The following is a 228,418-nucleotide window of genomic DNA, read 5'->3' as shown; positions in this document are numbered from 1 at the left end:
AAGGGCGGTGACTTCCACCTTGCCGACCATCAGCCGATAAAAGCCGGGTGCCTGCGTGGCGGCAAGCGGCGCCTTGGCGAATGCGACGGCGGGTGCAACGAAAGGGGCGGCGAAGATGGCGCTGGCGGCGCCTTTGAGAAGTGAGCGACGGGACGGCATTGGGAGCTCCTGGGTTGAGGGAATGTCTTGAAACTTTCCGCACTCCAGCTAAGTGTAGGGAGGTCAGCAATCAAATCGATGTGACTTATGCAAACTATCGATCATTTCAATCTCCGCTCCTTCGACCTCAATCTTCTCATCGCTTTCGATGCGATGATGGAGGAGATGAACGTTACGCGCGCCGCGCGGCGGCTGAAAATCCAGCAGCCGGCCATGAGCCATAATCTCTCCACCCTGCGCACCCTGTTTCAGGATGAGCTTTTCATCCGCGTGGGGCAGGAGATGAAGCCGACGGCGCGGGCGCTCCATCTGGCCGGCCCTGTGCGGCAGGCGCTGAGGCAGGCGCAGGCGGCGGTGATGACAGCGGATGTATTCGATCCGGCCACCGAGCGCCGCACGTTCCGGCTGGGCATGTCGAGCGAGGTGGAGCTGTTGCTTTTGCCGGATCTGACGGCGCGGCTGCGGGAGATTGCGCCCGGCATTCGCATTCTGGCCCGCAGCGGGCAGGAGCAGGAAATTACGGCGATGCTCGATACGGGCGTGATCGACATGGCGGTCGGATGCACCTATTCGAAAGAGCAACGCCATCATTGCGAGCCGCTTTATTCCTCCAGCGTGCTGTGCTGCTTCAATCCGGCCTTGCTCGATCTGCCCAATCCCGTCGGGCTGGACGCCTATATGGAGGCCAAACATGCGGTCATATCGCAGACGGACAGCCTGCATGGCTGCATCAAGGATGCGCTGGAACTGAGCGGACTGGAAATCGATGTCGTCGCAGCTGCGCCGGATTTCCTCTCGGTGCTGGCGACGGCGCGATCCTCGGCGGTGCTGGCGACCGTGTCCTCACGCATCGCGCTGCGTTATGCGCCCATGCTGGGGCTGGAAATAAGCCCTGTGCCGGTGACGCTGAGTTTCCCGCCCGTCGCCATGGTCTGGACCTTGCAGACTGACGCGGATGCCGGAGCCGTATGGCTTCGCCAGCAAATCCGCGAGGCTATGGGCCGAACGGTCGACGGTGAGGTATCGGGGATCGCCGCCTAAAGCATGTCTCCGAAACTGTGCGGCGGTTTTGGGAGACATGCATAAAAACAAAGAGATAAAGCGCGTCGCATTTAATCTGCTTCCACAGTACACGACAGTTGAAATCATCGACGGTGCTGGGTGTCGTTACCCCCTCTGTCCTGCCGGACATCTCCCCCTCAAGGGGGGAGATCGGCAAGAGGCTTTCTCGCCGCTTCATTCTCGACCGTCGAGAGGTGCGAGACATCGCCACGGAACGATCTCCCCCCTTGAGGGGGAGATGTCCGGCAGGACAGAGGGGGTAACGACGTGCGCAATCGTCGACGATTTTCAACAGCCTGCTAGAAACGTTTCTCCAGCCATGTGATCGTCTGGCCCGTGGAAAGCGGCGCAAGCGAGCCTATCTTCGTGAAACCGTAGCGTTCGTAGGTTCTCAGGGCATCCGGGTTCATCGTGTCGATATAGGCACCCATGCAGCCGCGCTTTCTGGCTTCCTCCTCCGCCATGGCAAGCAGCTTCGGGCCTGTGCCCTGACCGCGCATGGCCTCCGGCACGAAAAGAAGCTGCACGTAAAGCCAGCCGCGAGCGGTATAGCCCACCAGACCGCCGGTGACGGTATTGTCGTCGTCGCGAATGGTGATGTTGAGTTCGCGTTTGTCGCTTTCGCCGAAACGGGCGAGATTATAGGCCACCAGCGGATCGCGAATGGCCTTTTCGGCCTCTGCATCCGCGACGTCGCTCAAAATGAAATTCATGTTCATCTTCCCGGGCCGCCGGGCGGCGGCCGTTTCCTCGTTTCCAATCCGAGACGTGAAGCGCCTTAAGCCCTTCGCTGGAAACGCCCTTATCGGCCCTCACGCCACCAAAGTGCGGAGAAGGCGAGCAGCAGGGTGGCAAGCCCGGCAAAACCGGCAAAGAGCGGCAGGGTATTGACGCCTTTCAGCACCGTCTCGTCGGTCATGCGTATCAGCATGCGATCCTCATCGGCAACCCTGATATCTCCGCGCACGGGCAATATATCGGGCAGCGCGATACGGCCGGAATTGTCAGTGACACGGTGTACGCTGCCTCTGGTGGCATCGGCCAACGGTTTCAGCGTTTCGGTGGTCGAGATCATCGCCTTGAATTCCGGCGCATCCACCGCGCCGACATGGACGAGGGTAGTGAAATCGCCGTTTTTGATTTCGAACAGGCCGGTTTCGTCCATGCGGCGCTCGATCCTGTAAAGACCGGGCTCGGTGCTGGTGAAGGCCATGTTTTCCGTCTTGCCGGAAGGGAAACGCACGCTGGCCTGACCGGGATCGTCGCCGATGGTCTGGCGGGTGATCTGCAGGGTGCGGCCATTGGCGCGCGCCGTCAGCGCCTCCTCCTCAAGCTCGGGCTCCTTCATCAGCCAGTGGGCGATGCGGCGGTAAAGCGCCACATGCGGGCCGCCGCCTTCGAAACCGCGCGCCCACAGCCAGCCCTGATCGGACAGCAGCATGGCTACACGGCCTTCGCCCTGGCGGTTCAGTACCAGAAGCGGGTCCTGCCCGTCGCCTAGCATCACGGTCTGGCCCTGCGGCGGGTCGACGCTGATGGTGCGGAACCAGCGGCCCCATTGCGGCGGCTCGTTGCCTGAACCTTCCAGCCCGCGGGTGACGGGGTGCTTCTTGCCCGCTTCCGAAAGGCGCGGGTAGAAAGCGGCCTGATGCACCTGACCGGTCGGCTGCGCCGGCAGCACGGAGGCGAGCGGCGTCATGGCGATCGAATCCTGACCGGCATGTTCCGGCCCGGCGGCGATCAAGAGCGCGCCGCCCTTTTCGACATATTGGGCGATGTAATCGTAATAGAGGATCGGCAGCACGCCGCGATGCTGGTAACGGTCGAAGATGATGAGGTCGAAATCCTCGATCTTTTCGACGAACAATTCACGGGTGGGGAAGGCGATCAGCGAGAGTTCGTTGATCGGCGTGCCGTCCTGTTTTTCCGGCGGGCGCAGAATGGTGAAATGCACCAGATCGACCGAGGCGTCGGATTTCAGGAGATTGCGCCACGCCCGTTCGCCGGCATGGGGTTCGCCGGAAACGAGCAGCACGCGCAGGTTCTGGCGGATGCCTTCGATCAGGTGAACGGCGCGGTTGTTTGCAGCCGTCACTTCGCCCGGAAGCTCGGCGACGGAAAATTCCATGACATTGTTGCCGCCGCGCGGAACCTTGAAATTGAACGGTGTCGGCTGGCCGGGTGTCGCCTGCAGCGTGGCGATTTCTTCGCCATTCATCTTCACCGTCACTTCCGCCGCACCGCCGCCGGCGGGGCGACCATCATCGAAGACGCGCAGTGTCAGCTGCTGTTCCTCATTGACGATGCCGAAGCGCGGGGCGCGAACGATCTCGATACGGCGGTCGAATTCATCGGCCTTGCCGGTGATCAGCCCATGCACGGGCGCGCGGAAGCCCAGCGCCTGTTCGGCATTGGGGAGGGCATTCGGAATATCGTGAATCTGGCCGTCGCTGAGGAAGATCGCGCCGCCGACGCGCGACGGCGAGACATCCGAGACGGCGGAGGAAAGCGCCGAGAATAACTGCGTCGAGGGCGAATCGCTCTCGCCATTGTCGCGCACTTCAACGATGCGCGGCTCGATGCGCGGGAAGCGTGACAGCCGGTCTTTCAGCGTCTCCAGCGCCGTATCGGTCATTTGCGGCCGGTCCTGCACGTCCTGGCTCTGCGAACGGTCAACGATGACGGGCACGATGGTGGAGAGCGGCTCGCGCTCCTCCTGCGTCAGAAGCGGATTGGCGATGGCCGCAAGCAGGGCGGCAAGCGCCAGCCCGCGCAGCCACGCACCGCGCACGCCGCGCCACAGGCCGATGAAGGAGAGGAGAAGGGCGGCGACGGCCAGAACGGCAATCACGATCCACGGCAGGAAGGGGGCGAAGGTCAATGTCATGTCACTGCCCCAACCGTTCGAGAAGTGCGGGAACGTGGACCTGATCGGCCTTGTAGTTGCCGGTCAGCATATACATCATGATGTTGACGCCGGAGCGGAAGGCATGTTCGCGCTGCATCTCATCCGGCGGCACCGTTGGCAGAACCGGCGCGCCCTGCGGATCGACGGCCCATGCGCCGGCAAAATCATTGCCCGTTATCATGATCGGCGTCACGCCATCGCCGGAGGAGGAGAGGCCCGAGGTGGTCTTCGCCGCCCCCTGCCGCGATTCCACCCAGAGAGGCGAGCCGTTGTAACGGCCGGGGAAATTGGTGAGCAGGTAGAAAGAGCGCGTCAGAACGTGGTCTTCCGGCACAGGCTCCAGCGGTGGGATATCGATATTGGCGAGGATCGCCTGCAGGCGTTCGCCGTTAGGGCTGGTCGCACCGGTATCGAGCGAAGAGAACTGGTCGCGTGTATCGAACAGCACGGTGCCGCCGGCGCGCATATAGGCGTCGATGCGCGAGATGGCGGCGCTTGAGGGCATGGGTGCCGTTGCGGAAACCGGCCAGTAGATGATGGGATAAAAGGACAATTCATCCTTGGAAATATCGAGACCGACCGGCTGGCCGGGCTCCAGCGTCGTGCGCCAGGTCAGGAATTCACTCAACCCCTGCAACCCCTGTTCGGAAATGCGGTCGACATCGTCTTCGCCGGTGCGGACATAGGCGAGATGCGTCGTGTCCAGCCGCTCGAAGATCTGCTCGTCGCCGGGTTTGGGATCGTCGGCGCGGGCGTCGGTTGGCGACATGGCGGCAAAAGCGCCAAGCGCCAGAAGCACGGTGGCGACTGTCGCGCTGCGGGCTTTCGGCAGGCGTGCAAAGGCGCCGTTCATGAAGAGCACGATCAGGCTGTCGGCAATCAACATCAGGAAGGCGGCGATGAACAGAGCAGGGCGCAGCGATTTCGCGGTTTCGCCGATCAGGGCTTCACTGGTGGTGCTGACGCCGGCGACGGATGCGTCGAGCGGGCGCAGCGTCGCACCTGCGGGCAGGAGATTGAGAGCCACGAAACCATCCTCTGTGCCATAGAGGCCGGGGGGATTGTCGAAACCGGTGCGGGGCGGCTGGCCGGCGCGCATTTCCAGCGGCCGGGCAGTGCCGATTTCGGCTGAAAGCGCGCCTTCCGCCGTCAGCAACCGGAAGGGCGGCAAGGCAGCGGCCGGGGCATTGGCGTTGGCGGAAGCGCCGCCCGCCTTCGACAATTGCACGATACGGCGCAGCATATCGACGAAATGGCCCGAGATCGGCAGGTCGGACCAGCTCGCCTCAGCGCTGACATGGAAGAGCACGATGCGGCCAGCCTCGACATTGCGGGTGGTGACGAGCGGCGTGCCGTCGGCAAGGCTTGCCCAGGTGCGTTCAGCCAGATCCGGTGTCGGTTCGGCCAGAACCTGACGTTTGACGAGGACGCCATCGGCCTTCGGCATGCCGGCAAAGGCGCCGAAATTCGGGAAATCGGCAAGCGGCTGCGGCTCGGCCCAGGAGAGCGCGCCGCCAAGCGCGCGTTCGCCCTGTCTCAGCGTTACAGGCACCAGCGGATCGTCGGCCGGGGCTGCGGCAAGGCGCGGTCCGGCAAAACGGATCAGCGTGCCGCCACCGGCGAGCCAGCGTTGCATCGGCTCATAGGTTTCCTGCGGCAGACGGCCGATATCGGCCATGACGATGACCGAAGGATTGGATTGCAGGATTTCCGGGATCGCCTGCGCCAGATCGGCCTGCCGCTGCGGAATGAGATCGGCGAAAGGCTGCAGCGCGCGGCTGATATAATAAAGCGGCTGCAGCAACGGCTGGAAATCATTGCCGGTTTCGCCGGCCAGCAACGCCACGCGGCGGCGACGGAAGCCGTCGTCGAGAAGATGCACCGCACCCGCCGTCGACACGCCTTCGAGGGAGAGGCGGGCGAAATCGTTGCGCAGCTCGAAAGGTGCTTCCACCGTTGCCGTGGTTTCGGCCGCGCCGGGCGCGAAGTTCGCGATGCCGTTGGCGAGGATGCGGCCCTGGCTGTCCTGTGCATTGACGGTTATCCGGGCGGCTTCGGCGGTATCGAGCCGCGACAGTGTGACGTTCATGGCATCGGCATTGTTGGTGGCGCCGGTAATGGCGGTGATCGCCTTGCCGTCGCCCTTCACGATGCGGAATTCGGCTGGGGAGAGGCTGGCAAGCGTTCTCATCGCGCTTTCATCCTGCGCGGTTTGAACACCATCGGCAATATAGGCAATCGTGCCGGGGGCCGCGCCGTTCAGCGCCTCGGTGATGGCTTCCGCCGTGCGGATACGATCTGGAACGAGCGGCTTCGGCTTTGCTGCGGCGAGCTTTTCCAGTGCAACGGCTGTCGTTCCCGGTACGGCGTCATGTTCCGCATCGGCGGTGAAGCTGATGGAGACGGGGCGGTCGGCGCGCTCCGCATCGCCGATCAGGGCCTGAGCGGTGGCCACGCGTCTTTCCCAGTCGGGCGCGGAGGCCCAGCTATTGTCGACCACCAGCACCAGCGGGCCGCTGCCGGCAATGCTGTTGTTGCGCGGGTTCACCACCGGATCGGCCAGCGCGAGAATCACCGCGGCGGCAAGCGCCATGCGCAGCAGGGTCAGCCACCACGGACTTTTCGAGGGCGTTTCCTCGCGTTTCAGCACCGTCGCCAATATCTTCAGCGGCGGAAACACTTCCGCCTTGGGGCGCGGCGGGGTGAGCCGCAGCAGCCACCAGATGGCGGGCAGCGCCAGAAGGCCGAAGAGGATATAGGGGCTTGTGAAAACGAAAGGCAATGCGCTCATCTGTGCCCACCGCCTTGCCCACCGCCCTGTGCCGGCGCGCCGGAAAGATACATATGCATGGCGACGAGCGCCTCGGAAGCGAGATGGTCTGTGCGGTGGAACACGAAGTTCCAGCCGAGACGGCGCAGCGACGAGGACAGCGCCTCACGCCTTGCGAGATAGGCGCGGGTGTAATCCTCGCGAATGGTTTCGGCACGGCCGGACACCAGTTTTTCGCCGGTTTCCGGGTCGATGAATTCGGTGCGGCCGGAATAGGGGAAGGTTTCCTCGGCCGGATCGGCGATTTCCACCACATGGCCGCGCAGGCCGCGCCGTGCGAGCGGCGAAATCCGCTCCATCACGGCTTTGGCATCATCGAGAAAATCGCCGATGAGGACGATGTCGCTCGCGCCGCGGATCATGCCCGTTTCCGGCATGCCGGTGGTCAGCGGCGCGTGCATGATGGCGGCGGCCAGCCGTTCGGCAGCGTTTCTGGCCGAGACCGGCTCCATGATGCCGGGACAACCGATGCGTTCTCCCGAGCGCGCAAGGATTTCCGCCAGCGCCAGCATCAGCACCAGCGCCCGGCTTTCCTTGGAGACGGAGCCGAGGGTGGATTTGAACATCATCGACGGCGACATGTCGGCCCAGAGCCAGATGGTGTGGGCGGCTTCCCATTCCCGGTCGCGCACATAGGTATGGTCGTCGCGGGCAGAACGCCGCCAGTCGATGCGTGACAGGCTTTCGCCTTCGGCATAGGGGCGGAACTGCCAGAAATTTTCGCCGATGCCGCGCTTGCGACGGCCGTGCCAGCCGGCGGTGACGGTGTTGGCGATGCGCTTTGCCTCGACCATGCAGTCCGGCACCAGAGCTGCGCGCTGGCGCGCACGCGCCAGAACCTCGCTACCCGGCGTCTTGTCTACGATCTGGCCGATGGATGCCACATGCAGTCCTTTCGCGAACGTGCGTTCAGTTCTTCGCCTGCTCCACGAGCGCTGCGATGACATCGCGCACCGACATGCCTTCGGCGCGGGCCGCAAAGGTCAGCGCCATGCGGTGTTCCAGCACCGGTTCGGCGAGCGCATGGACATCGTCCAGCGACGGCGCGAGCCGGCCTTCGTAGAGCGCACGGGCGCGGGCCGTCAGCATCAGCGACTGGCCGGCGCGCGGACCCGGACCCCAGACAACGTGTTTGTCGGTCAATTTGTTGCCATGGCCGGGGCGGGCGGAGCGGACGAGCGAGAGGATGGCATCCACCACCTTGTCGCTGACCGGCATCTGGCGGATGAGGGCCTGGATTTCCATCAGGCGCCCGGCATCGATCACGCCGCGTGCTTCACCCGAGGCGGTGCCTGTCGTGTCGAGCAGGATCTGGCGTTCGGCGGCAAGCTCGGGATAACCGACATCGACCTGAAGCAGGAAGCGGTCGAGCTGGGCTTCAGGCAGCGGATAGGTGCCTTCCTGCTCCAACGGGTTCTGGGTGGCGAGAACGTGGAACGGCTTCGGCAGCTCATAGGTCTGGCCGGCCATGGTGATGTGATATTCCTGCATGGCCTGCAGAAGGGCGGACTGCGTGCGCGGGCTGGCGCGGTTGATTTCGTCGGCCATCAGCAACTGGCCGAAAATCGGCCCCTTGATGAAACGGAAGGAACGGCGGCCGTTTTCGTCCTGATCCATGACTTCGGAACCGAGGATGTCCGACGGCATCAGGTCCGGTGTGAACTGGATGCGATTGGCATCGAGGCCGAGCACGGTGCCGAGCGTGGTGACGAGCTTGGTCTTGGCAAGGCCGGGAACGCCGACGAGCAGCGCATGGCCGCCGGAGAGGATGGCGAGAAGCGTGTTCTGCACCACTTTTTCCTGGCCGAAAATGACCTTGGAGACTTCCGTGCGGATGGCCGCGATGTCGGAAAGCGCCTTTTCGGCCGCGGCGACGATGGCCTTTTCATCGAGGGTTTCGCCGGTATTCATCACGCCCATGTCGCTCTCCTCATACCTTCGCCGCTGTCACAGTCGCATCCCGGTTTTGCTGGCAGTCGGCCGGGACGGATTTTGCGCTGCATATAGCTTATTGCTCTCTTGGCCGCTGACAAGCGCCATTCGAATGACTATGTCGTGACTTAGTATTTCCTTATCGGCAAAGCGAGACTCGAATATGGCAGCGGAGACGATAAATTCGGCTGATGATGCGGCGGGGCTTGCGGCGATGATTTCCCGCGCCGCCGAACAGACCGGCGACGCCAAACGTGGGCCGGCCCCGGTGGAACGCTGGAATCCGCCCTTTTGCGGCGATCTCGACATGGAAATCCGCGCCGATGGCACCTGGTTCTATCTCGGCACCCCCATCGGCAGGGCACCGCTAGTGCGGCTGTTTTCCACGGTTCTGCGCAAGGATGAGGACGGTAAAACCTATCTCGTAACTCCTGTGGAAAAAGTCGGCATCCGCGTCGTGGACGCGCCTTTCGTCGCCGTGGAAATGAAGCTGACGGCGGGTGAGGATGATAGCGAGCCGCTGCTGACCTTTCGCACCAATGTCGGCGATGTGGTGGAGGCGGGGCCGGAGCATCCGCTGCGGTTCGAGGTTTTCGGTGAGAACCGCGAATTGAAGCCCTATCTTCTGGTGCGCGGCCGGCTTGAAGCGCTCGTGTCGCGGGCGGTGATGTATGATCTCGTCGCACTTGGTGAGGTGATCGAAGTGGAGGGCGTCGACATGTTCGCCGTGCGCTCCGGCGGGGTGACTTTTCCGGTGATGCCCGCCAAGGAACTGGAACGGCTTTCGCAATGACGACAACGGCATTCAAGACTTTTACCGCCGCCGATTTCCGCTGCCGGGTGCTGCAGGAAGGCGAGGGCGTGGCGGAACGGGAGCATGGCGACCATGTGCTCAATCCGGGCGTGGTGCTGTCTGGAAACGGCATCAGGCTGAAGGACGCCGCCGTGCTGGTGCCGGTCATTGACGATGGCAACGATGCGCGGGTGATCTTCACCCAGCGCACTTCGACGTTGCGCAAACATTCCGGCCAGATCTCCTTTCCGGGCGGCGGCATCGATGCCGAGGACCGCACACCGGAAGAGGCGGCGCTGCGCGAGACGGAAGAGGAAATCGGCCTTTCGCGGTCCTTCGTGGAAACGGTCGGCCGCCTGCCGGATTATATTTCCGGGACGGGTTTCCGCATCAAGCCGGTGCTGTCCATCGTTCGGCCCGGCTTTGACCTGACGCTCAATCCAACCGAAGTGGATGAGGTTTTCGAGGTGCCGCTGTCCTTTCTGATGGACCCGGCCAATCACGGGCGCGGCAGCCGCATCTTTCAGGGGAAGGAGCGGTTTTTCTACGAGATGCCCTATGGCGAACGTTACATTTGGGGCATTACGGCGGGCATCGTCAGGACGATTTACGAGAGGTTTTATTCATGAGCAGCCTTGCCGGGCGGGACTGGTTTCAAAAACCGGCGCTGAAGCGCATCTTTACGCTTCTGAATGCCGATGGCGGCGAGGTGCGGATCGTTGGCGGCGCGGTGCGCAATGCGCTGATGGACCTGCCGGTGGTCGATGTCGACATGGCGACGACGCTGACCCCTGACATGGTTGTTGCGCGGGCCAAGGCGGCGGGCATCAAGGCGGTGCCGACCGGCATCGAGCACGGCACGGTAACGCTGGTGATCGATGGCGAAGGTTTCGAGGTGACGACGTTGCGCCGCGATGTCGAAACCAATGGCCGCCACGCGCAGGTGGCTTTCGGCACCGACTGGCAGACCGACGCCGAGCGGCGCGACCTCACGATCAATGCCCTCTATGCCGATGAAAAGGGCGATATCATCGACCTTATCGATGGCCTTGCCGATATCGAGACCGGTACGGTGCGCTTCATCGGCGATGCGGCGATGCGGATTTCGGAAGATTATCTGCGGATTCTCCGGTTTTTCCGCTTTTTCGCGCACTACGGTTCCGGCCGCCCGGATGCCGACGGCTTGCGGGCAAGCGCGCGGGCCAAGGACAAGCTGGGCACGCTTTCAGCCGAGCGGGTGTGGAGCGAACTGAAAAAGCTGCTTTCCGCCCGCGATCCTTCCCGCGCCCTTTTGTGGATGCGGCAATCCGGCGTTCTGGCGGAAATTCTTCCCGAGACGGAAAAATGGGGCATCGACGCCATTCACGGGCTGGTGGCGACGGAGCAGGCTCTGGGCTGGGCGGTGGACCCGATGCTGCGGCTTGCCGCCATCGTGCCGCCGGACAGGGACAGGCTGGCCGCCCTTGCCGCGCGCCTGCGGCTGTCGAAGGTCGAAGCGGGTTATCTTGCCCATTGGGCTTCGGCTCCGGCGGCTGATCCAGAGCTGAAGGAGACGGCGCTCGACCGGCTGCTTTATCGTCAGGGCGTCGAGGGCGTGAAGACGCGGCTGAAACTGGCGCTTGCTTCGGCCCGCGCCGATCTTTCCGCTGGCGACACGGCCATGCAGAAAGTGGCGCGGCTTTCGACTTTGCTGACGCGGGCGGAAAAATTCCACAAACCGGGCTTTCCGCTGAGCGGTGCGGATGTGATGGCAGCGGGCGTCGAGGCCGGCCCGAAGGTGGGCGAAGTGCTGAAAAGCCTTGAGGAAAAGTGGATCGACGTCAATTTCTCACTCGACCGGGCAGCGTTGACCGCCCGGTTGAAGGATATGCTGGAAAATTGAGGTCAGCGACGGCGGCGTTGCGGCTCAGGCCGCATTTGCCTCGTCGCGAATGCGGGATTTGATGTTTTCGATCATGTTCTCGCGGATGACGGTTTCGCCGTGCGCCGATCGCATATGTTCCACGGTGCGACGCACAACTTCGGCATCGTCATCTGCGCGCGTGTGCCAGGCACAGCCGGGCACGAGCGTTCCACATTCAAACAGTCTCATGGTCTTGCCTCCCTGTTTTAGAGCGCCATGCGTCCGTTCGGACGCATAAAGGACGCTCTAACATTTTGAGTCTGCACATTCTCCCTGTCGAAAACCGGAATCGATTTTCGACAGGGAGAATGTGCGAGAGTGAGGGACAGCAATTCAATTGCCTGCTGTCCCTCCGACAAGAAACGAATGTTCACCGCTTATGTTCCAGAGCGGCGTCCTTCGACCTTATTCAGGCCCCTATTCGGGCATCGCCCAGCACTGGAAAACAGAGGATGTGCCGGCTGCCGGAATTTTTGTACGAGGCATTTCGTCATTGTCCGCCCGCTTTGCCGTTTTTCCGGCCAGCGTGCGTTTTACCTGTTCGACATAAAAGGAATGCGGCAGTTCGCGATCACCCGTGGCGCGCATTTCCGCTGCCAGGCGATCGATCAAATCAGGGGTATCAATGGAATGCTGGGCTTCCTCGGGGGAAGCAGAGATAGGCATGCTGTTCGAAGTAATCATGACGATAGCTCCTCCAGTACGTCTGCGAGGAGGAGACTATCATTGCCTTGATTTTTCCATAAGTCCTAATTTGCGCTATTTGCGACAAATTGGCTGATGAGCGTCAAATTTACGTGAGGTTTTTTAGGGCCAGCGCACTACCGGCGGTAGAGAGGAGAGAATCGATTCGACATTGCCGCCGGTCTTGAGGCCGAAGATCGTGCCGCGATCGTAAAGCAGGTTGAATTCCACATAGCGGCCGCGGCGGATGAGCTGTTCGTCGCGGTCCTCTTCCGTCCAATTCTGGTTGAAATTGGCGCGGACGATTTTTGGATAGACCAGATTGAAGGCGCGGCCGACATCCTGCACGAAGGCGAAATTGGCGTCCCAGCCGCCATTTTCCTCCTGCGGGTGCAGCCAGTCGAAAAAGATGCCGCCGATGCCGCGGGCTTCGTTACGGTGCTTGAGGAAGAAATACTCGTCGCACCATGTCTTGTAGCGCGGATAATCGGCAACCCGATGGCGGTTGCAGGTGATTTCGAAGGCACGATGGAAAAGCTGGCTGTCCGGGTCTTCCTGCGTCCTTCTGCGCCCCAGAACCGGCGTCAGATCCGCGCCGCCGCCGAACCAGTGGCTGGTGGTGACGACCATGCGGGTGTTCATGTGCACGGCCGGCACGTTGGGGTTGACGGGATGGGCGATGAGCGAAATGCCCGAAGCCCAGAAACGCGGGTCTTCTTCCGCACCCGGTATCTGCTTGCGGAATTCCGGCGAGAATTCGCCATAGACGGTGGAGGTGTGGACGCCGACCTTTTCGAAGACGCGGCCTTCCATCATCGACATCTTGCCGCCGCCGCCCTCGCCATTCTCGCGCAGCCAGTCTTTCTGGACGAAACGGCCGGGCTCCTGATCGGAAAGAGGGCCGGTCAGGTCGTTTTCGAGGGTCTCGAAGGAGTTAACGATGGTGTCGCGAAGATGCTGGAACCAGGCTTGGGCAAGGGCCTTCTTGTCCTCGATGTCGTCGGGCAAGCCCTTCGGCAAGATTGGCCGTTCCATGCGTATTCTCCTTTGGTGAAGTCGATTCCCTGTCGCGTCTAGCAGGTGCAGGCCCCGCGCACAAATTCGACTCGCCAAGTTCACATGCGGGCACTATCTTTATCGATGTAGGTGCCAGAGGTGAATATCATGACGAAATTTACCGGACCGCCGCCCCTGGACGGGCTGAAGCGCAGGATCGCCAATCACCGCAAGGCGCGTGAAGGCTCGGGCGACGACAAGACGCGCAATGGCATGTTCGTGCGGCAGACCTTCTGTCTCGGGCGCGAGGAAGCCCGCGCCAAGGCGCGCGAATGGTTCGACAGCTTTCCGAAAGCGGCCTACTGGACGGAAGTGGAAAGCTGGCGGCAGCTGGAAGGCGACCGCATCGAATTCACCATGCGGCGGCTTCCTTCGGCCGATTGAAATTTAGAGCGTTTTCGCCTTTCCCGGAATGCTTTTAGGCGCGGGGCTCGGCATAACGCAGGCGGCTTTCGATCAGCACACCGCCTTCATCCAGAATGGGATGCGCCACCGTGACGATATGGGCGTTGATGCGCTTCAGATCCCGCAGCATGTCGAGATGCAGCGAACTGGTCTGCATGCTTTCCGCAAACCCGTCGCGCAGGCGCTCGAGATGGCGGTTCGAAGACTGTTTTTCGAGCCGGCGTATATCCACCTTGCTTTCCATCAGCCTGCGGGCGAGTTCGAAATCGCCGGTTACCAGAATGCTCTGGGCGGCGCGCAGGTTCTCGATGGTCATGTCGAACAGGGTTTTCAATTCCTCATAACCGTCGTCGGAAAACTTGAAGCTGTTCAGTACCTTCTTGCGGATCTGTTCGCAGATGCCCTTTTCGATGATGTCGCCGATATGTTCGAGGTTGATGGCATAGTCGATGATGGCGATCGAACGACGCGCTTCTTCGTCGGAAAGCCCCTTGCGCCCCAGCTGCGACAGATAGACCTTCACCTCCTGCTGGCGGCGGTCGACCTTCTTTTCCAGCAGGGAAACCTCCTGAAGCGGCGCCAGATCGTTGTGCTTGAAGGCGTTTTCGGCGCGGATCAGCATCCGCTCGATGCTGTCGCCGACGCCCAGCACTTCGCGGGTGGCGTTGGCAAGCGCCACGACCGGCATGTCCAGCGCCTGCTGGTCGAGGAAATTCGGACCGTCTTCGGCTTTCGGATCGCCCGGCACCAGCCTTGCCATCAGGTCGGACAGGAGGCCGGAGAAGGGCCAGGCCAGCGCCGCCAGAATGACGTTGAAGATCAGATGGGCGTCGACCGGCAATTTTGCGGGCGAAAGCGGCAATTGCTGCAGGAATTCCGCGCCATAGGAGGCGAGCGGCAGAGCGATGAGGCAGCCAATGGTGCGCACCAGAAGGTTGCCCATGGTGATGCGCCGTGCCGAGGCGGGGCCGGAAAGCGTGGCGATGACCGGCGGAATGGCGCCGCCGAGATTGGCGCCGAGAATGAGCACGATGATAAGGCCCGTGGAAAGCGTGCCGGTGGCCGCCAGCGACAGGATGAGCACCACGACGGCGAGGCTCGAAGACGAAACGAAGGCGAGCACGGCGGAAAAGATCAGCGCGACGGGCCATGCCCCGTCAAGCAGGCCGATAAAGACGCCGAGAGCCGGCGAGGCGCGCATCGGTTCTGTCGCGCCGCTCAACAGATGCAGCGACAGAAGCATGAGGCCGATGCCGATCAGCGCCGTTCCGCCGCCTTGCCGGGCATTGGAACTGCCCTTTTTCAGAATAATGCCCGCAAGGATCAGCAGCGGCGACAGCCATTCCACCCCGGCTGCCACGATCCATGCGGTAACGGCGGTGCCGACATTGGCGCCCAGCAGCACCACCTGCGCCATGCGCGGCCTGATGAGGTCTCGTTCAGCAAAGGAGGCGACGGTGAGCGCCGTCGCCGTCGAACTTTGCAGCGCGACGGTGGCGAAGAAGCCGGAAAAGAAGGAACGCGGACCGTTCTGGGTGCCGGTGGCCAGCACGCTTCGCAGTTTCATGCCGAAGGCGCGGGTGACGCCATCCTTGACCTGGGCAAGGCCGAAGAGCAGCAGCGCGACTGCGCCGAGAAGGTTGACGATGACAATGGTGGATTGCATGCGACGTCTCCTCACACCCGCCGGCGGATGGTTCCGGCGAGCACGATTTTTATTGTCCGGCTAATCAGTATAGGAGCCTCGATGCCCTCGGTACAGGCCGGGTTGCGACAGTTTTGAAGTAAAAACGGTCAAATTTTGTATTTGCCCGAAAAATTGGCGTTAAAAGTGACGCCTATGCCCATGCCACCTGACGCAAAGCCTCGCCGGCGATCATCGCCGCCGACATGGCGACGTTGATGGAGCGTTGTCCCGCCACCATGGGGATGATGATTCGCACCTGCGCCTTTTCATGCACATGGTCGGGTACGCCCGCACTTTCGCGGCCGAAAAGCAGGATGTCATCCGTGCGATAGGCGATCTTCGTATAGGGCAGGGCGGCTTTGGTGGAGGCGAGAACGAGACGGCGGCCGGTGGTTGCCCGCCATTCCTCGAAACGCTCCCAGCTGACATGGCGCGTCAGCGCCGCCGCCGCGATATAATCCATGCCCGCCCGTTTCAGATTACGGTCGGAAATATCGAAACCGGCCGGCTCGATGATGTCGACGCCGAGGCCGAGACAGGCGGCCAGTCGCAGGATGGTGCCGGTATTGCCGGGAATATCGGGCTGGTAAAGGGCGATCCTGATGTCGGGCATGGACGTCTCACTGCGGTTGGTCTGCCCGTCCGATTATCACGGGCAGGGGCCGGGCGACAGCTATGCTGTGAAAAGTCCCTTTGAGGCGTCGTTCCCGGCCGGATGTTCATTCGCGTGACACACAGGGCGGCTACCCATTCACCGGAACATCGTCGGGCTTGCCGGGACCATCGCGAATGGTCGGGACAGGCCGTTTCGAGCCGGATTTTCTGCACGCAACAACAGGAGGACACCATGTCCGAACGGGTGAATTTCGTCCATCTGACCGATCTGCATGTGGGCAATCCGCAGGTGCAGGACGATGATCTTTATTCCGAGACCTCGGCCACGCTTTCCGCGACGCTTGCGCAGATCAAGGCGCTCGTGCCGCCGCCTGAATTCATCGTCGCCAGCGGCGATCTGACCAACAGGGGCGATGCCGGCAGCTATGAGGAACTCAAGCGGCTGATGGCGGAAGCGGAACTCGATATGCCGGCGCTCTTCGCGCTCGGCAATCACGACCGCCGCGATGGTTTCTACCCGGTCATGCTCGACCGCCATGAGGATCTGGACGAGCCCTATGACCATGCCGAGGTCATTGCCGGTATCCACATCATCGTCATGGATACCAGCGTTCCGGGCAAGGTCGGCGGCGCTTTCGAGCCGGGGCAGATCGAATGGCTGGAGGATGAGCTGGAAAACCACCCAGAACTGCCGAAGCTGCTGGTGATGCACCATGCGCCGGCGCTCGATTTCGACCGCCCGGATGCGGAGTGGGAATCGCTTTCCTTCGCGGATACCGAGGCTCTGGACGAGGTGCTGTTCGAGCATGATGTCATCGGCATTCTTGCGGGCCACATTCACTACGACCGCATGTCGCATTGGCAGGGCATTCCCGTCGTGGTCGGCATCGGCCAGCATTTCGCCACCGATCCGCTTTGGCTGCATGAGGGCGTGCGCATGTTGTCCGGTGCGTCCTTCGCCATTGGTACGATAAGGGACACGGGGCTCACCGTTACCTTCGCGCCGCAGCCTAGCGATCGCCGGGAATTGAAGCGTCATACGCAGGCCGGAATGGCCGAGTTGATCGCGAGCTATGAGAGCGCAGAGGCGCAGGACGCGGCCGAATAGGGCGACGTGCGCATCGTTTAACGGGCGGAGACCTCGCGGGGTCGTCTCCGCCCGTTCGCCTTTGGGCGGCACCTGCATGTTTTCTCGCGTATTCGGTGTCTTTCCGACTGGTCATTGACTAAATTTTGCGCTACAAGGCCATATCTTCAACACCAGCCAAGGGAGGTTCTCATGCTAAATGATGTTCGTATTCGCCTCCCGGCCCCAGTCGTGCCGCTGCTGGCTTAGGTGTTACTCCGCGGTTCGCCCGCGTTTCCCATTTTTCGATTCGTCATGTGGCTGTCACGGCCATATCCAAAGACTTTTCCGTTCTGTCGTGAGCCATATTTGTGTCCGCTCACCATGTCACGATGGAGCGATTGATTGCCGGAGCTTGGCCTATGTTTGGCTGGTTTGAAAAACGCCTCGATCCTTTTCCCTCTTCGGCGCCCTCCGTGCCGCCAAAGAAGCTTTTGCCGTTCCTGTGGCATTATGTGAAGCCCGCATGGCCATGGCTCCTGCTGCTTGGCCTGATGTCCATGGGCATCGCGATTGCGGAAGCCATGCTCTACAAATTCCTCGGCAATATCGTCGACTGGCTTTCCACGGCCAATCGCGAGACTTTTTTTGCCGATGAGGGCTGGCATCTGATCGGCATGGCGGCGCTGGTGCTCTTCGTGCTGCCGCTGATGGGTGCCGTCCACACCATGACGATGCACCAGACGCTTGCCGGCAATTTCGGCATGATCGCGCGCTGGAAGATGCACCGTTTCCTGCTGCGCCACTCCATGAACTTCTTCGCCAACGAGTTTGCCGGCCGCGTTTCCACCAAGGTGATGCAGACGGCGCTGGCGATCCGCGAAGTGGCGCTGAAGGTGATCGACGTCTTCGTTTATGCGATCAGCTTCGTCGTCTCAATGCTGTTCATGGTCGCGGCCGCGGACTGGCGGCTGGTTATTCCGCTGCTGGTCTGGCTCGGTATCTATATGGCCATCCTCGCTTATTTCGTGCCGAAGCTCGGCCGGCTGGCGCAGGAGCAGGCCGATGCACGCTCGATGATGACGGGCCGGATCGTCGACAGTTACACCAACATCTCGACGATCAAGCTGTTTTCCCATGCGGGGCGCGAGGAAAGATATGCGCGTGAGGGCATGAACGTGTTTCTCGGAACCGTTCACCGCCAGATGCGCAAGATTTCCGGCTTCAACATCCTGATCGACCTCAACAACGCCCTGGTGCTGTTTTCCACGGCGGCGCTCGGTCTTTATTTCTGGATGCAGGGTTCGGTCACGGCCGGTTCGGTCGCCATCGCCATTAGCCTTGCCATGCGCGTCAACGGCATGTCGCAGTGGATCATGTGGGAAGTCACCTCGCTGTTCGAAAATATCGGCACGGTCTATGACGGCATGTCGATGATGACGAAGCCGCACGATATCGTCGACGTTCCGAAAGCGCCTGAGCTTGCGGCCCCGCAGGGCGCGATCCGTTACGACAATGTCCGTTTCCACTACGGCAAGAACAAGGGCGTGATCGACGGGCTGACGCTCGACATCAAACCGGGCGAAAAGGTCGGTCTGGTCGGGCGTTCGGGTGCGGGCAAGACGACGCTGATGAACCTGCTTCTACGTTTCTACGATCTGGAAGCGGGCAGGATCACCATCGACGGGCAGGACATCTCGAAGGTGTCACAGGACAGCCTGCGCGAGCTGATCGGCGTCGTGACGCAGGATACCTCGCTGCTGCACAGGTCCATCCGCGACAACATCGCCTATGGTCACCCCGAGGCCACGGACGAGCAGGTGATCGCGGCGGCGAAGCGGGCGAATGCCTGGGACTTCATCGAAACGCTTGTCGACATGCATGGCCGTCAGGGCCTCGATGCGCAGGTGGGCGAACGCGGCGTGAAGCTCTCCGGCGGTCAGCGCCAGCGTATCGCAATCGCCCGCGTCTTCCTCAAGAACGCGCCGATCCTGGTGCTGGACGAGGCGACTTCGGCGCTCGACTCGGAAGTCGAGGCGGCGATCCAGGAAAACCTGTTCTCGCTGATGGAAGGCAAGACGGTGATCGCGATCGCCCACCGCCTTTCGACACTGACGGAAATGGACCGGCTCATCATCCTCGACAAGGGCCGGATCGTGGAGGCGGGCAGCCATGCGGAGCTGGTGGCGATGGGCGGTATCTATGCCGATCTGTGGCGGCGCCAGTCCGGCGGCTTCATCGCCGACCATGAGGCGGAAGTGGCCGCGGAATAAGGAGAAGCGAGAGGGCGGCAAGCATGGTTTCCCGCCCTCTCGCCTATGATATGTGCGCTAACCTCTCCTCCGTCATGCCGGCCTTGAGCCGGCATCCAGCCACGGCGCGTCTGCGCCGTGAGTGGAGTCTTTTGCGATCAAGGACTTGATCGCGCTGGACCCCGGATCAAGTCCGGGGTGACGGTGTGGGGATGCAGCCGATGCGCAAAATATCGCTGGGTCGATTTAAGGGCGGGGAACATTTCCCGCCCTTTTTCATTCCCCGAATGTTACCGAAATATAATCTCTTCCCGAAGCCTTCGCGGCTGTTCCCGCTCCGGGAATCCGCCTATATCCGGATCATGGTTATTACCCGCATCTTCGAGTTTTTCGAGAACTGGATAAAGCCCTTCGCCCGCAAGGACGATTTGCGGCCGCCTGAAAGCACGTTCGCCTTTATCTGGTTCTACATCTCGCAGGCCAAGGCGCCGTTTTTCGCCATGCTGGTGCTCGGCGGGCTGACGGCGGCCATCGAGGCGGCGCTGTTCTGGTTCGTCGGGCGGCTGGTGGATATTCTCTCCACCGTGAAGCCGGAAGAGGGCTGGGCGGGGCTGCTTGCGGCCCATGGCGGCGAGCTGGTGGGCATGCTGGTGCTGATCGGCGTCGTGCGTTTTATCGTCACCATGGTAACGGCGCTGGTGGATCAGCAGATCATCACGCCCGGTTTTTACAATCTGGTGCGCTGGCAATCCTATATGCATGTGGCGCGGCAATCGCTGACCTTCTTCCAGAACGATTTTTCCGGCCGCATCGTCACCAAGGTCTGGTCGGGCGGGCAGGCGGCGGGCGATCTCGTCACCTCGTTGATGGAAAGCGTGTGGTTCGTCGGCATTTATTCCGTTTCCATGCTGTTCCTGATTGGCGGGCTGGACTGGCGGCTTGCAGTCGTCGTTGTCGTCTGGGTGGGGATATTCTCGCTGCTGGCGCGCTATTTCGTGCCGCGTATCCGCTATCATTCCAAGGAAACGGCGGAAGCCGCGTCGATGCTTTCCGGCCGCATGGTGGATGCCTATAGCAATATCCAGACGCTCCGGCTGTTCGGGCGCGATGATGCCAATGACCGCTACATGCGGCAGGGTTTCGACATTTTCCAGCATGCGACCATGACATTCACCCGGTTCATCACCGGCGTGCGCGCCTCCATGGCGCTGTTGTCCGGCGTGATGATCACCTCCATGGCGGCGCTCTGCATCGATCTGTGGCTTTCCGGCAAGATCAGTTCCGGTGCGGTGGCCTTCACGCTGGCGCTGGTGCTGCGCCTCAATTTCCTGCTCGGCCGGCTGATGACGCAGTTCAACGGCATCATGCGCAATTTCGGCACGGTGCAGAATGCCGCCGAGCTGATTTCGCAGCCGATCGGTCTCGTCGATGCGCCGGAGGCGACGGTGCTGGAGGTCAGGAAGCCGGGCATACGTTTCGAAAATGTCAGCTTCCATTACGGGCGCGCGAACGGCGTCATCGACCATCTCAACCTCGAAATCAGGGCGGGCGAGAAGGTTGGCATCGTCGGACGCTCTGGGGCGGGAAAATCCACCCTCGTCAATCTGCTCCTGCGTTTTTACGATGTCGAAAAAGGCCGCATCCTGATCGATGGGCAGGATATCGCCAGAGTGACGCAGGAATCGCTGCGCGCCCATATCGGCATGGTCACGCAGGATACGTCGCTGCTGCATCGCTCCATTCGCGACAATATCCTGTTCGGCCGCAACGACGCCACCGAAGCGCAATTGCAGGAGGCGACGCGGCGCGCCAAGGCGGATGATTTCATCGCCAGGCTCGAGGATCAGCGCGGCCGCAAGGGGTTCGACGCGCATGTGGGCGAACGCGGCGTGAAATTGTCCGGCGGCCAGCGCCAGCGCATCGCAATCGCCCGCGTGATGCTGAAGGACGCACCGATCCTCGTGCTCGATGAGGCGACGTCGGCGCTCGATTCAGAGGTGGAGGCGGCGATCCAGAGCAATCTGGACGAGCTGATGCAGGGCAAGACGGTTCTGGCCATCGCCCACCGCTTGTCGACGATTGCCGCTCTCGACCGGCTGATCGTGATGGATCAGGGACGCATCGTCGAACAGGGCAGCCATTCCGATCTGGTCATGCAGGGCGGTCTTTATTCGGAGCTCTGGGCGCGGCAGTCGGGCGGTTTTCTTGCCGCTGAGGAAACCGTCTGAGGCCGTCCACGCAGACCGGGTGTTTATTTCATATGCATAAATATAAAATCAACGGTTGCTTATATCTGCGAATATGCGAGTTGAAAAAAGATTTATTCAACTCAAAATTTATAATGATGCGGTAAGCTCTTGTTTATCGGTGCGTGCAAAAACAGGTCTGCGGGAGGAACGCGCTCTTTTTTTGTGGATCGAAAACAATGCATATTTTCAGAATTCGTATACTTCTGCCGGCATTGTTCGGCATCACCGTTCTCTTTTCCATCGCCCAGGGGATTGCAAGCATGCGATCTGTGGCGGAAATGGATCGACAGGCCAGCAATATCGTTCTGCGCATGGAGCGATCATTGATTGTCGCTGATCTTGGCGACAGGCTCAACGATATCCGCCGCAATTATCTGGCGGTCATGACCTCCGCTACACCGGAGGCCAGGAACGCCCTGTTCCAGCGGATACTAAAAGCGCAAGAAGAGCGCGTGCAGGCGTTCGATATCTATGCCGCTGAATTGAAAAGCCCCTCTATCATTGAGAAATTCCAGCGCCTGAATGTAATGGTCGCAAATTATGAAGCCATGGGTGCGGAGCTGAAAAAAATCGTCATCACCGGCGATGTTGACGCTGCGCGGGCGCAGGTTGCGCGCATGACACCGGTGGGTAATGCCGCCGGCGCGCTGATGAAAGAGATGATCGAGGATAATCGCCAGCGTGGACTGGCGGACCAGCAGGCGGCGGAAGCGGCCGGACATTTTGCCTTCTTCATGTCCCTTGGCGGCATGCTGGTTGCCGCCGCGGTCGCGCTCGTTGCCGCGCTCTTCAGTTTCCTACGCATTTCGCGCCCGATTAACGATATTACCCGCGCCATGAATGGACTGGCTGCCGGCGATAATGACAGCTCCATTCCGCATTCCGGCCGCAGGGACGAGATTGGCGAAATGGCTGCGGCTGTTGCCGTATTCCGCGACAATGCCATCGAACGCGAGCGGCTAGAGCGGGAAGCCGAGGTCAACCGCAGCCTCAGCGAGCAGGAGCGCACCGAGCAAGAGGCACGGAAGGCGCAGGAAGCGGAAGAAATCCGTTTTGCCGTTGAAAACCTGGGCGCGGGGCTGAAGAAACTGTCGCGGGGCGACATGACCTGCCGGCTGGACGCCGCCTTTGCCGAACGCCTTGATGGCCTGCGCGGCGATTTCAACGAATCCGTTGCGACGCTGCAGGCGGCGTTGCGCTCGGTTGGTGAGAATGCCGGCGCCATCGATGCGGGCGCCGGCGAGATACTGGCGGCGGCGGGCGATCTTTCCCATCGCACCGAGCAGCAGGCTTCGTCCGTCGAGGAAACCGCAGCGGCGCTGGAGCAGGTGACGACAGCGGTGAAGGATTCGGCACAGCGTGCCGCCGAGGCCGGCGAGATCGTGGAGCGGGCACGCGAAAGTGCTGAAATGTCCGGTCAAATCGTCACGCGCACGGTTCTGGCGGTGCAGGATATCGAAAAATCCGCCAATGAGATCAGCAATATCATCAGTGTCATCGATGAGATTGCCTTCCAGACCAACCTGCTGGCGCTGAATGCTGGGGTGGAGGCCGCGCGTGCGGGCGACGCCGGCAAGGGTTTCGCCGTGGTGGCGCAGGAGGTGCGTGAGCTGGCGCAGCGTTCCGCCAATGCTGCCAAGGAGATCAAGGTTCTCATTCACCGTTCCGGCGAGCAGGTCCGTGAGGGCGTCGCGCTGGTCGGCAGAACCGGAGAGGCGCTCGCGGGGATCGTGGACGAGGTGAGGGAGATCAACCGCCACGTCGCATCCATCGTCACTTCCACGCGTGAGCAGTCGACCGGCCTTTCCGAAATCAGCGCCGCCGTGAACCTGATGGATCAGGGCACTCAGAAAAACGCGGCCATGGTGGAACAGACGACGGCGGCCAGCGGCAGCCTTGCTTCGCAGGCGAGCGCCCTCAATATGCTTCTTGCGCAGTTCAAATTGCGGGATGCGGCGGAAAACATTCTTGTGGCCGGCCCGGCTTCGGTTCCGCAGCCTTCGCCCGCACGCGCCATGGGGCAAAAAATTGCTGCCGCCTTCGGGGGCGGACGGCAGGCCGCCGCTTCGGCGCAGGAATGGTCGGAGTTCTGAACCGCATCCGCGATCTCGAGAAACATGGACGGCGGCTTTCGGGCCGCCGTTTTCTTTCGGCGCATGTCTGCCGCTACCGGCCGATCATGAAATCCGCCATCAGGCCGTAATGATTGGAACCGAGGCTGTCGGGCAGTCGGGTGGTTTTCATCAGCGTCGCCGGTTCGCGGGCGAAGATGTGGTCGATGGCGATGCCGAAGCGGCCGGCCTCTGTCGGCCATGTGGCGGGTTCGAAGGTCGCTTTCTTCAGATCGTTGGCGGCGAGGAAAGCGCGCATGTCAGGGGCGATGCTGGCCGAATTGAAATCTCCGGCGAGAATGAGCGGCCCGGTGACGCGAAAGAGAATTTCACTCGCTTCATCGAGTTCGTCGCGATGATAATCGTCGAAATAGGGCTTGGTGATATGCCCGGCGGCGAGCGTCAGTTCCGTGCCGTCGAGATCGATATGGGCTATGGCGAACCGATCCCGCCGAAGATCGCTGAGGCTGTGGAAACGGGCTTCCAGCAACGGTCTTTTTGACAGGATGACCAGATCGCATCCCGGCGTTCCGGTGTAGCAGCCAAGCCTGTGCGGATAGGTTTGCTGCAGACGCGGCAGGGCCGATTTAAGCGCCGCCGCCTCGAAGAGATAGACGGCATCCGCGCCCGATTCGACAATCGTGTTGGCAATTGCATCCGCATTGGCGGCATTGTCCATCAGCACGTTGAAGGACAGCAGCCGGAAGGGTTTGGCGCCCGGCGCGGGGGTGGCGGATGTGGAAAATTCCAGAAGCATGGCAATGGCATGGATGGCGAGCGCAAGCGACCAGACGACGAGGAGCGCCGAAACCGCGTCGCGCGTCAGCCAGAAAACGAGGCATGACAGCAGGATACAGATGATGGCGATGTGTAGCTGGAAACTGGTGACGAAGGCGAGAAGCCAGAAATCCGTCACATAACGCAGGCTGGCGACGAAAAGAACGGCAGCCACTGCCGTGGAGACCATGCAAGAGAGCTTCGCCGTCATCCGAATCCCTGCTTTCCGCGCTCTCCCTTGAAGTCTCCTAACATGGTGCATGGATGCGCACAATGTTGCCCGCCTGCCAAGGACGGCGAAAAAATGCGAGCCAAATCGGCCCCCTCCGGCAGAATTACGGCAGCTTTGTGTGCTTTGCTCTTGCCAAGTCAGTCAATATTTTGCGATCAAACACATGACGCGGTTTCTCAAATGCCGCGAGAATGACCAGGACGATGGGACGGAGTTTGTCTTGGATCAAATCATAGCGGGAGGACTCATGCGATTTACGGCAAAAACAGCGCAGAGGATGGTGTAGCGGTGAGCGAGCACGTAACCAATCACGACGCTTCGGGTGAACCGACCCGTCGCGATTTTCTTTACCTAGTGACGGGAATGGCGGGCGCTGTCGGTGCCGCCGCAGTTGCATGGCCCTTTATCGACCAGATGCGTCCCGATGCATCGACGCTGGCGCTCGCCTCCATCGAGGTGGATGTCACGGCCGTCGAGCCGGGCATGTCGCTTACCGTGAAGTGGCGCGGCAAGCCGATTTTCATCCGCAACCGCACGGAGAAGGAAATCGAGGAAGCCAAGGCCGTCGCCCTCGGCGATCTGAAGGATCCCGTGGCGCGCAATGCCAACATCGCCGCCGACGCGCAGGCGACGGATATCGACCGCTCCGCCGGCGAGGGCAAGGAAAACTGGATCGTCATGGTCGGTTCCTGTACCCATCTCGGTTGCATCCCGCTCGGCCAGGCCGGCGATTTCGGCGGGTGGTTCTGTCCCTGCCATGGCTCGCACTACGATACGGCGGGCCGCATACGTAAGGGTCCGGCGCCGCAGAACCTCGCCATCCCGACATTTGCATTCACATCCGATACCGTGATCAAGATCGGATAAGGGGACAGATATTCATGAGTGGTCATTCCAGTTATCAGCCGTCCACCGGCATCGAAAGGTGGATCGATTCGCGGCTTCCCTTGCCGCGCATGATCTATGACAGCTTCGTTGCCTATCCTGTCCCGCGTAACCTGAACTACGCCTACACCTTCGGCGCGATGCTTTCCGTCATGCTGCTGGTGCAAATCCTCACCGGCGTCGTGCTGGCCATGCATTATGCGGCCGAAACGACGGTCGCCTTCAATTCCGTCGAAAAGATCATGCGCGACGTCAACCACGGCTGGCTGCTGCGCTACATGCATGCCAACGGTGCGTCGTTCTTCTTCATCGCGGTTTATCTGCATATCGCCCGCGGCCTTTATTACGGCTCCTACAAGGCGCCGCGCGAAATCCTCTGGATTCTCGGCTGCGTGATCTTCCTGCTGATGATGGCGACGGGCTTCATGGGCTACGTTCTGCCTTGGGGCCAGATGTCCTTCTGGGGCGCAACCGTTATCACCGGTTTCTTCACGGCTTTCCCGGCCATCGGCGAATGGATCCAGCAGTTTCTGCTCGGCGGCTTTGCCGTTGATCAGCCGACGCTGAACCGCTTCTTTGCGCTTCATTATCTGCTGCCCTTCATGATCGCAGGCGTCGTGATCCTGCACATCTGGGCGCTGCATGTGACCGGCCAGACCAACCCGACCGGCGTTGAAGTGAAGAGCAAGACCGACACGGTTCCCTTCACACCCTATGCGACGCTGAAGGATGCGCTCGGTGTTTCCGTGTTCCTGATCGGTTATGCCTGGTTTGTGTTCTACATGCCGAACTTCCTTGGCCACCCCGACAACTACATCATGGCCGATCCGCTGAAGACGCCGGCGCATATCGTTCCGGAATGGTACTTCCTGCCGTTCTACGCCATGCTGCGCGCCATCACCTTCAACATCTGGATCATCGATTCCAAGCTGGGCGGCGTTCTCGTGATGTTCGGCGCGATCGTCGTGCTGTTCTTCCTGCCCTGGCTCGATACGTCGAAGGTGCGTTCCGCCGTCTATCGTCCCTGGTACAAGATGTTCTTCTGGCTGTTCGTGGTCAATGCCATCATGCTCGGCTGGCTGGGTTCTCGCCCGGCGGAAGGAACTGGCCTGTTCGGCCTGCTCACCGGCGATCTGAAAGGCAATTATGTCGGCTATTCGCAGCTCGGCACGCTTTATTATTTCGGTTTCTTCCTCGTCATCATGCCGATCCTCGGTCTGGTCGAAACGCCCCGGCGTATTCCGAATTCGATTACCGAGGCCGTTCTCGAAAAGAACGCCGCCAAGACGGGTGCCGCATCTGCGGCTGCCGAAGTCTGAGCGCGAAGGAAGGATGACGACAATGAAGAAGCTTGTAACGAGCATCGCGCTTTTCGCCGCCATCGGCTGTTCCGCCGCCGCCTTCGCGGCGGAGGAGAGTCATGATCTCGCCGCCCAGACGGAGCACGCGATTGCCGGGGGTCACTTCCCGGTCATCAAGCCCGAGGAGCAGAGCTGGTCCTTTGCCGGACCCTTCGGCAAATACGACAAGGGCCAGCTTCAGCGCGGTCTGAAGGTCTATAAGGAAGTCTGCTCCGCCTGCCATTCCATGAGCCTCGTTTCCTTCCGCACGCTGGAGGATCTCGGTTATTCGGACGAGCAGGTGAAGGCTTTCGCCGCGGAATATGAAGTGCAGGACGGGCCGAACGCCGATGGTGAAATGTATAATCGCAAGGCCGTGCCTTCCGATCATTTCCCTTCGCCTTTCCCGAACCATGAGGCGGCTGCCGCCGCCAACGGTGGGGCGGCCCCGCCCGACATGTCGCTGCTCGCCAAGGCGCGCGGCGTGGAGCGCGGCTTTCCGCAATTCCTCATCGACATGATCCCGATCGTCGGCGGTTATCAGGAAGGCGGCCCGGACTACATCCATGCGCTGCTGACCGGATATCAGGATCCGCCGGCCGGCGTTGAAGTGTCGGAAGGCACACATTTCAACCCGTATTTCGTCAGCGCAGCCGCGCTGAAGATGGCGCCGCCGATCAGTGCCGATCAGGTAACCTATGACGACGGCGCGCCGCAGACCGTGGACCAATATTCCAAGGACGTTGCTGCGTTCCTGATGTGGGCGGCAGAACCGCATCTGGAAGAGCGCAAGCGCACCGGCTTCATGGTCATGGTGTTCCTGTTCATCTTCACGGCGCTGATCTATCTCACCAAGAAATCGGTCTACGCCAACAAGGAACATTGATCGGCATCCAGAAGATGCTGTCAGTCATTGGCCCCCACGGTCTTCCGTGGGGGCCTTTTCATGTGTCGAGAGGGATGGTGGAAATGACGACAATTCGTAACGGCGGCTGCCTGTGCGGCTCCATCCGCTTTGAAGCGAAGGGCGAGCCCGGCAATCCGCACACTTGCTCCTGCGATATCTGCCAGCGGCATTCCGGTGCGCCCAGCCTTGCCTGGGTGGAGTTCGAGAAGGATGCGGTGACGTGGACGGGAGAGGGCGGCGCGCCTTCGACTTTCCGATCCTCCGATTATTCCAGCCGGGCTTTCTGCCCGATCTGCGGCAGCACGCTTGGCGCCATCGACGACGCGCCGACGGTTGCGCTGGTCTCGGGAAGTTTCGATGACAGGGAAGATGAGGCGCTGCGGCCCCTGTCGCATTCCTTCGAGGATGTCTGCCCGGTCTGGGCGCAGATCGAGGGAATGTCGCCGGCGGAATGAGCGCCGGCCCTTTTTAGTTGGTCCGCAGCCGTCAAGTTGATAGGGTGGCCCGAACCTTCTGATCCATTTCCCTTATCTCAACTGGAAATACCATGACCGTTATCGCTTCGGAGCTTTCCGCTGCCATCCGTTCCATTCCCGACTATCCGAAGCCGGGCATCATCTTCCGGGACATCACGACGCTGCTCGGCAACCCCCGCGCTTTTCGCCGTGCCGTGGACGAACTCGTGCAACCCTATGCGGGAACGAAGATTGACAAGATCGCCGGCATGGAAGCACGCGGCTTCATTCTGGGCGGTGCGGTGGCGCATCAGCTATCGGCCGGTTTCGTGCCGATCCGCAAAAAGGGCAAGCTGCCGCACACCACCGTCCGCGTCGCCTACAGCCTTGAATACGGCGTCGATGAAATGGAAATGCATGTGGATGCGGTCCAGCCGGGCGAAAAGGTCATTCTGGTCGACGACCTGATTGCTACCGGCGGCACTGCCGAAGGCGCGGTCAAGCTACTGCGGCAGATGGGTGCGGAGATTGTTTCCGCCTGTTTCGTTATCGATCTGCCCGATCTCGGTGGCCGCAAGAAGCTGGAAGACCTTGGCGTCGAGGTGCGGACGCTGGTGGAGTTTTCCGGCCACTGAAATGGTAACGGGGCAATGGTGACGCTGTTGCCCCGACGCTTTTCTATTCGAATTCCAGAACCCCGCTCTGGAAGGTCATCACTGTTTCTCCCGACTGGTTGAGGCCCTCGTTAAATGTGGTGTTCAGCCAGACGCCGGCTCTGGATTCCAGCGCTCGGGTCTCGAGCAGGGTCACGAAATAGGTGACATCGTCTCCGGCGAAGACCGGTTTTTTCCATTTGAGTTCGCGAAAGCCGGGGGAGGGGCCGAGTTTGGGCGGCTCAAGGCCCTGTAGCTTCAATCTTTTCACCTCTTTGGCCCAGTGAGAGAGGAAGCATTTCATCCAGCCTGCGCCGGTGTGCCAGCCGGAAGCGCAGAGAGCGCCGAAAACGCTGTTCTTTGCGGCTTCCGCATCGAGATGAAAGGGCTGCGGATCGAAGTCGCGGGCAAAACGGATGATGTCTTCGGCGGAAAAATGCAGCGTATCGAGGGTGATACGTTCGCCGATGGGAGAAAGTTCTGCCAGTTTCATGCTGCAACGCCTCCATTGCCGCGCATCAGGAACATCACGGTGTTTTCGCCGTGCGATACCAGAACGCCACGCTGGTTATAAAGCTCGTGGCGTAATTTCACGAGGCCGATGCCGGGGCGCGAGGCGGAGGGCCGCTGTTCCAGCACGATGGATTTTCCGACAAGCGTATCGCCCGCCAGAACCGGCTTTTTCCAGTCGACGAAATCGATTCCGGGGCTGCCCTGCGAGGTCGAGTTCGAGATGTAGCTGTCCGCCATCATCCGCATCAGCAGGCTGCAGGTGTGCCAGCCGGAAGCCGCCAGACCGCCGAGAATGCTCTGGCGGCCCGCCTCTTCGGAAAGATGCATCGGCTGTGGGTCGAATTCGCTGGCGAAGGCGATGATCTGCTCTGCGGAAATCGATTGCGGGCCCAAAGGAAATTCCCGACCGACGGAAAAATCCTCATAGGCATATGTCGCGACCGGCGTCATGGTTTCCTCCCTTCGCACAGTCAATATCGGTGGCATCTAAAATGATTTTTCCCTTTACGTAAAGGTCAAATCGAGGGTGCGATGCGGAGGAATGGGGCGAGCGGGTGCCACTTGTTTCTTCTCCCCCGAGGGGGAGAAGGTCGCGGCAGCGGGATGAGGGGGCGAGGGTAGAGATATTCGGAGAGCTTGCCCCCTCATCCGACCCTTCGGGCCACCTTCTCCCCGGCGGGGAGAAGAAACCGTGCCGCGATGTCCGGGCGACTAAGCCCCGACCGTCCTCACCTCAACCCAGATCAGGTATTGAAGCGGAAGTGGATGACGTCGCCGTCCTGAACCACATATTCCTTGCCTTCGTCGCGAGCCTTGCCGGCTTCCTTCGCGCCGACTTCGCCCTTGAAGGCGACATAGTCGTTGTAAGCGATGGTGTTGGCGCGGATGAAGCCGCGTTCGAAATCGGAGTGGATGACGCCGGCGGCCTGCGGGGCCTTGGTGCCGCGCTCGATGGTCCAGGCGCGGCATTCCTTCGGGCCGACGGTGAAATAGGTGATGAGATCGAGCAGCTTGTAGCCGGCGCGGATCAGGCGGTCGAGGCCTGCTTCCTCGAGCCCGAGGGCCGAGAGGAATTCCTTCGCCTCTTCATCGGGAAGCTGTGCGACTTCGGATTCGATCGCCGCGGAGATGACGACGGATTCGGCGCCCTGGGCCTTGGCCATTTCGGCTACGGCCTTGGTATGTTCGTTGCCGTCGACGGCGTCGCTTTCGGCGACGTTGCAGACGTAGAGGACTGGATGCGCGGTCAGCAGGTTGAGGCCCTGAAGGATGCGCAGTTCCTCGGCATCGAGCGTGGAGAGCAGGGTGCGGACCGGCTTGCCTTCGTTCAGAAGCTTCAGCGAGGCTTCCATCAGCGGCAGCTGCGCCAGCGATTCCTTATCCTTGCCGGTGGCGCGTTTGCGGGTCTGTTCCGTGCGGCGCTCAAGGCTTTCGAGATCGGAAAGCATCAGCTCGGTCTCGATGGTTTCGGCATCGGCCACGGGGTTGATGCGGCCTTCGACGTGGGTGATGTCGTCATCCTCGAAGCAGCGCAGAACGTGAACCACGGCGTCCACTTCGCGGATATTGGCGAGGAACTGGTTGCCGAGGCCTTCGCCCTTCGATGCGCCGCGCACCAGGCCGGCAATATCCACGAAGGAGATGCGGGTGGGGATGATTTCCTTCGAGCCGGCAATGTCGGCAAGGATTTTCATGCGCGCATCCGGAACCGCCACTTCGCCGGTGTTAGGCTCGATGGTGCAGAAGGGATAGTTGGCCGCCTGCGCCGCTGCCGTTTTCGTCAGCGCGTTGAAGAGAGTGGACTTGCCGACATTTGGCAATCCAACGATACCGCATTTGAAGCCCATGGCTTGAAACCTGTCCGTTTGAAAGAATTCGTTGAGGAGCCTTTTGCGGAAAGGGCAGGGCAAGGTCAAGCCCGCGGGCCGATTTGTGCGGGCAAAGCACCTTTAATGGTGCGGAATTTCGGGCAGGGTTGCCGATGCCGCGGTTGCGGCGCAATATGAGCGGGTCAAGCGATCGATCTTTCGTCATCAACGGGGTTTTCCCATGAACAACCGCGATGAGCGACAGGCACGAGCGACCATGATGAGTGACAGTCCTGTCGATCTCAAGCCGAAACCGAAAGTCAAACCGAAGCTGGAGCGGCCGAAGCTCTACAAGATCATTCTGCTGAATGACGACTATACGCCGCGTGAGTTCGTTACCGTCGTCCTGAAAGCCGTCTTCCGCATGAGCGAGGAAACCGGCCACCGGGTGATGATGACGGCGCACCGCTTCGGCAGCGCGGTCGTCGTTGTCTGCGAGCGCGATATCGCCGAGACCAAGGCCAAGGAAGCGACCGATCTCGGCAAGGAAGCGGGATTTCCGCTGATGTTCACCACCGAGCCGGAGGAGTGAGCGTTAATCCTGCCGGATCTGGAAACCCGTCTTGTTCTGCACGAAACCGCAGCTTTCGTAAAAGGCGTGAACCTCCGGACGCTGCCGGCCGGTCAACAGCATCACCTTGTAGCAGTTCGCCGCAAAAGCGGCCTCGACGGCATGGCGCACCACCGCGCGGCCATATCCGCGGCCACGACGGTTTTCCAGCGTCACCACGTTTTCGATAAGGGCATAGGGACGGGCGGCGCGCGTCAGGTTCGGAACGATCTGCAGCGTGGCGGTGGCGACCGCTTCTTCGCCTTCGGTCGCAAGAAACACGGTCAGGCCCGGCTGGGCGAGCATGGCCGCGAAAGCCGTGTTCGCTTCTTCTGCCGTCATTTCAGGGTCGGACGGATTGAGCGCCCGGTAAAGGTCAAGCAATCCGGCCAGATCGCCGGCTGCGGCTGCGCGCGGGACGGTGGGCTCCGAAGACATTCGCGATCTAGTCCTTCTTGCTGAACATGCGTTTCAGCATTTCGGCCATCGGGCCGGTTTCCGGCAGCTTTTTCGGCTGGGCGCTGTTGCGTGCCTGATGGATATGGGACTGTGCAGCGGGCTTGGCCAGCTTTTCGGCTTCCGGCTTGCTGCCCGTGGCCAGCGCCAGCTTGTTCATCAGCTGCGAATCCTCGGCTTTCACCAGCATGGCGGCATTGTCGGCAATGGCGTCCAGAAGCGGATCGAGCCAGACCCGGTCTGCCTTGGCGAAATCGCCGAGTACGTGGCCGTGCACCCGTTCCTTGTCACCGGGATGGCCGATGCCGAGCCGCAGGCGGCGATAGTCCTTGCCGCAATGGGCGTCGAGCGATTTCAGGCCATTGTGACCGCCATGGCCGCCGCCGGTCTTGATGCGGGCGCGGCCGGCCGGCAAATCCAGTTCGTCATGGATGGCGATGATGTCTGCCGGCGCAAGCTTGAAGAAGCGCATGGCTTCGCCGACGGACTCACCCGAAAGGTTCATATAGGTCAGCGGCTTCATCAGCAGGACCTTCTCGCCGCCGATCTCGCCTTCGGAAATCTCCGCCTTGAATTTTCTCGACCAGGGCGCAAAGGACGGCAGGCGCTGCAGCGCATCGACGGCCATGAAGCCGATATTGTGACGGTTTACCGCATATTGCGCGCCGGGATTACCAAGTCCTGCGATGATCTTCATGGGGCATGTCCGCGTTTTGCCTGATGATGCTGTTGTCACCACCCCGAAAACCGCCGGCTGTCAATCTTTTTATGAGTTTTGCTTTTTACGAGTTTTGCGGGAACGCCGAACCGGCCGCTTATGGGCTGACGAGATTATAGCGGTCGAATATTCGCTGCTGCGTTCCATCGGCGATCAGCCTGTCCAGCCGGGCCTGTAATTTCGCGATGACCTCGTCGGGCACGCTTTTGTTGCAGGCAAGCCCAAGCTGTTGCCGGGTGAGGGTTATCACTTCCCTGAACGTGTCGGCGGGCAGGCTTTTGAAGGTGCTTTCAGACATGGGCATCAGGTCGATGCGGCCGGCCTTCAGCTTGTGAAGCGTGATCTCGAAATCCGCGCCGACATCCACCTGCGGGAAACCGAGCTTTTCCAGAAGCGCTTCGGTGTAATCTCCACGCTGGGTTCCCACTCGATATTTCTTGGCTTCCTCAAGGCTGGAGGCTTCGATATTCGCGTTGCGGCGCGCCACGAGAATGTTGCGGTCGATATGGATCGGTGTGACCCATTTGAACTGCTTTTCCCGCTCCGGCGTTCTCGCAGCGGCAAAGACGCAGTGCATGGCCTGCGTTCTGGCCAGTGCGATGGCCCGCGCCCAGGGCATGACGGCGACTTCGTAACTGGTGCCGGTGTCCTCGAGCACGGTTCTGAGCTGGTCGAAATAGACACCCCGCACGCTGCCGTCGCTGGCCTGCAGATTATAGGGCGGATAGACCTCGGTGGTCAGGAAGAGCTTGGCCGCGCTGGCCGGAGTGGCGAGCGCAAGAAAGATCAGGCAAAAGCGGATCAATCCCATGGCTGCCCCCTGCCGGTTCATGCTTGCCGCGCCGCGGTGCGGTTTTGCCCGGACGCCGTATCGAGTGAGGTGATCAGCCTTTCGACCGGTTGCGGACGTGCGAAGAAATAACCCTGCCCGAAATCCGCGCCTATATCGGTCAGAAGCGCCTTCTGTTCTTCCGTCTCGACGCCCTCGGCAATGACGGCGCAGTTCATCTTGTGCGAGATGGCCGCGATGCCTTCGACCAGCATGCGGTTGCGCTGCCTGATGTCCATCCTGTCGTCGCAGATCGAGCGGGTGAAGGACTGGTCGATCTTGACGATATCGACCGGAAAACGGCTGAGATAGCTGAGCGAGGAATAACCGGTGCCGAAATCATCCAGCGCGATGCGGCAGCCGAGCTGGTGGATGGCATTGAGGATCGCCCGGATTTGCGGATCGTCCTTCATGATAACGGCTTCGGTGATCTCGATGACCAGCCGTCTGGGAAGAATGCCATGGCGGTGCAGAACGCCGGCGATGCGCGTCGGCAATCCCGGTTCGAATTGCAACGGCGAGAAATTCACCGCCACATAGGTCTGGTCCATGCCCGGCAGGCGCGACAGCCTGGCGAGATTGGCGATCGACTGATCGAGAATGACATTGCCGATGCGGTGGATAGTGCCGTTTTCTTCCGCAAGGCTGACGATTGCGGCCGGAGAAAGCAGGCCCTTGTCCGGGTGGTTGAGACGCAGCAGCGCCTCGAAACCCGCCGTCTGGCCGGTGGCGAGGTTTTGAATCGGCTGGAAATAGGCCTCGAACCAGTCTTCGGAAAGCGCCTGCGCGATATCCCGTTCCAGCTCCGCATGTTCGCGCGCACGGTCCATGATCGAGCTGTCGAAGACCTGCGAGCCGTTCTTGCCCGTGCGCTTGCGGGTATACATCGCCATGTCGGCATTCTGCAAAAGCTCGGAGGCGCTGGCGGCGTGCAGGGGATAGACCGCCATGCCGATGCTGGCGCTGAGGCGGATGCTGTTGCTTTCGATCTCGAAGGGCGTGTCGAGCATGGCGCAGATGCGCTCGCAGAATTGCAGGGCGCGCTCTTCCACCTTGTCGCCGGCCAGAAGAATAGCGAATTCGTCGCCGCCAAGCCGCGATGCGCTGTCCAGCGGCGTCAGCAGCGGTTCGAGCTTCAACGTGAACTGTTTGAGAACGGCGTCGCCCGCGGCATGGCCGAGATTGTCGTTGATCGCCTTGAACCGGTCGAGGTCGATGAACAGGCAGGCCAGCTCGCTGCCATTGCGGTCCGCATCGCGGATTTGCAGGTCGAGAATGGCCTCGAAGCCCTGGCGGTTGAAAAGGCCGGTCAGGTGGTCGGAAATGGCCTGCTGGCGGTTGCGCTTTTCCGACTGGCGCAGTTCGGTCACGTCCGTCATGACGCAGAGGCAGGTGCTCTGATGGGCCGTATCGCCGGAATCGAGGGCCTTTTCGAGGATGAGCGCATCCATGAGGCTGCCATCCATGCAATGGAAACGCACGGTAATGCCGCTATGCGAGGCATCGGGCAAGGGATGAGCCGTCTTGCGCTGCTGAAAAAGAAGCCGGTCATCGGGATGGATGAGATCGGCGAAATTCAGGCCGAGTATACGGGTGCGGTCGTAACCGGTCGCCTGCACCCAATAGTCACTGACGGCGGCAATGCGGTCGTGCCTGTCGAGCGAAAACAGCATGGCGGGCGTGCGGTTGTAGATTTCCGTCTTGCGCTCATGTGCGTTCTTGATCTCCAGCTCTTCCTTTTCGAGCTGGGTCTGCATTTCGTTGAAGCTTTTCGCCAGCCGGCCGATTTCGTCCTTCGAACGCCAGTCGACGTGGTGGCGCGAACCGAGACGCCGCGTCGCCTCGATGGCGGCCGCGAGCCGCATCAGCGGACGGATGACCATGAAGCGGTTGCCGGCGATGGCGGCAAGAACGATGGTAAGGACGGCGAGGATGAAAATCGTGATGAAGGCCAGTTCGGTGCGGCTCAACGAGGTCAGAAGGCTGACATTGTCGTAATAGATCGTCAGTTGCCCGACGGTGACGGAGCCCTTCGTGGTCTTGTAGGTGACTTCACGCGTCGTCGAGGCTGCATCCTGAATGATGTCGCTGCCGGCCGTCTGGACGATATCGAGCTGGCCGGAGGTATCCCTGACCTCGACCATCCTGATCACGGGGTCGGAGATGAGGGTGCCGGTAATCTGATTTATGGTGTCGTCATCAAGGTCCCACAGGGGCCGGGCAAGCGCCTGCGCATTGGTCGACAGCAGAATCTCAAGGTGGTTACGCTGGCTGCGAATAGCTTCGTGATAGGAGAGCGTCAGCAAAAGCGTGAAGAGCGGGGCGACCACTGTAAGAAGTGCGCCGGAAACAATCGCGATAAAGCGACTTTCGACGGAATGAGCCATGTTCGATTGCAGCTACCCTTTGCCCCAGACTTGCTGCGCCCCGTTTCGTCCGCCCGGAGGGTTTTGCGAGGGTTTTCGGCAAAAGCCTGTTTTCCCACGCATTTCCTCAGCCCGGCCGGTGTTCCACGACAGCGCGAGGGTATCGTTTCATGGAAGTGTTAATCGACACTGAAACGGGTTCCGTATCAGGTGAGGATGGCAAGTTTTCTGGTTTTAAAGTTCATAAAAACTAAAAGGCCCGTTCCGAAAACGGAACGGGCCTCATTGTTCAAAGCTGTCCGGCCTTGCGGCCGCCGATTATTCCTCGGAAGCTTCTTCGGTCGTTTCTTCTGCAACGCCGCCAGCCGGAGCGACGATCGTTGCGATCGTGAAGTCACGGTCGGCGATAACCGGCGTGATGTTCTTCGGCAGCTTCACATTCGAAATGTGGACGTTGTCGCCGATCTTCAGACCAGCGAGATCGACCGTGATGAATTCTGGAATGTCGTTGGCCGGGCAGTGGAATTCCACCGTGTGGCGAACGATGTTCAGAACGCCGCCGATCTTGATGTCCGACTTTTCTTCGTTGACGAAGTGAACCGGAACTTCGACGTTGACGAGCGTGTTGCCCGAAACGCGCAGGAAGTCGACGTGCATGGTGAAGTCGCGGACCGGATCAAGCTGGTAGTCCTTCGGGAGAACCTTGATCTTCTTGCCGTCGACGTCGATGATCGCAACCGTCGTCATGAAACCGCCGGCGTGGATACGCTTGGTGACTTCGTTGGTCGACAGGGCGATGGAAATGGGGGCCTGCTTGTCACCATAGATGACAGCGGGAATCAAACCGTTGCGGCGAAGTTCACGAGAGGACCCCTTACCAACTCGTTCGCGCGCCTCGGCCTTGAGCTCATACGATTCTTTGCTCATGGCAATTCCTTTCGAGGTTATATGGAGAGTTCACGCCGAACGAAGCGGCTTGAACCGGAGAGGCCAAAGGCCATCCCGCCCGCGTTGCCTCCAAGGGTGTCTACACGGGTGCGGGCGCTATAATACAAACGGGGCATAAAGACAAGAGCGGCCCGTTTTTCACGGGTGCCGCTTTATAATTTTATTAGTGCTCACTAATTCACTCGTTTGTTGCAACCTTTAATATATGCTTATCCATGCACATAAACCGGGTGAAAACTTGGCGAATGATAAGGCTACGCAAAATTCCAATTGCGTAGATGACAATGCTCAAAGTTCTCCAGTGCCTCACCATCGATCACGACTATCGATACACCGCCGCAGCGGTCTTCGTCTGCATGCTGGGCAGTTTCGTCTCGATGCGCCTTTTTTCGAAAGCACGTCTGGCAACGGGCGTGCAGAAGGTCAACTGGCTGTTTCTGGCGGGTGTCAATGGCGGGGCGGCGATATGGACCACCCATTTCGTCGCGATGTTGGGCTATGTCGCGGCGGGCGATGTCGGATACGATCCCTATCTCACCGGGCTGTCGCTTCTGATCGCCATTACCACAACGACTGCCGGCTTCGGCATTTCCGCCTATGGCGGGCGCAGCGTGCTGGTGGAAGCCGGTGGCGTCGTCCTCGGCCTCGGCATTGCTGCGATGCACTATACCGGCATGGCTGCCTATAATGTTCAGGGCATGATTTTCTGGGATCAGGCCTATGTCATCGCCTCGCTGATATTGGGGGCCGTGCTGGGCGCCATTGCGGTCAATCGCATTGCCCGGCCTCTCAACCGTTTCTGCCAGTATAGCGCGGTGGCGTTTCTCATTCTGGCCATTGCCTCGATGCACTATACCGGCATGGCGTCGATGTCCTTCGCTTTCGACCCGCGCATCGTCATTCCGGAAAACCTGCTGCCGCCGGCCATCATGGGCGGAGGCGCCATTGCGGTGACGCTTCTGCTTCTGGCGCTCGGGCTCTCAACTTATGTCATCGATGCGCAGTCCACCCAGCAGGCGGTTGCCCGCTATCGCCATCTTTCGTTGCACGATCCGCTGACGGGTATTCCCAACCGGGCGGCATTCATCGAGCATCTCAATCGCCGCACACGCCATGTCTCGATGGGGGCGCATACGGCGCTTCTGTCCATCGATCTCGACCGTTTCAAGGAAATCAATGACGTGCATGGCCATGCGGCGGGCGACGCCGTGCTGCGCGCCATCGCCGACCGCGCGAGTTCCGTGCTGAAGACCGGAGAGTTTCTGGCGCGCATGGGCGGCGATGAATTCGTGGCGATGACCCATTCCTACTACACCCGCGCCGATGGCGCGGAATTCGCCCAGCGATTGATCGAGCAGATCAGCAAGCCGGTGGAATGGAACGGGCAGACATTTTCGGTCGGGGCAAGCGTCGGCATATCGGTTCGCAATACCGGCTCCATCGATGCCGATACGCTGATGGCCCAGGCGGATGTCGCCATGTACCGGGCAAAAAGCGGTACTTCGGACACCATATGCTTTTACGACAAATCCATGGACGAGGCCGCGCGTGAGCGCAACGTGCTGGCCGTCGCCATGCGCAGCGGCCTCGCCAATAACGAGTTCGAGCTTTATTACCAGCAGCAGAACGACACCAAAAGCGGCAGCATCGTCGGTTTCGAAGCGCTTTTGCGCTGGAACCATCCCGAACGCGGCATGGTCTCCCCGGCCGAATTCATTCCGATCGCCGAACAGACCGGCTTTATCGTCGAACTGGGCGAATGGGTTCTGAGAGAAGCCTGCGCGCAGGCCGCTCAGTGGAAAAAATCGCTCGCCATTGCCGTAAACGTCGCGCCGCAGCAGCTTGCGGATAATGATTTCCCCGACAAGGTTGAGAAAATTCTCGCCGAGACGGGGCTTGCGCCGGAAAGGCTCGAGCTGGAAATCACCGAAGGCAGCATCATCGCCGACCATCGCCACGCGCTCGTCACCATCCGCAAACTCAAGTCGCTCGGCGTCAAGATCGCCATGGACGACTACGGCACGGGCTATTCCTCGCTTTCGACGCTGCAGAGCTTCCCCTTCGACAAGATCAAGATCGACCGCGCCTTCATCGATGGCCTCTCGACCAACGTGCAGTCGGAGGCGATCGTTCGCTCGACGCTCATTCTGGCGCACAGCCTCAATATTCCGGTGCTTGCGGAAGGCGTCGAAACCAAGGCCCATATCGAGTTCCTGCGGCGTGAAGGCTGCCTGCAGGTGCAGGGCTTCTTTTTCGGCAAGCCCGGTCCGCTGACCTCCATCGCCAATCTCGTGGACGATACGTTCCTTTCGGCCGAGGATGAAACGGACGTGACCGCCGGCCGGCGTTATTTCAAGGCGGTCCGATAGTCTGGCGCCGCCCGCGGCTGCACCCGGCAAGGCCGGTCGCGAAATTTTTTGTTGAAACATGGCCGCTTCCAGCGCACCATCGCCGAAAAGCTTTGGGAGGAGCGTATGCCGACAGACATCGCCCATGCGGAACGCGTGTATGAAACCGCGCGCCATCGTTCCGCCGCCGCAAGTTCTCCGATTGTCGCCTCCTGGCGTCGCTGCATGGTCAAACATCATCTTGCACCGGAGGAAAACCGCAAGCCGATCTTTCTCAACGAATATGAATTCCGCCGCGCCCGCGAAAGTGCGGCCGGCCTGATTGCCGAAAGCACGGATGAACTCGACCGCATTTTCCAAAGCGTCGGCAAATCCGGCTGCTGCCTGCTTTTGACCGACGCGCAGGGCGTTGCGCTGGAGCGCCGCGGCGCTTCGGGCGATGACCGTGATTTCCGGGCGCTTGGCCTCTGGTCCGGGGCGGTCTGGAGCGAAGAAAGCGTGGGCACCAACGGTATCGGCACGGCGCTGGTGGATGAGCGCTCGGTGGTGGTCTACCGCGATCAGCATTTCTTCACATCGAATACCGAACTCTGCTGCACCACGGCCCCCATCCGCGATCATACCGGCCGGGTGACGGGCGCGCTCGATATTTCCACCTGCCGCGACGACATCAACGAGATGACCTTTTCCTTCGTCACCCAGGCGGTGAAGGATGCGGCGCAGCGCATCGAGGGCAATCTTTTCCGCCGCGCCTTTCCGGGTGCGCGCATCGTCGTCGTGCCGAGCGGGTTCGGCGCGGCGCTGTCGCTGCTGGCCGTGGATCAGGACGATCTCGTGCTGGGCGCGACCCGTGCCGCACGCCTTGCGCTGAAGCTGGACGATGCCCGCATCGCGCAGGGACTGCCCGCCGCCGATGTTCTTCAGGAACAGCGCCACGATGGCGGTTCCGACCTTGCGGAAGCGGAACGCTCGGCGCTGCGGCGCGTGTTGTCACGCACCAACGGCAATGTCACGCAGGCCGCTTCGCTGCTCGGCATCAGCCGCGCCACGCTTCACCGCAAGATGAAGAAATTCGACGTGCATTAAAGCGCGTGCGGGTGCGATCCGGCTAATCGTGCCGGATCGAGGCGCCTTTGTCGCAGATGTGAGACAATGTGCGCTGCGGAACCGCGCCGCCCCTCTACCGAACCGCGCCATCTAGGCCCACCTTTCTCCCATGCGATCCGCTGCGGATCGTTTTCATCAGGGAGGATGAAATCATGAACATTCAGGTTCAGCAGAAAGCGGGCGAAGCGCCCTTCAAGCTGAAATACGGCAATTACATCGGCGGCAAATGGGTGGAGCCGAAATCCGGCCGCTACATGGATAATCTTTCGCCGGTCACCGGCCACAAGATCTGCGAAGTGCCGCGCTCGGACGCATCCGACATCGAGTTCGCGCTGGATGCCGCCCACAAGGCCCGCGATAAATGGGGCAAGACGAGCGTGACGGAGCGCTCCAACATCCTGCTCAAGATCGCCCAGCGGATCGAGGACAATCTCGATCTCATCGCCCGTGCCGAAACATGGGACAACGGCAAGCCGCTGCGCGAAACCACCAATGCGGATATTCCGCTCGCCATCGACCATTTCCGTTATTTTGCGGGCTGCATCCGCGCCCAGGAAGGCACGATCGGCGAAATCGACAACGATACCGTCGCCTATCACTTCCATGAGCCGCTCGGCGTCGTCGGCCAGATCATTCCCTGGAACTTCCCGATCCTGATGGCCGCGTGGAAGCTTGCACCGGCGCTTGCCGCGGGCAATTGCGTGGTGCTGAAGCCGGCCGAACAGACACCGGCCTCGATTCTCATCGTGATGGAACTGATCGAAGACCTGCTGCCGCCCGGCGTCCTCAACATCGTCAACGGCACGGGCCTCGAAGCCGGCAAGCCGTTGGCGCAGAGCAACCGCATCGCCAAGATCGCCTTTACCGGCTCCACCTCGGTCGGCAAGGAAATCATGCGTTATGCGGCTGACAACGTCACCAACATCACGCTGGAGCTGGGCGGCAAGTCGCCGAACATCTTCTTCGCCGATGTGATGAACGAGGACGATGCCTTCCTCGACAAGGCGCTCGAAGGTTTCGCCTTCTTCGCGCTCAACCAGGGCGAAGTCTGCACATGCCCGTCGCGTGCGCTGGTGCATGAATCGATCTATGACCGCTTCATGGAAAAGGCGATCAAGCGGGTGCAGGCCATCAGCCAGGACGATCCGCTCAATCCGTCGACCATGCTGGGCGCACAGGCCTCGCAGGAGCAGTTCGACAAGATCATGAGCTATCTGGAGATCGGCAAGAAGGAAGGCGCCAGGGTTCTGACCGGCGGCGACCGCAAGACGCTCACGGGCGATCTGAAGGACGGTTACTACATCCAGCCGACCGTCTTCGAAGGCAACAACAAGATGCGGATTTTCCAGGAGGAAATCTTCGGACCGGTTGTCTCCGTCACCACCTTCAAGACGGTGGAAGAGGCGCTCGAAATCGCCAATGATACGGTTTACGGTCTGGGTGCGGGCGTCTGGAGCCGTGATACCAACATCGCCTACCGGGCTGGCCGGGGCATCGAGGCGGGCCGCGTGTGGACCAATTGCTACCACGTCTACCCGGCGGGTGCGGCCTTTGGCGGCTACAAGCAGTCGGGCATCGGTCGCGAGACCCACAAGATGATGCTGGACCATTACCAGCAGACCAAGAACCTGCTGGTTTCCTACAGCCCGAACAAGGTTGGTTTCTTCTGAGGTCCTCCCCGGAAGCCGGCGAGGGGCTGTGGTGCCAGATCGCCGGCGTGTTCCCAGGGGCTTCGGCCCCTGGGAGCCCGGCTTCAAACAGAAAGGCCGGAGGTTTTGCCTCCGGTCTTTTTTGTTGCGGTTTATGCCGCGTAACGCTGGTCCCGTTGGCGGGGGGCGCCGACCGAGAACTGCCCCACCTGTTCGGTCAGGCCGTCCGCCTCGCTGGATAGCGAGAAGGCGGCCGCCGTCGTTTCCTCCACCATGGCCGCATTCTGCTGCGTTACATGGTCGAGTTCGTTGACGGAGGCGTTGATTTCGCTGAGGCGGCCGGACTGTTCGCGCGATGCGGTGGCGATCTCGCCGATCTGGTCGTTGACCGACTGGATGCGTTTCTGAATCTGCTCGAGGCTTTCACCCGTCTTCAGCACCAGCGCCACGCCGCTTTCCACATCGCCCGCCGAAGTGGCGATCAGCGTCGTGATGTCCCGGGCGGCGGCCGCCGATTTCTGGGCAAGCTCGCGAACTTCCTGCGCCACAACGGCAAAGCCCTTGCCGGCTTCGCCGGCGCGGGCGGCTTCCACACCGGCATTCAGCGCCAGCAGATTGGTCTGGAAGGCGATCTGGTCGATGACATCGATGATCTGGCGGATCTTGGCCGACGAGGTCTCGATGCGTTCCATCGCGACGATCGCTTCTTTAACGACAGCCGTGGACTTGTGCGCATCCTGCATCGTGCCCGCCGTCGCCTCGACGGCGACATTGCAGCGCGATAGCGAGAGATTGACGGCCTGCGTCATGTCTCCGAGTGCCGCCGCCGCTTCCTCAAGGGCTGCGGCCTGACGTTCGGTGCGCCGCGACAGGTCTTCCGATGCGCTTTTCAGTTCGCCGGAGCCGGAGCGGATGGCATTGGCGCTTTCGCCGATGTTGGAGATGGTCGCTTCCAGGCCTGCCATGGAGTTGTTGAAGTCGATGCGCAGATGATCGAGCGACGGCACGAAGGATTTGTCGATGCGGAGATCGAGCCTGCCGGCCGCAAGATTGGCAAGACCGGTGGCGAGTGCGTCGACAGCCTCTTCCAGTTCTTTCGCGCTTCTTGCCTTTTCCATTTCCCGCTGGGCGCGTTCCTCGTCCAGCTCTTCGCTCTTGCGATGGGATTCGGCTTCCATGCGCTGCTTGTCCAGAATGCCCTGACGGAAGGATTCCAGCGCGCGCGCCATGGTGCCGATCTCGTCGCCACGGGAAACGGCCTTGATCTCGATGTTGTTTTCACCGCCGTTCAGGCGTTCCATCAGCCCCGCAAGGCCGGTCAGCGGCTTGGTCAGGCTCGCGGAAACGAAAATGCCGATCAGCGTCATGATCGCAAGTACGGCCAGTGTCGCAACCGTCGCCCAGAAGGCGAGATCGTTGGCGGCGGCGAGAACCTTGCTCTCCTGCTGGCCGATGGCCAGAAGATGTTTCTGTCCGAAGACGGAGACCGGACGATAGGCATAGAAGATGTTGCCCGCAGGTGTCTGCGCCATCACGGTTCCGGCGTTGTTTGCGTTGGAAAGGGCGGCGAGGCTTGCGGAAACGGCAGCATCAGCGCCGCCCGAGAGTACGCCGGCCCGACGTTTGCCGTCGGCGCTCAGGAGAACGGCGTCATCGATGGTCTTGCCGGTTTCCTCGGGCGTCACCACCGCGCCGATGCGATCGGCGGCGATGCGCATGATGACGGCGCCCTTGCGCTGAAGCTGGCCCCAGTTGGAGACGGCGAGCGGCATGCCGATCATGGCCGAATCATTTTCGCCGCCGCTGAAGCCGGTGGTGCTGACGACGCCGTCCTTGCCGGCTTCGATGCGGTCGAACAGGTCCTTGATCGCGGCGTTCTGCGGTTCCGTCACGCTGGTGAGGAAGTTTTTCCCCTTGGTCACGGTGTAAATAATGAGGCCGGTCTTGTCGATCACATAGATGTCGCTGACGCGGGTGTTGCGCCAGACGCTGGCGATGGTGGCGTTGATGGTGGCGTGGCGAATGGCGTAAAGCAGTCGCAGGCCTTCGCCATTGAAGGAGGCGCGCTCCTCTTCGGAGACGCCCTCGCGGCGGAAAGCCTGGATGATCGCATCCCTTTCCGTCGGCACGACGGTGGTCATCGTTTCCAGCGCCTGTGCGACCGCGGCGTTCTGCGACAGTTCGGAAATGCTCTGTTCGACGCGCAAAGTATAGGCGTCAAGCTGCTTGGACTGGTTGCCTGCAACCGTTTCGAGCCTGATTTCGCTGGCGTCGATCAGTCCGGACTTCCCCATCTCGTAGGACAACAACCCCACGGAAAGACATGAAACCAGCGTCGCGCCCGTGACGAGCGCTGCAAATTTGGCCTTGATCGACAATGATTTAGCTTTGACAGCAGTCGGATTTACACCCGGCATCCTGTTTCCTCCCCCCAAAAAACGTGGCCATACCGTGGCAAAAATTGTTTACGGTCGCGTTAAAAGCGCTGGAAATTGTACGATTATTTCCCGCATGCCGTGAAAAAATAGCCGGCCGCCACTGACGCGTTTCCCGTAATAAAACTGCAATAGAACGGGCGCATATCGAGTGAAGTTCAACGGCTGTTCATGTTCATGCAAGCTTTCCGCGCTCCTTCTCTCGCCACTATCAACGATGTCTGCGGACTGAATGCGGACGGATATGACGGAGCCAGCGTGAAACCGAGGCCGGATTTCGCCGTTGTCGTGCCCATGCACAATGAGCAATGAGCAAGCGAGTGTGGAAACGCTCGTGGCGGAGATTTTTGCCGCCTGCCAGCCCGTCGGCGCCTTCGAGATCGTGGTGGTGGACGACGCATCTTCGGACGGCACGGTCGATGCGGTGCTTGCGCTTGGCGATCGTTACCCGATGCTGCGGCTGGTCCGCCATGATCGTCAGGGTGGACAGTCTGCGGCGATCCACAGCGGTGTGCAGGCGGCACGTGCGCCTGTCATCTGCATGCTGGATGGAGACGGGCAGAACCCGCCGGACAATCTGCCGGCTCTTCTCGCGCCGCTTCTCTCGGCAGGCGCTCCCAGCCGGCTCGGTCTTGTGGCCGGCCAGCGTGTCGGTCGGCGCGATACGCTTGGAAAACGTCTTTCCTCCCGCTTCGCCAATGGGCTTCGGGCGCGGATATTGAAGGACGGCACGCGCGACACCGGCTGCGGCCTCAAGGCCTTCCGCCGCGACGCCTATCTCGCCTTGCCCTATTTCGATCATCACCACCGCTATTTCCCGGCGCTGTTCAATCGCGACGGCTGGCAGGTCACCCATGTCGACGTCACGCACCGGGCGCGGCTGCACGGGAATTCCCATTACACCAATATCGGCCGCGCGCTTGTCGGCATCCACGACCTGATCGGCGTCGCCTGGCTGCTGCGCCGGCGCAAGCGCTCAAGCTGGGCTGAAACTTTCAAAACGGAGACATCGCCGTGAATGCACCGGCTTTATGGTCCATGCTGCATGTGAACAGCTGGAAGGAATTTCTGTGGGTCTGCACCGGCTTCATGGGCCAGATGCTGTTTACCATGCGTTTTCTGGTTCAATGGATTTCTTCGGAACGGGCGAACCGCTCGGTCATTCCGGTGGCCTTCTGGTATTTTTCCGTTCTCGGCGGTCTGGTGCTGCTTTCCTACGCCATCTGGCGGCGCGATCCGGTCTTTATTCTGGGTCAGGCGTCCGGCCTTTTCATCTATGCCCGAAATCTCTGGTTGATTCATGCAGAACGCCGCCAGCATGCATGAGGCGGCGACCCTGCCTTACGAGCAGGCAGGCGATGAGCGCCGGTGGCTGACATTTGCATTCGCGGCGATTGTCCTCGTAACCGCGCTGCGCGTCGTTGGGCTGGCCTTCAACCGCACCGACCTTTTCGTCGATGAGGCGCAATATTGGCTATGGGGCAGGGAGATGGCGCTCGGCGCCTATTCTAAGCCACCCCTGATCGGCTGGCTTATCCGCGCGGCAACCATTATGGGCGGCGGTGAGGGCACGTTTCAGGTTCGGCTGGCCGCGCCCGTGGTGCATGGCGTCGCGGCGGCGGCCATTCTTGCGCTCGGCCGCATGATCTACGATGTCAGGCTGGCATCCCTGGCCGCCCTTATCTATCTGACCTTGCCGGCCGTAACGCTCGGCAGCCTGCTGATCTCGACCGATACGCCGATGATGCTGTTCATCGTGCTGTCGATGATCTCCGTGCGGAAGCTTGCGCTCGCCCGCAGCGAGGGCACGGCGGCGTTGGGCTGGAGCATCGCCCTCGGTTTCTGCTTCGGCCTCGGGCTGATGTCGAAATATGCGATGATCTATTTTCTGCCCTGCTTCATCGCCGCCGGCTGGCTCTGTGAGGCATGGCGAATCCGGCTGCGTGATGCGGTCATTGCTGCGCTCGTCTGCGTCGCCGTCATTGCGCCCAATCTGTGGTGGAACGCGGCGCATGATTTCATGACCGCACGCCATACGGCGGATAATGCGAACTGGCATGGTGTCCAGCTTAAGATCGGTTCCGCGCTGGAGTTTTTCTTTTCGCAGGCGGGCGTGGTCGGACCATTCGTTTTCGTCGGCATGATCGTCGCAACAATTCGTGCGAAGAACGCCGAAACCCGGGCGCTGGTCGCTCTTTCGGTGCCGATCATTCTGCTGATTACCGCGCAGGGTTTGATGTCACGGGCGCTCGCCAACTGGGCGGTCGGGGCCTATGCGGCCGGCGTGCTGCTGGCGGTGCCGGCCCTGGCGTCGCGGCGCTGGCTCATCGTGTCCACGCTTGTGCTCGGCGGCATCGTGGCCGTTGCGCTGCCGCTGATGACCATTGCCGGAACGCAATTGCGCCTGCCGAAAGGTGAACTGGCGATGGCGCGGTATCTCGGGCGCGCCGAGCTGGTGTCGACCGGTCTGTTACGGGCGCGCGAGGCGAGTGCGGACGCCATCGTCGCTACCGACCGTTCGATACTTGCCGAGCTTTTTTATCAGCTCCGGGATGAGAAGCAGGTGATGACGCGCGCGCTGCCTGAAACCGGCGTGCCTTCCAGTCACTATGCGCTTCTTTACCCGCTGAAACCCGGCGAGGCGAAAAATCCCCTGTTTCTGGCAAGTGCGGACGGCCTGCCGGCCTGCCTTGCCGGCGAGGCGCCGGTCGCTCGCTGGACCGCCGGGCCGGGCTTCCTCGAAGGCAGGGAAATCGGCCTCTGGCGCCTGCTGCCGCGATGCATGCCGGAGGGCAGCAATGGACAATGATCTTTCGCATATGCGGATCACGATCTGGGTGACATTCGCCACATTGGCGCTGGTTATCCTGTTCGCGACCTTTCCCTCGATCGATCTCAGATTCTCCGCCCTGTTTTTCTCGCCCGTCGAGCAGCCATGGTCCGGCCGTGAGCCGTTTCCCGAATGGTTGCGGGATACGCTGCGCGAAGGTACGGAGCTTGCCACCCTTCTGGCTTTCGTGATCCTTGTCGGCAATCTTCGGCTGGGCACGCTGCAGAGAACCGGCTGGCGGATGTGGGCCTTCCTGTGCGGGCCGGTGATCCTCTGCGCCGGGCTTCTCGTCAATGGTGTGCTGAAGGCGACCATCGGTCGCGCGCGCCCATTCAGCGTCACCGAATTCGGCGGGCAGCAGCTTTTCACGCCGCCTTTCCAGTACAGTGCGCAATGTTATTCGAACTGCTCGTTTTCTTCCGGCGAAACCGCGCTGATCGCCAGTTTCTTCCTGCCGCTCTGCGTGCTCGTCTGGCCCCGGCTGCAACGGCGCGGACGGTTGGCGATGGGAGGCATCGCTGCCGGCATGATCGTCCTCATGTCCGGCTTGCGCATCGCGGCCGGCGGGCATTTCCTCAGCGATGTGGTGATGTCCATCCTGTTTTCCGCCCTCACGACCCTGTTTCTCTACCGGGCGCTGGTGATCGGACGTCACCGCCATCTGTTTACTGGCGATGCGATCACAGCGGATACGGTCAGTATCTGGCGTAACGGTCGCCATGCTGTCCTGACCCGGGTTCGGCGCTGGTGGCCGAAAATCAAGGCCGCAGCCTCGCGTCTGCAACGGCCGCCGGATGCGGGCACGGCATCGTCTTAAGGGGAACTTTGGAGCTCGCTTCAAATGAGGTGAATGGCGAAGCGCGCCAGACACTCCTGCGTCATCCTCGGACTTGTCTCGAGTATCTGCGACCTATTAATCTTATTCAACGTGACTAGGTCCTCGGCACAGGGCCGAGGATGACGTCGAGGGAATCAGCGATTTCGAGATGGACCGCAGCCTGCCCGGAAATCTGAACCGGGCGACAATTCGCCAGGCCTCAGAATGATTGCCGAGGTTTGTCGCAGCTTCTCAGTCGAACAGGCCGGAAACCGACTGTTCCTGTGCGGTGCGGTTGATCGCTTCGCCGAGCAGGCCTGCGGTGCTGACCACGCGGATATTATGCGCGGACTGGACACCGGTGGTCGGCTGGATGCTGTCGGTGATGACGAGTTCGCGCAGCTTCGAGGAGGCAACACGAGCAACCGCGCCGCCGGAAAGCACGCCGTGGGTGATATAGGCGGTGACGCTGGTGGCGCCTTTTTTCAGCAGCGCCTCAGCGGCGTTGCAGAGCGTGCCGCCGGAATCGACGATGTCGTCGATGAGGATGCAGTCCTTGCCGGAGACATCGCCGATGACGTTCATGACTTCGGATTCGCCCGGACGGTCACGGCGCTTGTCGACAATGGCCAGAAGACAGTCGAGACGCTTGGCGAGTGCACGGGCGCGGACCACGCCGCCGACATCGGGCGAAACGACCATGACATTGTTGGTGTCGTAATGGTCCTTCACGTCGCGGGCCAGAATGGGCGCTGCGAAGAGGTTGTCGGTGGGGATATCGAAGAAGCCCTGGATCTGGCCGGCATGGAGATCGAGGGTGAGAACGCGGTCGGCGCCGGCTTCGGTGATCAGATTGGCGACGAGCTTGGCGGAAATCGGGGTGCGGGGGCCGGCCTTGCGGTCCTGGCGGGCGTAACCGAAATAGGGAAGCACCGCGGTAATGCGCTTGGCAGAGGAGCGGCGCATGGCGTCGATCATGATGAGCAGTTCCATCAGATGATCATTTGCCGGGAAGGAGGTGGACTGGACGATGAAAACGTCTTCGCCGCGCACGTTCTCGCTGATTTCTACGAATATTTCCTGGTCAGCAAACCGCTTTACAGTGGCATTTCCGAGAGGAACGTTAAGATACTTGCAGATCGCTTCGGCAAGGTGCCGGTTCGAATTGCCTGCGAAAACCTTCATTGCGGCCGCCTGTTTCCATGCCATCGCCTTGCATCACGGGGCTCAATCCACCGTAACCAAGCGTCGTTCAAGGGGAGGAACATCCGGCTGAAAAGCCTTTGCCGGATACGCCTTGTTGCCATGCGCGCCTTAATAGCGCTGTTGCTTCCGATTGCAAGAGGACTCCGCGCTTTCGCAATGATTTTCGTGAAATCTCTGTGACTTCTCCCGCCGTTTTCACCTCATCCCTGTTGAGACTGCTTCCATGACGAATAGTCGTTGAGCGTTTTTGCAGCGATATCCTGCATGACCCTGTCGGTCACGGCGGCCCATGGATCGCTGCCTTTTGCAGCCACGGTTTCCTGCCCCTGCAGGCGGTGAAGCCGCACGCCATTGGCGTCCAGAATGTCCCAGACGTAGACGACATTGACCTTGGCGCCATCGGCAAAGGCGGAGAAATATCCCTTCAGGATGTTTTCGGCCGAATTGTCGTTGGAGGCCCGGATGGTCAGCCCCTTCGCCCGCGCCTCGGCCCCGAGCTGGCGCGACAGCGGCGTCACCGCCTGAACGGGCGCTCCGATGATCGGCAGGAAGCGGATGGAGTTTGCGGAAGAGGCGGGCGCAAGCGATGCCGTCTGCTGTGCGGGTGCGGTTTGAGCGGCCGCGGGTGGCTGGGTTGCGGTCTGGTTCTGGCGAAGCGGCTCGCCATACTGGCTGCCGTTGGACAGCGCCTGTGCCTGCGCCTGCAACGAGTTTTGCGGTGCATAGGCGGGAACGGATGTTGCGGTTGCCGGAGCGCCCGTGGGCGCGCGGTCGGCGGCGGCGGCCATCTGGTCGAGATCGCCCTGGGTCACGGGTGTCGATTGCGAGGCATTGTGGCCGACATCCACCTGCGGTGTCAGCGCTTCCGTCGTGTTGCAGCCTGACAGGGCCAGCATCATCGCTGGAACAATGATGGCCGGAAAAAGGGGGGTGAACCCCGTCCGGCTCATGCGATTTTCCCTCTCATGTTCCGCTCCTTCTTGCCCAAGGTGGCGCAATGTAAGGGCGGTTTTCCCGCTCTGTCAAACCCGGCGGCGATTTAAGCTGTGAGAAGATCGAGGTTGTGGCGCGAGAGCGGCTCCGGCGCGCCGTCGGTGGTCAGATAGGTCTGGCCGAGCGTCATGGCCGTGCCGGAATCGGAATCCATCACGATCATATGCACGAAGAGCGTCATGTCGGCGGTGATTTCCTGCGGATTGCCGGCGTGGAACATCTGATGCTCCATCCAGGACGGCGAGAAGCGCGCGCCCAGCGAATAACCGCAGGAGTTCAGCCGGTGGCGGGTCAATCCGCGTTCATCCATCACGCGGGCATGGACGTCGAAGACATCGCCGAAGGTCTTGCCCGGTCGCAGCACTTCCTCGATGGCGGTGAGGTTTTGCAGGCAGGCGCTGTAAAGCTCCTTCTGGCGGAAGTCCTGTTCGCCGATCACCACCGTGCGCATCATGGCGGCATGGTAATGGGCGCTGACGCCGGCCCATTCCAGCGTCAGTTGATCCTTGGCGTCGAGCCTGCGGCGGCCGGCCTTGTAACGGCACAGCAGCGCATCCGCGCCGGAACCGACGATGAATTCATTGGCGGGGTAATCGCCGCCGCCGGCCAGAACCGCTCCCTGCATTGCCGCGAGGATCGCGGCCTCGTCCGCGCCGGGCCTGATGAGCGGCAGCGCCGCGTCCAGCGCCGCATCGGCCAGTTGGCCCGCCTTGCGCGCAAGTGCGATCTCGGCCGGGCTTTTGACCAGCCGCAGGGTGCTGATCAGATAGGAAGCGTCGCTCATCTGGCAGAAGCTGGCGAGCTGATTGTCCAGCAGGCGGGCGACGCGGCCGGTCATGCCGTGGGTGTCGTATTCGACGCCGATCTTTGCGCCCAGCAGGTCGAGATCGCTCAGCAGGTTCTTGAGATCGAGCGTTGGGTCGGCATTGGGCCGGTCGACCCATATCAGGATATTTTCGATGATGGAGGTATTGCGGGCCTGACGCAGATCCGCCGAGCGGGTCAGAAGCGTCATGGAGCCGTCCGATTTGACCACCAGCGTCTGGAAGAAGCAGTAGCCGAACGTGTCATAGCCGGTCAGCCAATACATGCTTTCCTGCGCAAAAAGCAGCAGGGCGTCCAGCTTCTCCTCGGCCATTTTCGCGAGCAGACGCTCGCGGCGGGCATCGAATTCCGAAAGCTCGAAATGCAGGGCCATGTCAGTCCTCCAGAATTGCGATTGCGGAAATCTGCCGGCCATAATCGGGTTCGGCGCGGTGGGTGGTGCGGCGGTAGGAATAGAAGCGATGTTCGTCGGGGTAGGTGCAGAGGCCGAGATTTTCCGCCTTCACACCGGCTTTCGTCAGCCGGTCGATGGTGAATTGCTTGAGGTCGAACAATGCGTGACCTTCCTTCTCCGTCCCGGCGAAATAATCCGCATAGGCCGGGTCGATATCGGTGAAACGCGCCACATATTCCGGACCGACCTCATAATTGTTCTGGCTGATCGAAGGGCCGAGCGAGGCGGCGATGCGCTCCCGGCTGGCGCCGAGCGTCGTCATGGTCTCGATGGTGTTTTCGAGCACGCCGAACAGCGCCCCTTTCCAGCCGGCATGGGCCGCACCCACGACGCCCGCTTCCGCATCGGCAAACAGGATCGGGCCGCAATCGGCGCTCAGCACGCCAAGCACGAAACCCGGTGTCGCGGTTACCATGGCGTCGGCCTGCGGGCGGCTGCCGTCATAGGTTTCATCGACCACGAGAACATCGGGGGAATGGATCTGGTGCACGGTGGCGAGGCGCTCCGCCGACAGGCCGAACCATTGCGTCACGCGCCGACGGTTTTCCTGCACCCGTTCCGGTTCGTCATGCGAGCCGAGGCCGACATTGAGGCCCTGATAAAGCCCTTCCGACACGCCGCCCTGCCGGGTGAAAAAACCGTGACGGATACGGTTTTTGCTATAGTCGGCGAGCAGTGGACTCTGGATGGGGAGCGGCAGCGTTGCGTTCTGCATGGTGCGGGAGTTCCTTGGAGAATATCGCTGTTGGCCAGTGAGCTACGGTTAAGCGAGATGTTTCCGGTTGCCGCGGCGTTGCGCGGCGTGTGTGATGCAGTGTGCCTGCTTCGTGTGTCGCGGCGATGTTGGCCCAGAGGTGATTGCGCTGTCAATCCACCGCGCGAAACGGCAGGAGATGAAGCGCGGGACTTGAAACGGCGATGACCTTGAAAAGTTCCCCCATCTTGCCGGCGCCTTCGCCGGCGAGGCGGTTGACCGCTTCGGCGATTTCCAGCGTCTGGTCGGGCGTGGCCTTGGCGGCAAGCGCGGCCGCGCGTTCCTTGAGACCGAGGCCATAGAGAAAGTCGCCCTGTCTCAGGGTGCCGTTGACGTGTACGCCGGTTGCTTCGGCCGTTTTCATGAGGCTTTCGAAATCGACATGGCTGGTGAGATCGGCTTCGCCGGGATGCGCAAGCGCCGGGTCGAAGGCATGGTTGCGCATGGCCTGCAACGTATCGCCATAACCGGCGACCAGATGGCCGTAATCGATGGCGAGCGCCGTGCCGCCATGGACGGAGAGGCGCTGGCAGATCGCGGTCATCACGGCTTCGCGGGCAGGCGAAATCTCGAATATGGTGCCAATCGGCTGCCGTTCCGGCTGCGGCGGCAGCAGGGCCGGGTCTATGCCGGCAAGCCCGGTCGAGAACACAAGTTCGTCATTGGCATCGAGGCTGACGACCCGTTCGCGAAAACCCTGCGGGGTCCTGACGAATTGCCGGATCGGAATGGCATCGAACAGTTCGTTGGCGACGAGCAGCAGGAAACCTTCCGGCACGTCGTCGAAACTGTCATGCCAGGTCAGTTTGTCCGCATGTGCGGCCAGCGTTTCCTTCTGGATGGCGGAAAGGCGGGGGCTGGTTTCCACCAGATGCACCTGCATCGTCTCGTAAAGCGGCGGTGCGATGCGGCGGATGACGCGCAGCATGTCCGACATCATGGTGCCGCGGCCGGGGCCAATTTCCACCAATTGCGTTTCCATGGGGGCGCCGTGCCTCTGCCAGGCATGAACCACGAAAACGCCGAGCATTTCGCCGAAAAGCTGGCTGACTTCAGGCGCGGTGATGAAATCGCCCGAACGGCCAAAGGGCTCGCGGCTCCTGTAATAACCGTGCTCCGGATCGGCGAGGCAGAGCGAGAAGAAGTCGGTAACGCTAAGCGGACCGTTGAGCCGGATAAGTGATTTGATGCGTTGCGCGAGCGGTGTCGTCATGGCGGATCATACCGTTCAGGCGCTTTTTGCCGTGCTGCGCGCCCGCAGAACCGCCCAGAGGCCGAGAGCGAACATCGGCGTGGAGAGCACCATGCCCATGGTCAGCCAGTTGCCGGCGAGATAACCGATCTGAGCGTCCGGCTCGCGGAAGAATTCCACGAAGATGCGCGACAGCGCGTAACCGCAGACGAAGATGCCGGTGACGACGCCGGGCGTCTTCAGCGCCCTGAAGGCATAGATGGCGATTGCCAGAACGATGACGAGCACGAGGCCTTCGAGGCCGGCTTCATAAAGCTGGCTCGGGTGTCGCGCGAAGGGGCCGCCGGTCGGGAAGACGACCGCCCATGGCACGTCGGCGATTCGCCCCCACAATTCGCCATTGATGAAATTGGCGATGCGCCCGAACAGCAGGCCGATGGGTGCTACGGCCGCGACGATGTCGAACATGCTCCAGACCGGAATGCCGTTCTTGCGGGCGAAGAGGATCATGGCGATGGTGGTGCCGATCAGGCCGCCATGGAACGACATGCCGCCGTTCCATATCTCGATTGCCCTGATGGGATTGGCGGCGACCGCGGCGAGATCGTAAAACAGGATGTAGCCGATGCGCCCGCCGAGCACGATGCCGCCGGCTGCCCAGAGAATGAAATCGTCAAGATGCTGCGCCGAAATCGGCGACGTCTCGTTCGGCCACAGGCGATCCGTGCGGGCGAGGCGGCGGGCATAGAACCAGCCGAGCATGATGCCCGCGACATAGGCGATGCCGTACCAGTGGATCGAGAGCGGGCCAAGGGACAGCGCCACCGGATCGATATTGGGGAAGGGCATGATGGCGAGTTGGGTGGGGGCGGCTAACAATCCGTATATTCCGTCATCGTTGCGGGGCGGACAACGGAACGAGCCATTGCCTCAAGGGGCCGGGCGATGATGCTCACCGGTCTCCCTGACGCCAAGGAAAATGGCGATTGCGATGGCGGCGGTCAAGGTGATTCTTCAAGCTCCGGTTCAAGATACCGTAGGCCATGCAAGCTCTTGCGATTTTTCGATTTCGCTTGCAAGGCGGCGATGGAGTGCCTACCTGAAGGCTAGCAACAGCGGGCAAGACGATGCCCCTGAACCGACGAAGGATGAGCGCCATGAGCACGACAGGCACCAACCGTTTTCTGGATGAATTCGCCAAGCTGATGACCGATGCGGCCGGCGCGGCGCAGGGTGTACGCAAGGAAGCCGAAGCCGCCTTTCATGCGCAGGCGGATCGCTGGCTGAACAGTCTGGACGTCGTCCGGCGCGAGGAATTCGATGCCGTTCGCGAAATGGCCATCCAGGCGCGTGATGAAAACGACGCGCTGCGCGCCCGCATCGAGGCTCTGGAAGCGAAGCTTTCCGCCGCCAAAGACTGATTTTTCAACGCTTTTTCCGATGGGTCCCGGATCGCTTGCGATTCCGGGACTTTTTGTTTTCGGCCCATTCCGCCCGAAATGACTCCCGGTTGTTAAAAACGTCCCTCCGGCGCGAATTTTTTGGGGCCTGTGGACACTTCCAAAAAACGCAATCGGCAGAGTCGCTTATGTATCTCGCCTGAGGTGATGGGGGAGGAGATATCCACTGTTCAAAAAGCAAAAATGGCGGGGAAGGGGTGGCAGCAGGACTCGGCCATTATACACTGATTTTAAATGATGATTCGAAAAGACCTGGTAAGCTCCAGACAGGGTGAATGCGTAATTCTGGTGGTGTCGGGCAATCGTCTCAAATGTTTATCCCGGTTTGTATGTGCGTTTTGTGCCCGGCGTTCAAAACAGGACATTCCTACCGGCTGAGAAGGTGCCGCATGAGTCTGATAGAATTTGAAATTGAGCGTCAGTCCAATCCCGTGGACATGATCGAGATCGTCGCCGCCTCGAACGACTGGTCGTTCGAACGTTCAGGCGAAGACGAGATCGCCATGACTGTCGCCGGTCACTGGGCCGACTATCACGTCTCCTTTTCATGGATGGAAGAGTTCGAGGCGCTGCATCTTGCCTGCGCCTTCGACATCAAGGTGCCGGACCAGCGCGTCAACGAAGTCATTCGTCTGCTCTCTCAGGTCAACGGTCAGGTGTTGATGGGGCATTTCGATCTGTGGCGGCAGGAAGATGTGGTGATCTTCCGCCAGTCCCTGCTTCTGGCGGGCGGTGCCGAACCGAACAACCAGCAGGTGGAAGTGCTGCTTTCCAGCGCGCTGGAGGCCTGCGAACAATATTATCAGGCATTCCAGTTCGTCGTCTGGTCGGGGCTGGATGCGAAAAGTGCAATCGAAGCGGTCATGTTCGAGACCGTCGGAGAAGCGTAAGATGGTATATAAGGCTTCCGGGCCGCTCGTCCTGGTGGGCGCCGGTAATATGGGCGGCGCTCTGCTTTCAGGCTGGCTGAAAAAGGGCGTGCCGGGATCGCAGGTCATCGTCATCGATCCGCGCCCTTCCGACGCCATGCGGACGACGATTGCGGAAGCCGGAGCCACCCATAGCGAAAGCGTGCCCGAGGGCGTGAAGGCCGGTATTCTTTTCGTGGCGGTGAAGCCGCAGATGATGGAAGCCGTGCTGCCCTCACTGAAACCCCTGCTGGGCCCGCATACGGTCGTCGTTTCGATTGCTGCGGGCACCACCATCGGCACGTTCGTTTCGCATTTCGGCAAGGTTGCCGCCGTGCGGGCCATGCCCAATACGCCGGCCATGGTCGGCCGTGGCGTCACGGGGGCCTATGCCAACGAGCTTGTGACGCCGGAGCTTAAAACGGTGGTGGACGGGCTGCTGAAAGTCAGCGGCCCGGTCGAATGGGTGGATGCCGAAAGCGATATCGACGCGGTGACCGCGGTTTCGGGAAGCGGTCCGGCCTATGTCTTCTATCTGGTGGAATGCATGGCCGAAGCCGGCCGCAAGGCCGGTCTGCCGGCGGATGTGGCCATGCGTCTGGCGCGCGAAACCGTGGCCGGCGCCGGCGAGCTGTTGCATCAGTCCTCCGACGAGGCGGCGCGCCTGCGCCAGAATGTCACCTCGCCGGGCGGCACCACGGCTGCGGCGCTGTCCGTTCTGATGGCCGAAGACGGCATGCAGCCCCTGTTCGACAGGGCGGTCGCTGCCGCAAAAACCCGCGCCGAAGAGCTGGCGGGTTGAAGGGGCGGGCCATGAGCGGTGAAATTTCCTATGCCGATTTCGAGAAGGTCGATATCCGCGTCGGCACCATCATCGAAGCCGAGCCTTTTCCCGAAGCGCGCAAGCCTGCCTTCAAGGTGAAGATCGATTTCGGGCCGGAGATCGGCGTCAAGAAATCCTCGGCGCAGATCACGGTGCATTATACGCTGGAAAGCCTTGTTGGCCGGCAGGTTCTGGGCGTGGTGAATTTTCCGCCGCGCCAGATCGGCCCTTTCCGGTCCGAGGTCCTGACGCTCGGTTTTGCCGATGCCAATGGCGATATCGTGCTTGCCGCCGTCGAGCGGCCGGTGCCGAACGGCGAGAAAATGTGCTGATGGAATACGACGGCTCAGTGCCGATGTGACGGAAACCGCAAGTCCATGGCACACTTTTCTATCCGGTGCTCTAGAGCATTTCCAGGAAAAGTGGAGCCCGGTTTTCCGTACGGAAATGCGCCGAAACAAGGAGTTAGAGTGTTTGCGCGATTCGAAGAAAAGCGAAAAAACTCTAAGCCGGAATTTTGACGATTACCCGCAATCCGCCCATCGGGCTTTCATCGAGCGTCACATCGCCGCCGTGGCTGCGGGCGATGTCGCGGACGATGGAAAGGCCAAGGCCGGTGCCCGAAGCATTGAGGTTGCGCGCCTCGTCCAGCCGGAAGAACGGCTTGAACACATCCTCGCGTGAGTGCTCCGGAATGCCCGGCCCGTCATCGTCAAATGTCATGATGATGGAACGCGGCGCCTTGCGGATATCGATGTGGAGATTGCCGGCGTAGCGCCGTGCATTTTCTGCCAGATTGGCGACGAGCCGGGATAGCGCGTTCGGCCGCGCGATGATCCGCTCGATATTATAAAGCTCGTAGCTGAATTTTTTGCCGTGCAGCTCGAAATCATGGCCGATTTTTTCGAGAAGGGCCGGAAGCTCCAGCGTGCCGACGTCCTCTTCGACATCGGTACGGGCGAAGGTCAGATAGGCCTCCAGCATCGACTGCATGTCCTCGACATCCTTGTCGAGCCCCTCAAGGTCGGGATTGTCGCCCGCGAGCGCCAGTTGCAGCTTGAAGCGGGTGAGGATCGTGCGCAGGTCGTGGCTGACGCCGTTCAGCATGGCGGTGCGCTGCTCCATCTGCCGCTCGATACGCTCGCGCATCAGGATGAAGGCGAGGCCGGCGCGCCGCACCTCGTCTGCGCCGCGCGGGGAATAGCCGCTGATCTTCTGGCCCTTGCCGAAATTTTCTGCCGCCTTGGCGAGCGCTTCGATGGGTTTGATCTGCCCGCGCAGGAAGAGGATGGAGATGGCGATCAGCACCAGCGACGCCCCGACCATCCAGACAAGGAAGATATGGGTGTTGGAAGCATAGGCCGAACTGCGGCGGGTGAAGACGCGCAGGGTCTTGTCTTCGAGCTGGATGCGGATTTCCACCAGCGAGCCGTTGCCATAGGTATCGATCCAGAACGGCCTGCCGATCTGCTGTGTCAGCTGATCGGCGAGGATCCTGTCGAGGATCGAAAACAGCGGCTCCGGTCTCGGGGCCGGCAAGTCTGTCTTCGGTTCGATATAGACGCTGAGATCCAGCTTGTCGCGGGCGATGCGGATGACGCGCTGATAGTCGTCTTCCTCCGGGTCCGTCTGCAGCAGCTCGATAATCGCGGCGATATCGCGCGTTACGGCGGCGGAGAGGCGTTCCGTCACGAGCTGCCAGTGGCGTTCCATGAAGACGGCCGCGACCACGCCCTGAAGCAGGATCATCGGCAGGATGATGATGAGCAGCGAACGGGTGTAGAGGCCGGTTGGCAGCCAGTGGCGCAGCCATCTGCCCGACATGCGCCAGGCCTTGGCCGCGCCGCTGTTTCTGACCGTGCTGAGAAAATCGAGGCTCGCCATGGCCGTGCGTTCGCCCTTCGTTGGGTGCTCGTCAGTCCACGCTCAGGCGGTAACCGATGCCGCGCACCGTTTGCAGATAAACAGGATTGGCAGGGTCGTCCTCGATCTTACGGCGAAGACGGTTGATCTGCACGTCGATGGTTCTTTCGCCCACTTCCGATTCCGCTTCCACCAGCTCGTGGCGGGGAATGGTATCGCCGGCGCGCAACGCAAAAAGCAGCATGATCTCCTGCTCGCGATCCGTCAGGCGGATCGTTTCGGGACCGCGCCGCAATTCCTTTTTGGGGATGGAGAAGCTGTAGGGGCCGAACATGATCTGTTCGATCTTGGGCGTATCGGGCGAGGTATTGCGCCGCAGGATATTGTTGATGCGAAGGACGAGCTCGCGCGGGTCGAAGGGTTTGGCGAGATAATCGTCCGCACCCGCTTCCAGCCCGGCGATACGCGAATCCGCTTCCGAGCGGGCGGTCAGAAGGATGACCGGCACGGATTTGTCCTCGTTCAGCGAGCGGGTCAGAGAAAGTCCGTTTTCGCCCGGCATCATCACGTCGAGGATGAGCAGGTCGAAACGGATGCCCACCATTTTGCGCCGGGCTTCGGCGGCATCGGCCGCCACGGAGATGCGATAGCCCTTGTCGCCCAGAAAGCGCTGCAGGAGATCGCGGATGCGGGCATCGTCGTCGACGATCAGGAGATGGGCCGCATCGTCATCCGCCGGTGGACGTTTTGTCGGTGCTGTCGCCATCGTCACTCGTCCTCCACGGTGGTCGTCGTCGTCGGGCTGCGCATCTGCGCCAGGAATTTGCGCACGCAGGCGCGGGCGTCCGGCCCGAGACCTTCCAGCGCGCGGTCGATGCGGCGCGATTGCGGCTCGCTCAGCGCCAGCGCCAGTTCGCGGCCCGTCAGCGTGGGGTAAAGCCTGCGCTGGCGGCGGTCTTCCGGGCCCGCCATCTGGCGGATGTAACCGTCGTCGATCAATTGCTTCAGCACACGGGCAAGACTCTGCTTGGTGATCTGCAGCGTATCGAGCAGATCCGCCACCGTCATGCCCGGCTGCCGGCTGACGAAATAGACCACCCGGTGATGCGCCCGCCCATATTCCAGTTTCGACAGAATGACATCTGGATCGGAGACGAAATCGCGATAGGCGAAAAACAGCGCCTCGATCGTATCGAAGTCGATCTTGCCGTCGTCAACCTTCGGGAGTGCCGGTGTCTGCCTGGCGGCTGCGGTTTTGAGCGATTGCGGTGGCACTGCGGTTCCTTCATATTCTGCGGCTGTCTGATCATAGGCTGACAGGCGTCGATGCGCCAATATTCTGTAAACATAGCCGAAAATGCGTCCGCTCGGGAGAATGCCGCGATCATTTTCTGTTGCGGTGGATAATATGGCGCGGGTGCGGGTGCAACTGGAATCCTGAGTGACCTTTACCGGAAATAGAAAAGAGCGCGGAAACTCCGCGCTCTTCATCCGTCTCTTGATGTCCGCCGTGCGTTTACTGATAGACGTAAACAATCCGTCGCGTCGAAGGTTCGACCAGGACCGGCACGTCGTTCACCTGGACATAACGATATTGATAGTCCGGAATTTCAACGAGACGCGTATCCGACGGCAGCACATTACCGACGGCTATGTCGCCGTCATAGGTGACGGTGTCTGCGGGATGTTCGTCAATATAGGTCATCACCGATTGCGGTGGATCGACTTCGCCGACGCGGCCGAGGTTCGGATCGCCGGGATTGGGTTCTGCCTGCACGCTCGAGGTCGTTTCATAGGTCACGACCGGCACGCTGAGTTCCGAGCGGCGCTGTTCGAGAATGACCGGAGAGCCCTCATACATGACATTCAGATAATCGGCATGGGCCCAGCCGCGCAGGCCGTTGACTTCGATCCGGCACCAGCTGCTGCCTTCCATGCAGCCATCCAGAACCGCATTGCTGCCGCGGGTGGCCAGCCCCACTTCGGGATAGTCTTCACCGGGGCCTGAGCGAACGGAAATATCCGATGCGGTGGTGGCGACCATGGCGGCGTTCGCGAAACCGGCCATCAAGGCGAAGGCGCCGCCAGCGATCAGCATTTTAAGCGTCTTGTCCATGTGTCTCACTCCTTTCAAGACTGGAGCTAGAACGTCGCAACCATCGGGGCGTTCCACATTTTTTGCCGGCAATTCCCGCCATCCGCCGAAGATTTATTGCTATCTCACTGTTTCTAATTCGATTTTTAGACTGCTTCAGTCGCCGGAAGTCGGCGTCTTTTCCGCCGCCATTGTGCCGCCACCGGTCGCGGGCTATAGGAGGCAGGAGCTTTCAGACAGGAGACACAGGATATGGGAAAATTGCAGGCGGGCATTATTCCGGTCACGCCATTCGAGCAGAATTGCACCATCCTGTTCGATCAGGACACCAAGGAGGGCGTCGTCGTCGATCCCGGCGGGGATGTGGACGTCATTCTCCAGGTCGTGTCTGAAAACGGCATCGCGCTGAAGGAAATCTGGCTGACGCATGGGCATCTGGATCATGCCGGTGGCGCGGATGAACTGCGTGAAAAGCTGTCGCTGCCGGTCATCGGGCCGCATGAGGACGACCGGCCCTTGCTCGAAAGAATTGAGGCGCAGGCCGAAAAATACGGCATTAGCGGTCTTCGGAACGTCGCGCCCGACAAATGGCTCAAGGACGGCGACAGGGTATCCTTCGGGGATCACGTCTTCGAAGTCTATCATTGCCCGGGACATGCGCCCGGCCACGTCATATATTACAACCGCGACCAGAACTTCGCCCATGTCGGCGATGTGCTGTTTTCGGGATCGGTGGGGCGCACGGACCTGCCGGGCGGAAACCACGAGCAATTGATGGCGTCCATTCGCGACAAGCTTTTGCCGCTGGGTGACGATGTCGGTTTCATCTGCGGCCATGGTCCGGGTGGACGGCTGGGCGAAGAACGGCTCACCAACCCCTATCTCAAGGGGCTCTGAGTGCCGGCCCATTAGAGTTTTCCACTTTTCCTGGAAATGCTCTAAGGCCTGCAGGACGCACAAAAAAACCCGGCATTCCTGCCGGGCTTCAACTAGAAAAGAAAGCCGTTTTAGGGTTAGCCAGCAATCTGCAGATTGACTGCCTTCGGCCCCTTGCCGCGACGATCCGGTTCCGTGTCGAAGCTCACTTTCTGATTTTCTGAAAGTCCGGACAGGCCAGAAGCCTGTACGGCAGAGATGTGAACAAAGATATCAGCGCCACCATTGTCTGGCTTGATGAAGCCGAAGCCTTTGTCTGTATTGAAGAATTTTACGGTGCCAGTTTCGGCCATGCATCAGGTCCTTTTCGCTCTGCCCGCGTTCAGCTACAGGCAGCATTACAGTTTTGCCCCGCGTGGGCGTTGGCAGGCAGTTTTTGACTATTGAGAAAATGGACCTTCGCAGCGGGAAGTAATGGCGTTCTCATCCAACGTTTTTCGTCCCACCGCCCGAGGTTTATAGCGTCCCCAGTGCGCAAAATTATAGGCCTTCCCATGCTCGCAAATTGCCCGAACCGCGGTAGAGTGATGCGTTTATCGAAAATTGGCAAGCAAAAGTTTTCACGGGCTTTTTGTCAGATAAAAAACCTGCGGTAGAATAACATCGCGCAATCGCATATTTTTTCCGCAGAAGCGACAATTGATGAAATAATTGCCGTTTGCCGCAGGATTTCACGGCAAAATTTGAATGCCCTATCTGGATTTATGGCTGAACGAGAAAAATAAGTTCTTTTTGCGTCAGGCCGCTCCAGCCATGGATTTTTGCCGTTTGCGCGTCAGTTCCGGCACCAGTTCCACGATCAGGATCGCGACGAATATGATCAGGCAGCCGATATAGCCGGCGCTTGAAATGGTTTCCTTCAGGAACACCGAAGCCAGCAAAGCGCCGAAAAGCGCTTCCGAAGACAGGAATATCGCGGCCTGCGGGGCGGTGGTGTAACGCTGGCCGATGACCTGCAGCACGAAGGCGAGGCCGGAGGAGACGAGGCCGACATAGAGGATTTCCGCCAGCGACGCCTCGATGGAGGCCATGCTGATCGGTTCGAACACGACACCGATCATGCAACTAAGAAGGGAGCAAACGGCGAACTGGGTGCAGGAAAGCGCCAGCGGCCTTCCGCTTTCGGAGACGAAGCGCCCGGCCAGCGTGATCTGGATCGCCCAGAAGAAGGCGCAGATGATGCTGAGAATATCGCCGGTGGTCAGCGCCTCGAAGGCGCCGCCGGAGAGCAGGAATATGCCGCCCAGCATCATCAGCGCGCATGGCCAGACGATCCAGTGGGGATGACGGCGGTAAAGCACGACGGCGATCACGGGTACGAAGATGACGTAAAGCCCGGTCAGGAAGCTGGAATTGGTGACGGTCGTGGTCAGGAGCCCGACCTGCTGGGTGGTGGCGCCGCCGAACAGGGCCAGACCCACGAGGATGAAGCTGCCGATTTCGCGCCGGCGCGGCGGCGATTTCAGCGACCGTGTTTCCATGAGCGCGAAGGGCAGCACGGCGATGGCGGCGATGGCGAAACGCAGGCCGACGAACCAGAACGGGCCGATGGAGGCCATGGCGGAGGATTGCGCGACGAAGCCGCCTCCCCAGATTGCTGCGGCGAGCAGAAGCAGCATATTGGCCTGAATACGCGTCATTGTTGGCACCAGCACGGCAGGGCCGGAAGATCATTCAGTCGCGGCCGTGGCAAACAGGGGATTTTTGAAATATCGATCCGCGATGCGGATGACTGTTTCCGGGTGCTTTAGCAGCAACCTGCCGATGCCGCAAGTCGAGGGGAGGGCCGCTTATTTGTAGCGGCGGGCCTCGTCCTTCAGGCTGCGCCGGGTGAGCGTCAGGCCGCCAATGCCGAGGCCGATGAAGGCCGCGGCCGAAAGGACGATGAGCAGGATGTGGGGACCCGCTTTCGTCGTCGTCGCCACCTGCGGGATGGCGGATGTATGCAGCGTATCGACCGCCTGGGAAGCCGCATTGGCTGAGGTTGCGATGCCGGCGGCCATGGTGACGATGACAAGAAAAGCCGCAACGGCCATCCAGAGGGAAAACAGCGTTCTCTGCGCCCTTAACCTTTCAACGGAAGTCCGATCGTTGGTAAACATGGCTGTCGCCTCTTGTCCCTGTTCTTAAAGGATAAAAGAGGCTTCGAAATGGACGGCTTGGAGACCGAATTCTGGCGTTCCGCGGTATTTATTGCGGCAATATTGTGGCAAAGCCGGTTAGGAGAGCCGTTTGGCCGGATTTGGCGTCAGAGGCCGCGTTTTCCGAAGGTTCGAGTCTGGCGCAGCGGGTGCGGATCGGCGGGGCGTTCTTCCCGGAAAAATGCCGGTGGCGCAGGGCCTCTTTCCGCCCTTGACGGGGCGAAATATTCACTGCCGAGTTCCGGGAAACGTGTGTCGAAACTGGTCGGGGCAAGTTCTGGCTTTGCCAGCACGTAACCCTGCATCAACAGGACGCCGAGTTCCTCGCAAAGATCGACCTGCCACGCGGCTTCCAGCCCTTCGAAGACCGGCTCTATGCCATCGGCGCGAAACTGGCTGACGATGACGCGCAGAAGGGCAGCACCCGCCGAATTCTGCATGAAATCGCGCACCCAGCCGGCTTCGAATTTCACATAGTCCGGCTTGATGAGCTTCACCCGGTCGATGTCGGAATCGCCGGCGCCATAGTCATCGAGCGCCACGCGAAAGCCGATATCGTGCATGTGGTAGGCGAAGTCAGCGACCATCTGTGTGTCGGAGGCTTTTTTCTCGGAGATTTCGCAGACGATGCGATCCGCCGTCATGCCGGCCTCGTGGGCGGCAAGACGCATGCGCTCCACTTCCTGGCGCATCTTGGCCGGCGTCTGGAACAGGCCCGGATGGAAGTTGACGAAGATGCGGGCGCGGGACCGGTTGAGCCTACCGGTGTTGAGAATGTGGATCGTGCGCAGGATGCTGTCGATATTTTCGATATCTTCCGGCGCGACCAGCGAGAAAAATTCGCCCGGCGTCACCGGCTCGCCATTGCGATGGGGACGCACCAAACCCTCGAAGGAATCGATGTCGAGAATACCGCTCGCCGTGCGGCGGAAAATGGGCTGCAGGGCCGATTTCAGGTTGAAGGTGCTATAGGCCGTGGACCATGTGCCATCGACCTCGCGGACAAGACTGGAAAAGATGCTTTTGAGCGCCATTTTTCAACCAGCTATAGAGACACGACCTCTAGGCTCGCGAATGTAGCGTATCAAGCGTTACTTCCGGGTTAAGGAAGGTTTAAATTCTGCGATGCAGCACATAAGCCGGCTTTTGACCTTGAAAGAAGGCCTGTCTTTCGACATAGAAAATGCCGCAGATGACAAGTTTTCCAACCTCTGCTGATGTCAACCCCAATAGGACCGATTAAAAATGGCCTTCCTTGCCGACATTCTCTCCCGCGTAAAGCCATCCGCCACCATCGCCGTTACCCAGAAAGCCCGTGAGCTGAAAGCGAAGGGCCGCGATGTGATCAGCCTTGGCGCCGGCGAGCCGGATTTCGATACGCCCGAAAATATCAAGGAAGCGGCCATCGACGCCATCAAGCGCGGCGAAACGAAATACACGCCGGTTTCGGGTATTCCGGAACTGCGCAAGGCGATTGCCGACAAGTTCAAGCGTGAAAACGGCCTGGACTACAAGCCGGAGCAGACGATTGTCGGCACGGGCGGCAAGCAGATCCTTTTCAACGCCTTCATGGCCACCCTGAACCCGGGCGATGAGGTCATCATTCCGGCGCCTTACTGGGTCAGCTATCCGGAAATGGTGGCGATCTGCGGCGGTACGCCGGTTTTCGTCGACGCCACGCTGGAAGACAATTTCAAGCTGAAGCCGGAAGCGTTGGAAAAGGCGATCACGCCGAAGACCAAGTGGTTCGTGTTCAACTCGCCGTCCAACCCGTCGGGCGCCGCCTATTCGCATGACGAGCTGAAGGCGCTAACCGACGTGCTCGTCAAGCATCCGCATGTCTGGGTGCTGACGGACGACATGTATGAGCACCTGACCTATGGCGATTTCAAATTTGTCACGCCGGTTGAAGTCGAGCCTTCGCTCTATGACCGCACGCTGACGATGAACGGCGTCTCCAAGGCCTATGCCATGACCGGCTGGCGTATCGGTTACGCTGCTGGCCCGCTGCCGCTGATCAAGGCCATGGACATGATCCAGGGCCAGCAGACCTCGGGCGCAAGCTCGATTGCGCAATGGGCCGCTGTCGAAGCCTTGAACGGCACGCAGGATTTCATTCCGGCGAACAAGAAAATCTTCGAAGGCCGCCGCGACCTCGTCGTCTCCATGCTCAACCAGGCGAAGGGCATCAGCTGCCCGGCTCCGGAAGGCGCATTCTACGTTTATCCTTCCTGCGCTGGCCTGATCGGCAAGACCGCGCCGTCGGGCAAGGTCATCGAGACGGATACGGATTTCGTTTCCGAGCTTCTGGAAGCCGAAGGCGTCGCCGTTGTGCAGGGATCGGCTTTCGGCCTCGGCCCGAACTTCCGCATTTCCTACGCCACGTCGGAAGCGCTGCTGGAAGAAGCCTGCAAGCGCATCCAGCGCTTCTGCGCCGATTGCCGCTGATCGGTTGCGATCTCAAATGAAGAAGCCCGGCAGCGATGCCGGGCTTTTTTCGTTTTGGTCAAAGCCCCAGAAACAGCAGCATGATGAAGGTGGCGAAGAGAATGAAATGCGTCATTCCTTCAATCGCGTTGGTCTCGCCGTCATTGAGATTGATGGCGGCGGCGATGAGGGTGATGAAGACCATGACGGTCTGAACCGGCGTCATCGCCATGATGAAAGGCTGGCCGGTATAAAGCGCGATACCTTCCATGACGGGCACGGTGAGGATGACCGTCGACAGCGATGCGCCCATGGCGATATTGACCACGGCCTGCATGCGGTTGCGCAAGGCGGAGCGGAGCGCGGTGAGGATTTCCGGCGATGCCGAGATCGTCGCCACCACCACCGCCATCAGCGCCGGCGGCGCGCTGGTGCCCTCGAGACTTTCGCTTAAGAAGGCCGACATGAATTCCGCCAGCACACCGATCAGCACCACGCCGGCGATGATGAGGCCGATGGAGAGCGATACGCTGCCTTCGTCCTCCTCTTCCGCATGGCCGTCCGATGCCTGCCCGGCCGGATGCGCCTTGCGGGGATAGGCGTAGCTGAAGAAATAGCTGTGCGGGCCGACCTGCATTTTGAGGAACAGGGCATAAAGCGCGATCATCGCGACGATGGTGAAGGCGGAGTAGACATGCCAGCTTTCATTGGGGATGAATTCCGGCACGATCATCGAAATACCCATGGCGGTGAGGATCATCACGCCATAGGTCTTGCCGGAATCGTCATTATAGGGCTGCTCGCCGTGGCGAAGACCGCCGAGCAGCGCCGCGAGACCGAGAATGCCGTTGATGTCGATCATCACGGCGGAATAGATCGTATCCCGCACCAGAGTGGGCGAACTGGATTCGCTCATGATGATGGCGAGGATCAGCACTTCCACCGCAACGGCCGACAGCGTCAGGATCATGGTGCCGTAAGGGTCGCCGACCTTGGTGGCGAGGATTTCGGCGTGATGGGCAACCCGCATCGAGACGAGGACGATGAGTCCGATCAGCGCGACTGCGGCGATAAGCGCCGCCGTTTTTCCGGCTTCGAATATTGCATGTTCGGCCAGATAGGCGACGATTGCCGCCGGTATCGCCAGCAGCAGCATGCGCTCCTGTTTCAGAATAGAACCCGCCATCGATTTCCCTTCCCCCTGATCGGCTCAGGCTGTGACGTATCGTCCCCCAGATCAAGCAGGATTTGCGCTTGAATGCTTTTGGTAGGATAGTGGTGTTGCAGGACATGCTGCTCATGCCGCGGTGTCCCATCGGGTGCAATGCTTGAAACGCGGTTGTGGTTGCCATGTCGCCTACCGAGACAGGAGGACCATGCATGACCAAAGTGGTATATGAAATTGTCGAACATGACGGAGGCTTCGCCTACCGCATGAACGGCGCTTATTCCGAAACATTCCCTTCTTATGCGGATGCCGTCGAAGCTGCGCGCATCGTTGCCGCCGAACAGCAGGTGGGGGGCGATGACGAGGAAATCAGCTATCAGGATGAGAGCGGCCACTGGCATGAAGAATACAGCCAGGGCGGCGACCGGCCGGAAGCCGAGGTGGTCGACAAGACGACGCAGCAGGCCAGACCGTTTTGATCAGCGATCCGTGGATTTCCAGCAAAGCCGGGATCACTTTGCGTATTCCGCCGGTCTCTTTCAGGCAATTGCGGATGTCGGCCCGCGTGGCAACGATGCGGGATCGGCATTAGCGCCGTTTCGGCGGGGCGCCCGGATCGGTTTCTTTAAGATGACCCTTGAGGCCTTCGACGAGGGCGCTGAACACGGCACGACATCGCGGCGAGGTCTTGAGATTTTCATGCATCGCGACCCAGGTGTGGAGCGGGATGTCGATTTTCGGAAGAACCTGAACGAGCCGGGGGTCCTTGCGCGCCAGACCGATCTGACAGACGCCGATGCCTGCACTGGCGCGGATCATGGCAAGCTGGGCGAGATTGCTGTCGGCGCGGATTTCAAAGGAAATTTCCTCAATATCGGGTATCTCCGGATCGAGCGAGCGCATCCGCTGGATGGCGGCCCGGATGAAAGGCGTCTTGCGGTCGAAACCGACCATCCGGTGATGGTTCAGATCTTCCATGCTCTTCGGGGTGCCGGCTCTTGCCAGATAGTCGCGCGTCGCATGAAATCCCAGACGGAAATTGCCGATATAACGCATCACGATTGCATCCTGCTGCGGTTCGGTCATGCGAATGGCGATATCCGCCTCGCGCCTTAAAAGGTCTTCCAGCGTATCGGAGAGCGAAAGCTCGATTTCAAGCCGCGGGTGAACCTCCTGCATGGCCGTGATGATCGGCGGCAACATTTCCACGCCGATGATATCAGATGCGCTGATGCGCACCGTGCCTTCGATCTTGCCGACTTCGCCAGAGGCCGCGCGCATGAGGGCGGCGGTCGTTGCCGCGAGATTTTCCGCATAGGGGCGGAGCGCAAGCGCTGCTTCCGTCGGCATCAACCCGTGCGGCGAGCGGATGAACAGCGGAAAGCCGACGGCCTCTTCCAGCGCGCCGATGTGACGTCCCGCCGTCGGCTGGGTGATGCCAAGCTCGCGGGCGGCGGCGGACAGCGAACCGTCGCTCAGCACGCTGAGGAAGGTGCGATAGAAATCCCAGCTGATGTCACGGTTTCTGGTCATAAGATTTTGTATAGCTGCTCCACTCATTTCGATAATTTCGTATATCGCGGAACGGGGCGATACTCCAGCCCACAACAAGGAGTACGGCGATGATATATGAAAACAACGCAAATACAGCGCGGAATGAACGGCCTCTGGCCCTGATTTTGGGGGTGAATGGCGGTGTCGGCAGCCAGGTCTCCAGAATGCTGCAGCAACGGGGATGGCGGGTGAGGGCGATGACGCGCCAGCGGACGTCAACGGGCGCTACGGATGGTGTCGAACCTGTGACCGGGGACGCCATGAACCGGCAGGATGTGATGGATGCGGCAAAAGGCGTGAGCCTCATCGTCCATGCGGTCAATCCTCCCGGATATCGCAATTGGGAAAGCCAGGTGCTGCCGATGCTCGACAATAGCATCGCCGCCGCCGAGGTCTGCGGGGCGAGGATCGTCTTTCCGGGCAGCGTCTATAATTTCGGCCCGGACGCCTTTCCGCTTCTGACGGAAGACAGCCCGCAAAAGCCGTTCACCCGCAAGGGCGCATTGCGTGTGGAGATGGAGCGGCGGCTGAAAATGGCGTCGATGCGCGGCGTGCCGGTGCTGATCGTCCGCGCCGGGGATTTCTTTGGGCCGGACGCGAGAAACAACTGGTTTTCGCAGATGCTGGTGAAGCCCGGAAAGCCGGTCCGGAGTGTCCAGAATCCCGCCGCACCCCATGCCGGGCATCAATGGGCCTATCTGCCGGATGTCGCCGAGACCATTGGCCGGCTGCTGGACCGCGCAGGCGAGCTTCCGGCTTTCGCCGTCTATCACATGGAAGGTTTTTGGGATTTCGACGGGCTGCAACTGGTTGAGGCCATCGAGCGGGTTGTCGGTCATCCGGTCAAGAGGCGGCAGCTATCCTGGTCGGGCATCAAATTGGCCGCTCCCTTCGTTCCCCTGTTCCGCGAAGTGCTGGAAATGCAATATCTCTGGCAGATGCCGATCCGGATGAGCAATCGCAGGCTGACGGATTTTCTCGGAACGGAACCCAGAACACCGCTCGACATCGCGGTAGCGACGACGCTTGCGAGCCTCGGCTGCCTTGAACAGAGGCCGCAGCCGTCGAGCCTTCCGCATCCGGCCGATGCCGGGGGCAGGGTGTGATGGCCACGGTTGCGAATGGGATGTCGGCCCGGCGTCGCGTGTTTGCCGTGATTTCGGCAAGCGTGCCGGTGCTGATCTTCGCGCAGGTGCTGCTGGCCGGGCTGTCGATCTATTACGATGGATCGCTGCTTTCGCTGCACAAGGGGCTCGGCTTTTTGATCGCCGTTCCGATCCTGTCGCTGGCGGTTCTCGCTTCTCTATATGACGATCTGCGGCCGAACCTTGCCCGCACGCTGGTCCTGCTTGGTCTTTACTGTCTTCAGGTGGCCCTGATGAGCATCGGCCGGGAAACGGGCAATGGCTTCCTGCAGGCGCTGCATGTGCCCAACGCCTTCGTCATGGGTGCGTTTTCCGATTTTGCCGCGCGGCAGGCGCGAAGCCTGCGCTGAAAGAAAACGCCGCACCGCTTTCGGGCAGTGCGGCGTCTTTGCTTTATCCCTTATCAGGCAAGCGCTGGATAGTCGGTGTAACCTTCGGCTCCGCCGCCATAGAAGGTCGGCTGGTTCGGCTCGTTGAGCGGCGCGTCGTTTTTCAGGCGGCGCACCAGATCCGGATTGGCGATGAAGGCCTTGCCGAAGGCCACTGCGTCGACTTTACCGCTTTCAACCGCCTCGATGGCGCTCTCACGGTCGTAGCCATTATTGGCGATCCACAGACCCTTCCCACCGGCATTGCGATAAGCGGCCTTGAAGGCGGCATAATCGAAAGGCTTGTCGCCCTGCTTGAAATCGCGCGGGCCGCCGGTTGCACCTTCAACGACATGGATGAAGGCGAGATTGCGCTTGCCCAGCTGTTCCGCCACGTAATTATAAAGCGGCTGCGGATCGGCCTCGAAAATGTCGTTGGCGGGCGTGACGGGCGAGAGGCGGATGCCGGTGCGGCCTGCGCCGATCTCTTCCGCCACCGCATCGACAACTTCGAGCAGGAAGCGGGCGCGGTTTTCGATAGAGCCGCCATAATCATCCGTGCGCTGGTTGGTGCTGGATTTCAGGAACTGCTCGATCAGGTAGCCATTGGCGGCATGGATTTCGACGCCGTCGAAACCGGCCTCCAGTGCTGCGCGGGCGCCGCTGCGGTAATCCTCGAGGATGAGGCCGATATCGTCGATGGTGAGCGCGCGGGGCTCGGAGGTTTCGGCAAAGGCGCCGGTGCCGTCATCATTGATGATATAGGTCTTCGATTTGGCCGGAATGGCGGAAGGCGCGACCGGCTGGCCGCCATGCGGCTGCAGCGAGGTGTGGGAAATGCGGCCCACATGCCAGATCTGTGCAACGATTTTGCCGCCGGCCGAATGCACGCCATCGGTAACCTGTTTCCAGCCCGCGATTGCTTCCCGCTTGTAGAGGCCGGGAACGTCAGCGTAACCCTGACCCTGCTGGGAAATCGGCGTGCCTTCGGTGACGATCAGCCCGGCCGTGGCGCGCTGCTCGTAATAGGTGGCGTTGAGATTGTTGGGAATGGCGCCCGGCGAACGGTTGCGGGTGAGGGGAGCCATGACGATACGGTTGGCGAGTGCGATATCGCCGGCCTGTGCCGGTTCGAAAAGACTGGTCATGCGACTTCACTTTCTGGTCGGTTGGCGAAATTGCGCGGGGGACGCGCTGTCTTTCTGTCTGGGTGCCGGAATGAAAACCGCCTTGCGGTTTCCGGTCCGACACCCCGAGGCTCAAAGCTTGGGAGGCTCAGAGATTGGCTTGCAGATAATTGCGGAAGGCGTCGATGGTTTCCTCGTTGCGTTCGAAAAACACCCATTGCCCGACCTTTTTCGACCTTATCAGGCCGGCTGCCTGCAACACCGCCAGATGCGACGAGACGGTGGATTGCGACAGGCCGCTGATCTGAAACTGGTTGGCGCATACACCCATGCTGAGGGGATGCTCCTGGCAGAAGTGACTTTCCGGAGACTTCAGCCATTCCAGGAATTTCAGCCTTGCGGGGTGCGAAAGGGCTTTGAGGATTTCCTCCGGGTTCATCGGTGCTTCTTCAATATCTGGCATGTCCGATATTTATATCGGTCATTATCGATATACAAGTCACGTCTCTGTGAGGATCAAGGGGGCGGGCAGGCATTTCCAAAAAAGAAGGCCGCTGGATATCTCCGCGGCCTGATAAGTTTGAAGGTCAAAACCTCCAGAGGGGAACAGCTGTCGCGTGCCTTGGGCGAGCGTGACAGCTGACTAAAATATGGGTGTGGGAATAATGCAAAACAAGGTTGCATCATGCGATATTTCGCCAATTCGGAGAAAATTCTTGCGGGTAAAAAAAGAGGGCCGCCGGATGGATCCAGGGCCCTTTAAGTGTGAAGGTCAAAAACCTCCAGAGGGGAACAGCTGATGCGGTGGAACTGGGAGGAAAAGCCACCGTGTGCATCAGCTGAGAGCGATATGGTGCTTTTTTGTGCACGAAACAACTCTTTTTTGTGCAGGTCAGGCATGCGCACCACGCAGCCCTCGATATTTCCGGTATATTTTATGTGCAATGCTCCCGGGCGGCGCAGGCGCGCCGCTCAGGTATCATGTCAGATAAGCTATTGAAATTTAAAGACTATAACCGAACGCCGATTATTTTAACGTCAGAAGTTCCAGTTACGCGCCTTTGCGACGATGAAGTCACGGAAGGCTTTCAGCTTTGCAGCGTTTTTCATCTCATCGGGATAGCAGAAATAGGTATCGAAGGACGGAATATCTGCGGCGAGCGATAGCTGGATAAGGCCCGGATCGCGGCCGACGATATAATCCGGCAAGCAGGCGATGCCGATTCCCAGCAGGCAGGCGCGCTTGATCGAGGTCTGGCTGTTGATCTGCAGATGCGGCGTGCGCGTATTGTCGGAAGAACGTCCGGCATTTTCCAGCCAGTTAACGTCCAGCAGATAGTTGGGCGCCGGTTCGCCGAAGGAGATGATGCGGTGATTGTCGAGATCCTCGATCGACTGCGGCTCACCATGGCGGTTGATGTAGGACGGCGCGGCATAGACGTGCATGTGCACGGTGAACAGCTTGCGCTGAATGAGGTCCGACTGTTGCGGCTGGCGCAGGCGGATGGCGCAATCGGCGTGACGCATGTTCACGTCCAGCTCCTCATTGTCGAGGATGAGCTGGATCGACATTTCCGGATAGAGCTGCAGGAATTCCTGCACCTTGTCCGTCAGCCAGCCCTGGCCGAGACCAACCGTCGTCGTCACGCGCAGCTTGCCGCTTGGCTTCTCCGTCGTTTCGGTGAGCTGCATCTTGACGGTTTCGAGCTTCAGCAGCACGTCATGGGCGGTGCGGTACAGCAACTCGCCCTGTTCGGTGAGGATGAGGCCGCGAGCGTGGCGATGGAACAGCTTGACGCCGACATCCTGCTCCAGCGCGCTGACCTGACGGCTGATGGCCGACTGGGACAAATGCAGCTTGTCGGCAGCATGGGTGAAAGACCCCGCTTCGGCAGCCGCATGAAAAATGCGCAGTTTATCCCAGTCCAATGGCATTGCCATGCCTACCCTGCCTTTCGGTTATTCCGCTGCGACAGCAAGCGGTTGATGCGCGGTGAGATAACGTTCCGCTTCCAGCGCGGCCATGCAGCCCATGCCGGCGGCGGTGATCGCCTGACGGTAGATGTCGTCGGTGACGTCGCCGGCCGCGAAGATGCCTTCCACGTCGGTTGCCGTCGAATCGGGGGCGGTCCACATGTAGCCGTTGTCTTTCAGCTTCACCTTGCCCTTGAACAGCTCGACCGCCGGCGCATGGCCGATGGCGACAAAGACGCCGTCGATGGGGAATTCGCTGATCGTGCCGGTCTTGGTGTCACGCAGCTTCACGCCGGAAACGGAAGGCGGCATTGGCGGCTTTGCGGGTGCACCGGTAATTTCGGCGATTTCCGTGTTCCAGAGAATCTTGACGTTTTCCTTGGCGAACAGCCGTTCCTGCAGGATTTTTTCCGAGCGGAAGCTATCGCGGCGGTGAACGACGGTGACCGACTTGGCGATATGGGCGAGGTACAGCGCTTCTTCCACGGCGGAGTTGCCGCCGCCGACCACGATCACATCCTTGTTGCGATAGAAGAAACCGTCGCAGGTGGCGCAGGCGGAAACGCCGAAGCCCTGGAAATGCTGCTCGCTCTCGATGCCGAGCCACTTGGCCTTGGCGCCGGTGGCGATGATCAGTGTGTCGGCGGTCCAGACCTGACCGGAATCGGTCTTCACCACGAAAGGCCGTACATTGGTTTCAACTTCGGTGACGAGGTCGCTGACGATTTCCGCGCCCACATGCGTCGCCTGCTTCAGCATCTGGTCCATCAGCCACGGACCCTGGATCGGATCGGCAAAGCCCGGATAGTTCTCGACATCGGTGGTGATCATCAGCTGGCCGCCCTGTTCCATGCCGGCGATCAGCACGGGTTTCAGCATTGCGCGGGCCGCGTAGATCGCCGCAGTATAACCGGCGGGACCGGAGCCGATGATCAATACCTTCGTGTGGCGGGCAGACATGGAAGCGTTCCTTTCAATAGCGGGGCCTTTCCCTGGCAGCGCCTTTCGGCACCGGGCCCTGGAGCCGCATGACGGCGGACAGGCCGCAACCCCTTCGTTGCCCGGTATTTAAGGTTGTCTAGTGTCTTTATTCAAGGGCAGCCTTGCGTTACCAACAAGGCAGTTGTGGATGCGCGCGCAATTTTGTGACCGGGCGGTGGCATAATGTTGCGAATCCCGCGCCGAATAGTACAAGGAAGTTCTACAGCTTAACGAGGTACTCCTCCGTGACCAGCGTCGAACTCGATGCCATCGATCTGAAAATCCTGCGCGAATTGCAGCGCGACGGGCGCATGACCAATGTGGAACTGGCCGAAAGGGTCGGTATTTCCGCGCCGCCCTGCCTCCGGCGCGTCCGCAAGCTGGAAGAGGCGGGTGTGATCGAGGGTTATCACGCCATGTTGAACGCGCCGAAGCTCGGTTTCGATCTCGTCGCCTTCTGCATGGTCGGTCTCAAGCGTCAGTCGGACAGCAATCTGAAGGCTTTTGCGGCGGCAACCGCCGGCTGGTCGCTGGTGCGGCAGGCCTGGATGGTGTCAGGCGAAAGCGATTTCCTGCTGCATTGCGTGGCGAAGAACCTGACCGAGTTTCAGGATTTCGTCATCGAGGTTCTGACGGCGGACGAAAATGTCGATACGGTGCGCACCATGCTCACCATCCGGCAGGTCAAGCGCGTCGGTCTCGTGGAAATCTGAGCGGCAGGCTTCGTTCCTGCCCTAAGACGCGTTACCCGCGCCGCAAAGCCTCATAGACTTCGCCGAGACTCGTGGCCTCTTTCTCAAGCGGAAATGTGCTGCGCACATGCGAAAGCCCGGCCTTTGCATGGCTCTCGGCCAGAGCCGGGTCGGCAAGGTAGGTCCTTATCGCATCCCTCAGCGATGCATAGTCACCCGCCTCGACGACAGCGCCTGTCTCGCCCCTGACGATCATTTCCTCATAGGCGCCGGCGGTGCTGGTGACGACGGCCGTTTCCGATGCCATGGCCTCGAGCGGCGTCAAGCCGAAACCTTCGTTGCGCGATGGCGCGACATAGAGCGTCAGCCGCCGATACCAGGGCTTGATGTCATCCACCTCACCCTGAAACACGATGCGGTCCGATAGGCCGGCGGCCTTGACATCGGCCTCGAGTGCCTCGGCAAAAGCCTTGTGTTCCGCCGTTACCCGGCCGGAAACAATGGCTGTCCATTGCGGATGGGCGGGCAAAAGCTCGATCATGGCGCGCACGAAGATATCGGTGCCCTTCTGGTGGCGCACCCGTCCAAAGCAGCCGATGAGATATTGTCCCGGCAGGCCGGTTGCCGCGATTGTGTCTTCGGGGCCGGTTGCCGGATGGAACAGGTCGGTATCGACGCCATGCATGACAACGCGATGGGGTACTTCCAGAAACGAGCCGGAGCGGGTGCTGGTCGCAACCACGGCGTCCATCTTCGAAATCAGGAACCGGGTATAGGCGGAATGCCGCCTCTGTGCGGCCGAGGTGAACAGCAGCTTCACCTTCATGCGCAGCACGTCACGCATGAAAAGACCCGGCAACATTTCGAGGTTGCGACGGGCATGCCAAATGCGCGGGCCGCCCCGCGGGCCGTTTTGCCAGAGCCGCCACAGATCGCGAAAGCGCACATGCGGCAGATGCGGCGGCAGACCCGGTCCAATGACGGCCACCTTTTGTCCCAGCCGGTTCTGCACCGGAATGAGCTGAACGATGGTGGAGGTGACGCCGGAGAGCCTGCGTTTGAAATTCGGCGCAAGCACCTGCACATCTTTCAGACTGACGTGGGACAAGATGGGCTTCCGTCTTTGCGGCTAATTCGGGGGATTGAAGACGTCAAGAAAAGCAATGCGCCCGCATGGGGCGCATTGCATGTGAGGGCATCAGCCCCACTGAACCGCGAGAATCTCGTAGCCCTTGGCGCCGCCCGGAGCATTGACTTCGATGCTGTCGCCGACTTCCTTGCCGATGAGCGCGCGGGCGATGGGCGAGGAGATGGAGATGCGGCCGGCCTTCACATCGGCTTCCTGGTCGCCGACGATCTGATAGGTCTTTTCCTCGTCGCTATCCTCGTCCACCAGCTTGACGGTGGCACCGAACTTGATCTTCGAGCCCGACATCTTGGAGAGATCGATGACTTCCGCACGTGCGGTCAGGTCTTCGAGTTCGGTGATGCGGCCTTCATTGTGGCTCTGTGCTTCCTTGGCAGCATGGTACTCGGCGTTTTCCGAAAGGTCGCCATGGGCGCGCGCTTCCGCAATCGCCTCGATGATACGGGGGCGTTCCTCCTGCTGGCGAAAGCGCAGCTCCTCCTGCAGCTTGACGAATCCACCCTGAGTCATCGGTACTTTTTCTACCATTTTTTTATCCTTCGCAGTCCTGTCGCTTTACTTGCAGACACAAAAAGAAACAGGTTCCGGAGGGGAACTCCGGAACCATGCCAAAATCATAACTGAGCCGACTATATCAGAAGACGACAGCGAAATGCCAGCAAATTTGAGGTGCGCATATTTCCTCACGTAATCAATATCTTACCCTATGTCATTGACATTCGACTATGGAACATATAGTGAACATACCCATGAAGAAGTCGATCAGGAAACGGCTGGCCATTCTCTCCGACGCAGCGAAATACGATGCCTCCTGCGCATCCAGCGGCACGACAAAACGTAACTCCGCAGCATCTGGCGGTCTGGGCTCCACGGAAGGGTCGGGCATCTGCCATGCCTATGCGCCGGACGGGCGCTGCATTTCGCTTTTGAAAATCCTGCTCACCAACTTCTGCATCTATGATTGCGCCTATTGCATCAACCGCTCCTCCAGCAATGTCGAGCGGGCGCGGTTCACGCCGGAAGAGGTGGTTTGGCTGACGCTGGAGTTTTACCGGCGCAACTATATCGAGGGGCTGTTTTTGTCCTCCGGCATCATCCGTTCCTCCGATCATACGATGGAGGAGATGGTGCGCGTGGCGCGGGAGTTGCGGGTTACCCATGGTTTTCGTGGGTATATCCACCTGAAATCCATTCCCGAAGCATCGCCCAGGCTCATCGAGGAGGCAGGGCTCTATGCGGATCGTCTCTCAATCAATATCGAATTGCCGACCGATAGCGGCATTGGCCGTTTCGCGCCGGAAAAGCAGCCCGTCAATATTCGCCGCTCCATGGCCGATATCCGCCTGAAGATCGAGGAGGCCGGTGAGCCGACCGTCCGGACGCGCAAGACCAGGCGCTTTGCGCCGGCCGGGCAGAGCACGCAGATGATCGTGGGGGCGGATGGCGCTGACGATAGCACCATTCTCTCCACCAGCGCCCGGCTTTATGGCAGTTACGGTTTGCGACGCGTCTATTATTCGGCCTTCAGCCCCATTCCCGATTCGTCGAAAAACCTGCCGCTCATCAAGCCGCCGCTGATGCGGGAACACCGGCTTTATCAGGCCGACTGGCTGTATCGCTTTTATGGCTTCGATATCAGCGAGATAACGGCAATCGGGGGTGACGGCATGCTCGATCTCGATATCGACCCGAAACTCGCCTGGGCGCTGAAACATCGCGACCGTTTCCCGGTGGACGTCAATGCGGCGGATCGGGAAATGCTGCTGCGCGTGCCCGGTTTCGGCACCAAGACGGTGGCCTCCGTTCTCTCGTCACGGCGGTTCCGGCGGCTGCGGCTGGAGGACATCGCCCGTTTCGGCGTTTCCCTGAAAAAGGTAAAGGCTTTCATCGTTGCCGAGGGCTGGACGCCGGGCAAGCTGACCGAGCGGCCGGATTTGCGGGCGATGTTTGCACCGCAGCCCGAACAATTATCGCTGTTGTGATGTATGGCCCGGTTCTCGACGGGCGGGGCGATTTCGGCGAGTGGCGCGATGCCGCGCGTGCGGCCCTTGCCGCCGATATTCGGCCGGAGACGATTGACTGGCGGTTGCGGGATGACGGGGCAGGGCTGCTGGATTTCGCCGGCGAGCCATTGCCGACGGTCGATGCCGGCAATGGGCAGGTTTCCGTTCCGGCCTCGTTCCTGGCGCTGGCGCAGGCCGTCATCTGTCATGGCGATCCCGGCCGGTTTGCGTTGCTTTACCGGTTGTTGTGGCGGCTGAAGCGGGATCGCGCCCTGTTGCAGTTCAAGTCCGATCCGGATGTTGCAGAGGCCCGCTTGCTCGAGAAATCAGTGCGCCGGGATTGTCACAAGATGACGGCCTTCGTCCGTTTCAAGGAGTTGCCCTTGCCGCAGGGGCAGGGCGGGCGACGGCGGTTCGTGGCCTGGTTCGAGCCGGATCATTTCATAGTCGAACGAACGGCAGCGTTTTTCCAGCGACGGTTTACCGATATGGACTGGCTGATCGCGACGCCGAAAGGGTCCGCCCGATGGGATGGAAGCGAGCTGCAAACCTCGCGGGAGGCGGCGGCGAAGCCTGATTTGACGGACGAGACGGATGAACTCTGGCGGACCTATTATGCCAATATATTCAATCCGGCGCGCCTCAAGATCAAAGCCATGACGGCGGAGATGCCGAAGAAATACTGGAAGAACCTGCCGGAAGCCGATCTCATTCCCGACCTCATCCTCGGCGCGGAGGCGCGGGTGCTGGAGATGGCCGCCAGGGCGGCAAGCCAGCCGCAGCCCTTTCACCATCGCCTGCAGGCTGCGGCCGCTACACGGGAGATGCGGCAACCGGTGCCGGACGGCACGCTCGCGTCGCTGGCGCGGGAGGCTGGCCACTGCACCCGCTGTCCCCTGCATTGCAGCGCCACGCAAACGGTTTTCGGTTCGGGGCCGGAGGATGCGGAAATCATGATTGTCGGCGAACAGCCGGGCGATCATGAAGATCTGGCCGGACAGCCTTTTGTCGGCCCGGCCGGCCAGCTTTTCGACCGGACTCTTGCCGATGTCGGTATCGAGCGTAAAAAGCTCTACATCACCAATGCCGTCAAGCACTTCAAATATGAAACGCGCGGCAAACGGCGCATCCATCAGCGCCCGAATGCGGGCGAAGTGGAGCAATGCCGCTGGTGGCTCAATCAGGAAATCGCGCTCGTCCGACCGAAACTGATCGTTGCCATGGGCGCAACGGCGCTTTATGCGCTGACCGGCGGCAAGGAAAAGCTCTCGGAGATTCGGAGCCGTCCTCTGCCGATGGAGGAGGGCCGAACGCTTTTTGTCACCGTGCACCCGTCCCATCTCCTGCGCCTTGCCGATGGGCAGGTGAAAGAGGCGGAAATGATGCGGTTCAAGAAGGATATTAGTTTTATTAGAATATTCGAATAAATTTCCATTTACGCGCTGGAGATTTATTCAATATTTGAGCCATAACTTGCAGTAGTATAATTTACTGATTATTTATCTGTTATTTTTATTGAAATTTTATACTTAATATTATAATTAAGTTCTCCGAATTTATTTACCGTATGGACAAATCATGTTGGGTGAACTCGACCTTGCGACAGTCATACTGATGCAAAAGTGTTCTTACATCGTTGGGCTTTTGAGTTTTATCTATCTGAAAATGACCAATCGCGGCTTGCGCGGTCCCGTCCCCCTTGCGGCGGGTTTCGCCTCGATGGCGATTGGCTCCACGCTTGCCGGTTACGGAGAATGGGGAATATTGTCGCCGGCCCTGTGGCGGCTCGGCAGTGTCGTTTTCGGCATTGTGGGTTACGCGCTGATCTGGCTCGGCTTGAAGGCGTTGAGCGATGGGCGTTCCGTCGACCGACGGACCGTATCCATTGTCTGCCTCATTTCCGTACTGGCGATGGTGGTCGCGCAGCAGGTGGCGGACAATAATGCGTATCGCGCGGCGCTCTTCAATGGCTGCGCATCGCTTGCCTATCTCGCCGGGGCATCGGTGCTTTTTGCCAGATGGCGCAGAGAGCCGCTGCTGTCCCGCCTGGCGCTGGGTGGCATCACCGGCGTCTCCGGTCTCATTTCGCTATCGGTGGTGAAAAGCGTGCTTTTCCCCGATTATGCCACCATCAATCTGGTCAATGCGTTTTTCTTCATCATCATGCTGAACTTCGCCATTGCCCTGTTCGTGATGATGTTCGTGGCCGAGCGGTCGGAACGCAAACTGCTGGTTCTTGCGAATACCGACCCGCTGACGGGCGTGAAGAATCGGCGTTTCTTCTTCCAGACCATGCCTGCGACGCCCGATCCGGCCGATGCGGCCATGCTGCTGGATATCGATCACTTCAAGTCGATCAACGACCGTTTCGGCCACGCCGTTGGCGATAGCGTGCTGCAGGAAGTGGCGAAGCGCATCGGCGGCAGCATCCGCGGCGGGGACGTGCTGGCGCGTTACGGCGGAGAGGAATTCATCATCTACCTGCCGGGCGCCGGCGTTCGCAAGGCCTGCATGATCGGCGAGCGCATTCGCGATGCGATTGCGGTAACCGAGGTCGATTGCGGCGGTCTGCGCGTCGGCGTCACGATCAGCATCGGCGTTGCCGCCACTGGCGAGATGCGCTGCGATCTCCAGACGCTTGCGGAAATGGCGGATCGCGCACTTTACCGCGCGAAAATGGAAGGGCGCAATTGCGTTCGGGAGGTGCAGGCGGCATAGGCGGTGCTTCGGGCCGTCGATCTTCCGCAGGGCCGCACCGCATCTTTGCGTCTTGTAGCGTCGTTGTTGCCCTTCGGTCTAAAAGGGCGGCTTGTCTGCTTCATCCGCCGTGGCGCGGCGGGACAGGGCCTCTTTCAGAAGAACCTCGATCTGAGCATTGACGCTGCGCAACTCGCCGCTCGCGGTGTGCCGGATCATGTTCAATATTGCGGGTTCGATCCGCAGCGGAAAAGCCACCCGCTCCGGTCCCGGTGGACGTCCAGCCATGATCAGTTCCTCAAGGCGCTTTGGCTTATCGGGGCCGCGTGTTCCCATCGCCGGGATCTTATGCCGGGGCGATTCGGCGTCCTCATGGAGCGTTTGACCGGAGCTTTGGCAACGGCGCGGCGAATGGCTGCGGGCGATCCGTCATTGAGCAATAGGGACATCATGGGCCTCGTTCGAACCTGATGTTTTGATACCGGCAATGAATTGCAGCAGGATTACGCAATGCAAAACGCCGCGGGCATGGTGACCCGCGGCGCTTTGTTTTCATTCAGCGCTGGAACCTGCGGTTCGCGCAGCTTACTGGAAGTAGCTCTGCAGCGGCTTCACTTCCAGATTGCCGGCCTTCAGCGCCTTGATGGCAAGTGCTGCCGCTTCCGCGCCGGCCATCGTCGTGTAGTAAGGCACCTTCTGCATCAGCGTCGCGCGGCGCAGCGACTTCGAGTCAGAAATCGCCTTGTTGCTGTCGGTGGTGTTGATGACGAGCTGGACCTGACGGTTGCGGATAGCGTCTTCGATATGCGGACGGCCTTCCTGCACCTTGTTGATCTTTTCGGCGTTGATGCCCTTTTCGGCAAGGAAACGCTGGGTGCCGCCGGTGGCCAGCACCTTGAAGCCGCTTTCCACGAGAATGCGGATGGCGGGCAGAACGCCTTCCTTGTCCTCGTCACGCACCGAGACGAAGACCGCGCCGGAGCGGGGTAGGTCGACGCCTGCGCCGAGCTGGCTCTTGGCGAAGGCCAGCGCGAAATCGGTATCGAGGCCGATGACTTCGCCAGTCGAGCGCATTTCCGGACCGAGCAGTATGTCAACGCCGGGGAAGCGGGCGAAGGGGAAGACGGCTTCCTTGACGGCAATGTGCTTCAGGTTGCGCGGATCGGGCTTTTCGCCGTAAGCGGCAATCGCCGGATCGAGCTTCTCGCCGGCCATGACGCGGGCGGCGATCTTGGCGATCGGCGCGCCGATGGTCTTCGCCACGAAAGGCACGGTGCGCGAGGCGCGCGGATTGACTTCGAGAACGTAGATCGTGCCGTCCTTGATGGCATATTGCACGTTCATCAGGCCGCCGACATTGAGCGCCTTGGCAAGCGCCGTCGTCTGGCGTTCCAGCTCATCGACGATTTCCTTCGACAGCGAACGGACCGGCAGCGAGCAGGCCGAGTCGCCCGAATGGATGCCGGCTTCTTCGATGTGCTCCATGATGCCCGAGACGAAGACGCTTTCGCCGTCGCACAGCGCATCGACGTCCACTTCGACGGCGTTGGTCAGGTAGCTGTCGAACAGCAGCGGGTTCTTGCCGAGCAGGGTGTTGATCTGGCCGGTCTTGTCGTTCGGGTAACGCTGCTTGATGTCCTCGGGTACAAGGCCCGGAACCGTGTCGAGCAGATAGGTCTGGAGCTGGCCTTCCGAATGGATGATCTGCATGGCGCGGCCACCCAGAACGTAAGACGGGCGAACGACCAGCGGGAAGCCGATTTCCGAAGCGACCAGGCGGGCCTGCTCGACCGAATAGGCGATGCCATTGTTCGGCTGGGCGAGGTCCAGCTTCATCAGCAGCTTCTGGAAGCGGTCGCGGTCCTCGGCAAGATCGATCATGTCAGGCGCGGTGCCGAGGATCGGTATGCCGTTCTTTTCCAGCGCTTCGGCGAGCTTCAGCGGGGTCTGGCCGCCGAACTGCACGATGACGCCGACCAGCTCGCCTTTTTCCTGTTCGGCACGCATGATCTCGATCACGTCTTCGGCCGTCAGCGGCTCGAAATAGAGGCGGTCGGACGTGTCGTAGTCGGTGGAAACGGTTTCCGGGTTGCAGTTGATCATGATCGCCTCGAAGCCGGCATCCTTCAGCGCGAAGGCGGCATGGCAGCAGCAATAATCGAACTCGATCCCCTGGCCGATGCGGTTCGGACCGCCGCCGAGGATGACGACCTTTCGGCGAGCGGAAACCTGCGCTTCCGAGCGGGCGGCGCCGACGAAGGGAATTTCATAGGTCGAATACATGTAAGCGGTCGGCGACGCGAATTCGGCCGCGCAGGTGTCGATGCGCTTGAAGACCGGGCGAACATTCAGGCTGTTGCGCAGTTCGGCCACTTCCTTCGGGCGCTTGGACGTCAGGCTGGCGAGGCGGGCGTCGGAGAAGCCCATGGCTTTCAGCATGCGCAGGTTTTCGGCATCCTGCGGCAGGCCGTGCTCGCGGATGCGGGCTTCCATATCGACGATGGCCTTGAACTGGGCGATGAACCACGGATCGATCTTCGAGTTCTCGTGGACTTCCTCTTCGCTCATGCCCATGCGCAGCGCCTGGGCGACCATGCGCAGGCGGTCCGGCGTCGGCGTGCCGATGGCGGCGCGGATGGCGTTCTTGGAACCTTCGCCTTCCTCATAGCCGGGGATTTCGATTTCATCGAGACCGGTGAGGCCGGTTTCCATGCCGCGCAGCGCCTTCTGCAGCGATTCCGCGAAGGTGCGGCCGATGGCCATGACTTCGCCGACCGACTTCATGGCGGTGGTGAGGATCGGCGAAGCGCCGGGGAATTTCTCGAAGGCGAAACGCGGGATCTTGGTGACGACGTAGTCGATGGAAGGTTCGAAGGAAGCAGGCGTCGCACCGCCGGTGATGTCGTTCTCAAGCTCATCCAGCGTGTAGCCGATGGCGAGCTTGGCGGCTATCTTGGCGATGGGGAAGCCGGTTGCCTTGGAGGCAAGAGCCGAGGAGCGCGACACGCGCGGGTTCATTTCGATGACGACGAGGCGGCCGTCCTTCGGGTTGACGGCGAACTGCACGTTCGAGCCGCCGGTCTCAACGCCGATCTCGCGCAGCACCGCAATCGAAGCGTTGCGCATGATCTGGTATTCTTTGTCGGTCAGCGTCAGCGCCGGCGCAACGGTGATCGAGTCACCCGTATGGACACCCATCGGATCGATGTTTTCGATGGAGCAGATGATGATGCAATTGTCCGCCTTGTCGCGGACGACTTCCATCTCATATTCCTTCCAGCCGAGAACCGATTCTTCGACCAGAACTTCCGTCGTCGGCGAGGCGTCGAGACCGCCCGACACGATGTCGAAGAATTCCGAGCGGTTATAGGCAATGCCGCCGCCGGTGCCGCCGAGCGTGAAGGATGGGCGGATGATGGCGGGCAGGCCGACATGATCGATGGCCTGCGCTGCAATGGCCATGGCATGCGCCATGTAACGCTGCTTGCGGTCGGTTTCGCCGAGGTTCCACTGGTTTTCGAGATCGTCCAGCGCCTTGTCGAGATCGGGGCCGGAAAGCTTGCCCTTCAGCTCGGTGCGGGCCGCTTCGTGTTTCTTGCGGTCGGCGTCCTTGATCTCGGTGGCGTTGGCCAGCATCGAGCGCGGGGTTTCAAGGCCGATGCGGGCCATGGCTTCGCGGAAGAGGGCGCGGTCTTCGGCCATGTCGATGGCTTCGGGCTTCGCACCGATCATTTCCACATTGTAACGGTCGAGAACGCCCATGCGCTTGAGAGAGAGCGCGGTGTTGAGCGCGGTCTGGCCGCCCATGGTCGGCAGAAGCGCGTCCGGACGCTCCTTGGCGATGATCTTCGCCACGACTTCAGGCGTGATCGGCTCGACGTAAGTGGCGTCGGCAAGGCCCGGATCGGTCATGATCGTTGCCGGGTTGGAGTTGACCAGAATGACCCGGTAACCCTCTTCCTTCAGCGCCTTGCAGGCCTGGGTGCCGGAATAGTCGAATTCACATGCCTGACCGATGACGATCGGTCCCGCGCCGATGATGAGGATGGACTTGATATCTTGGCGCTTCGGCATGGCTCTCTCGTTCCGCTTTTCGGTTGCGCAAAACACCGGCCAGGGTGAAGGATCACCGGCCGGGGGCGCAATTCAAATGTTTTCAGGCTAGAAGCGGCTTATAGGCAAATGTTTTTGAGAACGGAACCCCATAAATTCCGGAATCGACAGAAACTCTTAACCGGCAGGGGCGTGCACGGTGAAACGGGCCTGGGCCGCTGCACTATAGGAGCGGCTGACGGGGATTTCCGCGCCGTCCTGCATCACCACATAAAGACGTCCTGCCTTTCTCAGCAGCGAGGCCACGCCGGCATCGGCCACCCAATGGGAGCGATGCACCTGCAAGCCCTGCGTATCGCCGATTTCCCGCAGCGCATCGGCAAAACGCAGCAAAACGAGCTGTCTGCCGCGTGTGGTGACGATTTCGGTATAATGGTCTTCCACGGAAAGCCGCAGCAGCGGGCCGCGTCGTGCCGGCTCCAGACGATCCAGAATGGCCGGGCGCTCCCTGACCGATGGCGGTGGCGGGTTTTCCGCTTCAGCCCCTTCCACCGGTTCGTCTCCGTGCCCGAGACCGGCGGTCAGATAGCTCAGGAAACAGAATATAAGGCAAAGCGGCAGAGCAGCCTGCGCATCCTCACCAATCGATGCGGTGTCGATGGATTGCGCGAAAAACGCATGGTTGGCGAGGGTTATGATTGCGCCGATGGGTAGGGCGGCGGCGATGGCTCCGGCCATCATCCGGGCAAGCGGGCTTGTCAGCGCCCGTGCCAGCGCGGCATTGGCGAAGGCCGAAAAACCGGTGGTAATGATCCAGCCCGAGCCCAAAAGCAGGGTCCAATAGGCGGCCCTTGGCCAGAAGGTCATTTTCTGGCCCGTACCGTAGGGACCGGTCAAGATGAAGAGAAAGAGGATGGCGAGAAACGTGCTCCACAGCGAACGGGAACGCCCCATCGCTTGCAATTGGCGAAGCGTGGATTGCACGACAGTGCCGTTCACGAAATTCTCCCGCTGTTTGCGCCATTCCGGTTGAGCCGCGCCATGTTTCGCTGAAATTGCCGCCGAGTTCAACCGGGTGAGATAAATGTCCCTTCAGCCTCTTCTTGATGCGCCTTTCGCCGTTCAACTGCATGTGGCGACGGTCATTCCCGCCGCCATCATCGGTGCGGTGGTTTTATTCTCTCCGAAAGGCACGCCTCTTCATCGACTGCTTGGCAAGATCTGGGTTGTCCTGATGGTTGTCACGTCGTTCTCGACATTTTTTATACATGAGCTGAATGTTTTCTACGGTTTCAGCCCGATCCACCTGATGTCGATTTTCACCATATATGGCTGTCTGCAATCGGTCTATTTCGCGCGCAGGGGTGAAATAAAGCACCATATGCGGATCATGCAGGGCGTTTATCTTGGCGGTATCGTCATAGCGGGCGGCCTCACCTTCCTTCCCACGCGTATCATGAACGAGGTTGTTTTCGGCAATGGCGGGGATGATTTTCTGATCCTTTTGGTCGGCGGCCTGTTGTTTGTTTTCCTGTTCGTCGCGGTCTTCAGGCAAAGACGGCGAGCCGCCTGAGAGAGGCCACGCTTCCTTCCGGAACAAGATGTATTATAGTGCCGTTATAAGGCAGCTTGTTAAGGCGATATCCGCCGGGAGAATAGCATGGAATGGAGAGGGCGCCGCCAGTCGGACAATATCGAGGACCGGCGCGGCATGTCGGCGGGATCGGGGCCGTCGGGCAACGATCCTTTTTCCCGTGGCGGAATGCGTGTGCCTATCGGGCGGCGCGGCGGCGGTATCGGTATTGGCGGCATTCTGGTTATCCTGCTGATAAGCTGGGTGCTTGGCATCAACCCGCTGACGCTGCTTTCGGGCGGCGATATTTCACTGGATGGCGGCGGAACGACGCAGCAATCCGGCGGCCAGCAGGCAGGCACGCGTCCGCAGGGCCAGTCGTCGGACGAGACGACGGCTTTCGTGCGCACCGTGCTGGCCGAGACGGAAGATACGTGGAGCGGCATTTTCCAGTCCGCCGGTGAGACCTATCAGAAGCCGACGCTGGTTCTGTTCTCCGGTCAGGTGTCTTCCGCCTGCGGTTATGCTTCCGCCGCCAGTGGTCCGTTCTATTGCCCGGGCGACCGTAAGGTCTATCTCGACACCAGCTTCTTCAAGGAACTCGACCAGCGTTTCGGCGCGGCCGGCGATTTCGCGCAGGCTTATGTGATTGCGCATGAGGTGGGCCACCACATCCAGAACCTGACCGGCGTTCTGCCCGAGTTCAACCGCCGCCGTCAGTCGATGAGCCAGGTGGATGCCAACAAGATGTCGGTGCGTGTCGAGCTTCAGGCGGATTGTTATGCTGGCATCTGGGGCAAGTTCACCGAGCAGAAGGGCATTCTCGAAACCGGTGACCTCGAGGAAGCGCTGAACGCCGCCCACCAGATCGGCGACGATACGCTGCAGAAGCAGACTCAGGGCTATGTGGTGCCTGACAGTTTCAACCACGGCACCTCGGCACAGCGCGCGGAATGGTTCAAGCGCGGTTTCCAGAGCGGCCGTGTCGAAGATTGCGATACGTTCTCGGCGAATATCTGAGAACCGGACAGGAGAGGGGGCTTTTCAGCCCCCTTTCCATTTAGCGCATCAAAAGCGCCACGGCATACATGCCGAGGGCGAAAACCGTATGGGCCACAAGGTTGAGAAAGCGGACCTTGTTCGGTTTGGGGGTCTTCGACGCCGCCCAGCCAATGCCGAGCCCCGGCTGCAACAGGAACCAGCCCGCGCCGACCGTTATGATGCCGACGATCCACGGCTCAATGAAGGAGGGATCGGCAAACCACGCGGCCGGAACCACCAGCGCGAGAATGACGCCATAAACAATGCCGACGGCGTAATGTGAAATCCAGCCGAGCGCCAGTTCATGTTCATAGGGTTCAGCCGTGGCGATGCTATCGTGAAATATCGTACCTTTCGGCACGTGCCAGAACCAGCGGCCGACAGGCGCCCAGTTCGGCGCGGACTGGCCGAAGAACCGGTGCAGCACGATTGCCCATATATCCATAAACACGGTGCCGCCAATGCCCATGGCAATGCCGCGCCAAATCAGTTCCAGCATGAATCCCTCCGCATGATCATGATCGATCAAGCTCTAGCGGATCGCGCCGGTGGCGGGAACCGGCTATTGTGGGAGCTGGACAAGAAAAATGGCCGGATCGCTCCGGCCATTTCTGTTTTTGCCATCATGCAGCGCGCCCATACTCCGCCTGCCGCCGGGTGGCTGTGGCGAGCTGGAATTGTGCGAGCAACTCGTTGAGCGCCGCCGCTTCCGAGGCGAGCCCGTGGCTTGCGGCCGTCTGTTCCTCGACCATGGCGGCATTCTGCTGCGTGCCCTGATCGATGGTGTTGATGGCGGTGTTGATTTCCTGAAGGCCGGTCGACTGTTCGCGCGACGACGTCACGATGGCGTCGATGTGGCGATTGATTTCCTGTACTTCGCGGACGATGGTTTCCAGCGCCTTGCCGGCATTGCCGACGAGATCGACGCCGGACTGCACCTGCGATGTCGAAGCGTTGATCAGCGTCTTGATCTCCTTCGCCGCATTGGCGGAGCGCTGGGCAAGCTCGCGCACTTCCTGGGCGACGACGGCAAAACCCTTGCCGGCCTCACCGGCGCGGGCGGCTTCCACACCGGCATTCAGCGCCAGAAGGTTGGTCTGGAAGGCGATCTCGTCAATCACGCCGATGATGTTGCTGATCTCGGACGACGATTTTTCGATGCCTTCCATGGCGCGAACCGCATCTTCGACGATGACGCCGGACTGTTCGGCATTGTTGCGGGCGCGGTCGACCAGACGGCCCACTTCTTCGGCACGGCGGGCGGAATCCTTGACGGTGGTGGTGATTTCCTCAAGCGCCGCTGCGGTCTCTTCCACGGAAGCCGCCTGCTGCTCGGTGCGTCGCGCCAGATCGTCGGCGGACTGACGGATTTCGCCGGCGCCGGCGTCGATGGCGCGGGCGTTCTGGCCGACGGTGCTGAGCGCTGCGTTCAGCTTGGCGACGGAATTGTTGAAATCATCGCGCAGGCGGTCGATGCGGGTTACGAAAGGTGTGTCGATGCGGTAGTTGAGGTCGCCATCGGAAAGATGCGCCAATCCACGGGCGAGCGAATCGACCGCGAACTGGATGTCGGCGGCGTCCTTTGCCGCCAGTCTTTCGCGCTCGTTGCGCTCCCGTTCGGAAAGCGTGCGGTTTTCTTCGGCATCGCCTTCGAGGCGCAGGCGTTCCATGGCGTTCGACCGGAACACGGCGACGGCCGCGGCCATGGAGCCGATCTGGTCGGTGCGCTCCTGACCGGGAATGGCGACCTCGAGATTGCCGGATGCGAGGCCTTCCATGGCCGAGGTCATCTGCGTCACCGGGCGAACGATGAAGCGGGACAGCACGGTGGCCAAGAGACCGATCATGATCGCGGCGGCGAGAATTGTGGCGATAGTCGCCGCCAGGCGGAACTGGCCAATGGCGCCATAGGCAACATCGGAATCAACGACAAAGCCGAGATACCAGTCGACCGAAGGCAGGCCGGCGACCGGAATGAAGCTGGTGATCTTGCCCTTGCCGTCGATTTCGGTCTGCGAAATCGCCGAGGAAATCGCCGGCGTATTGACCTTGAAGAGATCGGTCAGCGGCTTGTCGACGAATTTCGGATCGGGGTGAATAAGAATCTTGCCGTCCTTGCTGACGAGGAACGCATATCCGTCCGCGCCGGCATCCACCGACTTGATCATGTTGACCAGCGACTCCAGCGAGAAGTCGCTGCCCGTCACGCCGGCCAGCTTGCCATCGATGGAAACGGGAATGGCGGCGGTGATGATGAGCCCGCCGGTCGAGGCGTCGTTATAGGGTTCGGTCAAAACCGTCTTGCCGGCCTTGACCGCATCCAGATACCACGGACGCTTGCGCGGGTCATATCCTTCCGGCAGAGGCGTTTTGGGGAAGGTGGTGAAGCTTCCCGTTTCGGCATTGCCGAAATAGGTCGACATGAACTGCGCGGTCAGAACGTCGTTTTCCAGAAACCGCAGCTTCGCCTCTTCATCCGGAAGCTTGGCAAGCGTCTTTGCCACTGTTTCCGTCAGCATGATGCGGCCATTCAGCCAGTTGGCGATGCTTTGCGCGGCCTGCTTGCCGGAAGAATCGATATTTTCCGCCACCGCTTCCGTCGTGACGCGGTGCTGAAGGCTGTCGATGTAGAAGGAAAAACCGGCAAAGGCGGCGACGACAAGCGAAGACGCCGCAAAGAGGATGCGTGTCATGAGGTTGGTTTTTTTGGGCAAGCTACACGTCCTTGGAACAGGATGTACCGTTCGGCTCATCTTGTGAAATGGTGGGAAAGACATGCCAGAAAGGCGGGAATATTCTGCATCATGCAGCTTGTGATTTAAAAGAACTACGCGATGTTCTAATGAATAAAGCGGAATGGTAAAATTCAGCTAAATTTGTCTTATGTCATGTCGTTTGCGCCGAGGTCGGAGCGGCGCCGTCCGTTTGCGTAAATTTTGATCACTCATCCGCAAAGGTTGCGTGCAGGAAGGGAATATTTTATTCATCACCATGCTGCCGTTGCGCAATTCGCGGGCAACGGCCAAAGTTCAGGTGAATTACAATGTCTTCGTCGGTTGTTGCAGAAACCGTTCCGTCCGGATCGGGGTCGTGGTTTTCGCATTTTCAGGCTACGCTTGCGCTGGGAATTCCGCTCATCGGTGCGCAGCTCGCACAGCTTGGCATCCATACAACGGATATGGTCATCGTCGGACAGCTTGGCGCTGAAAAGCTGGCGGCCATGGTGCTGGCCGGGCAGTTCTTCTTCGTCGTCTTCATTTTCGGCTCCGGCTTTTCCGTGGCCGTGGTGCCGATGGTGGCGCAGGCCTACGGGCAGGGGGATGCGACGGCGGCCCGTCGCTCGCTGCGCATGGGCATGTGGGTGGCTATCGCCTATTGGCTGCTCGCCCTGCCGATCTTCTTTAATGCCGAGCGCATTCTCATTTCTCTCGGGCAGAACCCCAATGTGGCGGCGCTGACAGGCCATTATCTCGCCATCGCCAAGTTCGGCCTTTTGCCGGCGCTGCTGTTTTATGTCCTGCGCGGTCTCGTCAGCGCCATCGGGCGCGCCGGCATCATTCTTTATGTCACCATCATCATGCTGGTGATGAACGGTGTGCTTGCCTATGCGCTGGTGTTCGGCCATTTCGGATTGCCCGCCATGGGCATGAACGGTGCTGCCGTCGTTGCCGTCATCGTCAATGCCTTCAGCTTCATCTTCATCGTCGCCTATGTGCAGACGCGGGAGGAAACCAGGAAATACGAGCTGTTCGTGCGTTTCTGGCGGCCGGACTGGCATGCGCTCTTCGAAGTGCTGCGCCTCGGTCTGCCGATCAGTATCACCATCCTTGCCGAAGTGACGCTGTTCGCCGCCGCTTCGATCCTGATGGGGCAGATCGGCACCGTGCAGCTTGCGGCGCACGGCATTGCCCTGCAGCTCGCCTCCATCGCCTTCATGATTCCGCTCGGCCTGTCGCAGGCGGCGACCGTGCGGGTGGGCATCGCCCGCGGTCAGGGAGACTTCAAGAACCTCATCCGCGCTTCCATCATGGTCTATGCGATTGCCTGCGGCATTGCCATTTGCGGCGGCATCCTGTTTGCGGCCGTGCCGGAATTTCTGGCGAAATGGTTCCTGGATGCGAAATTGCCCGAGGCGGCGGAAGTGCTTGCCTATGCCAGCAGCCTGGTGGTGATCGCCGGTATCTTCCAGCTTGTCGATGGCATTCAGGCCGTGACGGCGGGCCTGCTGCGCGGATTGAAGGATGCGCGCATTCCGGCGATGCTGGCGCTGATTTCCTATTGGCCGATCGGGCTGGCGCTTGCCTGGACCATGGCCTTTCCGCTCGGCTTTGGCGGGCGCGGCGTCTGGTTCGGCTTCGTGATCGGCCTTTCGACGGCGGCGGTTCTGCTCACCATCCGCTTCGTCCTTCTGGTGAAGCGTGAAATGCAAACGGCCCGCTGAAAAGCGGGCCGCATAATCTTTCCTGATTTTACGAGGCATCAGCGCTCGGCGAGCGCTGCCTCGCCTTGTCTTTCGCGCAGCAGGTTGACGAAGCGGCGGAAGAGATAGTGGCTGTCCTGCGGGCCGGGCGATGCTTCCGGGTGGTGCTGGACGGAGAAGACCGGCTTGCCGACGATGCGCAGGCCGCAATTGGTGCCATCGAACAGCGAGATATGGGTCTCTTCGACGCCATCCGGCAGCGACTTGGTGTCGACCGCAAAGCCGTGGTTCATGGAGACGATTTCAACCTTGCCGGTGGTGAAGTCCTTGACCGGGTGGTTGGCGCCGTGGTGGCCCTGGTGCATCTTTTCGGTCTTTGCACCGACGGCGAGACCGAGCATCTGGTGGCCGAGGCAGATGCCGAAGATCGGCAGCTCGCTCTTGATGAGGTTCTGGATGACCGGTACGGCATATTCGCCCGTCGCTGCCGGGTCTCCCGGACCGTTGGAGAGGAAAACGCCATCCGGCTTCAGCGCCAGAATGTCTTCGGCCGACGTCTGGGCCGGAACGACCGTGACCTTGCAATCCAGACCGGCAAAGAGGCGCAGGATGTTGCGCTTGACGCCGAAATCGACGCAGACGACGTGGTACTTGGCATCGGCTTCGCCGAGCGTGCCATAACCCTTGTTCCAGACCCACGGCGTTTCCGTCCAGGTGGAGGACTGGCCGGAGGTGGCTTCGATAGCGAGATCGAGGCCGACGAGGCCGCTCCAGGCCTTGGCTTCCGCCTTCAGCGCTTCGATGTCGAAGACGCCGTTCGGGTCATGGGCGATGACCGCGTTCGGCGCGCCGTTTTCGCGGATCCATGCGGTGAGCGCGCGGGTGTCGATACCGCAAAGGCCGATGACGCCGCGGGCCTTCAGCCAGGCGTCGAGATGCTTGGCGGCGCGGAAGTTCGACGGATCGGTGATGTCGGCCTTGAAGATGACGCCGACGGCGCCGCGGCGGGCGGCGGGCGTCAGGTCTTCGATGTCTTCCTCATTGGTGCCGACATTGCCGATATGCGGGAAGGTGAAGGTGACGATCTGGCCGAGATAGGAGGGGTCGGTCAGGATTTCCTCGTAACCCGTCAGCGCCGTGTTGAAGCAGACTTCGGCCTGAACCTTGCCGGTTGCGCCGATGCCCGTTCCTTCAATCACCGTGCCATCGGCAAGAACAAGCATTGCGGTCGGTTTGCGGGTAGTCCAGGGCGCTGTCTCGGTCATCTCGTTCCGTTTCTGCCGCTTCGCACCCCGCCTCTTGAAAGGCAGGGGGTAAGGGGCCATTTTTGTCGCAGGCTTCGTGACATAAAGGGGCGCGCGATAAAGCTCGCGTTCCGACCCTTCGTTAAAATCTCGTGCAGGTGCCGGAAAATAACGAAAGCAGCCCAAGCGGTCAACCGCAGGGCCAAGATTTACGTGGAATTAAACCACCGTATTTTCAAGGTCTTATGCATTTGATTTGCTTGAGCGTGTCTGCTCGTTTATGTCGTTTCGCAAAATGAGGTGGAAAGTTTCCGTATCGAGAAGCTGCGGAAAGCGCTTTCCCAAGGAGAAGAAAAATGATGCGCGACACGTTCGCAAACGCTTTGAAGGACGCATTGAAGGCTCGTGATGCACGCCGCACCTCGACCGTGCGCCTCATCCAGACCGCCATCAAGGATCGCGATATCGCCAATCGCGGCGTGGGCAAGGACCCCGTCAGCGATGAGGACATCATGCAGATCCTGACCAAGATGGTGAAGCAGCGGGAAGAATCCGCCAATATCTATGAAGGCGCCGGCCGCCCCGAGCTTGCCGCTCAGGAGCGCGAGGAAATCGTCATCATCAAGGAATTCATGCCGGAAGAAATCCCGGCCGAGAAGGTGCGCGAACTCTGCCAGGCCGTCATCACTGAGACCGGCGCGTCCGGCCTGCGCGACATGGGCAAGTGCATGAATGCGCTGAAGGAGCGTTATCCCGGCCAGATCGACTTCGCCAAGGCTTCCGGCGTCGTCAAGGATTTGCTGAAGTAAGTTCGGGCATTCTTAAAAAGTAAAGGCAGGGCAGATGTGGGCTGCCCTGCCTTTTTTCTGTCGACGAAAACGCATTCCGGCGGATCAAAATGCGGTCCTTCACAGGCTTTTTTCGGGGGACGTGCCTGCGGGCGTCGGCAGATTATACGGAGGTCAATTGCTGCCTTCGTTTATGTTTTTACATCGCCGCTGCGGCCGGCTCAAATTACAAAAACATAATTTTTGGTGATGCTGCGGTGCCATAAATTTGCCCGAAGCGGGCGCAATGGCGATGTGATTTCGCCGTCGTGGCCTGTGAATATCGGGTATTCCTGTTCTTTAAGTTTTGTGCTGGCCTCTTTCCGCGCTTATATGAAAGACTGGCCTCGAATAGGTAACCCATGCGCTTTTCCAATTCTTTCCTCGATGAGATACGCGACCGCGTGCACATCTCCGATGTGATCGGCCGACGTGTGTCCTGGGACAAGAAGAAGACCAACACGTCGCGCGGGGATTATTGGGCCTGCTGCCCGTTCCATGGGGAAAAAAGCCCGAGCTTCCACTGCGAGGACCGCAAGGGGCGGTATCATTGTTTCGGTTGCGGCGTTTCCGGCGATCACTTCCGCTTTCTGACCGAGCTTGAGGGCCTGAGTTTTCCGGAGGCCGTGCAGCAGATTGCCGATATGGCCGGCATTTCGATGCCGCAGCCCGATCCGCAGGCGGAAAAGCGCGAGCGTGAGCGCACCTCGCTTCAGGACGTCATGGAAATGGCGACGCTGTTCTTTCAGGACCAGTTGCAGACGGTGCTCGGAGCGCGGGCGCGGGCTTACCTGCGCGATCGCGGGTTGACCGGGCGCACCATCGAGACTTTCCGGCTGGGTTATGCGCCCGATAGCCGCAATGCGCTGAAAGAGCATCTGGCGAGCAAGGGCGTGACGAAGGAACAGATGGAGGCCTGCGGGCTGGTGGTGCATGAGAATGTGCCGGTCTCCTACGACCGCTTCCGCGACCGCATCATGTTCCCGATCCTGTCGTCGCGGGAAAAGGTGATCGCTTTCGGCGGCCGCGCGATGGCGGCGGATGCGGTGGCGAAATATCTGAATTCCAACGAAACAGAGCTCTTTCACAAGGGCAATGTTCTCTACAATTTCGCCCGCGCCCGGCGCGCCTCGCAGGCGGCCGGCGGTTCGGTCATCGCCGTCGAAGGTTATATGGATGTTATCGCGCTCTATCAGGCGGGTGTGGAAAATGCCGTCGCTCCGCTCGGCACGGCGCTGACCGAAAGCCAGCTCGATCTCCTCTGGAAAATGTCGCCACAGCCGGTTCTCTGCTTCGATGGCGATGGCGCGGGCATTCGCGCCGCCAACCGTGCGGCCGATCTCGCTTTGCCGCATATCAAGCCGGATCGTTCCGTCAGCTTTGCGCTTCTGCCCGATGGCAAGGATCCGGACGATCTCGTGCGGCTGGAGGGGCGTGCGCCTTTTGACCGGGTGCTGTCTGAAGCCAAGCCGTTGGCCGCGATGATCTGGAGCCGCGAGACCTCCGGCGTCACTTTCGATACGCCGGAAAAACGCGCGCAGCTTGAAAGCCGGTTGCGGCAGATCGTGGCCGTTATCGGCGACGAGACGGTGCGCCGGTTTTACCAGCAGGATATGCGCGACAGGCTGAACGGTTTTTTCCAGCCGCGTTTTCAGCAAAGCGGGGCTCAGAACGGCAATTTCCGCCGCAATGGCGCGCAGCCGGCAGGACGCGGCTTCCAGCGCAATGCGCCGGGGCGGGGCGGGGCGATGGCCGCGCCGGCCAGCAGCATTTCAGACCGGCTGGCGCAGTCTGGCCTTGTCAGGGGCTATCAGACCAAGCCTTCGCTCCGGGAAAGCGTTCTTGCCATCACCATCGTCAACCATCCCGAATTGCTGCTCGAGGAATATGACGAGATCGCCGCCATTGACTACGAGAACCGCGATCTGCAGCGCCTGTGGTCGACGGTGCTGACCTATGCGGCGGAAAGTGCGGCGGAGATTTCGCGGGCGGGGCTGATCGAGCGCCTGTCGCAGCAGGGTTTCGAGGTGCTTTTGAAGGCCATGGATCAGCAGGTTCGCAATGCCCGCCTGTGGACGGCGACGGAGCAGGCGGCGATGGAGGATGCGCGCGAGGGTTACGTGCAGGCGCTTTCCCTGCATAAGAGGACGAAATCCCTGCTCTGGCAGAAAAAGGAACTGGAGCGGGAAATCGCCGAGGCGACGGATGACGAACGCGGTACATTGCTGGTGCGGGCGCTGGCCGAAGTGCAGCTGGAAATCGGCCGTATGGAAAATCAGGAGGCGATCATCGATGGTTTCGGGGTCATGTCCGGCCGGGTGAAGGGGCCGGCCGTCGGCCATGGCTGAGGGCGGTCGGCAGAATTGAAAGGTGTTTGGGGTTGCCTTTTGCGGCAGGCGTCCTAAATAGGGGATGGTCTGGTGATAACCCGCAAAATGCGGCTCTTTTTAAGAATTTCCTTGGCTGTCTCGCCCTCAAAGGCTTGACGGGGCGGGAAATAGCGGGAATCACCATTTCAGGAAAAGTAAGGTGGAATGAGCCTTGGCGGATAGAAATTGCATGAGCAAGCATTTCCGGGTGCACTGTCTTTGCATTCTGCCTGAGGCTGCCGTGGTTAATCGGCAATTAAAGATCACTCCGTTAGGTGTCTGACAGTGATTCGCGGCAATGCGCCGGATGCTCAAGGGGCGGACGGCGATGCGGCGGAACAGGTGTTAGCGTCAGGGAAAGCGACGAGATAGATGGCAACCAAAGTCAAAGAAAACGAAGAAGCAGAAAACGAACGCGACGGTGCGACGGACGGCCCGCTTCTCGACCTTTCGGATGACGCGGTCAAGAAAATGATCAAGGCCGCCAAGAAGCGCGGCTATGTGACGATGGACGAGCTGAATTCCGTCCTGCCGTCTGAAGAGGTGACCTCCGAGCAGATCGAGGACACGATGGCGATGCTGTCCGACATGGGCATCAATGTCATCGAGGACGAGGACGCCGAGGAAGCCGCCAGCAGCGACGACGACAGCGATTCCGATAGCGACGATTCCGAGGGTGGGGAACTTGCCCCTTCCAGCGGCACCGCGCTTGCGACCGCCAAGAAGAAGGAACCGACCGACCGTACCGACGATCCGGTGCGCATGTATCTGCGCGAAATGGGTTCCGTGGAGCTTCTGTCGCGCGAAGGCGAAATCGCCATCGCCAAGCGCATCGAGGCCGGCCGCGAAACGATGATTTCGGGCCTGTGCGAAAGCCCGCTGACATTCCAGGCGCTGATCATCTGGCGCGACGAGTTGAACGAAGGCACGACGCTGCTGCGCGAGATCATCGATCTCGAAACCACCTATTCCGGTCCGGAAGCCAAGGCGGCTCCGCAGTTCCAGAGCCCGGAAAAGATCGAAGCGGACCGCAAGGCCGCCGAGGAGAAGGAAAAGACCCGCAAGCTGCGTGCGCCGACCGGCGACGAGGATGTGACGGATGTTGGCGGCGACGGCCTGCCGCCGGAAGAGGAAGAAGAGGACGACGACGAGTCCAATCTTTCGCTTGCCGCGATGGAAGCTGAACTGCGTCCGCAGGTCATGGAAACGCTCGACACCATCGCTGATACCTACAAGAAGCTGCGCAAGCTTCAGGACCAGCAGGTTGAGGCGCGTCTTGCCTGCACCGGCACCCTGTCTTCCGGTCAGGAGCGTCGTTACAAGGAATTGAAGGATCAGCTGATCACGGCCGTCAAGTCGCTGTCGCTGAACCAGAACCGTATCGACAGCCTTGTCGAGCAGCTCTACGACATTTCCAAGCGTCTGATGCAGAACGAAGGCCGGCTGCTGCGCCTTGCCGAATCCTATGGCGTCAAGCGCGACAGCTTCCTTGAGCAGTATCACGGTGCGGAACTTGATCCGAACTGGATGAAGTCGATTGCCAATCTGGCCGCCCGCGGCTGGAAGGAATTCGCCCGCGAGGAAAGCAATACGATCCGGGAAATCCGTCAGGAAATCCAGAACCTCTCCACGGAAACCGGCATTTCCATCGCCGAATTCCGCCGCATCGTTTCGATGGTGCAGAAGGGCGAGCGCGAAGCGCGCATCGCCAAGAAGGAGATGGTCGAGGCCAACCTGCGCCTCGTGATCTCGATTGCGAAGAAATACACCAACCGTGGTCTGCAGTTCCTCGATCTCATTCAGGAGGGCAATATCGGCCTGATGAAGGCGGTCGACAAGTTCGAATACCGCCGTGGTTACAAGTTCTCGACCTATGCGACCTGGTGGATCAGGCAGGCGATCACGCGTTCGATTGCCGACCAAGCCCGCACGATCCGTATTCCGGTGCATATGATCGAAACGATCAACAAGATCGTTCGCACCTCGCGCCAGATGCTGCACGAGATCGGCCGCGAGCCGACCCCGGAAGAACTGGCCGAAAAGCTGGCCATGCCGCTTGAAAAGGTGCGCAAGGTTCTGAAGATCGCCAAGGAGCCGATTTCGCTCGAAACCCCCGTGGGCGACGAAGAGGACTCGCATCTCGGCGACTTCATCGAGGACAAGAACGCGCTGCTGCCTATCGACGCCGCCATTCAGGCGAACCTGCGCGAGACGACGACCCGCGTTCTGGCTTCGCTGACGCCGCGTGAAGAGCGTGTTCTGCGTATGCGTTTTGGCATCGGCATGAACACGGACCATACGCTGGAAGAAGTCGGCCAGCAGTTCTCGGTCACGCGCGAACGTATCCGTCAGATCGAGGCGAAGGCGCTGCGCAAGCTGAAGCATCCGAGCCGGTCGCGAAAGCTCCGGAGCTTCCTCGACAGCTAAGCTGTTTGTTTCCTTTAAAATTGAACCCGGTCAGTCAGCGCTGGCCGGGTTTTTTATTTCCCGCACTGGCGAACTCTGCGACAAGCCTTATGTGTGAAAACAGGCATTCCGCTTTTGCTGGATAAGCCCGGGTTCGATTTGGTTCGATGAGATGCAACAGATTTCGGCAAGCAAATGGCGGAGGAGAGGATGGGCAGTGCCCGTCTCCGTGCTGCTGCACCTTGCCGTCGTAGCGCTTTTCTTTTTCGAGCTGCCGGAGCGGATAGCCGAGCCACAGGAGCCGGAGAGCATCAGCGTCGATCTGGTGCCGCCGCCCGAGGAGAAAAAGGCGGAAGAGGCCCCGCCGCCGGGTGAAGAGAAGGCGAAAGAGGAAAAGCCGCAACCCCCGCCGCCGCCCGCTCCTCCGGCGCAAGAGGCAAAACCTTTGCCGCCGCCGCAGGCGACGTTGCCGGCCATCGCCATGAGGCCCGAGGAAACGCAGGCGGACCCTGAGGACAAGCCGGGCAAGACGGAGGAAGCGGAAAAGACCGAGCCTTCCGAGGAGCCTGCAAGCCAGCCTGAAAAAACGGCCGAGGAAAAGCCCGCAGCTCCTGCCGCCAACAGCGATCTTCAGGCTTCCGCAGCGCAGGGGGAAATCGCGGTTTCAGCCGTGAAGGAAGAAGCGCAGCCCGATCAGCCGCCGGCGCCGCAGGCCAAGCCGGCTGAAGAAAAGCCGGCGGAAGTGACGGAAAAGAAACCCGCGAAACTTCCGGCGGCCAAAAACCTCCTGTCTTCGTCCATGTTGTCACCGGCCCAGAGACGCCAGATGTTTGGCGATCTGCCACCGCGTCGCCGCGTCGTTCAGCTTTGCAGCACCGAAGCCCTGGCCCAGATTCAGGGTGCGGGATTTGCCGCCAGGGGCATGATCCCCTATTCGGACACGGGCGGCAGGATTTCCGGTAATTCGATCGATGCTTCCGGCGGCGCGTTCAACACAGGCAATGGCTGGCATGACGTCTCGTTCCAGTGCGAAGTCGATCTGGAAAATTACACGGTGACGGAATTCCGGTTTAAAATCGGAAATGAGGTCAGCCCGGAAGACGCGAAAAAGCGGGGCTTTACGAGATTTCAGTGAGGGCGGGTTTTCCCAATCAGGAAGCCTCGTTCACATAAGTCTCCTAAACCCGCTCCGCATCCCCCACCAGCAGCCCAATGCCCGCCATCAGCGCGTCCTCATCATAGGGCTTCCTGATCACCGGCACGGTGCCGAATTCATCCGGCACCATGCTGCCATCCGCATAACCGGTGGCGAAGAGGAAGGGGACGCCGCGGCGGTGGAGTTCCCGGGCGACGGGGATCGATGTATCGGAGCCGAGATTGATGTCGAGAATGGCCACGTCCGGCACATAGGTCTTCAGCTTTTCAATGGCCATTGCCGACGAGGTTGCCGTTTCGATTGCCTTGATGCCGTTGTCTTCCAGCATGTTCTCGACATCCATGGCGATCAGCATCTGGTCTTCGACGAGTAATACTTTCAACGGCTCCTCCCGGTTATATCGTCTGGGCTGCGGCGCGGCTTCATCTTCGGTTTGCGTGTCGGCGACTGCCGTGGCCGAGGAAACGTGACGGGAGGGCAGGAGAATTTCCGCCTCCAGCCCATCAGGCAAATAGCGTATCGTGCTGCGCCCGCCGAGATCGTATGGGATGCTGCGGCTGATGAGCGCGGTGCCGAAGCCCGCGCGCGATGGCGGGGGCAGTTTGGTGGGCAGGATTTCGCGCCACTCAATCTCGCAATCGCGGTTCTCGTCGATGGTCCAGCGCACATGCAATTGCCCGCCATTTTGCGAAAGCGCGCCGTATTTGGCGGCGTTCGTCGCCAGCTCATGCAGAACAAGAGCCATGACGGAGAAAGCGCGCGAATCGAGCGTGACCTGCGGGCCGGTCAGTTTCACAACGGTTTCCGGCGAGCGGTGCGGCGACAGTTCGGCATCCAGAAGATCGCGAAGCGCGCCGCCGCCTTCACCGCGAATGATCTGGTCATGGGCAAAGGACAATGCCTGAATGCGGCCCTTCAGGGCGGTCACATATTCCTGCAGGGTCTTGCCTTCCTGCGAGGGATTGCCGACCAGCGATTTGATGATGGCGAGAACATTCTTGACGCGGTGGTTGAGCTCCTCGTTCAGCATGCGCTGGCGCACTTCCGCGCGTTCCCTTTCGCCCGCCATCAGCTCGCTGTGATGGAATGCGACCTCGACCAGCGCAATTCTCGCCGCTTCCGCGATCTCCCGGTCGGCTTCCGACCAGGGCTGTGCCTGCAGGCGGACCGTCTCTTTCCAGATCGCGAAACTCTTGCGCGGGGTGAGGCGGTCGCCCATCGGGCCGGTCTCGTAGGATTTTTCCGGATTGCCGGCCCAGTTCAGGTTTTGCACGATCTCTTTGCGGAAAAACAACAGGTAGTCGTTTTTCACCTGCGACAGCGGAATGGCGAGCATTCCGGCTGCCGTGCCGGCATAGATTTCCGCCTCCGGTATGGCCTGCGATAGCGCATGCGTCGCCCAGACCTTGCCTTCCGACGCCGAGGCGACGAAGCGCGCCAGCCTTGGAATGGCGTCATGCGGCGGCGTTGCGCCATGGCCGTGCCAGTTGTTTCCCACCCACAGGCCGACGCCGTCGCAGGGCATCAGATCGGCAAAATCCTGAAAGCTGTCGATCAGCAGTTCTTCGATGTTGGCGTGATGGGCGGCAAGCCGAAGAAAGCGGTCAAGCGCGGCATGGGCATGGTTGACGGTATCGAGCCTGCGCTTCTGTTTCAGAACCTGCAAATGCATGGAGAAAAACTCTCCGAACATTTCAGCGGCGATCCGGACCGGCATCGTCAGCACGCGCGGGGAATAATGATGGCAGGCGATCAGGCCCCACAGCGCACCGTCGACAATCACCGAAATCGACATGGAAGCCGCAACACCCATGTTGCGAAGATATTCGCAATGGATGGGCGAGACGCTGCGCAGATGGGCAAAGGACATATCGAGAGGTTCGCCCGATGCGTCGAGAGCCGGCAGCACGGAAACCCGGGCGCCGCTGGCGTCGGATATGATGCGCAACGTGTTCTTGAGATAGAGCGCGCGGGCCTGCTGGGGTATGTCGCTGGCGGGGAAATATTGACCGAGAAAGCTTTCCAGTTCCGGCTGCTTGGCTTCCGACACGACCTTGCCGGCGCCATCTTCCTCGAAACGGTAGATCATCACCCGGTCGTAACCGAGCGTCGCCTTTATCAGCCGCGTCGTTCTGGAGATCAGGCTTTCGACGCTGTCCGCCTCGCGGATGCGGTCCACCATCTTGCGCGCGGTGCCCAGCGGCTGCGTTTCGCTGCGGGAGGGCTCGAATTCGATGATGGTGGTGGATTTGTAGCGGTGCAGGGAAATATCGAAGCTGCGGCCGTCGCTCATTTCCATGGCGGGCAGCATGGCGGGACGCGTGGTTCTGCCGGTGACGGTGAGCGCATTGCGAAGATCGTGGACGAGTTTTTTGCCGAGCACCTCCTCGGCGGTCCTGCCATTGATATCGCCTTGGACGCCCAGCAGTTCGCGGCAGTTTTCAGAATGCCGCAGCACCATGCGCATGGCGTTGTCGCAGGCGATGAGACAGCCGTGCGGTTGAATATAGCCTGGGATGTGGATGGGTTCGCGGTCGCAATTGGTCAGGTCGACATGATAGTCACTGGGGGCCATGAATCAGTCTTTCGCACCCTGTGCCTGTCTTGTACGGGGAATATTGTGTTCGTCGAGGAACGGGTAAGCTTGAATAATTCATTCTGATAATGCCGACCCTTCCCCGTTTTTTGCAACTGTGACGCCGGTTTTCCGTTCTGATCTTATAGGCCGTCGTCACGCACTTGTCGTATCCATTACGTCATCGGATACAATTTGACATGCTGAAACGTTGGCAGCGCCGATTTTGTTCCAACCCGTTGAAGGAAAAAATGTGCCGCAGAGAAAAATGATCGTCGCCACCCGCGGGCAGGGTCTTTATGAATTCACATCCGAGGCCAAGGCATTCGTCAGCCATGCCGGCGTGGAAGAAGGCCTGCTGACGATCTTCGTCCGGCACACATCCTGCTCGCTGCTTATCCAGGAAAATGCCGATCCCGATGTGCGACACGATCTCACGGTGTTTTTCTCCCGTCTCGTGCCGCCCTCGGACGATCCTTCCATGCGCTGGATCATCCACACGCTCGAAGGCCCCGACGATATGCCCGCCCATATCAAATCGGCGCTCACCACGGTTTCCATCGGCGTGCCGATCAGCGACGGCAGGCTCGTGCTCGGCACCTGGCAGGGCCTTTATCTTTTCGAACACCGCGATGAGCCGCATCGGCGCGAAATCGTGCTGCATATCTCGCCGTGATATCCGGATCCGGATCGAGGCGTTCCGCGTTAACCTCCCTGAACGCCTGCTGAACATTCGGTTCTGCTGATATTCAGGCGGGCGGGTCTAGGGTCTCGTCAATCGCCGGGGGATGTTCCCCTGTCGGCAAAGCAACAAACGGAGTGAGTTCATGTTCAGCACCTTCGCAAAAGCCGGCCTGGCTGCCCTCATCGCCCTCGGTGGAATTTCCTTTACTGCGCCGGCGGCTTCCGCAGGCTCGGATGTTCAGTTCAGAGTTCAGGTTCAGGATGGCTATGGCCATCGTCCCGGCTGGGGTCGCCCGGATCGCCCCGGCCGTGGCTGCTCGCCGTGGCTTGCGGAAGAAAAAGCGAGCCGCATGGGCCTTCGCCGCGCCCGCGTCGTCGATGTATCGCCGCGCCGTGTCGTGGTTGCAGGCTTCGACCGTCGCGGCCGTGACCGCGTCGTCTTCGCCAATGAGCGCGGCTGCCCCGTCATCCGCCGCTAATATGTAGTCCGCCGCTAACAGCGGCGACCTTATCGATCTGCCGATATCCCCGTACGGTAGATGGATCAAAAATGCCCCTCGCTTGTCCGGAAAGGCAGGCGAGGGGCATTTTATTTCGGGTTATGTGAATGGCTGAGCGCAAGACGGAGCAGGAGCGGCGCCGAAGCGCCGCCCGCCGTCGATCTTATTGCTCGAGAGCGAAGGTGACGTTGACCACCACGCTGTAGCTGTTCTCGCCAGAAGCGATCGGAACGCTGTCGGCTTCCTTCGCCATCGAAGCGCGCATCATGCCCGCCGGCATTGGCATCGGGCGCTGCGAGTTTTCGCTGATCTGAATGACCCGGCCAAGCTTCACGCCCGCCGCTTCCGTCAGCGTCTTCGCCTTGGCCAGCGCATCGGCAACGGCCAGCTTGCGGGCCTCGGTCACCGTCGCTTCGGGCTTGTCATTGGTGAAGGTGATGTCGCCGCCCTGGTTGATGCCGAGCTTGACGGAGGTATCGAGGATCGTGCCGAGCTTTTTCAGGTCGCGCACCCGCACGGTCAGGCCGTTGGACACCTGGTAACCGGTGATCTCGGGCGCGACATAGACGCCATCCTTGGGTTCATAGTGCTTGTAGAGCGGCTGTACCGAGAAGTTGCTGGTCTGTAGGTCGCGGTCCTCGATGGCGGCCTCTTTCAGCGCCTTCAGAACATCGGCAAGCGCCTTGGAGTTTTCGGTCAGCGCCGCAGCCGCGGTCTCCGCCTGCTTGACGACGCTGAAGGACAGGATCGCCATGTCGGGGGCAATGGCCGACTGGCCTTCACCGGAAACACTGATGGTGGCTTCGCGAGGAGTAGCCTCCTGTGCAGACACCTGGACGGCGAGCGGCATCATGGCTGCTGCGGTCATTGCGGTGAGTGCGAAAAGGCGGGCCGTTTTTGTCTTCATGGTGTTTCCTCGTTGATTGAGTCCCTTTGAAGGGTATTGCCTTAGATTGTGTAGCTAATACGGCGGCACTGCTTTGCGAAAGCATCATTGGCTTGTCGGCCTGTAAAAATTACGTTAGAGCGTGACCCACCGGATTCGAGCCATTGCGAAACCGGTGCTTCGGACTGGTTTTTCCGAAAAGGGCCTGTAGCTCAATGGTTAGAGCCGGCGGCTCATAACCGCTTGGTTGGGGGTTCGAGTCCCTCCGGGCCCACCACTTCGTTTAAAATCAATGACTTAGACGCCGGTTTTTCTTGGGGAGACATCCAAGGGGAACATTGGTTTGTTCAATCCGACCTATCTCGTGAAGTCGCGATGCGGTGTTTTCTACCTGCGTTGGCCTCTACCGAAGCAGCTACATCCACAGAAAAAAGCATCTACGCTCAAGCTTTCGCTACAGACCCGCGACCCACGAAAAGCATTGCGCTTGTCCCGTTCTCTGAGCCAGATAGGCGAACGATTGAACGAGTATGGAATTGCCTACGGGATGCGGTACGAGGAACTGAGAAACGTACTGACTGAGCATTTTCGCCAGTTGTTGGACGAAGCTAAGATAGAGATGAACGATACGGGGCCTCTGAGCGAGCTGGACAGGCAGACCTACCAGACCAGCAAGCGCATCGCCAAGCAAGCAAGGAAAACAGATACTCCGCTCTCCCTCGTCAAATCCGACGATGATCTTTTGGCCCGTTTCATCGCGAAATACGACCTCGACATACAGGAAGGCAGTGCAGAGTACGGTTGGTTAGACCGGGAAATGAAGGTGTCATTCCATGGCTTCATGAAGGCTGTTCTGGCTTACGATAAGTCGTTGCTGAGCTATGATTTCGAAAGCCACCCCGCGTCACCTGCTGGTGACGTAGTCCAGTCCGCGAATACTGCCGGTATGAGCATTGCCGATGTTGCCACAGCCTACAGCAAGGAAAGACAGCGCGGCAACGCTTGGGCTGCAAAGACCATCATCGAGAAAGCGGACCACATCAAGCTACTAGAAGAGATCCTTGGCGGGGATACTGACGTACGCACACTTACGGCTATGGAAGCCAAGCGGGTAAAGGACACCCTACTTTCTTATCCGCGCAACCGCTCTAAGAACCCGCTTACGCGAGGCAGACCGCTTGCGGATGTTCTAAATCTTCCCAATGTCGAGATCATACAGGTCGCGACCATCAACAAGTATCTGCAAACCTACCACGAACTGTTCGAGTGGGCGAAGCAGAACCATCATACGAATGATAACTTCTTCTCCGGCCTTGCCGTCAAGCAGACCAAGAAAAACAAGGACGGCGAGCGAGATGCTTATACAGACGATCAAATTCGCCTGATATTGCGAACTGTCCTGCACAATGACGACGGACTAGTTACCAAGCCCTACCAGAAATGGGCGACGCTCATAGGCATCTATACAGGCGCTCGGCTCGGCGAGATCGCGCAGCTACATCTCAAGGACATTCATCAAGAGGACGGCATATGGGTCTTCAACATGAATGAGGAAGGCGATCGTAAGAGCTTGAAGACGTCTGCCGCTCGCCGCCTTGTGCCGATACACAGCAAGCTTATAGAGGCCGGACTACTCGACTACGTGCAGAACATGACCAACAGGAACGCGACTAAGCTGTTCCCCGACTTCAGCTACGACCCGAAGAACGGATGGGGACGACAGCAGAGCCGCTGGTTCAATGACAGGCTTCTTGTGCAATTGGGACTGAAATCGAAGACGCGCGTCTTCCATAGCTTGCGACATACGGTCAATACGCGCCTATTGCAGGCTGGGGTGGCTGATCCATTGGTAAAATCCATCATCGGCCACGAGCAGGATGGCATGACCCACCGGCAATATTTCAAGGAAGGCTTCACCTTACAGCAGCGCAGAGAGGCCATGCAGAAGCTCGATTACGGCACGCCAGCACGGAAAGCTGAGCCTGCGATGCAGGATTGACAGCGATTCCCGAATGCGGGAAACAGCCCTTGGAGCCGTACGTGCGGCTTCAGGGGCGTAGTAACCCCTACAGCTAGGTATCGTGCTGCCAAATCAGCACCACTCTTCGACCTTATATGGTCGGGGAGCCTGCGGCGTATGTCCAGGTTCTCCGAACTAAAGGCCGTGGGGCCGTCGCTGTACGGTTACTAACTCCCCGATCACCAGAGGATCGAAGGGCTATTCGCGGGGACGAACCGCGCCTACCGCCCTTTGTATGGGGCACAATTCATGTCAATATTGTTGATTGCCATCGCCTGCGTCGCAGGCATTATGTATTTTCGTTGGCGCGGTCCGGTTATGTATGAGGCTGCACGCAGCTACCTTTACCTTGAGGCGCTACGGGCTGGCGCGACCAACCATGAAGCCAATGACTGTGCTGCTGTTAAAGAGAAGGACGTCACCCACGTCATCGCACATCATGCCAAATTCCATCGGTGGAACGCCTACAGGAAGCAGGTGCTGGGAAGCCACATCTGGCCACAGATCGGTGAAGCATATCGAAGAGGCATGTCCCCGCCGCTCCTACCAGACACTCTTTGGCAGACTGTGTACAATTGGTCGCGCAAGGAAAAGTACCCTTTTCCACCGGTGCTGAGAGCCAAGCTTCTTGTCCGAGATGAGACACCATACGAAAGCTACTATTCGAACATATTGACGGCACTAGCTGCACAAACCGGGATGGATTTCAAACATCTGGCAGAGCTCGTGGGACGTATCGATGACGAAGGGTGCCGCAACGCGTTCAACGGCCAAGTCCCGGCAGCGGAGTGGGCAAACACTCTACACGACATATACATCCGTAGCGGCGCGCCGCTCGCAAAGGAAATTCTGTAGCAGACCTGCGTGGCACTATCATTCTACAACGGGCAGGCAACGCACGGGTGAGCAATTTGACCGAGGTGCGTCTATTTCCTAATAGGGTCCGCAAGAAAATATGCGTGGGCGCATCCTATGATTGAGACGGAAGACAACAGACAAACCGCAAGCGTGGCGGCGTCCAGACCGTTCGACGTGCATCGCTGGTCGGACTATCCTGAGTTAGCTGCGTGCCTTAGTCAGCTTGTGCGTGAATTGGAGAGCATTGAAGGCCGCGAACGTCAACGAGGCGATGACGATAGCAAACGGTTCCGCGAAGCTGTTCGTTGCCTCGTGCTGGATTTGTATGTCGCATGGAAAACCGACCCTGATCTACTTGTGGCAATACAACTCGGTAACAGCCATTACACGAAGACGACCAGATATCGGGCGCTCTTTCTGAGGTGGTCAAGCTTCAAAACTGCATACGACCTTTTGCTACAAGCCGGGTATATCGACGTGGTACTCGCGGGTTTCAACGATCCCCGAACTGGCGTTGGCCGCACTACGCGGATCAAGGCCACCGAAAAGCTGATTGAGCTTCTTACCAATGTTCGCCTTACAATACCGCGAATATTGACGCGAACCCAAGGGGTTGAGCCAATCATCCTGCGCGACAGCGATAGAAGACCTGTTGAGTACCATGACGATAATGCAACCCGCGAGATGCGGACGGCGCTAGAGAGCGTGAATGCCCACCTTCAGCGCCAATGGATTGACCTCCGAATCACAGATCGAGAACTAGAACGGCTACAAAGCCGTATGATGCTAGATTATATACAAGGTGATCGCGAGCGCGGCGTCGTTGACCTGACACGCAGGACGTTGAACCGCATTTTCAACAATGGTGATTGGCAGCAGGGCGGACGCTTCTATGGAGGCTGGTGGCAGAGCGTGCCCAAGGGGTACAGACGCCATATTACCATCAATGATAAACGAACAAGCGAGGTCGATTACTCGACACTGCATCCGGCCCTACTGTATGCTGAGGTAGGACAAAGGCTTGAAGGCGACGCATACAGCATCGGTTCACAAGCCGTACCGCGATCGTTGATTAAGACAACCTTTAACAAGATGCTCAACGCTACCGGCCGCATCAATCCACCTGACCAGTTCTTGGAGCACCACGCGGGTCTGAACTGGCAACAGTTGCAGGATGCCATCGCGGAGCGTCATGCACCAATACGGCAGTATTTTAAAACCGGTTACGGCCTTAAATTGCAGCGCCTTGATAGCGACCTTGCCCAAGAGGTGATGTTGCGCTTTATAAAGCGCGGCTACACCTGCCTTCCCGTACATGACAGTTTCATTGTGCATCATGCGGTTGCCGATGACTTACAGGACACCATGCTAGATGTGTTCAGGCAGAAAACTGGCCAATCAATAACCGTAAGGGAACTGAGCGGTCACGAGCCCGAACTGGAATCCGATTACAAGGGTGGATTACAGCCAATGGAACTGGCTGATCATGCCTTTTTCGAAGCAGTGGGTGAATACGCTGGTTACGAGCAAAGAAGACTTGATTGGTTATCTGATCCAAACCTAGGCGGATCGGCCTAAGGCCTCCGTCCGCCATTACTAGTGCAAATAAGACTGCATCAAATTTTGTTGATACATATGAATAACTTAACCAATCAAAGCCCCCACTTTGCGAGAGCGGCCTCAGCCCCGGCCTGATCGCTCTTGATCCTGAGCACGGTCTGTCTGGTCAATCCGGTTGCCTTGGAAATCTCGGAAGCGCCATTGCCGATAGCCAGCATGTCCACGACCTGTCCGAACGCCTTCCGGTCATAGCTCGGCTTCTTGCCCCGGTAGCGTCCGCCATCGCCCTTGCTTGCCTCGATACCGGCCCGCTGAGCGGCTTTCGTGGCTTCGGCTTGAGCTTGCGCTGTCGCGGCCATGAACGCAATCAGCGCGTCCCTGACGGCCTGCTGAATCGGGTCGGCTGTCGCGCCGTCGAAAGTCATGCCATTGATGACGGTTTTCACGATCACCCCTTGCCGCATGAAGTGCCGTATGGCGTCGGTCACGTCCTCGTAGTTGCGACCGAGCCTATCGACCCAGCGGACAACCAGCACGTCACCGTGGCGCAGCTTATCGTACAGTCTCTTGCCTTCCGGCCGTTCTGCAAGCTTGGTGCTTACGCCTGACACGCCATGGTCGGCAATGACCTCGTCAATGACAAAGCCTGCTTGCTCGGCGTGTGTCCGCTGGTGGTCAAGCGTTTGGTCTATGGTTGATACGCGGGCATAGAGCACCGTCTTTGACATGGCCCATTCCTTTATCCGTTAAGGTCGCGTCCGTTAAAAAGCATGTACGTTGAACCAAGTCAACCCTTACGTACAGTCTTTCGTACATCATTTCAGATGTACGTTACGGTATACCTCTGCGGACAAGCCCCCATACCTCCACTTATACCTCCTTTGTTGAAGGAGAGGCGGGAGAGTTAAGTTGTGTAGGGAACAGTGGCTATGCCCCGGCATCAGTGAACAAGTGACGCCCCGTGGGGGAAATGCCTGTACGGAATAGCTTAAATGCCCCCTCGTAAAAATTTCTGGTTTTCGCAGGTCAACACAATGTACGACTGTATGATCTCTTGTTTGCCCTCGTTAGGGACGTACCGCAGGGAGGCCCATACTCAATGACTGACATTATGACTGGTTTTCAAAACCAGGTGTGGCGAATACAAAAAATGGACGGCTATACCGTCGTATCCGAAGAATTTCTTCCTTGGAGCAAGGCCTCTGAAGAGGACATACTGCGACTACTGGAAGATAGAGCCAAGAAGGAGCTGACGCCGAGAGAAATCCGTGATGCGCCACAGTTGTTTCAGGCTAAAGACATGACTGGAAACGGAAAGCGCCTCATCTATACAGCGGGAGAAAACCCACATCACGTCGCAAGCCTTTGGCGTCTGGATGAGCTAGATGCGGGTACATCGGTCTGAAGGAGAGACTAACAGAACTCTCTCAAGCCGGAACCTCCAGCCGCTCTCCCGATCATTGCACAGCCCATGTGGAACATATTGATGTACGATCTCATACAGGCGCAGATTTCTACCGAGTATTTCCAGCAGCGTTTCCCTAACGACGGTCAGCGGTTCGTCGCATGGTACCTTCGAAACATTCTCTTCCGAGACATGAATGAAACCCGTGACGACATTACCGATGGCGCAGACGACAAGCAGATAGACGCTCTTATCGTTGATGACGACAAGCAACTAATACGCATCGTGCAGGGTAAATTCATCAGCGGTGGCAGTGTCGATGCCGAACCGTTGCGTGAAGTCTTATCGTCATGGATGCAAATTAAAGACCTTGCACGACTTCAAAATGTCGCCAATCAAAAGCTGGCTAGGAAGCTTCCGGAACTGGCAGCGGCTCTTGAGGAAGACTACGAGGTATCTTTCGAGCTGATAACTACGGGAACGCTGACTACGGCCGCCCAACACGATCTAGCGGCTTTTCAAGACGAACTGGCAAAACTCAGTGAGAATGAGGCGTTCGACGCAACCATTCACGTTATTGACGGCGACGAACTCAGGCGGCGCTACGACTACGCCATCGAAGCTGACAATCCGAGCATAAACTACAAGCTTCCCCTCGCTGGCGTTAAGCACATGTATCACGAGATCGCTGGTACGCCTGTCTTGATAGCAGCTGTACCACTCAAAGAATGCGTGAAGCTCCCTGGTATCAAGGACGGCACCCTGTTTCAGAAGAACGTGCGTCAGAGCCTTGGATCAAGCAATGCTGTCAATAAGGGCATCAGGAGCTCAATACTGGGCGACAAGCGTAGCGACTTCTTTTTCTTCCACAACGGCGTTACCGCTCTATGCAACAAGATGGCACTAGAAGGCGACACACTTTCACTCTGGGGCTTGAGCATTGTTAACGGCTGTCAGTCCCTAAATACAATCCTATCGTGCAGCGAGACCGTAAAGAAAGTCGATGACGCCTTCATCCTTTTTCGGTTCTACGAGATACCTCAGCGCGACAGAGCCGACAAAATCTCAATCTACACCAACTCGCAGAGCGCGGTAAAAGCCCGAGACCTGCGAAGCAATGACAAACGGGTGCTGGCCATAAAGAAAGCCTACGAGCTTAGGTATCCTAGCGGCTACTTCATCACGAAACGCGGTGAGGCCGCTCCAGCAGATAAGAACAAAAGCCATGTTATAGAGTTGTCGTCCTTCGCGAAAAACCTCGTTGCATGGCAGACGCTGCGACCCAATTTGTCGTACGGGGAAAGCAAAATATTCGACAAGTATTTTGAAACGCTTTTTAGAAACAAGGACTGCCCACCAGAGACAGTATATGCTCTCAACGCATGGATGAACGAAGTGCAGGCTACATGGGTGCCTGACAATCCCCTCAGCTTGAATGAAACCCTATTGGCGATGAAAGCCTACGCCCCGTATCACCACCTGTACGCAGTCGCCATGATCTTCGCGATTTCGAGCAACCAGTCTGATCGAGTACCTAACACAGCCAAAGCACTTGAACTTGCACAGCAATCGAACATGACTGAGGAAATCGTTCGCATCGCCGGAACGTGCTTGAACATGGCACTAGAAGCGGCCGCGAATGAACCCCAACCCGCCAATCGCGTGTTCAGCCCACAGAACTGGGTCAAGTCGAAGGCCTGCTTGGCGGGTATCAATGGTGCCGTACGCAACTACCTCAACATGTTACGAGGGTTTCCGGGTGGGGCTGAAATGAAGAAAAGGATTGATGCAGCCACTGTGCTGCCTTCCGAGGCTTTCGAATATCGCCTGTCCGCCGATTGAACTCGAATCGCACATGCTACTTGCCTTCCTTCCAGCGTAGTGGGGACAAGAACACAAAAGGGAGACATCGTGTCTCCCTAGCCACTGGCCGGACTCAAGTAAGTCAAGGCTTTAAGCGGATGGTGGACGCTCTCTCATTGCCGCCAAAGCGGCTCAACGATGGCCTTCAACAGCAATCTCGCCCTCCCTGCCTCCATGTGCCTTTTGACATGCCGAAAGTCCGTCATCGCAGCGAGGCGTTTTCCTCTGCACGCTCAATTGATGCTTCGCAGGAAACATGTCACAATTTTGTAAGCGGGTTCAAAGCAAGCAAGCACCTGCTCGTCTGGGTCAACTTCGCCATGCAATAGAGCGTTTCTCATTGCATAGAGTGTCTCGACCAAGCCAGCCAAAAGTTCTTCCGGTGCACACTGAAATTGCATGGTCGAAACCTGTAACTGAGGCCCACTCCCTTGTACGAGATCGACCATGGGGCGCGGGTTGCAGCCGTCATAAAACTCTCTCAGCCGTAGCTGCTGTACGCTCGACAAGTTCGCTATAAACCCTTGTTCGGCATAGACCGTCGCAGGGTCATAGCGTTCCTGAACGAATTGAAACCTGACGTTGCCAGTGCTTAATGACACCACAGTGATTTCAATATGCCCACCTGCTATCTTCCTGGCGGTAAAGCGCTGCCCATTTCGCTCTACTTGCTCTTGCTGCAGATGTTTCGGAGCAATGCAAACCTCCCGGAGTGATACGCGCTCAACACTGCCCTTGGGCGAGACCTCCCACTGGATAGCATCAAGCCTTAACTGGAGGTCACAAATCGCTTGCTTTAGCCTTTCGGCTTCGGCAGTGGCGTTGTTGTTTTGGAGTAGAGGCAGGACCCGTCGCCGCAGGCGGCTGTTGTTGTTTCTAATAGCGAAATTGAGCATGTCGCGCTCTTTCGAATGCCCACTGGCGTGTCGATACCAAGCGTTGAACGCGGCCCAGGCCTTTACGAAAGGCCCGATGTAATCGATCTCCGCCCGTTCGAGCCATTCTTGAGCATGGGGTGGGAGCGCCATCAGTGTGCCCCCTTTGTTGCGTCGAGAAAGGCTATCGCGGCCGTTTCAGTGTCTTCAATGGCGATTTCGACGGAGCGCTTTGCGGCTTCAAGAAGATCCCGGGCCCGCCTCCCCTGATTGAAGGCCGACATGACAGCGTCGCGAACGTCTGTCTGTACACGATCGGGAGCGTCCCAGAATACGATCTTGGCGATATCGCTCGGATAGAGTTCAATTTGTCCTGACGACCCTTTGATATGACGCTCAATTTGCAATTGACCAAGGATACTGTTCAAAAACACAGCGAGGTAGATCGGATCCACACGCGACGAACGAAGCACGGTCACATGATTATCGGGCAAGGCCTTCTGCTCATGTAGATATGCAGCTGCTCTTCCTATTGTACCAACGCCTGTTCCATTAACTAGAACATCGCCCTTTTCGATGATCACGGTTGAGCCAGCCTCAGTAGCCAAGCGGTTGTCATCGTCAAGTACAACCCTGTTTGTACGTACGTGCTTTGAATTGACGACAGGCAGACCCTCGTCGGCATAATTCGGCTGTCGTCCACGACTGTTAACATCGAGAATTGCACTTAGTTCTATTGCCCTGCCAGTCGCCGAAAGTCGCTGTTCGACCTCTGAGAACAAGGGGCGGAAATACTGTGCATCCCAGCGCCCGACCGCGAAGGCGTCGCTAGCACGTGCCGTGTAGCTGAGTGGCTCAGGCGGCGTCCAGTCCCCCAGCCCCAAGGCAGCTAGAAGAGTGTCTTCTGCAGTCTTCAATTTTTCTGTAGCCGCGAGCCGTTCCACGTGAGCTAGATCGAATGCACTTCTGAGCCGGTTCTGGAGGTCCAGGCTCAAAACAGGAAGGAGTATCTCTTTCACCTCTTCTGGGTTAACGTTGGTTTGATTGATTGACTGCCGTGAACGGCGTCTGACCTCTTGTTGGCCGTACTTGCAGCTTAAAAACGCGGTGAGATACTCTGGCAGTATAGAAGCTTCATTTGTACAAAATCGGACTAGATACGATGCAAAAATCGCTCTTTGTCCTTCGTTACCTTTATACAAGCCGGTCCGACCGACCCATTGATAAGAATTTGTGCGATTAAACAGTACATCCCGATCGTTAAGGCCAAACTGGGCAATCTCCTTTTCCGAGACTTGAGCAGACTTCATAATGCTGTAGTCGCAGAGCATGTCGTGCATCTCGTTCATGCGATAGATTGGGACCCCATTGCCATCCTCGTTCATGACAATGGAAATCCCGTACTGTGAATTGGTTAAGTGGGCTCCAATGGGCTCGTAATTCAAGTTTGGATTGCGATGAGGTTCTTTCGTCCAGAAATCGCTATCTACGCGCCAGTCTTTGTTTACTAAGACGTTTTGATAGGTGTTGATGGAGGCTTCTAGCCCCTCCAACCGTGCGCTTAGATGCTCACTGTCGAAGGGGCGAGGCGAAAAAAACTTAATTGCTCCTGCGCAGCGAATTCCTGGAAGGCTTCGGCTATGCCGTCGTGTGTCAGCCCATCATGATTGTAGAGGTCGTGTGCGACGATGAAGTGCCCGTGCATGTCTCGCATCAAGGTACCGTCATCACGGGTCACATAGACCTTCTCGCCCGAGTTGTTGACGCTTTCCACCTGCTGCGTGGCAAAGAAGATATTGTAGTCGTCTACCTTGGGGCACAGCGGCCCTGCAGCGGGATCGTCGTTCCACTTCTGCACAAACAAGACACTCGTCTTGGTACCCGTGTGGGGCTTAAAGGTGTTCGGGTGCAGGCCAACGACGGCAAGGATGCGGCATCGGTCCATGATGAACTCGCGTACCCGCTGGTCGGAAGAGTTGTTGAACCGGCCCTGTGGCAGCACAACGGCCATACGTCCGCCGGGCTTCAGAAAGTCGAGATTACGCTCGATGAACAGCAAGTCGCGACCAACTGCGCTTTCCAGTTTGCCCGTTTTTTTATGGGCCAGGTCATAGGGTGACAACATATCCGATTGCTTGATGTCGCCCGCGAAGGGCGGATTGGCCATCAGCACGTCATAGCCGAACAACCGGTAGTCCATTCGCCGAGGATCGGCACGCAACTTGCGTAGGCGTCGCCAACCGTCGCCGTAGGTGTCGGCCCAATCGTCTTGCTTCACCGTCTCGTCCCACTTGGTCCAGTCAAGTGTATTGAGGTGCAGCACATTAGTTTCGCCATCCCCTGCGATCAGATTGAGGCAGCGCGACACGCGAACCGACTTTTCATCGAAGTCGATTGCGAACACCTTGTTGCGCACATAGTCTTCGCAGCGTGGTGGTTTCTGATCCATCGTAAACAGATGGCTTTCTTCTAGTCCCATGTCCGCAATGATCTTGCGCCAGACATGGAACATCGCATGCACCGTGAAGCCTGCCGAACCGCAAGCGGTGTCGATAACCGTTTCGTACTCCTGTGGGTTGAGCATCTTCACGCACATGTCAATCACCCAACGAGGGGTGAAGTATTGCCCCTTCTCGCCCTTCGACGACTTGTTAACGAGGTACTCAAAGGCGTCGTCGATTACGTCCAGGTTGGAGTTGAATAGTTTCCATTCTTCGAGCGACCCAACGCAGACTTGAAGATGGTCCGGGGACAACCGAATGCGCTCATCTTCGAGGAAAACCCCAGGCCACTTCCGCTTGGCTTCATCGAACAAATCCTGGATTGCACGCTTTAGCTGTGCCGAGGTGTTGGTATTGCGGAAGCGCAGGTAAGGGTGCTGGCCACGATGAGTAGCCATTTCATCATAAAGCTTCGTGAATATCAGCTTGAATACTTCTTCAAAGACATCGACGCCCGCATTCGCCAGCACCTCGTTTTCCATGTCCACGATCAACTCACGTAGCGACCGTGCTTTTGACCCTTCGCGTTCCCGTTCGTCTTCCTTGTCAATAAGGGTCTGGATAGTCCACGGTTGATCAACGATATCTTCAATGGTTTGACTGGAGCGCGGCAGATGGTGAATTGGGACAAAGTAGTTCGGGTTCTTCCGATGCCATACTTCAGCTAGGATACCGTTGCTCCACACTGCCAAGGGCGCACCAGTCGCGTGAGTATAGGAACGCAACTGCTCTTTGCCGTCCCTCAGTTTGCCCTGTTTCACTTCAATGATGATGTACGGAACTGTTGGGCGATCGGCGTCAAAGACGACGATATCGGCCCGCTTGGAGCTGTCGCGCCCGAAGGTAATAGGATACTCAACCTGAATGCGTGATGGTGAATAGCCATATTGATCAATTAGTCGAGCGAGCCAAAGCTGGCGGGTCCGCTCCTCCGGCTTAAGTTGCACGATCTGATTGCGAACAAGGCATTTGACGTAAGTTGTCGACTTGCCTCTGACCTCGCGTTCTTCGCTGCGGCTGTCTAGTGCTTTGTGCTCGTCCTCTGAGAAAAGGACGAACTCGCTAAATTCATTGGTGATTTTGTTCATACTTGCTCACTCGACATTCTGGTAGTGCTTCGGCCGACGCCTCTTGCTCGTTGTGTAGCCAGCTTTCCCTATCCAGATAAAGAGCGGTGATGAAAATTATTGCTGCATCCTTCTATACCTATTGCTCGGCCGTGAGGATTTGGAGGCGGTTAACCTGTCTTCTCGACACGTTCCCGTGTTACCGTACACACGCAGCTCATATAGAAAGCTAGTGCACAAAAGTGGGACATTGTGTCTCACTACCTGCCTGAGAAAGACATTTGTATTCAACGCCTTAGATTTGGGGAAATGCCTCACGTAGGCGGCACCATTTCAAACTTCCTTATCTACTGGTGTGCCGATTTTGGCCTCGGAGTTCAGCTCGGCACGGCAGCATGAATAGGCGTCCCTATTGAAGGTTTTGCCGAACTATGTGATGCAGAACACAAAAGGGGGACATCGTGTCCCCTTAGCCATCCCTGAAAGCCCGGTTTCTAAGGCTTTTAAGCGGTGGTGGGCGCTCCCTCCGGGCCCACCATCGCTCCTTAACCGGGTCATGAAAAGGGGTGGCTTCAAAAATGAACGCTAGTGATTGGGTAGCAGTTTATGCCGCGATTGTAGCAACAGGCGCGCTGGCATTGGAAATCAGACGCTGGTTTGAGAGCGGCCCCAAAATCTCTGTGCGTGCCAATCCTGATATGACATTGATTGGCCAAGGCGGAGTAGAGCAGACTAACTTGCTTGTGGTAAACGCTGTGAACCGTGGCGATGCTCCTACTACGATTACCCATTTTTGTTTACTGGAGTACCCCAATATCTGGGCGAAATGGCGCAACAAAGCGAGCCAAACGTTTGTGGTTCTGCATCCTCAAATGCCTGGAAATCCACCGATAATTCCTACGATGCTCGGATCCGGACAAGAATGGACGGGGATGGCGCATCCTCGCGAAGACGTAACTGGCGATATTCGAACAGGGAAAATGTGGGCCGCAATTTATACCACGAGCCGAGGTAGGCCATATACTGCGCGAGTCCCCAAACGAACGTCTCAACCTAACGCCTTAAAGGCTGCTGAGAAAATATAGCAGCACATTGTGTCTAAGGGGTATATGTTTTGCCGGGCAAACGTCGACTGCATAGCGCGCCGGTTCATTTCGCCCGGCGCCCTTGTCTGTTGCGGCTATACGGTCAGTTACAAACCCGCATACTTTCCGTATGCCAGCCGCCGTCATAGGAATTAGGAACGCGGCGGTCTTCGAACCAGCAGCGGGGGCGGGGAGGCGGTGGCGGCTCGTAGTAGCGCGGGCCGTTATTGCTGTTGGCGATGGCGCCGCCGATCAGCCCGCCGATGACGCCTGCAGCGAGGCCGCCGGCAATCGCTGCGCCGTCATTGTGGCGGCGGTGTTCGCGATAGGGCGGCGGGGGTGGGCCGCCGCGGTCGTAGCCACGGTCATAGCGCGGGCGATAGGGATAGTCCTGCGCGGCAGCGGTGCCATAGGATGCAAAAATGCTGCCGGTGGCGACCAGCGCGGCAATAGTGGAAAGAATTATCTTTTTCATCGGGGCTACTCCATAAGCCTGCTTCGGGAGATAGAGGCTCATTATGCCCGGATCATGGCACGGGACGGGTGAACGGCCTGTGAATATTCCATTTCTGCACAGTTCATATTTTTCTGATTTCAGAATGTAAGAATTCAAGCCGGTTGAGGCTTTCAGTAACGGAAAAGCCCGGCGGAAGGCCGGGCTTTTGTCGAAATCGATTGGTCGCGATCAGAACTTCACGCCGAGACCGACCTTCACAGTGTGCTGGTCGACATCGGTGTTGATGCCGAAGATGTCCTTGTCGCTATAGTCGTTGTAGCGATATTCCAGCCTGCCGAACACATTGTCGGTGAAGGCATAGTCCAGACCCGCGCCAACGGTGTAGCCGTTGAAGGTGGTGCTGTCCTTGCCGGCGCCGGGCGTTTCGATGAAGCCGCGTGTCGCGGTCCAGCCGGCGGTGGCATAGAGCAGGGCATGGTCGAAGGCATAACCGATGCGGCCGCGAACGGAGCCCTGCCAGTCGGTGCCGATTTCGGTGCCCGCATAGTCATTGTCGTTCCAGTTATAATCGACATCGCCTTCGATGCCGAGGACCAGATTATTGTCGAACTGGTAATTGTAACCCACGAAAGCGCCCAGAATGCCGCCGTCGAAATTATCCGAGGCGACTGGGCCGCCCGCCGAAAAATCGCCATTCGCCCAGCCCGCGCCGCCTTGAATACCAAGATAGGGGCCAGACCAGGTAAAGACCGGCAGGGTTTCCTGCGCGACCGGAGGTGCGGGCGTTTCGTAGACGGCATCCGCGGCCATTGCGGTGCTGGCCGACAGGGCCAGGAGTGACGTTACGATCAGCGTTTTCATCGTTTTTCTCCCTGAGCTGACTGACATCCATAGCATAGATTAGCTGCTTTTAATATGGGTCGGGGTTCGGCGGTTCCAAGAGGCGCTCGTGTCCTCCCGGCTTTGCGGGCCGTCTTGCCCCGGATCGCGGCTTTTTATCGCCCCGCCATGCTGTTCTGATGCGGCGAACGTCTTTGGCCGTGTTTGGTTCCCTTCGCCGTTTCGTCAAAAGTCCGGCAGGGCGCCCGGCCGACGTCACGCTTGGTTGTCTTGACAGCGCAGGGCGCGACCATAGAGTTGTGGTAGACTATGGCGGTGCCGATGCTTTTCGCTGCATTGCCGGCGGCATAAGTTGCGGTTGAGACTACACCGTTGCGACCTCCCGGTGAGGGGGATCGTTGCGGGCGGAAAGGGCATGGGAGGATGAAATCGCATGAGGTTTTATTTTAGCGGAGGAGGGGCGACGTGATTGTCGGAGCCGTTCTCAGCGCCATTCTTCTTCTCACCCTCATTGCATTTCCACGGCATCTCAAATCCGTCGTCATCTGCCTGTTGCTGATCTGGACGGCCACCGCCGCCTTTGTGATTTATGACTGGTGGCGCGGCAACCAGCGGCTCGACCATATCGTCGCAAGCGCCGGATTCGATGCGGCCTGCCCGGATGCGGCATTGCCGATCCGCGTCAGCTTCCGCAACGACAATAATGTCGCCCTACAGCGACTGACCTATACGCTCGAAGGGTTCGAACCGGCCTTCCGTGCCTCCGTTTCCTTCGATCCCTATCAGGTGAGCGAAAGACGGATCGAGGCCGGGGAGACTTTCTCGGCCTGCCGGGCGTTCCGGATGCGCAACAATGAAAGGGTGGAGCCGCAACGGCTGGAATGGCGCGTCACCGTCATTTCCGCGGAATTCGACTGAGCGGTTCGTGTGGCTGTCGGTTATCACGGCATTTTGAAAATTTTCGCGCCGGTGAGCGGCGGCCGGAAAATCCCTGCATCACAGCGGTTTCGGGCGGATGGGTGAATTCCCATCGTCCGTAACGGAACCGGCTGGGGCAGTCGCTGACTTGTTTTCGTCCATTTGCGATGCCATCTCCCTCTCCATTCGATGAATGTCGCGGGTTGATGTTTTGCGTATTGTTCTGAAGTTTCTGAAAATAACCGCCATCGGCCTTGTCGCTCTGCCGGTTCTGGCGGGTGCGCATATGGGCATCGGCCAGCTCACCGGAAATTTTCATGAAGTCATTCCCGGAGAGCTTTATCGTTCGGCCCAGCCGAGCGGCAAGGACATCGCGGCCTATGCCAAGGCTTATGGCATCAAGACGATCATCAACCTGCGCGATGAAAAGCGCGAAGGCTGGTACGATGCCGAAAGTCTTGCGGCCAAGAACAACGGCATCCGGCTTGTCGATTATCCGCTGAGTTCAAGCGAAAAGGTCTCGGTGGAAGATTCGGAAACGCTGGCGGCCGTGCTGCGCAATGCGGAAAAACCGATCCTCATTCATTGCGAACATGGCGCGAACCGCACCGGGCTCGCCTCCGCCATCTATGTGGCCGCCGTGGCCGGCAAGAGCGAGGCGGCTGCTGAGTTTCAGCTTTCGCCCTATTACGGGCATGTGCCGATCCCGGGTATCGGGCGCTATGAAATGTACCAGTCCTGGGACGATTTCGAGGAAACCATCGGGTTTTGAGACGCCGCCAGACATCGTCACCCCGGACTTGATCCGGGGTCCAGTGCGATCAAGTCATTGATCGCGAAAGGCTCTTTCACGGCGCAGACGCGCCGTGGCTGGATGCCGGCTCAAGGCCGGCATGACGGACGGTTGCGCAGCGCCTCAATAATCCCCGCCGCTTTCCCTGATCACCTTCGTCAGGCTTCCCGTCGCCGGGAAAAGCGGGATGAGGCAGGCCTGAAGCGCGTGGTAGATATCGCCCTTGCCGGGGAACAGCGTGTGGGCGGGAACCAGACCTTCCGTCAGCTCCTCGTGCCAGCCGCCATTCTCATGGTCGATGAAATTGTTGGCGATGGTGCTCCAGATGCGGCGATAGCTGTCTTCATAGAAGTTGTCCGCCGGCAGGTTCTCGTTGAGGAAGTGGGCGGCGCCCGCCGCCTCGGACATGGGCCACCAGAGCTTCGCCCGCTTGTCGGGATTGTCGTTCCAGTCGAGCGTATAAAAGAAGCCGCCCTTTTCCCGGTCCCAGCCGAGCGCCATGGATTGCACGAAGAGCGATTTCGCCGCCACCGGCATCCAGTCGTGGCGGCGCTCCCCCAGCACCCATAATTGCAGGATGAGGCGCGCCCATTCCAGCCAGTGGCCGGGGGTGGAGCCGGAAGGGCGGAACATTTCGTTGCCGCGATACTCCTTGTCGAGTGTCCAGTTCTCGTCGAAATGCTCCGGCACGCGGAAATCCAGCTCGCCGGCGCGGCGGCGAATGACGAGATCGGCGATGCGCTCCGCCTTGCTGAGGTAACTATTGTCGCCGGTGACCTCATAGGCCGCCATCAGCGCTTCGGTCAGGTGCATGTTGGAGTTCTGGCCGCGGTAATTCTCGATGGGCGACCAGTCGCGATGGAATTCCTCGGCGATGGCGCCGTGTTTTTCTTCCCAGAAGCGGGTTTCCAGAACCTCGGTAACATCGGCCAGCATCCGGTCAGCCAGCGGGTGGCCGACGGTCTTGGCGGAAGAGGCGGCGAGAAGCACGAAGGCATGGCCGTAACCCTGCTTGGTGGCGTCCACTGGGCCGGCATCGTTCACCTGCCAGAAATAACCGCCATGTTCGCCATCGCGGTGCCTGTTCCAGAGATAGGTCATGCCGTGATCGACGATATCGCCGCAGCCCGGGCGGCCAAGCAGGTGGCCGATGGAGAAGCAATGGACCATGCGGGCGGATGCGTGAATGCCGCGCACGGGGTCGTTTGGCTGCAGCGGCGCGCCTTTGGCATCGAGATCGAAGAAGCCGCCGGCAGGGTTGAGGGCACGATACTGGAAGAAATCGAAAAGTCCCTCGGCCTGTTTTACCAGCCATTGGCGATGCCAGGGCAGGGTGTTCCAGTTGCGGCTGTTGTGATCGTCCTCGGGCATTCTCGTCCTCCGTGCGGTTTGCTGCTTCGGCTTATATCCTTGCCGTATAAACCTGTCATCTGTCAGCGATATTTCGTAACGTGCTGCAACTGCGCAAAGCCATGCCTGTCTCTTGAAGATATATTGACATAAACATATCTTTATGTGACTTGACGGCTTGCGATCTTGCAAATCGAAATGAGGAGTGTGCCCGTGTTTGACGATCTGTTCGGCCCTGAAGGGGCAAAGCGTGACGGCGCAGAAATTTTCAAGGCGTTGCGCGAAGCCGCCAGCGAACGCATCCTCATTCTCGACGGCGCCATGGGCACGCAGATCCAGGGGCTGGGTTTTGACGAAGACCATTTTCGTGGCGATCGTTTTATCGGCTGTGCCTGTCACCAGAAGGGCAATAACGACCTTCTGATCCTGACCCAGCCGGACGCTATCGAGGATATCCATTACCGCTACGCCATGGCGGGCGCGGATATTCTCGAAACCAACACGTTTTCGTCGACGCGTATCGCGCAGGCCGATTACGAGATGGAAAATGCCGTCTACGACCTCAACCGCGAGGGTGCCGCAATTGTCCGCCGCGCCGCCCAGCGCGCCGAGCGCGAAGATGGCCGCCGCCGTTTCGTGGCCGGCGCCATCGGCCCGACCAACCGCACGGCCTCCATTTCGCCTGACGTCAACAATCCCGGTTTTCGCGCCGTCAGCTTCGACGATCTGCGCATCGCCTATGGCGAGCAGATTGATGGCCTGATCGATGGCGGCGCCGACATCATCCTCATCGAGACGATTTTCGATACGCTGAACGCCAAGGCGGCGATCTTCGCCTGCGAGGAGCGTTTCGAGGCAAAGGGCATCCGCCTGCCGGTGATGATCTCCGGTACGATCACTGACCTTTCCGGCCGCACGCTTTCCGGCCAGACGCCTTCGGCCTTCTGGAACTCGGTGCGCCATGCCAATCCCTTTACCATCGGCCTGAACTGCGCGCTGGGTGCCGACGCCATGCGTCCGCATCTTCAGGAACTGTCTGACGTGGCCGACACCTTCGTCTGCGCCTATCCGAATGCCGGCCTGCCGAATGAATTCGGCCAATATGACGAAACGCCCGAGATGATGGCGCGTCAGGTTCAGGGCTTTGTCCGCGACGGTCTCGTCAACATCGTCGGCGGCTGCTGCGGTTCGACGCCGGAGCATATCCGGGCGATTGCGGAGGCTGTCAAAGGCTACAAGCCGCGCGAAATTCCCGAGCACAAGCCCTTCATGTCGCTTTCGGGCCTCGAGCCTTTCGTGCTGACGAAGGACATTCCGTTCGTCAATGTCGGCGAACGCACCAACGTCACCGGCTCGGCCCGCTTCCGCAAGCTCATCACCGCCGGTGACTATACGGCGGCTCTGGCTGTCGCCCGCGACCAGGTGGAAAACGGTGCGCAGATCATCGACATCAACATGGATGAGGGTCTGATCGATTCCGAAAAGGCGATGGTGGAGTTCCTGAACCTCATCGCCGCCGAGCCGGATATCGCCCGCGTGCCTGTGATGATCGACTCATCCAAGTTCGAGATCATCGAGGCCGGCCTGAAATGCGTTCAGGGCAAATCGGTCGTCAATTCGATTTCGCTGAAGGAAGGCGAGGAGAAGTTTCTCCAGCAGGCGCGGCTCGTCCATAATTACGGCGCGGCGGTCGTGGTCATGGCCTTCGATGAGGTCGGGCAGGCTGACACCTATGAGCGCAAGGTCGAGATCTGCTCGCGCGCCTACAAGCTCTTGACCGAAAAGGCGGGCCTGTCGCCGGAAGACATCATCTTCGATCCCAACGTCTTTGCCGTTGCGACCGGTATCGAGGAACACAATAATTACGGCGTGGATTTCATCCAGGCCACCAGAACCATCCGCGAGACCATGCCGCTGACGCATATTTCCGGCGGTGTTTCCAACCTGTCCTTCTCCTTCCGCGGCAATGAGCCGGTGCGTGAGGCGATGCATGCCGTGTTCCTTTACCACGCCATTCAGGTCGGCATGGATATGGGCATCGTCAATGCCGGTCAGCTTGCGGTTTACGACAATATCGATCCAGAACTGCGTGAGGCCTGCGAGGACGTGGTGCTGAACCGTCGCGACGATGCGACCGAGCGTTTGCTGGAGGTCGCGGAGCGCTTCCGTGGCACGGGCGCCAAAGATACCAAGGTTCAGGATCTTTCCTGGCGCGAACTGCCCGTCGAGAAGCGGCTGGAACATGCGCTGGTCAACGGCATTACCGAATATATCGAAGCCGATACGGAAGAGGCGCGCCAGCAGGCTGCCCGTCCGCTGCACGTCATCGAAGGGCCGCTGATGGCCGGCATGAATGTGGTCGGCGATCTCTTCGGCTCGGGTAAGATGTTCCTGCCGCAGGTGGTGAAATCCGCCCGCGTGATGAAGCAGGCGGTTGCCGTGCTGCTTCCTTACATGGAAGAGGAAAAACGCCTGAATGGCGGGTCCGAGCGCAGTGCCGCCGGCAAGGTGCTGATGGCCACCGTGAAGGGCGATGTGCACGATATCGGCAAGAACATTGTCGGTGTCGTTCTCGCCTGCAACAACTACGAGATCATCGATCTCGGCGTCATGGTGCCGACGACGAAAATTCTTGAGACGGCGATTGCGGAAAAGGTGGATGTGATCGGCCTTTCCGGCCTTATCACCCCGTCGCTGGACGAGATGGTGCATGTGGCGGCCGAAATGGAGCGGCAGGGTTTCGATATTCCACTCCTGATCGGCGGCGCGACGACGAGCCGCGTTCATACGGCGGTGAAAATCCATCCGCGTTACGAGGCGGGACAGGCAATCTATGTCACCGACGCCTCGCGCGCGGTGGGTGTCGTGTCAGCGCTTCTTTCCGAAGAGCAGAAGCCCGCTTATATCGATGGCATCCGCGCCGAATATGCCAAGGTGGCGGAGGCGCACGCCCGCAATGAGCGCGAAAAGCAGCGCCTGCCGCTTTCCCGCGCCCGCGAGAATGCGCATAAGATCGACTGGTCGGCCTATAGCGCCGTCAAGCCGCAATTCTTTGGCACGAGGGTGTTCGAGACTTACGATCTTGAAGAGCTTTCCCGCTACATCGACTGGACGCCGTTCTTCCAGACCTGGGAATTGAAGGGTCGTTTCCCGGCCATTCTCGATGACGAAAAGCAGGGCGAGGCGGCGCGGCAGCTCTACAGCGATGCGCAGGCGATGCTGAAGAAGATCATCGAGGAAAACTGGTTCCGTCCGCGGGCGGTGATCGGCTTCTGGCCTGCCAACGCCGTGGGTGACGATATCAGGCTGTTTACCGATGAAAACCGCGGCGAAGAGCTTGCGACCTTCTTCACGCTGCGCCAGCAGCTTTCCAAGCGCGACGGTCGCCCGAATGTGGCGCTGTCCGATTTCGTCGCGCCTGTCGATAGCGGCGTTGCCGATTATGTCGGCGGTTTCGTGGTGACAGCGGGCATTGAGGAAGTGGCGATTGCCGAACGCTTCGAGCGGGCCAATGACGATTATTCGTCCATTCTCGTCAAGGCGCTGGCCGACCGTTTCGCGGAAGCCTTTGCCGAGCGCATGCATGAGCGGGTGCGCAAGGAGTTCTGGGGTTATGCACCGGACGAGGCTCTTGCCGGCGAGGAGTTGATTGGCGAAGCCTATGCCGGCATTCGCCCCGCACCCGGCTATCCGGCCCAGCCCGATCATACCGAAAAGAAGACGCTGTTCGCCCTGCTCGACGCCACCAATGCGGCGGGCGTGGAACTGACCGAGAGCTACGCTATGTGGCCTGGCTCCTCCGTCTCCGGCCTCTATATCGGCCATCCCGAGAGCTATTATTTCGGCGTCGCCAAGGTGGAGCGCGATCAGGTTCTCGATTATGCGCGCCGTAAGGATATGCCGGTGGAAGAGGTGGAGCGCTGGCTCGGTCCTGTCCTCAACTACGTGCCGACGAACGGTGCTGAGGAAATCGACAGCGCGGCGTGAGGTTTTGGCCGATCAACAGCAACAATATGTCGCAACTAAAAAGCGCGGGTCATTCCCGCGTTTTTTGCATTTTTATCTGCTTATGACCTTAGAGGATAGACAAGGAGCGCCAGAAATTACTCTGAGGAACGCAAGCCGATTTGGGTGACTCCAGCAATCGCTCTGGATTCGCAACAAGGTCGAAGCGCAGTCGACGCGGAGACCAATTATATACTTTCACACCACCCCTTTGAGTTACGATTAGAAGCCCGTGGAAATACCAGTTGTGGTAATCTCTATATCCCGACAAAGTTGTGTAAAAAGCGAGGCCCCTCAGTTCGGCAAATGATCTTAGCGGCGCATCGTCATTCTCGGTATGCGCTGCAATACAGAAGGCTTGCTGACCGGCGAGATATTGCGCCTGCGCGGCAGCGGCAACCCCGGCGACCAAGGACCAAAGCCCTGCGGCCGCAGCAATGATCAAGAACAGCCAGCCGCATTTAGAGGATGGTTGCGTCGACCTGCGCGCCGTAAACAAAATTGATGCCGGGACTGCAAGGCTTAGCGTGAAACCGTGAAACAAAACCATGTAGGTGCCTCCGCCCGAAAGCGACGCAGCGAAAAGACTGAGCAGCATACCTGCGCTTCCGGCGAGCATCGCCAAAGCGACAGCCAGATACCTATGCATTCTCCACGGGAAAAAAATTAGAAATAGGACGGTAAAAAACGGTATAAAAGGCGCTGCTGTAATAGATGTAGATATTATGAAATAATTTATTTCGCCTTTCTCTAAAAAATAAAGTGAATAAAATAACGTTCTAAATTTAGTAAAGCCCAATGCGATCAAAATAGTAAGGAAAATCGCTGTTCGTTGATGATTCAATTTATGCTCTAGATAATATTTAATTCTTTAAAATAAATCGTAAGATAATCTTTATATGATTTACACGATCGCAGATAGGTCTTCGCATTTAATTTTTTTTAAAGCACAGCTTGCTGGAGTAATTGGCTGGACTGGTTATCGTTGCGCTCAGACTCCGGCATGTATACTTGATTGTTGTCGCTCGTTGTCGCTCGTTGTCCCTCGGCGCGAGGCCGAGGGCGGTATTCATATTCATTGTTTTTATGACCTCAACGCCGCCAGTTCCTCGATGCCGACATGGCTCTCCACCTCGCTGCCGCGCAGATAGAGATAGAGGCCGATCGCGAAGGCGAGGACGGCGATGAAGACCAGATACCAGGCATGGGCCATGGGGTTGATGGCAAGTGCGGTCGTCACGCCAATCGGCGTCAGCCCACCGAAGACGGCATAGGAGACGTTATATGCGAAGGAGAGGCCGGAGAAGCGCACCGAGGCCGGGAAGGCGCGGACCATGACATAGGGCACCGCACCCGCCATGCCGACCGACAGGCCCATGACGCCGTAAAGCACAAACATGGTTTGAAGCGATGTGCCGGCATAGCTGTAGAAGGTGAAGGTGGCGATGCCGAAGAAGATGCTGGCCCCCATGAAGAAGATGCCGGAGCCGACGCGGTCGATCAGCGCGCCGGCGATGATGACGCCGAAGATCAGGAACAGCGTGCCGAAGCTGGTGCCGGCCAGCGCCTGTGTCGGGGTATAACCGTAAAGCTTCTGCAGGAAGGTGGCCGTCATCAGCGTCGTGACGACGATGGCGGCCGAGAGAACCCAGGTCAGCAGGGCGGAAATGACCACGCCGCGTATATGGTGCTTGAGCACCAGCCCGAGCGGCAGCTTGTCCGTCAGCGATTTCGACTTCTTCATCTCGGTGAAGATTGGCGTTTCTTCCAGCCAGCGGCGCAGATAGACGGCGATCAGGCCGAAAATGCCGCCGAGCAGGAAGGGAATGCGCCAGGCGTAACCGGCCACGTCTTCCGGTGTGAAGAGCGAGTTGATGGCGAAAGCGATTAGCGAACCCAGCATGATGCCGAAGGAAAGGCCCGATGTGAGGAAACCGCAGGCGAGGCCGACGCGGCGGAAGGGCACGTGTTCGGCAACGAAGGTCCAGGCGCCCGGTACTTCACCACCGATGGCCGCGCCCTGCAGCATGCGCAGGATGATGAGCAGGATGGGGGCAGCCACGCCGATGGTGGCATAGGTCGGCATCAGCGCCATGCCCAGCGTCGAGAGCGCCATCAGCAGGATGGAGAAGGCGAAGACCCGTTTGCGGCCGTAACGGTCGCCATAGTGCGCCAGCACTATGCCGCCCAGCGGCCGCACCAGATAACCGGCGGCGAAGATGCCGAAAGTCTGGATCATCACCAGCCAGTCCGGCATTTCCGGCGGGAAGAACAGATGGCCGATGACGGTGGCGAAAAATACGAAAATGATGAAATCGTAAAATTCCAGCGCGCCGCCGAGGGCCGAAAGGCCAAGAGTTCTGTAATCCTGACCGTTGAGGGGCCGGGCTGCCGCCGGTGTGGTGGTGGGAGACATAAGGCTGCTTCTTTTCTAAATTACGTATTACTTATGGGCATGCGGCAAGCGCGGCGCGATTTCAAGCCTAATCGACGTTCAATCGCTCAGGTATTTCGAGGGGCGATCAAGAAAGCGGCGCAGGAAACTGATGTTTTCCAGCTCGTCATAGAGGCGCTCGGTGATGCCGTCCGCGTCGAAATGATATATGGTCGCCTCGGGAATGGCCAAAAGCACCGGCGAATGGGTGGCGATGATCAATTGCCCGCCACTATCGGCGGCGTCGCGGATAAGGGCTGCCAGCTCGAGCTGCTTTTGCGGCGAAAGCGGGCTTTCCGGTTCGTCGAGAAAATAGAGGCCGGCGCCATGCAGCCGCTGTTGCATGATATCGAGAAATCCTTCGCCATGCGAACGCCGGTCGATGACATTGTTCCTGACGATCCTGGGAAACGTATCCGGGGTTTCTTCCGGAAAGTCTTCGCCCTTCTTGAGCGCCTTTTCCCGCTCCCAGCGAAAATCGTCCAGCGCGTCCTCGTTCTGCCGGCGGATATAACCAAGCACGTCTTCCGCGCGCATGAACATGCGGATTTTCGGATATTTCTTGCGGGCGAAATAGAAGGACTTCGCCACGGTCTCGGCATGCTGAAGGTAGAGGTCGCCGGCAACCTGGCCGTGATTGCCGATGGCATAGGCCGTCATTCCCGCCGCCAGCCCTTCCAGCAGCGTCGATTTGCCGGAGCCGTTATTGCCGGCAAAAAAGGTGATCGGCGTCTTGAATTCGAGGCGTTCCAGATGGCGCAGCGCCGGAACGGAGAAGGGATATCCTTTCTCTCCATCCGGGGTTTCCTTCATAGTTACGCTATCGAGAAACAGCATGTCGCGTTCCTTGCATCTAATCCGTCATGTTCGCCGACGTTGCGCTCTGTCGCATCATCGCGGCGTTATACTCAAAGCAATTGCGTGTGATTGCGGTTTAACGTGGGGCGCTGTTCGCGCCAATGGTTTGCAGCGTCGGCGGATATACGTCATGCCGCATCGTTCGAAGTTCATTTTATTATAATTTAGCACAGTTCATTCTTGTAATAAATCGATCAATATTAGATATATGCAATATATATCTTAAATTTAAGATGTTATCCTAAGTATAAACTTCAAATTAATTCAGTAATGCCAGTTGTTGTCATTCTCGTTGTTGTTGGAGAGAGTGAATGAAGCATATTGCGCTTTTTTCGGTCGGGTTTCTATTTTCCGCGATATTCGTGAGCGAAGCTGAGGCGCGGAAGTCCCGGTTTTTTGCCATCCCCGGATTCGGCGGCGGCGAGACAATCGATCTCGTTTACGATCTGCCGGATAACGAGCCTTTTCTTCGCGACGGGGAAGCATTCGACATCGGTTATCTCAACAGCGGGGATAGGAGCGGTTATGTGCTGTATCGTGGCGAGCGGTACAGCAGGCTCAGCGATGCGGATATCGCCAGGCTGAAGGCGACGCTTGGTTTTGATCCAACGACAAAAGACCGCATGGAGCGGGCGGCGAGGGGCAGCGACGCGCCCTGGAACCTCGTCATTATCATAGCGGTCGCAATTGTTGGTATCTTTGTGCTTGTTCACAAGGGCATGCAGCTAGTGCGATGGATTTCGCGATTGGCGACGATCTCCGCAGTTGCGGGAAGTAAGCGGCAAGAGGAGGAGGACACCCCCGACCCGCTGGAGGTCCGCAAGAAACAGCTGGTAAACCGTCAATGGAGCGATAGCCAGACGGATCACGCGGCGCGTATCCCGGTAGCATCGCCGGCCCATGCGTCTGCCCGAGGAACCACTGCGGTCCGGACATTCGGACGCAGGAGCGCCTGAGCGGTGCGAAATCCCTAAACCTCAGACGGTCTCAGGAGCCTGCACTATTCGAACCGGTCGATGATGCTGATGCCGCTTTCCCTGAAGCTGTCCATGGCGGGCAGGGCGGTTGCTGCCTCGGAAAGCGTGATGTGGCGGCCGATCAGCTTTTCCGGCGCGAGCCTGCCGCTTTCGATCATCGCCAACATGTCCTCGTAACGCCATGCCTGCATGCCGTGGCTGCCGTAAATCTCCAGTTCATGTGCGATCACCCGCGCCATGGGAATGGCGGGCATGGCGTGGTCTGCCAGCATCAGCCCCACCTGCACATGGCGGCCGCGCCGACGCAGGTTGCTGATGGAGTTGCAGCAGGTCTGCGGGTGGCCAAGCGCATCGATCGAGACATGTGCACCGCCACCCGTCACTTCGCGTACCGCCTCGGAAACATCGGCAACCGCGCGGCTGTTGATGGTGGCGGTCGCACCCAGCTGCCGCGCAAGTTCGAGCTTGTCTTCCGCAATGTCGATGGCGACGACCTGCGCACCGAGGCCAGCGCCGATCATGATGGCGGAGAGGCCGACGCCGCCGCAGCCATGCACCGCCAGCCATTCGCCGCCCTTCAGGCGTCCCTGATCGGTCACGGCCCGGAAGGAGGTGGCGAAACGGCAGCCGAGGCCGGCGGCGGTGGCGTAACTCATCGTCTCAGGCAGATGCACGAGGTTCTGATCGGCATAGTCGATGGCGACATATTCGGCGAAGGAACCCCAATGGGTGAAGCCGGGCTGGAACTGCGTTTCGCAGACCTGCTGGTTGCCGGAGCGGCATTCATGGCAATGGCCGCAGCCGGAAACGAAGGGCACGGTAACGCGGTCGCCGGTCTTGAAGCGGGTGACGTTTTTGCCGACGGCGGCGATCACGCCTGCGAATTCGTGGCCGGGAACATGCGGCAGGCGGATATCCGGGTCATGCCCCATCCAGCCGTGCCAGTCGCTGCGGCAGAGGCCGGTCGCCTTTACCTCGATGACCACGCCGCCATCGGTCGGTTCCGGATCTGGCAGGGACGCAACAACCGGGGTCTCGCCGAACAGTTCGTAAAAAAGCGCGCGCATCATGGCCTCACATGGTTGGTATGCAGGTTCGAAGTCATACCTGCTCTACCATGTCCCGCAAATGGGCGAAGCGGTTTTGCGTCTGGAAAAGCGCTTCAGTCCTTGATGAGCATCAGGTCGCCGGCTGCGAATTTCAGCGTCACCTGCTCACCGACGGCGGGCGGTGCTGTGCCGGGATCGTTGAACATGTCGAAAGATAGGGTGGAACCGCCGAGATCGAGGCGGGTGCGGATGACGGAGCCGAGGAACTGGCTGGAGGTGACAAGGCCGGAAATGGCGACATCGCCTTTCGCATCGCCGCCGAGCGAGCCCGCTTCCGGGCGCAGGGCTAGGGTGATTTTTTCGCCGTTTGCCGCATTGACCGACTTGTGCAGGGTGATCTGCTGCTCTCCGACACGGATGGTGTTGGATGAGGAATCGACCACGGTGGCGTCGATGAGGTTCAGCGTGCCGACGAAAGAGGCGACGAAGCGGGTCGCGGGCTTGTTGTAGATATCGAAGGGGGAGCCGATCTGGTCGGCGCGGCCACCATTCATGACGACGATGCGGTCGGAAATCGACAGGGCCTCTTCCTGATCGTGGGTCACGAAAATGGTGGTGATGCCGAGTTTCTGCTGGATCTGGCGGATTTCCTCGCGCAGCGACACGCGAATCTTGGCATCGAGCGCGGAGAGCGGTTCATCCAGCAGAAGCACTTCCGGCTTCGGTGCGAGCGCGCGGGCAAGCGCCACGCGCTGCTGCTGGCCGCCCGACATCTGGTAGGGGTAACGGTCCGCCAGATGTTCCAGATGGATGAGCTGGAGCATTTCCTTCACGCGCGCATCGATCTCGGCTTTCGGCTTGCCGGCGACTTTGAGCCCGAAGGCGACGTTTTCGTAGACATTCATATTGGGGAACAGCGCATAGGCCTGGAACACCATGCCGATATTACGCTGGTTCGGTCTGAGCGCCGTCTGGTCCTTGCCGTTGATGACGATCGATCCGCCGCTCGGGGTCTCGAAGCCGGCGATCATGCGCAGCACGGTGGTCTTGCCGCAGCCCGATGGCCCGAGGAAGGAGACGAATTCGCCTTTTTCGATGGCCATGTTGAAATCATGCACGACCTGCACGGAGCCGAAGGATTTCTTGATGTTGCTAAGTGTCAAAAAGCTCATGAAATATTGTCCTCAGGCCTTGGGAGGCGCGCCCTTCTGGTAGCGTGAAACAAGTTGGATCAGACCCAGGCAACCCCAGGTGATGCCGAAGGAAATCACGGCAAGTGCGGCCGGTTCATAGGCGCGGTTGGCGCCGAGCAGCTGCATGTAGGGGCCGAAGGCCGGGCGGTTCAAAAGGGCCGCCATGGTGAATTCACCGATGACGATGGCGAAGGTCAAGAACGCACCGGACAGCACGGCGACCAGAACATTGGGCAGGATGATGCGCGAGAGGATGGTGGTCCAGCCCGCGCCGAGGCTCTGCGCCGCTTCTGTCAGTGTTGCCACATCGATGGTTCGGAGGCCGGTATCGACGGCGCGGTACATATAAGGCAAGGCCAGTGTGGCATAACCGAACATCAAAAGCAGGTTGGTGCCGAAGCTCGTGCCGGTCAGCGGCAGCCAGCTCGAGGTGTTGTAAAGCCGGATATAACCGAAGACGATGACGATGGCCGGGATGACCAGCGGCAAAAGCGTAATGAATTCGATATAGGGGCGCAGGCCCGGCAGTTTCAGGCGCACCCAATAGGCGGTGGGTACCACCAGCAGAACCCCGAAGACGATGGTGAACAGCGCCATCACCACCGAATAGCTGAAGGTTTCCTGAAAGCGCGGGTCGGTGAGCACCTTGCCATAGGCGTCGAAGGAATATTCTCCGCGCCGCATTTTCAGCGAGAAGTTGGTCATGCCGATCAGCGGCAGGGCGAAATAAAGAAGGCCGAAGACCAGCGCGCCCCAGGCGAAGAAACGCTTCATTTCAGCCACCTTTCGCTGCGGGCGCGCAGCCAGATATAAAGCGCATTGGCAATGCCGGTGACGACGATCATGCCGAAGGCAAGCGCGTAACCGAGATGCGGATTGCCGAGAACGTCGCCGCGGATCTGCGCGAAAAGCAGGATAGGCACGATGTTGAGCGAGGAGCCGGTGAGCGCAATTGCGGTCGCCACCGCGCCGAAGGCGTTGGCGAAGAGCAGCGACATGGTGCCAAGCAGCGACGGCAACAGGATGGGGAAGGCCACCATGCGCCAATATTGCAGGCCGGTCGCGCCAAGGATTTCCGCAGCCTCGCGCCATTCGCGTTTCAGCCCGTCCAGCGCCGGCGTGATGATGAGGATCATCAGCGGTATCTGGAAGAACAGATAGGTGACGGTCAGGCCCCAGAAGGACAGGATGTTGAAACCGAGCAACCTCAGATCAATGCCGATCTGCGTCTTCAGGAAGACGGTGAGAAGGCCGACCGGGCCAAGCGTGGCGATGAAGGCGAAGGCGAGCGGCACGCCGGCGAATTGCGAAGCGACGCCGGAAAAGGTCAGAAGCGGTCCGCGAATGCGCTGCGGCAATCCGCCCAGCACCACGGCGGCGGCGACGGCAAAGCCGATCAGGCAGCCCAGCGCCGCCGAGGCGAGGCTGATCTTGATCGAAATCCAGTAGGCCGCCAGGATGGAGGAGGTGAAAAGCCCGGCGATATTTTCCAGCGTGAAGCTGCCATCGGCATGCTGGAATGCGCCGATGACGATCTTCATCGTCGGCATAATCAGAAACAGCAGAACAAAAACGGCAAAAGGTACGACGCCAATCCAGTGCAGCGGCAGTTTCCTGCCCGCGTCGGATGGTCCGCCGGTGTTGGTTGATGGCATCCTTGTCCCCAAACGCCGTTTTCAAACGGTCTGTATATAAAGGTCTACATCATAAAAGAAGCACCCCGGCTTTTGATCGGCCGGGGTGCGTTTTCAACAGTTTACTTCACGTTTGCGCCGACAACGCTGTCCCAGCCACCGGTGACGGCAGCCTTGTTGGCGTCGACTTCCTCGAGTGTCGGGAAGATCGCCTTTTCATAGGCTGCTGCCGGCGGCAGGCTGTCGATCAGTTCCTGCGGAACCTTGCCGGCCTTGACCATGGCGTTGAAGCGGATCGGGTGGCAATAGCCCTTCAGCCAGCCGAGCTGACCGTCGTCGGAGTAGAGGTGTTCCATCCACAGCTTGGCAGCGTTCGGATGCGGAGCGTAAGCGGAAATGCCCTGAACGTAAACGCCTGCCAGAACGCCCTTCTCAGGAACGATGACTTCCGTCGGCGGGTTGTCGTTCAGCGTCTTCTTCCAGGAAAGGGCGTTATAGTCCCAGGCGACGATGATCGGGGTCGCGCCCTGCGCCAGCGTGCCGGCCTTGCCGATAACCGGCAGGAAGTTGCCGGCCTTGTTGAGATCGGCAAAATATTTCAGGCCGGCCTCACCGGCTTCCTTGCCGGACTTTGCGCCAGTGGCAAGACCGGCGGCGAGAACGCCGAGGATAGCCTGGTTGGAGGCGCGCGGGTCACCGGCGAGCGCTACCTGACCGGAATATTCCGGCTTCAGCAGGTCGGCCCAGTCCTTCGGCGTGTTCTTCACGAGGTCCTTGTTTACGAACATCGACATGACGCCGTAATAGTCGCCGTACCAGTAACCGTCGGCATCCTTGACGTTGTCAGGAATCTCGGACCAGGTGGAGACCTTGTAGGGCTGCAGCAGGCCTTCGGCCTTCATCTGCGGGCCGAAAGCGAGGCCGACGTCGACGACGTCAGGCGCCTGCGGGCCCTTATTGTCCTTGTTCGCCTTCACCGCTTCGACTTCGTCGGCGGAGCCGGCGTCGGGGTTCAGTTCGTTGACGGTGATTTCCGGATATTTCGCCTTGAAGGCGGCAATCACGTCGCCGTAACCGCACCAGTCGTGCGGCAGCGCGACGGTGGTCAGCATGCCTTCCTTCTTGGCGGCGGCGATCAGCTCGGCGCTCGGTTCAGCGGCGGCAATTGCGGTGGAGGCGATGACCAGTGCAGTGGTCGTAGCGAGCAGTCGGCGGCAGTGAGAGATCACTTTTTTCTCCTCTTCGTGTTCTCATATTGCGGACGCTGATACGGATTCTCGATGAAGCTAATGTGACGGCTGGATTGCAATTTATTTATCCGGATTCCGTCACTTTACGCCCGTTTTCCGCCATCACCCGGCTTTTTGCCTGCAATTGCGGGAGATTCCCCTCATGATCCGTGGTGGCCAGATACGTTCCCCAGCTTGGTTTCTTATCCTGTTTTATCGTGCTGGTAGCGATGACAGGTATCCAATCAGCGTGCGGCATCCGCGTCAAGCAAGTTGCCCGGCTATGTAGTTTCATGTTCTGTCCGGCCTGCGGAACAGCCGCGTCTGTTCGAACAGGCCTTCCAGTGCATTCATGCGTTCCCTGGTTTCATCCCAGGTGCCGTTCTGCACCGCTTCGATCAGCGCTTCGACCACGAACAGCGTGACGACCGAGGAATCCCATGCCGAGGGAGCTTCGATCCTGACACGGAAAGTGTGCAGCGCGTGGCGCGCCACCGGCGATGTCCATTGATCGGTGAAGAGAATGATCTGCACGCCATTGGCCTTGGCCACTTCGGCCAGTGTCGTCATGTCGTGCTCGTAACGGCGGATATCGAAGATAACCAGTATGTCGCCGGCGCTCATGTTCAACATATATTGCGGCCAGGCGCTGGAATTCGACGACATCAGCGTCGTCTTCGGCCGGATCACCTGCATATGGGTGAAGAAATATTCGGCAATCGCACCGGTGATGCGCCCGCCGACGAAATAGATGCTGCGCTTGCGGTCGGAAAGCAATGCCGCGACATTGTCGAAGACGGCGGTGTCGAGATCGCTCAGCGTATCGCGCAGATTGCCGGTGATGGCATCGGCGAAGCGGTTGAGAATGTGCAGGCCGGGCGCGTTGGTTGCCCAGCGGTCATGTTTGGCGATGGGGCCGGAGATCGTCGCTTCCAGTTCCTGGTGCAGATGCGCCTGAAATTCCGGATAGCCCTTGTAACCGAGTTTCTGCACCATGCGCGCCACCGTCGGCGTCGAAACGCCGGCATTTTCCGCAATGGTAGTGATGCTGCCGAGGCCGGAGACGGGGTAGTTGCCGAGCAGGCTCTCCGCCAGCCGTTTTTCCGAACGGGTCAGTGCGTCGTAATGGGCATGAATGACATCCGACACGGTCGCCGTCGTGCTGCGCAAATTTTTCCCCTTCCGGTCTTCTGCCGGTGCATGGCTAAAATAAACATCTGTGCCAGCTATCGAGTCAATGGGAAAATGAAGAGAAAATTTCAAAATTCCATTTGACACTCGCAATAATGTGAAGAATTCTTTTCGGCGTTGACGGAGCGACGGGGTTTCCGGGCGGGGTTCGTGCATGACGGTGCGGTCACGGTTTTTCACAGAAGCGGAAGGGCAGGCCGTCGGCATCGAGAATGCTGCGGCGAAGGGCGACGTCCTTCTCGTCTGCGAACATGCCTCCGCCACCATTCCGCAGAAATTCGGCACATTGGGTCTTTCGCCGGAGGTACTTTCGAGCCATGCGGCGTGGGATCCGGGCGCTCTGGCCGTTGCCCGGCTGCTTTCGGAAAAGTTTGACGCCACGCTCGTCTATCAGCGGTTTTCGCGTCTCGTCTATGATTGCAACCGGCCGCCCGAATCGCCTTCCGCCATGCCGGTGAAAAGCGAGATTTACGATATTCCCGGCAATTTCGATCTCAGCGAAGCGGAGCGGTTCGCCCGCACCTCAGCACTTTATGTGCCGTTTCATGACCGGGTGAGCGAGATCATCGCCGCGCGGCAGGCGGATGGCCGCAACGTGGTGGTGGTGACCATCCACAGTTTCACGCCGGTCTATCACGGCCGGTTCCGAAAGGTTGAGATCGGCATCCTGCACGATACCGACAGCCGCCTCGCGGATGCGATGCTGGCGGGCGCCGAAGGTGCCTCACTCACGGTCAATCGCAACGATCCCTATGGCCCGGAAGACGGCGTGACGCATACGCTGCGGCTGCATGCGCTGCCGGACGGGCTTTTGAACGTCATGATCGAGATCCGCAACGATCTCATCACCAATGAAGGAGAGCAGGCGGCAATCGCCGGTTTTCTTCACGAGCTTATGGGGAAGGCGCTCTCATCGATCGATGAGTGAGGGAGCTATGGCCGGCCGATGGTGAAAACACCGGGGCCGGCTGCCAGATGAGACTGCCGACATTCAAGGAAAGCCGGAAAGGCATGAAGCGGCAAGGGAACAGCAAGTGCGTGCGGCACAACGCGGAAACCTTCCGCAGGTGCTGAAAACTGGGGCACAATCGGCCAATAACGGCTGACTGGCTTGTTTTTTTCTTATTCAGGAGAGAAGGGCATGGACAGTTCATCGTCAGGCGTCAGCTACAAGAAGGCTGATGCATCCTATTTCGAAAAACGCGGACTATCCCGTTATGCGGGCGTGTGGTCGCTCTGGTCGCTCGGCGTCGGCGCGGTCATTTCCGGGCATTTTTCCGGATGGAATTTCGGCTTTTCCACCGGCGGCTGGGGCGGCATGCTGGTGGCCGGCATCATCATCGCCATCATGTATCTCGGGCTGACATTTTCGATTGCGGAAATGAGCCCGGCCTTGCCGCATACGGGTGCGGCCTATTCCTTCGCCCGCACGGCCATGGGCCCATGGGGCGGCTTCATCACCGGGCTTTGCGAGAATGTGGAATATGTGCTGACGCCGGCGGTCGTCGTCACCTTCATCACGGCCTATGTGAACTCCATTCTTGGCCTCGACCCCGCTTATTCACCCTTCGTGTGGATAGCGTTTTATGCGATATTCCTTGCGCTTAATGTCTTCGGGCTTGAGCTTTCCTTCAAAGTGACGCTGGTTATCACGCTGATTTCGCTTGCCGTTCTGGTGTTCTTCTGGATCAGCGCCATTCCCAACATCGATTTTTCGCGTTTCGCGCTCAATATCGGTGTCGGCCCTGACGGCAAGGCGGTGGAGCTGCCGGAGGGCGGCGGTTCCTTCTTCCCCTTCGGGTTCTCGGGCGTTCTCGCCACGCTGCCTTTCGCGGTCTGGCTGTTCCTTGCCATCGAGCAATTGCCGCTGGCGGCGGAAGAATCGGTCGATCCCAAGCGCGACATGCCGAAGGGCATCATTCTCGGCATGGTGACGCTGATGGTTTCGGCCTTCATGATCGTGCTGCTCAACCCGTCTTTGCCGGGCGTCGGCGCCTTCCATCTCAGCTCCTCGCTTGAGCCGCTGCTCGATGGTTTCAAGGCGATCTATGGCGATGGCGGCGTGGTGGTGCTGGGTCTCGTCGCGCTTACCGGCCTGATCGCCAGCTTCCATACGATCCTTTATGCACAGGGCCGGCAGATTTATTCGCTGTCGCGTGCGGGTTACTTCCCGACCGTGCTGTCGATCACCCATTCCAAATACCGCACGCCATATGTTGCCAACATCACCGGCGCGATTGTCGGCTTGGCGGTCATGCTCGTCATCTGGTTCGCGCTGGGTGCGGAACAGGGCGGCAGCATCATCGGCAGCGTGCTTTTGAACATGGCCGTGTTCGGTGCGATGTTCTCCTACATCATGCAGGCGATTTCCTTCATCCTGCTCAGGAAGAACCTGCCGCATATCGAGCGGCCGTTCCGTTCGCCCTTCGGCATTCCGGGCGCGGTGCTGACGGTCATCATCGCCATCGTCACGCTGCTCTACCAGATCCAGGATCCGAACTTCACCAAGGGCGTGCTCTGGGTTGCGGTCTGGTTTGCCGTGGCGATCGCCTACTTCGCCTTTGTCGGACGCCACCGTCTCATCCTCTCGCCGGAAGAGGAATTCGCGCTGGAGCACAAGCAGGCTGCGGTTGCCGCAGCGGCTGCAAAGGCCTGATGCTCAAAAAACGAAACGGGCGGCCGCATCCCGGCCGCCCGGTCGCCACAATAAAAGGGAACGGACAAAATGACGAGCTACACATTCGACGCGCTTAAAATGGATGTCGCCGAGGGGCGCATCGACACGGTTCTGGCCTGCCTTGTCGACATGCAGGGGCGTCTGATGGGCAAACGGTTCCAGGCGGAATTCTTCGTTGAAAGCGCCTTTGAGGAAACCCATAGCTGCAATTACGTGCTTGCCACCGACATGGAGATGGAAACCGTTCCCGGTTACAAATCCTCCAGTTGGGAAAAGGGTTATGGCGACTATGTGCTGAAACCCGATCTTTCGACGCTGCGGCGCGTGCCGTGGCTGGAAGGCACGGCGCTGGTGCTGTGCGATGTGCTCGATCATCACACCCATGAAGAAGTGCCGCATTCGCCTCGCGCGCTCCTGAAAAAGCAGGTGGCGCGGCTGGAGGCCATGGGGCTGAAGGCCTATATGGCGACCGAACTGGAATTTTTCCTGTTCGACCAGACCTTCGACGCGGCACGCGCTAACGGTTACAAGGGCCTGAACCTCGCCAGCGGTTATAATGAGGATTACCATATCTTCCAGACGACCAAGGAAGAGGATGTCATGCGGGCGCTGCGCAAGGGCCTGCAAGGCGCCGGCATTCCGGTCGAGAATTCCAAGGGCGAAGCGTCCGCAGGTCAGGCGGAAATCAATGTGCGTTATGCCGATGCGCTGACCATGGCCGACCGGCATGCCATCATCAAGAACGCCACCAAGGAGATCGCCTGGTCCAAGGGCAAGGCGGTGACGTTCCTCGCCAAGTGGAATTACAACGCCGCCGGCAGTTCCTCGCATATTCACCAGTCGCTGTGGAGCGCCGACGGCAAGACGCCTGCTTTCCTCGACAAGGACGCCAAACACGGCATGTCGGAGTTGATGCGGCATTATGTTGCCGGGCTTCTCGCCCATGCCAGCGAGATCACCTATTTCCTCGCGCCCTATATCAATTCCTACAAGCGGTTCATGGCCGGCACCTTTGCGCCCACCAAGGCGATCTGGAGCCTCGACAACCGCACGGCGGGATATCGTCTCTGCGGCGAAGGCACCAAGGGCATCCGCATCGAATGCCGCGTTGGTGGCTCCGATCTCAATCCCTATCTCGCCATGGCGGCTTTGCTTGCGGCAGGCATTGACGGCATCGAAAATAAACTCGAACTTGAGCCCGCTTTTGTCGGCGATGCCTATGGTGGCAAGGACGTGCGCGAGATACCCAAGACCCTGCGTGACGCCACTGCCTTTCTGGACGGATCGAAAATGCTGCGCAACGCCTTTGGCGACGATGTGATCGATCACTATGTCCATGCCGGACGATGGGAGCAGGAAGAATACGACCGCCGCGTGACCGACTGGGAAGTGGCGCGCGGTTTCGAACGAGCCTAATCATTACGGGAAAACATCATGACCATGATCCAGAATATCTCGCCCATCGACGGCTCGATTTATGCCGAGCGGGAGGCGATGTCGCTGGAGGCGGCGCGCGCCGCCGTTTCGAAGGCACGCAAGGCGCAAAAGGACTGGGCGCGGCGTCCGCTTGAGGACCGCGTTCAGCTGGTGCTGAAGGGCGTCGCCCGCCTCAATGAAATGGTGGCGGAGGTGGTGCCGGAACTGGCGCACATGATGGGCCGTCCGGTGCGTTACGGCGGCGAGTTCAAAGGCTTCAACGAGCGCTCCAACTATGTCGCCTCCATCGCCGCCGATGCGCTGGCGCCGCTCGTCATCGAGGAAAGCGGCAATTTCGAACGCCGCATCGAGCGCGAGGCGCATGGCGTGGTCTTCGTCATCGCGCCGTGGAACTATCCCTACATGACGGCGATCAACACTGTCGCGCCCGCTTTGATGGCCGGCAATACGGTGGTCATCAAACATGCGGCGCAGACGCTGCTGGTGGGCGAGCGCATGGTGCGGGCTTTCGTCGAGGCCGGTGTGCCTGACGATGTCTTCATCAATGTTTTCCTCGACCATGGCACGACCTCGGCACTGATTTCCGAGGGCCTGTTCAATTTCGTCAATTTCACCGGTTCGGTGGAAGGCGGTCGCGCCATCGAGCGCGCCGCGGCTGGCACCTTCACCGGCCTCGGGCTTGAACTCGGCGGCAAGGATCCTGGCTACGTGATGGAGGATGCCGATCTCGACGCCGCCGTCGATACGCTGATGGATGGCGCGACCTATAATTCCGGGCAATGCTGCTGCGGCATCGAGCGCATCTACGTCAATGAAAACCTCTATGACGCTTTTGTCGAGAAGTCCGTGGCGTGGGTGTCCAACTACAAGCTCGGCAATCCGCTGGAGCAGGAAACGACGCTCGGGCCGATGGCCAACAAGCGCTTCGCAAAGGTGGTGCGCGCGCAGGTCGCCGATGCGGTTGCCAAGGGCGCGAAGGCGCTGGTCGATTCGAAGCTTTTCCCTGCCGATGACGGCGAGAGCGCTTATGTTGCGCCGCAAGTGCTCGTCAATGTCGATCATTCGATGGAGTTCATGACCGAAGAAACCTTCGGCCCGGCCCTTGGCATCATGAAAGTGAAGAATGACGACGAAGCCATCGCGCTGATGAATGACAGCAAATACGGGCTGACCGCCTCGCTGTGGACGCAGGATGCCGCCCGGGCCGGGCGCATCGGCCGCGAAATCGAAACCGGAACCGTGTTCATGAACCGCGCGGATTATCTCGATCCCGCCCTTTGCTGGACCGGCGTGAAGGAAACCGGTCGTGGCGGCTCGCTCTCCGTCCTCGGTTTCCAGAACCTGACCCGCCCGAAATCCTACCATCTGAAGAAAGTCACGAAATGAATATCGTCGCCAACTGGAGCTATCCCACCGCCGTCAAGCTTGGCCGTGGCCGGATCAAGGAACTGGCGGAAGCCTGCAAGACGCTCGGCATCAGGAAGCCGCTTCTCGTGACGGATCGCGGCCTTGCCAATATGGCGATCACCGCGCATGCGCTCGATGTGCTGGAAGAGGCAGGCCTCGGCCGGGCGATCTTCGCCGATGTCGATCCGAACCCCAACGAGATCAACATGGAAGCCGGCGTGAAGGCCTATCGCGATGGCGGCCATGACGGTGTCGTTGCTTTCGGCGGGGGCTCTGGCCTTGATCTCGGCAAGACCATTGCCTTCATGGCTGGGCAGACACGCCCGGTTTGGGATTTCGAAGATGTCGGCGACTGGTGGACACGGGCGGATGCCGCCAAGATCGCGCCCATCGTCGCCGTGCCGACGACGGCGGGCACCGGTTCGGAAGTCGGCCGCGCCAGCGTCATCACCAATTCGCAGACCCATGTGAAGAAGATCATCTTCCATCCGAAGCTCTTGCCCGGCGTCGTCATCTGCGATCCGGAACTGACGGTCGGAATGCCGAAGGTCATCACGGCGGGCACGGGCATGGATGCCTTTGCCCATTGCCTCGAGGCCTATTCGTCGCCCTTCTATCACCCGATGAGCGCCGGTGTGGCGCTGGAGGGCCTGCGTCTTGTCAAGGAATTCCTGCCGCGCGCCTATAAGGACGGCACGGATATCGAGGCGCGCACCAATATGATGGCGGCGGCGGCGATGGGGGCGGTTGCCTTCCAGAAGGGTCTCGGCGCCATTCACTCGCTCTCGCACCCGATCGGCGCGGTCTACAACACCCATCACGGCATGACCAATGCCGTCGTCATGCCGGCGGTGCTGCGCTTCAACCGCCCCGCCATCGAAGACAAGATTGCCCGCGCGGCCGCCTATCTCGGCATTTCCGGCGGTTTCGACGGCTTCTATGACTATGTGCTGGAGCTTCGCAGGGAACTCGGCGTGCCGGAAAACCTGACCGCCATGGGCATCAAGCCCGATCGTATCGACGAACTGGCGGCGGAAGCGATCAAGGACCCGAGCTGCGGCGGTAATCCGGTGCCGATGACGCTGGAGAATACGAAGAAGTTGTTCGAGGACTGCTTTTAAGGGGTCGTTGTGGCAACCATGAGATTTTCATCATTTTCGCCATTGCTGGCAGTGGCGTTCTTAAGTCTGCCTTATGTGGCGCAGGCCGCTTCTTTTAAGGAGCTTTCCGGTCAGGGTTACAAAGTCGGAACCCTATCGAGCAACAAGGCGGGAATCCGGGGATGGAACTTGTCCAAGGGCTCCGACCGCTATTTCTGTGAGATGCGCGCGACTATGGCGTATTCCGGAAAGAATGGCATGGTATCCTTCACTAGCGCCGGCCGCATGATCACGCTTGATCGTGCAACAGTTGAGAAAAGCCTGGGCAGTTCCCTGAATTTGCCAAAGTACGAAGATCTCAAAGCCGGCCGCCTGCGCGCGGACGATGTCGGGTCCTGCCGAAAGCTGGCGTGATCAATCGGATGACAGAAGCCCGCGATTTATCGCGGGCTTTTTGTTGTCCCCAAAAACGATCTTAGTCTTTTATTAACCCTGTTCGTTAAGGTTATGGAAAGCACCATGAATTGCTTCGGTGCGTGAATGAGCATGAAACGGCTCTGACCAACAGGGGGTGTCATGTCAGTCATCACTTTCGCCAATACCAAGGGCGGTGCCGGAAAAACGACCGCCGTGCTGCTTCTGGCGACCGAACTCGCCCGCAGCGGCCACCGTGTGATGGTTCTGGATGCCGATCCGCAATTGTGGATTTCCCGCTGGCACGACTTGTCCGGCGAGATCGAAAATCTCTCGGTGATTTCGCATGTGACGATGGCTTCGCTTGAAGGCCATATTCGCGAGAATAAAACCAATACCGACTGTTTCATCATCGACCTGCCTGGGTCGAAAAGCCCTCTGCTGACCATGGCACTCGGTATTTCCGATCACGTGCTGATCCCGGTGCAGGGCTCAGCCATGGATGCGCGCGGCGCTGCCGAGGTTCTGGATCACATCGAATTCCTGAACCGCAAGATGGGCAAGGCTATCGCCCATTCCATCGTCCTGACACGGGTCAACGCCATGGTGGCGACGCGCTCCCTGCTGCTCGTCAAAATGCTGTTGGCGGAAAAGAACGTCTCGGTGCTCAATACGCCGATTGTCGAGAGAGCGGCCTATCGCGATATTTTCGACTATGGCGGCACGCTTCTCTGTCTCGATAAGGACAAGGTCAGCAATATCGACAAGGCGGTGGAGAACGCGAAAGCCTTCGCCACCGAAGTCGTCGGCCTGCTGCCGAAACGTCTTTTGCGGCTCGGCACGCAACCCGCGCGCCTTTTCACCCGCAAGGCTGCCTGAAACATTGATTTCGGTGTTCTATCCGTCTGCGGTCTTCATCACCGCAGACGGATGGTAATGCCTTGGACCATTGGCCGCCGTTGAGCTTGTCCGGGCATCAGTCGATGCTTTTCTGGGACGGTTTCATTATTCGCTTGATTTGGAAATGATCGTTTCCTATATTCCGGCCATGAGCGATATCAACCAGACCCATTCACCGGAACAGCGCCATCGCGGCAGGCCGCGCGAGTTTGACGTCGACCGTGCGCTCGATGGGGCGATCCGCGTTTTTTCGCGACGCGGTTATCATGCCACCTCCGTCGGTGATCTCACCGATGCGATGGAACTGGCGCAGGGCAGTCTTTACAAGGCTTTCAAGGACAAAAAGGCCATCTTCATCGCCACGATGGAACGCTACAGGATCGTGCAGACCGAGCGTTTCGAGGCGGCGGTGGCCGGTTTCGATACCGGTTATGAGCGCGTTAGGGCGGGCCTGATGTTCTATGCGGAACGGTCATATGGCGGTGTCGGCTCTGACGGATGTCTGGTGGTTGGTGCTGCTGCCGATCTGGCGGCTCTGGATGACGATATTGCAATCGTGGTCGAGCGGGCCGTGAAGGCGAGGGAGCGAATTGTCGCCCGCCTCGTTGCCGAAGGGCAGAAGGATGGTTCCGTGCGTTCGAAGGCCGATCCCGACGATCTCGCCCGGGCGATGCTGTGCATGATGTACGGCATGCGCGTGGTGGGAAAGACGGGGCGCAGCCTCAAAGACATGGTGGCCGTGGTGGATATCGCCATGAAGCTTGCCGATTGATTTTGTGACTATTTAGGAAACGATTGTTTCCATATTGGAGAAAATGATGACGACGCGTGTAATTGAAGGGGATGATGTCGAGGCAACATCCATTTCCCCGGCCTTGACGTTCCTCTTGGCGACAGCCTGCGGACTGATTGCCGCCAATCTTTATTATGGCCAGCCGCTGGCCGGCATCATTGGGGCGGAACTCGGTCTTTCTGCCGGTGCGACGGGGCTGATCGTGACCCTGACCCAGATCGGTTACGGTATCGGCCTGCTGTTTGTCGTGCCGCTCGGCGATCTCGTTGAAAACCGCAAGCTGGTGGTCGGTTCCGTCTCGATGGCGGTGCTTTCCCTTGTGGCAGCGGCATTCGCGCCGCATGCGGCCCCGTTTCTGATTGCGGCCTTTCTGGTCGGCGTCAGTTCCGTGGCGGTGCAGGTCATCGTTCCCTATGCCGCCCATATGGCGCCGCACGCCATTCGCGGCCGGGTGGTCGGCAATGTCATGAGCGGGCTGATGGCCGGCATCATGCTGGCGCGGCCGGTTTCCAGCCTGCTGTCGGAAGTGGTCTCCTGGCGGGGTGTGTTTCTGACCTCGGCGGCCGTCATGGCGCTTCTTGCCGTGGTGCTTTTCCGGCTTCTGCCCGCCCGTATGCCCGATGCGCGGCTGAGCTATGGGGCCTTGATGGCTTCGATGGGCCGGCTGGCGCTGCACACGCCGATCCTGCGGCGGCGGGCGATCTATCACGCCTTCCTGTTTGCGGCCTTCAGCCTGTTCTGGACCACGACGCCGCTTTATCTGAGCGGACCGCATTTCAATCTGAGCCAGGGTGAGATCGCGCTTTTCGCACTGGCCGGTGCGGCCGGCACCGTGGCCGCGCCGATTGCCGGGCGGATGGCTGATCGTGGCTGGACGCGTGCGGCCACCTTCTTTGCCCTGGTGGCTGTGGCGCTCTCTTTCGCCGTCACGCATGTTGCGCCCGAAGGCTCGCATCTGGCGCTCGCCATTCTGGTCGTCGCCGCCATCGTTCTGGATTTCGGCGTCACCACCAATCTGGTGCTTGGCCAGCGTGCCATCTTCACGCTCGGAGCGGAATTCCGCAGCCGCCTGAACGGCATCTATATGGCGACGTTCTTCATGGGCGGCGCAATCGGTTCCGCCGTCGGCGGCTGGGCCTATGCCGTCGGCGAATGGCAAGCCGCCTCGTGGATCGGCTTCGCCTTGCCGGTGGCAGCCCTGCTTTATTTCCTCACGGAAAAACGGGACTGAAACGCGATTAAATGAAAAAAGCCCGGCGGACCAAACCGCCGGGCTTTTTCTTTTTCTTTCGGTCGATCCTATTCCGCGAATTCGACCACCACGCCGGGGCGGACCATTTTCGCCAGTTCGGTCGCATCCCAGTTGGTCAGGCGGATACAGCCGTGGCTGTTGGTCTTGCCGATCTTCGAGGGTTCCGGCGTGCCGTGAATGCCATAGGTCGGCTTCGACAGGGCAATCCAGACGGTGCCGACGGGACCATTCGGACCCGGCGGAATCTGCAGGATCTTGTCGTTCTGGCCCTGCTTGAAGTTGATCTTCGGATTATAGGTATAGCCGGGATTGAGCGCGATGCGCTCCACCGTGTGCGTGCCGCTCGGCGAGGGCGTATCCGTGGAACCAATGGTGGCCGGATAGGCGGCGATGAGGTTGCCGTCCTGACCGTAAGCGAAGACCTGCTTGATGCCCTTATGTGCTACGATGCGGGCCACCTGTCCCTTTTTTGTCTCGCCCGGATTGACGACCTTGATGATGGTGCCGGGCACGGAGAAATCGATGCCGGGGTTGAGTTCCTTCAGATAGTTCTCATCCATGTGGAAGCGTTCGGCGAGCGCTTCCGAAGTCGAGGTGAAGGAGAGGGCAGGCAGTTGCGACTTCTCGGCATAGTCGTCCGGGATGGAGGCGACATAGGGGCCGGCGGCGTCGGCGGCGGTGATGGTGTAGTCGACAATAGGCATGCCGCCGGAAGCGCGCAGACGCTCCAGAATGTCATCGGAATTGTTGGGGTCGAGCTTCTCGCCGGTCATGTCCTGCCAGGCGGCAATCGCCTTGTTGACGTTGTCGCCCATCTTGCCGTCGATCACGCCGGGCGAGATGCCTTCACGGTCGAGGAATGTCTGGAGCGCGACGATTTCCTGGCGGGAACGGTTTACCGGCGTGGTAACAGGGGTGTGGCGCTCGATCAGATGCTCGGGTTGGGGAACGGCGGCGGTTGTGCTTTCCCCCGGCATCGGCTGGCCGAGCGGGCCGCTTTCCACCGCACCGGGTGCGGGAACGGAGCCGGTGTAGAAATTGTCGTCGGAACCATCGCCGCGATATTCGCGGTAGTCGCGCACGCTGCCATTGTCCTGATAACCGTAGTCGCGTTGCGGCTCACGATATTGGCCGCCGGGAGCGGGCGGATAATAGGTGGTGTCGCGCTGGCGCACCTGCTGCTGCCGTTGCTGATAGCCGGAAGGCATTTCGGTGGCCAGGAGATTGCCGTACTGGTCGTAAAACACCGTGCGTCCCATCGCATCGCGGCTGATGACGATATCCCCGCGTTCGGGCATGAAGTCGAGCACGCGACCATCAGGGGTCACCAGCATTGTCTGCTGATCGCCATAACGCTGCTGCGCGCCAGCCTGTAGCGGGGCGAAAACCGCCACTACCGCGACTGTCAGACCCAGAGCTGCGTTAAGAAACTGTTTCACGATTCTGCTATCCCTTGCTTCGTTCACCGATAAACACACCGCAATCTTGACCCTATTGTGAAAAAGGTGAATTCGCGGTTAATGCAATCTTAATTTCCGTCACGGTTAGTAGCGTTTCCGTGAAGCATGCGTTTTTAGGGTCACAGGGAGGTTATCTTGCGTTCGTTTCAGGCTGGCAGATCGCCACGCATTTTCCTCGATGAAACCTCCGTTTTCGATATCGGCGCCTGCGTCGTCGATGGTATCGACATTGCGCCCGGCCGCGCCATTCCCGACGATGGCGATGCGCGCATCGACCACTCGCTGGAAGGCTTTCTGTTCACCTGCGGCCCCGACCATATCCGCCATCCCGAACCGATCGATGGTGATGGCGAAGGGCGTCGATATCCGCTGCATGGATCCTTTTCCTCCCATCCCGCGACGATCATCGCGTTCGATGTTCACGAGTCCAATGCATTGGCGCGCGTCGAGGTTCCCGTGAAGCTTGCCGATGGCGGCACGGCACTTCTGGAACGGACATGGCGTATCGACGGGGAAAGCGGCGAAGTCAGCCTCGATGATAAGATCGTCAACACCTCGGCGCGGCCGATCCCGGTGTTTCTGATGTATCACATGAATATCGGCGCACGCCTCTTCGACGATGCCGTGCGGCTTGAAGGCGCGATGTTTGACGGTGGCGGCCACGGCTGGCGTTTCGGCGAAGAGCCGGGCACCGTTTTCTGCGTTCCCGCCGGTGATGACGAGTGGGCGTCGCTCGCGCTCGGACCGATTGCGGCTATCGGCGGGAAGACGCTGACCGTGCGTTTTCGCACGGAAACGCTGCCCTATCTGCAGATGTGGCGCAACCAGCAGGCGCCGGCCAATGTGCTCGGCATCGAGCCGGTATCGCATCGCTGGGTGGGGCGCAGGGAGCTTGAGGCGGCCGGCGAGTTCAATATTCTCCAGCCGGGCGAAAGCCGTTCCTTCGGCCTGCGCTTTTCCATCCTCTGAACTGTAGCGAATGACGGTGCGCCATCATTGACGCACGGGGTTTGACCGCTTACATCGGATGCGGATTTCAAGGGTGACAGCCAGCGGCGCGGACGCCGGTTTCAGCGGAGGCATGACATGGATATCAGGCGCATAGACGACGAATATTCGGTAACGGGACAGATCAGCGTCGCCGATCTCGACGAGATCAAGGCGCTCGGCTTCAAGTCGATCGTCTGCCACCGCCCTGACGGCGAAGAAGACGGCCAGCCGCTTTTCGCCGATATTGCCGAGCGTGCCGAACAGCTTGGCCTCACCATCATGCATGTTCCGGTTGGCCGTTACGGCGTCGATGCGGACGCCGTTACCGGAATGGTGGATGCACTGGACGAATTGCAGCGCCCGATGCTCGGCTATTGCCGTTCCGGCGCGCGCTCGACGGCGATTTACGAAAAGACCCATCACCTGCGCGGCTGATTTTCCGCGCATCATTCTATTTTAAATGCCAATCAACAGGAGTTTTCCATGACCATCAAGCGTATCGAGCCGGGCAAGCGCATGAGCGGCGCCGTCGTTCACGGCAACACCGTTTATCTGGCCGGCCAGGTTGGCGAAGGCACGAGCGTTACGGAACAGAGCAAGTCCGCTCTCGCTGAAGTCGACCGCCTGCTGGCCGCTGCCGGTTCGGACAAGTCGAAGATCCTGCAGACGATCATCTACCTCTCCGACATGTCCACCTTCGGCGAAATGAACGCCGTCTGGGAAGGCTGGATCGACCCGGCAAACCCGCCGGCCCGCGCCACCAGCGGCGCACCATTGGCAACGCCGGATTACAAGGTTGAGTTCATCGTGACCGCTGCTCTCTGAGCATCCGTCTGAGTTTTTAAGAAAGGGCCGGGTCGCGGAAAGCGGCCCGGCCTTTTTTGATGGGATGGGGCCAAAACCCTCCTCGTCATGCCGGGCTTGACCCGGCATCCAGCCACGGCGCGTCTGCGCCGTGAAGAGAGTCTTTCGCGATCAAGGACTTGATCGCGCTGGACCCCGGATCTAATCCGGGGTGACGGCGTGTAATGGCGACATGGCCACAAAATGCCAAGTAGAAGCAATTTCATGGTTTTTGAATCGCTTGCGTCCGTCACCTCACCGGCTAAGCAAGCGCCTTCTCAAATTGCTTCAACGTCGTAACCCGCTCCGCAAACCACAGCCGCGCCAGATCGCTCGCCGAGGCGAGATCGATACCCTCAGGATCGATGGAGGTGATTGCCCAGCGGCCAGTCTTTGCGCCGGCGAGAACGGCGAGCCGGGATGCTTCGCCCTTGATGGCATTGAGGCGGGTTGCTTCGCTTTCCGCCGCCGCCATCAGTTCGTTTGCGCCTGACAGATCGGTGCGTAGATCGGCCGGGGTGATGTTGCTGGCATTGCGGGCCGGGCCGCCATTGATCTGCACGCCTTCCGTCCGCAGCCGGTAAAGCCGCGTGTCGGGAAGGGAGAGATAAAGTTTCGCTTTGGGGTAGCGGGCAATGTAGCGCGCGATGGCGAGCGGCACTTCATCCGGGCCGATTTGTTCCGCCCTGCCCACCAGTGTCAGACGCGGCAGCGTCAGCGCGTCACCCTTGCCGAAGGGGGCGAGCGTTAGCGAGATGCGCGCGTCCGCCTCCATGTTGCGGGCGTGCAGCGTCAGCCCCGCCGCGAAGAAGAACGGCTTGCCGTCCGGCTCGATGCCGATATTGGTGGCGGTCGTATAGGGATAACCGCTGACGGGATCGAGGGTCGCAAGCGCTGCCGTGCGGGATGTGTGCAGCACATCGCGGGCCACGCGCACGGCCTCGAAAGGCGCACCGGCCGAGGGCTCGATCTTTGCGCCGCGCGGGGTGATGACGGGAGAGGCTGCATCCGGCATGTCGTTTCCTAAGCTGTAAGTTTCAGTCAGGATTTACACCATGCCGGAGCCGTGTCCATGCGTAATATCAGCTTCCAGTCCTGATCTGCGTCAGGGTGCGCGTCGGCGTGATCGCTTCGGCATCCAGCTTCACCTCGATGATGGCCGGCTTGCCGCTGGCCCGCGCCCGTTCGAAGGCGGCGGCGAAGTCTTCGGTCCTTTCCACCGTTTCGCCGTGGCCGCCATAGGCTTTGGCAAAGGCGTTGAAATCCGGATTGACGAGGTCGGTGCCGCTGACACGGCCGGGATATTCCCGCTCCTGATGCATGCGGATCGTGCCGTAGGTGCCGTTATTGACCAGTACGGTGATGATCGGCAGGCCGTACCGCACGGCGGTGATGAATTCCTGCCCATGCATCATGAAACAGCCGTCACCGGCAAAGCAGATCACCTCACGCTCGGGGAACAGATGCTTGGCCGCGACCGCCGCCGGCAGGCCATAACCCATCGAGCCTGATGTCGGGGCCGATTGCGTATTGAAGCGACGGAAGCGGTGGAAGCGATGGACCCAGGTGGCATAGTTGCCCGCGCCATTGGTGAAGATCGCATCCTCGGGCACATTGGCCTCGATCCAGTCCATGATCGGACCCATCTGCACAGCGCCGGGGCCGGTCTTCGGCGGGGTGGACCAGTTGAGATAGGCCGCATGCATCGCGGCGGTGCGATCCGCCCATGCATTTGCGGAAAGCGTAAGCGAGGAGAGGGCGGCAACGAAGTCATCCGGTGCGGCGCATATCGCCAGATCCGGTCGATAGACGCGGCCAAGCTCTTCGGCTTCCGGATAAATATGGATGAGTTTCTGCGACGGGTATGGGATGTCGAGCAGCGTATAACCGGAAGACGGCATTTCGGAGAGGCGGCCGCCGAGCAGCACCACGAGATCGGCCTCCTTGATCTCCTTGGCCAGCGCCGGGTTAATGCCGATGCCGACATCGCCCGCATAGGAGGGGCTCAGATGATCGAACAGCATCTGGCGGCGGAAGGAACAGCCGACAGGCAGCTTGTTGTTTTCCGCAAAAGCCTTGAAGCCTGCGACGCTTTCCTCGGACCAGCGGGTGCCGCCGATGATGAAGACCGGGCGCTTCGCCTCGCCAAGCATTTTTGCGAAGGCGGCGATCTGTGACAGGCCGGGATGCGCTTCGACCGGAGTATAGGGCTTTGCCTCGGGCGCTTCGACCTCTTCCACCAGCATGTCTTCGGGCAGCGTCAGCACCACCGGGCCGGGGCGGCCGGAGGTGGCGACGGCGAAGGCGCGGGTGACGAATTCAGGGATGCGGCGCGCATCGTCGATCTCGCCCACCCATTTGGCGAATTCGGTGAAGGCGCGGCGATATTCCACTTCCTGAAAGGCCTCGCGCTCACGCGCTTCGCGCTGCACCTGGCCGATGAAGAGGATCATCGGAATGGAATCCTGCCGCGCAATGTGCAGGCCCGCCGAGGCGTTCGTGGCGCCCGGTCCGCGGGTCACCATGCAGATGCCGGGTTCGCCGGTCAGCCGGCCCCAGGTGTCGGCCATCATGGCGGCGCCGCCTTCCTGGCGGCAGACCACGGTTTCGATGCCGCTTTCATAAAGCGCATCCAGCACGGCGAGATAGCTTTCGCCCGGAACGCAGGAAACGCGGGAGACGCCATTGGCCTTCAGCGCTTCGACGATCAACTGTCCGCCTGTTCTCTTCATGGCGTCGTGGTCCTTTCGATGTTTTCCAGTTCGGCCAGCACCTGCGCCTGATGTTCGCCGAGCTTCGGGCTTGGGCGTTCATAGCGCAGCGGCGTTTGCGACATGATAATGGGTGTACGGACACCGGGAATGACGGTGCCGTCTTCCGCCTCCAGATCGACGCGAAGGCCGCGGGCCTTCACCTGCGGATCGGCGAACATTTCCTCGATGGAGTTGATCGGCCCGGCGGGGACGGCATTCTTTTCGCAGGCGGTCAGAAGATCGCGCTTCTGCCATTTCAGCGTTTCGGTGGAAACGATCTGCCGGACTTCCGCTTTGTGGGCCACGCGGGCCTTGTTCGTCGCGTAACGTTCGTCATCGGCAATCGCGCCGATGCCGAGAATGGCGCAAAGGCGGCGGAACTGACCGTCATTGCCGACCGCGAGGATCAGGAAACCGTCGGCCGTCGGCACCACCTCATAGGGGGAAATATTCGGATGGGCGTTGCCGAGCCGGACGGGAGGCTTGCCGGAAATCAGGTAATTCATGTTCTGGTTGGCGAGTACGGCCGATTGCACATCGAGAAGCGCCATGTCGATATGCTGGCCTTCGCCGGTGCGGATGGCGTGGATCAACGCCGCCTGAATGGCCGACACGGAATAGATGCCGGTGAAAATATCGGCAACCGCCACGCCCGCCTTCATCGGCTGGCCATCCGCTTCGCCCGTTATCGACATGAAGCCGGACATGCCCTGCACGATATAATCGTATCCGGCGAGATCGGCATAAGGCCCGGTCTGGCCGAAGCCGGTGATTGAGCAATAGATCAGCTTCGGATTGAGCGCCTTCAGGCTCTCGTAATCGAGGCCATATTTGGCAAGCCCGCCGCGCTTGAAATTTTCGATGACGACATCGGCGGTGCGCACCAGCCGGCGCACCAGCTCACAGCCTTCCGGTGTCTTCAGATCGGCGACGATGGAGCGCTTGCCGCGATTGGTGGCGTGGTAATAGGCGGCGGAGAGGTTTTCCCCATCGTCGCTTTCGACGAAAGGCGGTCCCCATGCGCGGGTATCGTCGCCGCCCTCGGGGTTTTCCACCTTGATGACGTCGGCACCCATATCGGCCAGCATCTGCCCTGCCCAGGGACCGGCCAGAACACGCGCCAGCTCGATGACGCGAATGCCTGATAGCGGCGGTTTCCTGTTCGGCATGTCGGTCATCGGTCCCCCGGTATCTTGTGTCTGCCGGTTTATAGACCGCCGTTTGCCGCGTCGCATGTGATTTTATCTCATGGACTTATTCCGTTTCGGCAAAGGCCCCTCAATCGCCGACGACGCGGCCGCACCAGGCGGCGAAATCCGCCGCGACGGGTTGCCAGCCGATTTCGTTCAAGGTCTCGTGCCGCATGCCCTTGTAGATCGTGTGCTCGACATGGCTGAAACCCGCTGCACGGAAGCGTTCGGCAAGCCAGACGATCTCCTTGCCGTCATTGGTGGCTTTGTCCTGATCGCCGCTGACGAGGAGAAGCGGCAAATTCTTGGGCAGGCGCTCGATGAGTTTCGGTGCGCGATAGGAGAGTTCGAAGACATCCTGCCACAGGGAAACGCTCGCCTCGAACTGGCAGAGCGGGTCTTCCACATAGGCGTCCACCGCCGCCCTGTCGTGGCTCAGCCAGTCGGCATGGGTGCGCCTTTCCGGCATTTTCGCATTCCACACGCGGAAGGTTGCCTTCGGCAGAATGGCGCTCGGCACATCCGAGCCTTTCAGCATTTTTTCCAGCCGCAGCAGAACCTGTGCCAAACGGCCCATGAGGCCGGGATTGAGATTGGAATTCCAGATGGACAGGCCATCGAAGGCATCCGGATGGCTGACGGCGGTGTTGAGCGCCACGAGGCCGCCCATGGAATGGCCGAACAGGATCGTGGCCAGGCCGGGATGCCTTTCGCCGACCATCCGGCGCATCGCCATGACATCGGCAACGACCTTTTCCGCACCGTCCTTCCAGCCAAAACGGCCGAGAGGCGCATCCGCCGCTCTCGTGCGGCCATGGCCGCGATGGTCGTGGGCATAGACTTCGAAACCCTGCTTCGACATCACATCCGCGAGCCGGCGATAACGGCCCGCGTGGTCAACCAGCCCGTGGCAGATCATCAGCACGCCGCGCGCCGTGGCAAGAGCGGAGGGCTGGTGGCGAAAGGCGATGGATGCGCCGGAGGGGGCTTCCAGCCTCTGAATACGGCTGAAGGCCAAGTCGTCGGTCGTTTCATTCATGATCGCGCCTGTCCCTGCCATAACATCCCTTGTCATAATCATGGGGTCATAATCGTGCCAGAGGTTGCCCCAAGGTCCTATTTACCCTACATAGCGGCAAATTTCCCGATACGTACTCTTAAAAATCCGATGTGGAGCATTCGCTACAATGGCACGTCAATTCATCTATCACATGGCCGGGCTGAACAAGGCCTACGGTGCGAAGAAGGTTCTGGAGAACGTTCATCTCTCCTTCTACCCCGACGCCAAGATCGGTATCCTCGGCCCTAACGGCGCCGGTAAGTCGACTGTTCTGAAAATCATGGCCGGCCTCGACAAGGAATATACCGGCGAGGCCTGGCTGGCAGAAGGCGCGACCCTCGGTTATCTCGAGCAGGAGCCGAAGCTCGACGAAAACAAGACCGTGATGGAAAACGTCATGGAAGGTGTGGCGAGCAAGACGGCCATCGTCGACCGCTACAACGAATTGATGATGAACTATTCCGACGAAACGGCGGATGAGGGCGCGAAGCTTCAGGACATCATCGACAGCCAGAATCTCTGGGACCTCGAAAACCAGGTCGAAATGGCCATGGACGCGCTGCGTTGCCCGCCCGGCGACTCGGCTGTAACCGGTCTTTCGGGTGGTGAACGCCGCCGTGTTGCACTCTGCCGTCTGCTGCTGTCGCAGCCGGACCTGCTGTTGCTCGACGAACCGACCAACCACCTCGATGCGGAAACCATTGCGTGGCTTGAAAAGCACCTGCGCGACTATCCCGGCGCCGTGATGATGATCACCCACGACCGCTACTTCCTCGACAACGTCACGGGCTGGATTCTCGAGCTCGACCGTGGCCGCGGCATTCCTTACGAAGGCAACTATTCCGCTTACCTGCAGGCGAAAGCCAAGCGCATGCAGCAGGAAGCCCGCGAAGACGCCTCGCGCCAGAAGGCCATCAGCCGCGAAAGCGAGTGGATCGCCTCCAGCCCCAAGGCACGCCAGACGAAATCCAAGGCACGTATCAAGGCCTATGACGAGCTGGTGGAAGCAGCGGAAAACCGTCGTCCCGGTGATGCGCAGATCGTCATTCCGGTTGCCGAGCGTCTCGGCCGCGTTGTCATCGAAGCCGACAATCTGACGAAGTCCTATGGCGACCGCGTGCTGATCGAAAACCTGTCCTTCAAGCTGCCGCCCGGCGGCATTGTCGGCGTCATCGGTCCGAACGGTGCCGGTAAGTCCACGCTGTTCAAGATGATCACCGGTCAGGAAAAGCCGGATAGCGGTTCGGTGACTGTCGGTGAGACGGTTCAGCTCGGTTATGTCGACCAGAGCCGCGATACGCTGGCGGGTGACAAGACCGTCTGGGAGGAAATCTCCGGCGGCAACGACATCATCAAGCTCGGCAAGTTTGAAGTGAACTCGCGCGCCTATTGCGGCGCTTTCAACTTCAAGGGCGGCGATCAACAGCAGAAGGTCGGCAATCTCTCGGGTGGTCAGCGTAACCGCGTTCACCTCGCCAAGATGCTGAAGGCCGGCGGCAACGTTCTGCTGCTCGACGAACCGACCAACGACCTTGATACCGAAACGCTGGCCGCGCTCGAAGAAGCGCTGGAAGCCTTCGCCGGCTGCGCCGTTATCATCAGCCACGACCGTATGTTCCTCGACCGCCTGGCCACCCACATCCTCGCTTTCGAGGGTGACAGCCATGTGGAATGGTTCGAAGGCAACTTCGAAGACTACGAAAAGGACAAGGTCCGCCGCCTCGGCCCGGAAAGCATCAAGCCCGGCCGGGTGAGCTACAAGCGCCTGACGCGCTGATCCTTTTCCGGATCTCTTCAGAAAGGCCCGCCGCAAAGCGGGCCTTTTTCCATGTAATAAGTTGACATGATCGCCTCACGGAACACTTTGCGCTTGCATCGAGCACCACGTCGACATAAAGATATCTTTATATCTTGATTAGCTTGCGAGGCGCGGCAGAGTGGCGTTCGGTCTGGACAAATTGGTGGATCTTCTGAAGGCGGCGGGTGAGCCCACGCGCTTTCGCTTGCTGGCGCTTTTGGCGGCTGGCGATCTGACGGTTACCGATCTTACCGAAATTCTCGGCCAGTCGCAGCCGCGCATCTCCCGTCACCTTAAGCTTCTCACGGAAGAGGGGCTGATCGAGCGTTATCAGGAGGGCGCCTGGGCCTATTTCCGCTTGCGGCAGGATGGTGAGCCCGCCATTGTTGTCCGGCAGCTGCTTGGCGCCGCGTCGCCGTCTGACGCGGTTCTCCAGCGTGACAGCGAGCGGCTTGCCACCGTCAAGCGGGTACGGGCGGAGCGGGCACAGGATTATTTCAGCCGCAACGCCTCCGCCTGGGATGAGTTGCGCCGCCTGCATGTCAGCGACGAGGCCGTGGAAGGCGCGCTTCTGAAGCTGGTGGGCACCACGCCGGTCGATTCGCTGCTCGACCTCGGCACGGGTACCGGCCGCATCCTGCAGCTTCTGAGCGGTATTTATCGCCGCGCGATCGGCGTCGATGCCAGCCGTGACATGCTCTCGGTGGCGCGTGCCAATCTCGACAAGGCGGGCGTGGTCAATGCATCCGTGCGCCATGGCGATATTCTCAACCTGCCGCTGGAAGGCCAGGATTTCGATCTGATCGTCATCCATCAGGTTCTGCATTTCCTCGACCAGCCGGAGATTGCGCTTTCCGAAGCCGCGCGCATGTTGCGCCCCGGCGGGCGGCTGATCGTTATCGATCTTGCGCCGCATTCCTTCGAATATCTGCGCGACGAGCATGCGCATGTGCGGCTGGGTTTCTCGCATCCGCTGATGGAAGAATGGCTGAAGAAGGCCGGGCTTTCTCTGGAGCGCGCCGTCGATCTTCATTCTGAAAAAGCGTCCGACGAAGCTCTGGACGTGACGATATGGGTTGCCCGTGACCAGCGGCTGCTGATGGCAGACGATGTGGTGCAAGAGGCCGTTTTACTTGCTGCCGGGAGGGCATGATATGTTGAGGTCGGAAACCGCGCGCCAAAATGGCGATATCCGGTTGTCTTTCGAGTTTTTCCCGCCCAAGAATCCCGAGATGGAAACCCAGCTCTGGGAAACGGTTGCCGAGCTGAAGAAATGGAACCCGGATTTCGTGTCCGTCACCTATGGCGCTGGCGGTTCCACCAAGGCGCCGACGCTGGATGCGGTGCGCCGCATGATCGGCGACAGCCATCTGGCGACTGCCGCGCATCTGACCTGCGTGGATGCCAGCCGTGAGGACGTGCATCAGGTCATTGAAGAGTTTCGCAATGCCGGCGTTCGTCATTTCGTGGCGCTGCGCGGCGATCCCTCCACTGGCATCGGCACGGCCTACAAGCCGCATCCGGAAGGGTATGAGAACGCCGCCGCTCTGGTGAAGGGGCTGCGTGAAATTGCCGATTTCGAGATTTCCGTGTCGGCCTATCCGGAAAAACACCCGGAAAGCGCAAGCGAAGCGGTCGATATCGATATGCTGAAGCGCAAGGCTGATAATGGCGCGACGCGGGCGCTGACGCAGTTCTTCTTCGATAATGACGTGTTCGAACGCTATATGGAGCGGGTGACGGCTGCGGGCATCACCATTCCAGTGGTTCCGGGCATCATGCCGATCCAGAACCTCACCCAGCTCAAGCGTTTCGCCGGTCGCTGCGGCACCAGCATTCCCGGTTTTCTGGATGAGCGTTTCGAAGGTTATGACGACGATCTGGAAGGTCGCGCCCGCGTTGCCGCGGAGGTTGCCGCCGAGCAGATCGCCGATCTGCAGCGGCGTGGCGTCAATGAATTCCATCTCTACACCATGAACCGCGCGCCGCTGGTTGATGCGGTGCTTGAAAATCTCGGGCTGGAGCGTCTGCGCCGCAGCGCCGCCTGATTTTACCAGAGCAGATTACCGACATGAAAAAAGCGCAGGTCCCTCAGGGCCTGCGCTTTTTAAACTCGTGTCATCTACGGTTCTTATCTGCGTTTGGTCTTCACGTCTCGTCAGATGAAAAGCATCATCGCTACGAACAAAAACGCCAAACCGACTGCCAAGGCATTGAGAGATTTTGTAAGTCCCATGGGTGCCTCCTCTTGTTGACAGGTTCGATAATATGACCGTTTTGTGGCAGTTGAAAAGCGGTTTTTGTGATGCAGTGCAGCACGTCTTCAGACGGCATAAAAAAGAAATTTCTGTAATTATTTGAAAATAAAAGATTATTTTCTTATCACGCAGTGCTTCATATGTTTAAAAAAAGTAAATGACCGGGGTGTTATCCCCAGTCATCAGGTCGAGATTAACGCTTTATGCCTTGATTCCGTCCGACAGATTAAGGGCCGGAAGGCGCCGTTAAGATTGCTTAAAGCGCCTGCAGAAGTGCGGTCGAAGGCCAGCCATCGGCGGGCATTCCGAGACGCTGCTGCTCCTTCTGGATGGCGACGCGGGTGCCGGAACCGAGAATGCCATCCACCTTGCCGACATTGTGTCCGCGCGCTTCAAGCTTGGTCTGAAGCTCCTTCATGGTCGCATCATCGAAACCGGGCTCCGGGTTGCCCTTGTTGTAGACGGGAGAGCCCATGAGGCGGGTGGCGAAATAGGCGGCCGAGGTCGTGTAGATGAACGACTGGTTCCATTCCAGATAGATGTTGAAGTTCGGATAGGTGATGAAGGTCGGTCCCTTGCGTCCCTGCGGCATGATGAGGGCTGCGGGCAGGGTGGCGAAGTTTCTGTTGCCGTCGCGCGGGGTCACGCCCAGTGCGAACCAGCCACCCGCGGTCAGCGGACCGCCGAGGCCGGATTTTTCCCAGGGCAGGTTTTCCGGCAGCGAGACTTCCTGAATCCAGGGTTCGCCCTTCTTGAAACCGAGATGCTGGATGAACTTCGCAGCCGTCAGGATCGCATCCGGGGCGCTGCTCTTGACGTTGATGTGGCCGTCGCCATCGCCGTCGACGCCGAAGGCGATGATGTCCTTGGGCAGCATCTGCACCTGGCCGATTTCACCGGCCCATGCGCCGGTATTGGCGGCGGGATCGAGATCGCCGTGCTGGACCATTTCGATCAGCGCCAACAGTTGCGGGCGGAAGAGTTCCGGGCGGCGGCAATCATGCGAGAGGGTCACCAGCGCGTTGCGGGTGTTGAAATCGCCCTGAACGGCGCCGAAATCCGTCTCCATGGCCCAGAAGGCGGCGATGACGCCGGCCGGAACACCGAATTCGTTTTCGGCGCGGGCGAAGGTGGAGGAGAGTTCCTGAAGTTTCTTGCGGCCGATATCCAGACGGGCCTGGCTGACGGTCCGCTGGGAGAATTCCAGGAAGGTCTGACGGAAGACGCCCTGCGCACGGTCACGCGAGAGCACCTTCGGGTCGATCTGCGCGCCGGCAAGCGCCTTCTGGATCGCATCGGCCGGAATGCCCTTGGCAAGTGCGTCGGCTTTCACGCCTTCGAGAAATGCACCGAGATCGCCGCCGCAGGCAACCTGCTTGGGATCGTCGGGCGCGGCCACTGGCGGTGTGGCGAGGGCGGAGCCGGTGGAAAGAAACGACAAAGCGGCGGCAAAAACGATGCTGCGCGACCGGAACGTGGGCATGGGAATTTCCTCGATAGGTTGTTAGCCCGCTTTACCCATATGTTTGCGACAAAAAAACGGACCGAATGATCTGACGTTGCAGAACAACGCCGATTTTTCAAAAGTGTTGCTTCTTGGCCGTGTTATTTGGCGGAAGCAATCCATTTCCGCCAGTTTTTCTCCGTTCCGGCAAAGACATTGATGTCGGTCGGACCCTTCACGCCGGGCACGACGCCGGTTGCAGTATATTGCCAGAAGGCCCATTTGCGGTCTTCGTAAATCTTGGCCGGATGGGCGGCGACGGAGCGGACCCAGAAGTGGTAATCCTTGAACTGGCCGACGAGATTGTCGCGGTGAAAGTCGACCGAGGTATAGATGATCGGACGCTTGCCATAGTGGGCTTCGATGCGGTCGAGGAAACGCTGCATCTCGGCGCGAACGATGCCGGGCGCCGGGCGTGTCTTGCAGGTGGGCGAGGCCGGGTTCCATTCCACGTCGAGAACCGGGGGAAGGGTGACGGCCTCTTTCGGCACGTTGCGAATGAACCAGTCGGCCTGGGCGTCTGCTGTCGAACAGAAATAATAGAAGTGGTAGGGCGCGTGCAGAACATCTGCCGCCGCCGCGCTGCGCCAATGGTCGCCGAATTTCGGATCGATGCGGTCCGACCCTTCCGTCGCCTTGATGAAGACGAAGGAGACACCGGATTTGCGCACGGTTTGCCAGTCGACATCGCCATTCCATTTGGACACGTCGATGCCGTGTACCTCATGGCGGTGCGGGTTGTTCGCGCCGAAATCCTGCGGATCGGTATCGGAAAATTTCGGCCTGGAAACGGATGCGGTTTCCAGCAGGTCATAGCTGGTGGAGGTGCAGCCGCCGATCAACAGCAAAGCCGACAATAGTGCCGATAAACGCAGCCGCATTGAAACCCTGATGAAAGTGTTGCCCATCCCGCGGCCGCAAAACGGCGCGCCGTATCTCCCGATTTACGCATAACATGGTAAACAAGCGGTTATGGCAAGGGGCAAGGTGCTTTTTTGCATCTCGCAAGCCGCTGGATTTGAAGCGATTTGCGATTTTTACTGCTGAAACCTTGCCGGGCGGAGCCTTGAAGGCAACGCCACAGGCGCGCAGGCGGGTTTCGCAATCCGCCGGGAATCAGGCGTCGGCCAGGATGCGGTGGATTTTCGGCTGCTGCGCTTCGGCAACCGGAAGCGTGATGACAGCCCGCCAGGCGTAACCCCGGGCGATTTCCTCGAATTCGAGATTACCGTCGAAACGGCCGGCCATATTGGCCAGAACATAGCGGAGATTGGCGCGGGGCGTGACGTGGAAACGGGTAAGCCAGGCTTGCAGAAGGGTGCGGAACCACTTCGGCAATTGTTCCTGCTGGCCGAAATCGACGATATGCAGCGAGCCGCCGGGTTTCAGCGCCGTAAGCGCCTGTTCGATCGCCTTTTCCCAGTCCGGTATCATCGACAGCGCATAGGGGATCATGACGCGGTCGAAGCCGTCGGGCTGGCCGAATTCGGAGGCGCGAAAAGCGGTGGCGTCGGCCACGCGCAGAATGGGGCGTTCCGCCTTGCCGGCGAAATTTTCGGCTGCGGTCAGCAGCATTTCGGCGGAAATGTCGAGGCCGAACAGTCTCGCCTGCGGAAATTTGCGGCTGGCCAGCAGCAGGTTGCGGCCGGTGCCGCAGCCGACTTCCAACAGCGTGCCGCCCTTCGGCACATCGAGGCCGGAAATGGTCCGGTCACGGCCGAGAAGGTAATATTTGCGGGTGATATCGTAGATATGCCGCTGGTGGCGATACATGCGGTCCATCAGGCTCGCGTGCGCGCTATCTGCAAGGCCCACATTCTCGCCGATGGTTTTCATGCCATAGCCCTCTGGTAGATATGGAAGCCGCCGTAGATGGCCGAGCGGTCCATGGCGTTGAGCTCATTGGAGCGCTCTTCGAGATAGACCCACTGGTTGCGGATATCGGGCGAAAGCCGGCCTTCGATGACGCTCTTTTCAGCCGCAGTGCGGAAGATGACGCGCGCGCCGGATGCGGCCGTGCGGCTGATCTGCGACCACAATTCGTTGAGCTGCGTGTCCGTCATCCAGTCCTGCGCATCGAGGAGGATATAACGGTCGACAGCGCTTGCAGGCTTTCTGGAGAGAAGCTCGGTATAGGTGGCGTGGTGCACCGCAACGCGGGCGGTGTTGTTGCGGATCGTCTCGTAATATTCCGGCTTGAGATAGGCGGGCAGCGCGCCCTCATGCGGTTCGGGATAACGGCGCGCAAAGGCCTGCCAGGCGAAATAATTGTCGCTGAGCGGGAAGTTGCAGGCGAGCTTTTCCAGCCGCTCCTTCAGCACGGATGCAACCGTGCCATTGGCGGAAAGGCTGGCCAGCTCGTCATATTGCCGAGGCGGAATGCCGAGGCCGAAGAGCGAGCTTTTGCGCTTCGTCAGCCAGCGCACCACCGGCTTGTCGAACAGCGGCGCCACCTTGCTGTCGAAAAACTGGCGCTGTTCGTCCAGCGTGCGGGTCTTGGCCATTTCGGTGAGCTTCACGCCGTGCAGCCGGGCCATGAGATGGCCGGCGCCGATGAAGCGGCCGAGCAGGCCGGTGCGATAGATATTTCTGTCGAAGACAGAGATGCGGCGGCGGCCGGAAAGGGTGCGCTTCGACCAGTAAGCCTTGGTCGTGGCGTCGAGATGCTCGGCGATGAAGCGGTCGTAACCGTGGCTGTTGCTGCGCGTATTGGCGCGGCCGAAGTGGCGCACCACGTCCTGATGGGCGGGCAGATGGCGGAAGGCGGCGAGCTTCAGCTTGTTCAGCGCGATGTGGTGCGGGTTGAGGTCCACGACATCGATGCTGGCCGGATTGCGGGAGAGATAGGCCAGCATGTTGCAGCCGCCCGAGCCGATGGTGACGATGCGATGACCTTCGCCAAGCTCCATCGCTTCCATGTCGATTTCCGGGTCTTCCCATATCTGCGGATAGACGAGGCCGGAAAAGAGGACGCCGAAGAAGCGCTCGGACAGACCGCTTTTGGAGAGTGCCTTGTGCTGGAGCAATGCGGACTTCAGTTTCGTGTTCTTGCTGAAGCCGGTCTTGGGTGCCGCACTCGTCATATGTTCACCTCTCAGTCGATTGAGAGGCGTCTACAGCCGTGACACTACAATTTGATGACAGGGGCTGTGGGCAAAGGCGGGGAATAGGGCAGACGCTGGAAAACCGGCCTGCGCCGCCCAATCACGATGACGAAATGAAAACACCCGGCGGCTTAAGAAAAGCCGCGCGGTTGCATTCGCATAACAGAGCCGGAGGCCATCACTTGCGCAGAACGTGCAGCATGCCCTTGCGCTTGGCGTCGTAATAATAACCGCGCGCGTAAAGCCTGACCGCGTTGTCGCGGTCGTTGCCCGCCACAACCCATGCGCCGCGCAGATATTTGACGGCGTATTTGAGGTTGGTTTCGGCATCGAACAGGCCGGAGGCGGGGCCATCGAAGCCCATGGAGCGGGCCGTGGCGTGCCGGATCTGCATCAGGCCGAAATTGCCGCTGCTATAGGCACCGGGATTATACATGCTTTCGCGCCGCACCACGCGGTGAACCAGATCTTCCGGCACATCATACATGGTGGCGTATTTGGTAATAAGGCCGCTCAGCTTTTCGCGTCCGGCCGGTGCGGAATTGAGCGGCGCCGTCATCGATTCGTTCTGACGGATGGCGGTAAGCGCGGCGTTGGTCGGGCCGGCGGCATAGGCCAGAACCGTACTGTCCGGCTTCGGCAGCGGAATGACTTTGCGTTCCGCAGTCAGCTCGGTGCCGATGGAGGGCGAGCCGGGCGGCGGCGGTGCGGGCGGGAAGCTGCCCTTGACGGCAACCACCTGCGGCAGATCGGCGGCGGCATTGTGGGCAGCCGGCTTGGCCGCCATGTCAGCCGTTTCGATGGCTGCGGCCGCCGCAGTGGCGCTTGTCGGTGCGAGTGCCGTGGCCGTGGTCGGCGCAGATGTCGTCACACTCGCTTGGGCGACTTCGTTCTGCTGCGGTTGCATCTGGGCGGCGATGGCTGCGGCTGCAGCAATTTCAGAAGCCGGCGGCAGCGCCACGCGTCCGCCCTTGACGGCGACGGCGGTGGGAAGTGCTGCAGGCTGGGAAGGGGGTGCGGTTTCGGCGGTCTGCACCGTTGTTGCTGCTACCGGGGTCGCGCCCGCTGCTGCTTCGGCCGTTGCCGGCTGCGCGGATGTTTGCGCTGGAGTGGTCGCGGGATTGACTGTTGCGATCTTCGGGCCGTTCGGCCCTTCCTTTGCGGTATATTCGACGCTGGTGCATGCGCTCAATGCCAGTGCCAGACCCACGGTGGAAGACAGAAGAAGTGCACTTCTTCCGCGGAATTTTCCCGAATTTCGCATGTTGCCGCCTTCGTTATGCCTGTCTTTCGATACCCCCGCGTCGAGCGAAGCAGGCAGTGTCCCGTCGAGCCTTCATTAACCTATTGTAAGGATAGCGGCAAGCCGGGACGTTTCTCCCCGGCTTTCGGGCGGTTTTTCAGGCCGCGATGCGCCTGTATCCGGCGCTGACGGCGCGGCCGGAAATGAAGTGGGTGCGGTATTTCGGCCGGATTTTTTTATCGCCCGACATGCGGCGCACCATCGCCAGAGTAGGCCCGGCAAACAGCGCCTGCGCGGTCAGAATCACCAGCGCCAGAAGCAGGATGGCGGCCTGCGCCACGGCGAGCGTTTCAATTGCATTGCCGGAGGCGGACACGAATTGCGGCAGCAACGCCAGAAAGAAAGCGAAGTAGCGCGGGCGCAGGGCGGCAATCGCGTAACAATCGCGGAAAATGCCGCTCCAGGATTTGCCCGGCAGGTTGTCATTATCGGCATTGGCCGCCTGTGCGGCAGGCGTGGCGAAGGTCCACAGGAGGAACAGCATCAGCCAGCCGATGCCGGCCCATTGCACGATTTCCACGAAGGATTGCGGCAGCCAGGCGAGACCGGCCACCGGAATGGCGGAAATCGTCATGGCCGTGACGATGCCGAGCGCGCCGCCGATGACGGAGGCGAAGACCGTCTTTTTGCCGCGAATGGCGGCATAGGAGGCGACAGAGAATACAAGGGGAGAGGGGAGTGCGAACACAACGGCACATGCTGCACAAAAAATCAGCCAGGCCTGTCCAGACATTCTCTTCCTCCTTGCCCTCCCTGTCGCCGTATTATTTTAGCCTATCGTAAAATCAGGCCGCTGTGAACGGCTGACCGACGTGTTCCATCACTTCGGTAAACCATTTTGCAGAGAGGTCGAAATGCTTTCCGCCCTTGATACGCGGAAACTCGATGGTCCGCAATTTGCCATTCTGGTCTTCGTCATGGCCGGTGACGCCGGAGACCTTGTTGAGCGCGCTTTCGACGGCGAGATCGACCATGCCCTGAATGAGGCGCAGGTCGTCGCCATTGGCGGCGGCGGAGCGGGCGAAATAGCCAGATTTCTGCACCATGGAGCGTTCCGCACCGATGAGGCTGGCGAACTGCTTCTGGAACCAGCCGCCGACATTGATGGTGTCGATCTTCACATGGCCGAAAGCGTCGCGCTTGACGGCTTCACCGGAGGCTTCGCGTTCGGCGACGATGGAATCGAGGCCCGCACCTTCGGAAACGAACAGCGTGACATAACCGTTCCTGTCCATGATTTCCTTCAGGCGCTCGGCTTCCGCCTCGATGTCGAAGGCCATTTCCGGCAGGTAGATGCCGTCGATATTCTTCATCTGTGTGTTCATCATCAGGCCTTCGACATAGTCGTTGCCGCTGGTCTTCTGGATATAGGCGCGGGCGGTGGCGGCTGTCAGCCAGCCGCAATGGCGGCCCATGACTTCGTGGATGACGAAGGTTTTCGGTGCTGCGCTCTGTTCGTTGCTGACATTGTCGAAGAAGGAGGCGCCGACTTCGGCGGCCGTCCAGGCGCCGAGCGACTGCTTGATCGGCACAACGTCGTTATCCACCGTCTTCGGCAGGCCGACAACGGTGAGGTTGTAGCCGTTGGCGCCGAGATAGGCGGCAAGGTCCGCAGCCGTCGTGTTGGTGTCGTCACCGCCGATGGTATGGAGAATGGTGATGCCGTCAGCCGCCAGCCGGTCAGCCGCAACGCGCAGCGGATTGTCGCCTTCCTTGACCAGGCCGCGCTTGGCGCAATCGGCTGCGTTGGTGAGCTTGACGCGGCTGTTGCCGATCGGCGAGCCGCCGTAACGGTGCAGCAGATGCGCCTTTTCCCGCATATCCCTGGTGATCTCGATACGGTCACCCAGAAGTACGCCCTGATAACCGGAGCGATAGGCCACGATGTCGATATCAGGCGCAATGTCGCTATAACGCTCGATCAGGCCGCCCACGGCCGAAGAGAGACAGGGCGCAAGGCCACCCGCGGTCAGCATTGCGACTTTCTGTTTGGCCATCATGGCTCTCCTTTTCACATATACCCAAAGACATGTCTGGCAAATGGATGCGACAGCCGCGTGTAGGTGTAAAGTGAATTTATAAAGAAAAACGCCGATTTCTCGCGGTTTTTCAGCGGCTTGAGCAAAGTGGCGGAATATAATCGTTTCAATCGGCATAGCCGGTGGCCGGCTCCCCGTCGTCTGTGGAAAACCATGGCCCCATCGTCTGCGGCTCTCTTGTTCCTGAAGCAAAACTGTCGCAAAGATGAATAAAAGTTAATGCCGCCGGTCCGCTGGACATATTGCATTCGCGGCAATATCCCGTCATGCTTGTCGCATGATGTTCGATTTCGCCTGTCTGCAAATTTCATCCCTGTGGGAACGTCTGCTCGGCGCAATCGGCGACGCGGCAGGCGGTGCGCTTGGGCGCGTGGTGGAAGCCATCCGCACCCTTTTCGAGGGCGATCCGGAGACGCGCCGCAAGGTTTCCTTTTCCGTGGCCATCATCGCGCTTTCCGCCAAGATGGCGAAGGCCGACGGTGTCGTCAACGATGCCGAAGTGCGCGCCTTCCGGCAAATCTTCGATTTTCCGGAAGAAGAAGCCAAGAACGTTGCCCGTCTTTATAATCTCGCCCGTCAGGACGTTGCCGGTTACGAGGCCTATGCGGAGCGGCTTGCCGGTCTGTGCGGTTCCGGGCACGCCAATTGCGAGATGCTGGAAAGCGTCATCGACGGCCTGTTCCACATCGCCAAGGCCGATGGGCTGATCCATGAGCGGGAACTGGCCTTCCTCGGCCGGATCGCGGAAATCTTCCGTATCACCGAAGATCACTTCGAAACGATCATGGCGCGGCATGTCCATATGGACGGGCGCGACCCCTATCGCGTGCTCGGCGTTTCGCCTTCCGACGATTTTTCCGATATTCGCCGGCGTTATCGTTCGCTGGTTGCCGAACACCATCCTGACAAGCTCATTGCACGCGGCGTTCCCATGGAATTGCATGCGGCCGCGAATGAGCGTATGGCGGCTCTCAACGCCGCCTATGCGGCCATCGAGAAAGAACGCCGCGTCGCATGAGTGAATGTCTGCCGGATTTTACCCCGGATTTCGGGGGCGCAGCCGTTGCGCCTTCGCCTAACCATGGCGAAAGGCTGGGTGTGGCTGGCCCCGATATTATCCTGCTGCATTATACCGGCATGACGACGGCCGACGGCGCGCTGTCGTGGCTCTGCAATCCGGAAAGTCAGGTCTCCAGCCATTATTTCGTCTTCGAAGACGGGCGCGTCATTCAGATGGTTCCTGAAACCCGCCGTGCCTGGCACGCGGGCAAAAGCATCTGGGCGGGGGATGAGGACATCAATTCCCGCTCCATCGGCATCGAGATCGCCAATCAGGGCCATCCCGGCGGCCTGCCGGAATTTCCGAAGAAACAGGTGCAAGCCGTCATCGAATTGTGTCGCGATTGCGGCCAGCGCTGGTCTATCGTCCCGGAAAGGGTGCTGGCGCACTCGGATGTCGCGCCGATCCGCAAGGTCGATCCGGGTGAAAAATTCCCGTGGGACATCCTGTCGCAGCACGGTGTCGGCCATTGGGTGGAGCCTGCGCCGATCCGTGGCGGCCGCTTTTTCCAGCGCGGCGATCATGGCCAACCGGTCGAAGCGCTGCAGTCGATGCTGTCCATCTATGGTTATGGCGTTGAAATTACAGGCGCTTATTGCGAGAAAACCGAAGGCGCCGTGGCTGCCTTCCAGCGGCATTTCCGTCCCGCTCTGGTGGATGGCATCGCGGATTTCTCCACCATCGACACGTTGCATCGGCTTATCTCCAGCCTGCCGAGATTTTCGGCCGCCTGAACGCGAATTCTGGAAAATCGTTCCCGATTTTCTTGCCGTTCAAGTCGCTTTTTTTACCGTGCCACAGTTAATCCGCATTGAGGAAGTTTAAGAACGTCACTGCATGCGGTGTCGTTCTTTAGGGGAACCTGCCGTCAATATCAATCAAGGAGACCGGACAGCGGAAGGTCGTGATCGACTTTCCGGGCGCAGATTATTTGTGTCGCTTCATTGTTTCTGTCATCCGATCTGGAGACTTTTTCTGCATATGAACAGGGTTGTTGTTGCTGTCGTGGCGGGCGTTGTTATGCTCGCTTCGCAGGCGGGGATCGCTTTTGCCAAAGACGAGGACGTCAAGACCAAAACCGTGACGCTGGAGACCTTCTTCCGCAAGCCCGGTTATCCCATTCCCGAAAAGAGCCTGCCATCCTCGCTCAGGAACGACTATTCCGATCTGATCGTCAAATATGCCAAGCGTTACGGCGTTCCCACCAATCTGGCGCATGCCGTGGTTTCGGTGGAAAGCAAGTTCAATCCGAAAGCCCGCGGCAGCGCAGGTGAGGTCGGGCTGATGCAGATCAAGCCGGCGACGGCGCGGATGATGGGCTATCGCGGCACGACCAAGGCGCTCTACGATCCCGAGACCAATATTCGCTGGGGCATGCAATATCTGGCGACGGCGCATCAGCTTGGCGGCGGCCAGGTGTGCAGCACGATCCTGCGTTACAATGCAGGCCATGGCGCCACCCGGATGAACCCGGTCTCCAAGCGCTATTGCGGCAAGGTGCAGGCGCTGCTGGCCGGCTGAGGCCGCCATCGATCATCTGCGGAATTGCGAAAAGCGATTCCGGTTCAGCCCGGCATGCTGTAGTCAGAAGCAAGTCTGATACGGAGCATGACATGCCGGATTTCAAATATATCGTCGTCGGGGCCGGAATGATGGGAGCGGCTGCGGCGCGGCATCTCTCAGTGCATACGGATGGCGTGGCGCTGATCGGCCCGGACGAACCCACCGATCGCAAGACTCATCAGGGTGTGTTTTCCAGCCATTACGACGAAGCGCGCATTACCCGCGGTTTTGATGGCGATGCGGTCTGGGCTGAACTCGCGCAGCGCTCCATCCGCCGTTATGCGGAGATCGAGGCCAAAAGCGGCATCCGCTTTTTCACGGAAGCGGGCTGCCTGTTTACCGGAAACGGTAAGGGGCTTGGGGGGGACTATGTCTCGCGCGCGCTTGCCTCGGCCGACCGTCTCGGTCTCGGTGTAAAGACACTCGGCGCTGATGCGCTGGCTGGCCGGTTTCCGATGTTCTCCCTGCCGGCCGATCACAGCGGTTATTTCGAGGCGCAATATGCCGGCCACGTCAATCCGCGCGCCTTGGTGAAGGCGCAATGCACGATTGCCGTTGCGCAGGGCGCGCGGCTTGTGCGCCAGACGGCAGCGCATATTCGCGATACTTCCCATGGCGTCGAGGTTTCGACTCGGGAAGGGGCGGTTCATACGGCTGAAAAGGTTATCGTAGCGGCCGGCGGTTTCACCAACATGGCCGAGCTTCTGCCTTCTCCGGTCGATATGGCGGCCACGGGCCGCACCATCGTCTTTTTTGAGCTGGATGAGGCGCGGCAGGCGCTGTTCGGTGCGATGCCCTCCACCATCGTACTGGCGGAGACCGAGGACGACATCGTCTATATCCTGCCGCCGGTGCGTTATCCCGATGGCAAGGTCTATCTGAAGATCGGCGGCGAGAGCGAAAAGGGCAGGCTTGAAACGCTCACCGACGCGATTGACTGGTTCCATTCGGACGGCACGCCGGGTGAGGTGGAGTTTTTGAAAAAACGGGCGCTCTCCTTGATGCCGGAGCTTGCGGGCTGCCCGGTCACCTCAGGCTCCTGTGTCGCCTCCATTACCCGCAGCGGCTATCCCTATATTGGCTATACGCAATCCTCCAATATCGCGGTTCTGACCGGCGGCAATTTCGTCTCCGCCAAGTCTTCGGACGAAATCGGCCGGCTGGGCGCCATGCTGCTTTTGAACGGTCAGTTGACCGAGGATGAATTCGCCGCCGAAATGTCGCCGGTTTTCGTCTGACATTCAGGGGCGAAGCAGCTACAAGGTTGCGACGGAAATGAGCGGGTGAAGAGGGCGGCATGTCGGGACATTTCAGATACATCGTTGTGGGTCGCGGCATGATGGGGGCCGCTGCCGCCCGCCATCTGGCTGAAACGGTGGATGGCGTCGCGCTGATCGGCCCCGGCGAACCTGCCGACATCAAATCGCATCAGGGAGTCTTTGCCAGCCACTATGACGAGGCGCGGATTACCCGCACCATCGACGGCGATGCCGACTGGGCGCTGCTCGCCAACCGCTCGATAGCGCGTTACGCCGATATCGCCGCCAGAAGCGGCGTTGAATTTTATGCACCGGTCGGCTGCCTGATGGTGGGGCCTGAACGGGGCGGCGATAATCCTTTTGTCGACGATGTCCGCAAGGCGGCGGCGCGGCTCGGCGTGTCCACGGAACTGCTGGACGGGGAAGGCCTCGAAAGCCGCTTTCCCTATTTCTCCTTCGAGCCGGGTTGCGAGGGCGTGTTCGAAAGGGACAATGCCGGATACGTCAATCCGCGTGGGCTGGTGAAGGCGCAGGCCATTTTGGCGGAAATGGCGGGCGTTACGCTTGTCGACGATATCGTCGTCTCGACGCGCGAAGAGGATGGTCGCGCACGGGTGGAGACTGCCTCGGGCGCGGCTTATACCGCAGACCGGGTGCTGGTGGCGGCCGGCGGCTTCTCGATCACGAAAGATCTGCTGCCGCAGCCGGTGGCGCTCGATGTCTATGCACGCACCGTCGCTTTCTTCGAGGTAGATGAGGGCGATCTGGATCAATATGCGGAGATGCCGTCGCTGATCTATGAGCCGCGCGACACGACGAAACATATCTATCTTCTGCCGCCGGTGCGCTATCCGGATGGCAAATTCTATCTGAAGATCGGCGGCGATCCCGACGACAAGAGGCTCGGCAGCGACCCGGAAATCCGGGAATGGTTCCGCTCCGGCGGACGCGAAAGCGTGCGTGATCATCTCTCTGAGATCGTCGGATCGCTGGTGCCTTCCATTGATCTCTCGCGTGTCTCGATGGCCGCCTGCGTCGTCTCCAAAACGCAAAGCGGTTATCCGGCCATCGGCTTCACCGCCTCGCCGAAGATTGCGGTTCTGACCGGCGGCAATGGTACGGCGGCCAAGAGTTCCGATGAGATCGGACGGCTCGGTGCTGTGCTGCTGCGGGACGGAGAAATCGCCGATGGCGCCTTTTCGACGGATTTCAAGCCGGTATTTCTTTGATCCTTGCCTGCGCTTTTCGGTGGCTTTCGCCTCGGAACATGGTTATGCAGCCCATGCCAGTTGGCCGGGCAGCCGCGCTTTACCAATGTCGAAAGACGGTAAGGTGAGGAAAGTCCGGGCTCCACGGAAATACGGTGCCGGATAACGTCCGGCGGGGGCGACCCCAGGGAAAGTGCCACAGAGAGCAAACCGCCATGCATCGCATGGTAAGGGTGAAAGGGTGGGGTAAGAGCCCACCGCGCTTCTGGTAACAGCGGCGGCAAGGTAAACCCCACCGGGAGCAAGACCGAATAGGGATGACACGGGATGGGCGAAAGCCCGTTCACAGCCGGTTTCCAGGCCCGTCATCCGGGTGGGTTGCGCGAGGCGGCATGCAAATGCCGTCCCAGATGAATGGCTGCCACGTTCCGGGTCAAACCGGGGCCATACAGAACCCGGCTTACAGGCCAACTGGCGAATTTTCCTGCCTGTGTGCGATGCTCCGCTGCTAATCTGGAGCATTCGCGGTGACGGTGATCACTTTCTGCGGCGCGTGCTCATTCGGGTTTCGCGATACGAATGGGACGGGTTCCGACTGGAGCGCCTGTCACGCGGTCTATGGTGACGGGATCGATTTCCGTTCCGGTCTCAGCGTCGAAAAAACGGGTTACCTCACCGCCGCCGCGATGTTTGTTTCCCCATGCGCCTATTGCAAAGAGGACCGGCAGAAAATCGCGGCCGGCTTCCGTCAACATATATTCGTAGCGTGGCGGACGATCGGAATAACGGCGTTTCACCAGTAGTCCCTCTTCGGTCAGCGATGAAAGCCGCGCTGTGAGCATCGTCGGCGCGATGCCGAGGCTCTTGCGAAAATCATCGAAGCGGGTGAGGCCCGCATGGGCATCGCGCATGATCAGCATGCTCCAGGCGTCGCCGACAAGGGCGAGGCTGCGGGCGATGAGGCAGGGCTGGTCCGAGAGATTTTTCATGTCGATATCTTTTTAGTAGTGACTTTGTATCGATTTGATAGTAACGCAATGCTCATTGTTGTTCCATAGCAAAATGAAAGTGGACGCAGATGAGCAAGACAGAACGCGGCATTGCCCTGGTGACGGGTGCATCCTCCGGCATCGGGCTGGTGACGGCGCAGGCGCTCCGGCGCGACGGTTACCGTGTGTTCGGCACCAGCCGAAAGCCGATGCCCGACATCGAGGATGGGATCACGATGCTGATCTGCGACGTTACCGACGATGCGTCCGTGCGGCGCGTGGTGGACGAGGTTTTGAGCCGCGCAGGAAGGATCGATCTTCTGGTCAACAATGCCGGGATCGGTTTGCTGGGCGGGGCGGAAGAATCGACGGCGGAGCAGGCGAAGGCCGTATTCGACGTCAACGTGTTCGGCGTGATGCGCGTGACAAATGCGGTTCTGCCCGTCATGAGACGGCAGCGTCGCGGCCGTATCGTCAACCTCAGTTCCATACTCGGGCTGATCCCAGCCCCCTATAATGCGCTTTACGCATCGACCAAGCACGCCATTGAAGGCTATTCGGAATCTCTTGATCATGAAGTGCGAACGCAGGGCATCCGCATCGTGCTTGTCGAGCCGGGTGTGACCCGCACCTCCTTCGAAGAAAACATCACACGGCCAGACCGGCCGCTTGCCCTCTACGATACGGTTCGGGCGGACGCCGAGAAACTGATGCGTGACGTCATCGAAAAGGGCGATGCCCCGGAGGTGGTCGCAAAAGTTGTCGTAGAGGCCGCCAATACGGCATCGCCCAAACGACGCTATACTGCCGGAAAAGCTGCGGGGCAGGCCCGCTTCATCCGCCGCTTCCTGCCAGAGTCCTTCGTCGACAGGAGCTTTCGGAAATTCAGCAGGCTTCCCGATTGAGCTTTTATTGCCGGTGCCGTGTGCCAGCCACAGAAACGAAAGTTAGTCCGATGAAATCATTTCTGATCGATCGCTACAAGAAAGGCGGCGCATTGCGGCTCGGCGAGATCCCCGACCCGGGGTTGCGCGCAAACGACGTTCTGGTCGAAATCCGCGCCGCCAGCGTCAACCTTCTGGACAACAAGATCAGGGACGGAGAGTTCAAGCTCATCCTGCCGTACCGCCTTCCGCTGGTGCTGGGCAACGATGTGGCGGGTGTCGTGGTCCGCGTCGGTGCCAATGTCCGCAAATTCAAGCCCGGTGACGAGGTCTATGCCCGACCGGACCAGGCACGTATCGGGACATTTGCCGAGTACATCGCCATCGATGAGGCCGATGTGGCGATGAAGCCGGACAATCTGACCATGGAAGAGGCCGCATCCATACCGCTTGTCGCCCTGACGGCATGGCAGGTGCTTGTCGAGCGGGCCAATGTGCAGAAGGGACAGAAGGTGCTGATCCATGCCGGTTCGGGCGGCGTAGGCACTATCGCGATCCAGCTTGCCAAACATCTCGGGGCATATGTGGCCACGACCACGAGTACAGGCAACATGGATCTGGTAAGAAGTCTCGGTGCGGACGTCGTGGTCGACTACAAGAAGGAAGACTTCGCTGAAGTGTTGCGGGGCTATGACGTCGTGCTGAACAGCCTCGGAAAAGACACGCTGGAAAAATCCATCGCAGTGCTGAAACCGGGCGGGAAACTGATTTCGATTTCCGGGCCGCCCGATCCGGATTTCGCCCGGCAAAATGGCTTCGGCTGGCTGCTTCGTCAGGTCATGCGCCTGCTCAGTTTCGACATCAGGAGGAAATCGAAACGCCGGGGGATCGGTTATTCTTTCCTATTCATGACCGCGAATGGCGGGCAACTCGAAAAGATTACCGCTCTGATCGAGGCGGATCACATACGTCCGGTGATGGATCGGATATTCCCGTTCGAAAAGACCAATGAGGCATTGGACTACATCCAGACCGGTCGTGCGAAGGGCAAGGTTGTCATCGCGGTGAAATAATGTTTGCGGTCCATAGGGCCGAAAGCAATTTCCAGTTCAATTGCCGGGCGAATATGGGGCCGATCCTCGACGTGTCGGGCGGCCCCGTACGCCGTCACGCTTTTAGCTGGAATGCTCCCGATGAAAAACGACATCGTACTGCCGTCACCTGTGGCGCGGAGCGCCATCGTGCGCCGCCTTCCGTGCATTGTGGCTGAGACCATGGGCTGGATGAAGAGGCGCATTCGCCCCAACCGCGATCAAAAGCGGTGCGGCTGAAATCATTTCCTTGTTTCAAAACAGAAAAACGGCGGTTTCACCGCGCCTTTGTGTGCCGTGAAAAAGCGTCTTTGCGGCTGAAGTAAACCATTCGTTAAACTTAACGGCTTATGAATTTCCGATGCGAAGTCGGTATCGTGCCGGCTTCTCCCATTGACGCCCATAGTGTCCCATGATATCCCAAATGCACACCACATTGGGTCGTGTTTTTGACCCGCAATCGCTGAAACGAGTGAGGAGCCTGCGAGGGGCTGCTGCAGGGCACGTCGCCCTGGCGCTTGGCGATGTGTCGTGCGTACCGGTGTCGTCTGTGAAGTGGATGGTTCGCTTTGCGGAATGCGGTTTTGGCGAGTTGAGTAATGGACCGCTTTTTATCGAACGTGACGAACAGGATCGACGCCAAGGGGCGCGTTTCGGTTCCGTCTCCGTTTCGTTCGGTGCTGGTCAGGCGCGGCATTCAGGAGCTTTATTGTCTTCAGGATTTCGCCTTTCCGGCCATCAGTGTCGGCGGTCCGGATTTGCTGGAACGCTACGAGCGGCAGATTGCGTCGATGGATGCCTTCTCGCCCGAGGCGAACGCGATGTCGCTGCTGGTTCACGGCGGCGGCGTTTTCATGAAGCTCGACCAGGAAGGTCGATTGATGGTGACGGATTTCGTGCGGGAATTTACCGGCATATCCACCGAGGTCACCTTCGTCGGACGGGCGGATCATTTTCAGCTTTGGCAACCGAATGCGTTTTTGGCGGCGCAGGCGGAAGCAAGAGCGGGGCGCGGTTTTTCGGCTGCTTGCCCCGCCTAGGACGGGGACACGGAATGGCGGCGAATTCTGGCGGACGATCTTCTGATGCCGATGGCGGACCTCAGCGTCACATCCCGGTCCTGCTTCGCGAAGTCATTGCCGCGCTGGAGCCATCATCCGGCAAGATCATTCTCGACGGCACGTTCGGCGCCGGTGGCTACACCCAGGCCATTCTCGATCAGGGCGCTGACGTCATCGCGCTCGACCGCGATCCGACCGCGATCGCCGGCGGCCAGGCGATGGTTGCCGCCAATGGCGGCCGGTTGAGCCTCATCCAGTCGCAATTCTCCGATCTCGCGAAGCATGCCCCGCAAGGCGGGCTCGATGGCGTCGTGCTGGATATCGGCGTTTCCTCCATGCAGATCGACGAGGCCGAGCGCGGTTTTTCCTTCCAGAAAAACGGTCCCCTCGACATGCGCATGTCGGGTTCCGGCGTTTCGGCGGCCGATGTTGTCAATCGTGCGAAGGTCAGCGATCTGATCCGCATCTTCGGTTTTCTCGGTGAAGAAAAGCAGCCGGGCCGCATCGCCCGCGCCATCGAGAAGAAGAGGGCGGAAGAGCCGTTCCGCACCACCCGCGATCTGGCAGGCCTCATCGAAATCGTCACGCCGCGTAAAGCCAAAGACAAGATTCATCCCGCAACGCGGGTGTTTCAGGCGCTGCGTGTCTTCGTCAATGACGAGCTGGGCGAGCTGGCGCAGGCGCTTTTTGCCGCCGAGCAGGTTTTGAAACCCGGCGGCCGGCTGGTCGTCGTCACCTTCCATTCGCTGGAAGACCGTATCGTCAAGAAATTTTTCTCGGACCGTTCGGGCAAGGCCGCCGGTTCCCGGCACCTGCCGATGGTGGAGGACAAGCCCGCCATTTTCGATAACATCGGAAAGCCGATGATCGCCGCCAGCGATGAGGAGGCGGAACTCAATCCGCGTGCCCGATCCGCCAAACTGCGGGCCGGTCTGCGCACGACCGCACCGGCGCGCGCGGCGGATTATTCGATCTTCGAGCTTCCCGATCTCGCCAGCCTTGAAAAGATGGGAGGCTGATATGCTGCGCACTTTCGATGTCATCTTGATGGGTGTGATGGTCGCCGCGGCCGTCGTCACCTATTCGATCAAGCACAAGGCCGACCTGAAGCTTGAGGAGGTCCGCAAGCTGGAGGCCGAAATCAAGCTTGAGAAGGATACGATCGATCTTTTGAGGGCCGACTGGGCGCTCTTGACGCAGCCGAACCGTCTGCACCGGCTCGTGAATGCCTATCAGGACGAGCTTGGCCTTTCGCCGACGCTGCCGACGCAACTGGCGCAACCGCGCGAGCTGCCGATGCTGCGCTCGCAACTGCCGCAGCCGCCCGAGCCGGAAGGCATGAGCGTCGAGGATGTCATTGCCGCCGCCGTCAACGGTTCCAAGCCGGGTGCGACGCTTGGCGCGGCCACCAAAAAGAAATCACCGCCGGCTGGCCAGATTGCCGTCAACGGCACTCCGGTTCCGACACCCCGGGCGCGTGTTTCCCGTCCCACAGCGGCTCCGGCCGTCTCCGCCGTCGCGGGCGATGAAACCGACGACATGGATGACACGATAACAGGATCGGTGAACCGCTGATGTCTTTTCTCTCCCGCGTCATGGTTTTGAAGAGCAAGGCTCATTTTTCCGCCAGCACCACCGGCGTCTACACCGATCATGCGGCCTTTGAAGGCGCGCGCAAGAAGCGCGCCGCCCAGGCGAAAAGCCGCGTCGGCCTGATCATTTTCGGTTTCGTGGCCTTTTACGCCGTCGTTGGCGGGCGTCTCGTGCAATATGGCATGGCGGAGCAGGAAACGGTGTCGAGCATCGCACCCGCCGACCGCTTGATGGCGTCGCGCCCCGATCTTCTCGACCGCAATGGCGAGGTTCTGGCCACCGATATTCGCACCGTCTCGCTTTTCGCCGAGCCGCACCGCATCGTCGATATCGATGAGGCTATCGAGAAGCTGCGGACGGTTCTGCCGGATCTCGACCAGCGCAGCACCTATCAGAAGCTTTCCTCCAATTCGCGCTTCCAGTGGTTGCGCCGCCAGTTGACGCCGAAGCAGCAGAGCCAGATTCTGGCGCTCGGCATTCCAGGCGTTGGCTTCCGCCCGGAAAAGCGCCGCTTTTATCCCGGCGGGCCGACCGCCGCGCATGTCGTCGGTCACGTCAATATCGACAATCGCGGCGTTGCCGGCATGGAACGTTACGTCGACAGCCAGGGCCTTGCCGATCTGACGGCGCTCGGCATGACCAGCGACCAGCCGCTGGAGCCGGTTAAGCTTTCCATCGATTTGCGCGTGCAGTCCATTGTCCGCGAAGTCGTGACCTCGGCCATCACCAAGTTCCAGGCGATCGGCGCCGGCGCGGTGGTTCTGGACGTGCATACCGGCGAAGTCCTCGCCATGGCCTCCGTGCCGGATTACGATCCGAACAACCCGGCCGAAGGCGCCAAGGAAGGCTGGCTCAACCGCATGTCGAACGGCACGTTCGAAATGGGTTCCACCTTCAAGTCCTTCACGATTGCGATGGGTCTCGATTCGGGCCGCGTCCGTCTCGGCGATACCTTCGATGCGCGTTATCCGATCCGCATCGGCGGTTTCACCATCAAGGACTTCCACGGCAAGGGCCGGATGCTTTCGGTGCCGGAAATCTTCCAGTATTCCTCCAACATCGGTACGGCGAAGATTGCCGACACGGTGGGAACGGAAGGCCACAAGGAATTCCTCACCCGGCTTGGCCTTTTGACCCGCATGCAGACCGAACTGCCGGAAGTGGCGCTGCCGTCGCAGCCGCGCGAATGGAAGAAGATCAACTCGATTACCATTTCCTTCGGCCACGGCGTTTCCACGACACCGCTGCAGACGGCGGTTGCCGGCGCCGCACTGGTCAATGGCGGCAAACTGATCGAGCCGACTTTCCTGCCGCGCACCCGCGAACAGGCCGATCAGGTGGCAAAGCAGGTTCTGAAACCGGGCGCCAGCAAGGACATGCGTTTCCTGTTCGAATGGAACGGGGTCAACGGTTCGGGCCGCAACGCGCGCGTTGATGGCTTCAACGTCGGCGGCAAGACCGGCACGGCCGACAAGGTCGTCAACGGACGTTACGTGCACGACAAGAACTTCAACGCCTTCCTCTCGGCCTTTCCAATGGACGATCCGCAATATGTCGTGCTGTCCTTCATCGACGAGCCGAAGACGGACAAGGGCAATGGTGCGGCACTCGCCGGCACATCCGCAGCGCCGATGGTGCGCGATATCATCACCCGTACGGCGGCCGTGCTGGGCGTGAAGCCGAAGTTCGGCAAGGATGGCTCGGCCTTGCTCGTGTCTTATTGATTGTTAGCTTATGATGTTCCGGCGATTCGCGCCGGGGGGACAAGACGGACACAGTCGATGAATTTGCGAGATATATCCGGAAATGCGTTTCCGGAATTGAAAGAATTGCTCCTGTCTGAGATCGGGGCGATCGAAATCGGGGGGATCACCGCAGACAGCCGCAAGGCTGCGCCCGGCAGCCTGTTCGTGGCGGTTGCGGGCACCAGGGCGGATGGCGCCGCCTATGTGAAGGACGCGGTTGCCAAGGGCGCGGTCGCTGTCGTTTCCGGACACGCGCTGGATGCCGATGTGCCGGTGCTTTCGGTCACCGATCCACGCCTTTATCTCTCCCTTGCCGCTTCCCGTTTTTACGGAAAACAGCCGGAAACCATGGTCGCCGTCACCGGCACTGCGGGAAAGACGTCCGTTGCATCCTTCGTGCGGCAGATCTGGGCTTTCGCCGGCCATGCCGCAGCGCAGATCGGCACGACAGGTGTGATTGCACCCGGCCGCGAGGATTACGGCGCGCTCACCACGCCCGATCCGGTGACGCTGCATGCGCTTCTGGCCGAACTTGCCGCCGAAGGCGTGACGCATGCGGCGATGGAGGCGTCCAGCCATGGTCTCGACCAGCGCCGTCTCGATGGAGTGAGGCTGGCAGCCGCCGGTTTCACCAATCTCGGCCGCGACCACATGGATTATCATCCGACCGTCGAGGACTATATGGCCGCGAAGATGCGGCTCTTCGATACGCTGATGGAAAAGGGCGCTCCCGCCGTGATCTTCGCCGACGATCCATGGTCGCAACAGGCGATCCGCGCGGCGCGCGAAGCCGGTCTCGATGTGCGCACGGTCGGTCGCAAGGGCGAATATCTGGCCCTGAAGCGTGTCGAGCACTTCCGTCACAAGCAGATGATCGAAGTGCATCATGACGGCGAGATTTATGAAGTCGACATCCCCTTGGCGGGTGATTTTCAGGTTGCGAACGCTCTTGTCGCAGCCGGTCTTGCGATGTCCACCGGCGTTCCCGCAGCAACCGCGCTGAAGGCGCTTGAAAAGCTGATCGGCGCCGCCGGTCGTCTGGAACTCGTAGGTCAGACGAAGAACGGCGCGCTTGCCTATGTGGATTATGCCCACAAGCCGGATGCGCTGGAAAATGTGCTCACCTCGGTCCGGCCCTTCACCTCGGGCCGCATCATCACCGTCTTCGGCTGCGGCGGCGACCGCGACAAGGGCAAGCGCCCGATCATGGGCGAGGTTGCGACGCGGCTTTCCGACATCGTCATCGTCACCGACGACAATCCGCGTTCGGAAGATGCTGCAACGATCCGTTCCGAAGTCATGGCGGCAGCGCCCGGCGCATTGGAAATCGGCGACAGGGCGGACGCTATCCGCCATGCGGTGTCGCTGCTTTCGCATGGCGATACGCTGATCGTCGCAGGCAAGGGGCATGAAGAGGGGCAGATCGTCGGTTCGGTAACGCTGCCGTTTTCCGATCATGAACAGGTGCGCGCTGCACTGGCAGGGCTGGAAGGATCGAAGATTTGAGCTGGTTATGGACAGTCGCCGACATGATCGCCATCACGGCAGGACGCCCCGTGGGCAATCTGCCGACCGGAATCACCGGCATTTCCATCGACAGCCGGACGGTCAAGCCGGGCGAAGCGTTCTTCGCCATCAAGGGCGACCGGGTGGACGGTCATGATTACACCAGCTTCGCCGTTGCGAACGGGGCGGGACTTCTGGTCGTTGCCGAAGCCAAGCTGCCGGCGCTCGGCCGCCTGACCGTGCCGATGATCGTCGTGGAAGACGTGCTTGCCGCACTCGGCAAGCTCGCCATCGCCGCGCGTGAAAGAACGTCGGCGCGCATCATTGCGGTGACCGGTTCGGTCGGCAAGACCACGACCAAGGAAATGCTGCGGCAGGCGCTCGCCCCTTCAGGCCGGGTGCATGCGGCGGTGGCTTCCTTCAACAACCATTGGGGCGTGCCGCTGACGCTGGCGCGCATGCCTGCCGACACGGAATTCGGTGTGTTCGAAATCGGCATGAACCATTCCGGTGAAATCCGGCCGCTGGTGAAGCTGGTGCGCCCGCATGTAGCGATCATCACGACCATTGCGCCGGCCCATCTCGGCAATTTCAAGAACATTGAAGAGATCGCCGCCGCCAAGGCGGAGATTTTCGAGGGTCTGGAGGAGGGCGGTTCCGTCATCCTCAACCGCGATAACGCCCAGTTCGAACAGCTTGAAGAAGCGGCGCAGGAACAGGGCATCGAACATATCCTCACCTTCGGGCAGCATGCCAAGGCGGATTTCCGTCTCGCGGATTTCGAGAGCACGACGACGGGCTCGACGATCTGGGCGATCCTGAACGGCGAAACCAGCGAATTGCACATCAATATTCCCGGCCGGCACATTGCCGATAACGCCATGGCCGTGCTGGGCGCCGTTGCCGTCACCGGCGCCAATCTCGACCGCGCCTTCGAGGCGCTGGGAACGCTCGAGGCGGTAAAGGGGCGCGGCCAGCGCCATCGGCTGGCAATCAACGGCGGCACCTTCCTGCTGATCGATGAAAGCTATAACGCCAACCCCGCTTCCATGCGCGCGGCGATTGCCGTGCTGGCGGAAACGGAAACGCAGGGTCACGGGCGGCGCGTCGCCGTTCTCGGCGACATGCTGGAGATGGGCGAGTTTTCCGCGCAATTGCACGAAGAGTTGGCGGGCCCACTGCTCGCCGCCGGTATTGAGCATGTCTGGTTGGCGGGTGAGGCGATGGCGGCGCTGCGCGATGCGCTGCCTGATAGTGTGACCGTCATCTGGTTCCCGACGACGGCGGAACTGACCGATTTCGCCCTGCAATGGGTGCAACCGGGAGACGCGCTGATGGTAAAATCGTCACTTGGCCTCGGTTTCGGCAAGATTGTCGCCGCCCTGCTTGACAAGTATCCGGCATTCCCCGAGACGGAACGCCAAGTCTGAAATAGCCTTTTGAAAGGGCAATTATGCTGATCTGGCTCGTCGAACTGTCGGATAAAATTCAAATCTTCAACCTGTTCCGGTACATCACTTTCCGGGCGGGCGCTGCGATGTTCACCTCTGCGTTGATCGTCTTCCTGTTCGGACCGGCGATCATCAATTCGCTGCGCGTGCGCCAGGGCAAGGGCCAGCCCATCCGCGCCGATGGGCCGCAGACGCATTTCAAGAAGGCCGGCACGCCGACCATGGGCGGGCTGATGATCCTTGCCGGCATTCTCGGCGGTTCGCTGCTCTGGGGCGATCTTTCGAATGTCTATGTCGTCGCCGTTTTGATGGTGACGCTCGGTTTCGGAGCCATCGGCTTCTATGACGATTACCTGAAGGTGACGAAGCAGAGCGACAAGGGTTTTTCCGGCAAGGCCCGTCTCGGCATCGAATTCCTGATCGCGGCGATTGCCGTGTTCTTCATGATGAAGATGGCGCTCGCTTCCGCCCCGCATGGCGGCACGCTCGGCAGTTCCATCGCCTTTCCCTTCTTCAAGGAATTCGTGATCAATCTCGGCTACTTCTTCGTGCTGTTCGGTGCTTTTGTCATCGTCGGTGCGGGCAATGCCGTGAACCTGACGGATGGCCTCGACGGGCTTGCCATCGTGCCGGTCATGATCGCGGCCGCCACCTTTGGCGTGATCGCCTATCTCGCCGGTAACGCGGTTTTCGCCAATTACCTGCAGATCAACTTCGTGCCCGGCACGGGTGAACTCGCCGTCATTGTCGGCGCGGTCATCGGCGCGGGCCTCGGCTTCCTTTGGTTCAACGCGCCGCCCGCCGCCATCTTCATGGGCGATACGGGTTCGCTGGCGCTCGGCGGCCTGATCGGCTCCATCGCTGTCGCGACCAAGCACGAGATCGTTATGGTCATCGTCGGCGGTCTCTTCGTCATGGAAACCCTGTCGGTCATCATCCAGGTCTTCTGGTTCAAGCGCACCGGCAGGCGCGTCTTCCTGATGGCGCCGATCCACCACCATTTCGAGAAAAAGGGCTGGACGGAAAGCCAGGTGGTGATCCGTTTCTGGATCATCTCCGTTGGCCTCGCGCTGCTCGGCCTCGCCACCCTGAAGCTGAGGTGAGCGATGATCCCGGTCACGTCGTTCAAAGGTAAGAAGGTCGCGCTTTTCGGGCTTGGTGGTTCGGGCCTCGTCACCGCCCGCGCACTGGTCGCGGGTGGGGCGGATGTCGTTGCTTTCGACGACAATCCCGACAGCGTCGCGAAGGCCGAGGCCGAAGGCATCAAGACGGCGGATCTCCGGACGATTGACTGGCCGAACTTCTCTTCCTTCGTTCTGGCGCCCGGCGTGCCGCTGACGCATCCGAAACCGCATTGGTCGGTCGACCTTGCGAAAGCTGCGGGCGTCGAGATCATCGGCGATATCGAGCTTTTCATCCGCGAGCGCCGTGCGCACGCGCCGGATTGCCCTTTCATCGCGATTACCGGCACCAACGGCAAGTCCACGACGACGGCGCTGATCGCGCATATTCTCAAGGCGTCCGGCCGCGATACGCAGCTCGGCGGCAATATCGGAACGGCGGTACTGAGCCTCGATCCGCCGAAGGCGCAGCGCTTCTATGTTGTCGAGTGCTCGTCCTACCAGATCGATCTCGCACCGACGATCAATCCGACCGCCGGCATTCTGCTCAATCTGACGCCTGATCATCTCGACCGTCACGGCACGATGCAGCACTATGCCGATGTCAAGGAGCGGCTGGTGGCAGGTAGCGGCACGGCAATTGTCGGTGTGGATGACAGCCATTCGACGCTGATCGCCGACCGTATCGAACGCGCCGGTGTCAAGGTGGAGCGCATTTCCAAGCGCAATGTCGTTTCCGAAGGTCTTCATGCCGAAGGCAGCCGCATCCTGCGGGCGCATGGCGGCACTTCCGCGCTGCTGGTTGATCTCGACGGTATCCAGACCCTGCGCGGCAGCCACAATGCGCAGAATGCTGCGGCGGCAATCGCCGCCTGCCTTGCCGTCGGGGTTTCCGAAGAGGAAGTTCGCGCAGGCCTGAAGTCTTTTCCCGGCCTCAAGCATCGTATGCAGCCGGTCGGCCGACGTGGCAATGTCACCTTCGTCAACGACAGCAAGGCCACCAATGCCGATGCTGCGGCACCGGCGCTTTCAAGTTTCGACCGTATCTACTGGATCGCCGGCGGTCTGCCCAAGGCAGGCGGCATCACCAGCCTTTCGCCGCTTTTCCCGCGCATCGCCAAGGCGTATCTGATCGGCGAGGCGGCGGCCGAATTTGCCGCGACGCTTGGCGAGGCCGTGCCTTACGAAATATCCGGCACGCTGGACAAGGCCGTGCAACATGCGGCGGCGGATGCGGAAAAAGATGCGACGGCTGGCAATATCGTGATGTTATCCCCGGCTTGCGCAAGCTTCGATCAATATAAGAACTTTGAGATCAGAGGCGATTCGTTCGTCACGCAGGTCGCGGCGCTCGATGGCATGACGATGCTGGTTGACTCTGGAAAAGGGGGCTGAAGGCCATGGTAAGCCGAGTTGATCGCGGTCCGGTCGCAGAGTGGTTCTGGACCATCGACCGTTTCTTTCTGGCGGCGTTCATCGCGCTGATGGGCATCGGCCTGATGCTGTCCTTTGCGGCCTCGCCGGCGGTTGCCGAGCGCATCGGCCTCAACAGTTTCTTCTTCGTCGAGCGTCAGGCGATGTTCATGGTGCCCTCGCTGGCGATCATGGTCGGCCTGTCCTTCCTGTCGCCGCGTCAGGTGCGCCGCGTCGCGGTCATCATGCTCATCGCTTCGCTGCTGATGATGATCTTCGCGCTGTTCTTCGGCATCGAGGTCAAGGGTGCGCGGCGCTGGATTTCCATCGGCACCTTCTCGATCCAGCCATCGGAATTCATGAAGCCGGCCTTCGTCATCGTCTGCGCCTGGCTGTTTGCCGAACGGGCGCGCCATCCGGAAATTCCGGGCAATCTCTTCGCCATCATCACCTTCGGCATCGTGGCGGCGCTCCTGATAGCCCAGCCGGACTTCGGCCAGACGATCCTGACGTCGGTGGTCTGGGGCGGCATGTTCTTCATGGCTGGCGTGCCGTGGTTCTGGATCATCATGCTCGGCGGCGTCGGCGTCGGCGGCATCATCTCCGCCTATCTGATGCTGCCGCACGTGGCCGGTCGTATCGACCGTTTCTGGACCGGCGAAGGCGATACGTTCCAGGTGGACACGGCGCGTGAGGCTATCATTCGCGGCGACTGGTTCGGGCGCGGACCGGGCGAGGGCATCGTCAAGCGCATCATTCCCGACAGCCATACCGACTTCATCTTCTCGGTGGCGGCGGAAGAATTCGGCATCGTCTTCTGCATGTTCCTCGTCGCGATCTTCGCCTTCATCGTGCTGCGCGGCCTCTCGCATGCCTTCAAGGAAAAGGACGATTTCTGCCGCTTCGCCGTGGCCGGCCTCGTTTTGCAGATCGGCATGCAGTCGATGATCAATATCGGCGTCAATCTGGAACTGATGCCCGCCAAGGGCATGACGCTGCCGCTGATTTCCTATGGCGGTTCGTCAATGATGGCGATCTGCGTGACCGCCGGCTTCCTTCTGGCGCTGACACGCCACAGACCCGAAAAGCGGGCGCAGGAGCGGAGTTTCTTCCGCGTCGGTTCCGGCGTTCCCGCGGAGTAAACGATCATGAGCAAGGGTATTGTTCTTCTTGCCGCCGGGGGAACCGGCGGCCATGTCTTTCCAGCCGAGGCGCTCGCGCACACGCTGAAAGCGCGCGGTTATCAGGTGCATCTGGTCACCGACAGCCGCGCCGAGCGTTATGCGGGCAAGTTCCCGGCGGATGAAATCCATGTCGTGCCGTCCGCTACCATCGGCTCGAAAAACCCGATTTCCGTGGCGCGTTCGCTCTGGAAGCTGTGGGTTGGTCTGCGCGCTGCGCGCCGGCTGGTGGCGAAACTGAAGCCGGTCGCAGTCGTCGGTTTCGGCGGTTATCCCACCGTGCCGCCGCTCCTGGCATCGACCGGGCTTGGCGTTCCCTCCATCATTCACGAGCAGAATGCGGTGATGGGCCGCGCCAACAAGGCGCTGGCAGGCCGGGTGAAGGCAATCGCCGGCGGTTTCCTGCCGCCCGCCAACGGCCAATATTCCGACAAGACGGTGGCCACCGGCAACCCCGTTCGCCCGGCGGTGCTGGCGGCGTCGGAGATACCCTATACGCCCTCGCAGACGGGTGAGACATTCCAGCTTGTCGTTTTCGGCGGTAGCCAGGGTGCGCAGTTCTTTTCCAGCGCGGTGCCTGCGGCGATCTGCCTGCTGAAGGATGAGCAGCGCAAGCGCATCGTCGTCACCCAGCAGGCGCGGCCGGAAGACAAGGACAGCGTGATCGCCTCCTATCAGAAGCTCGGCGTGAAGGCGGATGTTTCGCCCTTCTTCGGCGATATGGCGTCGCGTATCGGCGAGGCCGATCTGGTCATCAGCCGCTCGGGCGCTTCGACCGTATCGGAGCTTTCGGTGATCGGCCGCCCGTCGATCCTCGTTCCCTATCCGCATGCGCTCGATCACGATCAGGCCGCCAATGCGGCAGCGCTTTCGGCGGCTGGCGGGGCAAGCGTCATCAAGCAGGCGGAACTGTCGCCGCAGAAGCTTTCCGGCCTGCTGTCCTCAGCGCTTTCGGAGCCGGACCGTCTTTCGGCAACGGCAGCGGCGGCAAAGGCGACGGGCAAACCGCATGCGGCGGATGTGCTGGCCGATCTGGTGGAGGCGATTGCTTCCGGCCGGTCCGTACAGGAATTCAAGATAAAGAATGAAGGAGTTGGGGCATGAAGATGCCGAAAGCCATAGGCCTTGTGCATTTCATCGGCATAGGCGGGATCGGCATGAGCGGCATTGCCGAAGTGCTTCACAATCTCGGCCACCGCGTTCAGGGGTCGGATCAGGCCGACAGCGCCAATGTGCAGCGCCTGCGCGACAAGGGCATCGAGGTTTTCGTCGGTCATACGGCGGATAATATCGGCGATGCCGAGGTCGTGGTCGTTTCCACCGCCATCAAGAAGAACAATCCGGAACTCATCGCGGCGCGTGAAAAGCACCTGCCGATCGTTCGCCGGGCCGAAATGCTGGCCGAGCTGATGCGTTTCCGTAACGCCATCGCCATTGGCGGCACCCATGGCAAGACCACGACCACCTCCATGGTCGCGACGCTGCTGGAAGCCGGCAATCTCGACCCGACCGTTATCAATGGCGGCATCATCAATGCTTACGGCACCAATGCCCGCATGGGCGCGGGCGAATGGATGGTGGTGGAGGCCGACGAGTCCGACGGCACCTTCCTGAAGCTGCCGGCCGATGTGGCCGTCATTACCAATATCGATCCGGAACATCTCGACCATTACGGCAATTTCGATGCCGTGCGCGCTGCCTTCCGTCAGTTCGTCGAGAACGTGCCTTTCTACGGTTTCGGCGTCATGTGCCTCGACCACCCGGAAGTGCAGGCGCTGGTCGGCCGGATCGAGGACCGCAAGGTCATCACCTATGGCGAGAACCCGCAGGCCGATGTGCGGTTTTCGAATGTGCGCATCGACGGCACGCGCTCGGTGTTCGACGTGGAAATCCGCCGTCGTCGTACCGGCAAGATATTCTCCTTCAAGGACCTCGTCCTGCCGATGCCCGGCCGCCACAATGTGTCTAATGCGACGGCGGCGATTGCGGTTGCCAATCGTCTCGGCATTTCGGAAGCCGACATCAAGAAGGGCCTTGCCTCCTTCGGCGGCGTCAAGCGGCGCTTCACGCTGACGGGCGAAGCCAACGGCGTACAGGTCTTTGATGATTACGGTCACCATCCAGTGGAGATCAAGGCCGTGCTGAAGGCGGCGCGGGAGGCCTGCAAGGGCCGCATCGTCGCCGTGCACCAGCCGCACCGCTATAGCCGCCTTTCCAGCCTGTTCGACGATTTCGCGCATTGTTTTAACGATGCCGACACGATTATCCTTGCTCCGGTCTATGCCGCGGGCGAAGATCCGATCGAGGGCGCGAGCTCGGAAGCGCTGGTTTCGGCCATCAAGGCCGCCGGCCACCGTGACGCCCGTTTTCTCGAGAAACGGGAAGATCTCGCCTCAGTGGTTGCAGGCATTGCGAATCCGGGTGATTTCGTGGTTCTCTTGGGGGCTGGAAATATCACGCAATGGGCAGCAGTACTGCCTTCGGAATTGAAGAGCATATCAGGAAAGTCTGAATGAGACAGGTCGATGGGGTTAAATTGCTGGGGAGGCTCGGCGACGGGGTAAATGAATTGCGGGGACGTCTGACACCGGATGCGCCCATGGACCGCGTGACGTGGTTCAGAGCCGGCGGTCTTGCGGAAGTCATGTTCCAGCCGCACGATACCGACGATCTGATTGCCTTCCTGAAAATTCTGCCGGAAGACGTGCCGTTGACCGTGGTTGGCGTCGGCTCGAACCTTCTGGTGCGCGATGGCGGCATTCCGGGCGTTGTCGTCCGTCTGTCGGCCAAGGGCTTCGGCCAGGTGGAGCTTGCCGGTGAAAACCGCATCAAGGCGGGCGCGATCTGCCCGGACAAGCATATTGCCGCTATGGCCATGGATAATGGCATCGGCGGTTTCCATTTCTATTACGGCATTCCCGGCTCCATCGGCGGTGCGCTGCGCATGAATGCGGGCGCCAATGGCGGCGAGACGCGCGAGCGTGTCGTGGAGGTCTATGCGGTCGACCGTCAGGGCAACCAGCATGTGCTTTCCAATGCCGAGATGGGCTACAGCTATCGCCATTCCGGTGCCGATGCGGGCCTGATCTTCACGGGCGCGCTGTTTGAGGGGTATCCCGAAGACAAGGCGAAAATCCGTGCCGATATGGATGCTGTGCGTCATCACCGCGAAACCGTGCAGCCGATCCGCGAGCAGACGGGCGGTTCCACCTTCAAGAATCCCGAAGGTCATTCCGCCTGGGAACTGATCGATGAGGCGGGCGGTCGCGGTCTGGTCATCGGCGGCGCGCAGATGTCGTCGCTGCATTGCAATTTCATGATCAATACCGGCCATGCGACCGGTTACGATCTGGAATATCTGGGCGAGACCATCCGTAAGCGCGTGTTCGAAAAGTCGGGCATCCGGCTGGAATGGGAAATCAAGCGGCTTGGCCTTTTCATGCCGGGCCGTGAGGTGGAGCCTTTCCTCGGAAGCTGAAATCCGGTGTTGTCCGGTATAGTTGGCGACAAAACCTTGCGTTGATGCGGCCGTTGGCGTTTATCGTAACGGTCGATCAATGGTTATGGTCTATAGCAAGATGAAAGTGGAGAGGGTGTCGGCCCTCTCCAATATTTTAGACGATTTATATTAGAGTTTTCGACGACGTTAGATGATTGGGCGCTGCTGGGGATGGTGTTGGGTCTCTGGAAAAAACTGATCGAGATGATGAGTTTTTCGATTGCGACGTCGGAGCGCCGCCGGCGGCTTGAACCGCTGGAATTTGCAATCCGTGTCGCCTGTGTCGTCACGGTTATAGCTGTTCTTATCTGTTTCTTCGGTCTGCTTCTGCTGGCGGAGTTCGGGCTGGTAACGGATCTCGTCAACGGGCTTATCCTTGGCATTACCCTGTCCGCCGCAATCTCGTTTACGATAACGCTGCTGGTTTGCTGGCTGAATGCCAGGGAAGTGAAGCTTCTGGCGCAATCGCATGAGCGATTTCTGTATCTGAGCCATACCGACGCCTTGACGGGCCTCAGCAATCGCCTTGGGCTTTATGCCGGATGTATCGATCTTGGCCCGCATTATTGCGTCGCCTTCCTCGATATCGATCATTTCAAGTCCGTGAACGACAGGTTCAGCCATCTGGCAGGCGATGCGGTGATTTCCAGTGTCGCACAGCGGATACGCGCCGCCTTCGCTGCCTCCGCCAGCGTTGCCAGAATGGGTGGCGAGGAATTCGTTGTCGTGCAGGAAACCGGGCTGCAATCGTTCCTGGACGTTTGCGAAAGGCTGTGTGCGAGTATCGAGGCGGTGCCGGTCGATTATCAGGAGATGCGGATCGGTGTCACCATATCGATTGGCGTGGCTGTCCGGAAGGATGCCGAAGTCTTCGAAAAAGTCCTGCACAATGCCGATCTGGCGCTCTATCAGGCAAAGGGAACGGGGCGTAACCGCATCTGCGTGTCAGGCCAGCGCGACATCCGCCAATCCGTCGCCTAGCGTATTTCCAACAAAGCCGGGAATGGATGCGCTGTTGCGCTATCGGGCGCAGATATGAAAAGGCCCGCGAAACCTCAAGTTCCGCGGGCCTTCTTGTATTTGGAACCCTGCGTGGCTCAGACTTCGTCCTTGCGGGACAGAAGGATGCAGGCGAGCGTGATGAGCGCCGATACGCAGAGATAATAACCGACATAACCCATGCCGTAATTCACCTGCAGCCATGTGGCGATGTAAGGCGCCAGCGATGCGCCGAAGATGCCGGCCATGTTGAAGGTGATGGACGAACCGGTGTAGCGCACGCGGGTCGGGAAGGGGGCGGCGAGCGCCGTTCCGATCAGGCCGTAGGTCATGCCCATCAGCATCATGGCAAGAGCCGCGAAGACGAAGATCGAGCCTTCGCCACCGGACATCAGGCCGGGCAGCAGGAAGGAGAACAGGCCGATCAGCACCGTCGTCAGGATCAGGATTTCACGGCGACCGAATTTTTCGGCGAGCTTGCCGGCGATCGGAATGAAGATGCCGAAAACGATGGAGCCGAGGATCTGCACTTCCAGCGCGTCGAGGAACGGGATTTTCAGGACCTTGACGTTGTAGGACAGAAGATAGGCAGTGCCGATGTAGAAGAGTACGAAGGTGGCCAGCGCCACGAAGGTGCCGAGCACGAGGCTGCGCTTGTGGTTGCGGAACAGTTCCGCGACCGGCACGGCCACACGTTCTTCCTTTTCGATTGCCTTCTGGAAGTCGGGCGTTTCGGTGATCGACAGGCGAACCCACATGCCGACCGCGATCAGGATGATCGAAGCGACGAAGGGAATGCGCCAGCCCCAGCTCAAAAGCGCTTCCTGCGACATGAAGTGCAGCAGGATCCAGAACACGCCGGACGAAAGGAACAGGCCAACGGGTGCACCGAGCTGCGGGAACATGCCGTACCAGCTGCGCTTGCCCGGAGGTGCGTTTTCCGTAGCGAGCAGGACGGCGCCGCCCCATTCGCCGCCAAGGCCGAAACCCTGACCGAAGCGGCAAAGCGCGAGCAGCAGCGGCGCCAGAACGCCGGCGGTCTCATAGGAGGGGAGGAGGCCAATCACGACCGTGGAAACGCCCATCGTGAGCAGGGCGGCGACAAGGGTGGTCTTGCGGCCGACGCGGTCGCCATAGTGGCCGAAGACCACAGCGCCCAGCGGGCGGGCGAAAAAGGCGATGGAGAAGGTGGCGAAGGACGCCAGAAGCGCCGTCATCGGGTCATTGTTCGGGAAGAACAAAGTGGGGAACACGAGCACTGCGGCCGTGGCGTAAACGTAGAAATCGAAAAACTCGATGGTCGTGCCGACCAGGCTGGCAGTGAGAACTCGTGCAGGCGAATTTGTCTTTACAACGTTCGAAGTGTCAGCGGTCGGCGATACCGGAGATATCGCGTCGGTCATGGTATTGGTTCCATTTTGGATGATTGCAATGTCATGCCTTGGGAGGCGACGACTGCGTTAACGCAATTTTTGTTCTTATGGAATGCTAAAAAAGAAATAATGCAGATAATGTGATCCACCAGTGCGACACGTGTGGTTATGCCTCTCGGGGATGGTTTGGCGATTGAGAGACTGATTCAGGCCGCGGTTTTAAAACGCTGAAACGCCAGATAATTTTCCCTGGGGAATAATCCCGTCTGTTAACGTTTCGGCCTTGCCTTTATCGCGGAGCGGCAGACGCACGAGCGCCGTTTTATTTCCGATCATTGAAAACCTGCATGTTGCAATCCATGCAACTCTCTGATTCCAAGGAGGGAATCCGGATCGGTGCTGATTCTTTAACGAAACTCGGCACGTTGGACGCGGCGGTTAACGAAAGTAAACGATTCATTAACCTTAATGGCGTTTAACTGATCTCAAGGGTCATGTGCCAGAATCACCGTTCGTCAAATTCGGTCGGTTCGGAGCGTGGTTCGTAACGGAGAGTTGGTGTCAGAGGTATCGATGAGCGGCAAGCACGTAGCTGTTCTTTTGGGTGGATTTTCGTCGGAGCGGCCGGTCAGCCTGTCGTCGGGCAACGCTTGCGCGCAGGCTCTGGAAGACGAGGGCTACAAGGTCACCCGGGTCGATGTGGGGCGCGATATCGCCGCCGTGCTTGCCGAGCTGCGCCCGGATGTCGCCTTCAACGCGCTGCACGGTCCCTTTGGCGAAGACGGCACCATTCAGGGCATCCTCGAATATCTCGCCATTCCCTATACGCATTCCGGCGTGCTCGCTTCCGCGCTCGCCATGGACAAGGCGCAGGCCAAGAAGGTTGCCGCTGCTGCCGGCATCCCGGTGGCTGCCGAGCGCGTCATGAACCGCTTCGATTTCACCAGCGAGCATCCGCTTGCACCCCCTTATGTCGTGAAGCCGGTGCGTGAAGGTTCGAGCTTCGGTGTCGTGATCGTCAAGGAAGACCAGTCGCATCCGCCGCAGATTCTCACCTCGTCGGAATGGCGCTACGGCGATCAGGTCATGGTCGAGCGCTATATTCACGGCCGCGAACTGACCTGCGGTGTACTCGACGGCGAGGCGCTGGGCGTCACCGAAGTGGTGCCGCTCGGTCACAATTTCTATGATTATGACGCAAAATATGCGGCTGGTGGCTCGAAACATGTCATTCCCGCAGAAATTTCACCGAAAATTTACCAAAAAATTCAAACACTGGCGGTTATGGCGCATCGGGCGATCGGATGCCGTGGCGTAAGCCGTTCAGACTTTCGTTACGACGACCGTTTCTCAGAAGATGGCGAAGTTATCTGGCTTGAAGTGAATACGCAGCCGGGCATGACGCCGACCTCCCTGGTGCCGGAAATGGCGGCCCATGCTGGCCGCTCCTTTGGTAACCTTGTCAGCTGGATGGTGGAGGACGCTTCGTGTTTGCGGTGATCGGCAAAAAGTCGACGGCAAAAAAGCGCGAACAATTCGCGGCGGCGGCCAGCGCCGACGACCGCATGGTATTGCCGCGTCCTCTGCGTCGCTTCGTGCGCTTCGGTGTCAGCCTTGTGACCGGACGCATTCACATTCCAGCCCATACCGGTACGATTTCGGCCGTCGCCTTTTACGCGGTGACCGGGCTTTACGGCATGTCGCTCGGCGGGCACACCAATATCGTCACCCAGACCACGACATCCGCCGCAGGCTTTGCGGTCGAGGACGTGAAGGTTTCCGGCAATCTGCAGACCTCCGAAATCGAAGTGTTCCAGCTTCTCGGCCTCGATGGCAGCACCTCGCTGATCGCGCTCGATATCGATGCGGCGCGCCGCAAACTGGTGCAGCTTCCCTGGGTGGAAGATGTCGATATCCGCAAGGTGTACCCCAAGACCGTGGAAGTCCGGCTGAAGGAGCGTCAGGCCTTCGGCATCTGGCAGCATGGAACGGAACTGTCGCTGATCGAAAAAAGCGGCAGCGTGATTGCGCCGCTGCGGGACAATAAATTCGCCTCCCTGCCGCTCTTCGTCGGCCGCGACGCGGAAACGGGTGCTGCCGGTTTCGTCGAGCAGCTGGCCGACTGGCCGGAAATCCGCAACCGTGTCCGGGCCTATGTCCGTATCGCCGGCCGCCGCTGGGACTTGCATCTCGATAACGGCATCGTCGTCAAGCTGCCGGAAGAAAACCTGCCGCAGGCGCTGCAATTGCTGGCGCGGCTCGATCTCGAGGAAAAGGTGCTGTCGCGCGATGTCGCCGCCGTCGATCTCCGGCTTGCTGACCGCACCACGATCCAGTTGACCGAGGGCGCCACGGAACGCCGTCAGGCCGCTGTCGATGCGCGCACCAAGGCTCTCAAGAAGGCGGAGAAGAACACATGAGCTTTTTCGGTTCTTCCCATTTCGGCCTGCCTCGCCTGAAGCCGCTTTCTTCCAAGCGCAGCCACATCGTTTCGGTGCTGGACATCGGTTCGACCAAGGTCGTGTGCATGATCGGCCGGCTGACGCCGCGCCAGGAAAGCGAAATCCTGCCCGGCCGTACCCATAAGGTCGAAATCATCGGCATCGGCCATCAGCGTTCGCGCGGCGTGAAATCCGGCGTTATCGCCGATCTCGACGCGCTGGAAGGCGTCATCCGTCTTTCGGTCGATGCGGCCGAGCGCATGGCGGGCCTTACCGTCGACAGCCTGATCGTCAATGTTTCCGCCGGACGGCTGGCAAGCGATATCTATACCGCGAGCATCGATCTCGGCGGCCAGGAAGTGGAGGCAAGCGATCTGCGCAAGGTTCTGGTGGCGGCAAGCCAGCAGTCCATGCGCCAGGACCGGGCGATCCTGCATTCGCTGCCGACAGGTTATTCGCTGGATGGCGAGCGCGGCATTCGCGATCCGCTCTCCATGTATGGCGATCTTCTCGGCGTCGACATGCATGTCGTGACGGTCGAACGCACGGCGCTGAAGAACCTCGAGCTTTGCGTCAACCGCGCGCATCTTTCCGTGGAAGGCATGGTGGCGACGCCCTATGCCAGCGGTCTGGCGGCGCTGGTGGACGACGAAGTCGAACTCGGCTGCGCGGCCATCGACATGGGCGGCGGCACCACGACGATCTCGGTTTTCGCCGAAGGCCGTCTCATTCACACCGACGCGATCGGCCTTGGCGGCCATCACGTTACGACAGATCTTGCACGTGGCCTCTCGACACGAATCGAAGATGCGGAGAGACTGAAGGTGGTGCATGGTTCGGCTTTGCTGAATGGCGCGGATGAGCGCGACATGATTTCGATCCCGCCGATTGGCGAAGACGATCGCGATCAACCATCGCAAGTTTCAAGAGCACTAGTAACCCGCATCGTGCGGGCGCGTATCGAAGAGACGCTGGAATTGATCCGTGATCGTATCCAGAAGTCCGGCTTCAGCCCCATCGTCGGCAAGCGCGTTGTCCTGACCGGCGGCGCAAGCCAGCTGACGGGGCTGCCGGAAACGGCACGGCGCATTCTCGCCCGCAACGTTCGCATCGGCCGCCCCATGGGCGTGGCTGGTCTTCCGGTGGCGGCGAAGGGACCGGCATTTTCAACCGCCTGCGGACTGATGATCTATCCGCAGGTGGCGGACATCGAAATTCATGCGGCGCAAGGCGGAATGTTCTCGCCGTTTGGTACGGGTAGCGGCCGGATAGCCCGGGTGGGGCAATGGCTGAAAGAGAGTTTTTGAGTGGCCTCGTGGCGTAAGCCGGAGGTTTCAGAGTTGAGTTTTCAAGAATCGGCCAGCGGGGCGATGCGGCCAGAGAAAGAAGGAATGCTAAAATGACGATACAGCTGCAAAAGCCTGATATCACCGAGCTGAAGCCACGCATCACTGTTTTCGGTGTCGGCGGTGGTGGTGGTAACGCTGTCAACAACATGATCACGGCCGGCCTCCAGGGCGTCGACTTCGTCGTCGCCAACACGGATGCGCAGGCGCTGACCATGACGAAGGCAGACCGGGTCATCCAGCTCGGCGTCAACGTCACCGAAGGCCTCGGCGCCGGTTCCCAGCCGGAAGTCGGCCGCGCCGCCGCTGAAGAATGCATCGACGAGATCATCGATCACCTGAACGGCACCCACATGTGCTTCGTCACCGCCGGCATGGGCGGCGGCACCGGCACGGGTGCTGCTCCTGTCGTCGCACAGGCCGCCCGCAACAAGGGTATCCTGACGGTCGGCGTCGTTACCAAGCCTTTCCACTTCGAAGGCGGCCGCCGTATGCGTCTTGCCGAACAGGGCATCGAGGAACTGCAGAAGTCCGTCGATACGCTGATCGTCATTCCGAACCAGAACCTCTTCCGTATTGCCAACGACAAGACGACCTTCGCCGACGCCTTCGCCATGGCCGACCAGGTTCTCTATTCCGGCGTTGCCTGCATCACCGACCTGATGGTGAAGGAAGGTCTCATCAACCTCGACTTCGCCGACGTTCGCTCGGTCATGCGTGAAATGGGCCGCGCGATGATGGGCACCGGCGAGGCTTCCGGTCCGGGCCGTGCGATGCAGGCTGCGGAAGCGGCAATCGCCAACCCGCTGCTCGACGAAACCTCGATGAAGGGCGCACAGGGCCTGCTGATCTCCATCACCGGCGGTCGCGATCTTACCCTGTTCGAAGTCGACGAGGCTGCAACCCGTATTCGCGAAGAAGTCGATCCGGATGCCAACATCATCCTCGGCGCAACCTTCGACGAAGCTCTGGAAGGTCTCATCCGCGTCTCCGTCGTGGCGACCGGCATCGACCGCGTTGCTGGCGTCGGCGAGCAGAACGTTGCCGATATGCGTGCCGCAGCAGCCGTTGCCAAGCCGCTTATCCGTCCTTCCGCGGCCGTTGCTTCCGCTCCGGCCGCAGTTCAGCCTGCTCCAGCAGTATCGCAGGCACAGAAGGCCGTAGACCCGATCGCCCAGACCATCCGTTCGGCGGAAGCCGAAATGGAACGCGAACTCGGTTTCGCCGCACACCAGCAGCCGGCTCAGGATTTCCGTCCGCAGAGCAAGCTGTTCGCGTCTTCTCCGGCTGAAGCGCCGGCGGCTCTCCGTCCGGCCCAGCCGGTTCAGCAGGCCGCTCCGGCACCGGTCGCTCCGGCGCCCGTCTACCATGCTCCGGAACAGGTTGCCGCTCCGGCGCCGCGCATGCAGCAGCCGCAGGCTCCTGTCTATCAGGAACCCGCACCGGTTGCCCGCCAGGCCGAGCCGGTACGCATGCCGAAGGTCGAAGACTTCCCGCCGGTCGTCAAGGCCGAGCTGGACCACCGCACCCACGCCGCTCCTGCCGCCCAGGAAGAGCGTGGCCCGATGGGTCTTCTGAAGCGCATCACCAACTCGCTTGGTCGCCGCGAAGAAGAAGAAGTTCCGTCCGACATGATGGATGCGCCGAGCATGGCGCCGCAGCAGCGCCGCGCCCCGCTTTCGCCGGAAGCCAGCCTCTACGCACCGCGTCGTGGCCAGCTTGACGATCATGGCCGTGCAACGCCTGCATCGTCCAGCCATCACGACGACGACCAGCTGGAAATCCCGGCTTTCCTGCGCCGCCAGTCCAACTAAGGGCGATTCCATCCGCCTCTTCGAACGCCCGGGTTTCACGATCCGGGCGTTTTGTTTATTTTGCGTTATTAACACTAAATTAATTCGCGTTTTCAAAGGTTTACGCGTGTAACAATCCGAAACGAACAGTGATTTGTCGTGGCACCTACATGTGCGTATGTATGAGGCTGGGTAAAGGAAAACACGGACTTGGCCGGTTGCCAAACCGGCTCGAAAACTTGAACGGCGCTCAAGCGGCGCGGTTTGCAAAACAAGGCATATTCGCATGACTATCGGACTGCTCGGATTTCAGACAACTATCGCAAATGCTGTTCAGCTCAAAGGCATTGGCGTGCATTCCGGCAATCCGGTTTCGATGACCTTCCAGCCCGCAGAAGCCGGAACGGGCATCGTCTTCCACCGCCTTCATGACAATGGCAGCGTTACCGAGTTGAAGGCGGTTTCGGCCAATGTCGGCAATACCGACCTGTGCACCGTGCTCGGCCGTTCGCTTTCCCAGTCGGTGGCGACGATCGAGCACGTCATGGCTGCCATCTACGCCATGGGCCTCGATAACCTCATCGTTGAAGTCGACGGTCCTGAAGCGCCGATCATGGACGGCAGCTCCGCTCCCTTCATTGAGGCGATCGAATCGGTCGGTATCAAGAGCCTCGGCGTGAAGCGCCGCTATATTCGCGTCATCAAGCCGGTGCGTATCGATTCGGGCGCGTCCTGGGCGGAGTTCCGTCCCTATGACGGTACGCGCTTCGAGGTCGACATCGATTTCGACACGCCGCTGATCGGCAAACAGTCCTGGAAGGGCGACCTGACGGCGGAGAGCTTCAAAAGCGAACTGTCGCGCGCCCGCACCTTCGGCTTCATGCGTGATGTGGAGCGCCTGTGGGCCGCCGGTTATGCGCTCGGCTCCTCGCTTGAGAACTCGGTCGTCATCTCCGACGACAACAGCGTCATCAACATGGAAGGCCTGCGTTACGCCAAGGACGAATTCGTTCGTCACAAGACGCTGGACGCCGTGGGCGACCTGGCGCTTGCCGGCGCGCAGTTCATCGGCTGCTACCGCTCCTATCGCGGCGGCCACAAGGTCAATGCGAATGCGCTGAAGGCGCTTTTGAGCGACCGCACCGCCTATGAGATCGTCGAGGCGCCGGCCGCCCGCAACCAGATGGTGCGCGCCCGCGAATTCGTTGCGGTCAACATGCCGGAATTCGCACCCTGGTCTGCGTGAATTCCTTCGCAGGCTATCAATTGACAGAAAAAGCCGCTCCCTTTGGGGCGGCTTTTTCGCGATGCGAACAAGAAGTTGCGTAATATCGCCTGATATTCATGCGATTGCACGGGTCGATGCCATAAAAATGCGTTAATGCGTCATCATTGCGTTGCCCTGCGGATGCTTTTATGGCTAGAACGCCAGTGCAAAGCCGATGCTTATGTATTTGCGCGGGAAGTGGGAACTGTCGAATGAAGCATGTAGGGTCTGGTGCAATGAAGGGTACGATGCGGGGGATCGCCGTCTCGTTGATGTTGGTCGGCGCGAGTGTCGCCGTCACGGCCTGCCAGTCCGATCCGGATATCGACATCACCAAGCTCGGCGTCGAGACTGATCCGCCGGATGTTCTGTACAAGCAGGGGCTTGCCAACATGAACGCCGGTAACATGACGGAAGCCTCACGCAAGTTCGAGGCGATCGACAAGCAGTACCCGTTCACCGAATGGGGCCAGAAGGCGCTGGTGATGCAGACCTTCATTGCCACGCGCACCAACAAGAACGATGTGGCCATTACCAACGGCAGCCGGTTCCTGCGCCAATATCCGCGTTCCAAGGATGCCGCTTACGTTCAGTACATGATCGGTCTTGCCTATTCCAAGCAGATTTCCGACGTCACGCAGGACCAGCGCGCCGCACAGCGCACCGTCGAGGCGATGAACAAGGTCGTCAACGACTATCCCGATTCGGAATATGTCGCCGATGCGCAGGCCAAGATCCGTTTCGCCCGCGACCAGCTCGCCGGCCGCGAAATGCAGGTCGGCCGTTATTATCTTGAGCGCAAGGAATACCTCGCCGCCGTTTCGCGTTTCCGCATCGTCGTCGAGCAGTACCAGAACACCAACCAGATCGAGGAAGCGCTGGCGCGTCTGACGGAAGCCTATTACGCAATGGGCCTGGTGGACGAAGCGCAGACCGCGGCCGCCGTTCTCGGCAACAACTATCCTGACAGCCAATGGTATTCGGATTCCTACAAGCTGCTGAAGGGCAGCGGGCTGGAGCCGCGGGAAAACAAGGGGTCCTGGATTTCGCGCGCCGGCAAGAAGCTCATCGGCGCCTGAGACGGGGCATAGGCCATGCTGGTCCAGCTCTCGATTCGCGATATCGTTCTCATCGAAAGGCTCGACCTCGGTTTCGAGGCGGGCCTTTCCGTGTTGACGGGCGAGACGGGTGCGGGCAAATCCATTCTTCTCGATAGTCTCTCGCTCGCGCTTGGCGGCCGTGGCGATGGCGGCCTTGTGCGCCACGGGGAAGAGAAGGGGCAGGTCACCGCCACCTTCGAGGTCCCGAACAATCACCCGACACGGCTTCTCCTGCGTGAAAACGGTCTCGACGACGATGGCGACCTGATTTTCCGCCGGGTGCAATCCTCTGACGGTCGCACCAAGGCCTATATCAACGATCAGGCCATCAGCGTGCAGATGATGCGCCAGCTCGGGCAGTTGCTGGTCGAAATCCATGGTCAGCATGATGATCGCGCGCTTGTCGATACCGATGCACATCGGACGCTGCTGGATGCCTTTGCCGGTCTGAGCGATGAGGCTCGTGCCGTTCAGGGCCTCTATCGCACCTGGAAGGATGCCGAGCGTGCGCTGAAGACGCATCGCGCCAAGGTGGAGGCGGCAGCGCGCGAGGCGGATTACCTTCGCTCCTCCGTCGAAGAGCTGGAAACGCTCTCGCCGCGCGACGGTGAAGAGGACGAGCTGGCCGAACGCCGGGCGGTGATGCAGAAATCCGAACGCATTGCCGGCGATATCGCCGAGGCAAGCGAGTTTCTGAACGGCAATGCCTCGCCCGTGCCTGTCATCGCCTCGATGATGCGGCGTCTGGAGCGCAAGAGCCATGAAGCGCCGGGCTTGCTGGAAGACACAGTGCAATTGCTGGATGCCGCGCTCGACAGCCTTTCCAATGCGCAGATGGAAGTGGAGGCGGCGCTGCGCCGCACCGAATTCGATCCGCGTGAGCTGGAGCGGGTGGAGGAGCGGCTGTTTGCGCTGCGTGCTGCCGGGCGCAAATATAATGTTGCCGTGCCCGATCTGCCGGCTCTCGCCGAAAAAATGGTGGCCGATCTCGCCGATCTCGATGCCGGCGAAGAAAAGCTCGGCAAGCTCGAGGCCAATCTCGGCGTGGTGAAGGCCGATTTCGACCGTGCCGCGCAATCGCTTTCCGACAAGCGCCGTCACGCGGCGGATGCGCTTTCCAATGCGGTGATGGCAGAACTGCCGGCGCTGAAGCTGGAGCGGGCGCGGTTTACCGTCGAGGTAACCTCCGATCCCGAACAGGCGACGGCCGACGGCATCGACACGGTGGAATTCCACGTCCAGACCAATCCGGGCACACGGCCGGGACCGATCATGAAGGTGGCCTCTGGTGGTGAATTGTCCCGCTTCCTGCTGGCGCTGAAAGTGGCGCTGGCGGATCGCGGCTCAGCACCGACGCTGGTGTTCGATGAAATCGATACGGGTGTCGGCGGTGCGGTGGCGGATGCCATCGGCCAGCGGCTGCGCCGCCTGTCCAAAACCGTGCAGGTCCTGTCCGTTACCCATGCGCCGCAGGTGGCGGCACGGGCGGCGACCCATCTACTCATTTCCAAGGGCCCGTCTGGCGACGGCAGCGAGCGAATCGCCACGCGCGTAGCCACCATGGAGCCGAAACACCGCACCGAAGAGATTGCCCGCATGCTCGCCGGTGCGTCGGTGACGGACGAGGCGAGGGCTGCGGCGGCTCGCCTGCTGGCGGCCAAGGACTGACGGCTGCCCGCTGCGTTGGGCGAGCGGATTCGGCTTGTGAGTCCAGTGGCAAAACTGTTTTTAATGTTTGTTATTTCGGCTAAAAGCGTTCGGTAATTCCGAAAAGAGGCCGTCATGTCGAAAGACCAGAAATCCGTCGAAAACCTCACCGAGCTTGAAGCCTCTTCCGAGCTTGCGTTTCTGGCGGCCGAGCTTGCGCGCCATGATGCGCTTTACCATGGCAAGGATGCGCCGGAGATTTCGGATGCGGACTATGACGCGCTGAAGCGTCGCAACGATGCGATCGAAGCGGCTTTCCCGGCGCTGGTGCGGGCCGACAGCCCGTCGAGAAAAGTCGGCTTCGCGCCGCTTCCGACCTTTGCGCCCATCGTGCATGCGCGGCCGATGCTGTCGCTCGACAACACGTTTTCGGAAGAGGATCTGCGGGATTTCGTCAGTTCCGTCTATCGCTTCCTCGGGCATCTGCCGGACGATTCCATCGCCTTCACCGCCGAGCCGAAGATCGACGGGCTTTCCATGTCGATCCGCTATGAGAACCGCAGGCTGAAGACGGCGGCGACGCGTGGAGACGGCACGACGGGCGAGAATGTCACCGCCAATATCAGGACCATCAAGGAAATCCCGGACGAGCTGCCCGCCGATGCGCCCGATGTGGTGGAGGTGCGCGGCGAGGTCTATATGGCCAAGAGCGACTTTCTGGCGCTCAATGCCCAGATGGAGGCCGAAGGCAAGCAGACCTATGTGAACCCGCGCAACACGGCATCCGGTTCCCTGCGCCAGCTCGACGCTAATGTGACGGCGAAACGCAAGCTGCGGTTCTTCGCCTATGCGTTGGGCGAGGTTTCGAATAGCGGCCAGCCGGCGCGGATTGCCGATACGCAATATGGCATCGTGGAGAAATTCCGGGAGTGGGGATTTCCGGTCAATCCGCTGATGAAGCGATTCACCTCCGCCGAGCAATTGCTTGAGCATTATAATGAAATAGGCGTCGCACGGCCCGATCTCGATTATGATATCGATGGCGTGGTCTATAAGGTCGACCGGCTCGATCTTCAGGAGCGGCTTGGTTTCCGCTCGCGCAGCCCGCGCTGGGCCACCGCCCATAAATTTCCGGCCGAGCAGGCCTTTACCACCGTTGAGAATATCGAAATCCAGGTGGGCCGCACCGGTGCCCTGACGCCGGTGGCGCGTCTCACCCCGATCACTGTTGGCGGTGTCGTCGTCACCAATGCGACGCTGCACAATGCCGATTATATCGAAGGCATCGGCAATAGCGGCGAGCGTATCCGCCCGGAGGACCACGATATCCGCATCGGCGATACGGTGATCGTGCAGCGCGCCGGCGATGTCATTCCGCAAGTGCTGGACGTGCTTCTGGAAAAGCGCCCGACCGAGGCGGTGAAATATGCATTCCCGGAAAAATGTCCGGTCTGCGGCAGCCATGCGGTGCGGGAGCGTAATGAGAAGACCGGTAAGCTCGATTCGGTCACGCGCTGCACGGGCGGGTTCGTTTGCCGCGCGCAGGCGGTTGAACATCTCAAACATTTCGTCTCGCGCAATGCTTTCGATATCGAAGGGCTTGGCACCAAGCAGATAGACTTCTTCTTCGAAAGCGACGATCCGGCGCTCTCGATCAAGACTGCGCCTGAGATTTTCACCCTGAAGGCGCGGCAGGAAGCCTCGCATCTGACCAAGCTTGAGAATATCGACGGCTTCGGCAAGGTCAGCGTCAGAAAGCTGTTCGACGCCATCGATGCCCGCCGTGAAATCGATCTGCACCGCCTGATCTTCGCGCTCGGCATCCGCCATGTGGGTGAGACCACGGCGAAGCTTCTGGCGCGCTCCTATGGCACTTACGACCATTTCGAAGAGAGCATGAAGGCGGCAGCCGATCCGGCGAGCGATGCCTGGGCCGAACTCAACAGCATCGACGGCATCGGCGAGGTGGTGGCCCGCGCCATCATCGAATTCTACAAGGAGCCGCGCAATCTCGATGTCATCGACCGACTGATACGGGAGCTTCGCCCGAAGGAAGCCGAAAAGCCCTCGACCGATGGCAGTCCGGTGGCGGGCAAGACGGTGGTGTTTACCGGCTCGCTGGAGAAATTTACCCGTGACGAGGCGAAGGCGCGCGCCGAAAGCCTCGGCGCGAAAGTGGCCGGCTCGGTTTCCAAAAAGACCGATATTCTGGTGGCAGGGCCGGGGGCGGGTTCCAAGCTTGCCAAGGCGACGGAACTGGGTGTGCAGACTATGGACGAGGACGAGTGGCTGGCCCTGATCGGCGGCTGATACACCGTCATGGCAATGTTGTTCTCTGCCGCTAGAGCTTTGCACCGGACACGGAGAGCACAGCATGGATGACCGCATTGTCGTCAGCACAGAGCAGGTCCGGGCGCTGGTTGACAGCCAGTTTCCGCAATGGGCGGCGTTAAATATCCGGCCGGTGGAACTGAGCGGGTGGGACAATCGCAGCTTCCGTCTTGGCGATGAGATGCTGATTCGCATGCCAAGTGCCGCCCGGTATGTTGCGCAGGTGGAGAAGGAGCATCGGTGGTTGCCGGCGCTTGCGCCGCTCCTGCCTTTTCCGATTCCTGCGCCATTGGCGCTCGGGCAGCCGGGAGAGGGCTATCCGTTCCGCTGGTCCGTCTATCGCTGGCTTGAGGGCGAACCGCTCGCCCGGTATCTGGATCGCGTTGATCTCTCAACCATCGCCATCGATGTCGCCGCGTTTTTAAGGGCATTGCACGGGGTGGATGCTGCGGATGGCCCACCCGCAGGCGCACATAACTTCCATCGCGGTGGCTCGCTTTCGGTCTATGACGGGGAGGCGAAGGCTTCGGCGGCGCGGCTTGCGGATGAGGTGGATCAGGCGCTGGCCATGGAAATATGGCAGCTTGCACTTTCGAGCCACTGGCGGAAGCAGGGGGTGTGGGTGCATGGAGACATTGCCGAGGGCAATCTGCTGGTGAAGGACGGCCGGCTTTCAGCCGTCATCGATTTCGGCAGTTCCGGCGTCGGCGATCCGTCTTCCGATCTCATCCTCGCGTGGAATGTGCTCGATGCGGAAAGCCGCGCCGTTTTTCGCCGGGCGCTGGAGCTGGATGAGGGGACATGGCAGCGCGGGCGCGGCTGGGCGCTGTGGAAGGCATTGATCGTGCTGGATGCGGAGCGTGGACGTAACGACAAAATGGCCGAATGGTCGCGCCGGACCATTCGGGAAGTGTTTGCGGATCACTCCGCAGCCGTCTGAACCGCTATCGCAGACGCGCCATGCAATAGGCATCGATATACTCGCCGTCGCGGAAGGCGAAGGATTTGAGGTGTCCCTCGACCTCGAAGCCGAATTTGCGATAAAGCGCCAGCGCCGGTTCATTGTCCGTGAAAACGGTCAGTTCGATCCGTTTCAGGTCCAGCCAGCGATCGGCTATGGCGAGGATTTCGCCGATCATGGCGCTGCCGATCCCGCGTCCCTTATAGGCGTCATGGACTCCCATGCCGATGCTGCCCGCATGCGCCCGGCGGTTGCTGTGGCGCGTCAGGCCGATATCGCCAACGATCTTGCCGTCGAGGATGGCGATCAGCGCAAAGCTGTTGGCCGGCTGGGTTTCGATCCCCTTGCGAATATCTTCCGGAGTGTGATGCGGCCAGCGCAGCGTCCCGTAGCGATATCCGGCCATATTGTGCAGTGCTGTTATCCCCGGCGCATCTGCCGGCGTGCGTGCGCGAATGCACAGGCCTTCGGGCCAGTGCGCGTCGGGGTCGAGTGGCGGGGAAATATCGAAATCCGGCATGTCTGCTCTCCTTCGTTTTTCAGCCGAGGCAGAGCGGAAACACCGCACCCTGCCAATATGCGGCAGGGTGGTGGACGGATTGACCGACTGACTAACGCGCCGATACCGCCACACGCCCTGCGGGGCGAATGGTTGCGGTGAGGTGCATATGGATAGCAAAACCGATCATGGCGGGCATAAGGCCAGAGGCGTCGCTCAGCGTCAAGACGGCAAGGCTACGTTCAGTCCCGGAAATTTCAGGACGAGGAACGTGGGGCCACCTTTTGTCGGAGCGGCCTCAGCTCTCCTGCCGTCACTGCGGCCTCGCGCGGGGCTGACGCCATCTGGAAAGCAGCCTGCCGTCGATCGCCGCAAGACCGGCGGCGATCATTGCCATGCCGGCGAAGTGCTTCATCTCCAGCTGCTCGCCGAGAAGCAGCGAACCGAGCAGGATGGCGCTGACGGGAATGAGGAAGGTGACGAGGGCGAGGTTGGTGGCGCCGGCGCTGGCGAGGATGCGGAAGAAGATCAGATAGGCGAGCGCTGTCGACAAGAGGGCGATGCCGATAAGTGCGCCCCAGGTGCCGAGGCCCGGCATGGCGAGCGTCCATGGTTTATCGATGAGAAGGGCGGCCGGGATGAGCATCAATGTCGAAGACGAAATCTGGCCGGTGGCGGTCATCAGCGGCGGCACGCCCATGGCCTTGAAACGGCGGCCGAATATGCCCGCGAAGGAATAGGAGATGGCCGCGCCGAGAATGGCGATCTGGCCCCAGAGACCGGATGAGCCGGTGAAGGCGGCCGGGCCGATCATGGTCGCCACGCCGGCAAAGCCGATCAACACGCCGGTGAGCTTGTTGCCGGTCATCTTCTCGTCGGCGGTCAGAAAATGGGCGACGATGACGGTGAAGAGAGGCGTGGTGGCATTGAGGATTGAGGCTAGTCCGCTGGCAATATGGGTCTGACCCCAGACGATCAGGCAGAAGGGGATGATGTTGTTGAGCAGACCCATGCCGAAAAAGGCGCGCCACACCGCCCATTCACGCGGCAGGCGAAGGCCCATGATGCGGCAGACGATCAGAAGCGCGATTGCCGCTAGGCTGACGCGCAGGGTGACGATGGTGACGGGGGGAAGTTCCTTGACGGCGACACCGATGAAAAAGAACGATCCGCCCCAGAGAAGCGAAAGCGCGACAAGCATCGCCCATTCGCCGGCATCCATCTGTTTCTGTATCGCCATCGTCATCTCCCAAAGCATGAGCATCGACATGATCGCAGGCGGGCTCGCCGCCATCCACCCGATATCGGTTGAGTTTTGCTCAAGCTAGAGATGGGTGGTTTTCACTGCGTTTCAGGTCTTGTTGCGTCTATTTACTCCCTGTTTTATGATGCTTTCAAACGATTGTTTCTCGTTCGATAATTGAGATCAGCTAAACCATGGCAGCCGAACTTCCTTCTCTGAAAGGGTTGCAGGCCTTTGAGGCCGCAGCGCGGTATCGCAGCGTCACGCTTGCTTCCAATGAGTTGAATGTCACGCCCGGTGCCGTCAGCCTGCAAATCCGGGAACTGGAGGCGCGTCTTGGTGTGCAATTGTTTTTCCGCAAGCCGCGCAGCATCCAGTTGACGCGCGAAGGGGAGCGCTATTACGGCGCGCTTCGCACCGCCTTCCGGATGATGCGGGAGGCGACGGCGGAACTGACGGCGCGCTCCGAGATTACGGTTCTGACGCTGAGCTGCACGCCGACTTTCGCCGTGCAATGGCTGATGCCGCGATTGCCTGCCTTCCAGCAGCAACATCCGCAGGTGGATGTCCGCATCAGCGTGACGAACCGGCTGGTGGATTTTTCGAGGGACGATGTCGATCTGGCGGTACGGCACGGGTTCGGTCGTTATGAAGGGCTGGAGAGCATCCGCTTCATCGATGACGGCACTCTGCCGGTTTGCTCGCCGCAACTTCTGGAGAAATATGGGCCGCTTCAGGAGGCGGGGGACCTGAAATCCATTCCGCTTCTGCACGATGAAAACCGCAATGAATGGCGGCGCTGGCTGGAGGCGGCGGGAGCATCGGACGTGGATGCCTCCGGCGGCACCGTCTTCATCGACAGCAACGGCGCGCTGGATGCGGCCAAGGCCGGGCACGGCATTGCGCTGACCCGGCGTTCGCTGGTCTCCCGCGAGCTTGCGGAAGGCGCGTTGATAGCGCCCTTCGGCAAGGACATGGCCAGTACGCTCGCCTATTTCCTCGTCTATCCGCGGCGTATGCTGGACAATCCCGATCTGGTGACGCTCATCGACTGGATGCTTTCGGAAGCGGGTTCTGCCGAGGCCGGTTCTCTTTGAGGTCAATCCGGTTTATGCCGGAATGAAACAACGGGAATCACTCTTGAAAACCATCGCCATCGATTTCGAGACCGCCAATGAGGAACGGGGCAGCGCCTGCTCCGTCGGACTTGCGTGGATAGAGGGCGGCGAGATCGTTCGCGTCGAGGAACGGCTGATCCGGCCGAAGGACATGCGGTTTTCGCCCTTCAACATCGCGGTGCATGGCATCCGCCCGGCCGATGTCGAAGATGCGCCGGAATTTCCGGAGGTGATGGAGGAGTTCATCGACGACTTCCACGGCGCCACCATGATCGCCCATAATGCCGCCTTCGATTTCAGCGTCATGCGGGCGTCTTTCGATAAATACCGGCAGTCCTATCCCGATCTTTCCTATCTGTGCAGCGTCAAGATCGCCCGGCATGTCTGGCCCAATCTGGCGTCGCACAAGCTGAATGTCATCGCTCATCACCTGCAGCTGCGTTTCGTGCATCACAATGCCGCCGAAGATGCCGTCGTCTGCGCGGCCGCTTCGATTGCAGCGGCCAAAGCCTTGCGCGTCGCCCATATCCGCGAGCTGCCGGAAAAGATCGGCATGGTCGCGGGGCGTCTCACCTCCACCGGTTACCAGCCCTGCAGCATGAAAAAACGCGCCGTCTCCCGGGTTGCGTAACCGTTCCGCGCACTTATGTTTGAAGCAGCGTAACGGAGAAGATGCGATGACGATGAAAACTCTGTCGGGTTTGTTTGCGGGCTTTCTGGCATTGCTTCCGGTGACAGCGGCGCATTCGCAGGTGGTCGGCGAGGTCGGCGTCGACTGGATCGGCAATGACATCGTCATCGAGGCGATCGCCGATCCGAAGATCAAGGGCGTGACCTGCCATGTGACCTATTTCGAGCGCGGCGTCATCGACCGGCTGAAAAACGGCAACTGGTTCGAAGACCCTTCCAACAACGCCATTTCCTGCAGCCAGACGGGGCCGGTGGAGATCGGCGATATCGATCTGTCGAAGGGCGGGGAAGAGGTGTTCCGGCAGGGCATGTCGCTGGTCTGGAAGAAGCTCGTCGTCAGCCGCGTCTATGACAGGGCGAACGATACGCTGATCTATCTGGTGCATGCGCGGGAGCTGACCGACGGTTCGGCCAAGATGGCGATTTCCACGGTGCCGCTCTATAACCAGCAGGTCACATGGCAAAAGGGCAAGCCGTGAGATTTTGTCCGACCCTGTCCGTCATGCCGGACTTGATCCGGCATCCAGCCACGGCGCGTCTGCGCCGTGAAAGAGTCTTTCGCGATCAAAGACTTGATCGCGCTGGACCCCGGATCAGGTCCGGGGTGACGGAGTACTTCTGAAACGGGACTGCCAGACTATGCAACCCGCGCCGCTTCGACGGCGCTGGCGCTAGGCGCTCCAAATCCTATCAAGAGGCAGGAGCCGGCTTAATCAGGCCGCTTCGCGTGCCAGCTCGTCCGCAATCACTGTGTCGAGGTTGAGGAAGCAGACCATGCTCTTTTCCAGCGCCACGATGCCGCGGCAGAAGCTGCGCTGCTCTTCCGGAATGATATCGGGCGCGGGCTGCAGGTCTTCGGAGCGGATGGTCATCATGTCGGAGACCTGTTCCACCAGGAGGCCGACCAGTTTGCCGCCGATATCGGTGACGATGATGGCGGAGCGTTCGGAGGGCTCGGTCATCTTCATGCCGAGGCGGCCGGCCATGTCGATAACGGGGATGACGGCGCCGCGCAGGTTGATGAGGCCGAGAACATAAGGCGGGGTGTGTGGCATCGGGGTAACCGGCGCCCAGCCGCGGATTTCGCGGATCGCCATGATGTCGATGCAGAATTCCTGATCGCCCAGATGGAAGGAAACGATTTCGAGATATGCGCCGGATTGCTTGATGGCGTTGGACATGACGGCAGGTTTCCTCTGATGGCTCTCTAACAGGCCCGCGCAGGATTGAGCTTTATGCGGTGGCCGGAGAATGGACCGGGAGACATCATGTCGAGGCTTAAAAACCGCTATGGTCATAATGCACAGCAAGATTTTAAACTTTCCCTAACAATTGCTGCTGCCCCGCCGGCAAAACCCAGTATTTTGGCGGTTTTCGCGCTCACGCAAACAGGTTATGATGGGCATATGAACACGCTCGTTTCCCATCCGCTGAAGTTTATTCTGGCTAGTCTTGCCGCTGTGGCCTTGCTTGCCATCGTGCTTCTTGCCTTTGACGGCTGGGTGCGGCACGGCACGGATATTTTCCTGTCCACGGTACAGAGCGGCATCGCCTGGTGCCTGTGACGCGTTTTCCGGCTGCGGATTTGTGACAAATCAGCGCGGTTCCCGCAAATACGCCCAGTTGATTTGCCGTCCCCGTCGCCTTTCGTTATCTGTCTGCCAGGGCCTGCGATATGCCGCCGGCTTTCGGGGTAGGATTGGACAATGAGAAATATTCGCATCGTATTGTGGGCCGTCGTGCTCGTTCTCGCCGGCGTTGTCAGCTGGTTGACGATCGAAATGACGAAGACGCGTAATGAAATGGTGGAGACGGCCTATGGCGTGCCCTTCCAACTCACGGCGCAAAACGGCCAGCCGATCACCGAAAAGGCGTTTCAGGGCAAGCCGACAGCGCTGTTCTTCGGTTTCACCCATTGCCCGGAAGTTTGCCCGACAACCCTTTTCGAGCTGAACGGCTGGATGGAGAAGGTGGACCCGGCCGGCGACAAGCTGCAGGCCTATTTCGTCTCCGTCGATCCCGAGCGCGATACGCCTGAAATCATGCAGCAATATGTCTCGAACGTCTCGAAGCGCATCACCGGCATCACCGGTCCGGCGGACAAGATCGCCGAGACGCTGAAGGGTTACCGCATCTATGCCAAGAAGGTGCCGGTGGATGAGAAGGATCCGAATGGCGATTACACCATGGATCACACGGCGTCCGTCATTCTGCTCGACGCCAATGGCCGTTTTTCCGGCACCATTGCTTATGGCGAAAACCCCGAAGTCGCCGAGCAGAAGCTCCAGAATCTTCTGAAGGGCTGATAGAGGCGGCATAATTGCGCCGGGCTTATTGGACTGGCCGAGGTTTTGTGGCAAAGGCAAGAACAATAACCTCATCCAGAGAAAGCAGCCCGCCGTGAGCGAAATCCGACTTTACGTCACCACGACCGAAATCCAGGCGGGTGAAATCCTCGATCTCATGTCGGACTATTTCGGCGAGGAGGATGTCGCGATTGCCACGACCGAGGTGGATGAGAAGCGCGATATCTGGGAAGCCTCGGTCTATCTGATGGCCGAGCAGGAGGAAGAGTTCCGCGAGCGTGTCAGCGCCCTGCTTGCTCCCGCCTTTCCCGATCTCGTCATCGAGAAGGAGACCGTTCCGGATGTCGACTGGATCGCCAAGTCGCTCGAGGGGCTGAAGCCGGTCAGGGCAGGGCGTTTCATCGTGCATGGCGCCCATGATCGCGACAAGGTACGGGCGAACGATCTGGCAATCGAAATCGAGGCGGGACAGGCTTTCGGCACCGGCCATCACGGCACGACGGCCGGCTGCCTTGAGATGATCGAGGAGGTTCTGCGGGCGCGGACCGTGCGCAATGCGCTCGATCTCGGCACCGGTAGCGGCGTTCTGGCGATTGCCGTGCGCAAGATGCGTCCCATTCCCGTGCTGGCGACGGATATCGACCCTATCGCCGTCAAGGTGGCGAAGGAGAATGTGCGGCTGAACGGCATCGTCTCCGGGATGGCGCTGGAGACCGCGCCGGGCTTCCACTCGGATGCCTTCCGCAAGCACGGCCCGTTCGATCTCATCATAGCCAATATTCTGGCCCGGCCGCTCATCAAGATGGCGCCGCAGCTGGTCACGCATCTGGCGCCCGGCGGCACCGTCATCCTGTCCGGCATTCTGGCGTCGCAGCGCTGGAAGGTGCTTTCCGCCTATAATGGCGCCCGGCTTTCCCATGTCCGCACCATCTGGCGCAACGGCTGGGTCACGCTGCATCTGCGCAGGGACTAACCAGCGGCAACATCCCTTTCGGGCAAAAGAAAAGGCGGCGCTTTCGCGCCGCCTGGAAACCCGCGAGCATGGGAGGAGCTTGCTCAAGCGGGTTGACGTATTCCTGTTCGGCGCGGTGGAGGGAGGATCGCCGCGCCGGACGTCATCAGAATACGTAGCTGGACTTTGCCTTGCGACGCAGATCGGCGCGGTTCATGCCGAGCGCTTCGAGCGACTTGTCGTCGAGGTTCAGAAGGGCGGCGTTGACATGGCGGCTGACCTGACGCTCGCGTGCTTCAACGACGCGATCGAAGGCGGTGCGGAGGAAAGATTTTGCCATTGCTTCAAATCCTTGTTTGCCAGGAGAGTGTCTCTCTCGCTGTGTTGATCTCAAGATAAGCGATGTGTTTTTGTTTAGTTAGAGGGGATATCTCAGGGTAGATATGCATTTAATGCATGCCACTTTGCCTTGAGTATTACTTATTTCGCAAAATATGCACAATTTATCGCCGCAATCCGCTCTGTCATATATGGCTTGAAACCGGCTTTGTCCGCGTGGCATTGTCGTTGCGCGCCAATGATTTGACGGCGCAACCTTGCAGCTTTTCTCATGACAGTTCCCGAAAGACGCCCATGTTCCAGACCTTCGAAAACAAATCCGCGCCGCAATTTGGCAAGGCCCGCGTCGAGGCGCTGCGCGCCGGTTTCGATGCCATTGGTATCGACGGTTTTCTGGTGCCGCGCGCCGATGAATATCAGGGGGAATATGTGCCGGAATGCGCCGAGCGCCTGTCCTGGCTGACCGGCTTTACCGGTTCCGCCGGCATTGCGCTGGTGACGCGCACGGAGGCGGTGGTTTTTGTCGATGGCCGTTATACGACGCAGCTCAAGTCGCAGGTCGATCAATCGATCTTCAGCGGCGGCGATCTGGTTGGCGCGCCGCCCTCCGTCTGGCTGGCTGAACATGCTCCACAGGGTTTCCGGCTCGGCATCGATCCATGGCTGCACACCGGCGCGGAGTTGAAGCGGCTGGAAAAGGTGCTTGCCGGCAAGGGCGGTTCGGTCGTTCTCCTGGAAAAGAACCCGCTCGACGCCCTGTGGCAGGATCGCCCCTCCGAGCCGCTGGAGCCCGTCGTTATCCAGCCGGAGGCCTTTACCGGCAGGCTGGCGAAGGAAAAGATCGCCTCGCTGGCGGAGACGGTCTCGGCAAAGGGCGCGGATGCCCTGCTGGTTACCGATCCGTCGTCCATCGCCTGGATTTTCAATGTTCGCGGCAACGACGTGCCGCATACGCCGCATCCGCTCGCCCGCGCCATCATCTATGCCGACGGCAGGGCGGATATTTTTCTCGACAAGCGCAAGACCGGCATCGAGACCGAGGCCTATCTGGCGCAGCTCGCGACACAATTGCCGCCGTCGAAGATCGCTGACCGTCTGCATGCCATCGCCAGCGCCAAGGGCCGCGTCATGGTGGATGCGGATTTGACTCCGGTGGCGCTGACCGGCGCAATCACCGCGGCGGGCGGCTCGCTGATAGAGGAGGCCGATCCTGTCCGCCTGCCGCGTGCGCGCAAGAACAAGGCGGAGCTGGCCGGCTCGGCAGCCGCCCATGTGCAGGATGGCGCGGCCATGGTCGAATACCTCTGCTGGCTGGACCGCCAGCAACCGGGCAGCGTCACCGAAATCGCCGCCGTCAAGGCGCTGGAGGCCGCTCGGGTTAAGGTGGGGCAGGGGCTGCAAAACCCGCTCAAGGACGTGTCTTTCGATACGATTTCAGGCGCCGGCGAACATGCCGCCATCATCCATTACCGCGTCACCACCGATACCGACCGCACACTTGCGGCGGGGGAGATGTTCCTCGTCGATTCCGGCGCGCAATATGTCAACGGCACCACGGATATCACCCGTACCGTCGCAATCGGTGCCGTTCCGGAAGAGCAGAAGCGTTTCTTCACGCTGGTGCTGAAGGGCATGATCGGCATCAGCACCGCACGGTTTCCGAAGGGAACGCGCGGTTGCGATCTCGATCCGCTGGCGCGCATCGCGCTCTGGAAGGCGGGAGCGGATTACGCCCATGGCACTGGCCACGGCGTTGGCTCCTATCTTTCGGTGCATGAGGGGCCGCAGCGCATTTCGCGGCTTTCGACGCAGGAGCTTCTGCCCGGCATGATCCTGTCAAACGAGCCGGGTTATTACCGGCCCGGCGCTTTCGGCATCCGCATCGAGAACCTCATCTATGTATGCGAGGCGGAGGAGGTCGCCGGCGGCGACCAGCCGATGTTCTCCTTCGAAACGCTGACCTGGTGCCCCATCGACCGCAGGCTGGTCGTCGCCGCTCTCCTGACCGATGAAGAACTGGGCTGGCTGAACGCCTATCACGCCGGGGTTCTGGAGAAGCTTTCTCCCTTGATCACCGACGAGGAGGTTAAGGCGTGGCTCGTTGCCGCGACGAAGCCATTGGGGCGGGTCGCTTAAAGCAGCCCGAAATGCCTGATGGCGATGACGATGGCCCAGCCGATGGCGAGCATCGTCAGGCCGGGAAAGCGCAGGCAGACCAGAAGCGCTGCCACCATGCCGATCTTCACCTCGTATCCGCCTTCGAAAAAGGCAGGTGCGACGAGCGTGGTCAAAACCGCCACGGGAACCGCGTTCAGTCCCGCCTCCATGCGCGGCGGGATGGATTTCATCCGCGTCATCAGCACATAACCGCCGATGCGGGTGAGATAGGTGGCGATGGCGGCGAGCGCGATCAGGATCAGCGTATCGGTGTGCAGCATGTCGCTCATGGCGTTTCCACCCCGCTTTCAGAATTCGCCGTGCCATTCGGTTTCGGCGGATAAAGGACCGCGACGAGAATTCCGGCGACGGCGCCGAGGCTGACATGCCACGGCGAGCCGACGATGTGATAGGCAACCGTTGCACCAACCGCGCTTGCCAGCATCACCGGGTAGAAATTCTCCCGCTGGCGGAAGCTCAAGACCATGCCCATGAAATAGATCGGCAGCAGCACATCGAGACCGATGGCTTTGGGATCGCCGACCATATTGCCGAGCGATGCGCCGAGAATGGTCATGGCCAGCCACAGCACATAGACCGGCGCTGCAAAGCCCATGTACCAGGAAAAGCCGACCGTGCCGGTATTTTCGTATTTCCTGACCGATTCGGCGAATTGCGGATCGACCAGTACGAAGAAGCCCGCGGCTTTCTGCAGGAAAGACCAGTTCGAGATCATCCGGGCAATGGCGGCCGAATAGAGGATATGGCGGAAATTGACGGCGAAGACGGATAGAACGATCAGCCAGGGGGCAACCTTCTGGCCGAACAATTCGATACCCACGAGCTGGCTCGCGCCCGCATAGACGGTGCCGCTCATGATCGTGGCTTCGGTGACGCTGAGCCCGTTATCGACTGCGACCGCGCCGAACAGCGCACCGAATGGGGCGGCGGAGAGGGCGATCGGGAAACCGCTCTTCAATCCCTCGCGAAAATCTGCATTGAACATTTCTGGAAACTCCTTGCCCGCCGCTCTATCGCCGTCCCGCCCGGCTGGCAAACGAATTGCATGAATGGATCGATTGATTCCCTTGAAGCTTCCGTTACGGTAACGCCCCATATGGCCGATGCCGGACGGACGGTTTCACCGCCTTCCTCCCGTACCCCTCAACAGTCAGACGATGGAAGATCGATGCTGGAAAAGCAGGAAAAGGCCGCCTTGGCCGCACGTATCCGGGACTATCTTGCCCGGGAGACCGAAGCCGAAATCGGCCATCTGCAGGCGGAAATCTTCGTGGATTTTCTGGCCGAGGAGCTGGGGCACGTTTTTTATAATGAGGGGCTCCGGGATGCACATGCCGCGATCCTGAGACGCCTTGAGGATGCAGCAGGCGATATCGACGTGCTGGAGAAGCCGAAGCCGCGCTAAACTAGTCCCGCAATATGTCGCGGCTTTTGAGAATGGCCGCCCCTTTTTCCCGCATCGTCGAAATCGCGGCCTTGATGCCCTGCGGGTCGATGCCGCGGCTGGCATCTTCGATGAAACGGACATTCACACCGGGCAGCATGTCGAGGGCATCGAGCACTGAAAAACTGACGCAATAATCGGTGGCAAGGCCGCAGACGTCGAGTTGCGTGACACCCTGACGGCTCAGATAATCGGCCAGTCCCGTCGTCGCCCCCTGATCATTGTCGCGAAAGGCGGAATAGCTGTCGACGGCGGGGTTTTCGCCCTTCTGCTGAATATAATCGAAGGCTTCCGTCTTGAGGTCGGGATGGAATTCCGCATCCGGCGTGCCCTGCACGCAATGGTCCGGCCACATCATCTGCGGTTTGCCGGAGAGTTCGCCCATGTCGAAGGGTCTCTTGCCGGGATGCTGGGAGGCGAAGCTGCCGTGATTTTCCGGGTGCCAGTCCTGCGAGGCGACGATGAGATCGTAGCCGCCATTGTCGATCAGGGCATTGGCGATGGGCACGACCCTGTCGCCATCGGCAACGGCCAGATTGCCGCCCGGGCAAAACCCGTTCTGGATATCGATGAGCAGCAGCGCCTTCATGATGTGCCTCCCCTTTTTAGGGCAGGATGCCAAGCCGGCTTTAACGGATCAAGCCCCTTTCGACCTATCCGGCAGGCACGGATGTTTTGGGCAGGGGGGCTTGCCCTGTCGCAGTCCTGCCGCAATTGCAGCAAATTTCCGGCCAAGTCGGAATTTACCTGACAATGCGGCGGCGGAATTTTTTTAGGCCGATGACGACCCTTTGAGGGGTATTTCCCCGGACAATGCAGTGCGGATGCACGCAGTACCCGCGCAAGTCATTGTTTTGCCTTCGCCTTACAATGCGCAGACCTTAACGAATTATTTTTGCAGGGACTCGTAAACACTTTGGTTACCATAATTCGTCATGCTTCGAACCAGTCAGTTCCGAAACCGGCGTGGTGTTTGCCCGCCCTTCGGATGTCCCAAAATCCCTCCGGCGTCGGCCGGGTGTGCGTGAACGGTTCGAGTAACGAGTATCATGGCGTTTTCTGCTGCGGCCTATAATGGCGCCGGTCTTGCCGGTTCGTCTTCCGTCAAGAGAGGCAAATCCTTCGCGTTCGGCCGAATGTCCGCCCTCCTTGGCGGCGGCGCCTTTGCCGGCCTTTTCGCCTTCGCCGCCTTTGCCTCGCTGCACAGCATGGCCGCCGCTTCGCATGGTGTCGGGCAGTTTGAAAAGACGCTGGTGACGCGATTTGCTTCCACGGAGACGGCAATTGCCCACGCGGCTGCGCGGGATATTCACGTGCGCAAGTTTTCCCGCCTGAGCGACCACAGCCATGGCCAGCAGAAGGCGGTTCGCCTCGCTGGCATCATGCCCGAGATCGGTGCAAAGGAATTCGGCGAGCGCTTCGGCGCGGCTGCCAACGCAAAAGGGCCGGCGACCGTGAAGCAGCTTGCCGCGCTCAAGCCGTCGGCGATCGTCGATTCGGCCCTGGGTCGCACCTCCGAGGTTGCCTATCAGAGCGCCGTTCCGCAGCACCCGGCATTTGAAGTGGCGCTGGCGCGGCCGCAGATCGAGGAAGAGGCAAGCAGCCTGCTGCCCGATGATGTGCCGCTGCCGAGCTTCCGTCCCGAGGTGGCGACGGCTCAGACGGTCGAGCCGTCACCGCGTCCCGCGACATCGTCCAAGACCGAGGAACATGTTCCGGCCGTCGCTTCGGCGCCGGCTTTCGATGCGCCGGTTCCCCTTCGCGCCCCTGCGCCGCCGAAGCAGAGCACCGGCGCCATGCTCGCCTTTGCAAAGCCTGACAATCCGATGCGTGAGCCGAGCAAGATGGATGCGGTTCCGTGGCCGGATCGCGGCAATGGCACGGCGATCTACGATATTTCCTCCGGCGTGGTGCACATGCCGAATGGCGAGAAGCTAGAAGCGCATTCCGGCATCGGCAAGATGCGCGACAACCCCGATTACGTGCATGTGAGAATGCGCGGTTCGACGCCGCCTTCCAGCTATCGTCTGACGATGCGCGAGGCGCGGTTCCATGGCGTCGAGGCCATTCGCCTGACGCCGGAAAACGGCGTCAACCCGCATGGTCGCGACGGTCTTCTGGCGCATACCTACATGCTGGCGAAACGCGGCGAATCGAATGGCTGCGTGGTGTTCCGGGATTACCCGCGCTTCCTTGCGGCCTTCAAGCGCGGCGAAGTGAAGCGCATGGTCGTAGTGCCGAAGTTGAACGGCAACCGGCCGACACTTGCGAGCAGCGGCGGTAAAATCGGCGGCAAGACCCTGCTCGGCATGTTTTCGCGCGGCAGCGATTCCTGAGCTTTCCGCATTTTCCTGATGCAAAACCGCTTCGCACGTTTACTGGAAATGTTCTAGCGACCGCGCCGCTGTGTCAGCACCATGCCGGCGAAGATGAGCAGGATGCCGAGTGCGCTTGCCCATAGTTTCGGCGGATGATCGCCGAAAAGATCGAGAACCACGCCTGAAACCATCTGGCCGCTGATGACCAGAAGGGCGGTATTGACCGCACCGATACGCGGAATGAGCCAGCTTCCCGAAGCGATGAAGACGACGCCGATCGGCCCGCCGATAAAGGCAAGCCAGGGCGCATCGGCCGCGCCCGGCGGAATGAGGCCGCCGACGATGAGGCCGATGACCGTCAGCACGGCAAAACCGACAATGTGGTTCCAGAACGATGCGATGAGCGGCGAGTTGGACAGGCTGAGGCGGCCGTTGATCTGGCGGCTCAGCGCCACGAAGACGCCGCCGGTAAAGGCCATGGCGATCCAGACGATCATGCCGTTCTCCCGACAAGGATGATGAGTGCGCTGCCGCAGAGAATGAGCGCCACCGCCGCCATGTCCCGCAGGTCCGGCTTTCTTTTGGGCAGGCCGAAGAGGCCGAAAAGATCCGCCAGGAGGCTGAAGATCACCTGTCCGCCAAGCCCGAGCGCAATGGTGCCGGAAAGCGCCAGCGGCGAATTGACGGCGGTGGAGGTGAGGATGACGATGGCCGCACCCACGACCCCGCCGCAATAGGCCCAGAGCGGCGCTTTCGGTTTTTCTGCCGCGCCCGCGTCTTTCTTCGGACGCATGATGGCGAGATAGATCAGCGCTGCCACCGTGCCGGTGCCATGCGCCGTCCAGGAGGAAAACAGCGCATTGCCGTAATGGGCAAGCTGACCGTTGAAATGCACCATCAATGTCAAAAGGCAGCCGCTGGCGAAGGCGGCGGCAAGATGCAGCGGGTTGAGGCGTGGATGCGTCGTGTCTGTCATGGTGGGCCGGCAAAGCTGAAGATGGAGACGAGCTTTAGCCCATATGTGCCTGAAGCGGAATCGAATTGCGGCGGCTCACGGTTTTAGACGACATTATCCTGTGCGTTGCGGAACAAGCGATGCGGCCACGCATTATTCCACCATGAAGAAAACGACGCGCAAACCATTGAACCGGATGACGATTTTCGTCATTTCTATTTTCATTCTCGCAGCCGTGGTCGCGGCGGTCTATCTCGTCGGCTTCACGCCCGGCGAAGTGTAAGACGGATCGATCAATGACCGGCCTGGGCGGTCTTGCCCTTGCCGCGCTCCATCGCAACGCTCGCCCTGGCGACGGCGAAGCGAATGCCGCGCAGCAGGAACCGGCTGGTTTCCAGATAGGCGCGATAGGGCAGAACGGTGAAATAGCGCCAGCGCGGCAGGCGGTAGATGCGCAGATTGTTTTGGATCTGGCTTTCCCCATCCGCATCCTGCGTGGCGCAGAGCGGGTAGAGGAAGGCCGCCTTCAGCCCCGCGAGATATTCGAGATCGAATGCGATGTCATAAGCGAGCCGCATGGGGATCAGCTTCGATATCCATTTTCCGGCGCGACGGTTGACGAGATAGGCGCCCGACCCTTTTTCCCGCGTGATGGCAATGGCGAGCGAGCGACCGTTGGAAAGCGGGCGGAACGGGAATTTACGGCCATTGCTGACGGTCGTGAGCCGCAGCAAATCCCAGTCGCCGCCATTCAGCACCGCCTCGTCGATGGCGTTGAGAAAATCATCGTCGAAGACCACGTCATCCTCAAGGATGAGCGCGATATCTGCATCGCCCGCCATGAATTTATTGGCGCAGGCGACATGGCTGAGATAGCAGCCGATTTCCGGCGGCGAGGTGCGGCGGCCATGCATGAGCATGTAGGAAATCTCGCTGAATTCCGGGATGGGGTAATTCAGTTCCCTGCCATTGACGCCGGGGACACGCTCCGCCTTGAGCCCCATGGCGTCGAGGCGCGCGGTCATATCCGCGAGGCGTTTGGTGGCGCTGTCCATATTGATCAGGAAAACGGCGAGCCTGCGCTGGCTTTTCGGTAATATATGCAAAGCTGTCCTCGCCAGTTCCACTTCCCCATTGCAACTCCTTTATTGCAACGGCATGACGCGGGCTATGGAAAAAGCAGCCTTCGGGCACTCATGGTTGTCGAATCAGACCTTTTCCACAAATCCGTCCAGCACACGCTTCTGGCCGGCGCGATCGAAGTCGATCGTCAGCTTGTTGCCTTCGATGGCGGAAATGTTGCCATTGCCGAATTTGAGGTGGAAGACGCGGTCGCCGACAAAGAATTTCGATGGCGTGTCGGCAACGGATTTCGCCACCAGTTCGCCGTCGATCGTGCGGGTGCGCGGGCCGCTTTCGCCATAACCGATGCGTTCCACCGCATGGCCGGAGCGGGTGCCCCAATTGTCACGGGTGGCGTCGCTGCGGTTCTGCTGCGCGCGCTTCCAGCCGGGGGTGGAATAGTTGTTGGTGAAAGGATCGGCCTTGTCGAAGCGCGACTGGCCGTAGCCGCCGCGTCCGCCATAACCGCCGTAACTGCTGTCGGATGCCGCGACATCCACATGGGCGGGCGGCAGTTCATCGAGGAAACGCGAGGGCAGGGTGGATTGCCACAGCCCGTGAATGCGCCGGTTCGACACGAACCAGATATGGCAGAGCTTCTTGGCGCGGGTGATGCCAACGTAAGCGAGGCGGCGTTCTTCCTCCAGACCGGAGCGCCCGCCTTCGTCCAGCGCCCTCTGGTGCGGGAACAGGCCTTCTTCCCAGCCGGGCAGGAAGACGGTGTCGAATTCCAGACCTTTGGCGGAGTGCAGCGTCATGATGGAGACGGCATCGAGATTTTCGTTCTGCTCGGCATCCATGACGAGGGCGACGTGCTCGAGGAAGCCGCGCATGCTCTCGAAGGCCTCCATCGAGCGGATGAGTTCCTTCAGGTTCTCAAGTCGTCCGGGCGCTTCGGCCGTCTTGTCGGCCTGCCACATGGCGGTATAGCCGCTTTCGTCGAGAATCTGCTCGGCAAGCGTGGTGTGTTCGGTGTTTTCCAAGAGGCCCTGCCAGCGGCGGAAATCCTGCACCACATCGAACAGCGCCTTGCGCGCCTTCGGTTTCAGCTCGTCGGTCTCGATGATGTCGGCGGCCGCTGCCAGCATCGGAATATCGCGGGCGCGGGCATAGTCGTGCAGATTACGGATCGTCGTATCGCCAAGACCGCGCTTCGGCGTGTTGACGATGCGCTCGAAGGCGAGATCGTCGGCCGGCTGGCACACAAGGCGGAAATAGGCCATGGCGTCGCGGATTTCGAGGCGCTCATAAAAGCGCGGGCCGCCGATGACGCGGTAATTGAGGCCAAGCGTGACGAAACGGTCTTCGAACTCGCGCATCTGGAAGGAGGCGCGAACGAGGATCGCCATGTCGTTCAGATTATGGTTCTTGCGCTGGAGCTGTTCGATTTCCTCGCCGACCGCGCGGGCTTCCTCCTCGGAATCCCAGGCGGCATGCACCACGACCTTTTCGTCATCCGGGCTGCTGCGTTCGGTGAAGAGCGTCTTGCCGAGACGCCCCTCATTATGGGCGATCAGATGGCCGGCCGCGCCGAGAATATGCTCGGTGGAGCGGTAGTTGCGCTCGAGCTTGATGACCTTGGCGCCAGGGAAATCCTTGTCGAAGCGGAGGATATTGTCCACTTCCGCGCCGCGCCAGCCATAGATCGACTGGTCGTCGTCACCGACGCAACAGACATTCTGCGGTTCGCCCTTGGCGCGCTGGGCGAGCAGCCTCAGCCACATATATTGCGCCGTATTGGTGTCCTGATATTCGTCCACCAGAATGTAACGGAACTTCTGGTGATACTCCTTCAGAATATCTGTGTGGCGGCGGAAGATACTGATGGGATGCATCAGAAGGTCGCCGAAATCGCAGGCGTTCAGCGTTTTCAGGCGGTTCTGATAGGCGGTGTAAAGTTCGCGGCCCTTGCCGTTGGCGAAGGCGCGGCTGTCGCCCTCCGGAATATCCGGCGGTGTCAGGCCCTTGTTCTTCCAGCCGTCGATCATGCCGGCGAACTGTTTTGCCGGCCAGCGTTTGTCGTCCAGTCCTTCGGCCTGAATGAGCTGCTTGATCAGCCGCACGACATCATCGGTATCGAGAATGGTGAAGTCCGATTTCAGGCCGACGAGTTCGGCATGGCGGCGCAGGAGTTTGACGCCGATGGAGTGGAAGGTGCCGAGCCAGGGCATGCCCTCGACAGCGCCGCCGACGAGAACGCCGATACGTTCCTTCATCTCGCGGGCAGCCTTGTTGGTAAAGGTCACGGCAAGAATCTGGCTTGGATAGGCGCGGCCGGTGGCGAGAATATGGGCGATGCGGGTCGTCAGAACGCGGGTCTTGCCGGTGCCGGCGCCGGCGAGAACGAGAACGGGTCCGTCCAGCGTTTCCACGGCATCGCGCTGTTCCGGGTTGAGGCCGGAAAGATAGTCGGGCGCAGCACGCGTCTGATCGCGCGCCGCCATGGCGCGGGCGGCAATGCCGAGCCCGCCGCTGCTTTCCGCACCGGCATTGTTCGTTGCCCTGCGCGGTGCGGCGGGTTCCTCATCGAAGAACGGCATATCGTCAAAACTGTTGCTCATGCGGCCCAATGTAGTGATTCGGGATATAAAGGCCAGAACCGTGTTCTGCTTTTATTCCGGTATCAACTGTCAAAACGCCCATTCCAAGGCATTTTTTCGTTTCATGTCTGCCTGTCGGCGTCGAAAGCGGCGTCAACGGGCACTTGCAGCGCCACCGCAAGCTGGTTGGTCTTGGCGGCAAGCGCGATGACGCGCAGCAAATCGGCATGTTGCTCTGTCGTCATGCCTTTCGCTTTGGCGGCTGCCGTGTGGGAATGGGCGCAATAGGAGCAGCCATTGGTGACGGAAACGGCGATATAGAGCATTTCCTTCACCACGGGATCGAGCGCGGAAGGTGTCGCCATCACCGCCTTGACCTCACCCCATGTCTTTTCAAGCAGATCGGCATCGAAGGCGAGGTAGAGCCACATATTGTTGATGAAATCCGATTTACGGGTGGCGCGGATGTCATCGAACACCGCCTTGACGCGAGGATCGGTTTCCGGGTTTTCGGTCTTCGTCACGGTGCTCATCGCTTCCTCCGGTTATGGCGTCTCGGGGGCAGATTAGCCCAATGGCGGATATTTGCGACAGGAATGCACGGATGGATTGCGGATTGACTGCTTCTGGCGGCAATTGCGCCCAAATTACAATTACGTAAGGAACGGATTTGTGCGTTGCCTTGCCTCGGCCAAGCAGGAATACTGCATCTGTCCCGGAACGCACGTTTTCGGGAATGTTTTATGCTGCGCGGATCAACCGGAGAAATATATGCGGGTCTGGAAACAGGTGGGTGTCAGTGTTGCCGTGGTGGGAGCGGGGCTCTGTCTCTGGGGCTTCTATTCGCCCGAAGCCCGCAATGTGCTCGCCAGCATGGGGCTTGGCAAAACGCCTGCCGGGGCGATCGAAGTCGCCGCATCCGGCGGCCCGGCCGCCGGTGCGTCCACAGGGCAGAATGCCGGCGGTGCGCGCCGCAACGGCAACGCCACACTGGTGGTGACGGCTCCGGTGAAGAAGGGCACGGTCAATGACCGGCTGAACGCCATCGGCAATGGCGAGGCGATCCAGTCGGTTGTCGTCATGCCGCAGGCTTCCGGCACGCTTTCCGAAATCCGCACCTCTTCCGGCGCACGTGTCGTGAAAGGCCAGGTGCTGGCGCGGCTCGACGATGAAGAGCAGGTGATCGAGCGCGACAAGGCGCAGGTGGCGCTGCGCAGCGCCGTTGAAAAATCCAATTCCTACAAGAACCTGAAATCCGTCTCCCGCCTCGATGTGCTGGATGCGCAGATCGCCGAAGAAGCCGCCAAGCTTGCGCTGAGCACCGCCGAACTCAATCTCAAGCGCCGCGACATCGTTGCGCCGATAGAGGGTGTGGCGGGTATCGTCGCCGCCAATATCGGCGATAACGTCACCACGCAGTCAACCATCGTCAGCATTGATGACCGTTCGGAAATTCTCGTCAATTTCTGGGCTCCCGAGCGGTTCGCAACTGCGATCAAGGTCGGCATGCCGGTGGAGGCGACGTCCATTTCCCGGCCGGGTGAGACCTTCAAGGGCGAGATCGAGGCCGTCGACAACCGCGTCGATGAGGCGAGCCGCACGATCCGCATCCGGGCGAAGTTCGGCAATGAGAAGGACGAACTGAGGGCCGGCATGTCCTTCGGCGTCACCATGCGTTTTGCCGGGGAAACCTATGCCTCGGTCGATCCGCTGGCTGTGCAGTGGGATGCGGAAGGCTCCTACGTCTGGCGTGTGACCGACAATAAATCGAACAAGGTGCGGGTGCAGATCGTGCAGCGCAATCCCGATGCCGTTCTCGTCAAGGCGGAGCTGGCGGATGGCGAGCCTGTCGTAATCGAGGGCCTTCAGCGTGTCAGGGAAGGCGGCGCGGTCCGCGTCGGCAGCCAGCCGAAGCCCGAGGAGGTTGCCAGCCAATGACGACGCAGCCGCCCTCCTCCGGTCAGGATTCCAAACTCGCCTTTACGGCATTGTTCGTGCGCCGGCCGATTCTGGCGGCGGTTCTCAACACGCTGCTGGTCGTTGCCGGCCTTGCGGCGCTGGTCGGCGTTGAAGTGCGCGAATTGCCTGACGTCGACCGGCCGACGATCAGCGTCAGGACCACCTATGAGGGGGCGGCGCCCGAAACCATCGATCAGGAAGTGACGCAGACCATCGAAGGTGCGGTGGCCCGTGTCAGCGGTGTCAAGTCCATCTCGTCCAACTCGCAGTTCGGCACCAGCCGCGTGACGCTGGAATTCGGCGACGATGTCGACCTGGCGGTTGCCGCCAATGACGTGCGCGACGCCATCGGCCGCGTCACCAACGAGTTGCCTGACGATGCCGACGAGCCGCAGATCATCAAGGCGGATTCCGACAGCCAGCCGATCATGCGCCTTGCCGTCACCTCCTCCACGCTCAGCATGGAAGACCTGACCAAGCTTGTGGATGACGAGATCATCGACCGTCTGGCCGCCGTCGACGGCGTGGCCGATGTGGAGCTTTACGGCGATCAGGAAAAGGTTTTCCGCGTCGATCTCAATCAGGCGGCGCTTGCCAGCCGTGGTCTGACGGTGACCGACGTTTCCAATGCGCTTGCCAGCGCTGCCCTCGATGTGCCGGCGGGATCGCTGAAAAGCACGACGCAGGATATTGTCGTGCGCGCCACGGCCAGCCTGACCAAGCCTGAAGACTTTTCCAACCTTCTCATCAAGAACAATATCCGCCTGCGGGACGTCGCGACCGTCATGCTTGGGGCGGATGACGAATCCACCTCGCTGCGCTCCAATGGCGTGCAGGGCGTCGGTCTCGGTGTCATCCGTCAGGCGCAGTCGAACACGCTCAGTATCTCGACGGGCGTGAAGGCCGCCGTCGATACCATGTCGGCCAATCTGCCCGAAGGTACGCGCATCGTCGTGACCAGTGACGACGCCGTCTTCATCGAAGGCGCGCTTCATGAGGTCGAGCTGGCGCTCGGTCTCTCGGCGATCATCGTCGTCGTCGTGCTCTATCTCTTCCTGCGCGACTGGCGCGCCACCCTCATTCCGGCAATTACCATGCCGGTGGCGCTGATCGGCACCATCGTCGCCATCTATATGGTCGGCTTCTCGGTCAATATTCTGACGCTGCTTGCCATCGTTCTGGCGACCGGTCTGGTGGTCGATGACGCCATCGTGGTGCTGGAAAATATCGTGCGCCGCCGGGCGGAAGGCATGGGGCCGCGCGCCGCCGCCGTTCTCGGCACGCAGGAAGTCTTCTTCGCGGTCATTGCGACGACGGCGACGCTTGCCGCCGTGTTCATTCCGCTCTCCTTCCTGCCGGGCCAGCTTGGCGGCCTGTTCCGTGAATTCGGCTTCGTGTTGGCCTTCGCGGTGGGCTTGTCCTCCATCGTGGCGCTGACGCTCTGCCCGATGCTCGCCTCGCGTATGCTGAAGGAGGGGCTGAAGGAGCCGACGGGACCGCTTGCCTGGTTCGGCAATGTCTTTGCCTCCACCTACAAAACGACGCTTTCCGCCTGCCTCAACAATCCGCTTATCGTCATCGTCGTGGCGCTGATCTTTTCCGGCCTGTCATGGATCGCCTTCGGCATGATCCAGAACGAGTTGACACCGCGCGAGGACCGCGCCTCGATCATGATGCGGGTCACCGCGCCGCAGGGCGTCAGCCTCGACTATACCCGCGACCAATTGCAGCGGATCGAGGAAAACCTGCAGCCGCTGCGCGACAGCGGTGAAATCCGCAATATCTACTCCATCACCGGCATGAACGGCTCGTCCAATACCGGTTTCATGGTGCTGACGCTTGCGCCCTGGGCCGATCGTGAGAGGACGCAGAACCAGATTGCCGCCGATGTCACTTCCGCCGCCAACAGGGTGCCGGCGCTGCGCGGCAATGCAATGCAGCCGAACAGCCTCAGAATTCGCGGTGCCGGCAACGGCCTGCAGATGGCGATGGTTGGCAGCAACTATGCGGCGCTGACCGAGGCGACGCAGAAATTGCTGCTTTCCATGGAGGAAAGCGGCCTGTTCGACACGCCGCGTTTCGACAATGAACCCAATCAGGCGCAAATCTCCGTCTCCATCGACCGCGAGCGTGCATCGGATCTCGGCATCGACATCACCGGCCTGTCGCGCGCCATGCAGTCACTGCTGGAAGGTCGCTCGATTGTCGACGTCTTCGTGGATGGCGATGCGATTCCCGTGCGGCTTTTGTCTTCCACCCGGCCGATCAACGATCCGACCGATCTGGAAAACGTCTTCCTGAAAACCGGCGACGGCAAGATCGTGCCGATGTCGGTCATCGCCACGCTGAAGGAAAATGCGGTTGCGCCGCAGCTCAACCGCGAGCAGCAGCTTCCCTCCGTCGGCTTTACCGCCAACCTCAAGGATGGCGTTTCGCTGGGCGAGGCGCTGCAAAAGGTGAATGAGCTCTCGCAATCCGTCATGCCGCCCGGCGCCCGTCTGCTGCCGCTGGGCGAGGCTGCGACGCTGGAGGAAAATTCGAGCGGCATGTTGCTGACCTTCGGTTTCGCCATCGCCATCATCTTCCTCGTGCTGGCCGCGCAGTTCGAAAGCGTGCTGAGTTCGGTCATCATCATGACGACGGTGCCGCTCGGCCTTGCCTGCGCGGTCATCGCGCTGCTGGTCACCGGCTCGAGCCTCAACGTCTATAGCCAGATCGGGCTCGTACTCCTCGTCGGGGTGATGGCCAAGAACGGTATTCTCATCGTCGAATTCGCCAATCATCTGCGCGATCAGGGCGCAACCGTGCGCGAGGCCATCGAAAAGGCCACCAGCATCCGCCTGCGCCCTGTCATGATGACGATGATTGCGACCATTCTCGGCGGCGTGCCGCTGGTGCTGGCGCAGGGGGCCGGCGCGGAAGCGCGCATCGCGCTCGGCTGGGTCATCGTCGGCGGCCTCGGTTTTGCGACGCTGGTGACGCTTTACATCACGCCGGTCTCCTACCTGCTGATTGCCCGCTTCGCCAAACCGCAGGCGGATGAGGAAATCCGCCTTCACCGCGAGCTTGAACTTGCCGCCCGCCGCAAGGCGCTGGAAGAGGACAAGCCGTTGCTGGCGGCGGAGTGAAAAACGGTTGCCGCCAAACAGTGTTTGGCGCAATCGCGATGCTGGACAAAGCGTTAACCTTATCCCATACCACCTGACGGAATTTCGTAACGGATCGAATCCGTTACGGGCAGATGTTGAGGTGGAGACGGACGATGGCGCTGAAAGATGTGGTGGCGGGAAAGCGGAACGAAGAGGGTATCGCGTCTGCGCTCGCGGTGCTGAAGCAGCAGCTCGGCGACAGGCTCCAGACCGGACAG

The 228,418-nt window shown here is 60.0% G+C and carries 202 protein-coding genes, 1 tRNA gene, 1 other RNA gene and 1 pseudogene (2 of these 205 only partly in view); 112 read left to right on the top strand and 93 right to left on the bottom strand.

Going from position 1 to position 228,418, the window contains the following annotated elements; translation table 11 throughout:
* Positions 1 to 159, bottom strand: the beginning of a protein-coding gene (locus CFBP4996_RS09645; protein ID WP_080851172.1) for an MBL fold metallo-hydrolase. 807 nt of this gene lie to the left of the window's left edge; 159 of the gene's 966 nt are visible here — the first part of the coding sequence; the start codon lies at positions 157 to 159; its stop codon lies off the left edge, out of view.
* Positions 160 to 246: 87 nt separating this feature from the next.
* On the opposite strand from CFBP4996_RS09645, the gene CFBP4996_RS09640 reads away from it, so the two are divergent.
* Positions 247 to 1,200 carry a LysR family transcriptional regulator gene (locus tag CFBP4996_RS09640; protein ID WP_080851174.1) on the top strand — a complete coding sequence of 318 codons (954 nt, stop codon included), beginning with the start codon at positions 247 to 249 and terminating at the stop codon, positions 1,198 to 1,200.
* 320 nt (positions 1,201 to 1,520) lie between these two features.
* On the opposite strand, the gene CFBP4996_RS09635 is transcribed toward CFBP4996_RS09640, so the two are convergent.
* The 5 genes from CFBP4996_RS09635 to CFBP4996_RS09615 form a co-directional block, all read right to left on the bottom strand.
* The gene (locus CFBP4996_RS09635) at positions 1,521 to 1,934 is read right to left on the bottom strand and encodes a GNAT family N-acetyltransferase (protein ID WP_080851176.1); all 414 of its coding nucleotides are present in this window, start codon (positions 1,932 to 1,934) and stop codon (positions 1,521 to 1,523) included.
* Positions 1,935 to 2,023: 89 nt separating this feature from the next.
* Entirely contained in the window at positions 2,024 to 4,108 is a 2,085-nt protein-coding gene (locus tag CFBP4996_RS09630; RefSeq protein WP_080851178.1) for a hypothetical protein, read from the bottom strand.
* A gap of 1 nt (position 4,109) precedes the next feature.
* Positions 4,110 to 6,920 carry a DUF4159 domain-containing protein gene (locus CFBP4996_RS09625; protein WP_080851182.1) on the bottom strand — a complete coding sequence of 937 codons (2,811 nt, stop codon included), beginning with the start codon at positions 6,918 to 6,920 and terminating at the stop codon, positions 4,110 to 4,112.
* Entirely contained in the window at positions 6,917 to 7,843 is a 927-nt protein-coding gene (locus CFBP4996_RS09620) for a DUF58 domain-containing protein (RefSeq protein ID WP_080851185.1), read from the bottom strand. Before CFBP4996_RS09620 ends, CFBP4996_RS09625 begins: the two co-directional genes overlap by 4 nt.
* A 25-nt stretch (positions 7,844 to 7,868) precedes the next feature.
* Positions 7,869 to 8,879, bottom strand: a complete 1,011-nt coding sequence (locus tag CFBP4996_RS09615; protein ID WP_003523087.1) for an AAA family ATPase — start codon at positions 8,877 to 8,879, stop codon at positions 7,869 to 7,871.
* Between the two features lie 175 nt (positions 8,880 to 9,054).
* On the opposite strand from CFBP4996_RS09615, the gene CFBP4996_RS09610 reads away from it, so the two are divergent.
* The 3 genes from CFBP4996_RS09610 to CFBP4996_RS09600 are packed head-to-tail and all read left to right on the top strand — an operon-like array spanning position 9,055 to position 11,566.
* Positions 9,055 to 9,684: a DUF1285 domain-containing protein gene (locus tag CFBP4996_RS09610; protein WP_080851187.1), complete on the top strand. Its 630-nt coding sequence runs from the start codon at positions 9,055 to 9,057 to the stop codon at positions 9,682 to 9,684.
* Positions 9,681 to 10,313, top strand: coding sequence for an NUDIX hydrolase (locus CFBP4996_RS09605; RefSeq protein WP_080851189.1), 633 nt, complete (start codon positions 9,681 to 9,683; stop codon positions 10,311 to 10,313). Before CFBP4996_RS09610 ends, CFBP4996_RS09605 begins: the two co-directional genes overlap by 4 nt.
* On the top strand, positions 10,310 to 11,566 hold the full coding sequence (locus CFBP4996_RS09600; RefSeq protein WP_080851192.1) for a CCA tRNA nucleotidyltransferase: 1,257 nt from the start codon (positions 10,310 to 10,312) through the stop codon (positions 11,564 to 11,566). Before CFBP4996_RS09605 ends, CFBP4996_RS09600 begins: the two co-directional genes overlap by 4 nt.
* Positions 11,567 to 11,590: 24 nt before the next feature.
* Here CFBP4996_RS09600 and CFBP4996_RS09595 read toward each other — a convergent pair whose 3' ends face one another.
* The 3 genes from CFBP4996_RS09595 to hemF form a co-directional block, all read right to left on the bottom strand.
* Positions 11,591 to 11,776 carry a DUF1059 domain-containing protein gene (locus tag CFBP4996_RS09595; RefSeq protein WP_003523091.1) on the bottom strand — a complete coding sequence of 62 codons (186 nt, stop codon included), beginning with the start codon at positions 11,774 to 11,776 and terminating at the stop codon, positions 11,591 to 11,593.
* Between the two features lie 228 nt (positions 11,777 to 12,004).
* Positions 12,005 to 12,271 carry a hypothetical protein gene (locus tag CFBP4996_RS09590; protein WP_080851194.1) on the bottom strand — a complete coding sequence of 89 codons (267 nt, stop codon included), beginning with the start codon at positions 12,269 to 12,271 and terminating at the stop codon, positions 12,005 to 12,007.
* Positions 12,272 to 12,394: 123 nt separating this feature from the next.
* On the bottom strand, positions 12,395 to 13,306 hold the full coding sequence (gene hemF / locus CFBP4996_RS09585) for an oxygen-dependent coproporphyrinogen oxidase (RefSeq protein WP_080851196.1): 912 nt from the start codon (positions 13,304 to 13,306) through the stop codon (positions 12,395 to 12,397).
* Between the two features lie 129 nt (positions 13,307 to 13,435).
* Between hemF and CFBP4996_RS09580 the strand changes: the two genes are divergently transcribed.
* A complete protein-coding gene (locus CFBP4996_RS09580; RefSeq protein ID WP_003523094.1) occupies positions 13,436 to 13,711 on the top strand; it encodes a hypothetical protein in 276 nt (91 codons plus the stop codon).
* A gap of 34 nt (positions 13,712 to 13,745) precedes the next feature.
* On the opposite strand, the gene CFBP4996_RS09575 is transcribed toward CFBP4996_RS09580, so the two are convergent.
* Together CFBP4996_RS09575 and CFBP4996_RS09570 are read right to left on the bottom strand one after the other, a co-directional pair.
* Positions 13,746 to 15,398 carry a Na/Pi cotransporter family protein gene (locus CFBP4996_RS09575; protein WP_080851198.1) on the bottom strand — a complete coding sequence of 551 codons (1,653 nt, stop codon included), beginning with the start codon at positions 15,396 to 15,398 and terminating at the stop codon, positions 13,746 to 13,748.
* 172 nt (positions 15,399 to 15,570) lie between these two features.
* Positions 15,571 to 16,032: a tRNA (cytidine(34)-2'-O)-methyltransferase gene (locus CFBP4996_RS09570; RefSeq protein ID WP_080851200.1), complete on the bottom strand. Its 462-nt coding sequence runs from the start codon at positions 16,030 to 16,032 to the stop codon at positions 15,571 to 15,573.
* 234 nt (positions 16,033 to 16,266) lie between these two features.
* On the opposite strand from CFBP4996_RS09570, the gene CFBP4996_RS09565 reads away from it, so the two are divergent.
* From CFBP4996_RS09565 to CFBP4996_RS09550, 4 genes are all read left to right on the top strand, one after another.
* Positions 16,267 to 17,142 carry a phosphodiesterase gene (locus CFBP4996_RS09565; RefSeq protein ID WP_080851202.1) on the top strand — a complete coding sequence of 292 codons (876 nt, stop codon included), beginning with the start codon at positions 16,267 to 16,269 and terminating at the stop codon, positions 17,140 to 17,142.
* 380 nt (positions 17,143 to 17,522) lie between these two features.
* On the top strand, positions 17,523 to 19,373 hold the full coding sequence (locus CFBP4996_RS09560; protein WP_080851205.1) for an ABC transporter ATP-binding protein: 1,851 nt from the start codon (positions 17,523 to 17,525) through the stop codon (positions 19,371 to 19,373).
* 200 nt (positions 19,374 to 19,573) lie between these two features.
* On the top strand, positions 19,574 to 21,580 hold the full coding sequence (locus CFBP4996_RS09555) for an ABC transporter ATP-binding protein (protein ID WP_424243862.1): 2,007 nt from the start codon (positions 19,574 to 19,576) through the stop codon (positions 21,578 to 21,580).
* A gap of 197 nt (positions 21,581 to 21,777) precedes the next feature.
* A complete protein-coding gene (locus CFBP4996_RS09550; RefSeq protein ID WP_080851209.1) occupies positions 21,778 to 23,694 on the top strand; it encodes a methyl-accepting chemotaxis protein in 1,917 nt (638 codons plus the stop codon).
* Positions 23,695 to 23,767: 73 nt separating this feature from the next.
* Here the strand turns inward: CFBP4996_RS09550 and CFBP4996_RS09545 are convergent, their stop codons facing one another.
* Positions 23,768 to 24,700, bottom strand: coding sequence for an endonuclease/exonuclease/phosphatase family protein (locus CFBP4996_RS09545; RefSeq protein ID WP_080851212.1), 933 nt, complete (start codon positions 24,698 to 24,700; stop codon positions 23,768 to 23,770).
* Between the two features lie 309 nt (positions 24,701 to 25,009).
* Here CFBP4996_RS09545 and petA point away from each other — a divergent pair, with 309 nt between their 5' ends.
* From petA to CFBP4996_RS09520, 5 genes are all read left to right on the top strand, one after another.
* Positions 25,010 to 25,588 (top strand): ubiquinol-cytochrome c reductase iron-sulfur subunit, encoded by a 579-nt coding sequence (gene petA / locus CFBP4996_RS09540; protein ID WP_035239587.1) that lies wholly within the window; start codon positions 25,010 to 25,012, stop codon positions 25,586 to 25,588.
* Positions 25,589 to 25,602: 14 nt separating this feature from the next.
* Positions 25,603 to 26,925: a cytochrome b gene (locus tag CFBP4996_RS09535; RefSeq protein ID WP_080851214.1), complete on the top strand. Its 1,323-nt coding sequence runs from the start codon at positions 25,603 to 25,605 to the stop codon at positions 26,923 to 26,925.
* 22 nt (positions 26,926 to 26,947) lie between these two features.
* On the top strand, positions 26,948 to 27,832 hold the full coding sequence (locus tag CFBP4996_RS09530) for a cytochrome c1 (protein ID WP_003523103.1): 885 nt from the start codon (positions 26,948 to 26,950) through the stop codon (positions 27,830 to 27,832).
* 83 nt (positions 27,833 to 27,915) lie between these two features.
* Positions 27,916 to 28,308 (top strand): GFA family protein, encoded by a 393-nt coding sequence (locus CFBP4996_RS09525; protein ID WP_080853115.1) that lies wholly within the window; start codon positions 27,916 to 27,918, stop codon positions 28,306 to 28,308.
* Positions 28,309 to 28,400: 92 nt separating this feature from the next.
* Positions 28,401 to 28,943, top strand: a complete 543-nt coding sequence (locus CFBP4996_RS09520) for an adenine phosphoribosyltransferase (RefSeq protein ID WP_003494623.1) — start codon at positions 28,401 to 28,403, stop codon at positions 28,941 to 28,943.
* A 43-nt stretch (positions 28,944 to 28,986) separates the two neighbouring features.
* Here CFBP4996_RS09520 and CFBP4996_RS09515 read toward each other — a convergent pair whose 3' ends face one another.
* From CFBP4996_RS09515 to ychF, 3 genes are all read right to left on the bottom strand, one after another.
* Positions 28,987 to 29,454, bottom strand: a complete 468-nt coding sequence (locus CFBP4996_RS09515) for a MaoC family dehydratase (RefSeq protein WP_080851217.1) — start codon at positions 29,452 to 29,454, stop codon at positions 28,987 to 28,989.
* Positions 29,451 to 29,924 carry a MaoC family dehydratase gene (locus tag CFBP4996_RS09510; RefSeq protein ID WP_065655710.1) on the bottom strand — a complete coding sequence of 158 codons (474 nt, stop codon included), beginning with the start codon at positions 29,922 to 29,924 and terminating at the stop codon, positions 29,451 to 29,453. Before CFBP4996_RS09510 ends, CFBP4996_RS09515 begins: the two co-directional genes overlap by 4 nt.
* A 293-nt stretch (positions 29,925 to 30,217) precedes the next feature.
* Positions 30,218 to 31,321: a redox-regulated ATPase YchF gene (gene ychF, locus CFBP4996_RS09505; protein WP_035260423.1), complete on the bottom strand. Its 1,104-nt coding sequence runs from the start codon at positions 31,319 to 31,321 to the stop codon at positions 30,218 to 30,220.
* A 241-nt stretch (positions 31,322 to 31,562) separates the two neighbouring features.
* Between ychF and clpS the strand changes: the two genes are divergently transcribed.
* On the top strand, positions 31,563 to 31,874 hold the full coding sequence (gene clpS / locus CFBP4996_RS09500; RefSeq protein WP_080853116.1) for an ATP-dependent Clp protease adapter ClpS: 312 nt from the start codon (positions 31,563 to 31,565) through the stop codon (positions 31,872 to 31,874).
* A 3-nt stretch (positions 31,875 to 31,877) separates the two neighbouring features.
* Here the strand turns inward: clpS and CFBP4996_RS09495 are convergent, their stop codons facing one another.
* The 5 genes from CFBP4996_RS09495 to CFBP4996_RS09475 all read right to left on the bottom strand — a co-directional run bounded on the left by CFBP4996_RS09495 (position 31,878) and on the right by CFBP4996_RS09475 (position 37,188).
* Positions 31,878 to 32,330, bottom strand: coding sequence for a GNAT family N-acetyltransferase (locus CFBP4996_RS09495; RefSeq protein ID WP_059757412.1), 453 nt, complete (start codon positions 32,328 to 32,330; stop codon positions 31,878 to 31,880).
* A 7-nt stretch (positions 32,331 to 32,337) separates the two neighbouring features.
* On the bottom strand, positions 32,338 to 33,045 hold the full coding sequence (gene pth, locus CFBP4996_RS09490) for an aminoacyl-tRNA hydrolase (RefSeq protein ID WP_080851219.1): 708 nt from the start codon (positions 33,043 to 33,045) through the stop codon (positions 32,338 to 32,340).
* A gap of 118 nt (positions 33,046 to 33,163) precedes the next feature.
* The gene (locus tag CFBP4996_RS09485; RefSeq protein WP_080853117.1) at positions 33,164 to 33,877 is read right to left on the bottom strand and encodes a substrate-binding periplasmic protein; all 714 of its coding nucleotides are present in this window, start codon (positions 33,875 to 33,877) and stop codon (positions 33,164 to 33,166) included.
* Positions 33,878 to 33,894: 17 nt separating this feature from the next.
* Entirely contained in the window at positions 33,895 to 36,282 is a 2,388-nt protein-coding gene (locus CFBP4996_RS09480; protein WP_080851221.1) for a putative bifunctional diguanylate cyclase/phosphodiesterase, read from the bottom strand.
* Positions 36,283 to 36,579: 297 nt separating this feature from the next.
* Positions 36,580 to 37,188 carry a 50S ribosomal protein L25/general stress protein Ctc gene (locus CFBP4996_RS09475; RefSeq protein WP_004430287.1) on the bottom strand — a complete coding sequence of 203 codons (609 nt, stop codon included), beginning with the start codon at positions 37,186 to 37,188 and terminating at the stop codon, positions 36,580 to 36,582.
* Positions 37,189 to 37,493: 305 nt separating this feature from the next.
* Here CFBP4996_RS09475 and CFBP4996_RS09470 point away from each other — a divergent pair, with 305 nt between their 5' ends.
* The 3 genes from CFBP4996_RS09470 to adh all read left to right on the top strand — a co-directional run bounded on the left by CFBP4996_RS09470 (position 37,494) and on the right by adh (position 42,334).
* A complete protein-coding gene (locus tag CFBP4996_RS09470; RefSeq protein ID WP_080851224.1) occupies positions 37,494 to 39,578 on the top strand; it encodes a putative bifunctional diguanylate cyclase/phosphodiesterase in 2,085 nt (694 codons plus the stop codon).
* 105 nt (positions 39,579 to 39,683) lie between these two features.
* Complete coding sequence (locus CFBP4996_RS09465) at positions 39,684 to 40,643, top strand: helix-turn-helix domain-containing protein (RefSeq protein WP_080853118.1); 960 nt, start codon at positions 39,684 to 39,686, stop codon at positions 40,641 to 40,643.
* Between the two features lie 173 nt (positions 40,644 to 40,816).
* Positions 40,817 to 42,334, top strand: coding sequence for an aldehyde dehydrogenase (gene adh / locus CFBP4996_RS09460; RefSeq protein ID WP_059757421.1), 1,518 nt, complete (start codon positions 40,817 to 40,819; stop codon positions 42,332 to 42,334).
* Between the two features lie 131 nt (positions 42,335 to 42,465).
* Here the strand turns inward: adh and CFBP4996_RS09455 are convergent, their stop codons facing one another.
* On the bottom strand, positions 42,466 to 44,730 hold the full coding sequence (locus CFBP4996_RS09455) for a methyl-accepting chemotaxis protein (RefSeq protein WP_080851226.1): 2,265 nt from the start codon (positions 44,728 to 44,730) through the stop codon (positions 42,466 to 42,468).
* A gap of 189 nt (positions 44,731 to 44,919) precedes the next feature.
* Here CFBP4996_RS09455 and CFBP4996_RS09450 point away from each other — a divergent pair.
* From CFBP4996_RS09450 to CFBP4996_RS09435, 4 genes and pseudogenes are all read left to right on the top strand, one after another.
* Positions 44,920 to 45,766 (top strand): annotated as a pseudogene (locus tag CFBP4996_RS09450) (glycosyltransferase family 2 protein).
* A gap of 20 nt (positions 45,767 to 45,786) precedes the next feature.
* A complete protein-coding gene (locus CFBP4996_RS09445; RefSeq protein WP_031233742.1) occupies positions 45,787 to 46,074 on the top strand; it encodes a lipid-A-disaccharide synthase N-terminal domain-containing protein in 288 nt (95 codons plus the stop codon).
* On the top strand, positions 46,049 to 47,557 hold the full coding sequence (locus CFBP4996_RS09440) for an ArnT family glycosyltransferase (protein ID WP_162935836.1): 1,509 nt from the start codon (positions 46,049 to 46,051) through the stop codon (positions 47,555 to 47,557). Before CFBP4996_RS09445 ends, CFBP4996_RS09440 begins: the two co-directional genes overlap by 26 nt.
* Positions 47,547 to 48,395 carry a phosphatase PAP2 family protein gene (locus tag CFBP4996_RS09435; protein ID WP_080851229.1) on the top strand — a complete coding sequence of 283 codons (849 nt, stop codon included), beginning with the start codon at positions 47,547 to 47,549 and terminating at the stop codon, positions 48,393 to 48,395. Before CFBP4996_RS09440 ends, CFBP4996_RS09435 begins: the two co-directional genes overlap by 11 nt.
* Positions 48,396 to 48,647: 252 nt before the next feature.
* Here CFBP4996_RS09435 and CFBP4996_RS09430 read toward each other — a convergent pair whose 3' ends face one another.
* The 6 genes from CFBP4996_RS09430 to lgt all read right to left on the bottom strand — a co-directional run bounded on the left by CFBP4996_RS09430 (position 48,648) and on the right by lgt (position 54,668).
* Positions 48,648 to 49,580, bottom strand: coding sequence for a ribose-phosphate pyrophosphokinase (locus CFBP4996_RS09430; protein WP_003522877.1), 933 nt, complete (start codon positions 49,578 to 49,580; stop codon positions 48,648 to 48,650).
* 221 nt (positions 49,581 to 49,801) lie between these two features.
* A complete protein-coding gene (locus CFBP4996_RS09425) occupies positions 49,802 to 50,551 on the bottom strand; it encodes a hypothetical protein (RefSeq protein WP_080851231.1) in 750 nt (249 codons plus the stop codon).
* Between the two features lie 89 nt (positions 50,552 to 50,640).
* Complete coding sequence (locus tag CFBP4996_RS09420; protein WP_080851233.1) at positions 50,641 to 51,792, bottom strand: M24 family metallopeptidase; 1,152 nt, start codon at positions 51,790 to 51,792, stop codon at positions 50,641 to 50,643.
* 1 nt (position 51,793) lies between these two features.
* The gene (gene pgeF, locus CFBP4996_RS09415; RefSeq protein WP_080851236.1) at positions 51,794 to 52,588 is read right to left on the bottom strand and encodes a peptidoglycan editing factor PgeF; all 795 of its coding nucleotides are present in this window, start codon (positions 52,586 to 52,588) and stop codon (positions 51,794 to 51,796) included.
* 151 nt (positions 52,589 to 52,739) lie between these two features.
* Positions 52,740 to 53,840 (bottom strand): class I SAM-dependent methyltransferase, encoded by a 1,101-nt coding sequence (locus CFBP4996_RS09410; RefSeq protein ID WP_080851238.1) that lies wholly within the window; start codon positions 53,838 to 53,840, stop codon positions 52,740 to 52,742.
* A 15-nt stretch (positions 53,841 to 53,855) separates the two neighbouring features.
* Positions 53,856 to 54,668: a prolipoprotein diacylglyceryl transferase gene (lgt, locus tag CFBP4996_RS09405; protein ID WP_162935978.1), complete on the bottom strand. Its 813-nt coding sequence runs from the start codon at positions 54,666 to 54,668 to the stop codon at positions 53,856 to 53,858.
* A 308-nt stretch (positions 54,669 to 54,976) separates the two neighbouring features.
* Between lgt and CFBP4996_RS09400 the strand changes: the two genes are divergently transcribed.
* From CFBP4996_RS09400 to CFBP4996_RS09385, 4 genes are all read left to right on the top strand, one after another.
* Entirely contained in the window at positions 54,977 to 55,240 is a 264-nt protein-coding gene (locus CFBP4996_RS09400; RefSeq protein ID WP_003522871.1) for an accessory factor UbiK family protein, read from the top strand.
* A 428-nt stretch (positions 55,241 to 55,668) separates the two neighbouring features.
* On the top strand, positions 55,669 to 56,169 hold the full coding sequence (locus tag CFBP4996_RS09395; protein ID WP_003522870.1) for a type III secretion system chaperone family protein: 501 nt from the start codon (positions 55,669 to 55,671) through the stop codon (positions 56,167 to 56,169).
* Between the two features lies 1 nt (position 56,170).
* Positions 56,171 to 56,989 carry a pyrroline-5-carboxylate reductase gene (proC, locus tag CFBP4996_RS09390; RefSeq protein WP_080851243.1) on the top strand — a complete coding sequence of 273 codons (819 nt, stop codon included), beginning with the start codon at positions 56,171 to 56,173 and terminating at the stop codon, positions 56,987 to 56,989.
* Positions 56,990 to 57,000: 11 nt separating this feature from the next.
* Positions 57,001 to 57,342, top strand: a complete 342-nt coding sequence (locus CFBP4996_RS09385) for a tRNA-binding protein (RefSeq protein WP_003522868.1) — start codon at positions 57,001 to 57,003, stop codon at positions 57,340 to 57,342.
* A gap of 172 nt (positions 57,343 to 57,514) precedes the next feature.
* Here CFBP4996_RS09385 and CFBP4996_RS09380 read toward each other — a convergent pair whose 3' ends face one another.
* From CFBP4996_RS09380 to CFBP4996_RS09365, 4 genes are all read right to left on the bottom strand, one after another.
* Positions 57,515 to 58,894, bottom strand: a complete 1,380-nt coding sequence (locus CFBP4996_RS09380; protein WP_080851245.1) for an ATP-binding protein — start codon at positions 58,892 to 58,894, stop codon at positions 57,515 to 57,517.
* 31 nt (positions 58,895 to 58,925) lie between these two features.
* Positions 58,926 to 59,639, bottom strand: a complete 714-nt coding sequence (locus CFBP4996_RS09375) for a response regulator (RefSeq protein WP_003522866.1) — start codon at positions 59,637 to 59,639, stop codon at positions 58,926 to 58,928.
* A gap of 2 nt (positions 59,640 to 59,641) precedes the next feature.
* Positions 59,642 to 60,148, bottom strand: a complete 507-nt coding sequence (locus CFBP4996_RS09370) for a MarR family winged helix-turn-helix transcriptional regulator (protein WP_031234081.1) — start codon at positions 60,146 to 60,148, stop codon at positions 59,642 to 59,644.
* A 241-nt stretch (positions 60,149 to 60,389) separates the two neighbouring features.
* Complete coding sequence (locus CFBP4996_RS09365; protein WP_080851248.1) at positions 60,390 to 60,989, bottom strand: DUF1236 domain-containing protein; 600 nt, start codon at positions 60,987 to 60,989, stop codon at positions 60,390 to 60,392.
* Positions 60,990 to 61,220: 231 nt separating this feature from the next.
* Here CFBP4996_RS09365 and CFBP4996_RS09360 point away from each other — a divergent pair, with 231 nt between their 5' ends.
* Entirely contained in the window at positions 61,221 to 61,865 is a 645-nt protein-coding gene (locus CFBP4996_RS09360; protein WP_080851250.1) for an MBL fold metallo-hydrolase, read from the top strand.
* 116 nt (positions 61,866 to 61,981) lie between these two features.
* Here CFBP4996_RS09360 and CFBP4996_RS09355 read toward each other — a convergent pair whose 3' ends face one another.
* The 4 genes from CFBP4996_RS09355 to CFBP4996_RS09340 form a co-directional block, all read right to left on the bottom strand.
* The gene (locus CFBP4996_RS09355) at positions 61,982 to 62,197 is read right to left on the bottom strand and encodes a cold-shock protein (protein WP_003494703.1); all 216 of its coding nucleotides are present in this window, start codon (positions 62,195 to 62,197) and stop codon (positions 61,982 to 61,984) included.
* A 444-nt stretch (positions 62,198 to 62,641) separates the two neighbouring features.
* On the bottom strand, positions 62,642 to 63,544 hold the full coding sequence (locus tag CFBP4996_RS09350) for a DMT family transporter (protein WP_035263654.1): 903 nt from the start codon (positions 63,542 to 63,544) through the stop codon (positions 62,642 to 62,644).
* Between the two features lie 150 nt (positions 63,545 to 63,694).
* Positions 63,695 to 64,006, bottom strand: a complete 312-nt coding sequence (locus CFBP4996_RS09345; RefSeq protein ID WP_080851252.1) for a hypothetical protein — start codon at positions 64,004 to 64,006, stop codon at positions 63,695 to 63,697.
* Between the two features lie 146 nt (positions 64,007 to 64,152).
* Entirely contained in the window at positions 64,153 to 65,079 is a 927-nt protein-coding gene (locus CFBP4996_RS09340) for an EAL domain-containing protein (RefSeq protein ID WP_059757465.1), read from the bottom strand.
* Between the two features lie 211 nt (positions 65,080 to 65,290).
* Here CFBP4996_RS09340 and CFBP4996_RS09335 point away from each other — a divergent pair, with 211 nt between their 5' ends.
* Positions 65,291 to 66,493 carry a pyridoxal phosphate-dependent aminotransferase gene (locus tag CFBP4996_RS09335; protein ID WP_003522859.1) on the top strand — a complete coding sequence of 401 codons (1,203 nt, stop codon included), beginning with the start codon at positions 65,291 to 65,293 and terminating at the stop codon, positions 66,491 to 66,493.
* 58 nt (positions 66,494 to 66,551) lie between these two features.
* Here CFBP4996_RS09335 and CFBP4996_RS09330 read toward each other — a convergent pair whose 3' ends face one another.
* Entirely contained in the window at positions 66,552 to 67,658 is a 1,107-nt protein-coding gene (locus CFBP4996_RS09330) for a calcium:cation antiporter (RefSeq protein ID WP_059757467.1), read from the bottom strand.
* 194 nt (positions 67,659 to 67,852) lie between these two features.
* Here CFBP4996_RS09330 and CFBP4996_RS09325 point away from each other — a divergent pair, with 194 nt between their 5' ends.
* A complete protein-coding gene (locus CFBP4996_RS09325; protein ID WP_003522857.1) occupies positions 67,853 to 68,119 on the top strand; it encodes a DUF2188 domain-containing protein in 267 nt (88 codons plus the stop codon).
* 109 nt (positions 68,120 to 68,228) lie between these two features.
* On the opposite strand, the gene CFBP4996_RS09320 is transcribed toward CFBP4996_RS09325, so the two are convergent.
* Positions 68,229 to 69,173 (bottom strand): LysR family transcriptional regulator, encoded by a 945-nt coding sequence (locus CFBP4996_RS09320; protein WP_031234110.1) that lies wholly within the window; start codon positions 69,171 to 69,173, stop codon positions 68,229 to 68,231.
* A gap of 89 nt (positions 69,174 to 69,262) precedes the next feature.
* Between CFBP4996_RS09320 and CFBP4996_RS09315 the strand changes: the two genes are divergently transcribed.
* The gene (locus CFBP4996_RS09315; RefSeq protein WP_080851254.1) at positions 69,263 to 70,300 is read left to right on the top strand and encodes an NAD-dependent epimerase/dehydratase family protein; all 1,038 of its coding nucleotides are present in this window, start codon (positions 69,263 to 69,265) and stop codon (positions 70,298 to 70,300) included.
* Positions 70,300 to 70,689: a DUF6220 domain-containing protein gene (locus CFBP4996_RS09310; protein ID WP_080851255.1), complete on the top strand. Its 390-nt coding sequence runs from the start codon at positions 70,300 to 70,302 to the stop codon at positions 70,687 to 70,689. Before CFBP4996_RS09315 ends, CFBP4996_RS09310 begins: the two co-directional genes overlap by 1 nt.
* A gap of 53 nt (positions 70,690 to 70,742) precedes the next feature.
* Here the strand turns inward: CFBP4996_RS09310 and CFBP4996_RS09305 are convergent, their stop codons facing one another.
* The 4 genes from CFBP4996_RS09305 to trxB all read right to left on the bottom strand — a co-directional run bounded on the left by CFBP4996_RS09305 (position 70,743) and on the right by trxB (position 74,768).
* The gene (locus CFBP4996_RS09305) at positions 70,743 to 71,855 is read right to left on the bottom strand and encodes an alkene reductase (RefSeq protein WP_003522853.1); all 1,113 of its coding nucleotides are present in this window, start codon (positions 71,853 to 71,855) and stop codon (positions 70,743 to 70,745) included.
* A gap of 127 nt (positions 71,856 to 71,982) precedes the next feature.
* Entirely contained in the window at positions 71,983 to 72,273 is a 291-nt protein-coding gene (locus CFBP4996_RS09300) for an ArsR/SmtB family transcription factor (protein ID WP_003522852.1), read from the bottom strand.
* Positions 72,274 to 72,872: 599 nt separating this feature from the next.
* Positions 72,873 to 73,769, bottom strand: coding sequence for a LysR family transcriptional regulator VtlR (locus tag CFBP4996_RS09295; RefSeq protein WP_020011327.1), 897 nt, complete (start codon positions 73,767 to 73,769; stop codon positions 72,873 to 72,875).
* Between the two features lie 24 nt (positions 73,770 to 73,793).
* Entirely contained in the window at positions 73,794 to 74,768 is a 975-nt protein-coding gene (trxB, locus tag CFBP4996_RS09290) for a thioredoxin-disulfide reductase (RefSeq protein ID WP_003522850.1), read from the bottom strand.
* A 266-nt stretch (positions 74,769 to 75,034) separates the two neighbouring features.
* Between trxB and CFBP4996_RS09285 the strand changes: the two genes are divergently transcribed.
* Positions 75,035 to 75,502, top strand: a complete 468-nt coding sequence (locus CFBP4996_RS09285; protein ID WP_020811379.1) for an Lrp/AsnC family transcriptional regulator — start codon at positions 75,035 to 75,037, stop codon at positions 75,500 to 75,502.
* 31 nt (positions 75,503 to 75,533) lie between these two features.
* Here the strand turns inward: CFBP4996_RS09285 and CFBP4996_RS09280 are convergent, their stop codons facing one another.
* The gene (locus CFBP4996_RS09280) at positions 75,534 to 76,589 is read right to left on the bottom strand and encodes a glycosyltransferase family 4 protein (protein WP_080851257.1); all 1,056 of its coding nucleotides are present in this window, start codon (positions 76,587 to 76,589) and stop codon (positions 75,534 to 75,536) included.
* Positions 76,590 to 76,679: 90 nt separating this feature from the next.
* Positions 76,680 to 77,156: a transcription elongation factor GreA gene (gene greA / locus CFBP4996_RS09275; protein WP_026363859.1), complete on the bottom strand. Its 477-nt coding sequence runs from the start codon at positions 77,154 to 77,156 to the stop codon at positions 76,680 to 76,682.
* A 221-nt stretch (positions 77,157 to 77,377) separates the two neighbouring features.
* On the opposite strand from greA, the gene CFBP4996_RS09270 reads away from it, so the two are divergent.
* The 3 genes from CFBP4996_RS09270 to CFBP4996_RS09260 all read left to right on the top strand — a co-directional run bounded on the left by CFBP4996_RS09270 (position 77,378) and on the right by CFBP4996_RS09260 (position 81,349).
* A complete protein-coding gene (locus tag CFBP4996_RS09270; protein WP_080851259.1) occupies positions 77,378 to 78,610 on the top strand; it encodes a putative DNA modification/repair radical SAM protein in 1,233 nt (410 codons plus the stop codon).
* On the top strand, positions 78,610 to 80,058 hold the full coding sequence (locus CFBP4996_RS09265; protein ID WP_080851261.1) for a UdgX family uracil-DNA binding protein: 1,449 nt from the start codon (positions 78,610 to 78,612) through the stop codon (positions 80,056 to 80,058). Before CFBP4996_RS09270 ends, CFBP4996_RS09265 begins: the two co-directional genes overlap by 1 nt.
* Before the next feature lie 151 nt (positions 80,059 to 80,209).
* Complete coding sequence (locus CFBP4996_RS09260) at positions 80,210 to 81,349, top strand: GGDEF domain-containing protein (RefSeq protein ID WP_080851263.1); 1,140 nt, start codon at positions 80,210 to 80,212, stop codon at positions 81,347 to 81,349.
* Positions 81,350 to 81,427: 78 nt separating this feature from the next.
* On the opposite strand, the gene CFBP4996_RS09255 is transcribed toward CFBP4996_RS09260, so the two are convergent.
* The 3 genes from CFBP4996_RS09255 to CFBP4996_RS09245 all read right to left on the bottom strand — a co-directional run bounded on the left by CFBP4996_RS09255 (position 81,428) and on the right by CFBP4996_RS09245 (position 86,380).
* On the bottom strand, positions 81,428 to 81,616 hold the full coding sequence (locus CFBP4996_RS09255) for a type II toxin-antitoxin system antitoxin (protein ID WP_031233516.1): 189 nt from the start codon (positions 81,614 to 81,616) through the stop codon (positions 81,428 to 81,430).
* A gap of 297 nt (positions 81,617 to 81,913) precedes the next feature.
* A complete protein-coding gene (carB, locus tag CFBP4996_RS09250) occupies positions 81,914 to 85,402 on the bottom strand; it encodes a carbamoyl-phosphate synthase large subunit (RefSeq protein WP_080851265.1) in 3,489 nt (1,162 codons plus the stop codon).
* Positions 85,403 to 85,558: 156 nt separating this feature from the next.
* Positions 85,559 to 86,380: a LytTR family DNA-binding domain-containing protein gene (locus tag CFBP4996_RS09245; RefSeq protein ID WP_233283542.1), complete on the bottom strand. Its 822-nt coding sequence runs from the start codon at positions 86,378 to 86,380 to the stop codon at positions 85,559 to 85,561.
* A gap of 85 nt (positions 86,381 to 86,465) precedes the next feature.
* Between CFBP4996_RS09245 and CFBP4996_RS09240 the strand changes: the two genes are divergently transcribed.
* The gene (locus CFBP4996_RS09240; protein WP_080851267.1) at positions 86,466 to 86,954 is read left to right on the top strand and encodes a DUF2306 domain-containing protein; all 489 of its coding nucleotides are present in this window, start codon (positions 86,466 to 86,468) and stop codon (positions 86,952 to 86,954) included.
* An 87-nt stretch (positions 86,955 to 87,041) separates the two neighbouring features.
* On the top strand, positions 87,042 to 87,974 hold the full coding sequence (gene ypfJ, locus CFBP4996_RS09235) for a KPN_02809 family neutral zinc metallopeptidase (RefSeq protein WP_020809202.1): 933 nt from the start codon (positions 87,042 to 87,044) through the stop codon (positions 87,972 to 87,974).
* Positions 87,975 to 88,014: 40 nt separating this feature from the next.
* On the opposite strand, the gene CFBP4996_RS09230 is transcribed toward ypfJ, so the two are convergent.
* Together CFBP4996_RS09230 and mcpU are read right to left on the bottom strand one after the other, a co-directional pair.
* On the bottom strand, positions 88,015 to 88,494 hold the full coding sequence (locus CFBP4996_RS09230; RefSeq protein ID WP_080851271.1) for a DUF2938 domain-containing protein: 480 nt from the start codon (positions 88,492 to 88,494) through the stop codon (positions 88,015 to 88,017).
* Between the two features lie 124 nt (positions 88,495 to 88,618).
* Positions 88,619 to 90,709 (bottom strand): methyl-accepting chemotaxis protein McpU, encoded by a 2,091-nt coding sequence (gene mcpU / locus CFBP4996_RS09225; protein WP_080851273.1) that lies wholly within the window; start codon positions 90,707 to 90,709, stop codon positions 88,619 to 88,621.
* Positions 90,710 to 91,038: 329 nt separating this feature from the next.
* Between mcpU and CFBP4996_RS09220 the strand changes: the two genes are divergently transcribed.
* Entirely contained in the window at positions 91,039 to 92,436 is a 1,398-nt protein-coding gene (locus CFBP4996_RS09220; protein ID WP_003522835.1) for an MATE family efflux transporter, read from the top strand.
* Between the two features lie 38 nt (positions 92,437 to 92,474).
* Here CFBP4996_RS09220 and carA read toward each other — a convergent pair whose 3' ends face one another.
* Complete coding sequence (carA, locus tag CFBP4996_RS09215; RefSeq protein WP_080851275.1) at positions 92,475 to 93,680, bottom strand: glutamine-hydrolyzing carbamoyl-phosphate synthase small subunit; 1,206 nt, start codon at positions 93,678 to 93,680, stop codon at positions 92,475 to 92,477.
* A gap of 335 nt (positions 93,681 to 94,015) precedes the next feature.
* Between carA and CFBP4996_RS09210 the strand changes: the two genes are divergently transcribed.
* The 4 genes from CFBP4996_RS09210 (at position 94,016) to CFBP4996_RS09195 (ending at position 100,396) form a co-directional block, all read left to right on the top strand.
* Positions 94,016 to 94,468: a GatB/YqeY domain-containing protein gene (locus CFBP4996_RS09210; protein WP_003522833.1), complete on the top strand. Its 453-nt coding sequence runs from the start codon at positions 94,016 to 94,018 to the stop codon at positions 94,466 to 94,468.
* A gap of 380 nt (positions 94,469 to 94,848) precedes the next feature.
* On the top strand, positions 94,849 to 96,834 hold the full coding sequence (gene dnaG, locus CFBP4996_RS09205) for a DNA primase (RefSeq protein WP_080851277.1): 1,986 nt from the start codon (positions 94,849 to 94,851) through the stop codon (positions 96,832 to 96,834).
* Between the two features lie 393 nt (positions 96,835 to 97,227).
* Positions 97,228 to 99,282 carry an RNA polymerase sigma factor RpoD gene (rpoD, locus tag CFBP4996_RS09200; RefSeq protein WP_035260974.1) on the top strand — a complete coding sequence of 685 codons (2,055 nt, stop codon included), beginning with the start codon at positions 97,228 to 97,230 and terminating at the stop codon, positions 99,280 to 99,282.
* 196 nt (positions 99,283 to 99,478) lie between these two features.
* A complete protein-coding gene (locus tag CFBP4996_RS09195; RefSeq protein WP_162935837.1) occupies positions 99,479 to 100,396 on the top strand; it encodes a DUF930 domain-containing protein in 918 nt (305 codons plus the stop codon).
* A gap of 43 nt (positions 100,397 to 100,439) precedes the next feature.
* Here the strand turns inward: CFBP4996_RS09195 and CFBP4996_RS09190 are convergent, their stop codons facing one another.
* Positions 100,440 to 102,992 (bottom strand): HWE histidine kinase domain-containing protein, encoded by a 2,553-nt coding sequence (locus tag CFBP4996_RS09190; RefSeq protein WP_080851281.1) that lies wholly within the window; start codon positions 102,990 to 102,992, stop codon positions 100,440 to 100,442.
* A 253-nt stretch (positions 102,993 to 103,245) separates the two neighbouring features.
* Here CFBP4996_RS09190 and CFBP4996_RS09185 point away from each other — a divergent pair, with 253 nt between their 5' ends.
* Positions 103,246 to 103,668 (top strand): secondary thiamine-phosphate synthase enzyme YjbQ, encoded by a 423-nt coding sequence (locus CFBP4996_RS09185; RefSeq protein ID WP_080851283.1) that lies wholly within the window; start codon positions 103,246 to 103,248, stop codon positions 103,666 to 103,668.
* Between the two features lie 151 nt (positions 103,669 to 103,819).
* A complete protein-coding gene (locus tag CFBP4996_RS09180; RefSeq protein WP_080851285.1) occupies positions 103,820 to 104,155 on the top strand; it encodes a hypothetical protein in 336 nt (111 codons plus the stop codon).
* A 184-nt stretch (positions 104,156 to 104,339) separates the two neighbouring features.
* On the opposite strand, the gene CFBP4996_RS09175 is transcribed toward CFBP4996_RS09180, so the two are convergent.
* Positions 104,340 to 105,083: an SIMPL domain-containing protein gene (locus CFBP4996_RS09175; RefSeq protein WP_080851287.1), complete on the bottom strand. Its 744-nt coding sequence runs from the start codon at positions 105,081 to 105,083 to the stop codon at positions 104,340 to 104,342.
* A gap of 180 nt (positions 105,084 to 105,263) precedes the next feature.
* Between CFBP4996_RS09175 and CFBP4996_RS09170 the strand changes: the two genes are divergently transcribed.
* The 4 genes from CFBP4996_RS09170 (at position 105,264) to CFBP4996_RS09155 (ending at position 109,518) form a co-directional block, all read left to right on the top strand.
* A tRNA-Ile gene (locus tag CFBP4996_RS09170) sits at positions 105,264 to 105,339 on the top strand.
* Between the two features lie 66 nt (positions 105,340 to 105,405).
* On the top strand, positions 105,406 to 107,061 hold the full coding sequence (locus CFBP4996_RS09165; protein WP_137396241.1) for a site-specific integrase: 1,656 nt from the start codon (positions 105,406 to 105,408) through the stop codon (positions 107,059 to 107,061).
* 270 nt (positions 107,062 to 107,331) lie between these two features.
* The gene (locus CFBP4996_RS09160; RefSeq protein WP_080851292.1) at positions 107,332 to 107,937 is read left to right on the top strand and encodes a hypothetical protein; all 606 of its coding nucleotides are present in this window, start codon (positions 107,332 to 107,334) and stop codon (positions 107,935 to 107,937) included.
* A 117-nt stretch (positions 107,938 to 108,054) separates the two neighbouring features.
* Positions 108,055 to 109,518, top strand: coding sequence for a hypothetical protein (locus tag CFBP4996_RS09155; protein ID WP_080851295.1), 1,464 nt, complete (start codon positions 108,055 to 108,057; stop codon positions 109,516 to 109,518).
* A 74-nt stretch (positions 109,519 to 109,592) separates the two neighbouring features.
* On the opposite strand, the gene CFBP4996_RS09150 is transcribed toward CFBP4996_RS09155, so the two are convergent.
* Complete coding sequence (locus CFBP4996_RS09150) at positions 109,593 to 110,228, bottom strand: recombinase family protein (protein WP_080851297.1); 636 nt, start codon at positions 110,226 to 110,228, stop codon at positions 109,593 to 109,595.
* Between the two features lie 371 nt (positions 110,229 to 110,599).
* On the opposite strand from CFBP4996_RS09150, the gene CFBP4996_RS09145 reads away from it, so the two are divergent.
* The gene (locus CFBP4996_RS09145) at positions 110,600 to 110,905 is read left to right on the top strand and encodes a hypothetical protein (protein WP_080851299.1); all 306 of its coding nucleotides are present in this window, start codon (positions 110,600 to 110,602) and stop codon (positions 110,903 to 110,905) included.
* 81 nt (positions 110,906 to 110,986) lie between these two features.
* The gene (locus tag CFBP4996_RS09140; protein WP_121490264.1) at positions 110,987 to 112,747 is read left to right on the top strand and encodes an AIPR family protein; all 1,761 of its coding nucleotides are present in this window, start codon (positions 110,987 to 110,989) and stop codon (positions 112,745 to 112,747) included.
* A 254-nt stretch (positions 112,748 to 113,001) separates the two neighbouring features.
* On the opposite strand, the gene CFBP4996_RS09135 is transcribed toward CFBP4996_RS09140, so the two are convergent.
* The 3 genes from CFBP4996_RS09135 to CFBP4996_RS09125 form a co-directional block, all read right to left on the bottom strand.
* On the bottom strand, positions 113,002 to 113,796 hold the full coding sequence (locus tag CFBP4996_RS09135) for a hypothetical protein (protein ID WP_080851304.1): 795 nt from the start codon (positions 113,794 to 113,796) through the stop codon (positions 113,002 to 113,004).
* Positions 113,796 to 115,028 carry a restriction endonuclease subunit S gene (locus CFBP4996_RS09130; protein ID WP_137396240.1) on the bottom strand — a complete coding sequence of 411 codons (1,233 nt, stop codon included), beginning with the start codon at positions 115,026 to 115,028 and terminating at the stop codon, positions 113,796 to 113,798. The genes CFBP4996_RS09135 and CFBP4996_RS09130 overlap by 1 nt, the downstream gene beginning before the upstream one ends.
* Positions 115,029 to 115,204: 176 nt before the next feature.
* Positions 115,205 to 117,232 carry a type I restriction-modification system subunit M gene (locus CFBP4996_RS09125; protein ID WP_080851308.1) on the bottom strand — a complete coding sequence of 676 codons (2,028 nt, stop codon included), beginning with the start codon at positions 117,230 to 117,232 and terminating at the stop codon, positions 115,205 to 115,207.
* 557 nt (positions 117,233 to 117,789) lie between these two features.
* On the opposite strand from CFBP4996_RS09125, the gene CFBP4996_RS09120 reads away from it, so the two are divergent.
* A complete protein-coding gene (locus CFBP4996_RS09120; protein WP_137396239.1) occupies positions 117,790 to 118,296 on the top strand; it encodes a hypothetical protein in 507 nt (168 codons plus the stop codon).
* Between the two features lie 103 nt (positions 118,297 to 118,399).
* Here CFBP4996_RS09120 and CFBP4996_RS09115 read toward each other — a convergent pair whose 3' ends face one another.
* Together CFBP4996_RS09115 and CFBP4996_RS09110 are read right to left on the bottom strand one after the other, a co-directional pair.
* Positions 118,400 to 118,771: a hypothetical protein gene (locus tag CFBP4996_RS09115; RefSeq protein ID WP_035261012.1), complete on the bottom strand. Its 372-nt coding sequence runs from the start codon at positions 118,769 to 118,771 to the stop codon at positions 118,400 to 118,402.
* 210 nt (positions 118,772 to 118,981) lie between these two features.
* On the bottom strand, positions 118,982 to 119,614 hold the full coding sequence (locus CFBP4996_RS09110) for an outer membrane protein (protein WP_080851311.1): 633 nt from the start codon (positions 119,612 to 119,614) through the stop codon (positions 118,982 to 118,984).
* Between the two features lie 444 nt (positions 119,615 to 120,058).
* Here CFBP4996_RS09110 and CFBP4996_RS09105 point away from each other — a divergent pair, with 444 nt between their 5' ends.
* Positions 120,059 to 120,511 (top strand): hypothetical protein, encoded by a 453-nt coding sequence (locus CFBP4996_RS09105; RefSeq protein ID WP_080851313.1) that lies wholly within the window; start codon positions 120,059 to 120,061, stop codon positions 120,509 to 120,511.
* Between the two features lie 211 nt (positions 120,512 to 120,722).
* Positions 120,723 to 121,283, top strand: coding sequence for a dual specificity protein phosphatase family protein (locus tag CFBP4996_RS09100; RefSeq protein ID WP_003522823.1), 561 nt, complete (start codon positions 120,723 to 120,725; stop codon positions 121,281 to 121,283).
* A 144-nt stretch (positions 121,284 to 121,427) separates the two neighbouring features.
* Here the strand turns inward: CFBP4996_RS09100 and CFBP4996_RS09095 are convergent, their stop codons facing one another.
* Positions 121,428 to 122,675 (bottom strand): AGE family epimerase/isomerase, encoded by a 1,248-nt coding sequence (locus tag CFBP4996_RS09095; protein ID WP_080851315.1) that lies wholly within the window; start codon positions 122,673 to 122,675, stop codon positions 121,428 to 121,430.
* A 192-nt stretch (positions 122,676 to 122,867) separates the two neighbouring features.
* On the opposite strand from CFBP4996_RS09095, the gene metH reads away from it, so the two are divergent.
* Complete coding sequence (gene metH, locus CFBP4996_RS09090) at positions 122,868 to 126,641, top strand: methionine synthase (protein WP_080851316.1); 3,774 nt, start codon at positions 122,868 to 122,870, stop codon at positions 126,639 to 126,641.
* Between the two features lie 88 nt (positions 126,642 to 126,729).
* Here the strand turns inward: metH and CFBP4996_RS09085 are convergent, their stop codons facing one another.
* From CFBP4996_RS09085 to CFBP4996_RS09075, 3 genes are all read right to left on the bottom strand, one after another.
* Positions 126,730 to 127,503, bottom strand: a complete 774-nt coding sequence (locus CFBP4996_RS09085) for a hypothetical protein (protein ID WP_137396238.1) — start codon at positions 127,501 to 127,503, stop codon at positions 126,730 to 126,732.
* A 240-nt stretch (positions 127,504 to 127,743) separates the two neighbouring features.
* On the bottom strand, positions 127,744 to 129,075 hold the full coding sequence (locus tag CFBP4996_RS09080) for an MFS transporter (protein WP_080851319.1): 1,332 nt from the start codon (positions 129,073 to 129,075) through the stop codon (positions 127,744 to 127,746).
* Between the two features lie 78 nt (positions 129,076 to 129,153).
* Positions 129,154 to 129,930: an AAA family ATPase gene (locus CFBP4996_RS09075; protein ID WP_080851321.1), complete on the bottom strand. Its 777-nt coding sequence runs from the start codon at positions 129,928 to 129,930 to the stop codon at positions 129,154 to 129,156.
* Positions 129,931 to 130,262: 332 nt separating this feature from the next.
* Here CFBP4996_RS09075 and CFBP4996_RS09070 point away from each other — a divergent pair, with 332 nt between their 5' ends.
* Positions 130,263 to 130,907 carry a hypothetical protein gene (locus CFBP4996_RS09070; RefSeq protein WP_080851323.1) on the top strand — a complete coding sequence of 215 codons (645 nt, stop codon included), beginning with the start codon at positions 130,263 to 130,265 and terminating at the stop codon, positions 130,905 to 130,907.
* Between the two features lie 44 nt (positions 130,908 to 130,951).
* Here the strand turns inward: CFBP4996_RS09070 and CFBP4996_RS09065 are convergent, their stop codons facing one another.
* The 6 genes from CFBP4996_RS09065 to CFBP4996_RS09040 form a co-directional block, all read right to left on the bottom strand.
* Positions 130,952 to 131,995, bottom strand: coding sequence for a zinc-dependent alcohol dehydrogenase family protein (locus tag CFBP4996_RS09065; protein WP_080851325.1), 1,044 nt, complete (start codon positions 131,993 to 131,995; stop codon positions 130,952 to 130,954).
* Between the two features lie 95 nt (positions 131,996 to 132,090).
* Positions 132,091 to 133,149, bottom strand: a complete 1,059-nt coding sequence (locus tag CFBP4996_RS09060) for an ABC transporter ATP-binding protein (protein ID WP_080851327.1) — start codon at positions 133,147 to 133,149, stop codon at positions 132,091 to 132,093.
* A gap of 12 nt (positions 133,150 to 133,161) precedes the next feature.
* A complete protein-coding gene (locus CFBP4996_RS09055; protein WP_080851329.1) occupies positions 133,162 to 133,944 on the bottom strand; it encodes an ABC transporter permease in 783 nt (260 codons plus the stop codon).
* Positions 133,941 to 134,825 carry an ABC transporter permease gene (locus tag CFBP4996_RS09050; RefSeq protein WP_020813650.1) on the bottom strand — a complete coding sequence of 295 codons (885 nt, stop codon included), beginning with the start codon at positions 134,823 to 134,825 and terminating at the stop codon, positions 133,941 to 133,943. Before CFBP4996_RS09050 ends, CFBP4996_RS09055 begins: the two co-directional genes overlap by 4 nt.
* Before the next feature lie 101 nt (positions 134,826 to 134,926).
* Entirely contained in the window at positions 134,927 to 136,033 is a 1,107-nt protein-coding gene (locus tag CFBP4996_RS09045; protein WP_080851332.1) for an ABC transporter substrate-binding protein, read from the bottom strand.
* A gap of 291 nt (positions 136,034 to 136,324) precedes the next feature.
* Positions 136,325 to 137,203 (bottom strand): MurR/RpiR family transcriptional regulator, encoded by an 879-nt coding sequence (locus CFBP4996_RS09040; RefSeq protein ID WP_080851335.1) that lies wholly within the window; start codon positions 137,201 to 137,203, stop codon positions 136,325 to 136,327.
* 175 nt (positions 137,204 to 137,378) lie between these two features.
* Here CFBP4996_RS09040 and CFBP4996_RS09035 point away from each other — a divergent pair, with 175 nt between their 5' ends.
* The 9 genes from CFBP4996_RS09035 (at position 137,379) to CFBP4996_RS08995 (ending at position 147,183) form a co-directional block, all read left to right on the top strand.
* The gene (locus CFBP4996_RS09035) at positions 137,379 to 138,152 is read left to right on the top strand and encodes an N-formylglutamate amidohydrolase (RefSeq protein WP_080851340.1); all 774 of its coding nucleotides are present in this window, start codon (positions 137,379 to 137,381) and stop codon (positions 138,150 to 138,152) included.
* Positions 138,153 to 138,365: 213 nt separating this feature from the next.
* Positions 138,366 to 139,880: an amino acid permease gene (locus CFBP4996_RS09030; protein ID WP_003522809.1), complete on the top strand. Its 1,515-nt coding sequence runs from the start codon at positions 138,366 to 138,368 to the stop codon at positions 139,878 to 139,880.
* A gap of 69 nt (positions 139,881 to 139,949) precedes the next feature.
* Entirely contained in the window at positions 139,950 to 141,317 is a 1,368-nt protein-coding gene (locus CFBP4996_RS09025) for a glutamine synthetase family protein (protein ID WP_003494807.1), read from the top strand.
* Positions 141,318 to 141,335: 18 nt separating this feature from the next.
* The gene (locus CFBP4996_RS09020) at positions 141,336 to 142,724 is read left to right on the top strand and encodes an aldehyde dehydrogenase family protein (protein ID WP_080851342.1); all 1,389 of its coding nucleotides are present in this window, start codon (positions 141,336 to 141,338) and stop codon (positions 142,722 to 142,724) included.
* Entirely contained in the window at positions 142,721 to 143,866 is a 1,146-nt protein-coding gene (locus CFBP4996_RS09015) for an iron-containing alcohol dehydrogenase (RefSeq protein WP_080851344.1), read from the top strand. Before CFBP4996_RS09020 ends, CFBP4996_RS09015 begins: the two co-directional genes overlap by 4 nt.
* Positions 143,867 to 143,884: 18 nt before the next feature.
* Positions 143,885 to 144,259 carry a hypothetical protein gene (locus CFBP4996_RS09010; RefSeq protein WP_080851346.1) on the top strand — a complete coding sequence of 125 codons (375 nt, stop codon included), beginning with the start codon at positions 143,885 to 143,887 and terminating at the stop codon, positions 144,257 to 144,259.
* Positions 144,260 to 144,421: 162 nt separating this feature from the next.
* Entirely contained in the window at positions 144,422 to 145,138 is a 717-nt protein-coding gene (locus tag CFBP4996_RS09005) for an AAA family ATPase (RefSeq protein ID WP_080851348.1), read from the top strand.
* A gap of 145 nt (positions 145,139 to 145,283) precedes the next feature.
* Positions 145,284 to 145,931 carry a TetR/AcrR family transcriptional regulator gene (locus CFBP4996_RS09000; RefSeq protein WP_080853121.1) on the top strand — a complete coding sequence of 216 codons (648 nt, stop codon included), beginning with the start codon at positions 145,284 to 145,286 and terminating at the stop codon, positions 145,929 to 145,931.
* A 46-nt stretch (positions 145,932 to 145,977) separates the two neighbouring features.
* Positions 145,978 to 147,183 carry an MFS transporter gene (locus tag CFBP4996_RS08995; RefSeq protein ID WP_170988569.1) on the top strand — a complete coding sequence of 402 codons (1,206 nt, stop codon included), beginning with the start codon at positions 145,978 to 145,980 and terminating at the stop codon, positions 147,181 to 147,183.
* Between the two features lie 68 nt (positions 147,184 to 147,251).
* On the opposite strand, the gene CFBP4996_RS08990 is transcribed toward CFBP4996_RS08995, so the two are convergent.
* A complete protein-coding gene (locus tag CFBP4996_RS08990) occupies positions 147,252 to 148,643 on the bottom strand; it encodes a L,D-transpeptidase family protein (RefSeq protein ID WP_080851352.1) in 1,392 nt (463 codons plus the stop codon).
* Positions 148,644 to 148,799: 156 nt separating this feature from the next.
* Between CFBP4996_RS08990 and CFBP4996_RS08985 the strand changes: the two genes are divergently transcribed.
* The 3 genes from CFBP4996_RS08985 (at position 148,800) to CFBP4996_RS08975 (ending at position 150,479) form a co-directional block, all read left to right on the top strand.
* Positions 148,800 to 149,633, top strand: a complete 834-nt coding sequence (locus CFBP4996_RS08985; RefSeq protein ID WP_080851355.1) for an aldose 1-epimerase family protein — start codon at positions 148,800 to 148,802, stop codon at positions 149,631 to 149,633.
* 117 nt (positions 149,634 to 149,750) lie between these two features.
* A complete protein-coding gene (locus tag CFBP4996_RS08980; protein WP_003494827.1) occupies positions 149,751 to 150,089 on the top strand; it encodes a protein tyrosine phosphatase family protein in 339 nt (112 codons plus the stop codon).
* A gap of 48 nt (positions 150,090 to 150,137) precedes the next feature.
* The gene (locus tag CFBP4996_RS08975) at positions 150,138 to 150,479 is read left to right on the top strand and encodes a RidA family protein (protein WP_003494829.1); all 342 of its coding nucleotides are present in this window, start codon (positions 150,138 to 150,140) and stop codon (positions 150,477 to 150,479) included.
* Between the two features lie 280 nt (positions 150,480 to 150,759).
* Here CFBP4996_RS08975 and CFBP4996_RS08970 read toward each other — a convergent pair whose 3' ends face one another.
* The 4 genes from CFBP4996_RS08970 to CFBP4996_RS08955 form a co-directional block, all read right to left on the bottom strand.
* Positions 150,760 to 151,512 carry a HugZ family pyridoxamine 5'-phosphate oxidase gene (locus tag CFBP4996_RS08970; RefSeq protein ID WP_080851357.1) on the bottom strand — a complete coding sequence of 251 codons (753 nt, stop codon included), beginning with the start codon at positions 151,510 to 151,512 and terminating at the stop codon, positions 150,760 to 150,762.
* Between the two features lie 67 nt (positions 151,513 to 151,579).
* Positions 151,580 to 153,229 carry a thiamine pyrophosphate-binding protein gene (locus tag CFBP4996_RS08965; protein ID WP_080851359.1) on the bottom strand — a complete coding sequence of 550 codons (1,650 nt, stop codon included), beginning with the start codon at positions 153,227 to 153,229 and terminating at the stop codon, positions 151,580 to 151,582.
* Positions 153,226 to 154,428, bottom strand: coding sequence for a succinate--glutarate CoA-transferase (gene caiB / locus CFBP4996_RS08960; protein WP_080851362.1), 1,203 nt, complete (start codon positions 154,426 to 154,428; stop codon positions 153,226 to 153,228). Before caiB ends, CFBP4996_RS08965 begins: the two co-directional genes overlap by 4 nt.
* Positions 154,429 to 154,528: 100 nt before the next feature.
* A complete protein-coding gene (locus tag CFBP4996_RS08955; protein ID WP_162935839.1) occupies positions 154,529 to 155,479 on the bottom strand; it encodes an alpha/beta fold hydrolase in 951 nt (316 codons plus the stop codon).
* 148 nt (positions 155,480 to 155,627) lie between these two features.
* Between CFBP4996_RS08955 and ettA the strand changes: the two genes are divergently transcribed.
* The 3 genes from ettA to metF all read left to right on the top strand — a co-directional run bounded on the left by ettA (position 155,628) and on the right by metF (position 159,346).
* The gene (gene ettA / locus CFBP4996_RS08950) at positions 155,628 to 157,277 is read left to right on the top strand and encodes an energy-dependent translational throttle protein EttA (RefSeq protein WP_003522791.1); all 1,650 of its coding nucleotides are present in this window, start codon (positions 155,628 to 155,630) and stop codon (positions 157,275 to 157,277) included.
* Positions 157,278 to 157,437: 160 nt separating this feature from the next.
* Positions 157,438 to 158,451 carry an ArsR/SmtB family transcription factor gene (locus CFBP4996_RS08945; RefSeq protein ID WP_080851364.1) on the top strand — a complete coding sequence of 338 codons (1,014 nt, stop codon included), beginning with the start codon at positions 157,438 to 157,440 and terminating at the stop codon, positions 158,449 to 158,451.
* A 1-nt stretch (position 158,452) separates the two neighbouring features.
* Complete coding sequence (gene metF, locus CFBP4996_RS08940; protein ID WP_162934101.1) at positions 158,453 to 159,346, top strand: methylenetetrahydrofolate reductase [NAD(P)H]; 894 nt, start codon at positions 158,453 to 158,455, stop codon at positions 159,344 to 159,346.
* 466 nt (positions 159,347 to 159,812) lie between these two features.
* Here the strand turns inward: metF and CFBP4996_RS08935 are convergent, their stop codons facing one another.
* The 7 genes from CFBP4996_RS08935 to CFBP4996_RS08905 all read right to left on the bottom strand — a co-directional run bounded on the left by CFBP4996_RS08935 (position 159,813) and on the right by CFBP4996_RS08905 (position 167,464).
* Positions 159,813 to 161,039 carry a lytic murein transglycosylase gene (locus CFBP4996_RS08935; protein ID WP_080851367.1) on the bottom strand — a complete coding sequence of 409 codons (1,227 nt, stop codon included), beginning with the start codon at positions 161,037 to 161,039 and terminating at the stop codon, positions 159,813 to 159,815.
* A 122-nt stretch (positions 161,040 to 161,161) separates the two neighbouring features.
* Positions 161,162 to 161,941, bottom strand: a complete 780-nt coding sequence (locus CFBP4996_RS08930; RefSeq protein WP_080853124.1) for a glycoside hydrolase family 25 protein — start codon at positions 161,939 to 161,941, stop codon at positions 161,162 to 161,164.
* 235 nt (positions 161,942 to 162,176) lie between these two features.
* Positions 162,177 to 162,896, bottom strand: a complete 720-nt coding sequence (locus CFBP4996_RS08925; protein ID WP_162935840.1) for a class I SAM-dependent methyltransferase — start codon at positions 162,894 to 162,896, stop codon at positions 162,177 to 162,179.
* Entirely contained in the window at positions 162,893 to 164,143 is a 1,251-nt protein-coding gene (locus CFBP4996_RS08920) for a BtaA family protein (RefSeq protein ID WP_059756626.1), read from the bottom strand. The genes CFBP4996_RS08925 and CFBP4996_RS08920 overlap by 4 nt, the downstream gene beginning before the upstream one ends.
* 199 nt (positions 164,144 to 164,342) lie before the next feature.
* Positions 164,343 to 165,428 carry a lytic transglycosylase domain-containing protein gene (locus CFBP4996_RS08915; RefSeq protein ID WP_080851371.1) on the bottom strand — a complete coding sequence of 362 codons (1,086 nt, stop codon included), beginning with the start codon at positions 165,426 to 165,428 and terminating at the stop codon, positions 164,343 to 164,345.
* A 136-nt stretch (positions 165,429 to 165,564) separates the two neighbouring features.
* Positions 165,565 to 166,200, bottom strand: a complete 636-nt coding sequence (locus CFBP4996_RS08910) for a LysE family translocator (protein WP_080851374.1) — start codon at positions 166,198 to 166,200, stop codon at positions 165,565 to 165,567.
* A gap of 52 nt (positions 166,201 to 166,252) precedes the next feature.
* Positions 166,253 to 167,464, bottom strand: a complete 1,212-nt coding sequence (locus tag CFBP4996_RS08905) for a pyrophosphate--fructose-6-phosphate 1-phosphotransferase (RefSeq protein ID WP_080816458.1) — start codon at positions 167,462 to 167,464, stop codon at positions 166,253 to 166,255.
* A 319-nt stretch (positions 167,465 to 167,783) separates the two neighbouring features.
* On the opposite strand from CFBP4996_RS08905, the gene CFBP4996_RS08900 reads away from it, so the two are divergent.
* From CFBP4996_RS08900 to rnpB, 6 genes are all read left to right on the top strand, one after another.
* A complete protein-coding gene (locus CFBP4996_RS08900) occupies positions 167,784 to 168,524 on the top strand; it encodes a J domain-containing protein (RefSeq protein WP_003522185.1) in 741 nt (246 codons plus the stop codon).
* Positions 168,521 to 169,300: an N-acetylmuramoyl-L-alanine amidase gene (locus tag CFBP4996_RS08895; RefSeq protein ID WP_080851376.1), complete on the top strand. Its 780-nt coding sequence runs from the start codon at positions 168,521 to 168,523 to the stop codon at positions 169,298 to 169,300. The genes CFBP4996_RS08900 and CFBP4996_RS08895 overlap by 4 nt, the downstream gene beginning before the upstream one ends.
* A gap of 247 nt (positions 169,301 to 169,547) precedes the next feature.
* The gene (locus tag CFBP4996_RS08890; protein ID WP_003522187.1) at positions 169,548 to 170,087 is read left to right on the top strand and encodes a lytic transglycosylase domain-containing protein; all 540 of its coding nucleotides are present in this window, start codon (positions 169,548 to 169,550) and stop codon (positions 170,085 to 170,087) included.
* A 92-nt stretch (positions 170,088 to 170,179) separates the two neighbouring features.
* Positions 170,180 to 171,367 carry an FAD-dependent oxidoreductase gene (locus CFBP4996_RS08885; RefSeq protein ID WP_080851378.1) on the top strand — a complete coding sequence of 396 codons (1,188 nt, stop codon included), beginning with the start codon at positions 170,180 to 170,182 and terminating at the stop codon, positions 171,365 to 171,367.
* Between the two features lie 59 nt (positions 171,368 to 171,426).
* Positions 171,427 to 172,617, top strand: a complete 1,191-nt coding sequence (locus tag CFBP4996_RS08880; protein WP_080851380.1) for an NAD(P)/FAD-dependent oxidoreductase — start codon at positions 171,427 to 171,429, stop codon at positions 172,615 to 172,617.
* A 56-nt stretch (positions 172,618 to 172,673) separates the two neighbouring features.
* An RNA gene (rnpB, locus tag CFBP4996_RS08875) (RNase P RNA component class A) lies at positions 172,674 to 173,075 on the top strand.
* Between the two features lie 78 nt (positions 173,076 to 173,153).
* Here the strand turns inward: rnpB and CFBP4996_RS08870 are convergent.
* Entirely contained in the window at positions 173,154 to 173,585 is a 432-nt protein-coding gene (locus CFBP4996_RS08870) for a winged helix-turn-helix transcriptional regulator (RefSeq protein WP_052818019.1), read from the bottom strand.
* An 89-nt stretch (positions 173,586 to 173,674) separates the two neighbouring features.
* Here CFBP4996_RS08870 and CFBP4996_RS08865 point away from each other — a divergent pair, with 89 nt between their 5' ends.
* The 15 genes from CFBP4996_RS08865 to CFBP4996_RS08795 all read left to right on the top strand — a co-directional run bounded on the left by CFBP4996_RS08865 (position 173,675) and on the right by CFBP4996_RS08795 (position 191,111).
* Positions 173,675 to 174,490, top strand: a complete 816-nt coding sequence (locus CFBP4996_RS08865; protein WP_080851382.1) for an oxidoreductase — start codon at positions 173,675 to 173,677, stop codon at positions 174,488 to 174,490.
* A 50-nt stretch (positions 174,491 to 174,540) separates the two neighbouring features.
* Positions 174,541 to 175,542: an NADP-dependent oxidoreductase gene (locus CFBP4996_RS08860; protein WP_080851384.1), complete on the top strand. Its 1,002-nt coding sequence runs from the start codon at positions 174,541 to 174,543 to the stop codon at positions 175,540 to 175,542.
* A gap of 617 nt (positions 175,543 to 176,159) precedes the next feature.
* Complete coding sequence (gene mraZ / locus CFBP4996_RS08855) at positions 176,160 to 176,600, top strand: division/cell wall cluster transcriptional repressor MraZ (protein ID WP_080851386.1); 441 nt, start codon at positions 176,160 to 176,162, stop codon at positions 176,598 to 176,600.
* A 14-nt stretch (positions 176,601 to 176,614) separates the two neighbouring features.
* On the top strand, positions 176,615 to 177,640 hold the full coding sequence (rsmH, locus tag CFBP4996_RS08850) for a 16S rRNA (cytosine(1402)-N(4))-methyltransferase RsmH (protein ID WP_003522191.1): 1,026 nt from the start codon (positions 176,615 to 176,617) through the stop codon (positions 177,638 to 177,640).
* A 1-nt stretch (position 177,641) separates the two neighbouring features.
* The gene (ftsL, locus tag CFBP4996_RS08845) at positions 177,642 to 178,196 is read left to right on the top strand and encodes a cell division protein FtsL (RefSeq protein WP_020811527.1); all 555 of its coding nucleotides are present in this window, start codon (positions 177,642 to 177,644) and stop codon (positions 178,194 to 178,196) included.
* A complete protein-coding gene (locus tag CFBP4996_RS08840; RefSeq protein WP_003522193.1) occupies positions 178,196 to 179,938 on the top strand; it encodes a peptidoglycan D,D-transpeptidase FtsI family protein in 1,743 nt (580 codons plus the stop codon). The genes ftsL and CFBP4996_RS08840 overlap by 1 nt, the downstream gene beginning before the upstream one ends.
* A gap of 57 nt (positions 179,939 to 179,995) precedes the next feature.
* Positions 179,996 to 181,465, top strand: a complete 1,470-nt coding sequence (locus CFBP4996_RS08835; protein WP_035263157.1) for a UDP-N-acetylmuramoyl-L-alanyl-D-glutamate--2,6-diaminopimelate ligase — start codon at positions 179,996 to 179,998, stop codon at positions 181,463 to 181,465.
* Entirely contained in the window at positions 181,462 to 182,895 is a 1,434-nt protein-coding gene (locus CFBP4996_RS08830) for a UDP-N-acetylmuramoylalanyl-D-glutamyl-2,6-diaminopimelate--D-alanyl-D-alanine ligase (RefSeq protein ID WP_080851389.1), read from the top strand. The genes CFBP4996_RS08835 and CFBP4996_RS08830 overlap by 4 nt, the downstream gene beginning before the upstream one ends.
* Positions 182,896 to 182,918: 23 nt before the next feature.
* Positions 182,919 to 184,019: a phospho-N-acetylmuramoyl-pentapeptide-transferase gene (gene mraY, locus CFBP4996_RS08825; RefSeq protein ID WP_003522196.1), complete on the top strand. Its 1,101-nt coding sequence runs from the start codon at positions 182,919 to 182,921 to the stop codon at positions 184,017 to 184,019.
* A gap of 3 nt (positions 184,020 to 184,022) precedes the next feature.
* Entirely contained in the window at positions 184,023 to 185,432 is a 1,410-nt protein-coding gene (gene murD, locus CFBP4996_RS08820; RefSeq protein WP_080851393.1) for a UDP-N-acetylmuramoyl-L-alanine--D-glutamate ligase, read from the top strand.
* A 5-nt stretch (positions 185,433 to 185,437) separates the two neighbouring features.
* Positions 185,438 to 186,592 carry a putative lipid II flippase FtsW gene (ftsW, locus tag CFBP4996_RS08815; protein WP_003522198.1) on the top strand — a complete coding sequence of 385 codons (1,155 nt, stop codon included), beginning with the start codon at positions 185,438 to 185,440 and terminating at the stop codon, positions 186,590 to 186,592.
* A 6-nt stretch (positions 186,593 to 186,598) separates the two neighbouring features.
* A complete protein-coding gene (gene murG, locus CFBP4996_RS08810) occupies positions 186,599 to 187,735 on the top strand; it encodes an undecaprenyldiphospho-muramoylpentapeptide beta-N-acetylglucosaminyltransferase (protein WP_080851396.1) in 1,137 nt (378 codons plus the stop codon).
* Complete coding sequence (gene murC / locus CFBP4996_RS08805; RefSeq protein WP_080851398.1) at positions 187,732 to 189,147, top strand: UDP-N-acetylmuramate--L-alanine ligase; 1,416 nt, start codon at positions 187,732 to 187,734, stop codon at positions 189,145 to 189,147. Before murG ends, murC begins: the two co-directional genes overlap by 4 nt.
* Positions 189,144 to 190,109 (top strand): UDP-N-acetylmuramate dehydrogenase, encoded by a 966-nt coding sequence (murB, locus tag CFBP4996_RS08800; RefSeq protein ID WP_080851400.1) that lies wholly within the window; start codon positions 189,144 to 189,146, stop codon positions 190,107 to 190,109. The genes murC and murB overlap by 4 nt, the downstream gene beginning before the upstream one ends.
* Positions 190,110 to 190,301: 192 nt before the next feature.
* Positions 190,302 to 191,111 carry a GGDEF domain-containing protein gene (locus CFBP4996_RS08795; RefSeq protein WP_162935841.1) on the top strand — a complete coding sequence of 270 codons (810 nt, stop codon included), beginning with the start codon at positions 190,302 to 190,304 and terminating at the stop codon, positions 191,109 to 191,111.
* Between the two features lie 116 nt (positions 191,112 to 191,227).
* Here the strand turns inward: CFBP4996_RS08795 and CFBP4996_RS08790 are convergent, their stop codons facing one another.
* Entirely contained in the window at positions 191,228 to 192,532 is a 1,305-nt protein-coding gene (locus tag CFBP4996_RS08790; RefSeq protein WP_003522203.1) for an MFS transporter, read from the bottom strand.
* Between the two features lie 543 nt (positions 192,533 to 193,075).
* On the opposite strand from CFBP4996_RS08790, the gene CFBP4996_RS08785 reads away from it, so the two are divergent.
* The 9 genes from CFBP4996_RS08785 (at position 193,076) to CFBP4996_RS08745 (ending at position 205,367) form a co-directional block, all read left to right on the top strand.
* Entirely contained in the window at positions 193,076 to 194,002 is a 927-nt protein-coding gene (locus CFBP4996_RS08785) for a D-alanine--D-alanine ligase (RefSeq protein WP_059756663.1), read from the top strand.
* Positions 193,990 to 194,922 (top strand): cell division protein FtsQ/DivIB, encoded by a 933-nt coding sequence (locus CFBP4996_RS08780; RefSeq protein WP_162935842.1) that lies wholly within the window; start codon positions 193,990 to 193,992, stop codon positions 194,920 to 194,922. The genes CFBP4996_RS08785 and CFBP4996_RS08780 overlap by 13 nt, the downstream gene beginning before the upstream one ends.
* Positions 194,919 to 196,250 carry a cell division protein FtsA gene (gene ftsA, locus CFBP4996_RS08775; protein WP_003513208.1) on the top strand — a complete coding sequence of 444 codons (1,332 nt, stop codon included), beginning with the start codon at positions 194,919 to 194,921 and terminating at the stop codon, positions 196,248 to 196,250. Before CFBP4996_RS08780 ends, ftsA begins: the two co-directional genes overlap by 4 nt.
* Positions 196,251 to 196,342: 92 nt before the next feature.
* Positions 196,343 to 198,103, top strand: a complete 1,761-nt coding sequence (ftsZ, locus tag CFBP4996_RS08770; RefSeq protein ID WP_059756666.1) for a cell division protein FtsZ — start codon at positions 196,343 to 196,345, stop codon at positions 198,101 to 198,103.
* A 265-nt stretch (positions 198,104 to 198,368) separates the two neighbouring features.
* Positions 198,369 to 199,328 (top strand): UDP-3-O-acyl-N-acetylglucosamine deacetylase, encoded by a 960-nt coding sequence (gene lpxC, locus CFBP4996_RS08765; RefSeq protein ID WP_080851406.1) that lies wholly within the window; start codon positions 198,369 to 198,371, stop codon positions 199,326 to 199,328.
* 233 nt (positions 199,329 to 199,561) lie between these two features.
* Positions 199,562 to 200,428, top strand: coding sequence for an outer membrane protein assembly factor BamD (locus CFBP4996_RS08760; protein ID WP_003522209.1), 867 nt, complete (start codon positions 199,562 to 199,564; stop codon positions 200,426 to 200,428).
* A 15-nt stretch (positions 200,429 to 200,443) separates the two neighbouring features.
* A complete protein-coding gene (recN, locus tag CFBP4996_RS08755; protein ID WP_080851408.1) occupies positions 200,444 to 202,117 on the top strand; it encodes a DNA repair protein RecN in 1,674 nt (557 codons plus the stop codon).
* 114 nt (positions 202,118 to 202,231) lie between these two features.
* The gene (gene ligA / locus CFBP4996_RS08750; RefSeq protein ID WP_080851410.1) at positions 202,232 to 204,406 is read left to right on the top strand and encodes an NAD-dependent DNA ligase LigA; all 2,175 of its coding nucleotides are present in this window, start codon (positions 202,232 to 202,234) and stop codon (positions 204,404 to 204,406) included.
* A gap of 64 nt (positions 204,407 to 204,470) precedes the next feature.
* Positions 204,471 to 205,367: an aminoglycoside phosphotransferase family protein gene (locus CFBP4996_RS08745; RefSeq protein ID WP_080851413.1), complete on the top strand. Its 897-nt coding sequence runs from the start codon at positions 204,471 to 204,473 to the stop codon at positions 205,365 to 205,367.
* 4 nt (positions 205,368 to 205,371) lie between these two features.
* Here the strand turns inward: CFBP4996_RS08745 and CFBP4996_RS08740 are convergent, their stop codons facing one another.
* Together CFBP4996_RS08740 and CFBP4996_RS08735 are read right to left on the bottom strand one after the other, a co-directional pair.
* Entirely contained in the window at positions 205,372 to 205,908 is a 537-nt protein-coding gene (locus CFBP4996_RS08740) for a GNAT family N-acetyltransferase (RefSeq protein ID WP_080851415.1), read from the bottom strand.
* Between the two features lie 292 nt (positions 205,909 to 206,200).
* Positions 206,201 to 207,127, bottom strand: a complete 927-nt coding sequence (locus CFBP4996_RS08735) for a DMT family transporter (RefSeq protein ID WP_162935843.1) — start codon at positions 207,125 to 207,127, stop codon at positions 206,201 to 206,203.
* A 197-nt stretch (positions 207,128 to 207,324) separates the two neighbouring features.
* On the opposite strand from CFBP4996_RS08735, the gene gcvA reads away from it, so the two are divergent.
* The 3 genes from gcvA to CFBP4996_RS08720 are packed head-to-tail and all read left to right on the top strand — an operon-like array spanning position 207,325 to position 209,417.
* Entirely contained in the window at positions 207,325 to 208,227 is a 903-nt protein-coding gene (gcvA, locus tag CFBP4996_RS08730) for a transcriptional regulator GcvA (RefSeq protein ID WP_080851418.1), read from the top strand.
* Between the two features lie 43 nt (positions 208,228 to 208,270).
* Entirely contained in the window at positions 208,271 to 208,879 is a 609-nt protein-coding gene (locus CFBP4996_RS08725) for a 3'-5' exonuclease (RefSeq protein WP_035220530.1), read from the top strand.
* A gap of 46 nt (positions 208,880 to 208,925) precedes the next feature.
* A complete protein-coding gene (locus CFBP4996_RS08720) occupies positions 208,926 to 209,417 on the top strand; it encodes a CreA family protein (RefSeq protein WP_020810267.1) in 492 nt (163 codons plus the stop codon).
* A gap of 234 nt (positions 209,418 to 209,651) precedes the next feature.
* On the opposite strand, the gene CFBP4996_RS08715 is transcribed toward CFBP4996_RS08720, so the two are convergent.
* On the bottom strand, positions 209,652 to 210,119 hold the full coding sequence (locus CFBP4996_RS08715) for a chemotaxis protein CheW (RefSeq protein ID WP_003522339.1): 468 nt from the start codon (positions 210,117 to 210,119) through the stop codon (positions 209,652 to 209,654).
* A gap of 87 nt (positions 210,120 to 210,206) precedes the next feature.
* On the opposite strand from CFBP4996_RS08715, the gene CFBP4996_RS08710 reads away from it, so the two are divergent.
* From CFBP4996_RS08710 to CFBP4996_RS08700, 3 genes are all read left to right on the top strand, one after another.
* Positions 210,207 to 210,503 (top strand): hypothetical protein, encoded by a 297-nt coding sequence (locus tag CFBP4996_RS08710; RefSeq protein WP_233283541.1) that lies wholly within the window; start codon positions 210,207 to 210,209, stop codon positions 210,501 to 210,503.
* A 141-nt stretch (positions 210,504 to 210,644) separates the two neighbouring features.
* Positions 210,645 to 211,244, top strand: a complete 600-nt coding sequence (gene sco, locus CFBP4996_RS08705; RefSeq protein WP_003522341.1) for a cytochrome oxidase assembly protein Sco — start codon at positions 210,645 to 210,647, stop codon at positions 211,242 to 211,244.
* A gap of 94 nt (positions 211,245 to 211,338) precedes the next feature.
* The gene (locus CFBP4996_RS08700) at positions 211,339 to 212,217 is read left to right on the top strand and encodes a 50S ribosomal protein L11 methyltransferase (RefSeq protein ID WP_080853126.1); all 879 of its coding nucleotides are present in this window, start codon (positions 211,339 to 211,341) and stop codon (positions 212,215 to 212,217) included.
* Between the two features lie 145 nt (positions 212,218 to 212,362).
* Here CFBP4996_RS08700 and CFBP4996_RS08695 read toward each other — a convergent pair whose 3' ends face one another.
* A complete protein-coding gene (locus tag CFBP4996_RS08695; protein ID WP_003522343.1) occupies positions 212,363 to 212,536 on the bottom strand; it encodes a hypothetical protein in 174 nt (57 codons plus the stop codon).
* Between the two features lie 293 nt (positions 212,537 to 212,829).
* Here CFBP4996_RS08695 and CFBP4996_RS08690 point away from each other — a divergent pair, with 293 nt between their 5' ends.
* Complete coding sequence (locus CFBP4996_RS08690; RefSeq protein WP_080851422.1) at positions 212,830 to 214,671, top strand: aminopeptidase P family protein; 1,842 nt, start codon at positions 212,830 to 212,832, stop codon at positions 214,669 to 214,671.
* Here CFBP4996_RS08690 and CFBP4996_RS08685 read toward each other — a convergent pair.
* Together CFBP4996_RS08685 and CFBP4996_RS08680 are read right to left on the bottom strand one after the other, a co-directional pair.
* Positions 214,668 to 214,982 carry an AzlD family protein gene (locus CFBP4996_RS08685; protein WP_020812065.1) on the bottom strand — a complete coding sequence of 105 codons (315 nt, stop codon included), beginning with the start codon at positions 214,980 to 214,982 and terminating at the stop codon, positions 214,668 to 214,670. The two genes, CFBP4996_RS08690 and CFBP4996_RS08685, sit on opposite strands and share 4 nt — an antisense overlap.
* On the bottom strand, positions 214,979 to 215,698 hold the full coding sequence (locus tag CFBP4996_RS08680; RefSeq protein WP_080816508.1) for an AzlC family ABC transporter permease: 720 nt from the start codon (positions 215,696 to 215,698) through the stop codon (positions 214,979 to 214,981). The genes CFBP4996_RS08685 and CFBP4996_RS08680 overlap by 4 nt, the downstream gene beginning before the upstream one ends.
* A 183-nt stretch (positions 215,699 to 215,881) precedes the next feature.
* Here CFBP4996_RS08680 and CFBP4996_RS08675 point away from each other — a divergent pair, with 183 nt between their 5' ends.
* Positions 215,882 to 216,118, top strand: a complete 237-nt coding sequence (locus tag CFBP4996_RS08675; RefSeq protein ID WP_003522348.1) for a DUF2164 domain-containing protein — start codon at positions 215,882 to 215,884, stop codon at positions 216,116 to 216,118.
* 1 nt (position 216,119) lies between these two features.
* Here the strand turns inward: CFBP4996_RS08675 and pncA are convergent, their stop codons facing one another.
* Positions 216,120 to 216,746, bottom strand: coding sequence for a bifunctional nicotinamidase/pyrazinamidase (gene pncA / locus CFBP4996_RS08670; protein ID WP_080851424.1), 627 nt, complete (start codon positions 216,744 to 216,746; stop codon positions 216,120 to 216,122).
* Positions 216,747 to 217,206: 460 nt separating this feature from the next.
* Here pncA and CFBP4996_RS08665 point away from each other — a divergent pair, with 460 nt between their 5' ends.
* Entirely contained in the window at positions 217,207 to 218,493 is a 1,287-nt protein-coding gene (locus CFBP4996_RS08665) for a DUF2778 domain-containing protein (protein WP_080851426.1), read from the top strand.
* Positions 218,494 to 218,546: 53 nt separating this feature from the next.
* Here CFBP4996_RS08665 and CFBP4996_RS08660 read toward each other — a convergent pair whose 3' ends face one another.
* From CFBP4996_RS08660 to CFBP4996_RS08640, 5 genes are all read right to left on the bottom strand, one after another.
* Positions 218,547 to 218,972, bottom strand: a complete 426-nt coding sequence (locus CFBP4996_RS08660) for a DMT family transporter (protein WP_020812062.1) — start codon at positions 218,970 to 218,972, stop codon at positions 218,547 to 218,549.
* Positions 218,969 to 219,451 carry a DMT family transporter gene (locus CFBP4996_RS08655; RefSeq protein WP_059756695.1) on the bottom strand — a complete coding sequence of 161 codons (483 nt, stop codon included), beginning with the start codon at positions 219,449 to 219,451 and terminating at the stop codon, positions 218,969 to 218,971. Before CFBP4996_RS08655 ends, CFBP4996_RS08660 begins: the two co-directional genes overlap by 4 nt.
* Positions 219,452 to 219,723: 272 nt before the next feature.
* A complete protein-coding gene (locus tag CFBP4996_RS08650; RefSeq protein ID WP_080851428.1) occupies positions 219,724 to 220,536 on the bottom strand; it encodes a glycosyltransferase family 25 protein in 813 nt (270 codons plus the stop codon).
* A 102-nt stretch (positions 220,537 to 220,638) separates the two neighbouring features.
* Positions 220,639 to 223,113: an ATP-dependent helicase gene (locus CFBP4996_RS08645; protein ID WP_080853128.1), complete on the bottom strand. Its 2,475-nt coding sequence runs from the start codon at positions 223,111 to 223,113 to the stop codon at positions 220,639 to 220,641.
* A 101-nt stretch (positions 223,114 to 223,214) separates the two neighbouring features.
* Positions 223,215 to 223,625 carry a carboxymuconolactone decarboxylase family protein gene (locus CFBP4996_RS08640; RefSeq protein WP_065655832.1) on the bottom strand — a complete coding sequence of 137 codons (411 nt, stop codon included), beginning with the start codon at positions 223,623 to 223,625 and terminating at the stop codon, positions 223,215 to 223,217.
* A 238-nt stretch (positions 223,626 to 223,863) separates the two neighbouring features.
* On the opposite strand from CFBP4996_RS08640, the gene CFBP4996_RS08635 reads away from it, so the two are divergent.
* The 3 genes from CFBP4996_RS08635 to CFBP4996_RS08625 form a co-directional block, all read left to right on the top strand.
* Positions 223,864 to 225,030, top strand: a complete 1,167-nt coding sequence (locus CFBP4996_RS08635) for an efflux RND transporter periplasmic adaptor subunit (RefSeq protein ID WP_020812056.1) — start codon at positions 223,864 to 223,866, stop codon at positions 225,028 to 225,030.
* Positions 225,027 to 228,179 carry an efflux RND transporter permease subunit gene (locus tag CFBP4996_RS08630; RefSeq protein WP_080851430.1) on the top strand — a complete coding sequence of 1,051 codons (3,153 nt, stop codon included), beginning with the start codon at positions 225,027 to 225,029 and terminating at the stop codon, positions 228,177 to 228,179. Before CFBP4996_RS08635 ends, CFBP4996_RS08630 begins: the two co-directional genes overlap by 4 nt.
* A gap of 134 nt (positions 228,180 to 228,313) precedes the next feature.
* Positions 228,314 to 228,418: the beginning of an FAD-binding oxidoreductase gene (locus tag CFBP4996_RS08625; protein ID WP_080851432.1), read on the top strand. It continues 1,308 nt past the right edge of the window; the window shows 105 of its 1,413 coding nt (coding positions 1-105); the start codon lies at positions 228,314 to 228,316; its stop codon lies off the right edge, out of view.

It is taken from the genome of Agrobacterium leguminum (genome assembly GCF_005144435.2).
Classification (GTDB): Bacteria; Pseudomonadota; Alphaproteobacteria; order Rhizobiales; family Rhizobiaceae; genus Agrobacterium; species Agrobacterium leguminum.
Note: the sequence above shows the minus strand (reverse complement) of the source record. Positions and strands in the feature narration are given on the sequence as shown.

Bases quoted from the DNA above. Each gene is read 5' to 3' on its own strand.
- CFBP4996_RS09070 (WP_080851323.1), top strand. From the start codon at position 130,263: ATGAAGCATATTGCGCTTTTTTCGGTCGGGTTTCTATTTTCCGCGATA.
- CFBP4996_RS09150 (WP_080851297.1), bottom strand. From the start codon at position 110,228: ATGTCAAAGACGGTGCTCTATGCCCGCGTATCAACCATAGACCAAACG.
- ychF (WP_035260423.1), bottom strand. From the start codon at position 31,321: ATGGGCTTCAAATGCGGTATCGTTGGATTGCCAAATGTCGGCAAGTCC.
- rsmH (WP_003522191.1), top strand. From the start codon at position 176,615: ATGGCGGCGAATTCTGGCGGACGATCTTCTGATGCCGATGGCGGACCT.
- CFBP4996_RS09610 (WP_080851187.1), top strand. From the start codon at position 9,055: ATGGCAGCGGAGACGATAAATTCGGCTGATGATGCGGCGGGGCTTGCG.
- CFBP4996_RS09145 (WP_080851299.1), top strand. From the start codon at position 110,600: ATGACTGACATTATGACTGGTTTTCAAAACCAGGTGTGGCGAATACAA.
- CFBP4996_RS09155 (WP_080851295.1), top strand. From the start codon at position 108,055: ATGATTGAGACGGAAGACAACAGACAAACCGCAAGCGTGGCGGCGTCC.
- CFBP4996_RS09590 (WP_080851194.1), bottom strand. From the start codon at position 12,271: ATGATTACTTCGAACAGCATGCCTATCTCTGCTTCCCCCGAGGAAGCC.
- CFBP4996_RS09080 (WP_080851319.1), bottom strand. From the start codon at position 129,075: ATGTCTCCCACCACCACACCGGCGGCAGCCCGGCCCCTCAACGGTCAG.
- CFBP4996_RS09300 (WP_003522852.1), bottom strand. From the start codon at position 72,273: ATGAACCCGGAGGAAATCCTCAAAGCCCTTTCGCACCCCGCAAGGCTG.
- metF (WP_162934101.1), top strand. From the start codon at position 158,453: ATGTTGAGGTCGGAAACCGCGCGCCAAAATGGCGATATCCGGTTGTCT.
- pth (WP_080851219.1), bottom strand. From the start codon at position 33,045: ATGAAGATCATCGCAGGACTTGGTAATCCCGGCGCGCAATATGCGGTA.
- CFBP4996_RS09570 (WP_080851200.1), bottom strand. From the start codon at position 16,032: ATGCCCGACATCAGGATCGCCCTTTACCAGCCCGATATTCCCGGCAAT.
- CFBP4996_RS08735 (WP_162935843.1), bottom strand. From the start codon at position 207,127: ATGGCGATACAGAAACAGATGGATGCCGGCGAATGGGCGATGCTTGTC.
- CFBP4996_RS09220 (WP_003522835.1), top strand. From the start codon at position 91,039: ATGTCTTCGTCGGTTGTTGCAGAAACCGTTCCGTCCGGATCGGGGTCG.
- CFBP4996_RS09140 (WP_121490264.1), top strand. From the start codon at position 110,987: ATGTACGATCTCATACAGGCGCAGATTTCTACCGAGTATTTCCAGCAG.
- CFBP4996_RS09050 (WP_020813650.1), bottom strand. From the start codon at position 134,825: ATGCCATCAACCAACACCGGCGGACCATCCGACGCGGGCAGGAAACTG.
- carA (WP_080851275.1), bottom strand. From the start codon at position 93,680: ATGACCGAGACAGCGCCCTGGACTACCCGCAAACCGACCGCAATGCTT.
- CFBP4996_RS09430 (WP_003522877.1), bottom strand. From the start codon at position 49,580: ATGAAGGTTTTCGCAGGCAATTCGAACCGGCACCTTGCCGAAGCGATC.
- CFBP4996_RS08690 (WP_080851422.1), top strand. From the start codon at position 212,830: ATGTTCCAGACCTTCGAAAACAAATCCGCGCCGCAATTTGGCAAGGCC.
- CFBP4996_RS08745 (WP_080851413.1), top strand. From the start codon at position 204,471: ATGGATGACCGCATTGTCGTCAGCACAGAGCAGGTCCGGGCGCTGGTT.
- CFBP4996_RS09190 (WP_080851281.1), bottom strand. From the start codon at position 102,992: ATGGCCCCCAGTGACTATCATGTCGACCTGACCAATTGCGACCGCGAA.
- ligA (WP_080851410.1), top strand. From the start codon at position 202,232: ATGTCGAAAGACCAGAAATCCGTCGAAAACCTCACCGAGCTTGAAGCC.
- CFBP4996_RS08880 (WP_080851380.1), top strand. From the start codon at position 171,427: ATGTCGGGACATTTCAGATACATCGTTGTGGGTCGCGGCATGATGGGG.
- CFBP4996_RS09515 (WP_080851217.1), bottom strand. From the start codon at position 29,454: ATGAAACTGGCAGAACTTTCTCCCATCGGCGAACGTATCACCCTCGAT.
- CFBP4996_RS09605 (WP_080851189.1), top strand. From the start codon at position 9,681: ATGACGACAACGGCATTCAAGACTTTTACCGCCGCCGATTTCCGCTGC.
- CFBP4996_RS09625 (WP_080851182.1), bottom strand. From the start codon at position 6,920: ATGAGCGCATTGCCTTTCGTTTTCACAAGCCCCTATATCCTCTTCGGC.
- CFBP4996_RS09350 (WP_035263654.1), bottom strand. From the start codon at position 63,544: ATGACGCGTATTCAGGCCAATATGCTGCTTCTGCTCGCCGCAGCAATC.
- CFBP4996_RS08665 (WP_080851426.1), top strand. From the start codon at position 217,207: ATGGCGTTTTCTGCTGCGGCCTATAATGGCGCCGGTCTTGCCGGTTCG.
- CFBP4996_RS09435 (WP_080851229.1), top strand. From the start codon at position 47,547: ATGGACAATGATCTTTCGCATATGCGGATCACGATCTGGGTGACATTC.
- pncA (WP_080851424.1), bottom strand. From the start codon at position 216,746: ATGAAGGCGCTGCTGCTCATCGATATCCAGAACGGGTTTTGCCCGGGC.
- CFBP4996_RS09265 (WP_080851261.1), top strand. From the start codon at position 78,610: ATGTATGGCCCGGTTCTCGACGGGCGGGGCGATTTCGGCGAGTGGCGC.
- CFBP4996_RS08920 (WP_059756626.1), bottom strand. From the start codon at position 164,143: ATGACGAGTGCGGCACCCAAGACCGGCTTCAGCAAGAACACGAAACTG.
- CFBP4996_RS08935 (WP_080851367.1), bottom strand. From the start codon at position 161,039: ATGCCCACGTTCCGGTCGCGCAGCATCGTTTTTGCCGCCGCTTTGTCG.
- CFBP4996_RS08905 (WP_080816458.1), bottom strand. From the start codon at position 167,464: ATGGCCAAACAGAAAGTCGCAATGCTGACCGCGGGTGGCCTTGCGCCC.
- CFBP4996_RS08675 (WP_003522348.1), top strand. From the start codon at position 215,882: ATGCTGGAAAAGCAGGAAAAGGCCGCCTTGGCCGCACGTATCCGGGAC.
- dnaG (WP_080851277.1), top strand. From the start codon at position 94,849: ATGCGCTTTTCCAATTCTTTCCTCGATGAGATACGCGACCGCGTGCAC.
- CFBP4996_RS08760 (WP_003522209.1), top strand. From the start codon at position 199,562: ATGAAGCATGTAGGGTCTGGTGCAATGAAGGGTACGATGCGGGGGATC.
- ftsA (WP_003513208.1), top strand. From the start codon at position 194,919: ATGAGCTTTTTCGGTTCTTCCCATTTCGGCCTGCCTCGCCTGAAGCCG.
- CFBP4996_RS09020 (WP_080851342.1), top strand. From the start codon at position 141,336: ATGACCATGATCCAGAATATCTCGCCCATCGACGGCTCGATTTATGCC.
- CFBP4996_RS09545 (WP_080851212.1), bottom strand. From the start codon at position 24,700: ATGACGGCGAAGCTCTCTTGCATGGTCTCCACGGCAGTGGCTGCCGTT.
- CFBP4996_RS09425 (WP_080851231.1), bottom strand. From the start codon at position 50,551: ATGAGCCGGACGGGGTTCACCCCCCTTTTTCCGGCCATCATTGTTCCA.
- CFBP4996_RS09355 (WP_003494703.1), bottom strand. From the start codon at position 62,197: ATGGCCGAAACTGGCACCGTAAAATTCTTCAATACAGACAAAGGCTTC.
- CFBP4996_RS08790 (WP_003522203.1), bottom strand. From the start codon at position 192,532: ATGACCGACGCGATATCTCCGGTATCGCCGACCGCTGACACTTCGAAC.
- CFBP4996_RS09630 (WP_080851178.1), bottom strand. From the start codon at position 4,108: ATGACATTGACCTTCGCCCCCTTCCTGCCGTGGATCGTGATTGCCGTT.
- CFBP4996_RS09230 (WP_080851271.1), bottom strand. From the start codon at position 88,494: ATGCTGGAACTGATTTGGCGCGGCATTGCCATGGGCATTGGCGGCACC.
- sco (WP_003522341.1), top strand. From the start codon at position 210,645: ATGAGAAATATTCGCATCGTATTGTGGGCCGTCGTGCTCGTTCTCGCC.
- hemF (WP_080851196.1), bottom strand. From the start codon at position 13,306: ATGGAACGGCCAATCTTGCCGAAGGGCTTGCCCGACGACATCGAGGAC.
- CFBP4996_RS09110 (WP_080851311.1), bottom strand. From the start codon at position 119,614: ATGAAAACGCTGATCGTAACGTCACTCCTGGCCCTGTCGGCCAGCACC.
- CFBP4996_RS09325 (WP_003522857.1), top strand. From the start codon at position 67,853: ATGACCAAAGTGGTATATGAAATTGTCGAACATGACGGAGGCTTCGCC.
- CFBP4996_RS09005 (WP_080851348.1), top strand. From the start codon at position 144,422: ATGTCAGTCATCACTTTCGCCAATACCAAGGGCGGTGCCGGAAAAACG.
- CFBP4996_RS09615 (WP_003523087.1), bottom strand. From the start codon at position 8,879: ATGGGCGTGATGAATACCGGCGAAACCCTCGATGAAAAGGCCATCGTC.
- mraY (WP_003522196.1), top strand. From the start codon at position 182,919: ATGCTGATCTGGCTCGTCGAACTGTCGGATAAAATTCAAATCTTCAAC.
- CFBP4996_RS09330 (WP_059757467.1), bottom strand. From the start codon at position 67,658: ATGGCGGGTTCTATTCTGAAACAGGAGCGCATGCTGCTGCTGGCGATA.
- CFBP4996_RS09315 (WP_080851254.1), top strand. From the start codon at position 69,263: ATGATATATGAAAACAACGCAAATACAGCGCGGAATGAACGGCCTCTG.
- mraZ (WP_080851386.1), top strand. From the start codon at position 176,160: ATGGACCGCTTTTTATCGAACGTGACGAACAGGATCGACGCCAAGGGG.
- ftsL (WP_020811527.1), top strand. From the start codon at position 177,642: ATGCTGCGCACTTTCGATGTCATCTTGATGGGTGTGATGGTCGCCGCG.
- CFBP4996_RS09360 (WP_080851250.1), top strand. From the start codon at position 61,221: ATGGGAAAATTGCAGGCGGGCATTATTCCGGTCACGCCATTCGAGCAG.
- CFBP4996_RS09595 (WP_003523091.1), bottom strand. From the start codon at position 11,776: ATGAGACTGTTTGAATGTGGAACGCTCGTGCCCGGCTGTGCCTGGCAC.
- CFBP4996_RS09475 (WP_004430287.1), bottom strand. From the start codon at position 37,188: ATGAGCAAAGAATCGTATGAGCTCAAGGCCGAGGCGCGCGAACGAGTT.
- CFBP4996_RS09395 (WP_003522870.1), top strand. From the start codon at position 55,669: ATGAGTCTGATAGAATTTGAAATTGAGCGTCAGTCCAATCCCGTGGAC.
- CFBP4996_RS08895 (WP_080851376.1), top strand. From the start codon at position 168,521: ATGAGTGAATGTCTGCCGGATTTTACCCCGGATTTCGGGGGCGCAGCC.
- proC (WP_080851243.1), top strand. From the start codon at position 56,171: ATGGTATATAAGGCTTCCGGGCCGCTCGTCCTGGTGGGCGCCGGTAAT.
- CFBP4996_RS09010 (WP_080851346.1), top strand. From the start codon at position 143,885: ATGAGATTTTCATCATTTTCGCCATTGCTGGCAGTGGCGTTCTTAAGT.
- CFBP4996_RS09125 (WP_080851308.1), bottom strand. From the start codon at position 117,232: ATGAACAAAATCACCAATGAATTTAGCGAGTTCGTCCTTTTCTCAGAG.
- CFBP4996_RS08715 (WP_003522339.1), bottom strand. From the start codon at position 210,119: ATGTCCAACGCCATCAAGCAATCCGGCGCATATCTCGAAATCGTTTCC.
- CFBP4996_RS09485 (WP_080853117.1), bottom strand. From the start codon at position 33,877: ATGGGATTGATCCGCTTTTGCCTGATCTTTCTTGCGCTCGCCACTCCG.
- CFBP4996_RS08975 (WP_003494829.1), top strand. From the start codon at position 150,138: ATGACCATCAAGCGTATCGAGCCGGGCAAGCGCATGAGCGGCGCCGTC.
- CFBP4996_RS08970 (WP_080851357.1), bottom strand. From the start codon at position 151,512: ATGCCGGATGCAGCCTCTCCCGTCATCACCCCGCGCGGCGCAAAGATC.
- CFBP4996_RS09295 (WP_020011327.1), bottom strand. From the start codon at position 73,769: ATGCCATTGGACTGGGATAAACTGCGCATTTTTCATGCGGCTGCCGAA.
- ypfJ (WP_020809202.1), top strand. From the start codon at position 87,042: ATGGAATGGAGAGGGCGCCGCCAGTCGGACAATATCGAGGACCGGCGC.
- CFBP4996_RS08655 (WP_059756695.1), bottom strand. From the start codon at position 219,451: ATGACAGACACGACGCATCCACGCCTCAACCCGCTGCATCTTGCCGCC.
- CFBP4996_RS09065 (WP_080851325.1), bottom strand. From the start codon at position 131,995: ATGCGCGCGCTTTTTTACGAACTGTTCGGCGAGACCCCGGTTGTTGCG.
- CFBP4996_RS09375 (WP_003522866.1), bottom strand. From the start codon at position 59,639: ATGGCGACAGCACCGACAAAACGTCCACCGGCGGATGACGATGCGGCC.
- CFBP4996_RS09270 (WP_080851259.1), top strand. From the start codon at position 77,378: ATGAAGAAGTCGATCAGGAAACGGCTGGCCATTCTCTCCGACGCAGCG.
- CFBP4996_RS09335 (WP_003522859.1), top strand. From the start codon at position 65,291: ATGGCCTTCCTTGCCGACATTCTCTCCCGCGTAAAGCCATCCGCCACC.
- CFBP4996_RS09095 (WP_080851315.1), bottom strand. From the start codon at position 122,675: ATGCCCGAGGACGATCACAACAGCCGCAACTGGAACACCCTGCCCTGG.
- CFBP4996_RS09060 (WP_080851327.1), bottom strand. From the start codon at position 133,149: ATGAGCTTTTTGACACTTAGCAACATCAAGAAATCCTTCGGCTCCGTG.
- CFBP4996_RS08890 (WP_003522187.1), top strand. From the start codon at position 169,548: ATGAACAGGGTTGTTGTTGCTGTCGTGGCGGGCGTTGTTATGCTCGCT.
- CFBP4996_RS09575 (WP_080851198.1), bottom strand. From the start codon at position 15,398: ATGCAATCCACCATTGTCATCGTCAACCTTCTCGGCGCAGTCGCGCTG.
- CFBP4996_RS09240 (WP_080851267.1), top strand. From the start codon at position 86,466: ATGTCCCTTCAGCCTCTTCTTGATGCGCCTTTCGCCGTTCAACTGCAT.
- ftsZ (WP_059756666.1), top strand. From the start codon at position 196,343: ATGACGATACAGCTGCAAAAGCCTGATATCACCGAGCTGAAGCCACGC.
- murB (WP_080851400.1), top strand. From the start codon at position 189,144: ATGAGACAGGTCGATGGGGTTAAATTGCTGGGGAGGCTCGGCGACGGG.
- CFBP4996_RS08965 (WP_080851359.1), bottom strand. From the start codon at position 153,229: ATGAAGAGAACAGGCGGACAGTTGATCGTCGAAGCGCTGAAGGCCAAT.
- CFBP4996_RS08870 (WP_052818019.1), bottom strand. From the start codon at position 173,585: ATGAAAAATCTCTCGGACCAGCCCTGCCTCATCGCCCGCAGCCTCGCC.
- pgeF (WP_080851236.1), bottom strand. From the start codon at position 52,588: ATGCAGAACGCAACGCTGCCGCTCCCCATCCAGAGTCCACTGCTCGCC.
- CFBP4996_RS09440 (WP_162935836.1), top strand. From the start codon at position 46,049: ATGCAGAACGCCGCCAGCATGCATGAGGCGGCGACCCTGCCTTACGAG.
- recN (WP_080851408.1), top strand. From the start codon at position 200,444: ATGCTGGTCCAGCTCTCGATTCGCGATATCGTTCTCATCGAAAGGCTC.
- CFBP4996_RS08630 (WP_080851430.1), top strand. From the start codon at position 225,027: ATGACGACGCAGCCGCCCTCCTCCGGTCAGGATTCCAAACTCGCCTTT.
- CFBP4996_RS09565 (WP_080851202.1), top strand. From the start codon at position 16,267: ATGTCCGAACGGGTGAATTTCGTCCATCTGACCGATCTGCATGTGGGC.
- CFBP4996_RS08980 (WP_003494827.1), top strand. From the start codon at position 149,751: ATGGATATCAGGCGCATAGACGACGAATATTCGGTAACGGGACAGATC.
- CFBP4996_RS08680 (WP_080816508.1), bottom strand. From the start codon at position 215,698: ATGTTCAATGCAGATTTTCGCGAGGGATTGAAGAGCGGTTTCCCGATC.
- CFBP4996_RS08685 (WP_020812065.1), bottom strand. From the start codon at position 214,982: ATGAGCGACATGCTGCACACCGATACGCTGATCCTGATCGCGCTCGCC.
- CFBP4996_RS09025 (WP_003494807.1), top strand. From the start codon at position 139,950: ATGACGAGCTACACATTCGACGCGCTTAAAATGGATGTCGCCGAGGGG.
- CFBP4996_RS09535 (WP_080851214.1), top strand. From the start codon at position 25,603: ATGAGTGGTCATTCCAGTTATCAGCCGTCCACCGGCATCGAAAGGTGG.
- murD (WP_080851393.1), top strand. From the start codon at position 184,023: ATGATCCCGGTCACGTCGTTCAAAGGTAAGAAGGTCGCGCTTTTCGGG.
- CFBP4996_RS09640 (WP_080851174.1), top strand. From the start codon at position 247: ATGCAAACTATCGATCATTTCAATCTCCGCTCCTTCGACCTCAATCTT.
- carB (WP_080851265.1), bottom strand. From the start codon at position 85,402: ATGCCGAAGCGCCAAGATATCAAGTCCATCCTCATCATCGGCGCGGGA.
- CFBP4996_RS09365 (WP_080851248.1), bottom strand. From the start codon at position 60,989: ATGGACAAGACGCTTAAAATGCTGATCGCTGGCGGCGCCTTCGCCTTG.
- CFBP4996_RS09305 (WP_003522853.1), bottom strand. From the start codon at position 71,855: ATGACCAGTCTTTTCGAACCGGCACAGGCCGGCGATATCGCACTCGCC.
- CFBP4996_RS09480 (WP_080851221.1), bottom strand. From the start codon at position 36,282: ATGGCTCATTCCGTCGAAAGTCGCTTTATCGCGATTGTTTCCGGCGCA.
- CFBP4996_RS08635 (WP_020812056.1), top strand. From the start codon at position 223,864: ATGCGGGTCTGGAAACAGGTGGGTGTCAGTGTTGCCGTGGTGGGAGCG.
- murG (WP_080851396.1), top strand. From the start codon at position 186,599: ATGAGCAAGGGTATTGTTCTTCTTGCCGCCGGGGGAACCGGCGGCCAT.
- CFBP4996_RS08915 (WP_080851371.1), bottom strand. From the start codon at position 165,428: ATGCGAAATTCGGGAAAATTCCGCGGAAGAAGTGCACTTCTTCTGTCT.
- CFBP4996_RS09135 (WP_080851304.1), bottom strand. From the start codon at position 113,796: ATGGCGCTCCCACCCCATGCTCAAGAATGGCTCGAACGGGCGGAGATC.
- adh (WP_059757421.1), top strand. From the start codon at position 40,817: ATGAACATTCAGGTTCAGCAGAAAGCGGGCGAAGCGCCCTTCAAGCTG.
- CFBP4996_RS08640 (WP_065655832.1), bottom strand. From the start codon at position 223,625: ATGAGCACCGTGACGAAGACCGAAAACCCGGAAACCGATCCTCGCGTC.
- CFBP4996_RS09345 (WP_080851252.1), bottom strand. From the start codon at position 64,006: ATGTTTACCAACGATCGGACTTCCGTTGAAAGGTTAAGGGCGCAGAGA.
- CFBP4996_RS08910 (WP_080851374.1), bottom strand. From the start codon at position 166,200: ATGTCTGGACAGGCCTGGCTGATTTTTTGTGCAGCATGTGCCGTTGTG.
- CFBP4996_RS09175 (WP_080851287.1), bottom strand. From the start codon at position 105,083: ATGAAGACAAAAACGGCCCGCCTTTTCGCACTCACCGCAATGACCGCA.
- CFBP4996_RS09555 (WP_424243862.1), top strand. From the start codon at position 19,574: ATGCGCAAAATATCGCTGGGTCGATTTAAGGGCGGGGAACATTTCCCG.
- CFBP4996_RS09465 (WP_080853118.1), top strand. From the start codon at position 39,684: ATGCCGACAGACATCGCCCATGCGGAACGCGTGTATGAAACCGCGCGC.
- gcvA (WP_080851418.1), top strand. From the start codon at position 207,325: ATGGCAGCCGAACTTCCTTCTCTGAAAGGGTTGCAGGCCTTTGAGGCC.
- CFBP4996_RS08785 (WP_059756663.1), top strand. From the start codon at position 193,076: ATGAGCGGCAAGCACGTAGCTGTTCTTTTGGGTGGATTTTCGTCGGAG.
- CFBP4996_RS09470 (WP_080851224.1), top strand. From the start codon at position 37,494: ATGCTCAAAGTTCTCCAGTGCCTCACCATCGATCACGACTATCGATAC.
- CFBP4996_RS09455 (WP_080851226.1), bottom strand. From the start codon at position 44,730: ATGCCGGGTGTAAATCCGACTGCTGTCAAAGCTAAATCATTGTCGATC.
- CFBP4996_RS09580 (WP_003523094.1), top strand. From the start codon at position 13,436: ATGACGAAATTTACCGGACCGCCGCCCCTGGACGGGCTGAAGCGCAGG.
- CFBP4996_RS08720 (WP_020810267.1), top strand. From the start codon at position 208,926: ATGACGATGAAAACTCTGTCGGGTTTGTTTGCGGGCTTTCTGGCATTG.
- CFBP4996_RS09260 (WP_080851263.1), top strand. From the start codon at position 80,210: ATGTTGGGTGAACTCGACCTTGCGACAGTCATACTGATGCAAAAGTGT.
- CFBP4996_RS09075 (WP_080851321.1), bottom strand. From the start codon at position 129,930: ATGCTGTTTCTCGATAGCGTAACTATGAAGGAAACCCCGGATGGAGAG.
- CFBP4996_RS09120 (WP_137396239.1), top strand. From the start codon at position 117,790: ATGAACGCTAGTGATTGGGTAGCAGTTTATGCCGCGATTGTAGCAACA.
- CFBP4996_RS09410 (WP_080851238.1), bottom strand. From the start codon at position 53,840: ATGACGACACCGCTCGCGCAACGCATCAAATCACTTATCCGGCTCAAC.
- CFBP4996_RS09160 (WP_080851292.1), top strand. From the start codon at position 107,332: ATGTCAATATTGTTGATTGCCATCGCCTGCGTCGCAGGCATTATGTAT.
- CFBP4996_RS09210 (WP_003522833.1), top strand. From the start codon at position 94,016: ATGATGCGCGACACGTTCGCAAACGCTTTGAAGGACGCATTGAAGGCT.
- CFBP4996_RS08795 (WP_162935841.1), top strand. From the start codon at position 190,302: ATGGTGTTGGGTCTCTGGAAAAAACTGATCGAGATGATGAGTTTTTCG.
- murC (WP_080851398.1), top strand. From the start codon at position 187,732: ATGAAGATGCCGAAAGCCATAGGCCTTGTGCATTTCATCGGCATAGGC.
- CFBP4996_RS08930 (WP_080853124.1), bottom strand. From the start codon at position 161,941: ATGCGGCTGCGTTTATCGGCACTATTGTCGGCTTTGCTGTTGATCGGC.
- CFBP4996_RS09380 (WP_080851245.1), bottom strand. From the start codon at position 58,894: ATGGCGAGCCTCGATTTTCTCAGCACGGTCAGAAACAGCGGCGCGGCC.
- CFBP4996_RS08925 (WP_162935840.1), bottom strand. From the start codon at position 162,896: ATGAAAACCATCGGCGAGAATGTGGGCCTTGCAGATAGCGCGCACGCG.
- CFBP4996_RS09520 (WP_003494623.1), top strand. From the start codon at position 28,401: ATGACCGTTATCGCTTCGGAGCTTTCCGCTGCCATCCGTTCCATTCCC.
- CFBP4996_RS09495 (WP_059757412.1), bottom strand. From the start codon at position 32,330: ATGTCTTCGGAGCCCACCGTCCCGCGCGCAGCCGCAGCCGGCGATCTG.
- CFBP4996_RS09030 (WP_003522809.1), top strand. From the start codon at position 138,366: ATGGACAGTTCATCGTCAGGCGTCAGCTACAAGAAGGCTGATGCATCC.
- caiB (WP_080851362.1), bottom strand. From the start codon at position 154,428: ATGACCGACATGCCGAACAGGAAACCGCCGCTATCAGGCATTCGCGTC.
- CFBP4996_RS08660 (WP_020812062.1), bottom strand. From the start codon at position 218,972: ATGATCGTCTGGATCGCCATGGCCTTTACCGGCGGCGTCTTCGTGGCG.
- CFBP4996_RS09180 (WP_080851285.1), top strand. From the start codon at position 103,820: ATGTTCAGCACCTTCGCAAAAGCCGGCCTGGCTGCCCTCATCGCCCTC.
- CFBP4996_RS09560 (WP_080851205.1), top strand. From the start codon at position 17,523: ATGTTTGGCTGGTTTGAAAAACGCCTCGATCCTTTTCCCTCTTCGGCG.
- CFBP4996_RS09400 (WP_003522871.1), top strand. From the start codon at position 54,977: ATGAGCACGACAGGCACCAACCGTTTTCTGGATGAATTCGCCAAGCTG.
- CFBP4996_RS09340 (WP_059757465.1), bottom strand. From the start codon at position 65,079: ATGGCGCTCAAAAGCATCTTTTCCAGTCTTGTCCGCGAGGTCGATGGC.
- CFBP4996_RS09000 (WP_080853121.1), top strand. From the start codon at position 145,284: ATGATCGTTTCCTATATTCCGGCCATGAGCGATATCAACCAGACCCAT.
- trxB (WP_003522850.1), bottom strand. From the start codon at position 74,768: ATGTCTGCCCGCCACACGAAGGTATTGATCATCGGCTCCGGTCCCGCC.
- CFBP4996_RS08710 (WP_233283541.1), top strand. From the start codon at position 210,207: ATGTCGAGGCTTAAAAACCGCTATGGTCATAATGCACAGCAAGATTTT.
- CFBP4996_RS08885 (WP_080851378.1), top strand. From the start codon at position 170,180: ATGCCGGATTTCAAATATATCGTCGTCGGGGCCGGAATGATGGGAGCG.
- CFBP4996_RS08955 (WP_162935839.1), bottom strand. From the start codon at position 155,479: ATGAATGAAACGACCGACGACTTGGCCTTCAGCCGTATTCAGAGGCTG.
- CFBP4996_RS09310 (WP_080851255.1), top strand. From the start codon at position 70,300: ATGGCCACGGTTGCGAATGGGATGTCGGCCCGGCGTCGCGTGTTTGCC.
- CFBP4996_RS08840 (WP_003522193.1), top strand. From the start codon at position 178,196: ATGTCTTTTCTCTCCCGCGTCATGGTTTTGAAGAGCAAGGCTCATTTT.
- CFBP4996_RS09320 (WP_031234110.1), bottom strand. From the start codon at position 69,173: ATGACCAGAAACCGTGACATCAGCTGGGATTTCTATCGCACCTTCCTC.
- ettA (WP_003522791.1), top strand. From the start codon at position 155,628: ATGGCACGTCAATTCATCTATCACATGGCCGGGCTGAACAAGGCCTAC.
- greA (WP_026363859.1), bottom strand. From the start codon at position 77,156: ATGGTAGAAAAAGTACCGATGACTCAGGGTGGATTCGTCAAGCTGCAG.
- CFBP4996_RS09255 (WP_031233516.1), bottom strand. From the start codon at position 81,616: ATGGCTGGACGTCCACCGGGACCGGAGCGGGTGGCTTTTCCGCTGCGG.
- CFBP4996_RS09130 (WP_137396240.1), bottom strand. From the start codon at position 115,028: ATGAACGAGGATGGCAATGGGGTCCCAATCTATCGCATGAACGAGATG.
- CFBP4996_RS09530 (WP_003523103.1), top strand. From the start codon at position 26,948: ATGAAGAAGCTTGTAACGAGCATCGCGCTTTTCGCCGCCATCGGCTGT.
- rpoD (WP_035260974.1), top strand. From the start codon at position 97,228: ATGGCAACCAAAGTCAAAGAAAACGAAGAAGCAGAAAACGAACGCGAC.
- CFBP4996_RS09525 (WP_080853115.1), top strand. From the start codon at position 27,916: ATGACGACAATTCGTAACGGCGGCTGCCTGTGCGGCTCCATCCGCTTT.
- CFBP4996_RS09015 (WP_080851344.1), top strand. From the start codon at position 142,721: ATGAATATCGTCGCCAACTGGAGCTATCCCACCGCCGTCAAGCTTGGC.
- lpxC (WP_080851406.1), top strand. From the start codon at position 198,369: ATGACTATCGGACTGCTCGGATTTCAGACAACTATCGCAAATGCTGTT.
- clpS (WP_080853116.1), top strand. From the start codon at position 31,563: ATGAGTGACAGTCCTGTCGATCTCAAGCCGAAACCGAAAGTCAAACCG.
- CFBP4996_RS08900 (WP_003522185.1), top strand. From the start codon at position 167,784: ATGATGTTCGATTTCGCCTGTCTGCAAATTTCATCCCTGTGGGAACGT.
- CFBP4996_RS09035 (WP_080851340.1), top strand. From the start codon at position 137,379: ATGACGGTGCGGTCACGGTTTTTCACAGAAGCGGAAGGGCAGGCCGTC.
- CFBP4996_RS08740 (WP_080851415.1), bottom strand. From the start codon at position 205,908: ATGCCGGATTTCGATATTTCCCCGCCACTCGACCCCGACGCGCACTGG.
- ftsW (WP_003522198.1), top strand. From the start codon at position 185,438: ATGGTAAGCCGAGTTGATCGCGGTCCGGTCGCAGAGTGGTTCTGGACC.
- CFBP4996_RS09385 (WP_003522868.1), top strand. From the start codon at position 57,001: ATGAGCGGTGAAATTTCCTATGCCGATTTCGAGAAGGTCGATATCCGC.
- lgt (WP_162935978.1), bottom strand. From the start codon at position 54,668: ATGCCCTTCCCCAATATCGATCCGGTGGCGCTGTCCCTTGGCCCGCTC.
- CFBP4996_RS08865 (WP_080851382.1), top strand. From the start codon at position 173,675: ATGAGCAAGACAGAACGCGGCATTGCCCTGGTGACGGGTGCATCCTCC.
- CFBP4996_RS09635 (WP_080851176.1), bottom strand. From the start codon at position 1,934: ATGAATTTCATTTTGAGCGACGTCGCGGATGCAGAGGCCGAAAAGGCC.
- CFBP4996_RS08860 (WP_080851384.1), top strand. From the start codon at position 174,541: ATGAAATCATTTCTGATCGATCGCTACAAGAAAGGCGGCGCATTGCGG.
- CFBP4996_RS08995 (WP_170988569.1), top strand. From the start codon at position 145,978: ATGACGACGCGTGTAATTGAAGGGGATGATGTCGAGGCAACATCCATT.
- CFBP4996_RS09445 (WP_031233742.1), top strand. From the start codon at position 45,787: ATGCTGCATGTGAACAGCTGGAAGGAATTTCTGTGGGTCTGCACCGGC.
- CFBP4996_RS09600 (WP_080851192.1), top strand. From the start codon at position 10,310: ATGAGCAGCCTTGCCGGGCGGGACTGGTTTCAAAAACCGGCGCTGAAG.
- CFBP4996_RS08695 (WP_003522343.1), bottom strand. From the start codon at position 212,536: ATGGCAAAATCTTTCCTCCGCACCGCCTTCGATCGCGTCGTTGAAGCA.
- CFBP4996_RS09420 (WP_080851233.1), bottom strand. From the start codon at position 51,792: ATGGCCCTGCATTTCGAGCTTTCGGAATTCGATGCCCGCCGCGAGCGT.
- CFBP4996_RS09510 (WP_065655710.1), bottom strand. From the start codon at position 29,924: ATGACGCCGGTCGCGACATATGCCTATGAGGATTTTTCCGTCGGTCGG.
- CFBP4996_RS09550 (WP_080851209.1), top strand. From the start codon at position 21,778: ATGCATATTTTCAGAATTCGTATACTTCTGCCGGCATTGTTCGGCATC.
- CFBP4996_RS08835 (WP_035263157.1), top strand. From the start codon at position 179,996: ATGAATTTGCGAGATATATCCGGAAATGCGTTTCCGGAATTGAAAGAA.
- CFBP4996_RS09115 (WP_035261012.1), bottom strand. From the start codon at position 118,771: ATGAAAAAGATAATTCTTTCCACTATTGCCGCGCTGGTCGCCACCGGC.
- CFBP4996_RS09055 (WP_080851329.1), bottom strand. From the start codon at position 133,944: ATGAAGCGTTTCTTCGCCTGGGGCGCGCTGGTCTTCGGCCTTCTTTAT.
- CFBP4996_RS08645 (WP_080853128.1), bottom strand. From the start codon at position 223,113: ATGAGCAACAGTTTTGACGATATGCCGTTCTTCGATGAGGAACCCGCC.